200 protein-coding genes and 4 pseudogenes (2 of these 204 only partly in view) are annotated in these 230686 nt (G+C 62.7%); 77 read left to right on the forward strand and 127 right to left on the reverse strand.

Going from position 1 to position 230686, the window contains the following annotated elements; translation table 11 throughout:
* The 8 genes from O0881_RS03470 to O0881_RS03505 form a co-directional block, all read left to right on the forward strand.
* On the forward strand, window positions 1-1188 hold the 3' portion of the coding sequence (locus tag O0881_RS03470) for a hypothetical protein (protein ID WP_289910156.1). It extends 24 nt beyond the left edge of the window; the window shows 1188 of its 1212 coding nt (coding positions 25-1212); the start codon falls outside the window, past its left edge; it ends in the stop codon at window positions 1186-1188.
* A gap of 8 nt (window positions 1189-1196) precedes the next feature.
* Window positions 1197-2312, forward strand: a complete 1116-nt coding sequence (locus O0881_RS03475; RefSeq protein WP_289910157.1) for a HupE/UreJ family protein — start codon at window positions 1197-1199, stop codon at window positions 2310-2312.
* A gap of 129 nt (window positions 2313-2441) precedes the next feature.
* Entirely contained in the window at window positions 2442-2951 is a 510-nt protein-coding gene (locus O0881_RS03480; protein WP_289897741.1) for a sigma-70 family RNA polymerase sigma factor, read from the forward strand.
* Complete coding sequence (locus tag O0881_RS03485; protein WP_289910159.1) at window positions 2948-3943, forward strand: FecR domain-containing protein; 996 nt, start codon at window positions 2948-2950, stop codon at window positions 3941-3943. The genes O0881_RS03480 and O0881_RS03485 overlap by 4 nt, the downstream gene beginning before the upstream one ends.
* A 103-nt stretch (window positions 3944-4046) precedes the next feature.
* Window positions 4047-6524 carry a TonB-dependent siderophore receptor gene (locus O0881_RS03490; RefSeq protein ID WP_289910161.1) on the forward strand — a complete coding sequence of 826 codons (2478 nt, stop codon included), beginning with the start codon at window positions 4047-4049 and terminating at the stop codon, window positions 6522-6524.
* On the forward strand, window positions 6524-7738 hold the full coding sequence (locus O0881_RS03495; RefSeq protein WP_289910163.1) for a PepSY-associated TM helix domain-containing protein: 1215 nt from the start codon (window positions 6524-6526) through the stop codon (window positions 7736-7738). Before O0881_RS03490 ends, O0881_RS03495 begins: the two co-directional genes overlap by 1 nt.
* 92 nt (window positions 7739-7830) lie before the next feature.
* Window positions 7831-8682 (forward strand): aldo/keto reductase, encoded by an 852-nt coding sequence (locus O0881_RS03500; protein ID WP_289910164.1) that lies wholly within the window; start codon window positions 7831-7833, stop codon window positions 8680-8682.
* A 12-nt stretch (window positions 8683-8694) separates the two neighbouring features.
* Window positions 8695-9837 carry an aldo/keto reductase gene (locus O0881_RS03505; RefSeq protein WP_289910166.1) on the forward strand — a complete coding sequence of 381 codons (1143 nt, stop codon included), beginning with the start codon at window positions 8695-8697 and terminating at the stop codon, window positions 9835-9837.
* Here the strand turns inward: O0881_RS03505 and O0881_RS03510 are convergent.
* Window positions 9824-10369: an RNA 2'-phosphotransferase gene (locus O0881_RS03510; RefSeq protein ID WP_289910168.1), complete on the reverse strand. Its 546-nt coding sequence runs from the start codon at window positions 10367-10369 to the stop codon at window positions 9824-9826. The two genes, O0881_RS03505 and O0881_RS03510, sit on opposite strands and share 14 nt — an antisense overlap.
* A 17-nt stretch (window positions 10370-10386) precedes the next feature.
* Entirely contained in the window at window positions 10387-12465 is a 2079-nt protein-coding gene (locus tag O0881_RS03515; RefSeq protein ID WP_289910170.1) for a TonB-dependent receptor, read from the reverse strand.
* Between the two features lie 95 nt (window positions 12466-12560).
* On the opposite strand from O0881_RS03515, the gene O0881_RS03520 reads away from it, so the two are divergent.
* Window positions 12561-13784 (forward strand): response regulator, encoded by a 1224-nt coding sequence (locus O0881_RS03520; protein ID WP_289910171.1) that lies wholly within the window; start codon window positions 12561-12563, stop codon window positions 13782-13784.
* Here the strand turns inward: O0881_RS03520 and O0881_RS03525 are convergent.
* Both O0881_RS03525 and O0881_RS03530 read right to left on the reverse strand, forming a co-directional pair.
* Complete coding sequence (locus O0881_RS03525; protein ID WP_289910172.1) at window positions 13766-14149, reverse strand: immunity 22 family protein; 384 nt, start codon at window positions 14147-14149, stop codon at window positions 13766-13768. The two genes, O0881_RS03520 and O0881_RS03525, sit on opposite strands and share 19 nt — an antisense overlap.
* 2 nt (window positions 14150-14151) lie before the next feature.
* Window positions 14152-16845, reverse strand: coding sequence for a polysaccharide deacetylase family protein (locus O0881_RS03530; RefSeq protein ID WP_289910174.1), 2694 nt, complete (start codon window positions 16843-16845; stop codon window positions 14152-14154).
* A gap of 174 nt (window positions 16846-17019) precedes the next feature.
* On the opposite strand from O0881_RS03530, the gene O0881_RS03535 reads away from it, so the two are divergent.
* A complete protein-coding gene (locus O0881_RS03535; RefSeq protein WP_255206395.1) occupies window positions 17020-17142 on the forward strand; it encodes a hypothetical protein in 123 nt (40 codons plus the stop codon).
* A 19-nt stretch (window positions 17143-17161) separates the two neighbouring features.
* On the opposite strand, the gene O0881_RS03540 is transcribed toward O0881_RS03535, so the two are convergent.
* From O0881_RS03540 to O0881_RS03575, 8 genes are read right to left on the reverse strand one after another with little or no spacing between them, the layout of a single operon-like run.
* Window positions 17162-18217: an ABC transporter substrate-binding protein gene (locus O0881_RS03540; RefSeq protein ID WP_289910176.1), complete on the reverse strand. Its 1056-nt coding sequence runs from the start codon at window positions 18215-18217 to the stop codon at window positions 17162-17164.
* Window positions 18218-18265: 48 nt separating this feature from the next.
* Window positions 18266-19324, reverse strand: a complete 1059-nt coding sequence (locus O0881_RS03545) for an ABC transporter substrate-binding protein (RefSeq protein ID WP_289910178.1) — start codon at window positions 19322-19324, stop codon at window positions 18266-18268.
* A 33-nt stretch (window positions 19325-19357) separates the two neighbouring features.
* On the reverse strand, window positions 19358-20239 hold the full coding sequence (locus O0881_RS03550; RefSeq protein ID WP_289910180.1) for an ABC transporter ATP-binding protein: 882 nt from the start codon (window positions 20237-20239) through the stop codon (window positions 19358-19360).
* Window positions 20236-21501: an MFS transporter gene (locus O0881_RS03555; protein WP_289910182.1), complete on the reverse strand. Its 1266-nt coding sequence runs from the start codon at window positions 21499-21501 to the stop codon at window positions 20236-20238. The genes O0881_RS03550 and O0881_RS03555 overlap by 4 nt, the downstream gene beginning before the upstream one ends.
* Window positions 21494-22258 carry an ABC transporter permease subunit gene (locus O0881_RS03560; RefSeq protein WP_289910183.1) on the reverse strand — a complete coding sequence of 255 codons (765 nt, stop codon included), beginning with the start codon at window positions 22256-22258 and terminating at the stop codon, window positions 21494-21496. Before O0881_RS03560 ends, O0881_RS03555 begins: the two co-directional genes overlap by 8 nt.
* Window positions 22255-23109 (reverse strand): ABC transporter permease, encoded by an 855-nt coding sequence (locus O0881_RS03565; protein WP_289910184.1) that lies wholly within the window; start codon window positions 23107-23109, stop codon window positions 22255-22257. The genes O0881_RS03560 and O0881_RS03565 overlap by 4 nt, the downstream gene beginning before the upstream one ends.
* Complete coding sequence (locus O0881_RS03570) at window positions 23106-24179, reverse strand: PhnD/SsuA/transferrin family substrate-binding protein (protein ID WP_289910185.1); 1074 nt, start codon at window positions 24177-24179, stop codon at window positions 23106-23108. The genes O0881_RS03565 and O0881_RS03570 overlap by 4 nt, the downstream gene beginning before the upstream one ends.
* A gap of 22 nt (window positions 24180-24201) precedes the next feature.
* Window positions 24202-24951 (reverse strand): class II aldolase/adducin family protein, encoded by a 750-nt coding sequence (locus O0881_RS03575; RefSeq protein ID WP_289910186.1) that lies wholly within the window; start codon window positions 24949-24951, stop codon window positions 24202-24204.
* Between the two features lie 225 nt (window positions 24952-25176).
* On the opposite strand from O0881_RS03575, the gene O0881_RS03580 reads away from it, so the two are divergent.
* The gene (locus tag O0881_RS03580) at window positions 25177-26229 is read left to right on the forward strand and encodes an ABC transporter substrate-binding protein (protein ID WP_289910187.1); all 1053 of its coding nucleotides are present in this window, start codon (window positions 25177-25179) and stop codon (window positions 26227-26229) included.
* A gap of 62 nt (window positions 26230-26291) precedes the next feature.
* Here O0881_RS03580 and O0881_RS03585 read toward each other — a convergent pair whose 3' ends face one another.
* The 4 genes from O0881_RS03585 to O0881_RS03600 form a co-directional block, all read right to left on the reverse strand.
* Window positions 26292-28664: a TonB-dependent receptor gene (locus O0881_RS03585; protein WP_289910188.1), complete on the reverse strand. Its 2373-nt coding sequence runs from the start codon at window positions 28662-28664 to the stop codon at window positions 26292-26294.
* 220 nt (window positions 28665-28884) lie between these two features.
* Window positions 28885-30039: an LLM class flavin-dependent oxidoreductase gene (locus O0881_RS03590; RefSeq protein WP_289910190.1), complete on the reverse strand. Its 1155-nt coding sequence runs from the start codon at window positions 30037-30039 to the stop codon at window positions 28885-28887.
* A gap of 34 nt (window positions 30040-30073) precedes the next feature.
* Window positions 30074-31165: an LLM class flavin-dependent oxidoreductase gene (locus O0881_RS03595; protein ID WP_289910192.1), complete on the reverse strand. Its 1092-nt coding sequence runs from the start codon at window positions 31163-31165 to the stop codon at window positions 30074-30076.
* Window positions 31166-31398: 233 nt separating this feature from the next.
* Complete coding sequence (locus O0881_RS03600) at window positions 31399-32487, reverse strand: sigma 54-interacting transcriptional regulator (protein WP_289911446.1); 1089 nt, start codon at window positions 32485-32487, stop codon at window positions 31399-31401.
* Window positions 32488-32761: 274 nt separating this feature from the next.
* Between O0881_RS03600 and O0881_RS03605 the strand changes: the two genes are divergently transcribed.
* Window positions 32762-34099 (forward strand): LLM class flavin-dependent oxidoreductase, encoded by a 1338-nt coding sequence (locus O0881_RS03605; protein WP_289910195.1) that lies wholly within the window; start codon window positions 32762-32764, stop codon window positions 34097-34099.
* 11 nt (window positions 34100-34110) lie between these two features.
* Here O0881_RS03605 and hmgA read toward each other — a convergent pair whose 3' ends face one another.
* From hmgA to O0881_RS03665, 12 genes are all read right to left on the reverse strand, one after another.
* Window positions 34111-35415 carry a homogentisate 1,2-dioxygenase gene (hmgA, locus tag O0881_RS03610; protein WP_289910196.1) on the reverse strand — a complete coding sequence of 435 codons (1305 nt, stop codon included), beginning with the start codon at window positions 35413-35415 and terminating at the stop codon, window positions 34111-34113.
* On the reverse strand, window positions 35412-35597 hold the full coding sequence (locus O0881_RS03615) for a hypothetical protein (protein ID WP_289910197.1): 186 nt from the start codon (window positions 35595-35597) through the stop codon (window positions 35412-35414). Before O0881_RS03615 ends, hmgA begins: the two co-directional genes overlap by 4 nt.
* Before the next feature lie 12 nt (window positions 35598-35609).
* The gene (locus O0881_RS03620) at window positions 35610-37289 is read right to left on the reverse strand and encodes an FAD-dependent oxidoreductase (protein WP_289910199.1); all 1680 of its coding nucleotides are present in this window, start codon (window positions 37287-37289) and stop codon (window positions 35610-35612) included.
* 16 nt (window positions 37290-37305) lie between these two features.
* Window positions 37306-38649, reverse strand: a complete 1344-nt coding sequence (locus O0881_RS03625) for an MFS transporter (protein ID WP_289910207.1) — start codon at window positions 38647-38649, stop codon at window positions 37306-37308.
* A 175-nt stretch (window positions 38650-38824) separates the two neighbouring features.
* The gene (locus O0881_RS03630) at window positions 38825-39640 is read right to left on the reverse strand and encodes a helix-turn-helix transcriptional regulator (protein ID WP_289907167.1); all 816 of its coding nucleotides are present in this window, start codon (window positions 39638-39640) and stop codon (window positions 38825-38827) included.
* Window positions 39641-39650: 10 nt separating this feature from the next.
* A complete protein-coding gene (msrA, locus tag O0881_RS03635; RefSeq protein ID WP_289910209.1) occupies window positions 39651-40160 on the reverse strand; it encodes a peptide-methionine (S)-S-oxide reductase MsrA in 510 nt (169 codons plus the stop codon).
* 66 nt (window positions 40161-40226) lie between these two features.
* Window positions 40227-41570, reverse strand: a complete 1344-nt coding sequence (locus O0881_RS03640) for an MBL fold metallo-hydrolase (RefSeq protein WP_289910210.1) — start codon at window positions 41568-41570, stop codon at window positions 40227-40229.
* 66 nt (window positions 41571-41636) lie between these two features.
* Entirely contained in the window at window positions 41637-42611 is a 975-nt protein-coding gene (gene hemB / locus O0881_RS03645) for a porphobilinogen synthase (protein ID WP_289907164.1), read from the reverse strand.
* A gap of 112 nt (window positions 42612-42723) precedes the next feature.
* On the reverse strand, window positions 42724-43626 hold the full coding sequence (locus tag O0881_RS03650; protein WP_289910211.1) for a DUF535 family protein: 903 nt from the start codon (window positions 43624-43626) through the stop codon (window positions 42724-42726).
* A gap of 166 nt (window positions 43627-43792) precedes the next feature.
* Entirely contained in the window at window positions 43793-45145 is a 1353-nt protein-coding gene (locus O0881_RS03655) for a HAMP domain-containing sensor histidine kinase (protein ID WP_289897712.1), read from the reverse strand.
* Window positions 45138-45824 (reverse strand): winged helix-turn-helix domain-containing protein, encoded by a 687-nt coding sequence (locus tag O0881_RS03660; RefSeq protein WP_034785794.1) that lies wholly within the window; start codon window positions 45822-45824, stop codon window positions 45138-45140. The genes O0881_RS03655 and O0881_RS03660 overlap by 8 nt, the downstream gene beginning before the upstream one ends.
* A 91-nt stretch (window positions 45825-45915) precedes the next feature.
* Window positions 45916-46305: a hypothetical protein gene (locus tag O0881_RS03665; RefSeq protein WP_289910212.1), complete on the reverse strand. Its 390-nt coding sequence runs from the start codon at window positions 46303-46305 to the stop codon at window positions 45916-45918.
* Window positions 46306-46550: 245 nt separating this feature from the next.
* On the opposite strand from O0881_RS03665, the gene O0881_RS03670 reads away from it, so the two are divergent.
* From O0881_RS03670 to O0881_RS03685, 4 genes are all read left to right on the forward strand, one after another.
* On the forward strand, window positions 46551-47321 hold the full coding sequence (locus O0881_RS03670) for a DUF481 domain-containing protein (protein WP_289897710.1): 771 nt from the start codon (window positions 46551-46553) through the stop codon (window positions 47319-47321).
* Window positions 47322-47334: 13 nt separating this feature from the next.
* Window positions 47335-49209 carry an alpha/beta hydrolase gene (locus tag O0881_RS03675; RefSeq protein WP_289910213.1) on the forward strand — a complete coding sequence of 625 codons (1875 nt, stop codon included), beginning with the start codon at window positions 47335-47337 and terminating at the stop codon, window positions 49207-49209.
* A 118-nt stretch (window positions 49210-49327) separates the two neighbouring features.
* A complete protein-coding gene (locus O0881_RS03680; protein WP_289910214.1) occupies window positions 49328-50101 on the forward strand; it encodes a hypothetical protein in 774 nt (257 codons plus the stop codon).
* A gap of 140 nt (window positions 50102-50241) precedes the next feature.
* Window positions 50242-50739: an RES family NAD+ phosphorylase gene (locus tag O0881_RS03685; RefSeq protein ID WP_289910215.1), complete on the forward strand. Its 498-nt coding sequence runs from the start codon at window positions 50242-50244 to the stop codon at window positions 50737-50739.
* Between the two features lie 12 nt (window positions 50740-50751).
* Here O0881_RS03685 and O0881_RS03690 read toward each other — a convergent pair whose 3' ends face one another.
* The 11 genes from O0881_RS03690 to ppc form a co-directional block, all read right to left on the reverse strand.
* The gene (locus O0881_RS03690; protein ID WP_289897706.1) at window positions 50752-51747 is read right to left on the reverse strand and encodes an HD domain-containing phosphohydrolase; all 996 of its coding nucleotides are present in this window, start codon (window positions 51745-51747) and stop codon (window positions 50752-50754) included.
* 13 nt (window positions 51748-51760) lie between these two features.
* Window positions 51761-55468, reverse strand: a complete 3708-nt coding sequence (locus O0881_RS03695; protein WP_289907157.1) for a PAS domain S-box protein — start codon at window positions 55466-55468, stop codon at window positions 51761-51763.
* 359 nt (window positions 55469-55827) lie between these two features.
* Window positions 55828-56484, reverse strand: coding sequence for a hypothetical protein (locus tag O0881_RS03700; RefSeq protein ID WP_289910216.1), 657 nt, complete (start codon window positions 56482-56484; stop codon window positions 55828-55830).
* Window positions 56481-56849: a hypothetical protein gene (locus O0881_RS03705; protein WP_099667770.1), complete on the reverse strand. Its 369-nt coding sequence runs from the start codon at window positions 56847-56849 to the stop codon at window positions 56481-56483. The genes O0881_RS03700 and O0881_RS03705 overlap by 4 nt, the downstream gene beginning before the upstream one ends.
* A 74-nt stretch (window positions 56850-56923) precedes the next feature.
* Complete coding sequence (locus tag O0881_RS03710) at window positions 56924-59422, reverse strand: TonB-dependent receptor (protein WP_289910218.1); 2499 nt, start codon at window positions 59420-59422, stop codon at window positions 56924-56926.
* Between the two features lie 93 nt (window positions 59423-59515).
* Window positions 59516-60496 (reverse strand): FecR family protein, encoded by a 981-nt coding sequence (locus tag O0881_RS03715; RefSeq protein ID WP_289910221.1) that lies wholly within the window; start codon window positions 60494-60496, stop codon window positions 59516-59518.
* A complete protein-coding gene (locus O0881_RS03720; protein WP_257219004.1) occupies window positions 60493-60999 on the reverse strand; it encodes a sigma-70 family RNA polymerase sigma factor in 507 nt (168 codons plus the stop codon). Before O0881_RS03720 ends, O0881_RS03715 begins: the two co-directional genes overlap by 4 nt.
* Before the next feature lie 198 nt (window positions 61000-61197).
* Window positions 61198-61377 carry a hypothetical protein gene (locus tag O0881_RS03725; protein WP_289897699.1) on the reverse strand — a complete coding sequence of 60 codons (180 nt, stop codon included), beginning with the start codon at window positions 61375-61377 and terminating at the stop codon, window positions 61198-61200.
* A gap of 156 nt (window positions 61378-61533) precedes the next feature.
* The gene (pyk, locus tag O0881_RS03730; RefSeq protein ID WP_083292642.1) at window positions 61534-62994 is read right to left on the reverse strand and encodes a pyruvate kinase; all 1461 of its coding nucleotides are present in this window, start codon (window positions 62992-62994) and stop codon (window positions 61534-61536) included.
* A gap of 91 nt (window positions 62995-63085) precedes the next feature.
* Window positions 63086-64096 (reverse strand): type I glyceraldehyde-3-phosphate dehydrogenase, encoded by a 1011-nt coding sequence (gene gap, locus O0881_RS03735; protein WP_099667765.1) that lies wholly within the window; start codon window positions 64094-64096, stop codon window positions 63086-63088.
* Between the two features lie 32 nt (window positions 64097-64128).
* The gene (gene ppc / locus O0881_RS03740) at window positions 64129-66894 is read right to left on the reverse strand and encodes a phosphoenolpyruvate carboxylase (protein ID WP_289910222.1); all 2766 of its coding nucleotides are present in this window, start codon (window positions 66892-66894) and stop codon (window positions 64129-64131) included.
* A 465-nt stretch (window positions 66895-67359) separates the two neighbouring features.
* Here ppc and O0881_RS03745 point away from each other — a divergent pair, with 465 nt between their 5' ends.
* Complete coding sequence (locus O0881_RS03745; RefSeq protein ID WP_251348507.1) at window positions 67360-67815, forward strand: Rrf2 family transcriptional regulator; 456 nt, start codon at window positions 67360-67362, stop codon at window positions 67813-67815.
* A 64-nt stretch (window positions 67816-67879) separates the two neighbouring features.
* Here O0881_RS03745 and O0881_RS03750 read toward each other — a convergent pair whose 3' ends face one another.
* From O0881_RS03750 to O0881_RS03765, 4 genes are all read right to left on the reverse strand, one after another.
* The gene (locus tag O0881_RS03750; protein ID WP_289910223.1) at window positions 67880-69565 is read right to left on the reverse strand and encodes a cation acetate symporter; all 1686 of its coding nucleotides are present in this window, start codon (window positions 69563-69565) and stop codon (window positions 67880-67882) included.
* The gene (locus O0881_RS03755; RefSeq protein WP_099667762.1) at window positions 69562-69870 is read right to left on the reverse strand and encodes a DUF485 domain-containing protein; all 309 of its coding nucleotides are present in this window, start codon (window positions 69868-69870) and stop codon (window positions 69562-69564) included. Before O0881_RS03755 ends, O0881_RS03750 begins: the two co-directional genes overlap by 4 nt.
* A gap of 129 nt (window positions 69871-69999) precedes the next feature.
* Window positions 70000-71196, reverse strand: coding sequence for an NO-inducible flavohemoprotein (gene hmpA, locus O0881_RS03760; RefSeq protein ID WP_289910225.1), 1197 nt, complete (start codon window positions 71194-71196; stop codon window positions 70000-70002).
* Between the two features lie 33 nt (window positions 71197-71229).
* Window positions 71230-71643 (reverse strand): hemerythrin domain-containing protein, encoded by a 414-nt coding sequence (locus O0881_RS03765; RefSeq protein WP_289910226.1) that lies wholly within the window; start codon window positions 71641-71643, stop codon window positions 71230-71232.
* A 227-nt stretch (window positions 71644-71870) separates the two neighbouring features.
* On the opposite strand from O0881_RS03765, the gene O0881_RS03770 reads away from it, so the two are divergent.
* The 7 genes from O0881_RS03770 to O0881_RS03800 all read left to right on the forward strand — a co-directional run bounded on the left by O0881_RS03770 (window position 71871) and on the right by O0881_RS03800 (window position 79184).
* Window positions 71871-72764: an STAS domain-containing protein gene (locus tag O0881_RS03770; protein WP_289910229.1), complete on the forward strand. Its 894-nt coding sequence runs from the start codon at window positions 71871-71873 to the stop codon at window positions 72762-72764.
* Window positions 72765-72771: 7 nt separating this feature from the next.
* Window positions 72772-73134, forward strand: a complete 363-nt coding sequence (locus tag O0881_RS03775; protein WP_099667758.1) for an STAS domain-containing protein — start codon at window positions 72772-72774, stop codon at window positions 73132-73134.
* Between the two features lie 10 nt (window positions 73135-73144).
* Window positions 73145-73582 carry an ATP-binding protein gene (locus O0881_RS03780; RefSeq protein ID WP_289910230.1) on the forward strand — a complete coding sequence of 146 codons (438 nt, stop codon included), beginning with the start codon at window positions 73145-73147 and terminating at the stop codon, window positions 73580-73582.
* Complete coding sequence (locus O0881_RS03785) at window positions 73579-74664, forward strand: ATP-binding SpoIIE family protein phosphatase (RefSeq protein WP_289910231.1); 1086 nt, start codon at window positions 73579-73581, stop codon at window positions 74662-74664. Before O0881_RS03780 ends, O0881_RS03785 begins: the two co-directional genes overlap by 4 nt.
* Window positions 74661-76484 carry an ATP-binding protein gene (locus tag O0881_RS03790; RefSeq protein WP_289910232.1) on the forward strand — a complete coding sequence of 608 codons (1824 nt, stop codon included), beginning with the start codon at window positions 74661-74663 and terminating at the stop codon, window positions 76482-76484. Before O0881_RS03785 ends, O0881_RS03790 begins: the two co-directional genes overlap by 4 nt.
* Window positions 76471-77985 (forward strand): response regulator, encoded by a 1515-nt coding sequence (locus O0881_RS03795; protein WP_289910233.1) that lies wholly within the window; start codon window positions 76471-76473, stop codon window positions 77983-77985. The genes O0881_RS03790 and O0881_RS03795 overlap by 14 nt, the downstream gene beginning before the upstream one ends.
* A 71-nt stretch (window positions 77986-78056) precedes the next feature.
* Window positions 78057-79184, forward strand: a complete 1128-nt coding sequence (locus tag O0881_RS03800; protein WP_289910234.1) for a metallophosphoesterase — start codon at window positions 78057-78059, stop codon at window positions 79182-79184.
* Between the two features lie 41 nt (window positions 79185-79225).
* On the opposite strand, the gene O0881_RS03805 is transcribed toward O0881_RS03800, so the two are convergent.
* From O0881_RS03805 to O0881_RS03820, 4 genes are all read right to left on the reverse strand, one after another.
* Window positions 79226-79924 (reverse strand): hypothetical protein, encoded by a 699-nt coding sequence (locus O0881_RS03805; RefSeq protein WP_289910235.1) that lies wholly within the window; start codon window positions 79922-79924, stop codon window positions 79226-79228.
* A 29-nt stretch (window positions 79925-79953) separates the two neighbouring features.
* Window positions 79954-81909: a hypothetical protein gene (locus O0881_RS03810; RefSeq protein WP_289910236.1), complete on the reverse strand. Its 1956-nt coding sequence runs from the start codon at window positions 81907-81909 to the stop codon at window positions 79954-79956.
* An 11-nt stretch (window positions 81910-81920) separates the two neighbouring features.
* Complete coding sequence (locus tag O0881_RS03815; protein WP_289910237.1) at window positions 81921-84113, reverse strand: hypothetical protein; 2193 nt, start codon at window positions 84111-84113, stop codon at window positions 81921-81923.
* Between the two features lie 290 nt (window positions 84114-84403).
* The gene (locus O0881_RS03820; protein WP_289910238.1) at window positions 84404-85327 is read right to left on the reverse strand and encodes a LysR family transcriptional regulator; all 924 of its coding nucleotides are present in this window, start codon (window positions 85325-85327) and stop codon (window positions 84404-84406) included.
* A 123-nt stretch (window positions 85328-85450) separates the two neighbouring features.
* On the opposite strand from O0881_RS03820, the gene O0881_RS03825 reads away from it, so the two are divergent.
* Complete coding sequence (locus tag O0881_RS03825; RefSeq protein ID WP_289910239.1) at window positions 85451-86218, forward strand: SDR family oxidoreductase; 768 nt, start codon at window positions 85451-85453, stop codon at window positions 86216-86218.
* A gap of 27 nt (window positions 86219-86245) precedes the next feature.
* Here O0881_RS03825 and O0881_RS03830 read toward each other — a convergent pair whose 3' ends face one another.
* The 10 genes from O0881_RS03830 to O0881_RS03875 all read right to left on the reverse strand — a co-directional run bounded on the left by O0881_RS03830 (window position 86246) and on the right by O0881_RS03875 (window position 97422).
* A complete protein-coding gene (locus O0881_RS03830; protein ID WP_289910240.1) occupies window positions 86246-87208 on the reverse strand; it encodes an NAD(P)/FAD-dependent oxidoreductase in 963 nt (320 codons plus the stop codon).
* Window positions 87195-87647, reverse strand: a complete 453-nt coding sequence (locus O0881_RS03835; RefSeq protein WP_289910241.1) for an Rrf2 family transcriptional regulator — start codon at window positions 87645-87647, stop codon at window positions 87195-87197. Before O0881_RS03835 ends, O0881_RS03830 begins: the two co-directional genes overlap by 14 nt.
* A 139-nt stretch (window positions 87648-87786) precedes the next feature.
* Complete coding sequence (locus O0881_RS03840) at window positions 87787-89190, reverse strand: cytochrome c (RefSeq protein WP_289910242.1); 1404 nt, start codon at window positions 89188-89190, stop codon at window positions 87787-87789.
* On the reverse strand, window positions 89187-90797 hold the full coding sequence (locus tag O0881_RS03845) for a GMC family oxidoreductase (RefSeq protein ID WP_289910243.1): 1611 nt from the start codon (window positions 90795-90797) through the stop codon (window positions 89187-89189). Before O0881_RS03845 ends, O0881_RS03840 begins: the two co-directional genes overlap by 4 nt.
* Before the next feature lie 9 nt (window positions 90798-90806).
* The gene (locus O0881_RS03850) at window positions 90807-91331 is read right to left on the reverse strand and encodes a sorbitol dehydrogenase family protein (RefSeq protein ID WP_251348491.1); all 525 of its coding nucleotides are present in this window, start codon (window positions 91329-91331) and stop codon (window positions 90807-90809) included.
* Window positions 91332-91359: 28 nt separating this feature from the next.
* Entirely contained in the window at window positions 91360-92538 is a 1179-nt protein-coding gene (locus O0881_RS03855; protein ID WP_289911448.1) for a porin, read from the reverse strand.
* 380 nt (window positions 92539-92918) lie between these two features.
* On the reverse strand, window positions 92919-93374 hold the full coding sequence (gene hpaR / locus O0881_RS03860) for a homoprotocatechuate degradation operon regulator HpaR (protein ID WP_251348489.1): 456 nt from the start codon (window positions 93372-93374) through the stop codon (window positions 92919-92921).
* Between the two features lie 86 nt (window positions 93375-93460).
* Window positions 93461-94435 carry a DMT family transporter gene (locus tag O0881_RS03865; RefSeq protein WP_289910244.1) on the reverse strand — a complete coding sequence of 325 codons (975 nt, stop codon included), beginning with the start codon at window positions 94433-94435 and terminating at the stop codon, window positions 93461-93463.
* Between the two features lie 60 nt (window positions 94436-94495).
* A complete protein-coding gene (locus O0881_RS03870; protein ID WP_289910245.1) occupies window positions 94496-96313 on the reverse strand; it encodes a DUF885 domain-containing protein in 1818 nt (605 codons plus the stop codon).
* 65 nt (window positions 96314-96378) lie between these two features.
* Window positions 96379-97422, reverse strand: a complete 1044-nt coding sequence (locus tag O0881_RS03875; RefSeq protein ID WP_289910247.1) for a LacI family DNA-binding transcriptional regulator — start codon at window positions 97420-97422, stop codon at window positions 96379-96381.
* Between the two features lie 106 nt (window positions 97423-97528).
* Between O0881_RS03875 and O0881_RS03880 the strand changes: the two genes are divergently transcribed.
* The 3 genes and pseudogenes from O0881_RS03880 to O0881_RS03890 all read left to right on the forward strand — a co-directional run bounded on the left by O0881_RS03880 (window position 97529) and on the right by O0881_RS03890 (window position 99868).
* Window positions 97529-98722, forward strand: a complete 1194-nt coding sequence (locus O0881_RS03880) for a phytanoyl-CoA dioxygenase family protein (RefSeq protein WP_289910249.1) — start codon at window positions 97529-97531, stop codon at window positions 98720-98722.
* Between the two features lie 31 nt (window positions 98723-98753).
* Window positions 98754-99131 (forward strand): annotated as a pseudogene (locus O0881_RS03885) (Gfo/Idh/MocA family oxidoreductase); the annotation flags it as partial.
* 98 nt (window positions 99132-99229) lie between these two features.
* Window positions 99230-99868 carry a Gfo/Idh/MocA family oxidoreductase gene (locus O0881_RS03890; protein ID WP_289910250.1) on the forward strand — a complete coding sequence of 213 codons (639 nt, stop codon included), beginning with the start codon at window positions 99230-99232 and terminating at the stop codon, window positions 99866-99868.
* 14 nt (window positions 99869-99882) lie between these two features.
* On the opposite strand, the gene O0881_RS03895 is transcribed toward O0881_RS03890, so the two are convergent.
* Window positions 99883-101877 carry a glycoside hydrolase family 3 N-terminal domain-containing protein gene (locus O0881_RS03895; protein WP_289910251.1) on the reverse strand — a complete coding sequence of 665 codons (1995 nt, stop codon included), beginning with the start codon at window positions 101875-101877 and terminating at the stop codon, window positions 99883-99885.
* A gap of 222 nt (window positions 101878-102099) precedes the next feature.
* Here O0881_RS03895 and O0881_RS03900 point away from each other — a divergent pair, with 222 nt between their 5' ends.
* Window positions 102100-103143, forward strand: coding sequence for an AraC family transcriptional regulator (locus tag O0881_RS03900; RefSeq protein ID WP_289910252.1), 1044 nt, complete (start codon window positions 102100-102102; stop codon window positions 103141-103143).
* A gap of 6 nt (window positions 103144-103149) precedes the next feature.
* Here the strand turns inward: O0881_RS03900 and O0881_RS03905 are convergent, their stop codons facing one another.
* A complete protein-coding gene (locus tag O0881_RS03905; protein WP_289911450.1) occupies window positions 103150-103545 on the reverse strand; it encodes a helix-turn-helix domain-containing protein in 396 nt (131 codons plus the stop codon).
* A gap of 162 nt (window positions 103546-103707) precedes the next feature.
* Here O0881_RS03905 and O0881_RS03910 point away from each other — a divergent pair, with 162 nt between their 5' ends.
* The 4 genes from O0881_RS03910 (at window position 103708) to O0881_RS03925 (ending at window position 106066) form a co-directional block, all read left to right on the forward strand.
* On the forward strand, window positions 103708-104280 hold the full coding sequence (locus O0881_RS03910; protein WP_289907127.1) for an NAD(P)H-dependent oxidoreductase: 573 nt from the start codon (window positions 103708-103710) through the stop codon (window positions 104278-104280).
* Between the two features lie 121 nt (window positions 104281-104401).
* Window positions 104402-104689, forward strand: coding sequence for a putative quinol monooxygenase (locus O0881_RS03915; protein WP_289910253.1), 288 nt, complete (start codon window positions 104402-104404; stop codon window positions 104687-104689).
* 79 nt (window positions 104690-104768) lie between these two features.
* Window positions 104769-105335: a hypothetical protein gene (locus tag O0881_RS03920; RefSeq protein ID WP_289910254.1), complete on the forward strand. Its 567-nt coding sequence runs from the start codon at window positions 104769-104771 to the stop codon at window positions 105333-105335.
* Window positions 105335-106066, forward strand: a complete 732-nt coding sequence (locus O0881_RS03925) for a hypothetical protein (protein WP_289910255.1) — start codon at window positions 105335-105337, stop codon at window positions 106064-106066. The genes O0881_RS03920 and O0881_RS03925 overlap by 1 nt, the downstream gene beginning before the upstream one ends.
* 29 nt (window positions 106067-106095) lie before the next feature.
* Here O0881_RS03925 and O0881_RS03930 read toward each other — a convergent pair whose 3' ends face one another.
* The 8 genes from O0881_RS03930 to alkB form a co-directional block, all read right to left on the reverse strand.
* Window positions 106096-106464, reverse strand: coding sequence for a transcriptional regulator (locus O0881_RS03930; RefSeq protein ID WP_289907222.1), 369 nt, complete (start codon window positions 106462-106464; stop codon window positions 106096-106098).
* A gap of 9 nt (window positions 106465-106473) precedes the next feature.
* On the reverse strand, window positions 106474-106773 hold the full coding sequence (locus tag O0881_RS03935) for a type II toxin-antitoxin system HigB family toxin (protein ID WP_289910256.1): 300 nt from the start codon (window positions 106771-106773) through the stop codon (window positions 106474-106476).
* Between the two features lie 74 nt (window positions 106774-106847).
* Window positions 106848-109295: a transglycosylase domain-containing protein gene (locus O0881_RS03940; RefSeq protein ID WP_289910257.1), complete on the reverse strand. Its 2448-nt coding sequence runs from the start codon at window positions 109293-109295 to the stop codon at window positions 106848-106850.
* Between the two features lie 86 nt (window positions 109296-109381).
* Window positions 109382-109777 carry a hypothetical protein gene (locus tag O0881_RS03945; RefSeq protein WP_289910258.1) on the reverse strand — a complete coding sequence of 132 codons (396 nt, stop codon included), beginning with the start codon at window positions 109775-109777 and terminating at the stop codon, window positions 109382-109384.
* Window positions 109774-110592: a class D beta-lactamase gene (gene blaOXA / locus O0881_RS03950; protein WP_289910259.1), complete on the reverse strand. Its 819-nt coding sequence runs from the start codon at window positions 110590-110592 to the stop codon at window positions 109774-109776. The genes O0881_RS03945 and blaOXA overlap by 4 nt, the downstream gene beginning before the upstream one ends.
* A gap of 100 nt (window positions 110593-110692) precedes the next feature.
* Complete coding sequence (locus O0881_RS03955) at window positions 110693-110860, reverse strand: hypothetical protein (protein WP_289897666.1); 168 nt, start codon at window positions 110858-110860, stop codon at window positions 110693-110695.
* Between the two features lie 24 nt (window positions 110861-110884).
* Window positions 110885-111814 (reverse strand): GTP cyclohydrolase FolE2, encoded by a 930-nt coding sequence (gene folE2, locus O0881_RS03960; protein WP_289910260.1) that lies wholly within the window; start codon window positions 111812-111814, stop codon window positions 110885-110887.
* A gap of 91 nt (window positions 111815-111905) precedes the next feature.
* Window positions 111906-112568 carry a DNA oxidative demethylase AlkB gene (gene alkB, locus O0881_RS03965; RefSeq protein ID WP_289910261.1) on the reverse strand — a complete coding sequence of 221 codons (663 nt, stop codon included), beginning with the start codon at window positions 112566-112568 and terminating at the stop codon, window positions 111906-111908.
* Between the two features lie 94 nt (window positions 112569-112662).
* On the opposite strand from alkB, the gene O0881_RS03970 reads away from it, so the two are divergent.
* On the forward strand, window positions 112663-113133 hold the full coding sequence (locus O0881_RS03970) for a heme-degrading domain-containing protein (RefSeq protein WP_034786432.1): 471 nt from the start codon (window positions 112663-112665) through the stop codon (window positions 113131-113133).
* Here O0881_RS03970 and O0881_RS03975 read toward each other — a convergent pair.
* The 3 genes from O0881_RS03975 to O0881_RS03985 are packed head-to-tail and all read right to left on the reverse strand — an operon-like array spanning window position 113130 to window position 115310.
* Window positions 113130-113822: an amino acid racemase gene (locus tag O0881_RS03975; RefSeq protein WP_289910262.1), complete on the reverse strand. Its 693-nt coding sequence runs from the start codon at window positions 113820-113822 to the stop codon at window positions 113130-113132. The genes O0881_RS03970 and O0881_RS03975 overlap by 4 nt on opposite strands.
* 17 nt (window positions 113823-113839) lie before the next feature.
* Window positions 113840-114607: an SDR family oxidoreductase gene (locus O0881_RS03980; RefSeq protein WP_251348468.1), complete on the reverse strand. Its 768-nt coding sequence runs from the start codon at window positions 114605-114607 to the stop codon at window positions 113840-113842.
* Window positions 114582-115310, reverse strand: a complete 729-nt coding sequence (locus O0881_RS03985; protein WP_289910263.1) for a GntR family transcriptional regulator — start codon at window positions 115308-115310, stop codon at window positions 114582-114584. Before O0881_RS03985 ends, O0881_RS03980 begins: the two co-directional genes overlap by 26 nt.
* Before the next feature lie 135 nt (window positions 115311-115445).
* Here O0881_RS03985 and O0881_RS03990 point away from each other — a divergent pair, with 135 nt between their 5' ends.
* Both O0881_RS03990 and O0881_RS03995 read left to right on the forward strand, forming a co-directional pair.
* Window positions 115446-115886: a thioesterase family protein gene (locus tag O0881_RS03990; RefSeq protein WP_289910264.1), complete on the forward strand. Its 441-nt coding sequence runs from the start codon at window positions 115446-115448 to the stop codon at window positions 115884-115886.
* A 153-nt stretch (window positions 115887-116039) separates the two neighbouring features.
* Entirely contained in the window at window positions 116040-117404 is a 1365-nt protein-coding gene (locus O0881_RS03995; protein ID WP_251348465.1) for an amino acid permease, read from the forward strand.
* A 76-nt stretch (window positions 117405-117480) separates the two neighbouring features.
* Here the strand turns inward: O0881_RS03995 and O0881_RS04000 are convergent, their stop codons facing one another.
* Window positions 117481-119094, reverse strand: coding sequence for a hypothetical protein (locus O0881_RS04000; protein WP_289910265.1), 1614 nt, complete (start codon window positions 119092-119094; stop codon window positions 117481-117483).
* Window positions 119095-119123: 29 nt separating this feature from the next.
* On the opposite strand from O0881_RS04000, the gene O0881_RS04005 reads away from it, so the two are divergent.
* From O0881_RS04005 to O0881_RS04020, 4 genes are all read left to right on the forward strand, one after another.
* A complete protein-coding gene (locus tag O0881_RS04005; protein ID WP_289910266.1) occupies window positions 119124-119330 on the forward strand; it encodes a hypothetical protein in 207 nt (68 codons plus the stop codon).
* Window positions 119331-119350: 20 nt separating this feature from the next.
* A complete protein-coding gene (locus O0881_RS04010) occupies window positions 119351-120694 on the forward strand; it encodes a diguanylate cyclase (protein WP_289910267.1) in 1344 nt (447 codons plus the stop codon).
* Window positions 120695-120743: 49 nt separating this feature from the next.
* The gene (locus tag O0881_RS04015; protein ID WP_289910268.1) at window positions 120744-121130 is read left to right on the forward strand and encodes a hypothetical protein; all 387 of its coding nucleotides are present in this window, start codon (window positions 120744-120746) and stop codon (window positions 121128-121130) included.
* 68 nt (window positions 121131-121198) lie between these two features.
* Window positions 121199-121642, forward strand: a complete 444-nt coding sequence (locus O0881_RS04020; RefSeq protein ID WP_099667723.1) for a DUF411 domain-containing protein — start codon at window positions 121199-121201, stop codon at window positions 121640-121642.
* A 94-nt stretch (window positions 121643-121736) separates the two neighbouring features.
* On the opposite strand, the gene O0881_RS04025 is transcribed toward O0881_RS04020, so the two are convergent.
* The gene (locus O0881_RS04025; protein WP_289897656.1) at window positions 121737-123968 is read right to left on the reverse strand and encodes an NADP-dependent isocitrate dehydrogenase; all 2232 of its coding nucleotides are present in this window, start codon (window positions 123966-123968) and stop codon (window positions 121737-121739) included.
* A 2-nt stretch (window positions 123969-123970) separates the two neighbouring features.
* Window positions 123971-124258, reverse strand: a complete 288-nt coding sequence (locus tag O0881_RS04030) for a hypothetical protein (protein ID WP_251348459.1) — start codon at window positions 124256-124258, stop codon at window positions 123971-123973.
* A 75-nt stretch (window positions 124259-124333) separates the two neighbouring features.
* Between O0881_RS04030 and O0881_RS04035 the strand changes: the two genes are divergently transcribed.
* Window positions 124334-126487 carry a TonB-dependent siderophore receptor gene (locus tag O0881_RS04035; RefSeq protein WP_289910269.1) on the forward strand — a complete coding sequence of 718 codons (2154 nt, stop codon included), beginning with the start codon at window positions 124334-124336 and terminating at the stop codon, window positions 126485-126487.
* A gap of 292 nt (window positions 126488-126779) precedes the next feature.
* Here the strand turns inward: O0881_RS04035 and O0881_RS04040 are convergent, their stop codons facing one another.
* Window positions 126780-127055 carry a hypothetical protein gene (locus tag O0881_RS04040; RefSeq protein WP_150130958.1) on the reverse strand — a complete coding sequence of 92 codons (276 nt, stop codon included), beginning with the start codon at window positions 127053-127055 and terminating at the stop codon, window positions 126780-126782.
* On the opposite strand from O0881_RS04040, the gene O0881_RS04045 reads away from it, so the two are divergent.
* From O0881_RS04045 to O0881_RS04075, 7 genes are all read left to right on the forward strand, one after another.
* Window positions 127030-128337 carry an FAD-dependent oxidoreductase gene (locus tag O0881_RS04045; RefSeq protein ID WP_289910270.1) on the forward strand — a complete coding sequence of 436 codons (1308 nt, stop codon included), beginning with the start codon at window positions 127030-127032 and terminating at the stop codon, window positions 128335-128337. The two genes, O0881_RS04040 and O0881_RS04045, sit on opposite strands and share 26 nt — an antisense overlap.
* A complete protein-coding gene (vioB, locus tag O0881_RS04050) occupies window positions 128334-131348 on the forward strand; it encodes an iminophenyl-pyruvate dimer synthase VioB (RefSeq protein ID WP_289910271.1) in 3015 nt (1004 codons plus the stop codon). Before O0881_RS04045 ends, vioB begins: the two co-directional genes overlap by 4 nt.
* 1 nt (window position 131349) lies before the next feature.
* Window positions 131350-132639, forward strand: coding sequence for an NAD(P)/FAD-dependent oxidoreductase (locus O0881_RS04055; RefSeq protein WP_289910272.1), 1290 nt, complete (start codon window positions 131350-131352; stop codon window positions 132637-132639).
* On the forward strand, window positions 132639-133757 hold the full coding sequence (locus O0881_RS04060) for a tryptophan hydroxylase (RefSeq protein WP_289910273.1): 1119 nt from the start codon (window positions 132639-132641) through the stop codon (window positions 133755-133757). Before O0881_RS04055 ends, O0881_RS04060 begins: the two co-directional genes overlap by 1 nt.
* Window positions 133758-133766: 9 nt before the next feature.
* A complete protein-coding gene (gene vioE / locus O0881_RS04065) occupies window positions 133767-134348 on the forward strand; it encodes a violacein biosynthesis enzyme VioE (protein WP_289910274.1) in 582 nt (193 codons plus the stop codon).
* Window positions 134349-134439: 91 nt separating this feature from the next.
* Window positions 134440-135603, forward strand: a complete 1164-nt coding sequence (locus tag O0881_RS04070) for an MFS transporter (protein ID WP_289910275.1) — start codon at window positions 134440-134442, stop codon at window positions 135601-135603.
* A gap of 338 nt (window positions 135604-135941) precedes the next feature.
* Window positions 135942-137201: a hypothetical protein gene (locus O0881_RS04075; protein WP_289910276.1), complete on the forward strand. Its 1260-nt coding sequence runs from the start codon at window positions 135942-135944 to the stop codon at window positions 137199-137201.
* Between the two features lie 63 nt (window positions 137202-137264).
* On the opposite strand, the gene O0881_RS04080 is transcribed toward O0881_RS04075, so the two are convergent.
* The 5 genes from O0881_RS04080 to O0881_RS04100 all read right to left on the reverse strand — a co-directional run bounded on the left by O0881_RS04080 (window position 137265) and on the right by O0881_RS04100 (window position 141419).
* Window positions 137265-137792 (reverse strand): DUF2867 domain-containing protein, encoded by a 528-nt coding sequence (locus O0881_RS04080; protein WP_289910277.1) that lies wholly within the window; start codon window positions 137790-137792, stop codon window positions 137265-137267.
* Window positions 137793-138005: 213 nt separating this feature from the next.
* Window positions 138006-138689, reverse strand: a complete 684-nt coding sequence (locus tag O0881_RS04085; RefSeq protein WP_289910278.1) for a DJ-1/PfpI family protein — start codon at window positions 138687-138689, stop codon at window positions 138006-138008.
* Between the two features lie 226 nt (window positions 138690-138915).
* Window positions 138916-140259 (reverse strand): AarF/ABC1/UbiB kinase family protein, encoded by a 1344-nt coding sequence (locus tag O0881_RS04090; protein ID WP_289910279.1) that lies wholly within the window; start codon window positions 140257-140259, stop codon window positions 138916-138918.
* Window positions 140256-140990, reverse strand: coding sequence for a TetR family transcriptional regulator (locus O0881_RS04095; protein WP_289907086.1), 735 nt, complete (start codon window positions 140988-140990; stop codon window positions 140256-140258). Before O0881_RS04095 ends, O0881_RS04090 begins: the two co-directional genes overlap by 4 nt.
* A gap of 90 nt (window positions 140991-141080) precedes the next feature.
* Window positions 141081-141419, reverse strand: a complete 339-nt coding sequence (locus O0881_RS04100) for a hypothetical protein (protein WP_289910280.1) — start codon at window positions 141417-141419, stop codon at window positions 141081-141083.
* Between the two features lie 795 nt (window positions 141420-142214).
* On the opposite strand from O0881_RS04100, the gene O0881_RS04105 reads away from it, so the two are divergent.
* Window positions 142215-142880, forward strand: a complete 666-nt coding sequence (locus O0881_RS04105; RefSeq protein WP_289910281.1) for a PEP-CTERM sorting domain-containing protein — start codon at window positions 142215-142217, stop codon at window positions 142878-142880.
* A gap of 16 nt (window positions 142881-142896) precedes the next feature.
* On the opposite strand, the gene O0881_RS04110 is transcribed toward O0881_RS04105, so the two are convergent.
* From O0881_RS04110 to O0881_RS04135, 6 genes are all read right to left on the reverse strand, one after another.
* Window positions 142897-143403, reverse strand: coding sequence for a hypothetical protein (locus tag O0881_RS04110; protein ID WP_289910282.1), 507 nt, complete (start codon window positions 143401-143403; stop codon window positions 142897-142899).
* A gap of 71 nt (window positions 143404-143474) precedes the next feature.
* A complete protein-coding gene (locus O0881_RS04115; RefSeq protein ID WP_289910283.1) occupies window positions 143475-144245 on the reverse strand; it encodes a sigma-70 family RNA polymerase sigma factor in 771 nt (256 codons plus the stop codon).
* Window positions 144246-144330: 85 nt separating this feature from the next.
* A complete protein-coding gene (locus tag O0881_RS04120; protein ID WP_289910284.1) occupies window positions 144331-157137 on the reverse strand; it encodes a filamentous haemagglutinin family protein in 12807 nt (4268 codons plus the stop codon).
* 257 nt (window positions 157138-157394) lie between these two features.
* Window positions 157395-158396 (reverse strand): DUF4880 domain-containing protein, encoded by a 1002-nt coding sequence (locus O0881_RS04125; RefSeq protein WP_289910285.1) that lies wholly within the window; start codon window positions 158394-158396, stop codon window positions 157395-157397.
* A gap of 123 nt (window positions 158397-158519) precedes the next feature.
* A complete protein-coding gene (locus O0881_RS04130) occupies window positions 158520-159035 on the reverse strand; it encodes an RNA polymerase sigma factor (RefSeq protein ID WP_289910286.1) in 516 nt (171 codons plus the stop codon).
* Between the two features lie 2 nt (window positions 159036-159037).
* Window positions 159038-159799 (reverse strand): TonB C-terminal domain-containing protein, encoded by a 762-nt coding sequence (locus O0881_RS04135; RefSeq protein WP_289910287.1) that lies wholly within the window; start codon window positions 159797-159799, stop codon window positions 159038-159040.
* Window positions 159800-160193: 394 nt separating this feature from the next.
* On the opposite strand from O0881_RS04135, the gene O0881_RS04140 reads away from it, so the two are divergent.
* Window positions 160194-161852 (forward strand): alpha-glucosidase, encoded by a 1659-nt coding sequence (locus tag O0881_RS04140; RefSeq protein WP_289910288.1) that lies wholly within the window; start codon window positions 160194-160196, stop codon window positions 161850-161852.
* Window positions 161853-161889: 37 nt separating this feature from the next.
* Window positions 161890-162048, forward strand: a pseudogene (locus O0881_RS04145) (transposase); the annotation flags it as partial.
* On the opposite strand, the gene O0881_RS04150 reads toward O0881_RS04145, so the two are convergent.
* The 6 genes from O0881_RS04150 to O0881_RS04170 all read right to left on the reverse strand — a co-directional run bounded on the left by O0881_RS04150 (window position 162045) and on the right by O0881_RS04170 (window position 165443).
* Window positions 162045-162308, reverse strand: coding sequence for a hypothetical protein (locus O0881_RS04150; protein WP_289910289.1), 264 nt, complete (start codon window positions 162306-162308; stop codon window positions 162045-162047). The pseudogene O0881_RS04145 and the gene O0881_RS04150 sit on opposite strands and share 4 nt — an antisense overlap.
* Window positions 162309-162978: 670 nt before the next feature.
* A complete protein-coding gene (locus O0881_RS29215) occupies window positions 162979-163122 on the reverse strand; it encodes a DUF4113 domain-containing protein (RefSeq protein WP_354670204.1) in 144 nt (47 codons plus the stop codon).
* A 105-nt stretch (window positions 163123-163227) separates the two neighbouring features.
* Complete coding sequence (locus tag O0881_RS04155; protein ID WP_289910290.1) at window positions 163228-163611, reverse strand: SOS response-associated peptidase family protein; 384 nt, start codon at window positions 163609-163611, stop codon at window positions 163228-163230.
* 148 nt (window positions 163612-163759) lie between these two features.
* Window positions 163760-164020, reverse strand: coding sequence for a hypothetical protein (locus tag O0881_RS04160; RefSeq protein ID WP_251348445.1), 261 nt, complete (start codon window positions 164018-164020; stop codon window positions 163760-163762).
* Window positions 164021-164022: 2 nt separating this feature from the next.
* Window positions 164023-164388 (reverse strand): hypothetical protein, encoded by a 366-nt coding sequence (locus tag O0881_RS04165; protein ID WP_289910291.1) that lies wholly within the window; start codon window positions 164386-164388, stop codon window positions 164023-164025.
* A gap of 266 nt (window positions 164389-164654) precedes the next feature.
* A complete protein-coding gene (locus tag O0881_RS04170; protein ID WP_289910292.1) occupies window positions 164655-165443 on the reverse strand; it encodes a DNA adenine methylase in 789 nt (262 codons plus the stop codon).
* Between the two features lie 2458 nt (window positions 165444-167901).
* On the opposite strand from O0881_RS04170, the gene O0881_RS04175 reads away from it, so the two are divergent.
* Window positions 167902-168813 (forward strand): hypothetical protein, encoded by a 912-nt coding sequence (locus O0881_RS04175; RefSeq protein WP_289910293.1) that lies wholly within the window; start codon window positions 167902-167904, stop codon window positions 168811-168813.
* 281 nt (window positions 168814-169094) lie between these two features.
* Here the strand turns inward: O0881_RS04175 and O0881_RS04180 are convergent, their stop codons facing one another.
* The 6 genes from O0881_RS04180 to O0881_RS04205 form a co-directional block, all read right to left on the reverse strand.
* On the reverse strand, window positions 169095-169826 hold the full coding sequence (locus tag O0881_RS04180; RefSeq protein ID WP_289910294.1) for a hypothetical protein: 732 nt from the start codon (window positions 169824-169826) through the stop codon (window positions 169095-169097).
* Between the two features lie 179 nt (window positions 169827-170005).
* Window positions 170006-170293, reverse strand: coding sequence for a hypothetical protein (locus O0881_RS04185; protein ID WP_289910295.1), 288 nt, complete (start codon window positions 170291-170293; stop codon window positions 170006-170008).
* Window positions 170290-170529, reverse strand: coding sequence for a hypothetical protein (locus O0881_RS04190; protein ID WP_289910296.1), 240 nt, complete (start codon window positions 170527-170529; stop codon window positions 170290-170292). The genes O0881_RS04185 and O0881_RS04190 overlap by 4 nt, the downstream gene beginning before the upstream one ends.
* Window positions 170526-170669 carry a hypothetical protein gene (locus tag O0881_RS04195; RefSeq protein WP_289910297.1) on the reverse strand — a complete coding sequence of 48 codons (144 nt, stop codon included), beginning with the start codon at window positions 170667-170669 and terminating at the stop codon, window positions 170526-170528. The genes O0881_RS04190 and O0881_RS04195 overlap by 4 nt, the downstream gene beginning before the upstream one ends.
* The gene (locus O0881_RS04200; protein WP_354670205.1) at window positions 170666-171055 is read right to left on the reverse strand and encodes a glycoside hydrolase family 19 protein; all 390 of its coding nucleotides are present in this window, start codon (window positions 171053-171055) and stop codon (window positions 170666-170668) included. Before O0881_RS04200 ends, O0881_RS04195 begins: the two co-directional genes overlap by 4 nt.
* Before the next feature lie 130 nt (window positions 171056-171185).
* Window positions 171186-171413, reverse strand: coding sequence for a hypothetical protein (locus tag O0881_RS04205; protein WP_289910298.1), 228 nt, complete (start codon window positions 171411-171413; stop codon window positions 171186-171188).
* 20 nt (window positions 171414-171433) lie between these two features.
* Here O0881_RS04205 and O0881_RS04210 point away from each other — a divergent pair, with 20 nt between their 5' ends.
* Both O0881_RS04210 and O0881_RS04215 read left to right on the forward strand, forming a co-directional pair.
* Window positions 171434-171643: a tyrosine-type recombinase/integrase gene (locus O0881_RS04210; protein ID WP_251348440.1), complete on the forward strand. Its 210-nt coding sequence runs from the start codon at window positions 171434-171436 to the stop codon at window positions 171641-171643.
* Window positions 171644-171956: 313 nt separating this feature from the next.
* The gene (locus O0881_RS04215; protein WP_289910299.1) at window positions 171957-173132 is read left to right on the forward strand and encodes a tyrosine-type recombinase/integrase; all 1176 of its coding nucleotides are present in this window, start codon (window positions 171957-171959) and stop codon (window positions 173130-173132) included.
* Between the two features lie 507 nt (window positions 173133-173639).
* Here the strand turns inward: O0881_RS04215 and O0881_RS04220 are convergent.
* The 8 genes from O0881_RS04220 to O0881_RS04255 all read right to left on the reverse strand — a co-directional run bounded on the left by O0881_RS04220 (window position 173640) and on the right by O0881_RS04255 (window position 184693).
* On the reverse strand, window positions 173640-174335 hold the full coding sequence (locus O0881_RS04220; protein ID WP_289910300.1) for a hypothetical protein: 696 nt from the start codon (window positions 174333-174335) through the stop codon (window positions 173640-173642).
* 96 nt (window positions 174336-174431) lie between these two features.
* Entirely contained in the window at window positions 174432-175343 is a 912-nt protein-coding gene (locus O0881_RS04225) for a PD-(D/E)XK motif protein (protein WP_289910301.1), read from the reverse strand.
* Window positions 175344-175372: 29 nt separating this feature from the next.
* Entirely contained in the window at window positions 175373-176032 is a 660-nt protein-coding gene (locus tag O0881_RS04230) for a hypothetical protein (RefSeq protein ID WP_289910302.1), read from the reverse strand.
* A complete protein-coding gene (locus O0881_RS04235; RefSeq protein ID WP_289910303.1) occupies window positions 176029-177036 on the reverse strand; it encodes a hypothetical protein in 1008 nt (335 codons plus the stop codon). The genes O0881_RS04230 and O0881_RS04235 overlap by 4 nt, the downstream gene beginning before the upstream one ends.
* Window positions 177033-179162 carry a hypothetical protein gene (locus O0881_RS04240; protein WP_289910304.1) on the reverse strand — a complete coding sequence of 710 codons (2130 nt, stop codon included), beginning with the start codon at window positions 179160-179162 and terminating at the stop codon, window positions 177033-177035. Before O0881_RS04240 ends, O0881_RS04235 begins: the two co-directional genes overlap by 4 nt.
* Window positions 179159-181972: a Z1 domain-containing protein gene (locus O0881_RS04245; protein ID WP_289910305.1), complete on the reverse strand. Its 2814-nt coding sequence runs from the start codon at window positions 181970-181972 to the stop codon at window positions 179159-179161. The genes O0881_RS04240 and O0881_RS04245 overlap by 4 nt, the downstream gene beginning before the upstream one ends.
* Window positions 181973-182943: 971 nt before the next feature.
* On the reverse strand, window positions 182944-183234 hold the full coding sequence (locus tag O0881_RS04250; RefSeq protein ID WP_289910306.1) for a transposase: 291 nt from the start codon (window positions 183232-183234) through the stop codon (window positions 182944-182946).
* Window positions 183235-183853: 619 nt separating this feature from the next.
* Window positions 183854-184693 (reverse strand): hypothetical protein, encoded by an 840-nt coding sequence (locus O0881_RS04255; RefSeq protein WP_289910307.1) that lies wholly within the window; start codon window positions 184691-184693, stop codon window positions 183854-183856.
* 17 nt (window positions 184694-184710) lie between these two features.
* Between O0881_RS04255 and O0881_RS04260 the strand changes: the two genes are divergently transcribed.
* From O0881_RS04260 to O0881_RS04280, 5 genes are all read left to right on the forward strand, one after another.
* A complete protein-coding gene (locus O0881_RS04260) occupies window positions 184711-185214 on the forward strand; it encodes a deaminase (RefSeq protein ID WP_289910308.1) in 504 nt (167 codons plus the stop codon).
* A gap of 398 nt (window positions 185215-185612) precedes the next feature.
* Window positions 185613-186755 (forward strand): hypothetical protein, encoded by a 1143-nt coding sequence (locus O0881_RS04265; protein WP_289910309.1) that lies wholly within the window; start codon window positions 185613-185615, stop codon window positions 186753-186755.
* Between the two features lie 261 nt (window positions 186756-187016).
* A complete protein-coding gene (locus tag O0881_RS04270; protein WP_289910310.1) occupies window positions 187017-187844 on the forward strand; it encodes an HNH endonuclease signature motif containing protein in 828 nt (275 codons plus the stop codon).
* Entirely contained in the window at window positions 187841-189079 is a 1239-nt protein-coding gene (locus tag O0881_RS04275) for a type II restriction endonuclease (RefSeq protein WP_289910311.1), read from the forward strand. Before O0881_RS04270 ends, O0881_RS04275 begins: the two co-directional genes overlap by 4 nt.
* Window positions 189080-189151: 72 nt before the next feature.
* Window positions 189152-190228: a hypothetical protein gene (locus tag O0881_RS04280; protein ID WP_289910312.1), complete on the forward strand. Its 1077-nt coding sequence runs from the start codon at window positions 189152-189154 to the stop codon at window positions 190226-190228.
* A gap of 199 nt (window positions 190229-190427) precedes the next feature.
* Here the strand turns inward: O0881_RS04280 and O0881_RS04285 are convergent.
* From O0881_RS04285 to O0881_RS04320, 8 genes and pseudogenes are all read right to left on the reverse strand, one after another.
* Window positions 190428-191119 (reverse strand): annotated as a pseudogene (locus O0881_RS04285) (transposase DNA-binding-containing protein); the annotation flags it as partial.
* A 574-nt stretch (window positions 191120-191693) separates the two neighbouring features.
* Window positions 191694-192176, reverse strand: a complete 483-nt coding sequence (gene vsr, locus O0881_RS04290; protein WP_289910313.1) for a DNA mismatch endonuclease Vsr — start codon at window positions 192174-192176, stop codon at window positions 191694-191696.
* A 1-nt stretch (window position 192177) separates the two neighbouring features.
* On the reverse strand, window positions 192178-193542 hold the full coding sequence (gene dcm / locus O0881_RS04295; protein ID WP_289910314.1) for a DNA (cytosine-5-)-methyltransferase: 1365 nt from the start codon (window positions 193540-193542) through the stop codon (window positions 192178-192180).
* A 641-nt stretch (window positions 193543-194183) separates the two neighbouring features.
* Window positions 194184-195203, reverse strand: a complete 1020-nt coding sequence (locus tag O0881_RS04300; protein WP_289910315.1) for a hypothetical protein — start codon at window positions 195201-195203, stop codon at window positions 194184-194186.
* 9 nt (window positions 195204-195212) lie between these two features.
* Entirely contained in the window at window positions 195213-197150 is a 1938-nt protein-coding gene (locus O0881_RS04305) for a hypothetical protein (protein ID WP_289910316.1), read from the reverse strand.
* The gene (locus O0881_RS04310) at window positions 197147-199285 is read right to left on the reverse strand and encodes a hypothetical protein (RefSeq protein WP_289910317.1); all 2139 of its coding nucleotides are present in this window, start codon (window positions 199283-199285) and stop codon (window positions 197147-197149) included. The genes O0881_RS04305 and O0881_RS04310 overlap by 4 nt, the downstream gene beginning before the upstream one ends.
* Window positions 199286-199675: 390 nt before the next feature.
* A pseudogene (locus O0881_RS04315) lies at window positions 199676-199795 on the reverse strand (IS5/IS1182 family transposase); the annotation flags it as partial.
* A 504-nt stretch (window positions 199796-200299) separates the two neighbouring features.
* Complete coding sequence (locus O0881_RS04320; RefSeq protein ID WP_289910318.1) at window positions 200300-200860, reverse strand: STM3941 family protein; 561 nt, start codon at window positions 200858-200860, stop codon at window positions 200300-200302.
* A 181-nt stretch (window positions 200861-201041) separates the two neighbouring features.
* On the opposite strand from O0881_RS04320, the gene O0881_RS04325 reads away from it, so the two are divergent.
* From O0881_RS04325 to O0881_RS04390, 15 genes are all read left to right on the forward strand, one after another.
* The gene (locus tag O0881_RS04325) at window positions 201042-201194 is read left to right on the forward strand and encodes a hypothetical protein (RefSeq protein WP_289910319.1); all 153 of its coding nucleotides are present in this window, start codon (window positions 201042-201044) and stop codon (window positions 201192-201194) included.
* Window positions 201195-201280: 86 nt separating this feature from the next.
* Window positions 201281-202048 carry a hypothetical protein gene (locus O0881_RS04330; RefSeq protein ID WP_289910320.1) on the forward strand — a complete coding sequence of 256 codons (768 nt, stop codon included), beginning with the start codon at window positions 201281-201283 and terminating at the stop codon, window positions 202046-202048.
* Between the two features lie 159 nt (window positions 202049-202207).
* On the forward strand, window positions 202208-202585 hold the full coding sequence (locus tag O0881_RS04335) for a transcriptional regulator (protein WP_289910321.1): 378 nt from the start codon (window positions 202208-202210) through the stop codon (window positions 202583-202585).
* A 198-nt stretch (window positions 202586-202783) separates the two neighbouring features.
* Window positions 202784-203743, forward strand: coding sequence for a P-type conjugative transfer ATPase TrbB (gene trbB, locus O0881_RS04340; RefSeq protein WP_289910322.1), 960 nt, complete (start codon window positions 202784-202786; stop codon window positions 203741-203743).
* A 43-nt stretch (window positions 203744-203786) separates the two neighbouring features.
* On the forward strand, window positions 203787-204182 hold the full coding sequence (gene trbC / locus O0881_RS04345; RefSeq protein WP_289911451.1) for a conjugal transfer system pilin TrbC: 396 nt from the start codon (window positions 203787-203789) through the stop codon (window positions 204180-204182).
* Window positions 204183-204184: 2 nt separating this feature from the next.
* On the forward strand, window positions 204185-204496 hold the full coding sequence (locus tag O0881_RS04350; RefSeq protein ID WP_092605191.1) for a conjugal transfer protein TrbD: 312 nt from the start codon (window positions 204185-204187) through the stop codon (window positions 204494-204496).
* Complete coding sequence (locus O0881_RS04355) at window positions 204493-207030, forward strand: VirB4 family type IV secretion/conjugal transfer ATPase (protein ID WP_289910323.1); 2538 nt, start codon at window positions 204493-204495, stop codon at window positions 207028-207030. The genes O0881_RS04350 and O0881_RS04355 overlap by 4 nt, the downstream gene beginning before the upstream one ends.
* Complete coding sequence (locus O0881_RS04360) at window positions 207027-207791, forward strand: VirB8/TrbF family protein (protein ID WP_289910324.1); 765 nt, start codon at window positions 207027-207029, stop codon at window positions 207789-207791. The genes O0881_RS04355 and O0881_RS04360 overlap by 4 nt, the downstream gene beginning before the upstream one ends.
* Window positions 207792-207802: 11 nt before the next feature.
* Window positions 207803-208702 carry a P-type conjugative transfer protein TrbG gene (gene trbG, locus O0881_RS04365; protein WP_289910325.1) on the forward strand — a complete coding sequence of 300 codons (900 nt, stop codon included), beginning with the start codon at window positions 207803-207805 and terminating at the stop codon, window positions 208700-208702.
* Window positions 208703-208781: 79 nt separating this feature from the next.
* Window positions 208782-209195, forward strand: coding sequence for a conjugal transfer protein TrbH (locus O0881_RS04370; protein ID WP_289910326.1), 414 nt, complete (start codon window positions 208782-208784; stop codon window positions 209193-209195).
* Complete coding sequence (locus O0881_RS04375; protein WP_289910327.1) at window positions 209192-210544, forward strand: TrbI/VirB10 family protein; 1353 nt, start codon at window positions 209192-209194, stop codon at window positions 210542-210544. Before O0881_RS04370 ends, O0881_RS04375 begins: the two co-directional genes overlap by 4 nt.
* Before the next feature lie 18 nt (window positions 210545-210562).
* Window positions 210563-211324, forward strand: coding sequence for a P-type conjugative transfer protein TrbJ (gene trbJ / locus O0881_RS04380; protein ID WP_289910328.1), 762 nt, complete (start codon window positions 210563-210565; stop codon window positions 211322-211324).
* Between the two features lie 10 nt (window positions 211325-211334).
* A complete protein-coding gene (trbK, locus tag O0881_RS29220; RefSeq protein ID WP_354670206.1) occupies window positions 211335-211544 on the forward strand; it encodes an entry exclusion lipoprotein TrbK in 210 nt (69 codons plus the stop codon).
* Window positions 211545-211553: 9 nt separating this feature from the next.
* Window positions 211554-213203 (forward strand): P-type conjugative transfer protein TrbL, encoded by a 1650-nt coding sequence (trbL, locus tag O0881_RS04385; protein ID WP_289910329.1) that lies wholly within the window; start codon window positions 211554-211556, stop codon window positions 213201-213203.
* A gap of 35 nt (window positions 213204-213238) precedes the next feature.
* A complete protein-coding gene (locus tag O0881_RS04390) occupies window positions 213239-213685 on the forward strand; it encodes a conjugal transfer protein TrbN (protein ID WP_289910330.1) in 447 nt (148 codons plus the stop codon).
* 28 nt (window positions 213686-213713) lie between these two features.
* Here the strand turns inward: O0881_RS04390 and O0881_RS04395 are convergent, their stop codons facing one another.
* From O0881_RS04395 to traJ, 9 genes are all read right to left on the reverse strand, one after another.
* A complete protein-coding gene (locus tag O0881_RS04395; protein ID WP_289910331.1) occupies window positions 213714-214430 on the reverse strand; it encodes a GIY-YIG nuclease family protein in 717 nt (238 codons plus the stop codon).
* Between the two features lie 72 nt (window positions 214431-214502).
* Window positions 214503-215408, reverse strand: coding sequence for an HNH endonuclease (locus O0881_RS04400; protein ID WP_289910332.1), 906 nt, complete (start codon window positions 215406-215408; stop codon window positions 214503-214505).
* Window positions 215409-216542: 1134 nt separating this feature from the next.
* A complete protein-coding gene (locus O0881_RS04405; protein ID WP_289910333.1) occupies window positions 216543-216878 on the reverse strand; it encodes a hypothetical protein in 336 nt (111 codons plus the stop codon).
* A gap of 74 nt (window positions 216879-216952) precedes the next feature.
* On the reverse strand, window positions 216953-220195 hold the full coding sequence (locus O0881_RS04410; protein ID WP_289910334.1) for a zincin-like metallopeptidase domain-containing protein: 3243 nt from the start codon (window positions 220193-220195) through the stop codon (window positions 216953-216955).
* A complete protein-coding gene (locus O0881_RS04415; RefSeq protein WP_289910335.1) occupies window positions 220167-220439 on the reverse strand; it encodes a hypothetical protein in 273 nt (90 codons plus the stop codon). The genes O0881_RS04410 and O0881_RS04415 overlap by 29 nt, the downstream gene beginning before the upstream one ends.
* A 39-nt stretch (window positions 220440-220478) precedes the next feature.
* A complete protein-coding gene (gene traF, locus O0881_RS04420) occupies window positions 220479-221015 on the reverse strand; it encodes a conjugative transfer signal peptidase TraF (protein WP_289910336.1) in 537 nt (178 codons plus the stop codon).
* On the reverse strand, window positions 221012-222922 hold the full coding sequence (locus O0881_RS04425; protein WP_289910337.1) for a type IV secretory system conjugative DNA transfer family protein: 1911 nt from the start codon (window positions 222920-222922) through the stop codon (window positions 221012-221014). Before O0881_RS04425 ends, traF begins: the two co-directional genes overlap by 4 nt.
* Entirely contained in the window at window positions 222919-225150 is a 2232-nt protein-coding gene (gene traI / locus O0881_RS04430; protein WP_289910338.1) for a TraI/MobA(P) family conjugative relaxase, read from the reverse strand. Before traI ends, O0881_RS04425 begins: the two co-directional genes overlap by 4 nt.
* A 64-nt stretch (window positions 225151-225214) precedes the next feature.
* On the reverse strand, window positions 225215-225592 hold the full coding sequence (traJ, locus tag O0881_RS04435; protein ID WP_289910339.1) for a conjugal transfer transcriptional regulator TraJ: 378 nt from the start codon (window positions 225590-225592) through the stop codon (window positions 225215-225217).
* A 369-nt stretch (window positions 225593-225961) separates the two neighbouring features.
* Here traJ and O0881_RS04440 point away from each other — a divergent pair, with 369 nt between their 5' ends.
* Genes O0881_RS04440 through O0881_RS04450 form a run of 3 tightly spaced genes read left to right on the forward strand, consistent with a single transcriptional unit; the run spans window position 225962 to window position 227515 of the window.
* Window positions 225962-226354 carry a TraK family protein gene (locus O0881_RS04440; protein WP_289910340.1) on the forward strand — a complete coding sequence of 131 codons (393 nt, stop codon included), beginning with the start codon at window positions 225962-225964 and terminating at the stop codon, window positions 226352-226354.
* Window positions 226355-226367: 13 nt separating this feature from the next.
* Window positions 226368-227078, forward strand: a complete 711-nt coding sequence (locus tag O0881_RS04445) for a conjugal transfer protein TraL (protein WP_289910341.1) — start codon at window positions 226368-226370, stop codon at window positions 227076-227078.
* A complete protein-coding gene (locus O0881_RS04450) occupies window positions 227078-227515 on the forward strand; it encodes a conjugal transfer protein TraM (protein WP_289910342.1) in 438 nt (145 codons plus the stop codon). Before O0881_RS04445 ends, O0881_RS04450 begins: the two co-directional genes overlap by 1 nt.
* Here the strand turns inward: O0881_RS04450 and O0881_RS04455 are convergent.
* From O0881_RS04455 to O0881_RS04475, 5 genes are all read right to left on the reverse strand, one after another.
* Window positions 227495-228106: an IncP plasmid survival protein KfrC family protein gene (locus O0881_RS04455; RefSeq protein ID WP_289910343.1), complete on the reverse strand. Its 612-nt coding sequence runs from the start codon at window positions 228104-228106 to the stop codon at window positions 227495-227497. The two genes, O0881_RS04450 and O0881_RS04455, sit on opposite strands and share 21 nt — an antisense overlap.
* Before the next feature lie 30 nt (window positions 228107-228136).
* Window positions 228137-228481: a KfrB domain-containing protein gene (locus O0881_RS04460; RefSeq protein ID WP_289910344.1), complete on the reverse strand. Its 345-nt coding sequence runs from the start codon at window positions 228479-228481 to the stop codon at window positions 228137-228139.
* A gap of 115 nt (window positions 228482-228596) precedes the next feature.
* The gene (locus tag O0881_RS04465; protein WP_289910345.1) at window positions 228597-229958 is read right to left on the reverse strand and encodes a type II toxin-antitoxin system HipA family toxin; all 1362 of its coding nucleotides are present in this window, start codon (window positions 229956-229958) and stop codon (window positions 228597-228599) included.
* A gap of 3 nt (window positions 229959-229961) precedes the next feature.
* Window positions 229962-230327, reverse strand: a complete 366-nt coding sequence (locus O0881_RS04470; protein WP_131375434.1) for a helix-turn-helix transcriptional regulator — start codon at window positions 230325-230327, stop codon at window positions 229962-229964.
* Between the two features lie 145 nt (window positions 230328-230472).
* Window positions 230473-230686, reverse strand: the 3' portion of a protein-coding gene (locus tag O0881_RS04475) for a hypothetical protein (protein ID WP_289910346.1). It continues 116 nt past the right edge of the window; 214 of the gene's 330 nt are visible here — the last part of the coding sequence; its start codon lies beyond the right edge, outside the window — the gene reads right to left on this strand; its stop codon occupies window positions 230473-230475.

Consider the following 230686-nt stretch of genomic DNA (forward strand, 5'->3'; position numbering starts at 1 on the left):
TGCGCCTGCCTGCCCGCACTGGCGCTGGCCGCGCCCTACACGCCGAAAGACGGCAGCGCCGTCATCGAGCAATTGCCGCGCCGCGCCGACGCCACGCAGCTCGCCTTGCGCGGCCTGCGCCAGCAACTGAATGACACGCCGCAAGACCTTGCCCTGGCCACCAGCCTGGCCCAGCGCTACATTGCCCTGGCGCGCAGCGAAACGGACCCGCGCTACCTGGGCTACGCGCAAGCGGCGCTGGCGCCCTGGTGGCGGCAAGCGGCGCCGCCCGTCCCCGTGCGCCTGCTGCGCGCCACCATCCTGCAAAGCACCCACCATTTCGGCCCGGCCCTGCAAGACCTCGACGCCGTCATCGCCCAGCAGCCGCAAAACGGCCAGGCCTGGCTGACGCGCGCCACCGTCCTCACCGTGCAGGGCGACTACGCCCAGGCGACAGCCAGCTGCGCCCGGCTGTCCGCCCTGACGACGCAGCTCGTCACCGTCACCTGCCTTGCCAGTATCGCCAGCGTCACGGGCCGGGCCGCCAGCAGCGAGCGCTTGCTGGACCTGACCCTGCAACGCAGCGCCGGCGCGGCGCCGGAGCTCGACAGCTGGGCCGCAACCCTGCTGGCGGAAATGGCCACGCGGCGCGGAGAGGCAGCGCTGGCCGAGGCGCGCTACACGGCGGCGCTGGCGCGGCAGCCGCGCGACAGCTATCTGCTGGGCGCCTACGCGGATTTCCTGCTCGACCGGCAACGCCCGCAGGAAGTCGTCAAATTGCTGAAAGAGCAGCAGCGCATCGACGCCCTGCTGCTGCGCTACGCGCTGGCGCTGCAGGCGCTGCCCGGCCAGCAGACGGCCTTCCAGGCGGCGAAAGCGGAACTGGCGGCCCGTTTCAATGCCGCCATGCAACGCGGCGACACCGTGCACCAGCGGGAACAGGCCCGTTTCGCCCTGTTTTTGCAACAGGATGTGCCGGCCGCCCTGCAACTGGCGCAGAAAAACTGGGCCATCCAGAAGGAAGTGCCCGACATGCGCATCTTGCTGGAAGCATCCGTGGCCGCGCGCAACTACGCGGCGGCGCAACCGGTGCTGGCCTGGATCACGGCGCATGGCGTGGAAGACGTGGCCCTGCAGCGCCTCGTCAGGCAGCTGGGACCGCAGGATGGGCAAAAACTTAGTGCCGCAAAGAAAGCAGGTGCGCTGTGAACGCCCGCATGCTCGCGTTGCTGCTCACCCTGTGCGCCTGGCTGGCCCCCGCGCAGGCGCACAAGCCCAGCGACAGCTACCTGAGCCTGGCCGTGCACGGCCAGCAGATCGACGGGCAATGGGATATCGCCCTGCGCGACCTCGATTTCGCCATCGGCCTCGATGGCAATGGCGACGGCGCGCTGACCTGGGATGAAATCCGCGCGCGCCACGCGGCCATTGCCGCCTACGCGCTGCAGCGCCTGCAGCTGGCCAGCGACCGGGGCGCCTGCCCCTTGAAGGCCGTCGAGCAGCTGATCGACCAGCATACGGACGGCGCCTACAGCGTGCTGCGCTTTGCGGCCACCTGCCCCGGCAACGCCGCGCCAGCCACCTTGAGCATCGGCTACACCCTGTTCGCCGACCTCGACCCGCAGCACAAGGGCTTGCTCAAGATCGACAGCGGCGGCGCCACGCAAACGGCCATCTTCGACCCGGACAGCCCGCGCCAGACGCTGTCCCTGGCCGCCCCCGACCGCCTGGCGCAGTTCGGCGCGTATGTCAAACACGGCATCTGGCATATCTGGATCGGCTACGACCATATCCTGTTCCTGCTGTCCCTGCTGCTGCCGGCCGTGCTGCTGCCGGGCTTGCGCGAACAGCGGCAAGGCTTGAAAACGGCTTTTTATGACGTGCTGAAAGTCGTCACGGCGTTCACGCTGGCCCATTCCATCACATTGACCCTGGCCAGCCTGTCGCTCGTGTCGCTGCCGTCGCGCTGGGTGGAATCGGCAATTGCCGCTTCCGTGATCCTGGCTGCGCTGAACAACCTGCTGCCCCTGTTCCGCGGCAAGCGCCCCGTGGCCGCCTTCATATTCGGGCTGATCCACGGTTTCGGCTTCGCCAGCGTGCTGCGCGACCTGGGCTTGCCGCAAGGCTCCCTGCTGGCCAGCCTGTTCGGCTTCAACGTGGGCGTGGAAATCGGCCAGCTGGCCATCGTCGCCGCCTTCCTGCCGCTCGCCTGGCTGCTGCGCAAGACGTGGCTGTACCGGCAAGTGCTGACCGTCGGCTCGCTGGCCATCGCCCTGGTCGCTTGCGTGTGGCTGGTGGAGCGGGTGGCCGATATCAAGCTGATTTCAACGTGATGGCCGCCCGATAGCGTTGCTGGACAGCCACTGCCGGGCCACAAGTCCCGGCATTCGGGCTACAATACGAACAATTCTCAATCGCATCAAGGCCTGTCTGTCCTGTGGACCGTGGCATGGAAAGGTTGCATGCTACGCCCCGAACTGGAACTGCATCGGCAAATCGAAGTCCTCTACAGCGACCACCATGGCTGGCTACAGGGCTGGCTGCGCCGCAAGCTGGGCAACGCCTTCGACGCGGCCGACCTGGCGCACGACACGTATCTGCGCATCCTCGCGCGCGGCCGCGCGCCCGCTCCCGTGGAATCGCGCCAGCACCTGGCGCAGATCGCCAACGGCCTGGTGGTCGACCTGTTCCGCCGCCGGCATATCGAGTCAGCCTACGCGGACGCCATCGCCGCGCAGCCGGAAGCGCTCGTGCCGACGCCGGAAATGCGCGCGCTGATCGTCGAAGCGCTGATGGAAATCGACGCCATCCTGGCCAGCCTGCCGAACAAGGTGCGCGACGCCTTTTTGCTGTGCAAGCTCGAAGGCATGGCCTACGCCGACATCGCCGCGCGCCTCGACGTGTCCGTCTCCTCCGTGGAAAAATACATCGCCCGCGCGCTGCTGGCCTGCTGCATGGCGCAATGCGCATGAACGGCATGCACTCGCCGCCTGATGGCGCTCCCATCGCCCCCGCAGTGCTGCAGCGCGCCGCCGAGTGGATGGCGCGGCTGTGGGCGGAAGACGCCAGCGCGGCCGATGCCGACGCCTGCGCCGCCTGGCGCGCCGCCCATCCCGAGCACGAACGGGCCTGGGCCCGGCTGCAGCGCTTCGCCCGCCAATTCGAGGCCCTGCCCCGCGAAGTGGTGCGCGGCGCGCTGGCGCCGGCCCAGCGCCATGCCGCCGGCCGCCGGCGCGCCTTGCAGCTGCTGGGATTGATCGCGGCGGGCGGCGGCACGGCCCTGCTGGCGCACGAATCGGGCCTGTGGCAGCGCGCCGCCAGCGATTACCGCACGGCTGTCGGCGAGACGCGCGCCATCGTGCTGGCCGACGGCACGCAAGTGGTGCTGGACACGGCCAGCGCCATCGATGTGGCATACAGCGCCGGCGAACGGCGCATCGTGCTGCGCGCGGGGGCCATCCTCGTCACCAGCGCGCACGAAACGGCGCCTGTCTACCGTCCGCTGCTGGTGGCGACGCCGCAAGGCACGGCCACGGCGCTGGGCACGCGCTTTGGCGTGCGCCTCGATGCCGACGCCAGCAAGGTGGCCGTGTTCCAGGGCGCCGTCGCCCTGCAGCCACGGCAGGACGGCGCCGCGCCGGTGCACCTGCAGGCGGGCCAGCAGGCCGGCTATACGCGCCGCGCAGTGCAAGACATCGGCAAGGTGGAAGACAGCGCCGCCGCCTGGGCCGACGGCCGCCTGGTGGCCGAACGCATGCCGCTGGGCGAACTGCTGGCCGAGCTGGGACGCTACCGTCACGGCGTGCTGCGCTGCGACGCCTCCATCGCCGGCCTGCGCGTGACGGGCGTGTATTCGCTGCGCGACACGGACCGCTCGCTGGCCAACCTGGCCCTGAGCCTGCCCGTGCAGCTGCGCTACCGCACGCGCTACTGGGTCAGCGTAGGGCCGCGCCAGGCGTCCTGAAAAATATAGGTAAAATAAATGAAAAGAAGTTGAGGGTTTGGGCTTTTCGTTCGGAATACGGGAAGAACCGATTTTTTCCTTCCACTTTCCAAGGATCTGCACCATGCCCCCTCGCCCGACCGCACCCAAGCTGCGTCCATTTCCCCTCGCCGTCGCCATCCAGGCCCTGTTCCTGGCTGGCGCCGCCATGGGCGCCCTGGCCGTCACTGCCCCTGCCGCCCACGCGCAAACGCTTGAGAATGCGCAAGCCAAGCGCCCCTACGCGATCCCCGCCGGACCGCTGGAGCGGGCCTTGACCGCGTTTGCCAGCGCGGCCGGCGTGGAACTGTCGGCCGACGCGGCCCTCTTGCAGGGCAAGCGCAGCGGCGGCCTGGCGGGCAGTTATACCGTGCGCCAGGGCTTCGACGAACTGCTGCGCGGCCAGGGCGTGCGCGTCGTGGCGGGCGCCAACGGCGCCTATGCGCTGCGGGCGGACGCCTCCGCAACGCCATTGCCGGCGCCGGCAAGCGCACAGGCGGCGCAGGCCAGCGCCACCCTGCCCGCCATCACCATCAATGCCACGGCCGAACGCGAAACGGCGACGGGCTCCGTGCGCGGCTACGTGGCGCGGCGCGCCGCCTCGGCCACCAAGACGGATACGGCCTTGAATGAAAACCCGCAATCCGTGTCCGTCGTCACGGCCGATGAAATCAGCGACCGCAACGCCGAATCGCTCGACGAGACCCTGCGCTACACGGCGGGCGTGACGCCAAACCAGCGCCCGCTGGGCAGCGACGATTCCTCGCTGCTGCGCGGCTTCACCATCGAAACGAACGGCATCCTGCAAGATGGCTTGCGCAATTCGGGCCGCACGTTTGGCGCCTCCATCGAGCCGTATGGCCTGGAACGCCTGGAAGTGCTGCGCGGCCCCGCCTCCGTGCTGTACGGGCAGATTCCACCGGGCGGCATGGTCAACGCCGTCAGCAAGCGTCCCAGCGCGGACGCCGTGCGCGAAGTGGGCATCGAGTACGGCAGCTACCAGCGCCGCCAGCTGAAAGCGGACGTGGGCGGCACGCTCGACGCGCCGGGCGCCTGGACTTGGCGGGTCGTCATGCTGGGCCGCGAAGCGGACACGCGGCTGGATCGCGACCGCGACAACCGCCTGTACTTCGCGCCGTCCCTCACTTGGCAGGCAGGACCGGCCACGCGTTTGACCCTGCTGGCCCGCTACGAGCAGGACAACCAGCAATACGCGTTTCCCAACCAGCTGCTGGTACCGGGCCCGCGCGGCCAGGTGGACCCCGGTGTCAACCTGATGGGCGACGACAACCGCTTCAAGCGCCGCAACACCATGCTGGGCTACGAGTTCGAGCATGCGTTCAACGATACGTGGTCGCTGCGCCAGAACCTGCGCTACACGCACCTGAAGAACGACCGCACGGACATGTTCCCGCTGGGCTTGAATGACGATGGCACGGTGAAGCGCTATTTCATGCCCGTCGATACGGCGTCGAAAAGCCTGTTCGCCGATACCCAGCTGCAGGCGCACTTCGCCACGGGCAGCCTGGCGCACCAGGTGCTGCTGGGCGTCGATTACGCGAACATCCGCAACACGGACGAATACCGCCACCAGCAGGGCTTTATCGAGCCGATCGACCTGTACCAGCCCGTGTATGGCAAGCAGCCCCTGGTCCCGGCCAAGTCGCCGACCCGCGCAGACGCCCCGTCGCGCCAGCTGGGCCTGTATGCGCAGGATCAAATCAAATGGGACCGCTGGGTCGTGACGGCGGGCCTGCGCCGCGACAAGGCGACGCAATCGCGCGACGTCACCGACCTCCATGCCGGCAGCGTGAAAGCGGACTACCATCAGTCGCCGTCGGCCACCACGGGCCGCGTGGGCGCCGTCTACCTGTTCGATGGCGGCTGGGCGCCGTATGTCAGCTACGCCACCTCGTTCTCGCCCGAACTGGGCGTCACGGCCAACGGCGACGCCCTGAAGCCGTCGCGCGGCAAGCAATTCGAGGCTGGCGTGCGCTATGAACCCGTGGGCCAGCGCGCCAGCTACACGGCCGCCGTCTTCGACCTGGTGCGCGACAACGTCACCACCTCCGACATCGGCAACCCGGGCAGCCTGCTGCAGACGGGGCAAGTGGGCTCGCGCGGCCTGGAACTGGAAGCGCGCACGGAGTTCGCCAGCCGTCTGAGCCTGATCGCGCAATACACCTACCTCGATACGGAGGTCAGGAAGAGCAATAACGGCGACCTGGGCTTGCAGCAGTCGGGCGCGCCGCGCCACAGCGCCTCGGCCTGGGCGCGTCAGGCGTTCGACCTGGGCACGGCCTTGCCCGCGTATGCGGCGCTGGGCATGCGCTTTCTCGGCGCCATGCGCTCGAACTCCGACGGCGACAACCTGAACATCCGCAATGGCGGCCTGACGCAGTGGGATGCGGCGCTGGGCGTGTCGCGCGGGCCGTGGCAGTTTTCCCTCAACGTCAACAATGTGCTCGACAAGCAGACCCTGTATGACTGCGGCTACCTGCCGGGCCTGTGCTACCGCAATGCCGAACGCACGGCCAACGTCAGCGCGATGTACAGGTTCTGATGCCATCGCTGCACATGCGCCCCGCACTGGCGGCGCTGCACCGCTACGCGGGCCTGCTGATGGCCGGCTTCCTCATCGTGGCCGGCGTCACGGGCAGCGCGCTCGCATGGAAGGATGAGCTGGAAGCGGCCATGCTGCCCGCCGTCTTCCGCGCAGCGCCGCCAACGCCGGGCGCGGCGCCGCTCGACGCCCTGCTGCTGCGCGAGTCCATCGCCGCGCGCTTTCCCCAGGCGAGCGTCATGTACGCGCCCCTGTCCGCGCCGCCCGGCCGCAGCATGGTGTTTTACCTGCGCCCGCCCGGCGACGCGCCGCTGGCCAGCGACGAAGTGTTTGTCGATCCTTATACGGGCGCCGTGCTGGGCCAGCGTCGCTGGGGCGAGATAAGCCAGGGCGCCATCAACCTGCTGCCCTTCATCGAGCGCCTGCATTACGCGCTGGCGCTGGGCGACACGGGCTTGTTCATCTTCGGCCTGGTCGCCATCGTGTGGACGGTCGATTGCTTCATCGGCGCCGCCCTGACCTTCCCCGCGCGCCTGAAAAAACGCTCGCCGGGCAGTAAACCGTGGCTGCGGCGCTGGCGCCCGTCCTGGCTGCTGCGCCGCCATGGCGGCAGCTATAAACTGGTGTTCGACCTGCACCGCGCGGGCGGCCTGTGGCTGTGGGCCATGCTGCTGGTGTTTGCCTGGAGCGGCGTCGCCTTCAATCTGTACGGCGTGTATGCGGCCGTGATGCAGCCGCTGTTCCCGCACCAGGGGGCCGAGGAAGCGGTGGCGCGGCACACGCCGTCGCCGGGCCCGCAGCTGGACTGGCCCGCTGCGCGCGCGCAGGGGCGCCTGTTGATGCACGCGCTGGCACAGCGGCACGCGTTCGCCATCGTCGAGGAAAACGCGCTGTCCTACGAACGCGCGCTGGGCGTGTACAGCTACAACGTGCGCAGCAGCCGCGACGTGCGCGCCCACAAGGGCCTCACCACCGTCTTCTTCGACGCGGCCAGCGGCCGGCAACTGGCCGCGTGGCTGCCCACGGGCGCGGCCAGCGGCGACACCATCCGCAGCTGGATCAGCGCCCTGCACATGGCCTCGATGTGGGGCTGGCCCTTTAAGATGTTCATCTGCGCCATGGGCGTGCTGGTGGCAGGCTTGAGCGTATCGGGCGTGCTGATCTGGCGCCGCAAGCGCCAGGGGCAAGCCAAAGCCAAAGCCCTCATTCATTAGCGCAGCTAATAAGAGCATGCCGATTCCAACGGCTTATCAATAGGTGGCAGACGCCGTACAGTAGCTCCTGTTAATGACTGAAGGAGCTTGCGATGAACCGCGTCACCCTGAATAACGGCATCGCCATGCCCGTCGCCGGCTACGGCGTCTTCCAGATTCCCGACCCCGCCGAATGCGAGCGCAGCGTCATCGACGCCATCGCCGCCGGCTACCGCCTGATCGACACGGCCGCTTCCTACCTGAACGAAGCGGCCGTCGGCCAGGGCATCGCCCGCAGCGGCGTCGCGCGCGAAGTGCTGTTCGTCACCAGCAAGCTGTGGGTGCAGGACACGGGCTACGAGCGCACGGCACTAGCCATCGAGCAGTCGCTGCAGCGTTTGCGGCTCGATTACCTGGACTTGTTCCTGATCCACCAGCCGTTCGGCGACGTGCACGGTTCCTGGCGCGCCATGCAGGATGCGTATCGCAGCGGCAAGCTGCGCGCCATCGGCGTGAGCAATTTTCATGCGGACCGCTTGATGGACCTCATCGCCTTCAACGATATCGCGCCCGCCGTCAACCAGATCGAGATCAACCCCTTCCACCAGCAGGCGGACAGCGTGGCCTTCATGCTCGAGCACGGCGTGCAGCCGCAAGCGTGGGCGCCGTTCGCCGAAGGCCGCAACAACCTGTTCCAGAATGAATTGCTGCTGGGCATCGCTGGCAAGCACGGCAAGTCCGTCGGCCAGGTCGTCCTGCGCTGGCTGACGCACCGGGGCATCGCCGTGCTGGCCAAGACCGTGCGCCGCGAGCGCATGGCGGAAAACCTGTCCATCGACGATTTCGACCTGGACGAAGCGGACATGGCCGCCATCGCCACCCTGGAAACGGCTACCAGCAGCTTCTTTTCGCACCGCGACCCAGCCATCGTCCAGTGGATGGCGGCACGCAAGCTCGATATCTGAAGGGATAGCTTCATGACAAGCAAACACGACACGCCCACGGACCGTCGCGGCTTCCTGCTGGCGGCGGGCGGCCTGGCCGCCGCGCCGTTGATCGGCCAGGCGCAGGACCGGACGGTGCAGGCAACGGTGGCGAACCGCCGCAAGCTGGGCCAGCTGGAAGTATCGAGCCTGGGCCTGGGCGTGCAAAACATGAGCCGCACCTACCAGACGACGATCCCCAGCCGCCCGGAGATGCACAGGATCATCCGCACGGCGTTCGAGCGGGGCGTCACCTTCTTTGACGCGGCCGAGGCGTACGGACCGCACGAGGTGGAGCGGATACTGGGCGTAGGCGTGGCGCCGTTTCGCAACGACATCGTCATCGCTTCCAAATTCGGCTGGGACATCGACCAGCAGACGGGCCAGCGCCGTCCGGGCTTGAACAGCCGCCCCGCGCACATCAAGCTGGCCGTCGAAGGCATGCTGCAACGCCTGCGCACGGACCGCATCGACTTGCTGTACCAGCACCGGGTGGACCCGCAAGTGCCGATCGAGGACGTGGCCGGCGCCGTGCAAGACCTGATGCGGGAAGGAAAAGTGCTGCATTGGGGCTTGTCCGAGATGGGATTATCAACGCTGCGGCGCGCTCATGCCGCCCTGCCCGTTTCCGCCGTGCAAAGCGAATACTCGATGCTGTGGCGCGGGCCGGAAGATGGCGTGCTGGTCCTGTGCGAGGAACTGGGCATCGGCTTTGTGCCGTGGAGCCCGCTGGGCGTCGGCTTCCTGGTGGGCGCCATCGACGCGAAGACCCGCTTTGCCGACGGCGACATCCGCCAGCTCGAATCGCGTTTTTCAGCGGAAAACCTGCCGCACAACTTGGCGCTGGTGGCCCTAGTGAATAGCTGGGCCACGCGCAAGCAGGTGACACCGGCGCAGATCGCCCTGGCCTGGCTGCTGGCGCAACGGCCATGGATCGTGCCCATTCCCGGCACCACGCAGATGGCGCATCTGCTCGACAATATCGGCGCGGCGGAGGTGCGGTTTACACCTGCGGAAGTGGCGGAATTGAACCAGGCCGTGGCCGCCATCCGGGTGCGAGGGGCCAGGCTGCCCGATGCCGTGCTGACCTACTCGGGCGTGGAAGCCGCAGTCCGGCCGACCCTCAGGGAAAAGTGATGAAGGCTACCGGCACGGCATCCGCCAGCCACACGCCATTGGCCGACACATAAAACACGTGGCCCTGCGCCTGCATGGTGGCCGCATCCACCGTCAGCACGACGGGCTTGCCGTGGCGCGCGCCCACGGCGACGGCCGTTTCGCGGCTGGACGACAGGTGCACGTGGTTGCGCGATCCCGGCAGCAAACCGCCGGCACGAATCGCCTCGACAAAGCGGCTGGCCGTGCCGTGGTACAGCATGGCCGGCGGCGTGGCGGGCGGCAGAGCGATATCGACGGCGGCCAGGGAGTGGCCCTGGTTGGCGCGGATGCGCAAGCCGTCGGCGCTGATGGCGTAGCGCGTCTTGCTGTCGCGCGCCACCACGTCATCCAATTGTTCACGGGAAAGGCGGCGGCCATGCCGGGCCGATTGCGCCAGCAACTGGCCGATGTCGGCCCAGCCGTTGGTATCGAGCGCGAGGCCGATTTTTTCGGGGGCGTGGCGCAATATGAGGGAAAGAAATTTACTGGTATTTACTAAATGATCTGTCATGCCCCAGTCTACCGTTATCAGAACGCATATGACAAGGTCAGGCGTACGGAACGGGGTTCGACCGGATGGAAATGCCGGTCGTTCACCCCGTCCGCCGCCTCGCCAGGCAGGCGCGACGCATAGTAATAATCGATATCGCTGACGCGTTTATCAAACAGGTTGAACACGTCGAGCGACAAACGCGTCTTGCGGTTGAGCTGATACGCCAGGCGCGCATACGCCAGTGTAGTCGACGCGGAGCGCACGCTATTGTCCTCGATCAAGGGACGGGGGCCGAAATAGCGCAATTGAAAAGCGCCCGACCACGGGCCCTGGTCCGTCACCGTCACGCCGAACGAAGCCACCTTGTCGATGGCGCCGGGGATGTGGTTGCCCGCCGGATCGTCTTGCGCATAGCGCGAGCGCGAAGCGGCCAGGTCCAGGTCGAACAGCAGCCACGGCGCGGCAATGTAATGGTTGTTCCATTCGATGCCGTGGCGGCGGCTGGCGCGGCTCGCTTCCGTCTCGCCCGCGTCGCCGACGAACAGCAGTTCCGACGCGATGTCGAGGCGCCACAGGGCCAGCGAACTTTGCAGACCCGGCAGCCATTCCGTGCGCGCGCCCAGTTCCATGCCTTTCGTCGGCACCAGGGGCGTCACGGGCGTGGCAGCTTGCCCGTCAGGCAGGCGCGTCTGCGTTGTGCCCCGTGCATCGTTGCTATGAAAACCTTTTCCGTAGTTCACGAAGAATTCCGTCTTGCTCCACGGACCAAGAATCAGGGACAGCTTGGGCGACACCACGTGGTCGTTCTCCGCTCCGCTGTTGCCGGCTATGCTGCTGGCCACATTGAAACGGTAGGCGTCGTAGCGCAAGCCCGCCACCGAACGCAGCCACGGCAGCCATTGCACCGTGTTTTCGCCGTACAGGCCGACGCTGGCCTCGCGCACGCTGTCTTCGCGCACCGTACTCTGCCGCACCCGATCCACCGTGTTGTACAGGCCCACGGGCGACAAGCGGTCGTAGCGGGCCTGCACGCCGACCTTGTTGCGCATGGGCAGTCCCGCCAGCTCCGTGCTCCAGCTTTCGGCCGCGTTCACGCCCGCCACCGTGCGCCGCTCGCTTTGCTGGAACTGGTCGCCGGCGACCGGGTTGGCGAGGAAATAGGTGAAATCGCTGTTCAGCTCCAGTTGCGAGCGGATCAGGTAGGCATCCAGTTCGAACAGCCCCTTCTCCGTGCGCTTGCGCATGGCGTACGACAGGCTGTAGCGCGACGTGTCGCCGCCGTCGCTGGGCGCCAGCGAGCCGAAACGGCCGATCTGGCCCGATGCCACGGCGCGCAGCGGCACCTGGTCCGTGGCATTCCAGCTGTTCTTGTACGCCATGCCCGTCACGCTGAAGCCGTCGTCCGGCGTGCCCTGGCTGTAGCGCAGCACGCCGCTATATTTGCGCACGTTTTCCGGCACGTCCCAGGGACCGTTGTTGCGGTTCACTTCCAGGCCGTACAGCAAGGTGCCAGGCCCGGCAGCGGCCGAATCGGCGACGACGCCGCGCACATAGCCGTGCTGGCCGACGGATACGCTGGCCTGGCCTTGCGGCAATTTGTCGGCCAGGCGGATGCGGGCGCTGCCTGCCGAGGAAAAATCGCCTTCGCCGGCGAAATACGGCCCCTTCTTGTAATCGATGCGCTGCACCAGTTCAGGAATGAGGAAATTGAGGTCGGAATAGCCTTGCCCATGCGCATGCGTGCGCATGTTGACGGGCATGCCGTCGACGTGGGTGGCAAAATCCGTGCCATGGTCGAGGTTAAAGCCGCGCAAAAAATACTGGTTGGCCTTGCCGTCGCCGCTGTGCTGGGTGACGATCAGTCCCGGCACGAATTCCAGCAACTCGCCCGTGCGCAAGGCGGGCCGGTTGACGATCAGTTCATTGGTGATGACGCCCTGGCTGGCCGCGTCCGACGTGCCGACGGCGTTGTCATAGTGGCCCGTCACGCGCACGGTGCGCGACGCGTCGGCCCCTGTAGCCCCGTCGACCGGAACTTGCGCCGCCACTTGGCGCCCCATGCCCAACAATGCCAGTGCACAAGCTGCCACCAGTTTGCGTTTTCTCAATAGCATCGCGTCTCCAGTTTTTATGATGTCTGTACGGGCTCCTGCTGGCTATATATACGCGGCGGATGGGCGCCTGGATTCAGCCTTTTCAAGGAGCGAGCGTGAACCTGAACGACAGCACCGGCAAGGCAGGCAGTCCCCCTTCCGACGTGCGCAAGCGCGACGTGCTGCCGTATATCCTGCTGTTCATCCTGCTGGCGGGGCTGCTGGCCGTGCTGGCCGGCGCCCTGCTGCCGCCCTACTATCATGCCGTGCCGGCCCTGCTATGGAGCCTGGGCTTTTGCGTCAGCGGCATGCTGCTGGGATTCCTGTTCGGCATACCGCGCACCCTGCCCTCGGGCACCGTCAACATGGCGCCGCACGACGAGCGCAGCAATGGCAAGGACCGCGCCACGGACGAGCCGCCGGCCGCCGGAGCCGATGCGGCGACGGGCAATGCCAGCAATACCCTGTTCCTGGGCACGCCCACGCCCATGGAAATCAATTCGAATCTGGTGGAAGTGTCGGACTGGCTGACGAAAATCATCGTCGGCGTGGGCTTGATCGAGCTCAAAAGCCTGCCCGGCAGCGCGCGCAACATGGCCGCCTTCATCGCACCGAGCCTGGACACGGACACGCCCACAGCCATGGCCGTCGTGGGCGGCATCATGCTGTTCTTTTCCGTGCATGGTTTTCTGATCGGCTACCTGCTCACGCGTATTTACCTGTCGATCATGATCAAGCGCGCCGACAGCATGGTCAAGAACGAATCCGTGCGCCTGCAAAGCGGTAAGGAAATCGAAGTGGCGGAACTGAGCCGTTTGCAGCAAAAATCGCTGGAGGACATGCAGGAAGCCGTGACGCAGCTGTTGCTGGCCCATCCGCCGTGCGAGGGCGCGGCCGTCACGGCCCTGGCCGGCATGCCGGCGGAGAAAAAACCCGCCAGCCTGGTGCTGTGGCTGGACGACCATCCGCGCAACAATACCTTGCTGGTGGAACAGCTGGAACGGGAAAACATCAAGGTGGACCAGGCGGTCTCGACGCGGCAGGCGCTTGCCATGCTGCAACAAAAGCCCTATGCGCTGCTCATCACGGACATGGCGCGGGTGGAAAACCGCCGGCGCATCAAGGATGCGGGCATACGCACGGTGCGCGAAGTGCAGCAAGCCCAGCCCGGACTGCCCATCATCGTGTATTGCAGCAAAGATACGATTGCCAGCTACGGCACGGAAGCGGAGGCGGCCGGTGCCCGCTTCATCACCACCTCGGGCACCAGCCTGCTGGCCAGCGTCAACAAGCTATTGCATGAGGAGCGGGGGGATGGCGCTCAATCTTCCACGCAGTAACGGTAACTGCCCACGTAATGCAGCGAACTGCGCTGCGGGTGCGCCAGCTGATTCGGCGCAAACACGCACACGCTGGCATCGGCCAGCACGCCCTGCGCCTGCGCATCCGCGCATGCCTGCGCCAGCCAGCTGTCGCCATACGACGCGCCATCGAGCAGCTGCGCCAGCGGCGCGGCCGACGCCAGCATGGCGCTCTCGAAACAGGCCGGCTCATAGGACGTGAGGCCCGTTTCCAGAAAGAATGGCGACGGCACGGCATCGCCGTCTTCCGTGTACGTGGGCGCCAGATAAGCCTGCAGCGCTTCCCAGCTGGGAAAGCGCCCGTTGCAGGCAAATACGTGGACGATGGGCTCGCTGTCGGACACGCTTACAGCTTTTCCATCTTTTGCCGCACGGCCGGCGCCGTCGAAGCCGTCGGCGCCAGTTCCAGATAGGTTTTATAGGCCGCTTTCGCCTTGGCGGCATCGCCGGCCTTGGCATACGCGTCGCCCAGGTTCAGGTAGGCAATGGCGCGCGACGGGTCCATCTTGACCGTGTTTTCAAACCAGCGGGCCGCTTCGCGGTATTTTTCCTGCTTGTAGAAGACAAAGCCCAGGTTGTTCGCCGCCAGCGCAAAGTCGGGCCGCAATTTCAGCGCTTCCGTAAATTGCGCTTCCGCCGCCGCATACTGTTTCTCCTTGTACAGCTGCAAGCCCCGGTCGTTGGCCCGTTGCGCCAGCTGGCGCGTGGACGACGGCACGGCGCCAGGCGTGACGATCTTCTGTTCGCCGCCCTGCAAATCCTTCACCGTGACGCTGGCCGCTGCCGGTTTGGCGTCCAGCTTGCTGTTCAGGGCAATGGCTTCCGTCGACAGCTGCGTCGTGTTCGGGCTGAGGAATTCCGTCTCGCCCGGCAATTCAAAGACGAAATCGCCCCCTTCCGAGCCAGGCAGGCTGCCGAATGCGGGCGTCTGGTTCGACACGCTGGACACGGCCGGCGCCACATAGGCGGCCAATTCCGTGGCCGTAATGAGGCCGTCGCCGTTCAAGTCGCCCTTGCCCGCCAAGCCTTGCAGCAAGGTCCACGTGAACACGGAGTGACCGTTCGGTCCGCCGTCGGCCACCAGCTGGTCGCCGCCGCCCGCCGTCAGCATTTGCCGGCCGATGCGCTTGGCGTTGTCGCGCAGGAAGGAACTGGAGCCGGCGCCGCGCGTCAGGCCCAGGCCGCTGTAGCAGGCATCCATGACGAAGAACGCGTGCTTGGCCGTCAGCGATTCCGCGATATTCTGGATTTCCGTCATCGGAATCGCATCCGTGGCGAACTGCGCCGGGTCGGAATCGACGGGCACGATGTAGCCGAGGTCGCGTCCGGAACTGAGCTTGCGCGTGGCGCCGTGGCCCGCGAAGAAGACGAAGATGCGGTCATTCTTTTGCACGCCGCCATGCGCCAGCTTGTCGTGGAAGGCGGCCAGGATGTTGTTGCGCGTCGCTTCGCCATTTTTCAGGGTCACGACACGCTCGGGCGCAAAGGCGAATTTCTCGATCAGCGTCTCGCGGATGCCTTGCGCATCGCGCACCGCATATTGCAATTTCGGCCATTTCGCGTAATCGTCGATGCCGATCACCACGGCCCAGGAATTGGCGTAACCGGTGGTGACGGGCACCTTTTCCGGCGCCGGGGCCGTGCTTTTGGCTACCTGGAAGCTCGTGCCATCCCAGCCCGCGAATTGATAGCCTTCGGCGATCAGCTTGTCGAGCACGGCCGGCAAGGCTTTCACCGTGCGCTCATGGATGTCGTGGAACAGGACGATGCCCCGTCCCGCCTTGTCGACGGACGCCAGCACGCGATTGGTGATCGAGCTGGGCACGGGGTCGGCCCAGTCCAGCGAATCGATATTCCACATCACGGATTTCAAGTGCGCATCGGCCAGCGCGGCCATGCCTTCGCTGTTGCGCGCGCCATACGGAAAGCGGAACAGCGCGGCCCGCTCGGGGCTGATGGCCTTCAACAGCGTATCGGTGCCGAGGATTTCGCCCTTCAGCTTGTCGCCCGTCTGTTTCGACAATTGTGCGTGGCTGAAACTGTGGTTGCCCACGGCATAGCCCTCTTTCATCAGCTTGCGGCTCACTTCCGCGCCCGCGCCCAGCTTGGCATGGCCTTCCGCGTCCAGGCTGCCCAGGTTGCGGCCCACGTTGAAAAACACGGCCGGCACGCCATACTGTTTCAGGATGGCGCTGATTTCTTCCGTGTAGCGGCGGTGCGGGCCGTCGTCAAAGGTCAGCACGATGGTTTTCTTCGGCAAGCCGAGGCCGAAGATTTCCGCTTCGTCCTTCTTGGGTGCGGGCTTGGCTTCGGGCACGGAGCCAGCCGGCGGTGTTGCATAGGGCACGACGATGCCGTTTTCCTTGAGAATCTGTTCGCGGCTGTAGAGTTTTTTCAGCTGCGCCACGTAATCGTCCCACCGTTCGCGCTTGAGTTCGATGGCGCGCTGGCCCATGTTGCCGAAGATTTGCCGGATTTCCTTCTCGTAATTGCGCTCGATCTCGCCCAGCGCGTCGAGGTCTTCCGAGATGCGCTTGTGCAGCTTGATCGCCGGCAAGGACGAATCCTTGGCCACGTCGGCCAGCATGCTTTGCAGCAGTTCGCGGAACGCCAGGCGGTCCGCGTCGTACAGGCCGGGATCGGATTCGATATAGGTCAATAAACTGTCGAGCGCCTCGAAGCGGCCCGGACTGGTGGGCGCCGTCAGCTGGTCGAGCGCCGCATCGAGCTTGGCGATGCGTTCCTGGTTTTCATGGAACAGCGCCTGCCCCACTTTGCGGGCTTCATCGCGCGCGCCTTCGGGCAGACTTTGCTCGTCGGCCAGCAGCACGATAATCTTGCGGAAATTGCCCAGCAAGTCGCGGAATTGGGCGGCCACGGCGGCCGTTTCGACGGTCGATTGGGGTGCGGCGGCCGGATTGCCCGCGGCGGGAGCGCCCGGCGCGGCGGTGGCGGCGGGACGGGTGTACGTATAAATGCCGGCCCCAGCGGCGAGTGCCACGACAACGGTGGCGGCGATCTTGATCGGCTTGGAAGTCACAGGCTTGTCATTCCCTTCACATACTATGCATAGCATTCAGATGGCGCGGATGCGCAAGATGCATAATTGTAAAGCACGCCTGGCACAAGCTCAGCCCGCACACATGAATTTCGGCAATAATATGGCTGTAAATATGACAACCAAGCTCCATCGAGCATAAAAACGGAAAAGACGATGCACAAGAAACTCTGCGCAGCCGCGCTGATGCTGGGCGTGGCCCTGATGCTGCTGCAACTGCGCGCGCATGCGGGCGACGACGTGATCAACGTGGCGGGACGCGTATGCCTGCCCCATTGAGCCACGTCCCGCGCTGACGCTACACCTTGGCCGGTTCCCAGTAATTGGCCAGACCCAGCTTTTTCAAGCCGGCCGCGACGAAGCGCGGCTCCAGCAATTCTTCCGCCGTCAACGGTTGCCGGATCAGCTTTTGTTCCTGCGCAAACGCCAGCACCCGGCGGTAATGGCGGTACACGGCGTCGTCGTACAGGGGCGACCAGCGCTCTTTCCACTGCAAGCCCGGATCGTCGTAGCTGCGCCGCACCACGCTGTCGGGCGTGCCGTTGCGCGTGCCATCCTTGATGACGGCTTCGCGGTTGCCGTCGAGCGCCGCCCAGTGCTGGGCCTGCAGCCAGGCCGTGGCCACGAGTTCCGCGATGTCGGGATGGGCTTGCGTAAAATCACGCCGCGCCCACAGTTCCGCCCGCATTTTACGCTCGGGTAAGCCCTTGCTGGACCAGATGATGCGGCCGATGCCCTTGTCTTCCAGCGGATAGCCATTGATCATGAACAAGGCGTCGACGGCGCCCGTGGCCAGCGCGGCCGTGCCCGGTTTGAGATCCATATTAATCAGGCGAAAATCCGTGGGCGACATGCGCTGGTCGGCGATCAGCTGGCGCAAGCCCAGTTCCCACGGCCGGCCCCGGTGCACGCTGATGCGCTTGCCTTTCAGCTCGGCCAGCGACGTGGCGCGCGAACCGGTGGGCACCAGCAGGAACTGGTCCGTGCCCCTCCCCGCCGGCACGATCACCTGCGTGCGCACGCCGCCCGCGTTGAGTATGACGGACGGCAAGTCGCCATACGCGGCCATGTCGATGCGTCCGCTGGCGAACGCTTCATTCATCGTCGCGCCCGTGTCGCCCGTGACGGGCAGCCATTCCAGCCGCACGCCCCGATGCTTCAGTTCGCGCGCCAGCCAGCCTTCCTGCTGCACCCGGTAAGCGATGCCGCCCAGTTCCGCCTTGCCGTTTTCCGCAAAGCCCGTCGAGGCGATGCGCAGGGCCGCCGGCGGCGCCCCCGCCCCTTTCGCTGCCGACACTGCCTGTCCCGCCAGGGGCAGCAGCGCCAGCCCGCCCATCACCGTGCGTCGCCGCATCGCATTCTCCTCATCATCAAGCATGGCCACTGTTGACGTACTTCCCGCTCAAGCCGCCCGGCGCGCGTGCGCCAGCGCCGCTTCGAAAGGACGGGGGTCGATCCACGCGCGCACGTCGACCTTGCTGGGCAGGAAGTTCCAGCGGAACAGGAAATCGCTGAAATCCTGCAAGCCCGCGATCGACGTTTCCGCCAGGTCCGTGTCCAGGCGCAGATGTGCATCCTTGCCGTAAGCCACTTGCACCCAGTGCTCGCTGGCATTCGATTCGCGCGCGAGGAAACGGCGCGTCTCGTCCGCATGGCCGCGCGCCCACGCTTCGGCCCGCAGCACCTGGTCGACCAGGGTGACGGCGGAAGCAAAATGGTTATCCAGCAAGTGCGCATCCACGCTCAGGGTGCGCGGCGTGCCGTTGTTGGCGCGGATCAAGGGTTCCGGGTGGATGCCCGTGTCGATCACCGTATGCAAGCCGAACTGCTGCGCCAACTGGGCGGCCGACGCGCCTTTCAGGAAGATGGCGTCCACCTCGCCCCGCAAGAGGCCCAGCAATTCCGGGCTTTGGCCGCCGCGCCGGGCGCCGCTGAACAGATTCGTCGCCACGCCCTTTTCCGGCGGCGCCTCGCTCTGGCCCGTGTTGACCACATAATCGACCAATTCCACGTCCACCACGGCCAGCCCTTCCAGGCTCAGCGCATTTTCCAGCCCCCGCAAGGCTTGCGCGCGCGCAAAGTCGATCTGCGCCTTGCTCCACAACGGCAAGCCGAAGCGCCGGCCCTTCAAGTCGCGCACCGTCTGGATGCCGCTGCCGGGCAAGGTCAATATCAGCTGCGTCTCGTCCGACCACGACAGGCCGATCACGCGGGTGTCGCGTCCCGCCGCGCGCGCCCACAGGGCAGGAATATTGCCGCCGTGACGCACGGAGTTCTGCAGGGTATGGTCGAAATGCGATTCGCGCACGGCTTCCTGGTCCGACTCGCGCAAGGAGCGCAAGCTGGTGCCGTCGGCGCGCAAGGCTTCTTCCAGCCAGCCTTGCTGCAGGGCTATCCCCAGGCCCGTCGGGACGGGGCAGCGCGTGTACCACAGGGTGTCGAGTGCGTTGCTATTGCTCATCTTGTATCTCCGAGTTGATGGATATCAAAAAAACTACAGCGCCATCCTGCGCGCCCATTCATTGCCATCCCACGAGCTGCTGGGGTGTTCTTCCCGCGCCACGGGCGCGTGCGATTCGTCGAGGTCGCTGAAATCCGCATGCAAGCCGTCGCGGATGGCGACAAAGCCGGCCGAACCCCGCTGGCGCGGATGGGCCAGCGGCACGTCCTGCACGCGACGCACCTTGCCGGGACGCGCGTCGAGCACGACGATGCGGTCGGCCAGGTAGACGGCTTCATCGATGTCATGCGTGACCATCACCATGGTGATGCCCTCGTCCTGCCACAGGCGGCGCAGCTCCTGCTGCAGGCGCAAGCGGGTCAGCGCGTCGAGCGCGCCCAGCGGTTCGTCCAGCAGCAGCACGTCGGGCCGTCCCACGAGGGCGCGGGCAATCGCCGCCCGCTGCGACATGCCTCCAGACAACTGATGCGGATAGGCATCCGCATAGCCATCGAGGCCCACGCGGGTGATTTCCGCCGCCACGCGGGCTTCGCGCTCGGCCAGCGGCACCTTGGTATTGCTGAAAGCCACGGCCACGTTTTGCTGCACCGTCAGCCAGGGGAACAGGCGGTGATCCTGGAACACGAGGCCCCGACGCAGATCCGTGCCACGGATGGGCACGCCATCGTGCAGCAGCAAGCCCGTGTAATCCGTGTCCAGGCCTGCCAGCAGGCGCAGCAGGGTTGATTTACCGCAACCTGAGGCGCCCACGATGGCGACGAATTCGCCCGGCGCGATGGTCAGCGAAATATCGTCGAGCACGGGCAGCGGCGCGCCTTTCAGGGAAAACGACTTGCTCACGTGCTGCACTTGCAAGCCGCCGCTCAGGTGCTGCTGTTGCGGCGACAAGGTCGATGGGGAAACAAAATCATTCATGGCGCACTCTCTGCGGTGGGGGCAAGGGAAGGAATGGCGGCGGGCGGCGACCGGCGCAGCCAGCGGCTGCCGTGGAAAACCAGCCAGGCGGCCAGCCAGGGAAATAGCCAGATCAGGAACACATTGCGCAAGCCCGTCAAGTCGGCCAGGCGGCCCGCCGCCAGCGCGCCGGCCGTGCCGCCCACCATGCCGAACAGGGTCAAGTGGGCGGAAACGCGGGCCTTGTCGACGGGCGCGCGGGCGATATTGTCTGTATTGACGAGGTTATTCACGCCCAGGCCCAGTCCCAGCAGCACGGAGGCACCCAGGTAGGCGATGCTGGAAGGCCACAGGCCGAGGATCAGCAAGGCCGCCATGATGGCCAGGTGGGCGCCGCCATACAGTTGCTCGCGGTAGCGGCTGGCTAGCACGAAGCGCCCCAGGAACAGCAGCACGAGCACGCAGCTGAGTCCCTGCACGGCCATCAGCCAGACGGAGTGGTGCGCAGGCCAGTGCAGCACGCGGATGGCCAGCAAGATGGAAAACACGCCCACGCTGGACGCCGTGAAGCTGGCGAGGATTTCAAACAGATAAGTCACGCGCACGATGGGCAGGCGCAGCAGTTCGCGCAGGCTGGCCGCGCCGGGCAGCGTGGAGTTACCGGCCTGCTTGCGCGGCGCCGTGTTGTCAGGCAACACTTGCCAGCCCAGCACGGCCAGGATGGCGAACATCAGGGCCGAGATCAAAAATCCCGCCTTCAGTCCCAGCTGCGCGATCAGGTAATTGCCGCACAGGGGGCCCAGGAACTGCATGCCGAGGATCAACGTCCCCTTGTACCAGCCCGCCTTGCCCTGCCCCAGTTCCGGCAAGCGCACGAGAAACACGGTGCTCATGGCCACGATGCGCAGCGAAATGCACAGGCCGACGAGAAACATCAGCAGGGCCACCCATTGCCAGCCGGGCAGCCACGGCAACACGCAAAAGGCCAGTGCCAGGCTCAGGCTGACACCAGCGTACAGATGCTTCGGATTGCCGCGCGACAAGATGTAGCCGGCAGGAATGGTGCCCAGCGCCATGGCCAGGGTTTCCGCGCTGCTGATCGCGGCCAGCTGGAAGTTGCTCACGTGCAAATGCAGCCCCAGCAAGGTGGCCAGCACCTTGTTCATGCCGATGGTCACGCCCGACAGCAGGGTCAAGCCGATAAAGCGCAGCAAGAAGGCGCGCAGCTCCCCTTCGCGGGCGCTGACGGCCGCGTCCGGTTGGAATGGCAAGGATTCACTCACTGCTGCGCCCCTTCACCAGCAGGCGCGCAAGACGCGCAAACGCCACGTTCATCGCTTGCGCCAGCAAGGCGATCACGAGCACGGCAAGCAAGACGACATCCATGCGGCCCGACACTTCGCCATTGAGCAGCAATGAACCCATGCCGGGGCCGGCTGAAAACAGCAGTTCGCCGCCCAGGCAAGCGAGCCAGGCAAACGCCAGTGCATGCGTGACACCGGTGACGATGGCCGGCATGGCGCCCGGCAGCAGGATCTGACGCAAGGTCTGCCAGCGCGTCAGGGTCAGCACCTGCCCCACTTCGCGCAAGCGCCCTTCCACCTGGCGCATGCCCGCATACGTGTTGAGCACGGTGGGATAGAAGGCGGCGATGGCGATCACCAGCAGTTTGGCGCCGTCGCCATTGCCCACCCATAAGCCCAGCAAGGGAATCAGGCCCAGCAACGGTACTTGCCGGATGCTGTGGAACAGGGGGCCGATCAATCGGTCCGCCAGCGGCGACTGCGCCATCAGCGCGCCCGTGACGATGCCGGCGCTGCCGCCCAGCAGCAAGCCGGCCAGGGTGCGGCCCAGGCTGGCGCGCAGGTGCACCCACAGCTCGCCCGTGATCACCAGGTCGCGCAAGCTGTGCGCCAGGTCGCCCAGGGAGACAAAGATATACGCGGCCGCCGCGCCCTGGCCAGACGCCCATTGCCAGGCGCCCAGCAAGGCCAGCGGCAACAGCGCGCCCTTGATGATCTGGATCAAACGTTGTTTCATGTGGCGCCTCCCTTACCATCGCCACTACGCTTCCAGCGCATCAGCCGTGCTTCCAGCGCGTGGCAGGCCCGGTCCAGGCCGAAGCCGATCACGCCCGTCAGCACCACGCCCACCATCACCACGTCGAGGCGGAACATTTGCCGGCCCATCTCCATCATCTGGCCCAGGCCGCTGTCCGCGGCCAGCAATTCCGCGCCCACCAGCACCATCCACGAGCGCGACAGGGCGATGCGCATGCCCGTCAGCGCGGCCGGCACGATGGCGGGCAGGACGATCAGGCGGATGCGCTGCCAGCGCGAAAAGCAATACACTTGCGCCACCTCAAAGTAGCGCTGCGACAGGTTGCGGATGGCGTCATGCACGGCCAGCGCAACGATGAAGAAACTGGCCTTGGCAACAATAAACACTTTAAAACTCTCGCCTATGCCGAACAGCAAGATGAACAAGGGGATCAAGGCGACGGTCGGCAACTGGCGCAAGACATTGAAGGTGGGGTCGACATAGGCGCGCAAGCCAGGGGACAGCCCCAGCACGACGCCAAAGGCCAGGCCGCAGCTGGCCCCCAGGCCGAAGCCAGCCAGCAGGCGGAACAGGCTGATGCCCAGGTGCTGGCCCAGTTCGCCGCTTTCGGCCAGGTCGCGCGCCGTCAGCAGCACTTGCCATGGCGACATCAAGATGTGCGCTGGCATCCATTCGAAGGTGGTGGCGGCTGTCCACAGCAGCAGCAAGGCCAGCGGCGACGCCCACACGGACCAGGGTGAACGGATAAAGCGCTGCAGCAAGGGGACTGGGGCTGCACGCGCTGGCGCGGGGGCGCGCGGCAAGGCGATGGCGCGGGCGATGGAAGTCATGGCGCCCAGTACGTTTGCAGTTTCAGCTGCGCCAGCGCCGTGTTGACGAACTGGGGCGCGAACAGGCTGTCGACTTGCAGCGGCCGCCCGATCAGGCCGGCGCTCTTCGCATATGCCGCCTCGCCCACGTAATGCTGGCGCAGGCTGGCCGTAAACAGGGGCGACCAGCGCGCCTGCCATGGCGTGTGGTCGCCCGCCAGTTCGCGCCGCACCACGCTTTCCACCTGGCCCGCGGCCGCCTCGGTGCGCACGTATTCGTCTTCGCCACCGGCGCCGGCGGCCCGGTGGTGTTCGCGCACATAGGCCGTCACCACCAGCTGGGCCAGCTGTGGCCAGCGTTGCAGGAAGCCGCTGTCGGCCCACAGTTCGGCGCGCATCTTCCAATCCTGCGGCGGCGCCTTGCTGGACCAGATGATCTTGCCCACCTTTTTATCTTCCAGCAAGAAGGCATCGCTGAGGGTAAAGAAGGCGTCCGCGCCGCCCGTCGCCACGGCCGCCGCGCCCGCCTGCGGATTGAGGTTGAGGATCTTGACGTCGCGCAAGGTCATGCCATTCGCTTCGAGCAGGCGGGCAAATGGGTATTCCCACGGCCGCCCCCGGTGCAGGGCGATCTTCTTGCCCTTCAAATCCTTGATCGAACGGGCCGTGGAACCGTTCGGCACCACCAGATAGGTATTGTTGGCGCTGCCGCCAGGCAAGATCAGCCGCGTCTGCAAGCCCGAGGCATTGGCGATAATCGATGGCAAGTCGCCATACTGGGCCAGGTCGATCGAATGGTTGGCAAACGCTTCGTTCACCTGAGTCGCCACGGAATTGGTGGTGACGGGCACCCATTCCAGCTTCACGCCCAGCTTGCCCAGTTCGGCCAACAGCCAGCCCGTTGACGCCACCTGGGCGGCGGAACCGGCAAACACGGTCTTGCCGGACGGCGCCGTGCGGGCCACGACGGCGATGCGCACGGCGGCCGGCAACGGCTCGGCCGCCACAGCGATGGCTGGCGCCAGCAGGCTGGCCGCCACGGCGGCGGCGACTGCCTTGCGCCAGCTCAAACGTAAGAATTTCAATGACATTGCGGGCCTGTTCGTGAAAGGGTTACACCAGGTCGGTGGCGGGTAACAAGGACAGCGCACGCGCCGTGTCGATCAGCTTGCTCATCTTCCATTGCTGCAGCAACACGCCGGGACCGAAATCGCGCGATCCGCCGATGGCTTCGGCCGCGATCTGGATCTTCGCGCCCTCTTCCAGCAGCAGGATGAATTCGGCCAGCTTCAGCAAGCCCTGCTTGCCCCACACGGTGGCGCCGCCATTCGCTTCCAGGATGGCCGTCGCATGCGTGTTGCGGGCGATTTCGCCGAGGATGAAATCGACTTCCGGCTGGCGGCGGTCGATATAGATGGGAATTTCGCGCACCAGCTGGTAGCGCTGCACGGGCACGTAGCGGATCGGCAGGGTGCGGTGCGTCTGCGCCCACGCGCCCAGCGACGGCGAGTGCACGTGCGAGATCGACGTGACCTCCGGGCGCTCGCGGAACAGTTTTAAGTAGCGCGCGCCGCCGTTGTTCGCGTCGCCCGCGAGCACCGTGCCGTCGAGCGCCAGCACGGCCGCCTTCAGGGCCTGGCCGCGGCGGAACGGGCCCTGATCGTTGACCACCACCACCTTGTCGCCGCCCGGCGTGCGCTCGACGAAGCCTACCGTGCCATTGGCCGTCAGGCTGCCCGTCTCGCGCAAGCCGTCGAAGGCGATCTGCGCATCGCGGCGCACCTGCTCCACGAAGGCCAGTTCGGCCGCCGTCAACTCCTGCACCTGTACTTGTTGTGCTTCCGCTTGTGCCACGTCCGTCATGTCATGCTCCATTCGTTGGGGTTGGAATACGGGTCAGTCCTGCCACTACTTTCGCAAGACGCGTGCCAGCGCCAGCGCCGGGAAAGTGGTGCATGGCTGCTGCCTGCGCAACAGCGGCTGCTGGCGCGGCAGCAGCACCGTCCGCACGCGCTGTCGGCCAGCCAGCAAGCGGCGCGGGCACGTTTCCTGCACGGTTACAGGCTTCCACCACCACGAAGGAATCCCATGACTACCGCACCATCCCCCGCCACCGATACCGTCTGGTTCACCCGCTGCCCCGTGCCCACGGCCACGGGCCTGGCCTACAAACTGGGCTGGCTGGACGAGGAATTCGCCCGCGACGGCATCGCGTTAAAGACCCTGCAGGAAGTGGGCGGCGAGCTGGCGCGCCACCACTACGACCACGGCCTGTCCACGCTCGTGCGCGAAGGCGGCAACCTGCTGGCCCTGCCCGCGCGCGCGCAAGGGGCGCCCACGCGGCTGATCGGCCTGACCTGGATCGACGAGTGGCAAGCCATCCTCGTGCGCCCCGGCTCCGGCATCGCCACGCCCGCGCAGCTGCAGGGCAAGCGTCTGGCACTGCCCGTCTTCCGCGCCGAGGACTTGCGCGACAACCGGCGCGGGCGCAGCATCGCGCGCGGCATGAGCCTGGCCGGCTACAAGGGCGTGCTGGCGTCGGCCGGCCTCACGCTCGACGATGTGCAGCTGGTGGAAGTGGGTGGCGAGGCGCCGGCGCAAGTCAATCTGGGCGCGGGACTGTGGCAAGGCATCGCGCCGCTGCTGCGCGGGGAAGTCGATGCCGTCTACGTAAAAGGCGCGGCGGCGGCCGAGGCGGCCCGCGCGGCGGGGCTGGAAGTGGGCATAGACATCGACGCCCTGCCCGACCGGCGCTTCCGCGTGAATAACGGCACGCCGCGGCCGATCACCGTGCATGAGACCATGCTGGAACAGCATTTCGAACTGGTCGTGCGCTTCCTGACGCAAACCCTGCGCGCCGCGCACTGGGCCCGCAGCCACCAGGCCGACGTGCTGGCCATCCTGCAGGGCGAGACGCGGGCCGGCGCCGACGCCGTGGCCGAAGCCTACCGCGACGGTTTTCATTTGACCCTGGCGCCCGACCTGTCGGAAGAAAAAGTAGCGCTGTTCCGCCAGCAGAAAGATTTCCAGCTGCAGCACGGCTTTCTCGATCGCGACGTGGATATCGAGCGCTGGATCGACCGTCGGCCTTTGGAAGAGGCGCAGCGGAGGCTCGACGCGCTGCTGCAAGCGGCGGCGTAAGCTGGCGTCATAAACGACAAGGCCGGCGCAATCGCCGGCCTTTTTACATCAGGCGGTCAGGCTCAGAACTGCAGCGTGTACGACGCCCCCACCGTGCGGCCCTGGCCGATGATGACGGTGTCGCCATTCACGGCGCCCGGCACGAAGCTGGTGAGCGTATGGTTGCGATAGACCTTGTCGGCCAGGTTGTTCGCATATGCCGTGATGCGCTGCTTGCCGCCCGGGAGCACATAAGACAGGCGCGCATTGGCCAGCGCGAAGCCGCCCTGGTTCAGCAGGTCGCGCGCGGCATTTTGCGGGTCGACATAGTAGTACTGCTTCGACGTGTAGCGCACGTCGCCGCTGAACACCAGCTGCGCGCCATTGCCCAGCGGGTAGCGGTAGTCGGCCGCCAGCAAGGCCGTCACGTGGGGCGAGCGCACGAATTCATTGCCGGAGCGGTCGCCGCCATTGTTCTGGATGGCGAAATCGTCGAATTCCGTGCGCAGCAGGCCGATATTGGCGTTGAGGTGCAGGTTGTCCGTCGGCTGCGCCTCGAGCTCGAATTCCGCACCGTTCACGTGGGCCTTGCGCACGTTCTGCAGGTAATTGACGCTTTGCGTGGGGTCGCCGTTGTACACGCCCGTGATATTCACCTGCACGTTCTTGTAGTCATAGTGGAAGACGTTGGCGTTGAAATTCAGGCGCCCGTCCAGCCATTCCGACTTGATGCCCGCCTCGAAGGAGTTCAGGGTTTCCGGCTTCACCGTATTCAATGCTCGCACATCCGTGGCGCTCGTATTGTAGCCGCCGGACTTGATGCCGTGCGCGTATTTCAGGTAGCCGCGCAGGGTGCGGCTGAAGCGGTATTCGGGCGTCACGTCATACGTCAGCGCATTCCACGTGGTCGACGGGTTCGACGTGAAATTGTTGTTGGCCACCGAGGCGGCCGCGTAATTGCCGCCCTTGACCGTGTTCCACCAGTTCGACGCATCGCCAAACGTCACCGTGTTCGATGCGGCCTGCACGCGGCGCAAATCCAGGTCCTTGGTTTCCGTCGTCCAGCGCAAGCCGAACGTGGACAGGAACTGCTCGCTGAAGTTGACGGTCGTGCTGCCGAAGATGGCCGCGCTGCGCGCCTTGTGCTGGTAGACGGTGCGGTTGTAGCCGACGGGCTGGGTGCTGCCCGCCAGCGCCGGCACCGTGCCGTTGGGCAGGCGCGCGCCAGCCGAATCGGAATCGATCTTTTCATTGAAGTAGAACAGGCCCGCCACCCAGCTCACGGCACCGTTTTGCGGCGACGTCAGGCGCAGCTCCTGCGATACCTGGCGGCTGCTCGCCTTCGAGCGGCTGCGGCCCACTTCCAGCGGCGTATTGTCGCTGTCGCCCGTCGCCTCGTTGCGGAAGTTTTCATAGCCGGTGATCGACGTCAGGGTCAGCTCGCCCAGCGCGTATTCCAGGTTCAGCTGCGCGCCGCCCTGTTTCACGTCGCTGTCGGCCGGCGCATTCGTGCTCACGTCATCGGGATTCGTGCTGGGGACGTAGCCGTTGCGGTAGACGCCATTCGCGCCATAGCTGGCCACGGTGGTGGTGGCGCCCTTGGTCGTGTAGTCGCGGTAATGCAGGTTCAGATTGGCCGTCAGGTCGCGCCCGATCAGGGCCTTGAGCTGGCCGCGGATGGCGCTGTCCTTGAGCTTTCCATCGCGTTCGCCCGTAAACTGGTTGTGGAAGCGGCCCTTGTCCTGCTGCTCCGTGTGGAAGGACAAGCGCCCCGCCAGCACCTCGTCGACCAGCGCGCCGCCGATGGCCCCTTCGGCCAGCTTGGTGTCGTAGCTGCTGTAATCGACCTTGGCGTAGCCGCTGGACTTGAACGACGGTTTGCGCGAAATCACGTTGATGGCGCCGCCCGTCGTGTTCTTGCCCCACAGGGTGCCTTGCGGGCCGCGCAGCACTTCCACCCGGTCCAGGTCGAACAGGGGAAAGCCCGTGGCGCTGGAATTGCTGATGTAGACGTCGTCGAGGTAAAAGCCGACGGGGTTCGGAAAATCGATCTGCTGCTGGCCCGCACCGACGCCGCGTATCCACCAGCGCGGACGGCCATGCTGCTGCGTGCCGGCCGAGGCGTTCGGCACGTAATTGAGGATTTCGCTGGCAGAACGGCCGATGCCCGTGTCGAGCAGCTCCTTGCCGCCCAATACCGTGATCGCGCTCGGCACCTTCTGCGCGGATTCTTCGCGCTTTTGCGCCGTCACCGTCACCGATTGCAGCGCGGCGCCCTCGCCGGCGCCGTTCGCGTCGGCCGCGGCGATGACCTCGGCGGCAGGCGCTTCGGCATGGGCCATGCCATGGACGAGCATCAGGCCGCCGATGGCGAAGGCCGAGCGCAGCGCGCGGCGCACTGGCGTCAAGTGAAAGGGGAAAGAAGAAAAGGCGGCGGGGGCAGTCGAACGGCGCATGGGTGATTATCCTTGAGTAAAGTCAAAACGCGAGATGGTGATGACCTGTATTGCAAGGGGCATGCCCGCTGCCGCAGCGCAGCAAAATCGTCGTTAAGTGATTGATTTAAAAGGAAGACTATCGGAGTGATAGTGCTGTTGATTTGGCAGCAGCGGCGCTGCCGCGTGCTGCCTGCGCGACAGCAGGCGGTGGTGCTGCTGTCGCGGCAACAGGGGATACTCAGGCGGCGCGCAGCAGTGCCGCCGTGTGGCCACGCACGAGGGGCAGCACTTCCTCGCCCACGCGGTATGCTTCTTCCAGGTGCGGCGTGCTGGCCAGGATGAAGGCGTCGGCGCCCAACTGCACCAGCTCGTCGAGGCGCTCGGCCACCTGCTGGTAGCTGCCCACGATGCCCTGCGTCTGGCCGCCGCGCAGCAGGTTGAAGCCGGCCCAGATGTTCGGCGCCGTGATCAAGTCCTTGTAGCTGTTCAGCGTCGTCGGGCGGTTGCCCCGCTGGCGCGCCGCACCCACGGAATCGCCGCCATCGGCACCGAGGAACTGGCGCAGGGTGGCCGCATCGACGGCCTCGAAACCCTTGCGCACTTCGTCCCACGCCTCTTCTTCCGTGGCGCGGGCGACGATGTCGACGCGCACGGCGCACTTGATCTTGCGTCCCAGCAGCGCCGTCTTTTCATGCACGCGGGCGAATTTCTCGCGCAGCTGCTCGAACGGTTCCAGCCACGTCAGGTAGTAATCGGCGTGTTTCGAAGCGGAACCCAAGGCCGCGTCGGAGGAACCGGAAAAATAAATCTCGGGGAAATCCTGCTCCGACAGCGGCGTGGCCAGGCCCGCATCCTCCACCTGGTAGAACTTGCCCTGGTAGGAAAACGGCCCGCCGCGCCACACGCCGCGCACCACGTCGAGAAATTCCGTCGTGCGCGTGTAGCGGTCGTCGTGGCCGGCCGAATCGCCCCACCACAGCTGCGCCGGACCGCCGCCGCCCGTGATCACGTTGTACAGGGCCCTCCCGCGCGTGGCCCGCTGCAGGCTGGCCGTCATGCGCGCGGCCACCACGGGATTCAGGAAGCCGGGCTGGAACGGGATCATGAAGCGGAAGGTGCTCGTTTCGCGCGCCAGCAGCGCGGAAATGGCCCACGGTTCGTCCGTCATGGGGAAAGACGGTATCAAACCACCCTGGAAGCCGGACAATTCCGCCGCGCGGGCGATTTCCGCCAGGTAGTCGACATACGTAAAACCGTCGGCGCCGCCGCCACCGAGGCCGGCCTGACGCAGGTTGTCATTGCCGGGAAACCAGTCGCCGCGAAACGGCGTGCGGGCGCGGTGCGAACTCGGTTCGCCATGCGTGGGGATGCGCCAGAAAAAATCGATAGCCATATGGGTACTCCTTGAATAGGTTGGATACGGGGACTCAAGCCGCTTGCAGCTGGGCGCGCAACGCTGCCCGCACGCGGGGCAGCACGTGCTCGCCGATGCGGTAGGCTTCCTCGAAATGGGGAATGGCCGCCAGCACGAAGCTGGACACACCGGCTTGCGCGTAGGCTTCGAGCGCTGCGGCGACCTGTGCATGGCTGCCGACCAGGGCCCCGCGGGCGCCCGTTTGCGCTTGCGCAAAGCCGGGCCAGAACAAGGCTGCACCGCCCGCCGTGCCATCAGCCGACGGAGCATCGTCAGGCAGGCCCGCCCCGCTGCGGTAGCGGCGCGCGTCGCGCAAGGCTTCGTCGAACGTTTCGCGGGCCAGCACGTCGATGCGCAAGCCCGCCGCCACGGCGCGGCCCAGCTGGCGCGCCTGCGCATGCAGGCTGGCGATGGCGGGCTGCAAATCCTTCACGGGCGCCGCGTCGAAGACGTGCACGTCGGCCTGGCGCGCCGACAGGGCCAGCGCTTCAGGCGACTCGCCCGTCAGATAGATGCCGTTCACGGGATGGTTCGCCAGCGGCCCCTTGAAGCCGCCGTCCTGCACTTCGAAGAACTTGCCCTTGAAGCTGAACGGCGACGTATTCTGCACGCCGCGCGCCACCGTGATGAATTCATCGATGCGGGGCAGGATGTCGGCCTCCGGCGCCGCATCGCCCTGGCGCCGGCGCGCTGCCGCGTCGCCGCCAGGGCCGATCTGCCAGGCGAAGCGTCCCCCCGTAAAACGCTGGAAGCTGACGGCGTTCTTCGCCGCATACACGGCCGAACCCCAGGCGGCATCGAATTCCGCGATCAGTTTCAAATGGCGCGTGCTGCGGGCCAGATAGCCGGCGACGATCCAGCTTTCATCGCCCTGCGTATCGTGGCGCACCTGGATGCCGTCGAAGCCGGAAAGATCGGCCGCGCGGGCGATCTGGTGCAGATAATCGAAATAGTTAAAGGGCGGACGCGCGCCGCGCGGGTCGCTCACGCCCGCCTGCAGGGGGCTGGGCGCGCCAGCGTTTCGCTCGCCACGGCGCGTGATGCCGGGCGCCGCGTAACGGCCATCGCCGCTGGTGGGCAATTGCCAGATGAATTCTATGGTCATGCGTGGACTCCTGTCGTGGGTCAAAGAAAAGGCCGTACGCGCATCGCGCAGCGGCCTGCCCTACCCTCCTCGCAGAAAACATGCCATGCCCAGGATGCCCGCCGCGGCCCGCCGCTGTTGATTTGGCAGCAATCCGCTGCCCCCATGGCAGCAATGTGCTGCGCGCGCAGCAGCCATGAAAAAAGCCGGAGCCGCATCGCTGCGGGTCCGGCTCCGGGAGGTCGCTCGTATGCCTAATCGATGGCGCCCGCCTTTTTCAGGAAAGTACGCAGGATGTTGCGGCTCAGGTTCAGGTGTTTGGCCGTGCGCACCTGGTTGCGCTCATTGCGCTCCCACGCGGCGCGCACCAGTTCCTGCTGCATCGCTTCGAATTCCACGGCTTCGCCCGAGTCGAGCAAGGCTTGCCAGGCGCGGGCAAAGCGCTCGGCCGCCAATAAATCGTCCTGGCCGGGCGCGCCGTGGGCCGCATAGGCGATATCCGCGCCGCCCTCCCAGGCGTCTGGGACAGCCACGGAAACAGATGCGGAGACAGGTGCGGCAGCGGGCGCCCTGTGCCAGCCCGACAGGCTCAAATCTTCGGCCCGCACGACGCCGCTGCGGCACACGAGCAGCGCGCGGTGAATGACGTTTTCCAGTTCGCGGATATTGCCCGGCCATGGGTAGGCCAGCAAGGCCTGTTGCGCATCGAGGCCGAGTTCCACCTCGCCCAGGTGCAGGCGCTGCGCATAGATGGCCATGAAGTGGCGCGTCAGCGGCATGATGTCGCCCGGGCGCTCGCGCAGGGGACGCAGCGGCAGGCCGATCACCTGCAGCCGGTAATACAGGTCTTCGCGGAAGCGCCCGGCCCGCACGGCTTCGGCCAGGTCCACGTTGGTGGCGGCGATCAGGCGCACGTCGATGGGGATGGCGCGCCGCGCGCCCAGGCGCACCACTTCGCGCTCCTGCAGCACGCGCAGCAGCTTGACCTGCATCGCCAGCGGCAAGTCGCCGATCTCATCGAGGAACAGGGTGCCGCCGCTGGCCGTCTCGAACCAGCCAGGCTTGCCCTGCTGCGCGCCCGTAAACGCGCCTTTTTCATAGCCAAACAGCTCGCTCTCGACGAGGGTTTCGGAAAACGCGCCGCAATTGATCGCCACGAAGGTCTGTTCGGCGCGACCGCTCAAGCCGTGCACGTGGCGCGCAATCAGTTCTTTTCCCGTCCCCGTTTCGCCCGTGATCAGCACCGTCGCCTCGCTGGGGGCAATGCGTTCGATCAGCTCGTGCAACTGGCGCGAACGGGGGTCGGCAAAGACAAAGGCCGTGGCGCGTACCAGCAAGCTCATTTGCTGCGGGTCGCGGAAGGCGACCAGCGCCTCGCTGTCGCCGTCATCACCCGCGCCGCGGGCCAGGTGGGCGCTGCGCGCGAAATCGCTGCTGAAGTTGTGGGCTAAGAGTTCCATGGGCCGACTATACCGCGCTCCATCTCCAGGCGTGAACGAATGGTGCCGCGCTAGCTTATCCGGAATTTGCATATCCGGCCGCATGCCCAGCGCTGGCCCGAACCTTGCGTAATTATTGAGACACGCCATGTCGCCAATCCACCACGGAGTTCCTCCCATGCCAGCACGCCAGCTTGTCCTGAATGTCTTTTTACAACGCCACGGCCACCATCCCGCCGCCTGGCGCCATCCATCGGCCAGCGCCAGCGGACGGCCCGACCTGGCCTGGTGGCTAAACGCCGCCAGGCTGGCCGAGGCGGCCAAGTTCGACAGTTTTTTTATCGCCGACTTCATCGGCCGCGCCGGAGACGTCACGCCGGACACGGGCCGCGCCGCCATCGGCCTGCCCTTCGAGCCATTTACCCTGCTGTCAGCCATTGCCGCCGTCACCCGCCATATCGGCTTGATCGCGACCGTCAACACCAATTACGAGCATCCGTACCACGTGGCGCGCAAATTCAGTTCGCTCGACCACCTGAGCGGCGGGCGCGCGGGCTGGAACATCGTCTCCTCGTTTGGCGAACACACGGCGCGCAATTTCGGCATCGATGCACCGCGCAGCCACGCCGAGCGCTATGCGCGCGCCGATGAATTCGTGTCCCTGTCCAAGATGCTGTGGGATAGCTGGGATGACGATGCCTTCGACCGGCCCGACCGCGCCAGCGGCCAGTTCTACCAGCCGGCAGCGGGCCATGCGCTCGATTTCCAGGGCCAGTACTTTGCCTCGCAAGGCTTGCTGGACTTGCCCCGCCCCGTGCAGGGCCACCCGGTGCTGGTCCAGGCAGGCAATTCCGAGACGGGCCGCGAATTTGCCGCGCGCCTGGGCGAGATGGTGTACTGCTCGGCCACCTCGCTGCCCGTGGCGCAGGCGTACTACGCGGACGTGAAGGGCCGCATGGCCAAGTATGGCCGCGCCGAGGATCAATTGAAAGTGACGCCGGGGCTGTCGGTGGTAGTAGCCGAATCGGACCAGCAGGCGCAGGACCAGTTCGGCGAACTGCAGGCACTGGTCGACTTCAGCCACCTGGAATTTGGCGGTTTTGATTTATCCGGCTATCCGCTCGACGGCCCGCTGCCCGACCTGCCCTATCAGGCGCCAGAAAACGGCAAGGGGCGCTTCCTGCAGCAGCTGGAGCTGGCCCGCCGCGAGAACCTGAGCTTGCGCCAGCTGGTGCTGCGCTTCCGCGTGGCGCGCGGCCATTTGCAGGCGATCGGCTCCGTCAGGACGGTGGCCGACCTGATGGAACAGTGGTTCGTGGAACGGGGCGCGGACGGCTTCAACGTCGTGCCGCCCCTGCTGCCGCAAGGCTTCGAGGCATTTACAAGGCTGGTGGTGCCGGAATTGCAGCGGCGCGGCTTGTTCCGCACCGACTATGCGGCCAGCACCCTGCGCGGACATTTGGGACTGGCGCGGCCCGCCAACCCGCAGACGGAAGCGCGGGCGCGGGCCGCGTGAGCAGCGCAAGACTACGCCTGCTCCGGATCGAAATGCTTGCGCAAGCCTTGCCAGCAGGCGAAATAGTCGTTTTGCAGCAGGCCGCCGTCCAGCGCGAATGGCGTCGGCTTGAGGATGGTGCGCGTCTCGAACATGAAGGCCATGGTGTCGGCCACCTTCACGGGCGCGGACGTGTCGCTGTGCGACGCCTTGTCGAAGGTCTGCGCATCGGGGCCGTGACCGGACATGCAGTTGTGCAGGCTGGCGCCGCCCGGCACGAAACCGGCCGCCTTGGCGTCGTACACGCCGTGGATCAGTCCCATGAATTCGCTGGCCACGTTGCGGTGGAACCACGGCGGGCGGAAGGTATGCTCGGCCGCCAGCCAGCGCGGCGGGAAGATGGCGAAGTCGATGGCGCCGAACAGGGGATTTTCGCTGGGCGCCTGCAGCACGAGGAAGATCGACGGGTCCGGGTGGTCGTAGCTGATCGAGCCGATGGTGTTGAAGCGGCGCAGGTCATATTTGTACGGCGCGTAATTGCCATGCCAGGCCACCACGTCCAGCGGAGAATGGTCCAGGGTCGTGCGCCACAAATGGCCGCCGAACTTGGCCAGCAGCTCGCATGCGCCGTCGATGTCTTCATACGCCGCGTGCGGCGTGAGGAAGTCGCGGCTGTTGGCCAGGCCGTTCGAACCGATGGGGCCCATGTCGGGCAGGCGGAAGGCCGTGCCGAAGTTTTCGCACACATAACCGCGCGCCGCGCCATCGGGCAGGGTCACGCGGAAACGCACGCCGCGGGGGATGACGGCGATTTCCTGCGGTTCCAGCTCGATCAAGCCCAGTTCCGTGGCAATGGCCAGCCGGCCTTCCTGCGGCACGACCAGCAATTCGCCATCGGCCGAGTAAAAGAAGCGCTGCATGGAGCGGTTGGCCGCATACACGTGGATGGCGCAGCCGCTCATCGCTTCGGCGCTGCCGTTGCCGGCCATGGTCTGCCAGCCGTCGATGAAGTCCACCGCCGTGGCGCTGTCGGGCAGCGGCAGCGGGTCCCAGCGCAACTGGTTCGGCGGCGTGGGCGGCATGGCGTGAAAGTCGCTGACGATGCGGGTGTTTTCCAGCAAGGTAAACGGCGGATGCTGGCTGGCGGGGCGGATGCGGTACAGCCACGAGCGCCGGTTCTGCGCGCGCGGCGCCGTGAAGGCCGTGCCCGACAATTGTTCCGCGTACAGGCCCAGAGGCGCCTGCTGCGGCGAATTCTGCCCCTGCGGCAAGGCGCCGGGCACGGCTTCCGTGGCAAACTCGTTGCCGAAGCCGCTTTGGTAGCCGGCGCCTATCATGCCGGCTCCGCCAAGCCGTCGGCCGCGTCGTGCAGCAAGCCCTGCACCACGTCGGCCTTGCCGATGGCGCCCATCGCCAGCAAGGCGAAACGGGCGAGGAACAGGGGCGAACGCTGTTCGCCCAGGCCGCCCATGGTGTGGCACAGCTCCGTGTACAAATTATCCAGTTCGATATCGGTCATATTGTCTCCTTGTTACTGTGATTGGGCGATGCCGGCCGCCGCCAGCGCTGCCGCCACCTGCCCCACCTGCACTTGCCGCCAGCGTCCCAGCACGTGGCCGTCCGGGCGCACGAGGTAAAACGTGCCAGGCTGCGCGTCGAACAGCGAGAATACCTGCGCCGTGTGGTCCCAGGCGCACTCCTGCGCCCCGCTGCGGGAAATCGCCACGCTCGTCAGCGGCAAGGTATCGCCCAGCGCCAGCAATTCAGCGGGAATGCCCCCGTCCTCGCTGAAGTACAGTCCCGTGAAATGGCCATCTGCGCGCTTGAGCAGATCGGTAATATACCCCGCTTTTTGCCCGCCGTCGTACGCCAGCGCCAGCGGGCATTCCGGCAAGACCGTGCCCGGCGCGGGGCCGGCGGCAAACATGTCGCGGTCCGGCGCATTCAGGGCCGACTGCGCATACGCGATGGCGCTCGTCTGGCGCGGGTTGATCAGCGAGCGCACGTGCGCATGCTTGCCCGCCAGGCCCAGCACGGCCGTGCGCATCAGCTCGAAGGCAAAGGTGGGCGGCGCCATGAATTCCGTGCTTTTGGTGCCGTGACGCAAGTTTTCATGGGCGGCGAACACGCGCTCGTCCGAATAGCTGTCCAGCAAGGCATGCGGCGCCTGGCCCTTGACCACGTAGGCCAGCTTCCAGGCCAGGTTGTCCGCATCGTCGATGCCGGAATTGGCTCCGCGCACGCCGAAGATGGGCACGAGGTGGGCCGCATCGCCCGCGAACAGCACGGGGCCATGGCGGTATTTTTCCAAGGTCAGCGCGTTGGCCTTGTAGATGGTGATCCACACGGGATGCCACGGCGCCGTTTCGCCCATCATGGCCAGCAGGCTGTCCACGCGGGGCGCCACGTTTTCCAGCAGCACGGCCACCTGCGCATCCTCGTCGTCGCGCAACTGGTAATCGATGCGCCAGATATCGTCGGGCTGCTTGTGCACCAGCACGGTCGAACCGGGATTCGACGGCGGGTCGAAATACGCGAGGCGCTCCGTCGGGCGCTCGCTCTTCAGGTGGATATCGACGATCACATAGCGCCCTTCATAGCTGGTGCCCTGCAATTTGAGGCCCAGCGCCTCGCGCACGGTGCTGCGCCCACCGTCGGCCGCCACCAGCCAGTCCGCCTCGATTTTATAGGTTTCATCGGGCGTCGCCACGGTGACGCTGGCGCCGTCGGCGTGCTTGTCCACGCCAGTCACCCGCGTTTGCCAGCGGATATCGATCAATTCCGGCTGGCGTTCGGCCGCATCGAGCAGGAATTGCTCGATATGGTATTGCGCCAGGTTAACCATCGGCGGCAACTTCTGGTTCGCGTCTTGCGGCATCGTAAAGTGCAGCACTTCCTCGTCGCGGTAAAAACTGCGTCCGCCCGCCCACGGCAAGCCCTTGCTGATAAAACCGTCGAGCGCGCCCAGGCGTTCGATGATTTCCAGGCTGCGCCGCGAGATGCAGATGGCGCGGCTGCCCGTACACACGCCGTCGTCCGCCTCGATCAGCACCGAGCGCACGCCGTGGCGGGCCAGGCCCAGGGCCGTGGCCAGGCCCACGGGGCCGCCGCCGACGATCAGGACCGGGACTTGCTGCGTGGCGGCACCGGCCGGTTTGCCGGGCGGATACACCTTCGGCACATGGGGATAAGGGTGAAACGTGTCGCTCATGATGGGTCCTCTTCGATCAAGTATGGTCTTTGGCGCCGCGCGCGATGGGCAGGGTCAGCACGATGGCCGCGCCCGCCACCAGCAGGACGCTGGCGTACAGCAAGCCGGTGGCAAAGCTGTGCGTGATATCCTTCAGCCAGCCCACGACGACGGGATTCAGGGCCGAGCCGATATTGCCCGTGGCATTGATGACGGCGATGCCGATGGCGCGCGCGCCCAGGCTCAGGGCCCGGTCCGGCGTCGTCCAGAAGACGGACATGGCCGTATAAGCGCCCGTCGACGCCATGCACACGCCCAGCAGTTGCAGCACGGGGTTGGCCGAGTACGCCGTGCACAGCCAGCCGGCGGCCGACAGCAGCATGGGCCAGACGATGTGCCAGCGGCGTTCCTGCAGGCGGTCCGAGCGGCGACCCCAGGCGATCATGCCGATCACGGTGCACACTTGCGGGATGGCCGCCAGCAAGCCGATCTGCGTGTTGCTGGCATTGCTATTGAAACTTTTCACGATCAATGGCGTCCACACGGCCACCATCGCCAGGGTGTTGACCAGGCAGAAATAGGCGATGCCGAATTTCAGCACGGTGGGCGACAGCATTTCCGCCAGCACCGAGGTTTTTTGCTGCGACGCAACAGGCTTCTGCTCGGCCGCCAGCATGCGCGCCAGCACTTGCTGCTCCAGCTTGCCCAGCCAGTTCGCCTTGGCGGGCGAGTCGTCCAGGTAGCCGTACACGGCCAGGCCCAGCAGCACGGAAGGCATGCCTTCGAGCAAGAACAGCCATTGCCAACCCTTCAAGCCCCAGTGGCCATCGAGCCCCAGGATCAAGCCCGACAGGGCCGAGCCGATGGCGGCCGTGACGGGCATGGCGATCATGAACAGGGCGTTCGCCCGCGCCCGAAAGGCGCTGGGAAACCAGTAGGTCAGATACAGCAGCATGCCGGGCAGGAAGCCCGCCTCCGTCACACCAACGAGGAAGCGCAGCGCATACAGGCTGGCCGGGCCGCTGGCGAACAGGGTCGCCGTCGAGGCCAGGCCCCAGGCGATCATCATGGAGCCTATCCATTTACGGGCGCCGATGCGGGCCAGCACGATGTTGCTGGGGATGCTGCAAGCGATGTAGGCGATGTAGAACAGGGTGGTGGCAAAGCCGAACTGGGTGCCGGACAGGCCCAGGTCTTGCATCATGGTCAGGCCGGCGAAGCCGATATTGATGCGGTCCAGAAAGGAAAACACGAACAGCAGGAATAAGAATCCCAGCAGGTGGCGCGACACCTTGCGCATCACTTGCTGTTCCAGTTGCAGGGTGGCCGCGTCGAGGACGGGCACGGGGGTGGCGGGGGTGGCCGCGGGGGCGATGGTCATGCTGGTCTCCATAAGGTGTCGCTCTCCCCTTGCTATTGTTATTGGGTAAGAGCGGCCGGGTGATCCCGGCTTGCAACACAGTATGCAGACGCGCGCCGCGAACCTTGTCCCCATTTTGGGGACGTTTCGCGGCTAAAACAGTCAAAAAGGCGAAGCCATCCCTACGCCAAAAGGACTAAGGGGCTGGCGCCATGCACAGCGCAAACAGTTGCCGCTGGCTGGAAATGCCCAGGCGTTTATAGGCGCGCTTCTGGTAGGTGATGACGCTCGATGGCTGCACGCCCATGGTTTCAGCGATTTCCACGGCCGTGAGGCCTTCGAGCACGCAGCGCAGCACGTCCAGTTCGCGCTTGCTCAGGGCGGGGCAATGCTGGCGCAGCCTTGCCAGCATCAGCGGCGCGACGCCTTGCGTGGCCTGGCCCTTCAAGCTGTAGTGATGCTTGACGGCATGGGCAAACAGCGGTGACAGGGTTTCGATGCCCGCCACTTCGCCGGGCTGGAACTGGCCCTGGCTGCTGTCGCGGTAGAAATTGACGGACAGCCAGATATCGCCGGCCGGCTGCAGCAGCAAGGACAGGCGGTCCGACACATTCGGCTTCTGGTAGCAGACGGCGCGGTAGCCGGGATGGTCGATCTCGTCGCTGGCCTGCTGGTGCAGCACGATGGCGGGATCGATTTTCCGCCCCGGCGCCGGGGCGATCACGCGCTGGTTGCCATCGAGCGCATAGTAATGGCGGGCGTAGCTGTCGGCGATATCCTGCAAAAAGCGCCCGCCGCGCCGGTCGGCCACGGCGACGGTGCGGGGACGGTTGCCGAATTCATAGGCAAAGATCGTGCACTGGGCAATGGGCGCGACCGTGCTGACCGTCTTCAGGATGGCCCCGGCGACGGCGTTCACGTCGGCATGGCCGATGGCCGCCATCAGTTCCAGGGTACGCCCGAAGTCCAGCTGCCCTTCCGCCGGCGGCCGCTCGACGCGCCAGTAACGCATGCCCGGCTCCTTACTGCCCGCGTTGCGGCAAGACCCAGTCCGGCCGGATGTAGTGGCAGGTGTAGCCGTGCGGCAAGCGCTGCAGATAATCCTGGTGCTCCGGTTCCGCTTCCCAGAACGGGCCGGCCGGCGCCACTTCCGTCACCACCTTGCCGGGCCACAGGCCGGAGGCGTCGACGTCGCGGATCGTGTCCTCGGCCACCAGCCGCTGTTCTTCGCTGGTGTAGTAGATGGCCGAGCGGTAGCTGGTGCCGCGGTCATTGCCCTGGCGGTTTTCCGTGCTGGGGTCGTGGATCTGGAAGAAAAATTCCAGGATCTTGCGGTAGCTGATGGTGTTCGGGTCGAAGATGATCTCGATCGCTTCCGCATGCGTGCCATGGTTGCGGTAGGTGGCGTTGGCCACATCGCCGCCGCTGTAGCCCACGCGCGTGGCGATCACGCCCGGATAGCGGCGCAGCAAGTCCTGCACGCCCCAGAAGCAGCCGCCGGCCAGGATCGCGGTTTCCTTGTTTTGTGTCATGTTGATCATTCCTTGATCTGAGATACTGGGATTAATCGTTTATCTTACCCTGTCGCGCGATTTTCTTCAGCGGGCCAGCAAGCGCTTGAGCTGCGCCGCCTGATAGGCGCCGATGGCGTCGTTGAACAGGCAACGGATCAAGGGATCGTCGACGATGTCAGCTTCCATCAGTTCGGCCCGCGTGGCTTCGTCGAAGGGGCCATCGTTGATGCGCATGTACATCGACGTCAGCGATTCACCGAGCACCAGCGCCGCATGGCATTTCACCAGCGGCACTTGCGTCGTCCAGCCCGGCGCCTCGCCCGTGTCCGGCACGAGGTCGATCAAGTCGCCATGCGTGCGGTAATGCAGGATGGTGGCCGCGCCGTCATGGCCGTACAGCGCCAGGCGCCACACGCGCGGGGCCTGGAAATAGCTATCCTCGGGCAGCTCCATGTCGCGGTAGCGTTCGAGCAAGCCGCGATGGCAGAAGTCCAGCACCAGCGCCGTGTCGGCATCGTTCAAGGGCGCGAAACGGCGGGCGATGTCCGCCGTGGCGGGCGCAAGCGCCTCCGGGCGGTAGTCGAAATCCACGTCCTGCGGCCCCACGGGAATGACCCAGGGCAGCGGCGCGGCCGGCGCCATGCCCTGCGCGTCGAGCAGCACGGCCGTCGATGGATCGAGGCAGAAGATGTGCATCTCGGGCAGCGCGGCGCCCATTTCATCGGCAAAGCGGCGGTAGGTAATCGGGAACATCGCATGGTTGTACCAGGACCAGTCTTCCTGCACGAACTGGCAGGAGCTGGGCACGAGGTAACGGGGCGCCAGCGCGCGCAGCTGCGGCACCCAGTCGTCCGGGAGTTCGACCGGCCCCCGCGCCGCCTGCGACGGCGCGATGACGGCGATCTCGCGCATGGTCTGGAATGGCCACAGCACCATGTCCCAGGGCGCAAACGCGGCCAGCTGCGCCAGTGTCTCGGGGCCGATCCAGGAATCGACGACGTTGAGCACATTCAAGCCCGCTGCGCGCACCTGGAACAGCGAGTCGACGTCGTCGTCCAGCGCGCGGCGCGGGATCACCTCGATGCTGCCCACTTGCACGGGCACGTCCACGTGCAGCTTCTCCACCTGCGTAAAACCGAGCGCGCGCAGCATCGCGAACAGTTCGTCGAAGACGCAGTACAGGTAGATGGGCGTGGCGCGGTCGAGCGCATCGAGGCTGTCGAGCGAGCAGTGGTCGTCGTGGAAGTGCGAGATGAAGACGGCATCCCAGCGCAGCCGGCGCACGGCGTCCAGGTCGAAGCGCACGGGCGGAAACGCGTGGCAGTTGCGGCTGAACGGGTTTTCGACGATGGGATCGAAGGCGATGGCCGTGCCTTCGCATTCGAAGACATAGCCGGCGTGCAGGATGCGGGAGATTTTCAGGGGCATAAGCAAATTCAGGTTGGGCAGCGCGCCATGATAGCTGAAAAGGCGGCCGCCCTGCCCCGTGTTTACTTAGTACGGATTATTCAGCACATCCATCGCGAAGTACGTAAAGATCATGTCCGCGCCCGCGCGCTTGATGGCGCCCAGGGTTTCCTGCACCACGCGGCGCTCGTCGATGGCGCCCGCCTGCGCGGCGAATTTGATCATCGCGTACTCGCCGCTGACCTGGTAGGCGCCGATCGGCAAACGCGTCGCTTCGCGCAGGTCGCGGATGATGTCCAGGTAGGCGCCGGCCGGTTTCACCATCAGCGCGTCGGCGCCTTCGGCTTCGTCGATCAAGGACTCGCGCACCGCTTCGCGGCGGTTCATCGGGTCCATCTGGTAGGTCTTGCGGTCGCCCTTCAGGGTGCTGCCGGCCGCGTCGCGGAACGGGCCGTACAGGCCGGAGGCGAACTTGGTGGAATACGCCATCACGGGCGTGTCGTGGAAGCCGGCCGCGTCGAGCGCGCCGCGGATGGCCGCTACCTGGCCATCCATGGCCGCCGACGGGGCGATGATGTCGGCTCCCGCCTGGGCGGCGATGACGGCCTGCTTGCCCAGGTTGAGCACCGTGCTGTCATTGTCGACCGTGTCGCCATGCAGGATGCCGCAATGGCCGTGGTCCGTGTATTCGCAGAAGCAGGTGTCGGACATGACCACCATTTCCGGCACGGCGTCCTTGATGATGCGCGACATGCGCGCCACCAGGCCGTCCGGGTTCAGAGTGTCCGTGCCGTGGCTGTCCTTGTGGTGCGAAATGCCGAAGGTCATGACGGAGCGCAGGCCGGCGCGCGCATAGCGCTCGACTTCCTGCGCCAGCTTCGCTTCGGGAATGCGGCGCACGCCGGGCATGGACTTGATGTCGATGAATTCGCTGCTGCCTTCGTCGACGAAGATCGGCAGGACCAGGTCGCGCGGATTGATCTCGGTTTCGCGGAACAGCTCGCGCAGTTGCGGGGTCGCGCGCAAGCGGCGCATGCGCGAAGTGGGAAATTGTGCTGGCATGGGATGACTGGCTTCAGGTTAACAACGCCAGCAAGTATACGCCGATCGCGCCGATTGCGCCGGGCTGCCCGGCAAAAAAGCCGCGCAGGTCAAGAAACCCCGCCCTGCGCCGTCATTGCGCGTGCAGCAGGGCCGCCAATTGCCAGCGCATGTCGGCCGCCAGCTGCACCAGCATGGCGCCGCGGCGGCGCGCATCGGCGCGCTTTTTCGACGGCACCAGCTCCAGCTCCGGCATCCGGCATGGGCCGCAAGGCAGGCGGTAATTGCCGTCGCTGGTGGGCAGCGCATGCAGTTCCTGCCACGCCAGGTCGTAATCGCAGGAGATATGGCGGCGCCGGCGCCAGTTCAGCGCGATGCGGTTGGCGTTGCTGACCAGGTCCAGGTGGCCGCAGCCGAAAAAGTCGCCCAGGTCGCGCAAGGCGGCCACCATCAGGTTTTTCGGCCGGCAGCCGTGCAGCGCCCGCGTGGCCTCTTTCACCGCCTGCGCGCCGGCGGGCGAGCGCAAGCCCTGCAAGGCGCCCAGCTGGATGACGGCGCCGCCAGGCTGGGGCCGGAACAGGAAACTGGCCAGGTACAGCGGCACGCCGTCGCGCGTCAGGCGCAGGCACAGGTCCCCTTCGCGGTGGCTGTCATGGATGGCCGTCAGCTGCAAGCGGTAGCTGGCGCCATCCTTGCCTTCGATGCTGGCCAGCACCAGCGCGCGCCGCGCCGCGTATTCCACCAGCGGCCGCGCGCCCGCCTGCCACAGAAAACGGTAATGCCCGCACAGCAGGTCCACCCTCGCAGCGCAGCCCAGCTGGCGGCTGGCGTAGGGACGATAGATCTTGTAGCGCAGGCTGGGATGGGCTTGCGCCAGCGCCGCCAGGCCCGGCGTCGCGGCGATGACCGCTTGCCAGCGCGCGCGCTGCAGGGGAAAGACGAGCGCGCCCAGCGCCGCCTTGATCCGGTGGCCATGCTGGCGCAGTGGCGCCGGTTGCGGCGCGGCGTTGTCGCCGGTGGCGGTAAATGTATGCATGAAACGGCTCTACTGAACGGGACGCGGCGACGGCCGCAGGCAGCCCGGCATGGGCGGCTGCGCGCACGCAGCCGCTCTACGCGGGGTAAAGCGGATGATAGGGGGAGGCGAAAATGAAGGGGGTTACAAGTTGGTAATGTGCGGATATGCCACGGGCACTTGCAGCCTAGCGCAGCAGCCGCAAGCGCAGGCGCAGGCCCGGCGCCGCATCCTCGATATCCAGGCTGCCGCCATGCAGGGCCGCGATGGCCGCCACGATGGACAGGCCCAGGCCATTGCCGGGCAAGTGGCGGCTCTTGTCGAGCCGGTAAAAACGCTGCGTCAGCTTCGGCAATTCTTCCGTCGGCACGCCGGGGCCGTTGTCGCGCACCGCCAGCCAGCTGCCCCGTTCATCGCTGCCGGCCGACACTTCCACCGTGGCGCCCGGGCCCGCGTACTTGATGGCGTTGTCGACCAGGCTGGCCAGGGCGCTGCCCAGCAGATTGCGGTCGCCGCGCGCTGGCACGCCTTCGCCATACATCTGCACCAGCAGCACGCCCTGCTCGTCGGCCGTGGCTTCGTACATTTCCACGATATCGGCGCCGATCTGCTGCAAGTCGATGTCGTCGAAATTCTCCGGGCGCATGCCCGATTCGGCCGCCGCGATCTGCAGCAGCTTGTCGAACACGCGCGTCAGGTCGTCGATGTCGTCGATGGCCGCCTGCGCCGCGCTCTCGTAGCCGGCCACGTCCTGATGCTGGCGCAAGGCGCCATCGAGCTTGTTGCGGATGCGCGCCAGCGGCGTGCGCAAGTCGTGCGCGATGGCGTTCGACACGTGGCGCACGCCTTCCATCAAATGTTCGATGCGGTCGAGCATGCGGTTGATGTCGCGGCTCAGCAAGCCGAATTCATCCTCGCTGGAGACGGGAATGCGCCGACTCAGGTCGCCCGCCTCGATTTCCCCTGCCGTGCGGCGGATCTGGCCGATGCGCGCCTCGAGCTGGCGGCGGAACAGCCAGGCGCCCGCCACCACCAGCAGGATGGCCACCCCGCCGCCATAGGCCAGGGAGCGCAGCACCAGGGTGCGGATCGACTTGCCCTCTTCCATGTCGCGCCCGACGAACAGGCGCGCGCCGCCCTCCAGGTCGCGGATCAGCATGCGCGCGGGCACCCGGCGCCCTTCGCGCGTGACGTCGCGGTGCAGCAAGCGGCCCACGGGGCTGCCCACGTCGGGCCAGGACGACAGATTGCCCGCCACGCGGCGGCCGTCGGCGCCCACCAGCAGGAAGATTTCCGTGTCGCTGTCGGTGCGGTCGGTCAGCAAATGGGCGATTTCCGCCGTCGTGCGGCTGGCGTCGTCCTGCTGGTACAGGGCGGCGAGGCGCTCCGAGAGCAGGGTCAGCTTGCGGTCCACGCTGCGATCGAGCACGCCGATGGTGCCGAAATAGAAGACGGCGCAGACGATGCTGATCGAGACGACCACCAGCACGCCATAACCGAGCGCCAGGCGGGCCGCGATCGAGCGGTGCCAGTTACGCACTGTCGATCACGCCCAGGGTGTAGCCGACGCCGCGCACCGTGTGGATCAGCGGCGGCGAAAATTCCTTGTCCACCTTGGTGCGCAAGCGGCTCACCTGCACGTCGATGACGTTGGTCTGCGGGTCGAAATGGTAGTCCCACACGGCTTCGAGCAGCATGGCGCGCGTGACGGACTGGCCCTGGTGGCGCATCAGATATTCGAGCAGGCGGAATTCGCGCGGCTGCAGGGCGATTTGCCGGTTGGCGCGCGTCACGCGCATGGTGCGCATGTCGAGCACCAGGTCGGCCACCTGCAGCTGCGTCGATTCGGGCACGGGCGCGGCGCGCCGCAGCAGCGCCTCGATGCGCGCCAGCAGTTCGGCGATGGCGAACGGTTTTGACAAATAATCGTCGCCGCCGCTGCGCAAGCCGCGCACGCGCTCGTCGACGCTGGACAGGGCCGACAACACCAGCACGGGCGTGTTGCGGCCCATGCCGCGCAGGCGCGCGACGATGGCCAGGCCGTCGATCTCGCCGGGCAGCAGGCGGTCGAGCACCAGCGCATCCCAGTCTTCGCCGCAGGCCAGGCGCATGCCGTCGATGCCATTGTCGCAGGCGGTGACGTCGTGGCCAGCCTCGCGCAGGCCGGCACAGATATAGCGGGAAGTTTCAGCTTCGTCTTCGATGACCAGGCAGCGCACGGGAATTCCTTGTAAAGAGCGGGACAGCAAACATGCGCAGCATACGCCAGGCGCGCGCCACTTGCCAGCCCCGCCGGGCGGTGTTCCCTGGCTAGTTACATTTTCCGCGCAGCTTGGCGATCGCCATGAAGGGCAAGGCATACACGCCGCCGATGGCGAGCGGGCCGATGCCGGTGGGCTGGCGCTTCAAGCCATCGGCGTGCAGGCAGTCGGGCACCTTCGCTTCGGCAAAGGCGGCAGCAAACTGCTCATATTTTCTGTCGGCGCGTATCGTCACCTGCTGCATGGCCGGCTGCGGCAAAGAGTCGCGCACCTGCGCCTCTTCCGCCAGCACGGCGCGCACGGCATCGCGTATCATCGTTTGCGTCAGTTGCGGTGCCGGCCCAGGACCCTGGACCGGCGCCGCTTCGGGCGCCTGCGCGCCCGCTGGCGCCGCACCGCACAGCCATATCAGGGTAACAAGCTTGCGTGCCATTTTCATCGTCATCATCCATGCATGCCAGGTTTGCAATATTTCTCATAATATAGCAGCATCCATGCGCGCCGCCGCGTGCGGCGAACGATGGCAGGGTCGGGTACAATACAGCCTCGACAATTTTTGGCCGCGCCCGCGCGCGCATGTGCGCAGGTTTATCGGCGCCTCCCGGCTTGCCGCGGCCTGCATAGCCACCACTGCCATTAACGAACAGCAGGCACGCCCGGCGCGCGCCACAGACAAATACAGCCATGAAACCGACCCACTCTCTCGCACTGGCGCTGGCCATCACCTGCGGCAGCGCCGCCGCCGCCGACACCAAGCAAAGCATGCTGTTCGATGAAATCCCCATCGGCAGCTGGAGCACTTCCGCCGAACTGGGCGCCATCACCACCTCGGGCAACACGGTCGGCACCTCCGTCACGGGCAAGATCGACGCGCGCCAGGAGCTCGATGACTGGAGCAACCAGTACATCTTCAGCGGCTATTTCAAGGAAGACGAAACGACGAACGACGACGGCGAGAAAGTGCGCGAACGCTCGGCGGAACGCTTTTCCGCCTCCGCCAAGGCCGCCTACAAGCTGATGGCCGACCATGAAAAACTGTTCGTGCTGGCCTCGCACGTGAACGACAAGTTCGGCGCCTACACCAAGTACTCGACCCTGGCCGTCGGTCATGGCTCGCGCTGGTACCAGTCGAGCGACAAAAGCGTCGACGTGGAAATCGGTCCCGGCTATTTCAGCGGCACCAACGACGCGGGCGAATCGGAACACGGCCTGACGGTGCGCGGCGCGGCCGCCATGAAGTGGAAGATCAGCCAGTCGGCCATGTTTACGCAAACGATCAGCGTGGAACGGGGCACCTCGAACACCCACTCGATCGCCGAGACGGCGCTCAGCACGAAAATCAACGGCACCATGCAGATGAAGGCCGCCTTCAGCGCCCGCAACGACACGCGCGTACCGGACGACAAGAAGAACACGGATACGCAAACGTCGCTGACCCTGGTCTACTCGTTCTAGGCGCGGACCGGCCATGCTGATGCGGCGTCTGCGCGTATGCGCCCTCCTGTGCGCCGCGGCGCTCCTGAGCGGCTGCGCCGCCGTCACCGTCAGCGCGATCTCGCCGGCCGACTACCTGCAGCAGCGGCGCGGCGACATCCTCACCACGGGGAAATTGAGCGCCGCGGCCAGCGAGGTGCTGCGCATCATCGGCAGCGACATCGCCGCCTGCGAAGCCAATACGGGCAGCTGCCGCGCCGACCTGGCCCGCTCCGAGCTGCTCAGCGACGAGCAGCGCCTGGCCACCCTGTCCGAATTGTGGCTGGAAAGCGCGCTGGCGGAAGAAAAACAGGGCGGCCACGCCAGCGCCGAACTGCTGGCCGCCTGGCTGGAATCGGCCCGCTATGCGTATGCCTACCTGTTCTACACGACGCGCACGCCGGGCCAGCGCGCCTTCGAAGAACGCCAGACGCAGATCCGCGACTACTACAACTACGCCGTGCAAAAGGCCGTCGGCAACCTGTTCCGCCACCGCGGCGAATACCGCCCGGACGGCCATGTGATCCGCGTCGCCGGCTGGCAGATCGACAGCGAATTGTCGGCCCTGCGCCTGCCCGAGGACGGCACCCTGCCCGAAGAACTGCTGCCGGCCACCTCGCTGTCGTTTTCCGGCCTGCGCAATGTGTACCGGCGCGACGGCTTCGGCGCCGACCTGGTGGCCGTCATGCCCAAGCCGCAGGCGTCGAAAGGCGACTATGTGCCCTACCAGGAAACCCGCTTCCCCGTCGTCACGGCGCTGATCCGCTTCGACGGCAACAGCCTGCAGGAAGTGCTGGCCACGCAGCAGCTGCTGGTGATGCTGGTCGACCCGACGCGCAGCGAATCGACGCGCATGGCGGGCCAGGAATTGCCGGTGGCCGCCAATTTCACGGCCGGCTATGGCTTGTGGCTGGCCCGTTCCGGCTTCGGCGTGCAGGCGCTGCGCACCCTGTTCGGCCGCGCCGACGGCATTTCGCGCCCGCAGGTGCACCTGATGCAGCCCTACGACCCGAACAAGCGCACCATCGTCATGCTGCACGGCCTGGCCAGCAGCCCGGAAGCGTGGATCAACGTGGCGAATGAGCTGATGGGCGACGAACAGCTGCGCCGCCGCTACCAGATCTGGCAAGTGTACTACCCGAGCAATGCACCGCTGGCGGCCAACAACGCCGCCATCCGCCAGGCGCTCGCCGCCACCCTGGCGCAGTTCGACCCGGCTGGCAAGGCGGATGCCGCGAACGACATGGTCTTGATCGGCCACAGCATGGGCGGCGTGCTGGCGCGCCTGATGGTGTCCGACGCCAGCAACACCCTGCTCGACGCCATCACGGAAGAATACAATTTGAAGGGCAAGAAGGCGGAAAAAGTGCGCGCGGGCCTCGCTCCCTACCTGAATTTCACGGCCATGCCGCAGGTGAACCGCGCCATCTTCATCGCCGCGCCGCACCGCGGCACCTCGTTCGCCAACCACAAGGTGGCGCGCTGGATCGCCAACCTCGTCACCTTGCCGATCACCATGCTCGACCAGTTGTCGGACGCGGCCGGCAGCCTGGCGCAGCTCGACACGGGCAGCAGCGAACCGCTGCGCATCCCCAACAGCATCGATAACCTCAGCGACAAGGACCCGTTCGTGCGCCTGGTGGCCGACCTGCCCATCAGCCCGAAAGTGCGCTACTACTCCATCATGGGCAACGACACGCCGGACCTGCCGCTGGCCGAATCGAGCGACGGCGTGGTGCCCTACGCCAGCGCCCACCTCGACGGCGCGCAGTCGGAAAAAGTCATCCCGTCCTGGCACAGCGTGCAGGAAAGCCCGCAGGCGATCCTGGAGATACGGCGGATTTTGCGGCTGCCGGACAGCTTGCCATAAGGCATCGCAGGTCGGATGCGCGGAGCAGCACCCTGCGCAATCCCACCTACCCGGCCTGCCTGCCTCCAGCCATTGCTCATCAGCATCGCCACGGTGCCAATCCAGAGGCAAGAAAGCAATGACCATGACCGCGCGGCCGCATATCCAGCTGCCTGATGCGGGAAAAGTGCGCTGCTCGCTTGATAAAGTTGCGAAACATGATAATCTTGTGAGTGAGATGTCAGCCGCATTTATCCGAGGAGTGAACATGACAGCACATCTGACTCACAGCACCCTGGCGCCCGACCGACAGGAATGGACAGATAGGGACTTGCGGGCAGTGGAACAATTCTCGCAGTTGGTGGGTGCGCAACTCGACATGCTGGCGCACGGTCCCGAGCGCGAGCGCCTGATCGACCTGGCCACGCGCGCGCTCCATGCGGCGCGCGCCTCGCTGGTCGCCACGCCGCCATCGATCCTGCTGCAACTTCCTGCATCAAAACTCAAGGTTTCAGAAGTCATTGGCCAGGGATGGGTGGAACTGTCGCAAGCATCGCTGTATCGCGCCGTGGAAAGCCTGCGGTTTTATTGTGTGACGCCCAAGGGACGCAGTATCGGCAAGGAATTTCCAGCATGGCAATTTGTACAGCCCGTGCCGGAACTGATCGCGCCCGTGCTGGCCATCCTGGCCGGCCAGCCGAGCAGTGAAATCCATGCTTTCTGGATCAGCAGTGCAGACGAACTCAACGAACTTTCACCAGCAGAGATGCTTGCAGGCAAATCGTTTGAAACGCGGCCCGCAGTGCATCCCAGCCAGCAGGCGCTGCTGGATCTGCCGGCCAGCGAGAGATTACGCAAGGTCATGGCATCGGCAAAGTGGCAGCATAGGGGGATGGCTGACATCATAGGCTAGTCCCGCATGACGCCTGAACTGCAAGAAACACCAGTTCCGCCAGACATGGCCGCACGCCTGCCGGCATTGGCATCGCTGCGCACTGAATTATTGAGCAATATCATCATCCTTCAGGCCGGCCAAGCCCTCGTGCGCGCGGCGTGGAACGAGACGTCCATCTGGCCAATGCGCACGGCTTCCCCTATCACTGGGCATATATTGCGGACGATGCCTACACGGCAGCCTGGGAAGCCCAGCTTTGCCGTAACGACGTCACGCGCCCGGGCACCTTTTACCTCAACCACAATGCGCAACAAGCGCTGATCGCGACGCTGTCATTCGGCGTGCCACTGCGACTGCTCGACCTGACGGGCCTGGCCGCCAGCCGGCTGGGCATCTATGACCAATTGCGCAGCCCCGATCACGGCTGGTGCCAATGGCTGGGCTGGCAGCTGGATCGGATCATTGCGCAGGAAGCCGGCGCGATTCACGGTTTCATGTATCCATCGCGCCGCCAGCCCGGCAAACTTGCGTATGCCATTTCATCGCGCCACATGAGCAAGCTGGGCAGCGACATGGCGTGCCAACACGTGCGATTCGGCGACACCGCGGCCTGTGCGCGCCTGCTGGCCGATCGCCTGCGCGTGGATCCGCCCTGACCTGCGACTCCCTTACGCAGGCTCGCGCCACTTGTCCTTGATTTCAAGCATGGCCGGCAGCTGTTCGATGAACAGCGCCAGCAGTTGCGGGTCGAAGTGCGTGCCGCTGTCGCGCTGCATGGTGGCGATGGCTTCGTCGACCGTCCAGGCGCGCTTGTACGGGCGTTCGCTGGTGAGGGCGTCGAAGACGTCGGCGATGGCGACGATGCGGCCTTCATGGGGGATTTCCTCGCCCTTCAAGCCTTGCGGATAGCCGCTGCCATCCCATTTTTCATGGTGCGTCAGGGCGATGGTGCGCGCCATTTTCAAGAGGCCGCCCGCGTGCTCGCCGATGATGGCCGCGCCGATTTCCGCGTGGCTGCGCATGACTTTCCATTCGTCCGCATCGAGCTTGCCCGGTTTTTGCAGGATGGCGTCGGGGATGCCGATCTTGCCCACGTCGTGCATGGGCGCCGCGTTGAGCAAGTCTTCCGCCCTGCCCGCGCTGTAGCCGGCCGCCAGCGCCAGCTGGCGCGCATAATAGCTCATGCGGATGACGTGCATGCCCGTCTCGTTGTCCTTGTACTCGGCCGCCTGGCCCAGGGTCTGGATCACCTGCAGGCGCGAGCGGCGCAATTCCTCGGCGTCCACCAGCGACAGATGCGTGCGCACGCGGGCGCGCACGATGGGCGGGCTGACGGGTTTCGTGATGTAGTCGACGGCGCCCGCGTCAAAACCGTCCGCCTCGTCCTTCACGTCGCACAGGGCCGTCACAAAAATGACGGGGATGGACGCGGTGGCCGGCATGGCCTTCAGCTGGCGGCACACTTCATAGCCCGTCATGGCGGGCATCATGATGTCGAGCAGGATCAGTTCGACGGGGTTGTTCTGCGCCAGTTCCAGCGCCTTCTCGCCATCCTTCGCATACAGCAGCCGGTAATCGTCCTGCAAAATCTGGCGCAGCACCTGCAGATTCGTCGCTTCATCGTCGACCAGCAGCAGGATCGGTTTGTCTTCGTGTAAGGTCATCGTTAGCCCAATATCAGGAAAGGTCGGCAGGCGTTGGCGCTTCCAGCCACGCCAGCAGCTGGCGCAGCACGCCCGCGGCACGCGCAAATTCAAAGTCGTCGATGGCGCTGGCCAGCGCCTGCAGGCGCGGCTGCTGGCCGTGCGGCGCCAGCATGGCGGCGATCTGCGCCATCAAGGCGTCGTCCAGCTGCCCGCCTTCCAGGCTGGCGATGGCTTGCCGCAGCAAGGCGCCAGCGGCGGCTGCATCGAGGGGCGCGCTGGCGGCCGGCGCCTGCATGGCCACGGCCGGCATGCCCGCCTCTTCCAGCTCGCCGGCCAGCGCCATGAAGGCGGCCGCCAGCTGCACCAGCAATTCGGTCACCGGCAACTGGCGCGCAATCGCTTGTTCGATGCGCCCCAGCAGGCTTTCGACCTGCACCAGGCACAGGTTGCCCGCCGCACCCTTGATACGGTGCAGCAGGTGGCCCGCCACGCTGCTGCCGCCCCGTTCCAGTTCCGCCGCCAGCATGGCGGCGCAGTCGCCATTGGCCTGCACGAAGCGCGCGATGGCACGCTGCAGGGCTTCGCGGCCGCCCCACAGGGCGATGCCGCGCTGCCAGTCCACCTGGCCGGCGGCGGCGCGCGCCGCCGCACCGGCCGCCGGCGGCGGCATGGCCACGGCGATATCGAGCAGGCGGGCGATTTCCGCCGTCAGCTTGTGCATTTCCAGCGGCTTCGAGGCGAAACCGTTCATGCCGGCCGTCTGCGCGGCGCGCCGGTCCTGTTCCAGCACGCTGGCCGTCAGGGCGATGATGGGCGTCGCCTTCAAGCCCTGCTCGCGCTCGTGCACGCGGATCAGGCGCGTCGCTTCCAGGCCATCCATGCGCGGCATCTGCACGTCCATCAGGACGATGTCGAAGCTGCCCTTGCCGAATTCGCGCACGGCGCTCTCGCCATCGCTGGCGGCGATCACCTGGTGGCCGGCCGCGCCCAGGCTGATCAGGAGCAACTCCACGTTCTGCGGCACGTCGTCGGCCGCCAGGATGCGCAGCGGCGGCAAGGCCACCACGGGCTGCTCGCTGCGGCGCGCCACGGCCTTGCCCGGCGCCAGCGGCAGCAGCACGTGGAACACGCTGCCCACGCCCAGGGTGCTTTCCACCGTGATGGTGCCTTTCATCAGCTCGACGAGCTGCAGCGAAATCGTCGTGCCCAGGCCCGTGCCGCCAAAGCGGCGGCTCATCGAGGAATCGGCCTGCGTGAACGGCGCGAAGATCTTGTCCAGGCGGTCGGCGGGAATGCCGATGCCCGTGTCGTGCACGGCGATATGCACCTGCTCGCCCTGCATGCCGACGGCCACGCGCACATGGCCCACTTCCGTGAACTTGACGGCGTTGCCGATCAAATTCGTCAGCACCTGCTGCACCCGGCGCGCGTCGCCCAGGAAGAACTGGCCCATGCCCGGGTCGATGTCGACATGCAGCACCAGGTCGCGCGCATGCGCCGTGATGCGCAGCGACGCGGCCACGTGGTCGACCAGGTCCGGCAGCGAAAAGTCCACCAGTTCCAGCTCGGTGGCGCCTTTTTCCAGCTTGGCCGTGTCGAGGATGTCGTTGAGCAGTTCAAGCAGGGAACGGGCCGACTGGCGCACCGTGCCCAGGTGGCGGCGCTGCAGGCTGTCCAGGGCCGTCCCCAGCAGCACTTCCGTAAAACCGATGATGGCGTTCATCGGCGTGCGGATTTCATGGCTCATGTTGGCCAGGAAGCTGGTCTTCGATTCGGCGGCCAGCTCGGCGCGGTCTTTGGCCGCGCGCAGGTTTTCCTGCATGGCGCGCCGTTCGCTCACGTCGGTGGCCAGCTTGACCACCTTGAACGGCTTGCCGTCCGTATTGAAGATGGGGTTGTACGACGCCTGTATCCACACTTCCCGGCCATCCTTGCCGATGCGCTTGTACTCGCCCGTATTGAATTCACCCTGCGCCAGGTGCTGCCAGAACGCGATGTAATCGGGCGAGGTCACATAGCCGGGCTCGCAGAAGATGCTGTGGTGCAAGCCCAGCACGTCGTCGGACCGGTAGCCGATCAGGTCGAGGAAGTTCTCGTTGGCCGCCAGGATGCGCCCCTGCAGGTCGAATTCCGCGACGGCCGTCGCGCGCGAGATGGCCGTCACCTTGCCTTCGTACTCGGCGTTGCGCAATTCGCTTTCCGTGATGTCGAGGATGACACCGTCGATCCAGCGCACCACGCCGTCGTTGTCGAGCACGGGGCCGCTGCTTTCGCGCACCCAGCGCTCGCGCCCGTCGCGGTGGATCAGGCGGTAGACGTTCTCGAAGTCGCGCTTTTCGCCGGCCGCCTGCACGCAGGTGTCGTTGACGCGCTGGCGGTCGTCCGGGTGCACGAGGTCGAACAGCCTGACGCGGCCCTCGACGAAATCCTGCGGCATCCAGCCCGTCAGGTTGAAGACGGCGTCGCTGATGAAGATCATCTTCCATTCGGGCGCGAAGCTGCAGTGGAAGGACACGCCGGGGATATTGCGGATCAGGGTGCGGTACTGGCGCTCGCTGTCCTTGAGCGCCTGCTCCATGCTGCGCGACGAGCGCATGTCCGTGACAAACGCCACGAACAGGGGCTGGCCCGGCGTGTCGATCTTGCCGATCGCCACGCGCATGGGCAGCACGGCGCCATCCTTGTGGCAGCCATCGAGTTCGCGTCCGCTGTCGAGGATGCGCGAGGCGCCCGTTTCCAGGTAGTCGCGCAGATAGCCCTCGTATTCGGCCGCGTCGGACGGCTGCAGCAGCACGCTGGCGTCGCGCCCCACGATCTCCGCTTCGCGCCAGCCGAACAGGCTTTCCGCGGCGGGATTGAAGGAGCGCACCTTGCCCTGGCCATCGATGGTGATCAAGCCGTCGGCCGCCGTATCGACGATGGCGCGCAGGCGCGATTCGCTGGCGCTCGCATGGCGCAGCAGCTGGCGGTAGCGCAGCAAGCCGTTCGCGGCGGCGACAAACACCGTCAGGGTGACGGTGATCAGCGCCACGGCCAGGGCCACGAACGAAGCTTGCACCGTGATCGTGTTGTCGCCTGCCGTAGGGGTGCCGGAAAAGCGCGCCGCCAGCATGCCTGTGTAATGCATGCCGGAAATGGCCAAGCCCATCACGGCACTGCTGACCAGCAAGGACGCCAGGGGACTCATACGCAAACGCATGGCGCTCAGGCCGAAGCGTATCCACAGCGCCAGCATGGCCATGACGACGGCCACCACCAGCGACAAGGCAAACAGCCAGGGCTGGTAATGCAGGGTCAGCGACGTCTGCATGGCGGCCATGCCGCTGTAATGCATGGAACCGATGCCCACGCCGACGAGCACGCCGCCCACCACCAGCTGGCGCCAGTTGATGCTCGGGCGCGCCAGCATGTGCAGCGCCACCCACGAGGCCGCCACGCCAGGCAGCATGGAAAGCAAGGTCAGGCTGGGGTCGAAGGAGACGCGCGTGCAGATGTCGAAAGCCAGCATGCCGATGAAGTGCATCGACCAGATGCCGCCGCCGAGCGCGATGGCGCCCGTGATGATGGCCGTCTGGCGCTGGAAGCCGCGCTCGCTGCTGCGCGCCATGCCGGCGATCTGCAAGGCCATGAACGAGGCAAAGATGGCGATGCCGATGGAAAACAGCACCAGCCAGGCGTTGTGCGTGCCGTAGATGTACTGCATGGTATCGGTCGATACGGCAAAGATGGAACTAAACATACTGTCGTGGCATAAGGTGAGTGAAACGTGACGTCGCAAAACATGACGGCGCACCGCGCGCGCCGGCGCCACGCTTTTTACTAAAGCGGCAACACAGCGGAAATGACAACGGCAGCAGTCGACCAGGGCAAGGCTCGGTCATCACGCCCGCGCCTGCCGCGCGGGGGAAAGGTGCTTTTTACAGAGTGAAAAAGCGGAATGCGTACGAACTCTGGCGCGGATGGCTGGCCGCCAGCGTGACGATGATTTTTTAAAGAGCCATGAGTATAGTTGCTTTGCGAACATATTCATAGGACTTCAGCAATACTATAGCAAGAAATGCAATATTCTGAGGTCGCGATACGACAGCGCTCGTCCGTTCAGGCTGGCGGCCACAGCGCGCGTATGGCGGAAGAGGCCTGATAGGTCGCACCGGCGCGCTCGGCCACAGGGATACCGGCCAGTGTACAGCGGCGGCCCAGCTCGTCCTTGATCTGCCGCAACGACCAGCGCTGCGGCACGGGCAGATCCATGCCCACCACGCGGATCAGCAGGCAATCGTCGAGGGTCGTGTGCAACAGCAGCTCCACGCGCGCCATCGGCGGTCCGCCGCGGTAGACATCCACCGCGCCCGCGTAAGTGACCACCTCCAGCGCGCGCATCTGCTGCGGCGTCAGCTGCAGCACCTTGTCATGGCCGGGCAAGCCCCGCGCCAGCCGGCGCAGCAACACGCCCGCATCATTGATCTCGACATGAAAAGACAGATCGGGGCCCGGCAGAAAAAGCACGCCGACGATCCAGGCGGTCAGCGCCGGCAGGCCCAGCAGCACCGCCTCGCCCGCATACGGCACGTCGCGCCAGACGGCTTGCACGATGAAGGCAAGGATCAGGACGCAGCCGCCCAGCAGCACGCTGCGCCACAGCACGGGGCGCATATTGGCCATCATCGCCGCATGGGAGCTGGCATCGTCGGCCGGCGTAAAGCGTATCCATTCGGCGCGCGCCGGCTTGCAAGGCCGGGCGGGACTGCCGCTCAAGCGTTCTGCGCCAGCATGCCGCGGAACCACGCCAGTTGCTCGCGCGTCAGGTAATTGGCGCCATCGCCATGCAACAGGACGATTTCGATCTCGGGGGGAATCGAGGCGAGCAGTTGCGCGCCCGTGACGGGAATCTTGGGGAAGTTGATGCCGGCCAGGAAGGCGGGATCTTCCGCCACCGTCACGCAGCGGCGCTCGGGATTCGGCGACGGCACGAGGAACAGGTCGATCTGCTCGCTTTGCCCGCCGATGACGACGTGCAATTGCGCGGCCAGCAATTCGGGCAGGATCAGCTCGATGTTATTCTCGGCGCGCGATTGCTGGAAAGCGCTTTTCAGGGGCGTGAGGAGAGGAATGGCGGTCATGGCAAAGTGGAAAGATAAAGACGGCGGCAGTGTAGCAGAGGCGCCCGGACGGGCGCGCTCCGCTGGAACAGCCGCTACATCTTGTAGTTCAGCGAGACAAGTACGCTGCGCGGCGCGCCGTAGCGCGCCAGCCCGCCGGACCAGGAATAGCCGAGCGCCTGGTAGTAGCGGCGGTCGAGCACGTTGTCGATGTTCGCGCGCAGCTGCAGCTGCTCGCTGATCCGATAGCCGGCCGTCAGCCCGACGATGGCATAACCGCCCTGCTGCGTCAGGTAAGCCTTGTCGCGGCGGTCGATCTTGTCCTGCGCATACACGGAGGCGCCCAGGTTCCAGCGCGCCAGGCTGCCGCTCAGCTGCACGTTCGTGTACAGCTTGAACAATTGCTTCGGCTCGTCCGTGGCGATGCGCTGGCCGATATTCGCGGCCACGCTGTCCTTCGTGTACTTGGCCAGCACATGGGTATAGCCACCCGAGATCTGCCAGCCCGGCAATGGCGAGCCCGACAATTGCAAGTCGATGCCTTCGCTCTGCACCTGCCCGGCCGCGCGGGCGCAATAGATGGGGCCGCCCGTGGGGCAATTGACTTCATCGGTCATGGCGCGGTTGTTTTGCTTGATGCGGAACAAGGCGCCGCTGGCGTTGAGCCTGCCGCCAAAATATTCGCCCTTGACGCCCACTTCCAGGTTGGTGCCGCTCAACGGCGGCAAGCCATTGCCTTTGACATCGAGCACGCTTTGCGGCTGGAAGATCTGCGTGCCGCTCGCATACACGGAGTGATGCGGGTCCAGGTCGTAGACGAGGCCCGCGTACGGGGTGAATTTCGCGTTTTCCGTCAGGTCGCGGCGCCACGTCGGATTGGCGGCATACCAGCCCGTGACATCCTGCGCATACCAGCCGAAGCGCCCGCCCAGCACCAGGCGCAGCGGATCGGCCAGGCTGAAGTTGCCGGCCGCATACAGCCCCTTCTCGTCCGTCTTGCGGCCCCAGTTGTAGGGCTCGAACGGCGCGCCGTTCATGCGGTAGGCGCGCGGATTCCAGCTGCGGATGTCGATCACGCGCGTTTGCGCGCCTTCCCAGCTCTGACCCGCGTCCGAATCGTCGTGGCGGTAGCTGGCGCCGACGATGACGTCATGCTGGCGGCCGAACCAGGTGACAGGGCCGCTCAGGCGCCAGTCCGCCACCACTTGCTGCGTGTTGTACTTCCAGCCTGTTTCCGACTGTTCCAGCAAAAACGTTTCGCCAGCGACGCGGCCGTTGGTGGTATTGCGCGTGCTGGACGAGGCGTCGATATGCGTGATGGCGAAGCGGCTGCGCCAGCCCTGCGCCAGCTTCGTTTCCAGGTCGGCAAAGACGACGTTGTTGTCGCGTTTCTGGAAGGAATCGGCATTGTTCAGGAAAGTCGAGCGGGGCAAGTCCATGTGGCGGCCGTCGGGCAAGGTCGGCAAGCCGACGAACACGCCGTCAGTGCGGCTGTGCTGGCGCGAAAAGCCGATGCCGGCCGTGGTCGACGGCGTCAGGTCCGCCTCGACGATCGCATACACGGTGCTGTTCTTGTTGTTGACCACGTCGACGAAGCTGTCGCTGTCGCGCAGACTGGCCGCCACGCGCCCGCGCACGCTGCCCGACGCGTTCAGGGCATTGCTGGCGTCCACCGTCAATTGCCGGTCTTTCCAGCTGCCCAGGTGAATGGATGCGTCCAGCAAGGGCGTGGCCGTGGGGCGCTTGCGTATCATGTTGATGCTGCCCGACGGCGCGCCCGCCCCTTCCATCAGGCCCGTGGCGCCGCGCACCACTTCCACGCGGTCGTACATCAGCATGTCGGCGGAGACGTTGCGCTCATTGAAACCCGTGACGTCCAGCGGCAAGCCATCGACATTGATGTGGCTCAAGGCGAAGCCGCGCGCGAAATACGTGGTTTCCTGGTCGGACACGCCCTGCGTCTTGCCATACAGGCCGGGCGTGGCGCGCGCCACGTCCTGCAGGGTGGTCAGATCGAAATCTTCCATTTGCTGGCGCGAAATGACGCTGACCGTTTGCGGCGTGTGGCGCTGCGACAGGTTCAAGCCCGTGGCCGTCGACAGATTGCGCGAGGTATACAGGCCCGTGCCTTCCGTGGCGCGGTCCGCCTCGGCGCTGACGACGACGGCGGGCATGCTGGCCAGGCCGCCATCGGCCGTATTGGTATTAATCTTGCGCAATAGATAATTCCCGTTGCCACCATCCGTCACTTCCAGGCCGCTGCCTTGCAGCAATTGTTGCAGGCCGGCGGCAACGCCATGACGCCCCTGCAAGCCCGGCGTCGCCAGACCGTCCAGTGCCACGCCCTGGGTGGACAGGTTCACGCCGGCGGCGATGGCGAACGATGCCAATGCGCTGCGCAGGCTGCCGGCGGGAATGCTGTAGTCGCGCACGCTTGCGGACGGGCTGGCTTCAGCGGCCAGCGCAGTTTGCGGCAAGCCGGCGCCAGCCGCGCCCACGGCCAGCAGCAAGACCAGCGCGGCGCGCACGGCGCCCGTGGTGGGATGGAGCGCGAGTGGCGTCCACGGGGAAAAGATGCGGTGCTGCACAGCCATGTAAAACCCTTTCGATGGTTCGGATTGTTCGTTCTCTACCTTGTATGACGAAGCAATCTCAAAAAAGGGACAAGCAAGCGGCAAATAATTTCTTCAGGCTGCCTCGACACTGATCCAGTAGCGCGTGCGGCGCGCCAGCCGGATCGGCAGGGAACGTTGCAGCAAGAGCAGGATGTTGTCCGGGTCGTTCAACTGGAAAATGCCGTCCACGGGCAAGGCCGCCAGCGCCGGATCGCAGCGCAGCACGCCATAGCGATAGCGCGCCACCTGTTCCAGCACCTCCCCTAGCGGCATGCGTTCGGCGATCAGCACGCCCCGCAGCCAGGCGTCCGCATGGGGTGACGACGGCGTCAAGGCGGACACGGCCACGTCGTCGAAACTGCCCTGCAGGCCCGCATCGATCGTGCGCAAGCCATCGGGCGCCTGCGCTGGCTCGATCTCGACGGCACCCTCGCTGACGCCCACCTCGGTGCGCGGCGCCAGCACGCTGCCAAGGTGGCGCACGCTGAAGTGCGTGCCCAGCGCGCGCACGGTGCCATTGCTGCTGCGCACGAGGAACGGTCGCGCCGGCACGGCCGCATCGTGTGCCGTGGCAACGTGGATTTCGCCCGCATGCAAGGCCACCAGCCGCGCCGCGTCGTCAAAACGCACGTCGATGGCCGTGTCCGTATTGAGCACCAGTTGCGTGCCGTCGGGTAATGCCATATGCAGGATTTCACCGCGCGCCGTGCGGATCGCGGCGCGCCACGCTTGCCAGGGCGCCGACTGGCTGGCCAGCCACAGCGCAGGTCCGGCCGCGATCAGCCCGGCCAGGCCGTAGAGCACGGCACGCCGCCGCGGCGATTGCGGCGCCGCGTCCGCCGCCTGGCGCAGCGCGGGCGGCACGCCGGCCAGGGTGCTGCACACCAGCTCGGCCCGCTGCCAGGCCGCTTCGTGCGCGGGATCGCTGGCGCGCCAGGCCTGGAACGCCTGCTGCTCGCCTGCAGTCAAGGGGCCCGCGTGCAGGCGCACCAGCCATTGCGCCGCCGCCCGCGCGGCGCGGGGATCGATGGCCGCCGTGCCGGGGGTGCTCACAGGATCAGCAAGATGCAGCGCTCGAACGCCTGCACCATGTAGCGCTTGATGCTGCGCTCGCTCACGGCCAGGCGCCGGGCGATTTCCCCGTAGCTAAGGCCGTCGACATGCGCCAGCAGGAAGGCATTGCGCACCAGCGGCGGCAAGCCGTCGAGCATGGCATCGATGCGCTGCAGGGCTTCGCGCACCAGCAAACGCTCCTCGGGCGACTGCATCAGCAGATCGGGCTGCTGCGCCAGCGTTTCCAGCCACGCCTGCTCCAGCGACAGACGCCGGTAATGGTCGATCAGCAGGCGCTGCGCCACGGTGGTCAAATAGGCGCGCGGCTCGCGCATGGTCTGCCGGCCTTCCGGCGGCGCCGTCAGCAGGCGCACGAAGGTATCCTGCGCCAGGTCGGCCGCATGGTCGGCGCACTGCAGCTTGGCGCGCAGCCAGCGCATCAGCCAGCCGTGGTGATTGCTGTAAATGACTGCGATCGATTCGCCGGATTGCGCAATGTTCACTAGGGACTCCGATGCGCTCAAGGCAAGGCGCGGCCAGGACGATGGCCGGCCGCAAGGCAAGCGACTCAATTGATAATAATTCTCATTATCACAAATCATTGCCCGCGGCGTCAATGCCGGCGCCCGTCCCGCCCGGCAAACTGTTGTTTCAGCGCGGCGGCTGGCCGTTCAGCGCGTATCGGTAGCCGTGGCGGGCGATCATGCCAGATGGGGTTTCTGGGACTTGGCCGCCAGAACGAAAGGAATGGCAAACGGCCCCAGAAATACCACCAGGATGGACCTGACGGTAGTTGTTTTCAAGGAACGGCGTTTGGCGATGAAGAGACAAGCGAAGGCCGACAGGGACCAGATCAGTGCCGGCAGGTAGGTAGTCATCATGAACTCCGGAAGCGCCTTGGAAGGCAGGAAACCATGCTGACACGGAAATGTGGCCATCGCAATGGCAAATCAGGCATCTGCCATTGCGATGGGCGGCCAGGCACCCCGCTTTCAGTCATTCTTAAGACTGCAGGCGGCGGCCGCCCGGCGATGCGCTCAGTGCTGGCCGATCTTCATGATCTTCAGCGCGTTCGTGCCGCCGACCTTGCCCATCGGCTCGCCCCAGGTCAGCACGACGGTATCGCCCTTGGCCACGACTTTATGTTCCACCAGCAAATCTTCCGCCTGTTGCAAGACCTTGTCGCGGTCCGTGCCCGACGTCAATTCCAAGGTGCTGACGTTGCGGTACAGGGCCAGCTTGCGGCGCGTGCCCACGCTCGGGGTCAGCGCGACGATGGGGATGTCGATGTTGCAACGGCTCATCCACAGCGCCGTGGAACCCGATTCCGTCAGGGTGGCGATGGCTTTTACGCGCAGGTGATGGGCCGTAAACAGGGCGCCGTAGGCGATCGACTGGTCGATGCGCGAGAACGTGGCATTGAGGAAATCGGCATCCAGCTTGCAGGTATCCCACTTTTCCGCGTCCAGGCAGATGGCGGCCATCGCTTCCACCGTTTCGATCGGATAGCGGCCCGAGGCCGTTTCCGCCGACGTCATGACGGCATCCGTGCCGTCCAGCACGGCATTGGCCACGTCGGACACTTCCGCGCGGGTCGGTACGGCGTTGACGATCATCGATTCCATCATCTGCGTGGCCGTGATCGCCAGCTTGTTCGACGCGCGCGCCATCTTGATCATGCGCTTTTGCAGGGCCGGCACGGCCGCATTGCCCACCTCGACGGCCAGGTCGCCGCGGGCCACCATGATGCCGTCGGACGCGTCGAGAATTTCTTGCAGCGCAGGAATAGCTTCCGCGCGCTCGATCTTGGCGATCATCATCGGCTTGTGGTCCCACGCTTCGCCGGCGATATTCGCAAGCTGGCGCGCCATGACCATGTCGGTGGCGTTTTTCGGGAAGGACACGGCCACGTAATCGGCCTGGAAGCTCATCGCCGTCTTGACGTCTTCCATGTCTTTCGCCGTCAGGGCCGGAGCCGACAAGCCGCCGCCCTGGCGGTTGATGCCCTTGTTGTTCGACAATTCGCCGCCGATTTTCACGGTCGTGTGGATTTCGCTGCCGACGACCTTGTCCACCGTCAAGACGATGAGGCCATCGTTGAGCAACAATACGTCAGCGGCGCGCAAGTCGCGCGGCAATTCCTTGTAGTCGAGGCCGCAGCGCTCGATGTTGCCCAGTTCGCCGTTTTCGCCCCATTTCGCGTCGAGGATGAACTTGGCGCCGTTTTCCAGGAAAATCTTGCCTTCTTCAAACTTGCCGACGCGAATCTTCGGGCCTTGCAAGTCGGCCATGATGGCCACTTCGCGGCCGCACAGGGCTGCCGCTTCGCGCACCATGCGGGCGCGGTCGATATGGTCTTGCGCCTTGCCATGCGAAAAGTTCAAGCGCACGACGTCGACGCCGGCCTTGAACATGCGGACCAGGGTATCGATATCGTTCGAAGCGGGGCCGATGGTGGAAACGATCTTGGTGGCGCGTTGCTGTACTTGCATGGTCATGGTGTGCTGCTTTCTATAAAGTTCGTGCTGCTACAAGGGCCGGCCTTGTGGGCCGGCCGTCCTGGTGCGCTGGATCAGCGGTACTACGTTCTTACTTGGCCGCCATCAGGGCGACCGTCGTGTCGAGCATGCGGTTCGAGAAGCCCCACTCGTTGTCGTACCACGACGACACTTTCACGAGGCGGCCCGAGACCTTGGTCAGGGTCGAATCGAAGTTCGACGAGGCCGGGTTATGGTTGAAATCGATGGAAACAAGCGGTTCCGTCTGGTACGTGAGAATGCCCTTCAAGGCGCCTTCCGACGCCGTTTTCAGCAAGGCGTTGACTTCCTCGACCGTGGTATCGCGCTTGGCGATGAAGGACAGGTCGACCAGCGACACGTTGATCGTCGGCACGCGCACGGCAAAGCCGTCCAGCTTGCCATTCAGTTCCGGCAAGACGAGGCCGACGGCCGCCGCCGCGCCCGTCTTGGTGGGGATCATCGAATGCGTGGCCGAACGGGCGCGGCGCAAGTCTTCATGCATCACGTCGCTCAATACCTGGTCGTTCGTGTAGGCGTGCACGGTGGTCATCAGGCCCGATTCGATGCCGATGGCGTCGTTGAGCGGTTTCACCAAGGGCGCGAGGCAATTCGTCGTACACGAGGCATTCGAGATGACCGTGTCCGAGGCTTTCAGCACATGCTGGTTGACGCCGAACACGATGGTGGCGTCCACGTCCTTGCCGCCCGGCGCGGAAATGATGACCTTCTTTGCCCCGCCCTTCAGGTGGGCCGAGGCTTTTTCCTTGGTCGTGAAGAAGCCCGTGCATTCGAGCACCACGTCCACGCCGAGTTCGCCCCACGGTATCAGGGCCGGATCGCGCTGCGCGAAGACGCGGATGCGGTCGCCATTGACGAGCATGTTGTCGCCGTCGATGGTGACGACGCCGGGAAACTTGCCGTGTACCGTGTCGTAGCGCGTCAGGTGTGCATTCGACTTGGCGTCGCCCAGGTCATTGATGGCGACGATTTCGATATCCTGCTGCTTGCCGCCTTCATAAAACGCGCGCAAGACATTGCGGCCGATGCGGCCATAGCCATTGATGGCAACTTTGATGGTCATGCTGTCTCCTTGATATTGTTTGAATGACTTACTTAACCACTATTTCTCAGTCCCGCCGCGATGCCATTGATCGACAAATGGATGCCCGTGCGCGCCGCCGCGTCCTGCTTGCCCTCGCGGAAGCGTTTCAGCAGTTCCACCTGCACGTGGTTGAGCGGATCGATGTAGGGGAAACGGTTGCGTATCGAGCGCTGCATCAACGGATTGGCTTGTTGCAACTCTTCCTGGCCCGTGATCAGTTTCAAGGCGTCCAGGGTGGCCGCGTATTCGGCGCGGATGCGCGTGAAGATGGCGTCGCGCAAGGCCTTGTCCTTGACCAGTTCCGCATACTTGCCGGCGATGGCGATGTCGCTCTTGGCCAGCACCATGTCCATGTTCGACAGCAGGGACGTGAAGAAAGGCCAATCCGTGTACATGCCGCGCAGCACGTCTGCCCCGTCAGCCGGATGGGCAGCCAGGTAGGCTTGCACGGCGGAACCGAAACCGAACCAGCCCGGCAGCATCAAACGGCATTGCGCCCAGCTCAAGACCCAGGGAATGGCGCGCAAATCCTCGATGGACGTGGATTTCTTGCGCGAGGCGGGACGGCTGCCGATATTCAGCGCGGCAATTTCCGCGATCACCGTCGATTCCCAGAAATACTGCTCGAAACCCTCCGTGCCGTAGACGAGGTCGCGGTAGGCGTTCAGTGCCGTGCCGGACAGCTCCTCCATGGCAGCCAAATGGCCCGCGCCGGCCGAGGCTTTCGGCTGCAATTGCGCCTGCGGCAGCAGGGTCGACTGGATGGTGGCGGCCACCAGCACTTCCAGGTTGCGGCGCCCTACTTCCGGGTTCGCATACTTGGCCGTGATGACTTCGCCCTGCTCCGTCAATCGGATCTGTCCCTGCACGGCGCCGGCCGGCTGGGCCAGGATGGCTTCGTAGCTGGGTCCGCCGCCACGTCCCACGGAACCGCCGCGGCCGTGGAACAATCGCAGCTTGATCTGGTATTGCTTGAAGACCGTCACCAACTCGATCTCGGCCTTGTAAAGTTCCCAGCCGGACGTCAAAAAGCCGCCGTCCTTGTTGCTGTCCGAGTAACCGAGCATGACTTCCTGCTGGTCCGCGCGCGAAGCCAGCAAGCCACGGTAGAACGGCAAGCCGAACGCGCGCGCCATGATGGCGGGGCCGGCGCGCAAGTCGGCTATGGTTTCGAACAGGGGGATGATGTTGACGTCCACTTCGCGGCTGTCCTGGCGCAGCAAACCCACTTCCTTGAGCAGCAAGGCCACTTCCAGCAAGTCCGAGACGCTGGCCGCCTTGGAAATGATGCAGTTCGGCACCGATTCGCGGCCGTACTTGACGTGCGCTGCGCGCACGGCGCGGAAGATGTCGAGTTCGGACGTCGTTTCTTCCGAGTACTGCGCATACGGCGACGTCAGCAGGCGTGGCGACTCCAGCTCGGCCAACAGCAAGCTGATGCGTTGCTCTTCATCGAGGTCCAGGTAGACGAGGCCCGGCTGGGCGCCCGCGAACAGTTCGCCCACGACGCGCTCATGCACGTCGGAATTCTGGCGCAAATCGAGCGGCGCCAGCGAAAAGCCGAACACCTTCACGGCGCGGCGCAGCTGGCGCAGCCGGCCACGGGCCAGCGCGCGCAAGCCATTGCTGACGAGCGAATGCTGGACCACGTCCAGGTCGGCCAGCAGGTCAGCAGCGGCAGCGTAGGGCTGCACGCCGTCTGCCTGCTTGCCCGCATTGTCACCCTTCTTGGACAGCACGACCCGCGTGGCATCCAGGCGCGCATGGATGCCGTGCAAGGCGCGGCGGTACGGCTCGTCGACGCGGTGCGGCGAGGCGTCGGCCGAGCGTTCCGCCAGCGCGCGCAGCGGCTCGCTGCAGGCATTGAGTATTTGCGCCAGCGACAGTTGCGAAGCGAGCTTGCGCAATTCGCCCAGGTAAAAATCGAGCACCTTGTCGGCCTGCGTCTGCAGGGTGCTGCGCAGGATGTCGGCAGTAACGAACGGGTTGCCGTCGCGGTCGCCGCCTATCCAGCTGCCCACCTTCATAAAATTGGGCAATTCCGCATCTTCCCAGCGAGCATCGCGCTGGGCCAGCATGGTTTCCAGCGAAGAATACAATTTCGGCAATTCGCGCAAGATCGTGTGGTCGTAGAACGACAGGCCATTGGCCACTTCATCCATGACAGACAGCTTGCTCGTGCGCAACAGACGCGTCTGCCACAAAGTGACGATGCCGCGGCCCAGCGCCTCTTCGTTCTGTTCCGCCTCTTCCGGCGTCATTTGCACGCGGTCGCGCTCGCTCAACAGGCGCGCGATAGCCATCTGGCAATTCTGGATGCTCTTGCGCTGCACTTCCGTCGGATGCGCCGTGAAGACGGGGCTGACGAACGCATCTTCGAAGAACGTCTCCAGCGCATCGGCCTTGCCAGCGTCAAACACATTGCCGACGGCATGGCTGAGGCTACCCTGGCGCGGCGGCGAGCCGGCGATCAGATGGGCGCGCGTGCGGCGGATGTGATGTTGATCTTCCGCAATATTGGCCAGCAGCGAGAAATAGCTGAAAGCGCGCGTCAATTGCGTGGTTTCTTCCTGCGACAGCGCTTGCAGCGCGTCCGACAGCTGCGCGCGCGCTGCTTCATCATTGTCGCGGCGGAAACGGATGGCCAGCTGGCGCACATGTTCGATGCGTTCGAAGGCGGGGTCGCCCAGGTGGTTGCGGATGGCGTCGCCCAGCAGACGGCCCAGCTGGCGGATATCGCTGCTCAGCAGCTCGTCTTTCACTTCATTCATTTGCATGGTATTCATTTCCTGGGGCGGCCACGGCGGCACCGCACAGATTGCGTAGTACGCGCTTCCCGGCCCGGGAAACGCCCATCGTCGAATTTGTAGTAAATTTACCTTATTGCTTCACCATCCTCTTGATTTCCATCAATAAAAATCATATCCAAAGGGCCGACAAGGGCTTGCGAGCTGTTTGCCAGGGCAACAATATGAAAATTTACTACGCATTTAAGCGAAAGGCAATCAACTTTTGTCTTTCGAGGCTGAAAAGTGACGACGCAACACACATGGCCGGCGCTCTCCTGTATGCTGGCGGCTGAAACAAGGATGTAATCCACATCTTTCACACGCCGGACAAAACCGTAGCGAGCGGATGTGAGTTGTGGCCGAGAAGCGGAGCTGCGCGGATGCGCAGTGAGCATCGGAGGCCGCAAGTCGCGACGCGCAGCAGGTTTGTCGGGTGTTTTACTCCCTTCTCCCATGCGACTGACTGCCTACACTGACTACACCCTGCGCACCCTGATGTACCTGGGCGTGCACCGCGACCGGCTCGTGACCATCCAGGACATTGCCGACCTGCACTCCATCTCGAAAAATCATTTGATGAAGGTGGTGCACCAGCTGGGCCTGTCGGGCATCGTGGAAACGGTGCGTGGGAGAAATGGCGGCCTGCGCCTGGCGCGCGACCCGGCCGAGATCAATATCGGCACCGTCGTGCGCGAAACGGAAAACGATTTTTTCATGGCGGAATGTTTCAACAAGGAAAATAATACCTGTCCGCTCACGCCCGATTGCCTGCTGAAGGCCAAGCTGGGCCAGGCCACGGCCGCCTTCCTCGCCGTGCTCGACACGGTGACCCTGGCATCGATACTCGACGCGACGCCGGGCGCGCCGGCGCTGGCGGCGGGCGTCATCCCCCTGCGCGTGGCAAAGTAAGCGCGCCAAAAACAACAATGCCCGGCGAACCGGGCATTGTTTCCTTCAGCAACTCCTGTTTACATCAATGCGCGCTGGCGCCTGCCGCGCCGATGCCCGTTTCCGAACGCATTTGCTGCGCTTCGTAACCGGCGCGGTCGATGCGTGCGCGGGGGCTCTTGTCGAGCACCGAGAACAGCCAGATGCCGACGAAGCCGGCCGTCATCGAGAACAGCGCCGGCGAGGCATACGGGAACAGCGCTTCGCCATGGCCCAGCACGTCGACCCACACGGACTTCGACACCACCGTCAGCGCGACGGCCGTGATCAAGCCCAGGAAGCCGCCGATGGTGGCGCCCCGCGTGGTGCAATCCTTCCACAGCACCGACATGAACAGCACGGGGAAGTTGGCCGAGGCGGCAATGGCAAAAGCCAGCGAAACCATGAAGGCGATGTTCTGCTTTTCAAAGGCGATGCCCAGCACCACGGCGATAATGCCCAGCACGATCGTCGTCACGCGCGACACTTTCAATTCATTGGCGCCCGTGGCCTTGCCCTTCTTGATGACGGTGGCATACAGGTCGTGCGACACGGCCGACGCGCCCGACAGGGTCAAGCCCGCCACGACGGCCAGGATGGTGGCAAACGCGACGGCCGACATGAAGCCGAGGAAGACATTGCCGCCCACGGCCTTGGCCAGATGCACGGCCGCCATGTTGTTACCACCCAGCAATTTACCTGCGGCATCCTTGAACTCGGGATTGGTACTCACCAGTACGATGGCGCCAAAGCCGATGATGAAGGTCAGAATGTAAAAGTAGGCGATCCAGGTGGTGGCCCAGAACACGGATTTGCGCGCTTCCTTGGCGCTGGGCACCGTGAAGAAACGCATCAGGATGTGCGGCAAGCCGGCCGTACCGAACATCAGCGCCATGCCGAACGAAATGGCGGAAATAGGATCCTTGATGAAGGAACCGGGGCCCATGATGGCTTCCTTGGTGGCGTGCACGTCCACCGACTTGGCGAACAGCGCTTCCGGGCTGAAGTTGAACTGCGCCAGCACGGCCACGGCCATGAAGGTGGCGCCGCCCAGCAGCATCACAGCCTTGATGATCTGCACCCAGGTGGTGGCCGTCATGCCGCCAAACAGCACATAGATCATCATCAGGGTGCCGACCAGGACGACGGCGATCCAGTATTCCAGGCCGAACAGCAGCTTGATCAGCTGGCCTGCGCCCACCATCTGCGCGATCAGGTAGAACGCCACGACGACCAGGGTGCCGGAGGCCGAGAAAATGCGGATCGGCGCCTGCTTGAAGCGGTAGGCGGCCACGTCGGCAAAGGTGAAGCGGCCCAGATTGCGCAGGCGCTCGGCCATCAGGAAGGTGATGACGGGCCAGCCGACGAGAAAGCCGATGGCGTAGATCAGGCCATCGTAGCCGTTCAAAAAGACGGCGGCGGAAATGCCGAGGAAGGAAGCGGCCGACATATAGTCGCCCGCGATGGCCAGGCCGTTCTGGAAGCCCGTGATGCCGCCGCCGGCCGTGTAGAAATCGGAAGCCGACTTGGTTTTCGCTGCCGCCCACTTGGTGACGAACAGCGTGAAGATGACGAAGGCGGCGAACATGATGATCGCCGTCCAGTTGGTCGGTTGCTTGACTGCCTGGCCCAGGTCGGCGCCGGCCGCCAGCACGCTGCTGCTGGCGCCCGCCAGCAAGACCAGGCTTGCCAGGCAGGCGAGTTTGCGTTGCGTCAATGTAGTGCCGTTCATGCTTGCACCCGTGCCTGGATGGCGTTGCTCAAGTCATCGAATTGCTTGTTGGCGCGGCGCACATAGATGCCCGTGACCAGCACGGTAAACACGATGACGAACAAGCCGATCGGCATGCCCCAGGTCATCACGCCGGTGCCCGTCTTAGTGGCGAGGAATTCCTTGTTGAAGGCGATGAGCAGGATGTAGCCGTAGTACACCAGCATCATCAGGCCCGTCAGCGCCCAGCCGAAGCGGGAACGCACCTTGACCAGTTGGTGATAGTTGGGGTCGCTCTTGATTTTTTGAACGAGATCGTCATGCATTGTGTTGCCTCCTGTTATGTAAAAGCTGCTCTGTTGTTTTCGAGCTTGGATTCACAGTACAGCGCGAGGCTTACCCGCCCCTTACGGCAGCGTTTTTTCTCGCGGGGACAACACAAGGCAGGAAAAAAATCAATTCAGTGCAGCAGCCGGTCCGAAGAACTCGTGGTGCGTCTGCTGTTCCGGCACGCCCAGTTCGCGCAAGTATTGCTTGACGGCCCGCATGAATGGCTGCGGCCCCAGGAAGTAGGCGTCGACGTCGCGCGAGGCCGGCAGCCAGCTGTTCAACTGCTCTTTATTCAGCAAGCCGACGGCATCCGGCGCGGCGGCGCCCGGCGCATCGTGTTCGCCGCCATGTTCCGCATAGCAGTAATAACGCTGCAGCTGCGGGTGCTGCGCGGCCAGTGCATCGATCTGCGCGCGGAATGCATGCACGCCGTGGTTGCGCGCCGCGTGGATGAAGTGCACGGGACGCTTGCCGCGCAGGGCCGCCGTCAGCATGGCCAGGGTGGGCGTGATGCCCACGCCGCCGCTGATCAGCACCAGCGGCTTGTCGCTCTCCGTCAGCACGAAGTCGCCCGATGGCGGCGTCAGCTGCACGGTGTCGCCCGCCTGCACGTGGTCGTGGAAGAAATTCGATACCTTGCCGCCCTCTTCGCGCTTGACGCTGATGCGGTAAGTCTGGCCATTGCTGGCGGCCGACAAGGAATACTGGCGGCGCATGGGCACGCCATCGACGGTAGTCACCACGCCAATGTATTGACCTGGCGCAAAGTCGAGCACGGGCTGGCCATCGGCGGGCGCCAGCAGGAAGGACGTGATCTCGGCGCTTTCCACGCTCTTGCTGCGCACGATAAAGTCGCGCGCGCCGCTCCAGCCGCCGGGCGCGGCCGCTTGCGCCTTGTAGATGCGCCCTTCTTCGCCGGCCAGGATATCGGCCAACTGGCCGTAAGCCGCGCCCCAGGCATCGATGACGGCGTCGCTGGCCACTTCTTCGCCCAGCACTTCGCGGATGGCTTGCAGCAGGCTGGCGCCCACCAGCGGATAGTGCTCGGCGCGAATTTGCAGAGCCACGTGCTTGTTGACGATGGTGGCCACCAGGTCCCCCAGCGCGGCAAGCTTGTCGATATTTTTGGCATACATCAGCACGCCATTGGCCAGCGCGCGCTGCTGGTCGCCGCTGTGCTGGTGCGCCTGGTTAAAGTACGGCAGCACTTCGGGATGGTCGCGGAACAGATTCTTGTAGAAATGGCGGGTCAGCGCTTCGCCGCCCTGCTCGAGGATGGGGACGGTGGCCGTGATGATGGCGCGTTGTTCTTGGGTCAGCATGTAAAACTCCTGTGTCTATATGGGTAAGCGGTGTCAGGCCAGCGATTCAATGGCCGGATACAGATCGTGGTCTTCGCGCCGCATGCGCTGGAACAGCGCGTGCAGCACGGTATTGGCTTCGCTGCGGAAGGCGTCCGGTTCGGCTTCCAGGCGCACGGGCGTATTCCAGCGGCCGGCGAAATCCAGGTAGGCGCCGGCGATGCCGTGCATCTCGTTTTCGTACTGGCGTCCCAGCCGGGCCACCTCGGCCACGCCGCACGCCTGCGCGGCCGGATACAGGTAGCGCTGCTCGACGGCCAGGTGCAGCTTGATCAAGCCGCTCATGGCGATGATCTGGTCGGCAATGGCCTGCGCCTGCGCGCCGACACCGCCGCGCGCCAGCTGGCGCAAGTCATCGATGGCGGCCAGGATGGCCAGGTGCTGCTGTTTGAATTTGTCGATATTCATGATGTTTTTCTCTTGTTGAGTGTTCCCAGTGTAGCGGAATTCGCTTAAACATGCAAACTACATGCATCTTTAAAAACGCCAATGTTTCCCACAAGAATGTACATCGACATGCGCCACTATGTGCGGCACAGAACACAAGCTATGGCCACGCCTGCCTATAATTTATTCATCACAGCGCGTGCCCGCTTGCGGCCGCGCCGCACCCTCCACTCCAGCCAAGGATGAGCATGAGTATGAAGACGGACACGGTCAAGACGGGCACGAGCCAGGCGCAGCAACTGGCCGGCATCATCAACGAACACCACACGGCATTGCTGGACGGCTGGATGGCCGGCCTGATCGCCCGCCTGGTGCGGCGCGACAAGATCGCCGAAAACGAGCTGCGCCAGCAGGCATCGCAATTCCTGCCGCTGCTGGCGGGCGCGCTGGAAAACGGCGACTCGTTCGACATCGAAGGCGGCGCCTGGGACGACACGCGCCAGCTGCTCGCGGAAATATCGCAGTCGCGCGTGCGCCAGGGCTATTCGCCGATCGACACGGCCAGCTTCATGTTCTCGCTCAAGGAACCGCTGTTCACCTACCTGCGCCAGGAAATCACGGCGCAGCCGCAGGAACTGGGCGACGCCATCGTCAGCACCAGCAAGCTGTTCGACGAGCTGGGCCTGCTCACCATCGCCATCTACCAGAAGGCGCGCGAACAGGTGATATTGCGCCAGCAGCAGGAATTGCTGGAACTGTCCACGCCCGTAGTGCAGCTGTGGCAAAACGTGCTGGCCCTGCCCCTGATCGGCACCCTCGACAGCGCGCGCACGCAGGTGGTGATGGAAAGCCTGCTGCAAAAGATCGTCGACACGGGCGCGCTGATCGCCATCATCGACATCACGGGCGTGCCCACGGTCGACACCCTGGTGGCGCAGCACCTGCTGAAAACCATCGCCGCCGCGCGCCTGATGGGCGCCGACTGCATCATCAGCGGCATCCGCCCGCAGATCGCGCAAACCATCGTGCACCTGGGCGTGAACCTGGAAGACGTGATGACCAAGGCCACGCTGGCCGACGCCTTCGTCGTGGCCCTGAAGCGCACGGGCTCCAGCATCACCTACCAGCAGCAAACACACTGAGGCGCCTATGGAAAGAATCCCCATTTTACGCATGGGCCGGCTGCTGCTGGTGACGATCCAGGTGGACATGCACGACCGCCTGGCGATGACCTTGCAGGACGACCTGACCACCCGCATCGTGACGGACCGCGCCACGGGCGTGCTGATCGACATTTCCGCGCTCGACATCGTCGATTCCTTCATCGGCCGCATGATCAGCAACACAGCGGCGATGGCGAAAATCCTCGACGCGCGCACCGTCGTCGTCGGCATGCAGCCGGCCGTCGCCATCACCCTGGTGGAACTGGGCCTGACCCTGGAAGGCGTCAGCACGGCCCTGAACGTGGAACGGGGGATCAAGCTGCTGGAACGGGGCGGCGCATGCGCATGACGGGGGCGCAGTGCTAGGCGCGCAGGCACAGGAGCGGGCGCAGGCCGGGTCGCAGCAGATTCTGCCCCTGCACAGCGACGAAGACGTCGTGCGGCTGCGCAAGCAGGTGCGCGACAGCATGGTCGCCATGGGTTTTGGCCTGATCGAACAGACCAAGATCATCACGGCGGCCAGCGAACTGGCGCGCAACACCCTGCGCTACGGCGGCGGCGGCGAAGCGCGCATCGCGCGCGTCTGCGATGGCGCGCGCCAAGGACTGGAACTGCGCTTTGTCGATGCGGGACCGGGCATCGACGATATTCCCCTGGCGCTGACCGATGGCTATACCAGCGGCGGCGGGCTGGGACTGGGGCTGGGCGGCGCCAAGCGCCTGGCCGACGCCTTTCACATCGACACGGCGCCCGGCGCGGGCACCACTGTCACCATCGCGAAATGGAAGCTGTTTTGAACCACCTCGAGCAAGCCCCTGACATTGCCAGGCAACGCCGTTTTTCCGTCGGCGAACCGAGCGAAATCGCCACGGCCCGCCGCGCCGGCAACGAACTGGCGCGCCACATCGGCTTCGACGACGTGCGCACGGGCCAGTTGGCCATCATCATCAGCGAAGCGGCGACCAACATCGTCAAGCACGCGCAGCGCGGCGAAATCCTGCTGCGCAAGGTGCTGCGCGGCGGCACCAGCGGCATCGAAGTGCTGGCCATCGACAACGGCCCCGGCATGGCGAATGTGCGCCAGCACATGCAGGATGGCCATTCCACCACGGGCACCTACGGCGTGGGACTGGGCGCGATACGCCGCCTGAGCCAGGAATTCGACCTGTACACGGCGCCCGGCAAGGGCACGGTGCTGATGATGGTGGTCTGGGGGCCGAACGCCAGCAGCGCCATCCCGGCCAGCCCGAACTGGCAGATCGGCGCCGTCTGCCTGCCGCTGGCCTCGGAACAGGTATGCGGCGACGCCTGGAACGTGGTCTGCGAAGGCCATGAACTGAGCCTGATGGTGGCCGATGGCCTGGGCCACGGCCCGCTGGCGGCGCGCGCCTCGGAATGCGCCAGCGCCCTGCTGGAACACGACACGCCGGGACTGCCGCCGCTGCCCGCCCCCTTCATCGAGCTGGCCAACGGCGCCCTGCGCGCCACGCGCGGCGCGGCCCTGGCCCTGGCGCATATCGACAGCGCGCGCCGCCAGTTGCGCTACGCGGGCGTGGGCAATATCGCCGCCTGCGCCTTCGATGCGCGGCAGCGCCGGCATTTGCTGTCGCACAACGGCATCGTTGGCAGCAACTTGCGCAAGGTGCAGGAATTCTGCTATCCGTGGCAGCCTGGCGCGACCTTGATCATGCATAGCGACGGCCTGCACACGCGCTGGGACCTGGAACAGTATCCGGGCCTGGCGCACTGCCACCCCAGCCTCGTCGCCGCCGTGCTGTACCGCGACTTTGCGCGCGGGCGCGACGACGTCACGGTGGTGGTGCTGCGCGAACATGAGGAACAGCAGGCCGTGACGGGGGAAAGGAGCGAAACGACATGACACGACGCATATTGACGGCCCATATCGGCAGCGAACTCGATGTGGTGGGCGCACGCCAGCGCGCGCGGCAGATCGCCGCCCTGTGCGGCTTCGGCGTGCAGGACCAGGTGCGCATCGCCACGGCCGTATCGGAACTGGCGCGCAACGTCTACAACTACGCCGGCAGCGGCAAGGTGCATTTCGCCATCGATGGCCAGACGGCGCCGCAGGTGCTCAGCATCCGCATCGAGGACCAGGGCCCCGGCATCGCGCAGCTGGAACAGATACTGGCCGGCACCTACCGCTCGCCGACGGGCATGGGCCTGGGCATCCTGGGCGCCCAGCGCCTGATGGACCGCTGCCATATCCGCAGCGCGCCGGGCGACGGCACGCAGATCACCCTGCACAAGCTGTTCCCGCGCGACGCGCCCCTGCTCGACGGCGGCAAGATCGGCACGCTGTCCGGCAGCCTGCAGGCGCTGCCCCCGGACATCACACTGTCGGAAGTGCAGCAGCAGAACCGCGAGCTGCTGACCACCCTGGCAGAACTGAAGACGCGGCAGGACGACCTGCTGCAGCTGACGCGCGAACTGGAAGACACCAACCGCGGCGTGGTGGCGCTGTTCGCGGAACTGGACGAAAAAGCCGACCACCTGCGCCGCGCCGACCAGATGAAATCGCGCTTCCTGTCGAACATGAGCCATGAATTCCGCACGCCGCTCAGCTCCATCCGCGCCCTGTCCAAGCTGCTGCTCGACCGCATCGACGGCGATCTGTCGGAAGAGCAGGAAAAGCAGGTGCTGTTCATCCTGCAAAGCGCCGTCAGCCTGAGCGACCTGGTGAACGACTTGCTGGACCTGGCCAAGATCGAGGCGGGCAAGGTCGATGTGCACGCCAACAGTTTCCAGGTCGCCGACCTGTTCAGCGCCCTGCGCGGCATGCTGCGCCCGCTGCTGGTGTCCGATGCGCTCACCTTGACCTTCATCGACCCCGATCCGGCGCTGCACATCCACACGGATGAACGCAAGCTGTCGCAAATCCTGCGCAACTTCATTTCCAACGCCCTCAAGTTCACGGAAGCGGGCGCCATCATCGTCAGCGCCACGCCCTTGCCGGAACAGGACGCGATCCGCTTTTCCGTCTCCGACACGGGCCTGGGCATCGCCGCCGAAGACGTGCAGATGATCTTCGAGGAATTCAGCCAGGTGGAAAACCACATGCAGCGCAAGGTCAAGGGCACGGGTCTGGGCTTGCCCCTGTGCCGCAACCTGGCCACCCTGCTCAATGGCACGGTGAGCGTGGAAAGCACGCCGGGCCACGGTTCGCTGTTTTCCGTCGTCCTGCCCGCCAGCTACCACGCGCCCGAAGGCAGCCTGCCCCCGTGCGCGCCAGCCAACGACAATGGCAACGACCAGCGCATCGCCGTGCTGGTGGTGGAAGACAATCCGCCCGTGCGCCTGCTGTATGAAAAATTCCTGGCCGGCAGCGAATTTCGCGTCGTCCCCGCACGCAGCGTGCGCGAGGCGCAGGAGCGCTGGGAACAGCAGCGCCCCGCCGCCGTCATCCTCGATATCCTGCTGCACGGTGAAACGGCCTGGCACTGGCTGGCCGAGCTGAAAAACGACCCGCTGCGGCGCCAGGTGCCCGTCATCGTCGCCACCGAGATCGACGACGTGCGCAAGGGCCTGGCCCTGGGCGCCGACGCCTACTACGTCAAGCCGCTGCCGCGCCAGCAATTACTGGCGACCCTGCGCGCGCTGATCGGCAATCCACACCACCGGCAAGAGCCGGTTCCGCCGCAAGGCACAACCACCTGGGACAATGCGCATGCTACCGGATAACAACAGCGATGCTCTGATCCTGAACGTCGATGACAGCGATGGCGCCCGCTACGCCAAGTCGCGCATCCTCCAACGCGCCGGTTTCAAGGTCATCGAAGCGTCGAACGGGGGCGACGCGCTGCTGCGCGCCCGCCATGACCGCCCCAACCTGATCCTGCTCGACGTCAAGCTGCCCGACATCAACGGCCTGGAGGTGTGCCGCCAGTTGAAGGGCGGCGCCGAGACGAACACCATCCTGGTGCTGCAAACGTCGGCTTCCTGCATCGGCACGGCGGACAAGATCCGCGCCCTGGACGGCGGCGCCGACAATTACCTGGTCGAGCCCATCGAGGCCGATGAACTGATCGCCAACGTCAAGGCCCTGCTGCGCCTGGGCCGCGTCGAGCGCGCGCTGCGCGACGTGGATCGCCGCAAGGATGAATTCCTGGCCACCCTGGCGCACGAATTGCGCAATCCGCTGGGCCCCATCCGCACGGCGCTGGCCCTGCTGTGCAAGCTCGACCCCGTCGTGCCGGCCGCGCAGGACAATGCGCGCCGCACCATCGGCCGCCATACCGATCACCTGGTGCGCCTGGTGGACGACCTGCTCGACGTGTCACGCATTTCGCAGGGCAAAATCTCGCTGCAATGGGAAAGCGTAAGCCTGGCCAGCGTCATCCGCAGCGCGCTGGAGACGAGTTCGCACAGCATCGAGGCGCGCGGCCATGCGCTGGACGTGAACCTGCCCCGGGAAGAACTGTGGGTCTGCGGCGACGCCGTGCGCCTGTCGCAGATCGTCGCCAACCTGCTGCTCAACGCGGCCAAGTTCACGGCGCCGGGCGGGCGCATCGCCATTACCGCCGTGCGCGAAGGCGACAATGTGCGCATCCGCCTCAGCGACAACGGCATCGGCATCGCCGCGGCCAGCATCGACAGCATCTTCGGCCTGTTCGAGCAGAGCGGCCACTCGCCCGACCGGGTGCAGGATGGCCTGGGCATCGGCCTGTCGCTGGTGCGCAACCTGGTGACCCTGCACGGCGGCCAGGTCAGCGTGCGCAGCCCCGGCGTAGGCCTGGGCAGCACCTTCGAAGTCCTGCTGCCGCTCGACGCCAACGTGCCGCTGCCGGCCGCGCCAGCGCCGCAGGCCGCCACCGGCGGCAGCCAGCGCATCCTCGTCGTCGACGACAACCGCGATGCGGCCGATACCCTGGCCGAACTGCTGGAAATGTACGGCCACACGGTGCGCACGGCCTACACGGGCGCGCAAGCCACCGAGCGCACGCTGGAATTCAAGCCCGACATCGTCTTTCTCGACATCGGCCTGCCCGACACGAGCGGCTACGACGTGGCCGTCAAAATGCGCCAGCTGCCGATACCGCAGCAATTCCTGCTCGTCGCGCTGACCGGCTACGGCCAGGAACACGACCGCCAGGCGGCCCTGCAGGCCGGTTTCAACGAACACTTCGCCAAACCCGTCGATTTCGGCAAGCTGGCCATGCTGGGATTGCATATCGCCCCCTGAGCGGGGTGGCGACTGCCTGCGGCCAAGGCGTCGGCTATAATCGGCGGCCGCCTCACCTCTGGAAGCATGACATGACAACCCGCACGCCGCTGCTGCGCATCACCATGATACTGGGCGCCCTGCACGCCCTCCTGGGCTGGCTGCTGCTGCCGTCGCTGCCTGTCGGCCTGGCCGGCTGGCTGCTGGGCGGCCTGGTCCTGCTGGCGTCGACCATGCTCATGCCGATGACCATCTTCGCCCGCGCCGTCACCAACGATGCACGCCTGGCCGACCGTCTGAGCTGGGCCGGTTCGCTGTGCATGGGCTTTTTTTCCTCGCTGTTCGTGCTGACCGCGCTGCGCGCACTGCTGATGCTGATTCCCGCCACCCGCCCGCACGCGCAGGCATCCGCCGTGCTTGTGCTGCTCCTGGCGCTGCTGGCCACCGTCGTCGGCTTCATCAACGCCCGCCGGGTGGCGCGCGTGCGCGAGGTCGACGTGCCCATCGCGGGCCTGCCGGCCGCCCTGCTGGGCTACACCATCGTGCAACTGAGCGACATCCACGTGGGCGCCACCATCAAGCGCGCCTACGTGCAGGCCATCGTCGCGCGCGCCAACGGCTTGCAGGCGGACCTCATCGCCATCACGGGCGACGTGGTCGACGGCACGGTGGCGCAACTGGGCAGCCACACGGCGCCGCTGGGCGAGCTGCGCGCGCGCCATGGCGTGTTTCTGGTGACGGGCAACCACGAATACTATTCGGGCGCCGCGCCGTGGGTGGCGGAATTTCGCCGCCTGGGCTTGCGCGTGCTGATGAATGAACATGTCGTCCTCGACCGCGACGACGCGCGCCTGGCGCTGGCCGGCGTCACCGACTTCAACGCCGCCGCCTTCGATCCGGAGCAGAAAAGCGACCCGCAAGCGGCCATCGCCGGCGCGCCGGCCGATATCCCCCGCATCCTGCTGGCGCACCAGCCGCGCAGCGCGCCCGAAGCGGAAGCGGCCGGCTACGACCTGCAATTGTCCGGCCACACGCACGGCGGCCAATTCTGGCCGTGGAATCTGTTCGTGCCGCTGCAGCAGCCCTACGTGGCCGGACTGCACCGGCAAGGCCGCCTGTGGATTTACGTCAGCCGCGGCACGGGCTACTGGGGTCCGCCGAAACGCATCGGCGCGCCGGCGGAGATTACGAGGCTCAGGCTGGTGGCGCACAACGGCTGACCAGGCCTGGGGCGTGGCCAGTTCCCTCATCGCTGCCGCAGTCAGAGCCTGCCGGCAAACAAGGCAATTCCGGCGGCACAGCCCGCGCTCGCCACAACCAGGGTGGCAATCAGCCAGCGCCGCACAGATTGTGTCGAGGCCGCCAGCTGTTCCGCCCATGTGCTTGCCCACGCCTCCTGCTGCATCGCCAGCGCGGTCAATTGCATTTGCTGCTCGGCAAACGCCAATTGCATCTGCGCCACGGACTGCACCAGCGGCGCCAGCTCGGCCTCGTTAAGACGCGCAACCTCCATGAGCGATGCCGCCGCCTGCGTACCCAGCTCATGGCGCTGCTGCGCCATCAGTTCCTGTAGCTGAACGAAGGATTGCTTGCCGGACTCGCCTTGCTGCACCAGCTGTCCCGACAATTTCTCCACTGAGTCGCGGTGGGCAGTTACCGTGCCCTGTTCCAGCGTATTCTGGACCTGGTGCAGCATGGGTTGCAACGACAGGCGAATTTCTCGCGGCGTCTCTTCGGCCAGCGATTTGAGCGAGCGAATCTGCGTGAGCGCGTCATCCGCACTCATATTGGTGCCCTGGATAATCGCCTGTAAATCTCCCAGCAGCGATTCAAACTGGTCCAGCCGTTTGTCCAGTTCGCGGACCGACTTCGTCACAGGCGCCAGCGGTTCCTGCATTACCTTTTGCAATAGTTCCTGAAATTCGTGTTCCTGGCGTACGATATCGTGTTGATTGTTCATGGTCTTGGTCAATATGAGGTAAATGTAAATTAAATGGCAGCGGGTTCGATGTGCAACAGGACTTGCTTGCGTATATCAGCAAGCCGCACGGCAGCCAGCAAGCCCAGAAAGGCGGTAACGCGGTTGCCGGCGGTGCATATCGCCTGCCGCCGCTGTTCCAGCTCAGCGACATATTCCGCGTCGAGCAGCGCCGCAAAGCGGCGACTCTCCACCAGATCGTTTTCCATCCGCTGTTCAAACAACTCGCGCGCCTGCGTATGCTGCGCCAGTTTCTCCTCCAGCAGCCTGATCGGCGCGATGCCGCCGTCTACCAGCCGTTGAAAGTCGTCGCGTTTGTAGCGTTGTTCCTCCAGTTCCTCCAGCAAGCCTTCCCGCCAGGCGTGAGCGGCGGCCAGCCAGCGTTTGCGGGCAAGCGCCTTGAGCTCTGCCTGGGCTTCGTCGATACAGCGCCTGAAGGTTCTGAGATCCCTGGCATAGTCGCTGCCCTCGCCGGTGCTCCAGTATTTGTCCACCCAGTACGCATTGAGAGTGGAGAGCAAACTGCTGAACGCATCGTCCAGTATGTCGTCGCTGCCGCTGACGCCATCCTTCAACGCCACACGGCGCCAGAACAGCTGCGTGCCTGACATCCGTGCCGTGTCTGGATGACTGGACAGCAATGCCTGCCGCAGGGATGTCTTCGCGCGCCGGATCACGGCCTTGAAGCCGTCGACACTTTCATATGGATCGCCAGGCGCCGTCGCGGCAAAAACAAAATGCCGCGCGATGTCTTTCGACAAAACCTCGTCCGTCAATGCTTCCTGCGCCTGCGCCAGGCTGGCGCATTGTTCGCCAATATTCTCGGCCGCAAGTTGCGCCTGTTGTTGTTCCTCCCGCGCCCGCCGCAACGCCGCCTGCAGCGCATCGCTCTCACAACGCAGCACTTCCTGGCGTTTTTCCTTCACCCTGGCAATCACCACGTGCGCGTCGACGGCAACGCGCAGACGCGCCAATGGCGTGGTCGACGCCTGTATATCGCTCAGCAACTGCTGCTTGAGTGTCAGCATCATCGGCTGTACCCGCTCATACAGGAGGGGCTCGGCTTCGCGGGCATCGAGCCACGACTGCCCGAACTCGAGCGGAAAAAAGTTCGCCGCGCGCTTGACATCCTCACTCAGCGGTATCGAGCGTTCAATCTGTTCGACCAGGCGCCGCCGGTAGAGCGGCACTTCGGCCTCGCCCGCATGCTCGTGCACCATGTCGCGCACCGACTGCGCCGTGAAGGAGTAGGTGGTGACAATCCGAAAACGCCGCGGGGCGCTTTGCCAGTCCTCGATGCCCGGCAGCGTCAGGCCGCCCCCTTGCAGGAACGACAAGTCATCACCGCGTCCCACCAGCAGGATCAGGTCGGCCAGCGGCACATATTTGCGCGCCATCGCATGCACATGCTCCTGCTCGGCCGCGTTTGCCGGTTTGTCGCCAGGAAGATCGAGCATGCGCACACCCGACTGCACGGCGTGCGCATCAAAGCATTCCTGCGGGACAAACACGACGCACGGCGCATGCGCGACCAGCTGGCGCATTTCCATCGCCGTTCGCAGCCGGCCAAGTTCCGCCTCCATGGCGAGGTCATCGTCATACCATGCGGCGGCCGCGTCATTGACTTTCAGTCCCCAGCGCTGATCCTGCGAACGGCGGTATTCCATCGTGGTGGCGGTGGCCGATTGCCCGGCTGCGCGCCCCCCCCGCAAGACCCGCGCCACGCGCGGCATCTGCGTCGCCAGCACCCCCATCAACTCCATCAGCAAGGTGGTTTTGCCGACCTGGGTCTTGCCGAAAACGACCACGTAGGCTTCCGCCTGCTGATCCTTGCTGGCCAGGCGGTCGCGGATTTCAGGACTCAGCGATTCGGCAAAGCGCGTATACGCGCGGAAGGCCCAGCCCAGCCGTTCCTGGTCATGCTGTGCCCATGCTGCGCGCACGCCGGACGCTTGCTCCGGCGCCATGCTGCCCCGGCTCACGCGGCCTGATCCACTTGGAACAGCGCCATCGTATGCCCGGACCGGCCCAGTTCAAACAGCAGGTCACGCTGCAGTGAACGCACATCGGCCAAGGCCTTCGCCAGGCGGTCTTTTTCCATCAGCGCTTCATCCAGGCGATAACGCGTGCGCAGCGACTGTTCCAGCCGGCCCCGCATCTGGCCCATCATCTGATTAAAATGGTGAATGAAATGCTTGTGATGGTGTTCTTGAATGCTCTGCAACATCGATTGCGACACGAGCCGTGCCTTCTCGTCATGGATGCGCGTGGCCTGCATGGCGGAATACGCCAGATACCCCACCGCCACCGCGCCGACCACGGCGGCGCCAACGCCGCCGATGGCGGCACCGGCCGCCGCCGTTCCGCCGGTACCTGTGCCGGCAGCCGCGGCCGAGGCGGACGCCGGATTGAACATGCTCATCAGGGCTGGAATCACGTCGACATCGCCATCGCTGAGCACATCGACGGCAAAGACGGTGGCAATGCTGCGCAAGACCGTCTTGCCCAAGGTCACGCCGTCGCCCAATTGCTGCACCGCTTTTTTCATCATGTCGGCTTGATCGGACTCCTTTGCCGCCGTCAATTCCGGCGTCAGGCCCACCAGCGCGGGCATCATGCTGGCCAGGCGCGCATATTCCAGCGTCAGGGCCGGCAAGAGCTTGACCGCGCTGACGACATCCTTGGTCACCAGTTCGGCTTGTCCTTCCGGCGCCCCCTTCACACCCAAGATCACCCGCAGATTTCGCTGGTCGTCCTCGTCCGGGCGCTGCCAGGCAAGCACTTGCTGGTTTGCGTCGACATAGCCCAGTTTTTGCATCGGTGTCGCGTCGCTTTCCTGCGCGATGGCGAGAACCTGCGGGCCCTGCTCACCGCGCAGTTTCTTCTGCGTCAGCCCGCCGATCATGGCAGTGTGCTTTTCCAGCACGTCGGCCTGCTCGCCCCACGATGCGCTGACGCTCTGTGCTATGTGCTGGTGGCTTTGCGTGGCGGTCCTGGCGAAGTCCTTGATTTTGTTGACGACACCCTCGTGATCGCTGATCAAGCTGCCTTCGAGCGTCTTCCAGGCTGCACCCAGATGCGCTTGCAGCAGGCTATCGATGCCATCCAGATACTCCTCGCGCAGGCCATCCCTGGCGTCGTCGAAGGCCTCCAGGTAACTGCGCACCGCCTGCAAGCCCTCATTGCCGCTCTCGCGTTCATGAAAAAGCAGCTTGGTTTTGGTGTGCACCAGTCCCAGGACCGAGGTCAGGTCACGACTCAGAACACCCGCCAGACGGTTCAGTTGCGCCTTGCGGTCGCCGCCGCCCGAGCAGGACAGGTCCTGGATCGCCTTGGTCAAAGCTGGCAGCCAGTCTTGGCGGTAGTCCTGGTCATCCGCGCCGACGCAGATGATTCTTGTCCCGGCCAAGGCGGCCGGCACCTTGAACACTTGGGCCGCCGTATCGCGCAACGCCTGCAGACGCTCCGGCTTGCCGCGTGCGGCCTCCGTCTTACTGATCACCACCAGGGTTTGCGCGCCGCCCAATTCGCCTTGCAGCATGTCCGTGACGATGTCGACCTGCTGCTGGTTGGCCATACGCGTCTCGTCCGTGACGACGATGCAGCCGACCGCCCCGACCAAGGCCTGGCGCATCAGTTCCTGCCATGATTTGTTCTCGCGGTCCTGCGTCTCGTAGCCAGGCAGCAACAGCCAGGCCTGATTCGCCCGGTTGAAATAGCGCTGCGGCACCTTCAGCACGGGCAGCAGCACATCCATTTCCGGGTCGCATACGGCTTTCTGGAAGGTGGCGACATCGACATCGTCCTCCACCAGCACGTATTGCCCGTCCTGCTGGCGCAGGCAGCGCAGCGCGCCCTGCACTTCGGAGTGCGACGCATCTTCCAGCACCAGCACAGGCAGCTTCTCGCCCCGGCCTTCGTTAGGCTGCAGCCATTGCGCCGACTCGCCGTCCAGCGCATACAGCGAGCGCAACAGCGTCGTTTTTCCCGCCCCTTGCGAGCCGCCGATCGCCAGGATCGACGTCGTGCCCAGCACTTCGGCAAGCAACAGGCGGCGCATGATCAGCGGCATGTCGGTACGCAGGCGCTCATCGTCAATCAACTGACTGGCGCCATGCAATTCGCGTAAGGCGGCGTTCAAATCTTGCAGCAAAATTTCCGGAGAATGCATCGTGAGGACTTTCTATCAACAACGGTTTAAATAACTGTGCTCCAGGCGGTGTTGATCCCATGCCCGTAGTCGCGCGGCCAGCGCATGCGGCGATTCGTGGATGGGGTCTGTCAGGAATGGACGGCACAGACAAAAACTTTCTTTTCAGAATGTTTTCATCTTACACAAGCATAGCGACAGATCGTGTCGCTACCGCCCGCCATGCCATGTTATTTTTGAAAAGAAAGTATATTTACAACAACGCGGCGGCTAGCCCAGGCTGCACTGGCGGCAAGGGCCATCGCCATGCATTAATCGGGCCGCATCTGCGCGGCGAAATCGCGCTGGCGGAACTGCTCCAGCAGGAAATCGACGAACACACGCGTCTTCGCGGGCAAGAGTTTCTTGCTGGGATAGTACACGGACAGGGAGCCGGAATCGGCGTGCCAGCCTGGCAGCAGGCGTACCAGCGCGCCGCTGCGCAAGTGGGCCAGCGCGTGCGGCATGGGCAGCAGTGCCACGCCGACGCCCAGGATGGCTGCCTGCGCCATCGCTTCCGGGTCGTCGAAGATGGCGCGCGGCCGGCATTCGGCCACGCCTTCGCCGCCCGATCCATCGCGCAATATCCAGCTGCGCAGCCTGCCGCTGCCGGCAGAACGGCGCGCCACGCCATCGAATTGCGCCAGGTCCGACGGATGCCTGGGCATGGCCTTGCCCTGCATGAAGGCGGGCGACGCCGTGGCGACGATGTGGGCGTGCCCCAGTTCGCGCGCCACCACGCCCGGCGTCAGCTCGATGCCGCCGCCGATGGCGACATCGAAGCCTTCGCCGATCAAGTCGACTTGCCGGTTGTCGAAATGGCAGTCGGGCACCACGCCCGGGTGGCGCGCGATGAAGTCGCCCAGCAGTGGCACCACGTAGCTGCGCCCGAACGACGGCGCCATGCTGATTTTCAGGATGCCGGCCGGCTGGCCGCCCTCTTCCGCCACGCCAGCGATCGCTTCGCGCAGGGTGGACAAGGCGCCGCCTATCTGCTGCAGGAAACGCTCGCCCCCTTCCGTCAGGGTCAGGCGCCGCGTGCTGCGCTGGAACAGCCGCAATCCCAGGCTCGCTTCCAGGCGCGCCACGTTCTTGCTGACGGCGGCCGGCGTCAGGCCCAGGCGGCGCGCGGCGGCGGAAAAGCTGCCCAGCTCGGCAGACAGCACGAAGGATTGCAAGTGATTGAGGGCGTCCATGCGCCTATTCTACCCGCTCATCTGATACCAATGGTTGAAAGTGATTGTAGCGATTCATGGCTAGCGCGGCAGGAATGAAAGGCAGATACTGAACTCCTCGATTCCTCACTTAGAAAGCACATCATGCAAACCCAAACCACCACCAGCACCTCCCTGCCACTGCAAGACAAGATCGCGTTTGTGACGGGCGGCTCGCGCGGCATCGGCGCCGCCATCGTGCGCCGCCTGGCCAGCCAGGGCGCCAACGTCGTCTTCACGTATCAAAGCTCGGCCGCCGAAGCGCAGGCGCTGGCCGCCACGGTGGAAGCAAGCGGCGGCAAGGCCCTGGGCGTGCAAGCCGATGCGGCTGACGCCACCGCCCTGACGGCGGCCATCGACAAGGTGGCGGCGCAATTTGGCCGCGTCGATATCCTCGTCAACAACGCCGGCGTATTCCTGCCCGGCGCCATCGACGACTTTTCGCTGGCAGACTTCGACAAGACCGTGGCCGTCAACGTGCGCGCCGTGTTCGTGGCCATCAAGGCAGCCGTGGCCCACATGCAGACGGGCGGGCGCATCATCAACATCGGCAGCACGAATGCGCACCGCATGCCGTTCGGCGGCGCGGCTGCCTACGCCATGAGCAAATCGGCGCTGAGCGGCCTGACGCAAGGCCTGTCGCGCGACCTGGGTCCGCGCGGCATCACCATCAACAACGTGGAACCTGGCCCCGTCGCCACGGACATGAACCCGCCGACAGGCGACTTCGCCGACCTGATGCACGGTCTGATGGCCCTGCCCCGCCACGGCACGGCCGATGAAATCGCCGGCATGGTCGCTTACCTGGCCAGCCCGGAAGCGGCGTTCGTCACGGGTGCAGGGCTGAAGATCGATGGCGGTTTTGCCGCCTGAGCGCCAGCACGCACCACGGCCCCGGCATTAGGCCGCCGGGGCCAGTCCGAACATCAGCGAGCGGTGCGCTGCCACGCCAGCCATGGCGCCATCGGCCACCGCGAACGCCACGCTGCCGGCCATGCGGCCCGCATCGCCGCAGCAAAAGACGCCAGGCACGCTGCTGGCCTTTTGCTCGTCGGTGCGCACGAACGGGCCCATGGCCCCCTCTTCCAGCACGCAGCCAAGCTCAGCAGCCAGGGAACTGGCCAGGCGGGTGCGGGTCGCCACGAACAGGCCGGCCATCGCATGGCGGCTGCCATCCTGCATGACCACGTCGGCCACGCCGGCGATCCGCGCCACGGGCGCGCGCACCACCGTGACGCCGCGCGCGGCCAGCTGCTCCAGCTGCGCGCCATCGGGTTCGAACGCGCCATTCAGGAAAAAAGTGACCGTGCCCCAATCGGGCAGCATCAGCGCATGGTGCATGGAGAGGGGGCCGGTGGCCAGCACGCCGATGGCCCCCTGCTCCAGTTCATAGCCGTGGCAATACGGGCAGTGAAAGACGCTGCGGCCCCAGCGCTCTGCCAGGCCATCGACGGGCGGCAATTCGTCGATCACCCCGGTGGCCAGCACCAGCCGGCGGCCCCGCACGAGCGTGCCGTCCGCCAGGGTCACGTCGTAGCCATCGCCAGCGCTGCTGGCCGCTGCCTGCACGGCCGTGCCATCCAGCCAAGTGACGGTGGCATACGCCAGCAGCTGCGCCTTGCCCTCGGCCGCGATGGCAGCGGTCCCGCTGCCGTCCTGGGTCAGGAAGCCGTGGGAATGGCTGGCGTAGCGGTTGCGGCGCTGGCCGCCGTCGACCACAAGTACGCGGCGGCGGGCGCGCGCCAGTTGCGTGGCGGCCGACAGGCCCGCGTAGCTGCCGCCGATGATGATGGCCTCGAACGGGGCGTCGAATGCGGCGGCAGGCGTGGCGCTGCCCCCGCCCTGGGATTCAGGAATGGTCATGCGGTGCTCCTTGGTGTGTGGCGTATTGTTGGCTGAAACGTTCGGCCAGGTCGGCCAGGGTGACGGCGCCAAAGCGCCGGATCAGCAGCGCCTCGGCTTCGTCGAAGGCGCCGGCCAGCGACTGGTTGACCACCTGCTCGACCAGGCAGCCCGGCTGATCGACGCGGTTGCCCATGGCGAAGACGGTGGGCGACCCCACGGCCACGTAAATGTCGTGCAGCGTAACGCGGTGCAGGTCGCAGACGATGTGCCAGCCGCCGCCGTGGCCCTTGACCGAAGCCACGTAACCCCGCTCGCGCAAGCCGGCCATCACGCGCCGCACCAGCACGGGATTGGTATCCAGGTAAGCGGAGAGTTCCTCGGACGTCATCGGGCGTCCCGCATGGGCCATGTGCAGCAACACATGGAGGATCGATGATAGTTTGCTGTCGCGTCTCATGTAACTAATGATAGTACATAATTTCCATAGATGCAAACCAGTTGCAACATCAAGGCGTAAAAAAGGGCCAGACTATTCAGCCTGGCCCCTGCCTGTACTTCAGCGTCTGTACTTCAGCGCCTGTTATTCGCGGCTGCTTCTACGCCTGCTTGCGCCGGCGTCCCCGCCACCACAGCAGCAATGCCAGCAACACCAGCACGCCGACGATGATGCCCGCGCGGGCCAGGCCGATCAGGTTGGACGGCGCGCCGCCGTTGCGCAGGGTCGTCACCTGCTCTGCCGTCACCTTGATGGCGGGATTGCCGTACATCTTCTGCACGTAATTGCCCAGGGTGACGATCTGCTCGTCCGACAAGGTCTGGCGGAAGGCTGGCATCAGGTGTCCCGCAGCATGATTCCCCTCGCCATCCTGCCGCTCCACGCCGTCGAGGATGGCCATCACCAGGTTGTTGCTGTTGCTGCGGCCCGTCACCGAATTGTGGAACAGCGGCGGCAAGCTGCCGTCGAAACTGCCCTCGCCCCTGGCCTGGTGGCAGCTGGCGCACTGCGCATCGTACAGCTGCGCACCCGACATCTTGTTCAGGTTTTGCGGCAGCGGCACGCCGCGGATGCTGACCAGCTCGTCGCCCGCCTTGCCCCATTGCGTCACCGGCTGCGTATCTGCCTTGTCGCGGATGGCCGGCACGCTCTTGACGTAGTGCGCGATGGCGTGCAAGTCCGCGTCGCTCAGGTGCTTCAGGCTATGGTCGATGGCTTCGGCCATCGGTCCCGCGGCTTGCGCCTTGTTCGCGGTGCGGCCCGTGCGCAGGTAATCGACCAGTTCCTGCTGGCTCCAGCCGCCCACGCCGCTGTTGATATCCGACGTGATGTTCGGCGCATGCCAGGTACCCAGGTCGGCGCCGCCCAGCTCCTTCGACAGCTGCTCGGCCATCAGCGCATTGCGCGGCGTATGGCAGGTGGTGCAGTGGGCCAGGCCTTGCGCCAGGTAGGCGCCCCGGTTCCACTCCATGCTTTTCGCCGTATCGGCGACGAAGGGCTTCTTGTCGAGGAAGAGCATGTTCCAGCCGGCCATCGACAGGCGGATGTTGAACGGGAACGGCAAGTCCGTCGCTTGCGCCGGCGCAGAGTCCACGGCCGCCACGCCGTGCATGAAGTAGTCATACAGGGCCGCCGTGTCCTCGTCCGTCACCTTGGCGTAGGCCGTGTAGGGCATGGCCGGGTACAGGTTGGCGCCGTCGGCCCGCACGCCATGGCGCACGGCGTCGGAAAACTGCTTGAGCGTGTAATTGCCGATGCCATGCGTTGTCGACGGCGTGATATTGGTGGCGACAATGGCGCCCAATGGCGTCGCCAGGGACAGCCCGCCCGCCATCGGTTTACCGCCAGGCACGCTATGGCAGGCGATGCAGTCGCCGGCCGTGGCCAGGTAGCGGCCGCGTTCGATCGCCGCCGCATCGGGCACGGCCTTGTCGGCCGCCAGCACGGGCATGGCCGCGAGGGACAGCAAGACGGCGCCCGCCGTCAGTCTGAAGGCCGCCATCATGCTGTGCCTCCCTGTTGTTCGTCGAGGATGTGCTTGACGGTGCGCAGCGCAACGGCCAGGCCGTTTTCCGTCGAATTGCAGGTGCCGGACGTGGGCAGCACGCCGGTACTGCACAGGAACAGGTTGGCGTGGTCGAAGGTGCGGCCCCACTGGTCGCACACGGCCTTGGCGGGGTCGGAACCCATCGACAGGGTGCCGCAGATGTGCTGGTTGTTGGCAAACACGCCTTCCTTGCTGTGGCGCAGATTGGTGCCGCCCATCAGCTTGGCGATCTGTTCGAAATCCTGCTTCGAACGCTCGTGGCCCCGCTTCGTGTACTCGTCGATCGAATAGTGCGCCTGCGGCTTGGGGATGCCCATGGCGTCTTTTTCGCTGCTCAGGGCAATGCGGTTTTCCGGGTTCGGCAGCACTTCCAGCACGTTTTTCAGGCTCATTTCGCGGGCCGAGCGGAAACGCAGTTGCTGCTCGAATGCTTCGCCGAACACGCCCTTGCCGATCAATTCCCTGGTGGCGCCGTCGACGCGCGAAATGTTCGTGAAATCCAGGCGGTACGGCGAGTGCTCGCTGCGGAAGTCGCCGTCGCGCATGGTGTTGATGGAATTGGGGCTTTGCGGGCCCCGGCCCAGCCACAAGTCTTCATCAGCGTCGAAGGTGATCGAGGTGCTCGGATGGTCCATCAGGTTGCGGCCCACCATGTCGCTGCTGTTGGCAAGGCCGTTCGGGTATTTGTCCGAGGCGGAAACGAGCAGCAGACGCGGGCTTTCGATGCCGTTGGCGGCGAGGATAAAAGTCTTGGCCGTGACCCGGTGGCTTTTCTTGTCGACGTCGCAGTACAGCGCGGCCGTGATGCGGCCCTGCGCGTCGTGTTCCAGCTTGTAGACGTTGGCGTTGCAGACGATCTTGACGCCCGCGTCTTCCGCCTGCAGCGCGGCGATGCCGCCGTGGTATTGCGCGTCGATGGGGCAGATCGGCTGGCAGCTGTTGTTGCCGCAGCAGGCCGGGCGGCCATCGTAGCTGACGCTGTTGCGCGCCACCGTGTTGCCGACGACCTTGAACGCAGGGTCGAGGCGCTCGCGGATGCGGCGCATGGCGTACGGCTCCGTCACGGGGTCCATCGGAAACGCCTGCTTGCGCGGCGAACCCGTGTTCTCGGCGCCCGAGACGCCCATGATCTCTTCCGCTTCCTGGTAAAACGGCTCCAGGTCTGCATAGCTGATCGGCCAGTCGACGCCCACGCCATACAGGGTATGGATGCGGAAATCGTTCGGCACATTGCGCCAGGCCTGCGCGGCCCAGTGCCACGACGTGCCGCCGAACTGGCGGATGTATTCGGCCGGGTACGGATACGGGCCGGCCTGCACCAGGTAGCCGTTATCGGTCGGCTGGTAGATCGGGTGCGGCGCCGTGGCGACGGACGGATACGGCGACATCCAGTCGCTGCGGCGCGTCGTATTGCGGAAACGGGCGACGATTTCGCCGCGCGACACGCGCGGTCCCGCTTCCAGGATCAGCACCGAGGCGCCGGCCAGCGCCAGCTTGCGCGCAGCCAGGGAGCCGATGATGCCGGAACCGATCACGAGGTAATCGGCAGAGAGTTCTTCAGCCATGATGGCTCCTTAAATTGGTTTTCTGGCCCAGCTGCCGTAGGCGCCGTAGGAATACGTGGGAGGTTTCAGCACGTCGGCCACGACGGCCGCGTTGAGCGCCTGCTCGTAGGCGACGCAGACGGCCGCCTCGCCCGTGCCGACGATGCCCAGGTACCAGGCGCTGGCGATCTGGCGCGGCAAGGCGGCCAGCGGCGACTGGGCCGGGTCGAGCCCGTCGAGCGCTTCCTGCAGGCCGGCCGCCTGCAAACCCTGCGCATTGATCAGCGCCAGCAGCGCGCGCACCTTCGCCGGGAAGGCCGTATCCTGCGCCACCAGCGCGTCATACAGGCGCCTGGCCAGCACGGGGTCGAGCACTTGCCGCCCCACCAGCATGGCCGACACGCCCAGGAAGGCGCCCTGCTCCGCATTGGCGACCGGTTCGGCCAGCGCCCAGGGAATCAGCGCCGCGGCCGAAGCCGACAGCAAGCCGGCCAGCACCATGCGGCGGCCGGGATTGAGAGGGCCGCGGCCCTCCTTGTGATGTGTAGCGTCCACTTGAAGCTCCCGTGAGTTCAGCAACCGTTCAGAAAGAATGCTTGAGACCGACCATGACCACCGACTGGCCGCCGGTCGACGACGGCGTGCCGTTTTGCGAATCGCCGACCGAGGCGACGGCGTTGACGATGGCGCCGTCCTGGCCCAGGGTCTGGCCGCGCGCCAGCTGGCGCGCCTCGATCAGGTAGATGGCGGTGCGCTTCGACAGCGCATACGTCTGTTCGAACGACAGTTGGCGGTAGCGCGCGCGGTCGGCGATGCCGTTGGCGTGGCTGGCGAAGGTGTCGCTGTAGCCGGCGGCCAGGAACCACTGCGGCGTCAACTGGTAGCTGGAGATCAGGCCGGCCGTGTTGAAGATGGCCGTGTCGCGGAAGGCCGAGCGGCTGCCCGCCTCGTATTGCACGTTGCTGGCGTTGGCGCCCACCATCCACTTGCCCATGGTGTAGCGCGCGCTGGCGGCGATGAATTGCACGCTTTCTGCCGAGGCGTAGCCCTGGTTGATGGCGGAAATGCCGAAGCTGCCCGAAGCATTGCTGTTCCAGCCGCCCTGGGTGCTCATGGCCATGGCGCTGGCATTGTTCTGGCCGTTTTTCAGTTTCAGGTAGCCGAGCGCGAATTCGGCTGGCGAGGTGCTGTACTTGACGGCGGCACTGAAGCTGCTGCCCACGGCGTTGCCGTCGGCCGCTTCGCCAAAGCCGTACTGCGCGCTGGCCTGCAGGCCGCGCCAGGCCGGCATGCTGTAGGTGACGGAATTGCTGATGCGCACGGTCGTATCGAGGCCGTCGATATCGCCAGGATGGGCGCCGGTGGCGCCCGTCAACACGTTGCTCGACGCCAGCGAACCCACCAGCAGATAGTATGGCGTGTACTGGCGGCCGGCCGTGACGGTACCGTAGGCTGTCGATTGCAAGCCCACGTAAGCCTGGCGGTTGAACAGGGAGCTGGCCGAACTTTGCGCGCCCGTGTCGCTTTCAAAGCCGTTTTCCAGCAGGAACAGCGCCTTCAGGTCGCCGCCCAGGTCTTCCACGCCCTGGAAGCCGATCTTGCTGGCGGACAAGTTGCCGCTGCGCATGTAAGTGTTCGAATTGCCGCCCTGGTTGCTGGTGTACGCCATGGCCGCGTCGACCACGCCATAAATGCTGACATTGCTCTGGGCGCAAACGTTTGCGCCGATGAGCGTGGAGACGGCCAGCGCCGCAGCGCGCATGCATGTAGTGTTCATTTTTTCCTGACTTTCCTGTTTTATAGTACGCCCGGCCGGCATTGCCTCCGTGATGGCGACATACTGGCGAGGCGCCGCGTTGCGGCCCCATACAGCGCGTGGGGCGTCCGCTTTTCTTCTTGATTTGGATCAAGTGGAGCAAATTATACGCTTATTTACTCACATGTAAGTAATTGACTGTAAGGCGTAGTCTTATAGCAAAACTTTCTTGTGTCTTATAGCAAAACCGTCAGGCATGCGGACACAAGCCCGGCAGGATGCGGAAATACGCGGAACAGGCATGGGGAAAGCAGCGACGGCGCGTGTCGAAAAACACGCGCCCGGTGGCTAGTCAGGCAGGCGGGAAAACGGGGAAAGCGGGATGGTCAGCGCAGGATGGCGGGCGCCACCGGCAGGGTTTCGAGGGCAATGAAGGCTTCCAGGGTGCGGCGCATGTCTTCGAACACTTGCTTGCCGTAGGCCGCTTCCAGGTGTTCATATTGCAGGTCGATCAGCTTGCCCATCTGCAGCAGCAGGCTGGCGCCCGCTTCCGACAGGTGCACCTTGCGGCGGCGCTGGTCGCCTTCGAACTTGCTGCGCCCGATCAAGCCGATTTCTTCCATGCGCGCCAGGATGCCGCTCATGCTGGGGCTGGAAATCTGGCAGATCTCGCACAGTTCGCGCGGTTCCAGGGTCGGGCTTTCGTTCAGCGCGCGCATGATGCGCCACTGCTGCTCCGTCACGCCGAAGTGGTTGAGGATGGGGCGGAAATGCTGGAGCAGGCTGTCGCGGGCCTTCAGCAGCAGTTGCGGCATGTTCGGATAACGGATCGGTAGCTGCAAGCGGAACTCCCTGGGTGGGCGGAAAATTAGCGTAATTATACGGCCCGGCCACTGCAAACGGCAGGCCGGCAACGATGTATTTTTCGCTACGTCCGCCCTGCCTCCTGCCCTGCTCCCTCCTCCTGCGCATGCCGCCGCACGGACCACAGCACGCCCGCCGTCAGCAAGACCATGGCGGCCCATTCCAGGGGGCGCGGCATGCGCTGCGCGTAGACGAAGCCGTACAGCAGCGCGAACAGGGTTTCCGACAGGATCAGCTGGCCCGACAAGGTGACCGGCACCAGGCGCGACGCCAGATTCCACAGGTAGTTACCGATCACGGAAGCACCCAGCGCCAGCAGCAAACACACGAGCCAGTAGCGGTGCCAGTCGCGCGCCGGCGCGTCGTCGGCGCCGCCTGCCTGCTGCAGCGCCAGCATCGCGGCGCCAACGGCCAGGGCGATGACGCCGCTGGCCAGGCCATACAGCATGGCCCATTCCACGGAACTGAAATGCGCGTGGCGCTTGAGGAAACGGGCATTGTCGAGCGCATACCAGGTCCAGCAGGCGAGCGCGCCAACGGCGCACAGCACGCCGGCCAGCTTGTGCGCCAGACCGGCGCCACCCGCGCCGCCTGCATGGCTGACAATATCGAGATTGAAAATATCGACATTGATACAGGCGATGCCCAGCGCTACCACCAGCAGCGGCCAGGTCAGCTGGCGCAGCGGCAGCGCGCCGTGGTCCTTGCGGCCCAGGATGGTGACGCTCAGGGGCAGCAAGCCGATGATCAGGGAAGTGGGCGCCACGCCGGCCAGCTTGACGCCGTAGGCCAGCAGCAGGTAATACACGACATTGCCGGCCAGTGCCTGGCGCAGCATGGCCAGCCAGTCGCTGCGCCGCAAGCGTCGCAGCAGGGGCACAAGGCGCGGCAGCATCAGGCCGGCCGCCACCGCGCCATAGCAGATGTAGCGCCCCACCATCAGCTCGACCGGGGAAAAGTCCGGCAGCAAGACGGGCACAATGAAAACGGCGCCCCAAAAGGCGCCGGCCAGCACACCACATACGATCCCACGCCACATGCCTGCCACTCTCACGTTTTCATTCAAGGGCGCCAGTATGGCATGCGCAGGAGACCGCCGTCAGCCCCTGGCTTTTCTCTGCGCGGGGATGAAGTGTTCGCGCACGGCCCTGGCCAGCAAGTCCGGCGGCAGCAAACCCTGGCCCAGCAGGAAGTTATTGAAGGCCAGGCGGTCGAATCTGTCTCCCAGCGCCAGCTCCGTTTCCGCGCGCAGCTGCAGGATGCGCGTGTAGCCATAGAAATAGCTGCCCGCCTGGCCCGGCATATTGAAGGTGTAGCGGTCCAGTTCCTGGCGGGCCATCGGTGTCGACAGCATCACCTCGTCCGTCAGGATGCGGCCCGCCTCTTCGCGCGTGACCTGCCCCAGGTTCAGCATCGGGTCCAGCATGGCGCGCGCCGCGCGCAGCATGCGGAACTGCAGCGCGATGAACTGGCCTTCGGCCGGCTCGTAGGGAATCATCTCTGCTTCCGCGTACAGCGCCCAGCCTTCCACGTTGACGCTGTTGAACGCGTACAGGCTGCGCGCCTGCGACACGCCCCGCTCCACCATGGCGCTGAACTGCAGCTCGTGGCCAGGACGGCCCTCGTGCGCGCTCAGGGTCCAGGCGGCGCCCGCGAAATTGAAATCGTCATACGCCTCGCCCTTGCCGCTGGCGGCCGGATTGCTGACGGGGAGGACGAACTGGCCGTGTTCTCCCGTATTGCCGATCAGCGGAGGCGGACGCATATGCGGCGCCGGCTGGGCCGCCGATTCGGCGGCTGACGCCAGGCGCATGGTCATGGCGCGCGCAGGAATATCGACCACGCGCTGCCGGGCGATGCGCTGTTCCAGCTGCGTATTGACGCCCTTGTAATGCGCCTCGAGCTGCTCGTTCGGGATGGACTCGGCCTTCAGCGCGCGCAGCACCTGGCGGTAATCGCTGCCGTCGACACCCTTGAGCGACATTCTCTCCGCCACGACGGGCGCCAGCGCCTGCATGGCGGCGCGCGTTTCCAGGTAAGCCACCTGCGCCCGTTCGACCAGCGCGCGCGGCTCGATGTCGATGCCCACCTGCTTCAGGCGAAACGCATACAGCTCGGGCGCCATGCGGAAATCCGTGCGCGACAGGGGCAGCACCACCTGCTTTTCCCACGCCGCATACTCGGTCAGCTGCTGTTCCATGGCCGCCAACGCGCTCTCCGCGCCCGCGATCTGCATGTCGGCGAACAGCTTGCGGATGCCGGCGACATACGTCGGCACATTTTCCAGCGACTGCTCCACCTGCAGGCGCACGGGTCCCGCCAGGCCGGGCTTGCCGATTTGCTCCGTGAAGCGCGCCTTCGCCTGCTGCGTGATCGGCGTGCTGCCCGGGTATTGCCCGACATAGCGCTGCAGCCGTTCCAGCGCCTTGGCGCGGCGCGCGGCCGGGCGCTGTTCCTGCAGCAGGCTTTGCATGCTGCCAAAGACCATTTGCGGCACATCAACCCACGGCAAGGCGTACTTGGCTTCCAGCTGGGTGCCAGCGATTTCCTGGTCGACGGCGCCGATCAAAATCTCCAGGTCCTGGTGAATGCGTTCGTCGCGTTCAAGTTCCAGCTTTTGCTGCAATTGCGCGCGCGCCTGCTGCATGGCCGCCACCTGGCGTTCGACAATATTGGGTCCCAGGTCGGCAGCCAGGCCGTCGTACTGCACCAGGCCCGTGTCGGAAGCGTTTTCAGGCGAGAACTGCGCCTGCGCAGCCAGCACGATGGCCGCGTTACGGTTGCTGGCCTCGACCCAGGCCGATGGGGCGGCAGCAGCTGCCGCAGATGCGGGGGCGGCGGCCATGGCCGGCATGGCAAACGCGGTGGAGAGCAAGGCGGCAAGCACGGTCTGATGCAATTTCGGGATGACGGACATCGGGGGATTCCTTCAAAGGTGAGCGATGAGCGAAGCGGCGAGTATCGGCCAGCCTCGCATGCCTGTCAATTCAGGCCATTCAGGGCGGGCAGGTTCCACGGCGTGACGATCTGGATGGCGGACAGGCAGGCCGGCTGCGCCAATGCCGGCAGCGCGCCCTGCGCACGCAGGATTTCCTGGCAGGCGCGGCGCATGTCCTGGCCCAGGTCGTGGTGCAGCACGGCGTGGATGGCGCCCGACTTGAGCAGCGCCAGGTTGTCCGCGTCGAGGTCATGGCCGATGAAGACCTGGCACGGCCGGCCCGCTTTGGCGAACGCCTGCACGATGGCGGCATTGCCGCCGCCGATGGAATACACGGCGGCGATGCCCGGATGGTCGGCCAGCGCCTGCCGCACCAGCGCACCCGTGGCGCCGTCGATGCCGTGGCCTTCGCTCACTTCGACGACGCTCAAGTGCCGATGCCGTTCGCGCAGCGCGCGGCGAAAGCCGATCTCGCGCTCTTCCTCGCCATGAAAGCGGTTGCTGCTCAGGGTCACCAGCACCTGCTGTTTTTTTCTCACGCTGCCCAGCCACTGGCCGACCAGGTAAGCGGCCGTCTCGCCCGCCGCCCGGTTATCCATGCCCACATAGCTGCGGCGCGCGGAAGCCGGCAAGTCCGTCACCAAGGTCACCACGGGGATGCCGGCCGCCGCCAGCCGGTTCACCGCCTCGGCCACTGGCGGCACATCCGGCGCCTTGAGCAGCACGCCGTGGCTGCCGTTCTTGCGGATGCGCTCCAGCAGGTCGACGATCCCGTCCGCTTCCAGGGTTTCATGCAGGTGAAAGCGCGAACGCAGCACGGCCGGATGCAGCGACGGCAGCTCCGCCTCCAGCGCGGCGCGCACGGCATCCGTAAAGCGGCGCGGCGCCACCATCAGCACGTCGAGCATGAATTTTCTGCCGGACAGGCCCACCTGCGTGCTTTGCCGCGCCAGCTCGTCGAGCGCCTGCATCACGCGGCGCACCGTATTGGCGTGCACGCCGCCGCGCTGCTTGATCACGCGGTCGACCGTGGCCACGCTGACGCCGGCCTGCAGCGCCACGACCTTGACGGGGAAAGGATGCGTCACGTGCTCTCCATTTCGGATTGATGGTTTTTTGATGGATTTTCTGATGAAAAATGCGGATTTTCATCCCTATACTGATTCTACAACTTAAATAATCAGGAGACACCGCATGCACATCACCAACGCCGGCGCCCAGCCGCCCGTCCCGTATTGGCTGACGCCGGAAAGCTGCGACCTGCAAGACTTCATCGGCACCGTCAGTTGCCGCACGGCGCTGGCCGACTATCCGCACGCCGCCGCGGTGCAGGAAAATATCCTCGTCTACGACTGCGATGCGGTGCGCGAACTGGCTGCCAATCCGGCCTCGCTGCGCGCGCTGCAGGCCGAATGGGGCAAGGCGCTGATGGACGGTCCCGGCGTCATCGTGCTCAAACGGGCCGTCACCGACACGGAGACGCTGGAACAGGCGAATCGCGTGTTCCGCGACCTGATCGCCGGGCAGCATGCCAGCGGACAGGCGGGCGGCGACCATTTCGCCAGGCCGGGCGCGAATGACCGCATCTGGAACGCCCAGCAAAAGCTTTGCCTGCGCGCGCCCGTAACGTTCGCGCGCTACTACGCCAACCCCGTCTTCGCCTGGATATCCGAGGCCTGGCTGGGGCCCGCCTACCAGATGACGGCGCAAGTAAACGTCGTCAATCCCGGCGGGGCCGCCCAGGCGCCGCACCGCGACTATCACCTGGGCTTCCAAAGCGCCGCCGCCTGCGCCGCCTATCCCGCGCCCGTGCACCAGATGTCTGCCCTCCTGACCCTGCAGGGCGCCGTCGCCCATTGCGACATGCCGCTGGAATCCGGTCCCACCCTGTACCTGCCTTATTCGCAGCGTTACCGGGCCGGGTTTCTCGCCTGGCAGCAGCGGCCGTTCCGCGACCATTTCGCCCGGCATTGCGTGCAGCTGCCGCTGTCGAAAGGCGACGCCGTGTTCTTCAACCCGGCCCTGTTCCACGCGGCCGGGCATAACCGTTCGCCCGACATCCGCCGCATGGCCAACCTGCTGCAAGTGTCGTCGCCGTTCGGGCGCGCCATGGAAACGCTGGACCGCCGCGCCATGAGCGCAGCCCTATACCCAGCCTTGCAGGCGCTGCGCGCGCAGGGCGCCCTGGATGACGCTGGCGTCGGCCACGCGATCGCCGCCTGCGCCGAAGGCTATGCCTTTCCCAGCAACCTCGATCGCGACCAGCCCATCGACGGCATGGCGCCGCCCACGCAGCAGCAGCTCATGCGCGAAGCGCTGGCGCAGGACTGGCCCGCGGCCCGCTTCCTCGACGCCCTGGACAGCCACGCCTGGCGCCAGCAAGCCTGAACCCCCTACGCGCCACCCTCGGAGACTCCCTATGCAAGACATCCACATCGGCCTGATCGGTGCCGGCTACATGGGCAAGGCCCACACCATCGCCTACAAGACCGTGCGCAGCATCTTTCCCGCGGCCCGCAACCCCGTCTGCGCCTGCATCGCCACCAGCAGCGAAGAAGGCGCGGCGCGCAGCGCGCGGGAACTGGGCTGGAACAGGTCCACCGGCGACTGGCGCGCGCTGGTCAATGACCCCGCCATCGACGCCATCGTCGTCGCCACGCCGCCCGCCACGCACAAGGACATCGTGCTGACGGCGCTGGCCCTGGGCAAACCCGTGTTTTGCGAAAAGCCGCTGGGCATGACGGCCGCCGAATCCTTGCTGCTGGCGCAGGCGGCGGAAAGCGCGGGCGTGGCCAACATGGTCGGCTACAACTACATCCGCACGCCAGCCAGCTGGCGCGACAGATCATCGAATCGGGCGAAATCGGCGACATCATCCACGTCGCCGCCGAGCACGTGGAAGACTACCTGCACGACCCGCGCGCGCCCGCCTCCTGGCGCACGCGGGAAGCCACGGCAACGCGCGCCGGCGCACTGGCCGACGTGGGTTCGCACCTGCTCAATCTGGCCCTGCGTTTGGGCGGCCCCGTCGACTCGCTGGTGGCCGACATGAATACCGTGCATGCGCGGCGCGAAGGCCCGCACGGCATGGAAGCGGTGGACAACGACGACCAGGGGAGTGTGCTGCTGCGCTTTGCCAGCGGCGCGCTGGGCGCGCTGACCTTCAGCCGAGTGGCGGCCGGACGCAAGATGGGCTACACCTACCGTATCACGGGCACGAAAGGCGCCATTGCGTTTGATCAGGAAAACCAGAATGAGCTGTGGCTGTACGACGCCAGCCGCCCGGCACAGCGCCAGGGTTTCCAGCGCCTGCTGATGGGCCCCGCCCACCCCGACTACCTGGCGTTCAGCCAGGGAGCCGGGCACGGCACGGGCTACAACGAGCAAATCGTCATCGAGGCGCGCGATTTTCTGCAGGCGATCGCCGGCGGCCAGCCGGTCTGGCCCACCTTCCGCGACGGCTACGAAGTGGACCGGCTGATCGATGCAGCGCTGCGCTCCGTGCAGGAGCGCAGCTGGATTACCTTGCGCTGACGACAGGGGCGTTATCAGTACGCCAGGCCGTAACCGAACTTGTACAGCGGATGGGCCGTGTCATATGGCACGTCCGATTTCTGCACCTGCACTTCGGCCATCGACGATGGAAGTTCGAACGGCAGCTTGCCTTGCGGTTTGGCCTTGCCCGTCAAGACATCGAACAGCGCGCCGTCGCTGACGCCGAAGTTGGCGAGGATGGCGCTGGCCTTGTCCTGCACGTTGCCGAGGATGGCCGGGCGGTCCAGGTAGACGGTCACCACCGTCTTCGGCGCGAACTTCGCCGCGTTCTTGATGGCTTCGTAGTCGGCGTCGCCATCGACATAATTCAGGCGTCCTTCGTGCTGCATGCTGCCGAAGATGTAGTTCGGGTGCAGGATTTCATACGGCGCGGCCACGCGCAGCAGGGCCACGTCCGCTTCCTGGGGCGTGGCGACCACCGTGTAGCCATACTGCTTCGCCACGGCCGCATCGATGCCGTACAGGTAGACCTTCTTGACGGTGGCCGCCAGCGGCAAGACCTTGTCCTTGTTTTCCAGCAAGACCAGCGAGCGGCGCTGGGCTTCCAGGCCCGCCTCGATGAAGTCCGCCTTGCCCACCGTGGTGGCCGCCTTGGCCGCATCGACGAACGGGTGTTCGAACAGGCCTTGCTTGAATTTCTGGATCAGGATGCGCCGCGCCGACGCGTTGATGCGCGCTTCCGTCAACTGGCCCCGCTGCACGGCTTGCGTCAGGTACGGCGCTTCCGTCACGCCGCCAAACTGGTCCATCCCGGCCGTGACGGCTTTCACGTAACGCTCGGCCTTGGTGGCGTTTTCCATGCCCCACGGCGTGCCGAAGCCGATGAAGGAAGGCGCCACGCCGGCCGGCGTGCCGTTGCGGCAATTGGCGTCGCAATCGGAAGTGATGCCCCAGTCGGACAGGATCACGCCTTCGAAACCGTATTTACCGCGCAGCAAGTCCGTCAGCATGGTCTTGCTGAAACCGGCCGCCACCTGCTCCAGGGCGATGCCGTCGATGGTGATATTGCCATCCGGCAACGCGTAGGTAGGCATGACGGAGGCCGCCTTGGCCGTGAAGGCGCCCTCGAACGGCTTCACGTGGTAGGCGAAGTTGTTGCCCGGATAGGTCATGTAGCGACCATAGTAATTGTGGCCGTCGAACCCCTCTTTCGTGGCGCCGTAGCCGACCCAGTGCTTGACGACGGCCACCACGCTGCCGTCGTGCAAGCCCGTATTGCCGTCCTGGAAGCCTTCGATATAGTGCTGCACCATGCGCTTGGCCAGATCCGCATCTTCGCCGAAGGTGCCGTTGATGCGCGACCAGCGCGGCTCGGTGGCCAGGTCCGCCTGCGGCGACAGCGCTTGCGTGATGCCGACGGCCAGGTATTCCTGGCGCGCGATATCGCCGAAACGGCGCACCAGCGCATCGTCGCCGATGGCGGCCAGGCCCAGGGTTTCCGGCCACTGGGAAAATCCCTTGGTGCCGGCGCTGGCGCCCACCGTGTACTGGAAATGGTGGCGCGGGTCCGTGCTGATAGACACGGGAATGCCGTGGCGCGACGTTTCGCTGATTTCCTGCACCTTGTTGTACTGGGACGCCATGTTGGCCGTATCGCCGGCCATGCGCGTGATGAAGGTGTTGACGTACTGCTTGACGATCAGGTCTTGCAGGGCCGTCAAGTCATACGCGCCACCGAGGCCGATGCCGGAAGGGTCGGACACGGTGGGCGCCGTGCCGTGCATCATCAGGCCCGCCTTCTCGTCGAGGCTCATGCGCGACAGCAGGTCGTCGGCGCGCGCCTCGGCGGACAGGCGCCAGTCTTCGTACGGGTCGATCTTGCCGTTGCGATTCATGTCCTTGAAGGTATAGCCGTCGACCTTGAGCTGGCTATAGGTGGTGGCGCCGAACACGGGCTGCGTGTATTCCTCGCTGACGGTGTCGTTGCCGCAGGCGGCCAGGGCAAGCGTGGCGACGCAGCCGGCGACCATGCGGGCCATCGGTTTCATAGTGCAATTCATCATTATCTCCAAGACTGTTTTTGTAGGTATCCGGGTGGCATCAGGGCCAGCCCGAAATCAATATAGCGTGAGAATGCGTGAGTTTCTTGACCGCACAGCACGCGTTTTATACCCGCGAGAACAATTTTTGGTTAGACGGCACGACAACCAACAATCTCCTACAAAGTGCTAATATTTGTGAAAAATTACTACAACAAGCAGGAGACACCCTTGCACAAACCCGATACGCGCACGGTTTCGAACCGGATCGCGCAGCAATGCGCGCGCGCCATGCAAGCCGATGGGCACGACCCCGCCGACTTTTTCCGGCAAACGGGCATCACGCCGGCGCAGCTCGAGGAACCTGGCGGGCGCATCAACGCCGAGCGGCACCGCCGCATGACGGCCTACGCCCAGCAGCTGCCGCAGCACCGCGGCTTGCTCGACCTCGACGTGACGCACTGGTTCGCGCATTACTCGGGCATCGCCCACGTCTGCTTCAACCGCCCCACCCTGCGCAGCGCCCTGCACGAGCTGCTGCACTTGCGGGGCCTGATCGGCGAATTCGACTTCATGCTGATGAGTGAGAATGGGACGCGCATCGAGATCGAATACCTGTCCGAGTTTTGCCCGCTGGGGGGCGCCATGCAGGCGCTGGCCAATTTCCGCATGCTGTCGCTGGTGGCGCGCGCCTACGACGATGGCGCGGCCACGGCCTTCCATGCCGGCTTCCAGGGCAAGGCGCCGTGGTTCGCGCCAGCCATTGGCGAGTGCTTCGGCGCCGCCGCCACCTTCGGCCAGGCGCGCAACACGCTGACGTTTGACGCGCCCGCGCTGGACCGGCCTTTCGCCCAGTTCAACGCCATGCTGGCGCCGCACGCGCTGCGGCACGCGCAGGGACAATTGCAGCAGTTGCAGGGTGCGCAGCTGTTTTCGGCCCGCGTGGAGCAAGCCATCATCGATTTGCTGGGCCAGCAAGCCGACGCCGATGGCGCCGCGCTGCTGCCGGCCCTGTGCGACGGCCTGGCGATGAACCGCTGGACCCTGCAGCGCCAGCTGCAGCAGGAGAAAACGTCGTTCCGCGCGCTGGAACTGCGCGCCAAGAGCCGCGAATCGCGCCGTTTGCTGCGCGAAACGAGCCTGAGCGTGGTGGAAATCAGCGAACGCCTGGGCTTTTCCTCGCAAAGCGCGTTCACCCGCTTCTTCAAGACCCAGTTCGAACTTCCGCCGGCGCGCTACCGGCAAGACATGCAAGGTGCCCGTACCGCCGTCTGAACGGGGCTAGTCGCCCGAAGGCGGCTCGACTGCGCCTTTGGCATCGAACGCCAGCCGCGCCGCATCGATGGCGTCGCGGTGGCCATGGGCCCAGGCGCCCAGCGCGCTGATGGGGATCAACAGCGAGCGGCCCAGGTCCGTCAAGGCGTAGTCGACGCGCGGCGGCACGGTGGGAAATACGGTGCGCGTCACCAGGCCGTCGCGTTCCAGCCCGCGCAGGGTCAGGGTCAGCATGCGCTGCGAGATGCCGCCGATCAGGCGGCGCATCTCGTTGAAGCGCTTGGTGCCATTGCCCAGCAATATCACCACCATCACGCTCCATTTGTCGCCCACGCGGGTCAGGATATCCGTGATCGGGCGACAGGAAGCGGCCACGCCCGCATGGCCGCCCTCGTCGCGCATGCGCCGTTCCAGCTCCGCTCCTTGCGCGGCGGCGTCGCCAATAGTCACATCCGTGTGCCCCAGTGTGGAAAAAGTGCCTTCTTGTGCGTTCATTTGATAGTCACTATATTTAACTCGGTTACAAAAACATACCACCCGATCATACCACCCAAGAAGGCCCACATGAACATCCTGCACATCGATTCGAGCATCCTCGGCGAGCATTCCCTCAGCCGCCAATTGTCCGCCGCCATCGTCGCCCGCCTGCAAGCGGCCGCGCCGGGCGCCGCCGCCCACTACCGCGACCTGGCCGCGCAACCGTTGCCGCAATTTACGGCCGCGCCCGGCGCCGCCGACGCTGCCGCCTTGTCTGGCGCGCTGGAGCAGGTGCTGGCGGCCGACGTCATCGTCATCGGCGCGCCCATGTACAATTTCGCCATCCCCAGCCAGCTCAAATCGTGGCTCGATGCGCTGGCCGTGCCCGGCAAAACGTTCCAGTATGGCGCCAACGGCCCCGAAGGCTTGCTGGGCAGCAAGCGCGTGATCATCGCCTCGACGCGCGGCGGCTATTACGGCGCCGACACGCCGATGGCCGCCCTGGAACACCAGGAAAGCCATCTGCGCGCCTTCTTTGGCTTCCTCGGCGTCACGCAGATCGAAATCGTGCGCGCCGAAGGCGTCAAGGTCAGCGACGCTGCCAGGGCGCAGGCGTTGACGGCCGCGTTTGAACAGATCGGCGCGCTGCTGGCAGCGTAAGCGGCGGCGGATTTTCTGGCTGCGACGGAAACTGTTTCGGCGCAGCCAGACTGGACATGACAGGCATGAAAGTCCAGGATGCGCTAAGCTGCATCCGCCCCACCACTACACAAGGACCACCATGACCCTGACCGTCGTCGCCACCATCGATGCCCAAGCCGACCATACCGACGCCGTGCGCGCCGCCCTGGAAGCCGTCGTGACGCCGAGCCGCGCCGAAAGCGGCTGCCTGCGCTACGAATTGCACCTCGACAACCAGATTCCCACGCGCTTCATCATGCTGGAAGAATGGACCGACAAGGCGGCCCTGACGGCGCACTACGCGACGCCCCACTTCCTGACCCTGGTGGCCGCCACTGACGGCAAGACCGTCAAGATCGACGTGGCGGAATTGAGCAAGCTGAAGTAACGGCCGGCGCGCCGTTCAAGCGCGCGGCCATCTTGGCAAGTTGCCATCTATAATATGGCAACTTTTCTTTATGGCCATCATGACATCCTTTTCCAAGATACAAGGCGCCCTTGCGGCCGCCGCCTTTACTTTCTGCGCGGGCGCCTCGGCGCAAGCTCCCCTGACCAAACTCGTGGGCGAATACAACCTGGCCTCGTCGGCGACCGTGCCAGCCAGCACCTGGGGCTATTCCAAGGGACGCATTTCGGTCAAGCAACTCGATGACCAGCATCTGATGATCGTCCTGTCCTGCGAGTGGAAACGCGAGCCGAAAGCCGTCTGCGGCGACTATTTCTATGCCCAGCAGCGCGACGACGGCCTGTATCTGCAGGACATGAATACCTTCGCCATGCGCGTGTACTTCGATCCCGCCTCGCGCAAGCTCACCATCATCTCGCGCGGCGCGGACGCGAAACAGAGCGTGCGGCACGACGTGTTCGCCGCCACGACGGCGCCGCTCACGGACCCCGCCCTCGTGCGGCGCATGAAGCGCGAAGTGTCGAATGCCGACAGCAAGGAAAACCGGCGCGTGTTCGGGCCCTACACCAAGTGGGCTTATCAAGAAAACCGCATCGAATTCCAGCGCCAGGACTTGACGGCGCCGTGATGCCGGACCTGGTCCAGCCCCTGCGGCGCCAGCTGCTGCGCCTCGCCGGCGCCCTGCTGTGCTCGCCCATGCTCGCGCGCGCGGCCGACGGCGGCCTGCCGCGCGCCGTGCGCCAGCGCATCCTGGCCACCCTCGACGCTCCGCTGCCCAAGGTGCTCAATGTGCACCACCTGGCGCTGATACGGCGTTTCAACATCGGCTGGTCGCCCGTGGAAAGCGGCGCGCCCATGCTCAATCCGGAGCACCCGCTGGGCAATGGCGATACCCTGCAACTGGCCATGCAAGCGATCGCCGGCAAGGATGCGGCCCTGGCCGCGCAGCGCCTGACGGAAGCATCGCTGCTGCTGCCCCACTTCGTGCAGATGGCCGACCTGAAGCCTGGCGGCTATGCCAACGCCAAAACGCCGTTCACCTTGACCGCGCGGCACCTGACGCTGCTGCGGCAACAGGCGTGGATGCCGCTGGAAATGCTGGGCATGGCGGCGGAAGACTACCTGGCAGAAGGCTATTGGCCCACCCCGTCCGTGGACGGCAAGCGGCCGTATGGCAACTTCACGAATTACCCGGTAGAAATGGCGCAAGCGCTGGACCTCCCCGTGCGCCGGCAAGCGAACGGCAGCCTGGCCGTCACGCCAGCACTGGAAGCGAAACTGCAAGCGCTGCACGAGCAAACCATGGCCGCGCTGCAAGTGTTTGTGCGGCAGGCGGGCTTGCGGCGCAATACGGTATAAAAAGAAACGCAAAAAAACAGGCTGGCCTACTATGCCTGAGCCGCCGCCTGCCGTATCAGCACTTCGGCCGGAATACCCAGCTCCTTATGCAGGCGGCGGATCATCGGCAGAGTAAGCTGGCGCTTGCCATTGAGAATCTCGTACACGCGATTCAGGTGCCCTATCATCGGTTCAAGATCCTTGGGCGCCAGTGACTTTTGCTCCATGCTGAATTTAATGGCATCGATGGGATCTGGAAATTCCATGACAAAATGGCACGCCTCATAGGCATCGACGAGCGTAGCGAGCACATCCAGGCGATCACCTTCAGGCGAACCGAACTTGGCAGACATTAAAGACTCGACTTCCCGCAACGCGGCGCGATAGTCGTCTTCGGTGCGAATAGGTTTGATGTGCATCATATTGTCCTAAATTGTTTGTGCATCGATAGCGTCATAGTGGCGGTGCGTACCAACAAATTTGATGTACACAATGCCATAGGCATAGTTGATCGACGTAACAAGACGGTATTTATTACCTCCAATATTGAACACAACCCGCCCCTCTTTCAGGATGCTCGCCGTAGCAAAGTCCGCTTTCACGGCCGCCGGGCCCGGCCATGACGCCCTGAGCACATGGCCATACCATGACAACAAAGGTGCCTTCGAATCTGCGTAGATCGCCTGCTCATAAAAGGCAATCAAGGTCGGCTTGGCCAAAATGCGCATGACTTGATTTTAGTCCCATTTTGGGACTAACGTCAATCGGGCATCCGTTCAACTGGCCAAGCCAACTGCTTCTGTTATCCCTGCGGCACAGGAACGGGTGCCGGAGCGGGCTGCGGTGCGGGAGCCGCCTCCGGCACCGCCTTGCCATGCGATTCCTGTCCGCCCTCGCCTTCGGCCGGCATGGCCAGCGGCGCGGCCGGTGCGCCTTCCTGCAGCAAATCGCCCGGCTCTTCCACGGGTTCGTCCGCGGGCTCGTCGACCGGCTCCACGTGGCGCAGCGGCGGTGGCGGCTTGCCGCCAGGGAAGATGGCGTCGCGCGACAGTTTTCCCGTGTCGAGCGCCGTCTTGAAGAAGTCGCCCACCACCAGCACGGCATTGTGGCCGCCCTGGCCCCAGTAATTGCTGCGCATGGTGACCCTGGCGTCATTGAAACCGACCCAGGCGCCGCCCACCAGTTCCGGATGCATCAGGATGAACCAGCCGTCCGCATTGTTTTGCGTCGTGCCGCTCTTGCCGGCCACGTCGGAGCGGATGCCGAAGCGGCTGCGGATGGCCGTGCCCGTGCCGCGGTCGATCACGCCGCGCATCATGTCCGTCAGGGTGGCGGCCGATGCCTGCTGCATGGCGCGCTTGGGCTTGTCTTCGCCGAAGCGGGCGATGACCTTGCCTTCGCGGTCCGTGATGTGGGTGACGACGAACGGCAGGCGCGCCTCGCCCTGGGCCGCGATGCTGGCGTAGGCGTTGACCATTTCCAATAAAGTGACGGGACTGGTGCCCAGCGCCAGCGACGGCACTTTTTCCAGCTTGCTGTCGCGGATGCCCAGCGCGCGCGCCAGCTTGATGATCGGCGGCAAGCCGACGTCCTGCATCACTTGCGCCGTGATGGTGTTTTTCGAGTACACGAGGCCGTCGCGCATGGTCATGTCGCGCCCCGTGGTGCCGCTCATGTCCGTCGGGCGCCATATCGTGCCGTCGGACGCCTTGATATCCATCACGGCATCGCGGTAGACGTGCTCGGGGCTGAGGCCCTTTTCCAGCGCCGCGCCATACACGATGGGCTTGAAGGTGGAGCCGGGCTGGCGCGCCGCCTGCGACACGTGGTCGAATTGTTCGCGCGCAAAGTCGCGGCTGCCCACCCAGGCGCGCACGGCGCCCGTGGCCGGGTCCATGGCCGCAAAGCCCGCTTCCAGGCGCGTCTTCGACTTGCGCAAGGCCGCCATGAAGGCGCGGTCGCCCTTCAGTTGCGCCAGCGCATCGTCCGGCGTGGCGCCGGCCGCCGTCAGCTTGCGGTAGTCGCCCGACTCGCGCACGAAGGCGTCGAGCAGGGCCGGATGCGATTTCCAGAAATAATCGAATGGCACGCTGCCGCCCTGCATGCCCGCATACATGCCTGTCGACGTGGATGACGGCACGCCGGCGCGGCTCCATTCCACGTCGGCGATCGCCTGCAAGGCATTCGCCTGGCGCTCGACGGCACGCTCGGCCGCCTGCTGCAAATCCTGGTCCAGCGTGGTGTGCACGATCAAGCCGTCGCGCTCCAGGTTGTAATCGTTCTCGTCGGCCCAGTCGATCAGCCACTTGCGCACATACGCCGTGAAATGGCTGTCCGATTGCGCCCGCTCGCTCTGGCGCTCGAAATGCAGGCGCAGGGGACGCTTGATCAACTGCCTGTAACGCGCCTCGTCGATGACATCATGTTTGCGCATTTGCCCCAGCACCACATTGCGCCGCTGCAAGGATCGTTCGGGATTACCGACGGGATTGTAGTAATTCGTGCCCTTGAGCATGCCGACCAGGGTGGCGCTTTCCAGGATGTCGAGGCGCGACGCAGGCTTGTCGAAGTAGGTGCGCGCCGCCATTTCGATGCCGTAGGTGTTGTACAGGAAGGGTACCGTGTTCAGGTAGGCTTCCAGGATTTCCGTCTTGCTGTAGGTGGCCTCGATTTTGAGGGCCGTGATGAGTTCCTTCAGCTTGCGGTTCAGGTTGCGCGAGCGGCCGATTTCCTCGGGGAACATATTACGCGCCAACTGCTGCGTGATGGTGGAGCCGCCCTGGGGGTTGCCTCCCGCCGTATGCAGGACGGCGCCCGCCGTACGCGTGAAATCGATGCCGTGGTGTTCATAGAAACGGTGGTCTTCCGTCGAGATCAGCGCGCTGATCACGTTCGGCGAAATCTGTTTTAACGTGACCCGTTCCTGCAAGCCCTGGTCGAAGCGGGCCAGTTCCTCGCCATCCGCGCTGACCATGGTGCTGGGCGCGGCCGCGCGCGCCTGGCGCAAGTCGTGGATGCTTGGCGTCAGGGGGATCAGCAGCAGCATGTACAGGATCACCAGCGCCAGCACGGCCAGGAACGACCATAGCCCCAGCACCAGCGCGCGCCGCACGGGCGGCAAGGTCATCAGGTGCGCGTGGCCGCGCCGGTACAGCGCCACCGCCTTTGTCCACGCCACTCCCGCCACGCGCACGGCTTGCGCGCGCGTCCATGTCCATGCCTGCCGTGCTTTTTCCTGAAACTGCTCCATGCCTGATGCCATGCTTGTAACCTTGTCTGATACCGGATGATCCGTTTCAGCAAGTATATAGGGCGGGCAACAAAGCGGGCCGGATTTTACGCCAGGCAAGCATCCAGGCGCGCCAGCGTAACGCCGACATACGCGCCCACGCAGCGCGCATCATGCGTCGTAAACGGGTTTTCCAGCTGCAGCAAGCCGCAATCGCAGATGACGGGATCGACCTGGGTCACGACGCCCAGCGCCAGGTAGCGCCAGCCATCGAGCCGGCGCACGCCCTTTACGCAGCCGGGGTTGGCGCCGAAGATGGCGTCCCAGTCGTCCTGCTCGCTGGTCATGGGCCACAATTCGAGCCGGACTTGCGTGCCGGCGGCCAGTTGCCCGCCGCCGAACTCGTCCATCACGTGCAGGCGCTGGCCCTCCACCTCGATGACGGCTTCCAGGTACTCGCCGTCGGAAGCGATGAAGGTGGCGGCGACGATGCTGGCCGTCACTTCTGTGCCTGCTCCAGCAGGGCCGGCAATTCCTTCAGCATGGCGTCGCGCGTGCGCAAGCCGGCGGATTGCTGGCCCTTCTGTTCGTCCTGCACCAGGCGCGCAAACACGATGCTGCGCTCGCCCTTGCTGGCCCAGCCCACGAACCAGCCGTAGCCATGCGCTTCGTCAAAGCTGCCGTCGGCCTTGCGCGGGAAGGCCGCGCCCGTCTTGCCATGCACTTGCCAGCCGCCCACGTCCGCCAGGCGGGTCAGGCGGCGCGTCTGCTCCATCGCCTGCTTGGTGACGGGCAACTGATCGTTGACCAGCTTGCGCAAAAAGCCCAGCTGTTCCAGCGGAGAGATCTTCAGCGAAGAACTGATCCACGAGCGCTCCAGGCTATTGTCCTTGCCCGGATCGCCCGAGACGTCCGCATTGCCGTAGCGCAAAGCCTTCGCATATTTCTGGAAGCGCTCGGCGCCCAGCGCCTGCGTGATCTGCTGCGAATACCAGACGACGGAATACTGCATCCAGCGCGACGGGTCCGTATCCTGGCGCCACGCTTCGCCGCCCCAGTCCACGTAGCCCTGGCGGTACGGCAGGGTCGGCTTGTGCTCGTCCTTGAGGAAGCCGGCGTCATAGCCCATCAGGCTGAGTGCGATCTTGAACGTGGAGGCGGGGGTGACGCGGTCGAGGCAATTACCCTCTTGCAGCAGGACGGTGCCCGTTTTGGCGTCCGCCATGGCGGTGCAGATGGTGGCGGCCTGGGCTTGCGAGGCGGCCAGGACGGCGCCTGTCAGGCCGAGGATGAACGAGAAAAATGCGCGATATTTCATGGGCCTCCGGGGTTGGGGGAGCAGGACAAAGCGAAATTGTACCGGGCAGCGCCGCGCGATGCCAGCGATGATCGCGCCGCCTTGACTCCCGCGCCTGACGCTAGCGCCCAGCCGGCCCGCCGGGCTGGCGTTCCCGCTTCAGGTGCTCCTCTTCCAGCTCGTCCATGCCCAGCTTTTCCTCGTCGATCAGCGCATGTTCGCGCCGTTCGCGCTCCAGTTCCTCTTCCAGGCTGTCATCGTTGACGTCCCGCTCGATTTTCTCCGGCATGTTGCCCTCCTCCACGGTGGTTGACTACCAATCTCCGGCAAGCTTGCCCGCCTGCGCCATGGCATCGTGCGGATGCAGGCTTTCCATATGCCGTACGGTAACACGCGCCTGCACATACGGTGGCACCAATGGCGCCAGCGCCGCCTGCACGCGGCGGGCCGCATCCTCCACATACATCAGGTTAGCACCATTGAGGCGTGCGAACGCCTGCTCGTCGGCCCGTTTCACGGCCGTCTGCAGCGGTGTCGCCAGCGCCGCTTCCACCACGTCGATCAGGGGAAACAGGTCCAGTTCCGCCTGTTCCGTCAAGGGCACGGTGACCGTCGCCGTGCTGCGCTGGCTGTGCGGCGTGGCCAGGCTCGCGTGTTCCCGCAGCCATTCACGCGCAGCCGCGCCATCGATGGGGCCCGTGCCGAACTGCGCCGCGAAGGCGTCGGCCAGCAATTGCCGCGCCAGCGCCGCCGAGCACGGGCAGGTGGACGAGTAGCCGACCTCCACCGTCAAGGACAGGGCAAAGCCCTGCGGCGAAACACTGGCCTGCAGGCGCACGGGATACGATTTCCAGCCGGACAGCCCCGCCGTCAGTAGCGCCGGCTGGCGCCGCAGCAGGGGGAACGCCAGCGCCAGCCTCGCCTGCGTGCTGCCGCAATCGGCATGGCTGTCCACCATGCGCCGCAGCACGGCGGCCAGCGCGCCCGCATCGAGCGGCTGCGCGGCGGCGAACGCGTCGAGCAGCAGATACAGGCGCGACATGTGGATGCCCTTCACGTGCGGGTCGGGCAAGTCGACCTGCACGTCGGCCCAGGCATGCACTTGCTGCGCCTGCCCGCCCTCTTCCAGCCACAGGGGCAAGGCGATGCCCTGCATGCCGACCCACTCGAGCGGCAAGGGGTGGCCCAGATGGGGGCCGGCCGCCACGTCGGGCAGGGGCGAGGAAATCGGATCGCGCTTCATGCTGAACACTCCATATGCAAACAAGTTGCATATCATGGAGAAAAACGGCCACATTTGCAAGTATCTTGCATTAATGGGACGTATTGACGGATCAGCTGGCCTTGCGAAACGTCAAATTGATGCGCTGCGCGCCCAGCAGCGCGTGTTCGCCTTCCTTCAGGGGCGCCACGCCGTGGAAGCGCAGGCGGTCGGCGCCGCCCCACACCACCACGTCGCCATGCAGCAAGACGATGCGCGCTGCCTTGTCGGCCCGCTCCGCGCCGCCGAACAGGAAAGTGGCGGGCAGCCCCAGCGAAACGGAAACGATGGGCGCGGTGAAGTCGCATTCATCGCGGTCCTGGTGCAGGGCCATGCGCGCACCGGGGGCATAACGGTTGACGAGGCAGGCGTCGGGCGTGAAGTCCGGATAGCCGGCCTCCAGCGCCGCCTGCCGCGCCAGGCGCAGGAACACGGGCGGCATGGGCGGCCAGGGAAGGCCGCTGACCGGATCGTGCCGCGCGTAGCGGTAGCCGCGCCCATCCGTGACCCAGCCCAGGGGGCCGCAATTGCTCATGGCAACCGACATGCGCAAGCCGCCCGGCGTGGCCATGTGGCGCAGGGGCGCCGCCAGCACGACGGCGTCCAGCGCCGGCAGCATCTCGTGCAGGTACGGCAGCGCAAAACCGCGCAGCAGGACCGACGCGCGCGAGCCTGGCACCAGCGGCACCGGGCCGGCCGGGATCTGGTCTTCATCGGCAAACAGGGACAGGTTCATGCCGCTTATTTTAGCCGCGCCACGGAAAAAGCGCGCGCGGCCGGCCCATGGTGCGCTACAGTAGCGCTTCCAGCCACTACCGCCCTCCTCCACGATGGATCATTACGCCGATTTGCTGCAAACCCTGGCGCAACAGGAAGAATCCCTGCAATTCGAACGCTTCGACAACGACGCCGCGCTGGCCGTGGGCCTGTGGATCGTCGAGGAAGTGCGCAAGCGGGGCAAGGCCGTCACCGTCAACATCACGCGCAACGGTCAGATCCTGTTCCACCACGCCATGACGGGCGCCACGGCGGACCAGGCGGACTGGATACGCCGCAAGAACAACACGGTGCAGCGCTTTTGCCGCAGCTCCTATTACATGGGCATCTCGTACAAGAGCCGCGGCAGCACCTTCGAAGACGTGAAATACCTCGATGACATCGAGTACGCGGGCCACGGCGGCGCGTTCCCCCTGCTGATACGCGGCGTGGGACTGGTCGGCACGGTCACCGTTTCCGGCCTGGCGCAGGCGGACGACCACGCGCTGGTGGTGGCCGCGCTGCAGGCGCAGCTGGAACGCTAGGTTTCCAGCGCCCGGCGCAGGGCGGCGCGCGCCAGCAAGCGCGTGGAATCGAGCGTCGGCAGCGGCGAATTGGCGTCGCTGATGATCAGCGGGATCTCCGTGCAGCCGAGGATGACGGCATCGCAGCCCTGCTCCCGCAGGCCGGCGATGATGGCCTGGAAGCGCGCCACGCTGTCCCCCTTGACCACGCCCGGCACCAGCTCTTCCATGATGATGCGGTTGATCTCGCTGCGTTCGTCCTCGCCGGGCCGCACGCAAGCGATGCCGCGCGCGGCCAGCCTGTCCGGATACACGGCACTGTCGACCAGCCAGCGCGTACCCGTCAAGCCCACCCGTTGGACACCGCGCGCCGCCGCTTCGGCGGCCACGACGTCGACGATATGCAGCCATGGCAGCGGCGAACGGGGCGCCATCAGCTCGAATGCCTGGTGGATGGTGTTGTCGGGGCAGATCAGGAAATCGGCGCCGGCGGCGGCCAGCTTGCGCGCCGACGCCAGCATCAGTTCAGCCACGCCTGCCAGGTCGCCCCCGTTCAGGCAATCCACGTAACGCGCCAGCGACGGCGTGTGCATCGATACTTCCGGGTGTTCATATGGCCCCAGCGCATGCGCGCCCTCTTCGCAGATCGTGCGGTAGCACAGGGCCGCGCCTTCGGCCGAGCAGCCGACGATGCCGATATGTTGTGTCATGCGATCTTCCTTTTCAATTAAATACGCTGGCCGCCGTCGATGGGGATTTCGGCGCCCGTGATGTACGAGGCGCGCTCGCTGCACAGGAACTCCACCAGGTCCGCCACTTCGGCCGTCGTGCCCAGGCGGCGCAGGGGGATTTGCGTGTCGACGATGTGCGAAGTGCCCGGCGACAGGATGGCCGTGTCGATCTCGCCCGGCGCGATGGCGTTCACGCGCACGTTCAGCGGCGCCATGTCGTTGGCCATTTCGCGCGTCAGCGACGCCAGCGCCGCCTTCGAACTGGCGTAGGCCGAACCGGCAAAAGGATGCACGCGGTAGCCGGCGATCGAGCACAGATTCACCACGGAGCCGCGCGCGTTCGACAATTCCTGCGCAAAGCCGCGCGTCAGCGCCAGCGGCGCAAAGAAATTCGTGTTGTACATTTCCTGCCACGTCTGCATGTCGGTGGTGAGCGAATTGACGCGCGAACCGCCCGGCCCCTTCGGCGACACGCCCGCATTGTTGACCAGCGCGTGCAGTTTGGCGTCGCCCAGCATGGGGCGCAGCGTCTCGACCATCTGCCCGATCTGGCTCAGGTCCGACAAATCCATGCACACATGCGTGTTGTGCTCCTGGCTGCGCGGGCAGCCGCCGGGAATCGGGCTGCGCGAGACGGTGATGACCCTCCAGCCCAGGCTGCGGAAGCGTTCCGCGACGGCATGGCCGATGCCGCGGCTGGCGCCCGTGACGATGGCGGTTTTCTGTTCCATGTTCTGTTCAATCTTGTGCTTGATGTGCGTCATGTTCTTCCTTGTCTTCTTCGGTTGCGCCGGCGTGGAGGCGCTCCTGGCGCATCACGTAGGCCAGCATCTGCGTGCCGCCGTCGAGGATGTCCTGCTCGATGGCGCGCCGCGCGGCCCCGCTGTCGCGCTGGCGCAGCGCGCTGATGATGGCGTGGTGGTGGCCCACCCGCATGTCGGGCGAAAAGCTGGCGTAGCCGGCGGCGATCAGGGGCGCCGTCTGCATCCACAGATGGTCGACGAAGCGTTTCAAGGTCGGCATGCCGGCCGCCTGCGCCAGGCCCAGGTGAAACGCCTGGTTGCATTGCAGCGCCGCGGCCAGGTCGTGCCGCGCGATGGCCTCTTCATTCGCCTGCAGCAGGCGCTCCAGGTCGGCCAGGGTGGCGGCGTCGATGCGCTGCGCCGCCTCCGCCGCGCCCAGGCCTTCCAGCTCCAGGCGCAGCGCGCGGATTTCCAGGTAGCGCGCCACGCTCAGCACGGGCACGCGGAAGTCGCGCGGCGAGCGCAGCACCAGCGCCTCTTCCTGCACCAGCTGCAACATGGCGTCGCGCACGGGCGTGACGCTGGTGCCCAGCTGCTGCGCCAGTTCGCGGATGCGCAGCCGGTCATTCGGCTGGAAGCGCCCGGCCGCCAGCGCTTCGCGCAGCATGGCGTACACGGACTTGCCCAGATTGACGTGCAGCAGAGTGTCCAATGAATGGTTCATGCGTGTTTCTGATCGCTGATAAATTATGATGCATCATACATCAATGGGAAAACAGTGTTTTTCCACGCGTGTGCCGCAGACAGGAAGCGCCGCGAGACCGTACAATCAGCCGCCACCGTATCGAAAGGAATGCTCTTGAACTGGGATTATCCGCACGCCCATACCCTGCCCGTCACGCCCGAACCGGGCGACATCGACGGCTTGCAGCACACGAATAACGCCGTCTACGTGCGCTGGTGCGAGCACATCGCCTGGCACCATTCGGCCACCCTGGGGCTGGACCTGGACGATTACCGGCGCCTGGACCGGGCCATGGCGATACGCCGCGGCGAATACGACTATTTGCTGCCGACGCGGGCCGGCGAAGCGCTGACCCTGGCCACCTGGCTGTGCGCCAGCGATGGCCGTTCCAGCATGGAGCGGCGCTTCCAGCTGGTCCGCGACAGCGACGGCACCACCGTCGTGCGCGGACGCTGGGACTTGATCTGCATCGAATTGAGCAGCGGCCGCGCGCGCCGCCTGCCGCCCGAGTTCCTGGCCACCTACGAACCGGCCATCGTCGCGGCCGGCGCGTAAAAGCGGACGCCTGGGCCGCCGTTTTGCGCGCCGTTCGGCGAAGATGCGGGGCTTTTCTTGCGCCTCCGCAGTGCAACATGCATTTCGCTCCTGATTTGCCCATTCATGCTTTAGAATCAGCGACCTCAGCCCCGTAAAAACAGGATAAAACATATGACGGCAGTCGGGATTACCGAACCACAAGAGCTCAAGCGCGGCCTGAAAAGCCGCCACATCCAGCTCATCGCCCTGGGCGGCGCCATCGGCACCGGCCTGTTTCTGGGCATCGCGCAAACCATCAAGATGGCCGGCCCTTCAGTGCTGCTGGGTTATGGCATCGCCGGCGTCATCGCCTTCCTGATCATGCGCCAGCTGGGCGAGATGGTGGTCGACGAGCCCGTCGCCGGCTCCTTCAGCTACTTTGCCGACAAATACTGCGGCCACCTGCCCGGCTTCCTGTCGGGCTGGAATTACTGGGTGCTGTATGTGCTCGTCAGCATGGCCGAACTGACGGCCGTCGGCATCTACGTGCAGTACTGGTGGCCGGGCGTGCCCACCTGGGTGTCGGCGCTCGTCTTCTTTTGCGTGATTAACGCCATCAGCTTGTTGAATGTCAAAGCCTTCGGCGAGATGGAATTCTGGTTCGCCCTCATCAAGGTGGTCGCCATCATCGGCATGATCGTCTTCGGCGCGTACCTGCTGGCCTCCGGCGACGCGGGCCCGCAGGCGTCGGTGGCCAACCTGTGGCAGCACGGCGGCTTCTTCCCGAATGGCTGGCAGGGACTGGTGATGGCCATGGCCGTCATCATGTTCTCGTTCGGCGGCCTGGAACTGGTCGGCATCACGGCGGCAGAGGCGGATGACCCGAGCACGACGATCCCGCGCGCCACCAACCAGGCCATCTACCGCATCCTGATCTTTTATATCGGCGCACTCGGCATCCTGCTGTCGCTGTACCCGTGGCAAAACGTCGTCACCGGCGGCAGCCCCTTCGTGCTGATCTTCCATGCGCTCGACAGCAATCTGGTGGCCACGGCCCTGAACGTGGTGGTGCTGACGGCCGCCCTGTCCGTCTACAACAGCGGCGTGTACTGCAACACGCGCATGCTGTTCGGCCTGGCCAAGCAAGGCAATGCGCCGCGCGCGCTGCTGCACCTGAACCGCCGCGGCGTGCCGCTGGTCGCCCTGGGCGTGTCGGCCCTGGCGACGGGCGCCTGCGTGGTGGTCAATTACTTCATGCCGGGCGAAGCGTTCGAAGTGCTGATGGGACTCGTGGTGTCGGCGCTGATCATCAACTGGGCCATGATCAGCTGGATCCACCTGCGCTTCCGCGCGCAGAAAAAAATCGAAGGCAAGACGACCCTGTTCCAGAGTCTGGGCTACCCGTTCACCAACTACCTGTGCCTGGCGTTCCTGGCCGGCATCCTGGTGATCATGTACCTGACGCCAGGCCTGCGCATTTCCGTCTACCTGATTCCCGTGTGGCTCGCCGCGCTGGGCGTCGGCTACTGGATCAAGCAAAGCAAGGCCAAAGCGTAAGCTATTTGCGCCGCATCAAACAAAAAGCCCGTCTTCGCAGGAAAACGGGCTTTTTTTAATATGAGGCAAGGGGCAATTAACGGACCGCCTCCTCGGGCGGCACATCGGCTTGCCACAGGCTGATGGTCTGGCCCGCATACGACTGCAGCAGCACGTCGTCGCTCAAGGTCAGCAGCGCCTGCTTGCGCTGTTCCAGCCGCGCTTCGGGCGTCATCTCCTTCTCGCCCGACTTGTATGGCCCCAGCACGGGCAGCAAGTCGCGCAGCACGGAGAAATTGCCCGGCGTGGTCTTGTCCGATTGCAGCTTGCCCAGGAAATACTTCATGACGTGTTCGGACTGGCTGCCCTCCTGCCGCAAGCTCGCCTTCACCATCTTGCCATCCTTGTAGGCCACTTGCGCCTCGCTGCTGGCCGTATCCTCGATCTGGTGGTAGGTATAGTTCTGCGATTCCGTGTTGTCCAGCAGGCGCAGCGGCACGCCGGGGACCAGCGTCTGGTGGTAGCTGGCGCTGAGCTTCGATTGCTGCTGCTGCCTGATCGAACGCGCGTCCTGGCTGGCGCCGGCCTGCTCCGTCTTTTGCGACACTTCATAATTGAAGCCATCCTTTTCCGCGCTGCGCATGGGATTGCTGAATTTCACGGTCTGCGACACGGAGGCGCTGAAATCGGCCAGCCCCGTCAGGATGGACTTGTCCTCGGCCGCCAGGCGCCACTTGCCTGTCTCGGGATTGTCCGTGGCCACTTGCGGTGCGGCGGTATTGCTGTGCAAGGCAGTGAAGCTATCCTTGAGCATGGCCATCAAGCCCGCGTCGCCATGGCCGCGCGACGCCGCCTGGTCGAATTGCTTCATATAGCTGCCCAGCGCCTTGGCTTGCCGCTCGGGGCTGCCCAGGGTATTGAGCGCGCTGGCATCGACCTTCAGGTCCAGGCTGCCGGCCTCGCCGCTGAAGCTGACCTTGCGCTGCGCGCCATCGGCCTGGAAATCCAGGGTTTGGGTACTTTCCGTTTCGCCGCGCACCTTGACTTCCGCATGCAGCTTCACCGACTCGAGCACTTGCTGGTCGAACTGCATCAAGCCTTCCAGCTTGATTTTCGGCGTGCTTTGTCCCATGCCGTCGATGGCCTCCTGAAAACCTTTCGCCAGCTCGCCCAGGGCGCTCGCTTCAGCGTCGCTGAGGTCGCCGCTGGTCGTCATGTTCACGGCCAGGCCGTCGCCCTGGCTGTCGAGCGACAGCTTGACTTCCACGCCGCTCTTCGTCGTGATGCTGAGGGAAACCCGGTCTTCGCCATTGCCATGCAGGCTGCCGGGCGCGATGCCGGACGCCGCATAGATGTTCGGCGTGGTGCTCGGCGGCGGCTGCCGCATCGCCTGCGAGAAATTGTAGTTTCCCAGCTTGGCCTGTCCCAGCATGGCCGCGCCCAGGCCGCTGAAGCGGCCGCCAAACGCATACGAAGAAAAACTCTTCGTCATCGCCTCGCTCACCTTGTCGCGCGTCGCGCTTTCCCACACCATCGGTGGTTTGACGAGCGCCGCCGGCTTGCCGTCGTTCACGCTTTCCGGGCTGAGAGCAACGATGGACGATGGCGTCGATACGGGCGACGGCGCTGCCGCCTCCGCGCGGTTCGACGTGGCGGCGGCAGCCCGCGACGGGGCGCTGTTCCAGCTGGACAGTGGAGAAATGGAGGTCATGGCGCTGTCACCTTGCAAATAGAGAGAAGATGCATCATAAAAGTTCGATATGGTTAAGTATTTTGCAATTACCTGGCGCCAGGCAAACCTTGCGTCACGTTTCTGGCGTGATGGCAAGTACTGCATGGCAATACTGCATTAACGGCAAGAAACGGAAAAGCATGAGCGTCGGGGAAATGAAACATTTTCATGCCGCCGACCTCGCCTACCCCCAACAAGTTGAATCACTGCCGTGAATGTCCATTAAAATGCCACCATGGAACACAAGATTCTGCGCGCGCCGCTGGCCAGCTTTACCGACTTGTTGCTCGATGCCGTGTGCATGGTCGACGTGGAGGGGCGCTTTGTTTTCGTCAGCGCCGCCTGCGAACGCATCTTCGGCTATACGCAGCAGGAAATGATCGGCAAGCTCATGCTCGACATGGTTGCCCCGGCCGACCGCGCGCGCACCCTGGCGGCCGCGCGCGCCATCATGGATGGCCATGCCCAGACGCACTTCGAGAACCGCTACCTGCGCAAGGATGGCAGCCTGGCGCACATCATGTGGTCCGCCCGCTGGTCCGCCGCCGACCAGCTGCGCGTGGCCGTGGCGCGCGACGTCACCCTGCTGAAACAGGCGCAGGCAAAGCAGGCCGCGCTGTACGCCATCTCCGAAGCCATGCAGGCGACGCAAGACTTGTCCGCCTTGCTGCACCGCATCCAGCACATCATCGGCGAACACTTGCCCACGCGCAGCCTGACCTTGCTGCTGCATGACGAACACGGCGCCCAGCCTCCCATGACCTCGCATGCCGACGACAGCGCGCCGCAGCCCACGTCATCGCTGGCCAGCCTGCTGTGCGACGAAGTCCTGCGCAGCGGCCGCCCCCTGCTGCTGCAGACGGGACAACTGGCCGGCCTGCCGGCGGCGCTGCAAACGGCGGCCTGCGCCCTGTCCTCGTGCTGGCTGGCCGTGCCGCTGTATTCTTCCCTGGGCAGCATCGGCGCGCTGGCCTTGCAAGGCGGCCAGGATGCCGTCATCGGCACGGAGCAGGACCAGGATTTGCTGCAATTTGTCGCCAAGCAACTTGCCACCGCCATCGAGCGCCGGCAGTTGCAGACGCAGATGCAATTCATGGCCATGCACGACGAACTGACCCGCCTGCCGAACCGCCGCCTGTTCCACGACCGCCTGCACACGGCCTTCGCGCGCGCGCACCGCCAGGAAGGCCGGCTGTCGCTGCTGTTCCTCGACCTCGACAACTTCAAGCGGGTCAACGACGACCACGGCCATGCCTGCGGCGACCTGCTGCTGCAAACGGTGGCGAGCCGCCTGCGCGATTGCATGCGCGAAACCGACACCCTGGCCAGGATGGGCGGCGATGAATTCGTCGTGCTTTTGGAAAGCAATGCCGCGCCCGCCGACGTCAGCCTGATCGAGCAAAAGATCCACGCGGCCCTGGCTGCGCCGCTGCACCTGGGCAACGGACAGCATTTGCAGATCGCCGTCAGCATCGGCGTGGCCCACTATCCGGAAGACGGCGATACCATGCAACTGCTGCTGCGCCATGCGGACCGCGCCATGTACGCGTCGAAAATGCTGGCCGCCGCCTCGCGCTAGCGGACGCCCGCTCCTGACGGCAGTTGCCCCTATGCTATACTTTCCGGCGATGCTAAGACTCTTCAAAACATGGCTGATCCTGCTGCTGATCGCGGCGGTGCCGCTGCAAGCGGCCGCTGCGGGCGCCACGCGGCTATGCGCGCCGCTCGCTGACGAGCCTGCCGTCGCGATGACAGCGGCTTGCCAGCATCACGCTGCGCGCTCATCCGCTGTCGCGGACAGCGCCGGCACGCCGGAAAACGACAAGACCCCTGCCAAGCACCCCGCGTGCGGCGCCTGCGCCAGCTTTTGCCTGGGCGCGCTGATGCCGCCTGGCCTCGCCCTGCCTGCCGCCGCCTGCAGCGGCGCACAACAAGTCACCATCGCAACGGCCACCTTGCTGACGGGATTCATTCCCGACGGCCCGCGCCGGCCGCCGCGGCCGCTTTCCGCTTAAATTCCAAGCTCGTCCCAAGCAAGCCACCAAGGTGGCCACGATAGCCCTATTCCGTCTGAAAGCAACACATGATCAAACATTTCTTATTGCGCGGCGCCTTCGCCGCCATGCTGGGCCTGCCCACGTTCGCCATGGCGGCCCTGCCCGTCATCGAAGTCTACAAGAGCGCCTCGTGCGGCTGCTGTGCCGACTGGATCAAGCACCTGGAAGCGAACGGCTTTACGGTCCGCGCGAAAAATGTCGAGATGCCGGCGCAATACCGCAAGCTGGCCGGCATTCCCGACGCGCTCGGCTCCTGCCACACTGGCCTCGTCAACGGCTACGCCATCGAAGGCCATGTACCGGCCAGCGAGATCAAGCAGTTGCTGCGTGACAAACCCAAGGCGAAAGGCCTGGCCGTGCCGGCAATGCCGATGGGCTCGCCAGGCATGGAAGGACCGCGCAAGGATGCGTATGACGTCTTGCTGGTCAAGAACAATGGCAGCACCGAGGTCTACAAGCACTACAAGTAAACCTGCACGGAAATGAAAAACGCCGCCGGAATCGCTTCCGGCGGCGTTTTTTTATCAGGCAGCAGTTAAGAACTTACTGCCTGTCAAGACTGCATCAGATGCTGTCCAGCACCGCATTCAGGCTGGCGCTAGGACGCATGACGGCTTCCGTCTTCGCCGGATCTGGCAGGTAGTAGCCGCCGATATCCGTTTCCTTGCCTTGTACTGCTTTCAGCTCGGCAACGATCTTTTCTTCGTTGTCGGCCAGGGCCTTGGCCACCGGCGCAAAATGCGCTGCCAGTTCCGCATCGTCCTTCTGCGCAGCCAGGGCTTGCGCCCAGTACATGGCCAGGTAGAAATGGCTGCCGCGGTTGTCCAGCTCGCCGGTACGTGGCGATGGCGACTTGTTGTTGTCCAGCAGCTTGCCGGTGGCTTCATCCAGGGTTTTCGCGAGGATTTTGGCCTTCGCATTGCCCGTCTTGATGCCCATGTCTTCCAGCGACACGGCCAGGGCCAGGAACTCGCCCAGCGAATCCCAGCGCAAATGGTTTTCTTCCACCAGTTGCTTGACGTGTTTCGGTGCCGAACCGCCGGCGCCCGTTTCGTACATGCCGCCACCGGCCATCAATGGCACGATCGACAACATCTTGGCGGACGTGCCCAGTTCCAGGATCGGGAACAGGTCGGTCAGGTAATCGCGCAGGATGTTGCCGGTCACCGAGATGGTGTCCAGGCCGCGGAAGGCGCGTTCCAGGGTGTAACGCATGGCGCGCGTCTGCGACATGATCTGGATGTCCAGGCCCTTGGTGTCGTGCTCCTTCAGGTAAACCTGTACCTTCTTGATGACTTCGTTCTCGTGCGGACGGTAGGAATCGAGCCAGAACACGGCAGGCATGCCCGAATTGCGCGCGCGCGTGACGGCCAGCTTGACCCAGTCGCGGATCGGTGCGTCCTTGACCTGGCACATGCGCCAGATATCGCCCTCTTCCACCGTTTGCGTCAGCAGCACTTCGCCCGTTTCCAGGTCGGTGATGTTGGCGATGCCGCCTTCCGGCACTTCAAACGTCTTGTCGTGCGAACCGTACTCTTCCGCTTGCTGCGCCATCAGACCCACGTTCGGCACGGTGCCCATGGTCTTCGGATCGAAGTTGCCATGCCATTTGCAGAAGCCGATCATTTCCTGGTAGATGCGCGCGAAAGTCGATTCCGGCATGACGGCCTTGACGTCCTTCGGACGGCCATCGGCGCCCCACATCTTGCCGCCGATACGGATCATGGCTGGCATCGACGCGTCGACGATGATGTCGTTCGGCGAATGGAAGTTGGTGATGCCCTTGGCCGAATCGACCATGGCCAGTTCCGGACGGTTGGCGTGGCAGGCGTGCAAATCTTTCAGCACTTCATCTTTTTGCGACGCTGGCAGGGTTTCGATCTTGTCGTACAGGTTGCTCATGCCATTGTTGACATTCACGCCCAGCTTGTCGAACAGCGCGGCGTGCTTGGCGAACGCGTCCTTGTAGAAGATGCGCACGCAGTGGCCGAAAACGATAGGGTGCGACACCTTCATCATGGTCGCCTTGACGTGCAGCGAGAACATCACGCCCGTCTTGAAGGCGTCGTCGATTTCCTTCTCGTAGAACTCCAGCAGCGCTTTCTTGCTCATGAACATGCTGTCGATGATTTCGCCCGCTTGCAGGGAAACCTTCGGTTTCAGCACGATGGTCTTGCCCGAGGCCGTGACCAGTTCCATCTTGACGTCGCGCGCCTTTTCCAGCGTCAGCGATTTTTCGCCGTGGTAGAAGTCGCCATGGTGCATGTGCGACACGTGCGTTTGCGACGACTGGCTCCACTCGCCCATCGAATGCGGGTGCTTGCGAGCATACTCTTTGACGGCCTTCGGTGCGCGGCGGTCGGAATTGCCTTCGCGCAAGACCGGGTTGACCGAGCTGCCGATGCACTTGCCGTAGCGGGCTTTCAGGGCTTTTTCTTCGTCCGTCTTCGCATCTTCCGGGTAATCCGGCAGCTTGTAGCCACGGCCTTGCAATTCGCGCACGCAGGCGATCAGCTGGCCTTGCGAGGCGCTGATGTTCGGCAGTTTGATGATGTTGGTGTCCGGACTCTGGGTCAATTTGCCCAGTTCAGCCAGGGTATTCGGGACTTTTTGCGCGTCCGTCAGGAATTCGGGAAATTCAGCCAGTACACGGGCCGCCACCGAAATATCGCTGGCGACCACGTCCACGCCAGCCGGCGCGGTGAATTTTTTGATAATTGGCAGCAGGGAATACGTCGCGAGCAGCGGCGCCTCGTCAGTCAGCGTGTAGATGATTTTGGATTTTTGTGTTGCCATGTTCATTCCCTTGTATGCGGTGATGCCTGGTGGTTAACTTTCTTCATTCCAAACACAGGACGGTTAGCCTTGCTTTGGACGGCTAGTGTGCCGGCGGTGACGCCGTGCTTGCCCACCACGTATTTTAGACTGTCCTGCCGCTGTTTGTGTATCAGATGGCGACGAATCTTATATAAGACAGCAAATATCCGGATCTGAAGGCCCAGGATGGTCATTTTCCGCGCTGAAATGCCCTCCAGGCATGCGCGCGGCATGTATGCGGCCGTGGCGGCAATGAATATATTAATCATTATAAATCGTAATGATTCTCATTTATAATATCCTGTGTGCAATTCCTCCCTATCAACTTTATACGCTTGCCCCTGATGCCCATTCCATATTCCCGACTCGCCCACCCCCACCTCACCACCCGATTGATCCTCGCCGGCCTGCTCGTCGCCAGCGTGACGCCGCAGGCGATCGCCCAGGCGACGGCCGATGCATCCGCCCCGCTCGCCACCGTGCTGGTCAACGGACAAGCCGAAGCGGACGCCGGCGGACAGATCGCCAAGAGCGCGCGCGCCGGCATGCTGGGCGAAAAAGACTTGCTCGATACGCCGTTCAGCGTCAACAGCTACACCAGCCAGCGCATGCTGGACCAGCAGGCGCTGACCCTGGCCGAGGTGCTGGGCGGCGACCCGTCCACCCGCTTCACGGGCCAGATCGGCGGCGTCACGGATTCCTTCTTCATCCGCGGCTTTCCCCTCAACGAGGGCAATCTGAGCGAAGTGGCATTCGACGGCGTGTATGGCGTCTCGCCCAACTACCATTTATTTACGGAGTATCTGCAGAGCGTGGAAGTGCTCAAGGGGCCGGCCGCCTTGCTGTACGGCATGTCGCCGAACGGCGGCGTGGGCGGCGTCGTCAATGCCGTGCCGAAACGTTCCTTGCCGCGCGACCTGACGCGCCTGACCGTTGATTACGGCGCGGGCTCGCAGGCAGGCGCGGCCATCGACGTCAGCCGCCGCTTCGGCGAGGAACGGCGCTTCGGCATCCGCTTCAATGGCTTGCACCGCCAGGGCCACACGCCGCTCGACCACCAGACGTCGCGCGCGGAAGTGGCGGCCATCGCCCTCGATTACCATGGCCAGCGCCTGCGCGCCTCGCTCGACGTGATCGAGCAATACCAGTGGATCGACGCACCCACGCGCCCCTTCCTCGTGGCCGCCCGCCTGCCCGTGCCGGCAGCGCCCGACGGCCGCCGCAACATCGCCCAATCCTGGGGCTGGTGGAAATCCAACGACCTGGCCACCCTGGGCAAGGTCGAATATGACTTGAACGACAACGTCACCGTGTTTGCCGACGTGGGCGGCACGCGCTCCGACGTGTCGCGCTATTCGGACCAGACGCCGACCATCACCAGCGCGGCCGGCGACATGACGGTCACGCCCATGAACTGGAAATTCCGCGTGCGGCGCGCCAGTGCGGACACGGGCGTGCGCGCGCGCTTTCGCACGGGCGACGTCGAGCATGCGCTGGTTGTGATGGGCAATGTCTACCAGGACGAATTTGGCAGCGTCAGCAATTCCGGCAAGCTGATCGCCTCGAATATCTACCACCCTGTCGCCGTGGCCGACCCCGGCATCGCCGTCCCGGCCCGCGCGCCGAAGCTGTCCGCCTCCACCCTGTCCAGCCTGGCCGTGGCCGACACCCTGGACATGCTGGACCAGCGCGTGCAACTGACCCTGGGCGTGCGCCGCCAGCTGGTCGAAGCGAAAAACTACCATGCGACGACGGGCGCGCTGACCACGCACTACAAGCAGGGCGCCCTGACGCCGCTGGCCGGCATCGTCGTCAAGCCATTGCGCCACGTGTCACTGTACGCAAACTATATCGAGGGCTTGAGCAAGGGCGATATTGCGCCGAACATCGCCGACAACGCGGGCCAGGTCTTCGCGCCCTACAAGAGCAAGCAGTACGAAGTGGGCACGAAGGCCGATTTCGGCGTGGTGCTGGCGACCCTGGCCGTGTTCCAGGTGACTAAACCCAGCGGCCAGCTGTATGGCAAGGTCTACAGCATGGACAGCGAGCAGCGCAACCGGGGCCTGGAACTGAACCTGTCGGGCGCCGCCAGCAAGGCCGTGCGCCTGCTGGCCGGCATCACCTTGCTCGACGGGCGCCTGGTGAAGACCAACAACGCCGCCACCATGGGCAAGCGCCCCGTGGGCGTGCCCACGTCCATGGCCAATCTGGGCGGCGAATGGGATGTGCCGTACTGGCCCGGCCTGACGGCCACGGGCGCCGTCAGCTACACCGGCAAGCAGTTTGTCGACCAGACGAATCTGCAGTCGGTGCCGTCATGGACCAAGGTGGACCTGGGCTTGCGCTACCGCACGGCCATCGCCGGCAAGGCGACCACCTTGCGCGGCGGGCTGATGAACGCGTTCGACCGCCATTACTGGGCCGGCGTGGCCTCGTATGGCACCGTCTCGCAATCGGCGCCCCGCAGCGTGCAACTGTCGGCCGCCGTGGATTTTTGACGGACGCCGGCATCGGGCATCGCCCGGCTGGCGCGTGCACTGCGCGCCAGCCGCAAAGTCAGAAACAATAAAAATAGCAAGAAGCAGACCAAGCCACCGCCGATGGCGCCAGGACCCACCGCTGGTCCTGCCGCCATCGGCAAACGGCGACACTCCCGCAGCGGCTCGATACGCCGCACCGCACCGCATTCCATACCTCCCTGCCACCGCCCGGCGGACTGCCGCCGCCATCCCGCCTGCCTCGCTGCGTCGACAAGGACGCAACACCGAACGACAACTACATTGATATTTATCAAATTGACTGCCCGATGCCTGGGCTACTGTCGGTGCCATCTTTGATTTGAAACAGAAACTCTGCAGCCAAGAATCGACCATTCCAGAAACAACGCCAGTTCTCGCCAGGCTCTTCATTCCCCAGCCGATAACGCTCGCCAAGTGCGGTAACACCCAGCGTCCCACCTCCCTTGCCTACACGTGCAGGGGAAACTTTTGCTAGCGATTTTGCAGCTTTTTGATTAATGAACGTTAAAAAGGAATTTCGTATGAGCACGTATTCTGACATTTGCATCGTAGGCGCCGGCATAGGCGGTTTGACTTGCGCCAACCGCCTGATCGACACCGCCGCCAGCAGGAAACTGCGCATCCGGGTCTTCGACCTGAATGCCACCGTCGGCGGCCGCATCCAGTCGCGGAAAATAGATGGCGAGGAAATCGCCGAACTCGGCGCCGCCCGCTACTCGCCGCAGCTGCATCCGCATTTCCAGCAGCTGATGCAGGGCAGCGGACTGCCGCATGCCGTCTACCCGTTCACCGAGGTCATCTCCCACGACAGCGTGCTGGAAGAGCTGAAGGCAACGCTGCATGGCCTGAGCCCGATGCTCAAGGAGCATCCGAACGACTCCTTCCTCGAATTCTTCAGCCATTACCTGGGCGCCGCCAAGGCCACCCACATCATCAAGGCGACCGGCTATGACGCCCTGCTGCTGCCGATGGTGTCGGCGGCCATGGCCTACGACATCATCAAGAAACACCCGGAAACGCAGCACTTTACGGAAAACGCCGCCAACCAGTGGCGCTATGCCACCGACGGCTACCACGCGTTGCTGTGCCAGTTGCAGTACCAGGCCCAGGCCGCCGGGGTGGAATTCCGCCTGGAACACCGCTTGCTGTCCGTTGAAAAATCCGGCGCCGACCATGTGCTCGCCTTCAGCCACCAGGGCGACACGCAGATGCACCGCACGCGCCACCTGGTGATGGCCATCCCGCCGTCCGCCATGCCGCGCCTGAACCTGGATTTCCCGAACGCCTGGAGCCCGTTCCAGTACGACTCGCTGCCCCTGTTCAAGGGCTTCCTCACGTTCGACACGGCCTGGTGGGAAGAGCTGGGGCTGACCGACAAGGTGCTGATGGCGGCCAATCCCCTGCGCAAGGTCTACTTCAAGAGCGACAAGTATGTGCTGTTCTACACCGACAGCAAGAGCGCCACCTACTGGCGGGACAGCCTGGAACTCGGTGAAGACGTGTACCTGGAGCGCGTCCGCCGCCACCTGGAAGACGTCCTGCCGCTCGATGGCCAGCCGCTGCCGCCGATCAAGGCGCACTTCCACAAGTTCTGGCCGCATGGCGTCGAGTTTTGCGTGGAACCGGAAGCCGAGCACCCGGCCGTCCTGCTGCACCGGGACGGCATCATCTCTTGCTCGGATGCCTATACCGCGCATTGCGGCTGGATGGAAGGCAGCCTGATCAGTGCCCAGCACGCCAGCGGCCTGTTGCTGCAGCGGCTAGATCAACGGGAAGACGTCGCCGCCGCCAACGATACCTTCATCACTTCCTCGACCGAGCGCGCATGAGCCTACTTGACTTCCCCCGTCTGCATTTTCGGGGTTTTGCCCGCGCCAATGTGCCGACGGGGAATCGCAATACGCACGGCAACATCGATATCGCCACGAATACGGTATCGATGGCGGGCGAGCCTGTCGACCTGAGCCGGCCGCCGGCTGAATTCCATGCGCACCTGAAACAGCTTGCCCCCCGCTTCAACGCCAAGGGCAAGCCGGATCCGGACGGCATCTTCAGCCTGGCGGCAGGCCACAATTTTTGCGGGAACAATCATTTTTCGTGGGAAAACGCGAGGATCACGGGCGTCCAGCTGCGCGATGGCGAGGTCGATACGCAAGACCCGCTGGTGGGCGCCAGGCTGGGCCTGTGGGGCCACTACAACGAGTACCTGCGCACGACCTTCAACCGCGCCAGGTGGATCGACAACAACCCGGCCCAGCCGGACACCACGCTGATCTACGCCGGCCAGTTCACCTTGAGCGACAAGCTGGCCACGCCCAGCACACCCACGCTGTTTACCGCCGACATCGCGCAGGCGCACTCGGTGCGCTGGCTCGGCAGCGGCCATATCACGGAACGCAGCGGGCATTTCCTCGATGAGGAAATCGGCCGCTCCAGGCTGTTCCAGTTCTCCGTGTCCAAGCAAGACCCGCATTTCCTGTTCAATGCGGAGCTGCCGTGGCCGGCCAGTATGCATGCCTTGCAGCAAGCCCTGGCCGACGACGAGGTGCTGGGCCTGACGGTGCAGTATTGCCTGTTCAATATGTCGACGCCGCCAAAACCGGACTCGCCCGTGTTCTACGACCTGGCCGGCAGCATCGGCCTGTGGCGGCGCGACGAGCTGGCCACCTATCCGACAGGCCGCCTGCTGCAGCCGCGCCAGGCCAGCCTGGGACCGGTGCTGGTGAAACTGCATGCGGACCGCGTCTCGTTCAACATGCCGACCGCCATTCCCTTCACCACGCGCGACGCGGACGCCGTCTCGGAACAGCATCCCACGCATGCCCTGGGCGGCAAGCAGGCGCTCGGCGACCTGCTGCTGCAGGATGACTCCGGCGCCTTGCTGGCGCGGATTCCCGAGCAGTTGTACCGCGACCACTGGCGCCATCACGGCGTCTTCGACGTGCCGCTGCAACATGCCCCCGCCGCAGGTTCGCTCAACCTGGGCAGCGCGCAGGCGCAGTGGGACGAGGCCGACTGGGTATCGCAATCGGACAGCAACCAGCTGTACCTGGAAGCGCCGAACCGCAACAAGCACGAGCAATTTCCGCAGGCCATCACCGTGCAAAGCCGCTACCGCGGCGAACTGGCGGTGCCTGCGGCCCTGGCGGCGGAAGCGGAAGACGGCGCGCTGCTGGCCGTGGAGCAGCAGCCGTCGCCGCTCGGGCATGGCTACACGGCGCTGACCCTGACGGGGCGCCAGCCGGGCGCGACCCGCATCGTGCTGGGGACGGGCAAGCACAAACAATACCTTGGCGTGCGGGTACTGCCCGACGACTGGCATCTGGACGACGTACCGGCAGAACAGGTCGACTACGCCTTCCTCTACCGGCATGTGATGAGTTACTACGAGCTCGTGTATCCCTTCATGTCGGACAAGGTCTTCAGCCTGGCGGACCAGTGCAAGTGCGAAACGTATGCGCGCCTGATGTGGCAGATGTGCGATCCGCAGAACCGCGACAAGAGCTACTACATGCCCAGCACGCGCGAACTGTCGTTGCCAAAATCGCGCCTGTTCCTGAAATACCTGACGCAGGTCGAGGCAAAGGCCAAGGCGGCGCTGCCGGCACCGGCCACGCCGCACGCCATCGGCAGCAAGGCGGAACTGATCGACGAGCTGAAAAAGGCCATCGACCTGGAACTGTCGCTCATGCTGCAATACCTGTATGCCGCGTATTCCATTCCCAATTATGCGCAGGGGGCGGCGCTGGTGCAGGCGGGCCGCTGGCTGCCGGCCGAGCTGGAGCTGGCCTGCGGCGCCGAAGACCGGCGCCGCAACAGCGGCACGCGCGGCATGTTGCTGGAAATCGCCCACGAAGAAATGATTCATTATTTATTAGTCAACAATGTACTGATGGCGCTCGGCGAACCGTTCCACAGAGGCACCCCGGTGCTGGGCCAGCAGGCGCGCCAACGTTTCGGCCTGGACACGGAATTTGCATTCGAGCCATTTTCCGAACACGTGCTGGCCCGTTTCGTGCGTTTCGAATGGCCCGACTACATTCCCACGCCGGGCAAATCCATTGCCACCTTCTATATCGCGATCCGCCGGGCCGTGGCCGAGCTGCCCGGCCTGTTCGAGAGCGGCGGCGGCAAGCGCGGCGGCGAACATCATTTGTTCCTGAAAGAACTGACCAACCGCGCCTATCCCGGCTACCAGCTGGAAGTGTCCGACCGCGACAGCGCGCTGTTCGCCATCGACTTCGTCACCGAGCAGGGCGAAGGCGTGGCCGTCGATTCGCCGCATTTCGCCTCGTCGCACTTCCAGCGGCTGCGCACCGTCGCCGGCAAGTTCTCCGCCTGCGGCAAGCCGTTCGAGCCGGCGCGGCCGGCGCTGAAGAATCCGGTGCTGGAAGCGCGGGCGGACTGCACGGTAGTGACGGATCAAACGGCGCGCGCGCTGATGCAGCTGTATCAAGGCTGCTACGAACTGACCTTCCTGCTGATGGCGCACCATTTCGCGCAGCGGCCGCTGGGCAGTCTGCGCCGCTCGCGCCTGATGAACGCCTCCATCGACATCATGACCGGCCTGTTGCGCCCCCTGTCGGCGGCCCTGATGAACATGCCATCGGGCGTGCCCGGCCGCCACGCGGGACCGCCCGTGCCCGAATCGGTCAGCAGCAAGGTCAGCAGCGACTACAGCCTGGGCTGCGACATGCTGGCGCAGAAGTGCCTGGCGCTGGCGCAGTACGCGCGCAGCCTGAAGAGCGATGTCATCGGCATGGCGCCGATAGAAATGTTGGAGTTTTTTAATCAGCAACTTACCGATTTATCTCGGGGAAAGATGTCAAGAGAGGCCTGAAATGCATAAAATCATTATCGTCGGCGGAGGCCTGGCAGGTAGCCTCAGCGCCATTTATCTGGCGCAGCGGGGGCACGATGTCCACGTCATCGAAAAACGCGGCGATCCGCTGCTGGAGAATACCGCCAACGCCGACCCGGTCAACTCGCGCGCCATCGGCGTGAGCATGACGGTGCGCGGCATCAAGGCCGTCCTGGGAGCTGGCATCAGCAAACAGGAGCTCGATCAGTGCGGCGAACCCATCGTCGGCATGGCCTTCAGCGTGGGCGGCCGGCACCGGATACGCGAGCTGACCCCGCTCGAAGGCCTGTTTCCCCTGTCGCTGGACCGCACGGCCTTCCAGCGCCTGCTGAACCGGCATGCCGTCAAGCACGAGGTGAAGTATTACTTTGAGCATAAATGCCTGGATGTCGACCTGGAAAGAAAGATCGTGCTGGTCCAGGGCCCGGACGGCGCCGTACAGCAGTTGTATGGCGACCTGGTCATTGGTGCCGACGGCGCCCACTCGGCCGTGCGGCGCGCCATGCAAAGCGGCATGCGCCGTTTCGAGTTCAAGCAGAGCTACTTCCGCCACGGCTACAAGACGCTGGTGTTGCCTGACGCGGCAGATCTCGGTTTCCGCAAGGATTTGCTGTATTTTTTCGGCATGGATTCCAAGGGCCTGTTTGCCGGCCGCGCGGCCACCATCCCGGACGGCAGCATCAGCTTTGCCCTGTGCCTGCCCTACACCGGCACGCCCAGCCTGGGCACGCTCAACCGCGAAGCCATGGCCGACTTCTTCAACCGCTACTTCGGCAGCCTGCCGCCGGAGCGCCGCAAGGAGATGCTCGACCAGTTCATGGCGCTGCCCAGCAACGACCTCATCAATGTCCGCTCCAGCACCTTCCACTACAAGGCCAATATCCTGCTGATCGGCGATGCGGCGCATGCCACCGCCCCGTTCCTCGGACAAGGCATGAACATGGCGCTGGAAGACGTCCACGTCTTCGTTTCCCTGCTGGAAAAGCACGGCAATGCGCTAGGCCCTGCCCTATCCGAATTCACGCAGCAGCGCAAGGTGCAGGCGGACGCCATGCAGGACATGGCGATCGCCAACTATGAAGCGCTGAGCAATCCGAATCTGATTTTCTTCCTGCAGACGCGCTACACGCGCTACATGCACAAGAAATTCCCCCGTGTTTATCCGCCGGACATGGCGGAGAAACTGTACTTCACATCGGTTCCTTACGATGAATTGCAGCAAATCCAGAAGAAACAAAACGTTTGGTACAAACTTGGAAGGGTAAATTAATGAACATTCTCGTCATCGGCGCAGGCCCCGCAGGCCTGCTCTTCGCCAGCCAGATGAAACAGGCCCAGCCCGGCTGGAATATCAGCATTACGGAAAAAAATACCCCTGAGGAAGTGCTGGGCTGGGGCGTGGTGCTGCCGGGACGGCCGCCGCGCCATCCCGCCAATCCACTCTCTTACCTGGAGCAGCCGGAACGGCTCAATCCGCAGTTCCTGGAAGAATTCAAACTCGTGCATCACGACCAGCCCAACCTGATGAGCACGGGTGTTACCCTGTGCGGCGTCGGACGCCAGGCCCTGGTGCAAGCCCTGCGCGCCAAGTGCGTGGCGGCCGGCATCGCCATCCGCTACGAAACGCCGCCAGACGACAAGGCGCAACTGGAAGCCGAGTACGACCTGGTGGTGGTCTCGAATGGCGTCAACTACAAATCGCTGGACTTGCCGCCAGCGCTGGCGCCGCACATCGATTTCGGCCGCAACAAATACATCTGGTACGGCACCACCCAGCTGTTCGACCAGATGAACCTGGTATTCCGCAGCAATGAACAAGGCATTTTCATCGGCCATGCCTACAAATACTCGGACACGATGAGCACCTTCATCGTCGAATGCGGCGAAGAAACGTACGCCAAGGCCGGGCTGGAAGCGCTTTCCGAGCGCGATGCCGCCGCGTATATCGCCAGGACGTTCAAAGCCGAACTCGGCGAGCACAGGCTGCAGAGCCAACCAGGCCAGGGCTGGCGCAACTTCATGACCCTCAGCCGTGACCGGGCCTGCGACGGCAAGTTCGTCCTGCTGGGCGATGCGCTGCAATCGGGGCATTTTTCCATCGGCCACGGCACCACCATGGCGGTAGTGGCGGCCTTGCTGCTGGTGAAAATCCTCGATACCGAAGCCAGCACGGCCGCCGCCCTGGACAGTTTCAATGCCCGCGCCGTGCCCCTGATGCAATTGTTCAAGGAGCACGCCAACAGCAGCCGCCTGTGGTTTGAAAGCGTGGGCGAACGTATCGGACTGAGCAATGCAGAGCTGACCGCCAGCTTCGACGCCCGCCGCAAGGACTTGCCGTCGCTACAAGAAGCGCTGATGGCCAGCCTCGGCTACGCGCTGGGCCGCTAGGGAGCTGCCATGCCGACACACGTCTCCCCGCCGCTGCTGCCGATGCAATGGAGCAGCGCTTATATTTCCTACTGGACGCCGATGCAGGAGGACGACCAGGTCACGTCCGGCTATTGCTGGTTCGACTATGCGCGCAACATCTGTCGCATCGATGGCCTGTTCAACCCCTGGTCGGAAAAGGAACATGGGCACTTGCTGTGGATGTCGGAAATCGGCGACGCCAGGCGTGAACAAAGCCGCAAGCAGAAAGTGTCCTACGCGAGGCAAGCGCAAGCCACCGGCGAGCAGCTGCAGGGCACGGCGTTGGCCGATGAGGTGACCCCGTTCCATGAGCTGTTCCTGCCGCAAGCGGTGCTGCTGGGCGGCGGCGCCCGCCACGACGGCCGCCACACCGTGCTGGGCCGGGAGGCGGACGCCTGGGTAGTGGAGCGGACGGGCAAGCCGTCATCGGTCTTTTACCTGGAGGCCGGCGGCAACCGCCTGCTGCGCATGGTCACTGGCAACGACCCGCAGCACCTTTCGGTACGCGACTTCCCCAACCTGTTTGTCGGTGACATTCCGGACAGCGTCTTTACGTCTTGCAACACCTAACCACGACGTGGCGCGCGCAAGGGCCGCATGCGGCCGGGGTGCGTGCCACGCCTGGCGAGTGTTTTAGTGATTACTTTCGAAGGATATTGCTATGCCGCTGGTTGTTTACATTCTGGGGTTGACGATCTTTTCGTTGACGACATCCGAATTCATGGTGGCGGGCATGATGCCGTCGCTGGCCCTGGCCATGGACGAACCGGTGACGCGGATCGGCTATCTGATCTCGCTCTATGCCATGGGCATGGTCATCGGCGGACCGCTGAGCACCATCATCCTGCTCAAGCTGCGCGTGCCGAACAAGAAGGGACTGCTGTGGCTGCTGTGCTTTTATGTCCTTGCCCAATCAGTCGCCGCGTCCGCCACCAGCTATGACATCCTGGCCATCGCGCGGGTAGTCACGGGCGTGGCCGCCGCCACCTGCTTTGGCCTGTCCCTGGCGATCTGTGCCGACATCGTCGCGCCCAACGCGCGCGGACGCGCCGCCGCCGTCGTGATCGGCGGCCTCATGCTCGCTTCCGTGGTGGGCGTGCCGGTCGCCACGCTCATCGACCAGCACCTGGGATGGCGCGCCAGCTTCTGGCTGGTGGTACTGCTGGCGCTCTTGTGCCTGGCGCTCATCACCGTGCTGGTGCCGCGCGCCAAGCCGTCGGAGGTTGTCAGCCTCGGCAATGAACTGGGGGAATTCCGCAATCGCCACCTGTGGGCAGCGTATGCCAGCAGCGGCCTCATCATTGGAGCGATTTTCGCGGCGTTCAGCTACTTCGCGGCCATCCTGACGGAAATTACCGGCTTTCCAGCCTCCGCCATCCCCTGGCTGCTGGGCGTCTACGGCGTCGCCAACGTGGTGGGCAATGCCGTGGTCGGCCGCTATGCGGACCGCTACACCACCGTCATCATGGTCTGGGGCATGGTCATCCTGGGCATCAGCCTGGCGCTGTTCGCCGTCTTTGCGCACGACAAGAGCATCAGCGTCGCCTTGTTGGTCGTCACGGGCCTGGTCGGCATGTCGATGAATCCAGCCATCATCGCCCGCGTGATGAAAACGGCCCATCCGGGACCGCTGGTCAACACGGTGCACACGTCCGTCATCAACATCGGCCTGGGCGCCGGTTCCTGGCTCGGCGGCCTCGGCATCGCCGCCGGCTACGGCCTGCGCTCCCCGCTGTGGGTCGGCGTCGCGCTGGCTGTGCTTGGCCTCCTCAGCTTGCTGCCTTACCTCGGGCACAGGTCGCGCGATTCGGTGCTGTCGCATTAGCGGCTGGCGGCGGTTGGCATTGCCAACCGCCCGCCACTTTAATGGCGGCAGGGTCCTGTCCAATGATCGTTTGCAAAAAATTATTAACTTCCTCCCATGTCAGGATAGTTGTCGCGTCACCTGATTTACCGTAGCATGATCAGATTTCTCCTTCCCGCCGAAAATCTATAAAAGGAAATATCCTTCAAGATCAACCTACCCTGATCACATATAGCATACCGATTGAGCGCGATCGTTTACCAAACAAGCAGGACATCCTGCGCTGGAGGCTTGACATCCTGCGTCCCAATACCCCGCGACTGAAATCGCCGACCAGAACACAATTCTTGCGAAAAATAATGCGAAAAACTCATTCCATAATTATTTCTATCATTTTGGCCGGCTTGGCCATGCCTGCATTGTCGGCGGATCAGCCACCATCCCTGCCAGACCGTTTGGCCGCCCTTCGCACGACGATCGCAATCGATCATGGAAAGATGGTTGGTTCCGGCGCGGCAACATTGATAGATGCAGGTCGGGAGAGCCAATTCGTACTCATCGGCGAGGACCATGGCATTGCAGAAATTGCAAATTTTTCGGCGGCATATTTTGAAGAATTGGCAAGTCAAGGATTTACGACACTGATTGTCGAAAATGGGCCGGCTGTTGCTGATGCTTTGGCAAAGACCTTGAAAGCCAATACTGGCGTTGCTGGCATAGCCGCATTTAATAAGGCCTATCCGGTCGCTACTGCTTTCTACAATTGGCAAGCTGAGGCGCAATTCCTGGCCCGTTTCGCCAAAGCTGCCGGACCATCGTTCCAATTAGTGGGAATGGATCAGGAACTCATGGGCGCTTCGAAATATTTGCTCGAGCAAATGGCCGGGCAACCGCTTGGTCCTTTGGCGAAATCAAAAATCGAGGCCTTCCGCAAGCTTGAGAGCGACGACTATGGCCGGGCGTCGGCGAGCGGAGACCCGCGTGATCTTTTCATGTTGAAAGTCAAAGAAGAGGAATTGTTCGCGCTACAGAAGCTGCTCACGGCCCCCAAGGACATGCCCGCCTTGGCGATGTTAAATTCGTTGATCGAAAGCCGCAGCATTTATAGCAAAAACATAACTCCGGGACAGGGATATGCATCCAATACACAGCGTGCCAAACTAATGAAGCGGAATGTGGCCAGCCATTTGACGCTTGCGCCGGCACAGCGGATGTTGCTGAAAGCCGGTGCAGTTCATGTATTCCGAGGTTATAACCCGCTGAGTGCCGGTAGCCGGGAGATCGGCAATTATTTGGCTGAATATGCGGAAGGCCGCGGGCAAAAATCGCTGCATGTATTAGTGCTGGCGTCCAAGGGCCAGCAGGCGCAATTTGCTGGAATTGGACGCGCGTCGGCCTCAACAGAAATCGAAAAAACCGATATCAAGTCCGCCATGGCTGGCGTATTGCCCTTCTTCGCCGCGGCGAGCGAGCATAAGGAATGGTCATTGTTCGACGTGCGCCCCTTGCTGGGATCGGCTAAAACCCTGGCGAATGGAAACAGCAGTGTCCAAGGCATGATTCAGGGCTACGATTTTGTACTGGTCATTCCCGATGGGAGCGCAACGTCGGACCTGTGAAAATATCCCATGGCCTACGCTGCCTTTATATAGGTCAATATTCGGTTAGCGGCAACAATGAGGTCACCTTTCTGGCTTAAGGTGCACCTTGTCGCGCCGGTTGACCGCGCGCTCCATCAGCGAGCGCGTCAGGAGCTTATGAAACGGCATGATGATAAACAAATACACTCTTCCAAAGAGATTGTTTATTTTAACCAAGGTTGAAACCGTCACTTCCGATCCCTTCAGACCCGGTTGAATGCTTATCCAGATCCGGAAGTCCAGATGCTTGTCGTCACCACCGACGACGACTTCAGTCTCCGTACTTGAAATAATCGGAAACATGCCAATCTTCCCCAGCCCGCGATCACCAAAGCTAATACTTTTCTTTAGTCCGAGCGGTGCGACGATTCCGTTGCGCAAAATTATGAGCAAGGAAAGCATGCGATGCGGCTCAGCGAAAACGGCGCGCCCCGCTTGCTCGGCGTCAACGTAGGTTCGATCCCCCTGACCGGAATAGCCGTCGGAGAAATCAATGTGCGTCAATCCTGACGCCGACATGGCTGCTGCCGGTGCGGAAATGAGGAAGACTTTGTTTGCTTCGTTTGTCATGAATAAAACTCTCTCTGTAAAGTGAGTGATGGTCGGACTGCGGTTGTCTTGATTGGCACGCATTCAAGTTTGCAAACGTGCTCTGGCGGAGGGAATTCTTTCATCGTGGTCACATAGGCCGGAATGCTCCATAGCGATATCAGATGGTTTGTCCTGTGAAACAGGCAAATGCAGCAATGACAACGGCTGCGGTGCGGTGAAAGAAACGTAGATTCATACGAGATCGTCCTCGATTGGCATGCTTCTTGACGGAGCTTGCAAGCGGTTTTCCAATATTGCGCCAACGCCTACTTTCGGGGAGATGGCGTCCCGGATACTCGTATCAATTAGTCGCTCATAGATTGCGCTTTGGCCGGCAGGAATAAGTTCTCTGAGTGTTTCTTGACGTTTGTCCCGGCCGAACAAGGCCTCAACGACCCAACCGATTAGATACACAGCAGACAAACAGCCACCTGCAGTCGCAACATTCCCTTTGCATACCAGGGGCAAATCGAGCACGTCAATTCCCAGGGATTGCAATTCCTCTTTGGCATCGGGATGAGTCGTGGCCGGCCCCATTGCCAGCAGACCCAACTTGGCAAGAATGAACGAGCCGGCACAGATCGATCCAATGAGCTGCGTGTTTGGATTCAGCGAAAATGCACGCATGAAATCCGGACTGGCGATAGCGCCTTTCACTCCAACTTTACCGCTGGAAAACAATACAACGTCTGCGTCATTCGCTTCGCTGATGCACCCGTGGGTCTTGATAACAAGGCCGTTTGCGGATTGGTGTTCTTCCTTTGTTCCCAATATCTTCACTTGCCAGTCCGTCTTATTCCGTCCGAGGACGTCCCACATCAAGAACAAATCCAAATCGGTGAAATGGTCAAAAATCACGATGACTATTTTTTTCATGTTGCGCTCCGCCATTTGCGTCGATTCAAAATGAGACCACGGACGAACAACACTTTTTTGAGTCCGCAGTTGAGAATTAATCCACCAAATCTCTGTTTAAGAAGTACTTCTTTTCCTGATTGGACGGGCTTCAGTGCTGGCCCGCCAGGAATTGCGCCGACGCGGCGTGGCTGCTGCCACGCATGATGAAGACCGCGCATCCCGGAAGCAGAAACGTCGTATTCATTCAACGAATCCAGGGGTTGGTGGTGCGCACACGTGCACCGAGGGTTTTGAGAAGCTGGATCAGACCTAAATAGGCCCGGTCGACATAGGGCAGTTCCTCCGGCAAGGACTGCAGATGCCGAAGTGCCTGGCGATGATGTGCCGCTGATGGACGTGGGTATGGCGGGTGGTGCGTAAAGTCATACACCTCCACGGTAAACGGCAACTTCTGCCAGGCATGCCGCTCGGCCATTGCCGGCAGCAGTTGCTGGCAAAAGTCCTGCTCATTCAGATGCGGCCCAATCAGGCCCAGGTCCCGATAGGCCTGCTGCATGGCACGGTGGTCCGCCGGGTCGCGCAACTGGGCCGACCAGAGCGCGCTGAGCGCTTGGCAGAAGTCAGCGTCCAGCGCGCGGGTGCAGCCAAAGTCCAGCAGGCCCAGTCGGCCGTCCGGCATGAACAGATAGTTGCCCGGATGCGGGTCGGCTTGCAAGCGGTGCAGCACAAAGGTGCAATGAAAGAAAGTATCAAACAGCAACTGACCCGCCTGATCACGTGCGCTTTGATCGGGTTCGGTCAGCAACCATTCGTTGAGATGCAATCCCGGCAAGCGTTGCATCGTCAGCACGCGGCGTGTGGTGCGGCCCATTACCGGCTGGGGGATCACCAGGCCCGGCAGCGTGAGATGCTGTGCAAACCATTGCATGGTCTGTGCCTCATGCAAATAGTCCAGCTCCTCGGCCAGTTTCTGTTCGATGTCATCCATCATGCGCGCGATGATATCGGCTTTGAGCAACATATCCGAGCGTTCCCCCAAGGCTTGCAGCAGGCTGCGTAGCATACGCATGTCGCTGCCAATGGAGTCCGCCATTCCGGGGTATTGGAGCTTGACGGCCACTGCCAGGCCGTCCGCCATGATGGCGGCGTGGACCTGCCCCAGACTGGCGGCAGCAAAGGCGACAGGCTCGAATTGCTGGAACAAGGCTTGCGGATCCTGGCCAAACTCCTGGCGCATCACTTTGATCACCAACGCGCGGTTCAGCGGCGTGACCTGATAGTGGGCGCGAGCCAGTTCCTGGCGCATGCCCTCGGGTAAAAAGCCCAGTTCCATGCTGAGCAGTTGCGAGGCTTTGAGTGCCGTGCCCTTGAGCTGATTCAACGCGGCGAACAGGATGCGCCCGAGTTCCGCCTCATGTGCCATACGGGCCTGATCCATTTTCGCCTCGTCGCACGTGATCGACTTGGCCTTATGGCCCAGGTGGGTCAGCCCGGCCCGCGCCACTGCCATGCCGACAATCGCCCCACGCGAAAGACGCCCGGTACGCGGCAACTGCGAAACTGTGTTCGTCTTGGTCGTGGGCGTCATGAGCGTACCCCTCCCAAGCCGCGACGGGCCAATTGCAGCAGATCCAGCAAGCCATTGCCGTCTTGCATCAGGCGTGCAAGCTGGCTGCGCACCATGAAACCTCCCAGTTCCAGCAGCTTGTCCACCAGGCCGCTGCGCAAGGCTAATACCAGCACGCCCAAGCTCAAATCGACCATTTGCGTGGTGTTGGTAAATTGGTCGGAGGTGTCGCGTAGCCAGTACGCAATGACGCCGTACACATAGTCGGCCAACAGTCCAGCCAGACTGGGCTTGAAGCCGCAAGGCACGATTTCACCGCTCGCCTCGGCCTGCTCCAGCATCTGGACGAAGGTTTGCCGGAGCAAAGGCTTGCCGGGTAGTTGCTCGCCCAACAGCAGCGTGGGAGTGCGCTCCACCATGCCGCGCGCCAGACCCACAAATTCACGGTCGGCCAGCAAACCTTCCAGCAGACTGTTGACTACCAGTTGCAGACGTTCCTGCAGCGAAAATTCGTTCTGTCCCTCCGTCTTGTCGGCCTGCGCCACTGCGTCTGCAATTGCTTGCTCAAAATAGGCGGTTACCAGTTTCTCCTTGGTAGGGAAGTATTTGTAGATGGTGGCATCACCCACGTCGGCGGCACGCGCGATCTGCTTCATCGTGGTGCCCTCAAACCCATGCTGGGTCATCAGGTCTACTGCGGTCTGAATGATCAGCCGATGGTTTTTGGCTTGTTGGGCTTTGGAAGTACGCATGATCGAAATTTGAAGAAGAGTGGAGTGTCGGAGGCAAAACAATCAAGTCTGGCCCCACCATGTAAGAAGTGCGACGGCGAGCAGGCAGACTCAGCCGGAATACCGTACCCTGGAACCAAAAAATACCAAGGCCGCCCCGGCCAGCATGGCGACGGCGCATGCCTGCACAATGAATCCGGCCAAGCGGCTGCTCACCGAAGGGAATGCCAACTGCAGCAGAACGGCGGTAATACAGAGGCCGAAGACGGTCAGCACATGCCGGCGGGACCCGTGTATGCGTACGTGCCACTCAAGGAGCACGCCGCCAGCATTGCTTGGCGCCAGTTTGCCGCACCGGAGTCGATTGAAGATGCGTTTTTCTCCCCAAACGGAGTGAATCATAGCGACCAGGCCGATCGTTGCCACTGCAGCCACAAAATATTCATTCATATTTGCCATACCCCCTGGTATTACCTCATGCCCTGCACTGCGACATCAATATACGATATTTACTATCGATTAAAGCAATGTAATGCACTTCCATTGAGTAGTCAATGAGCATTGCTTAATAAAAAGGAAGATGAATTAAAAGCATGGGTTCATACTGCAATCCATCGAACTTAGCAGCGCCGCGCCTCAGCACGGCTTCTGACTTAGTGATTTGTGCGATTTCGGACGTGGGACTCGAGGCTTCGATTTGATGATGCCAGGGAGGTGCGAGTAGTTGCGGTAGGCAATCAATCGTAGTGCGTCGAGCAGACGCTTGGCGATGTCGGCGCCGAGCAGCAGTGCAAGCAGTAGCGGCTTGAGGATGGAGTGGCGGCTGTGCGGTTGATGCGCCACGCCGGCGGCAGCACCACCTCGCGCAGTGCCGTTCCGGTCGCACCGGTCGGGGCGGCCAGCGAGACTATCCGCTCGTCATCGTCTGAGCGCAGGAAGTCGCACGCACGCAAAGCCGGCGTTACCGCCTTTCTCGAGGCGCACGCAGATGCCGACACCGCGCTCGTTGAGCGCGGCGCCCAACCAGCACGATGGATAGTCTCCGTGACCATGGGGAAAGCCACCCTGCTCCGATATCTGCCGCGACGACGCTGGCATACGATTCGGCATCGGGCAGGCCGGCGCCAGCTTCAATCGTAAGCATAGGAAATCCTTCATTCTTAATAAAAATTTAATTGGTGAAATTTTTCAATAAAATTGTCGTATAATTAATTTCGGTATCTTTTTAACATCAAAATAGGGAAAATGATGAACTTATACACAGCTGTCAAAGTTGCACTGCCGAGCATTATTTTGTGCGCTTCCTTCCATGTACAAGCAACAACCTTTTCCAACGAGTTCAACGGTGGCGAACTAGGTTACTTGGGCGCAACAGGTTCGACTACTTATGGAGAAACCTTTACTTCTCCAGGCGGAGTGCTGAACGATTTCACCCTCTATGCGTCTTCCGGTTATGGCACTTCAAATTATGGCACCGGCTATGTCGGATTCGGGATTGCTGCATGGGACGGAACCAAAGCCGTCGGTCCCGCCTTGTACACGAGTGCTCCAATCCCATACAGTGGCAAAACTAAAGCATTTGAAGCAACCGGACTCAATCTGGCATTGCCACTTAATAAAGAATACGTAGCATACTTAACAGTTGCAGGCATCCAAAATCCAGTTTATTTCGTTAGGATGCAAGGATCCAACAACAATGGCGAATTAACAGGGAACCACGTTTATTCGAATGCCGTGGATCCCCTTAACGCAAGTCAGCCGTGGGGTGTGGATAAGACGTATTACATGAGATTTACGGCAAATTTCACAAATAACACCATTCCTGTTCCTGAGCCAGAAACCTACGCCATGTTACTGGCCGGCTTGGGCATAGTCGGTTTCGCTGGCCGACGCAGATTTAAATCGGCTTGATGGTGACGGCCAAGACTCAAGTCTTGGCCGCTTTGGCCGACCTCTGGGCCGATGCAGCCGGCGCGGCGATTGCTTGTAACAACGCGGCGCCGGCATCTGTCGCTGCCTGGAAGGTGGCAGCTTCGTCGCTCAGGCGCTTCGCTTCGGCTTCGTTGGCGGCGGCCTGCTTGGCGACGTGGATGACGGCCGCCTCGTTTTCGCGCGCTTGCTCGGCAACGCGATCTTTTTCGGCCGCCAGCTCGCGTTGCAGCACCTTCAGCCAAGGACAGCACGCGCAACTTCGCGGGCGCAGAAGCGGCCGCATCGAACGGAACCTCCTTCCCGTCGTCATGTACGTAGACTGGCTTGCCATCCTGGACAACGACATTGCCGTTTGCTTCAAGACATAGTTGCTTGCGTCAAACTCATGCAGATGATCGGCGAAGGTCAGTTCGCAACGGCTCGCACGGTGATGATGCCGTTCGCCGACCAATTTTATGCGCTGGCAGGACAGGTCCGTCCAGTTTGAGAGTTCAAGTGCCATGCCGGGAAAATTTCACCTACCGATCAACAACGCGACAGAACCATCGTGATGACACCTTTGAAGCCGCTGCGTTACTGGCTACTGCTGCTCCTGTGACGGTGATCAATCCGTGTCATGCGAGGGATTTCGCCAAGGGACTGGGTTTGTTGGACAAAACGGAACAGGTCGGCAGCTGGGCGTTGCCGCGCCAGCGCAGTGGACTCGGCGGCGAGCACCTTGGCCTGCCAGCGGCGCGAGAATCCTCGCCGGGACTGGTTAATGCCGCCGAGCACATTCTGCCCGGTTTCCCGGGCACAGTGATCCAGGGCCTGGCGCAGCATCGTATCGATATTGGTCAGGGAAACCTGATACTCGTCCGCAACCTCCTGGCGTGTTTTTTCTTCGATCCTCAGGGCGACCAGCACGGAACGGTGCCGGTACGGCATGCGCTGCATCGCGCGCTCGACCTCGGCCAGGTCGGAGCGGGCCAGCGCAATCAGGTCCGGGCCGGGCGCTGGATCCGTCAGATGCTCGATTGCCGCGGCATCGTCGTATTGCGCGGACCGCCTGCCACGCAGCTCGTCCATCGCGACATTGCACGCCACCCGGTAGACATAGGCGTTCGGGTTTTGCACGGATACCGGGGTGCTGGTATCCGCCAGCCGCAGCCAGGCGTCGTGCAGGCAATCGCTGGCCAGGTCCGCGCAACCGAGATTGCGCAGCAACCGGCGGTGCAGGCGGGCATAGTTCGCCGCCAGGAAATCGCGCAGCACGATGCCCGGGGCATGCTCGCCGAACGGTTCTGCTACGAGCGCATCGGCAATATTGGAGGCCTCCAGGCCATCCAGGGTACTCGGGTTCATGACGTCTACCTCGGTGTTCGGCTGCAAGAATGGGGGAGCGGCCCCGCCTGTTCCCTGCACAGGGCAGGAAACAGGCGGGCACGCGCTACATGCCGCTGGACTGGCGCTCCTGCTGCAACTGGCGCAGTTGCTCCGGGCTCAGGCGCGCAAGCTGCTTGGCGTCAAAATCCCGCCCCACGCCAAGGAACTGCACGGGACTGGCAGGATCGTAGGGAACGCCGCGCGATGACTGCAAGCCGGCCCGCGGTGGCGGCGGCGGTGCTTCCACCTCCCCCTCCATCGGCTCGTTGCCAAAGCCGAGCAGGCGCACCGTGAAGATCGACGGCAGGTTCTGGCGCGTCGTCGCGCGTTCGCGCTGCAGCACGTCCTGCGCGGCGGCCGTCGCCTGCGAGGCTGCCGCACTGGCATTGCTCAATGCGCCGACGTTCACCGCCGCCATGGCCGGCATGCCCGTCGACTCGCCCTTGACGGCGATATTGGCCGCATTGACCACTTGCAGGGCCGCCAGGTTCACATTGCCCGACACGCGGATACCCGCTTCACCCGCGTCGATGGTGCCCAGGGGCGCGATCAGGTCGATATCGCCGGCCGGCACTTCGGGAATCGGCGCCAGCGTGGCGATACCGGCACCGGTGCTCGGCACGTCCGATGACAGCGTGACGTTGCCCCACTGGTCGTACGCACGCTTGGGAGGCGTGTAAACCACGGTGGTCTTCGAACCCCGGCCAGCATTGATGTCGCCCTCGGCCGACCAGCTCATGATGCCGCCGCCGAACGTGGTCATGATGCGGCTCTGGCCCAGCAGGATGCTGCCGAGCGAGTAGATCGCGATGTCGCCCGCGCCCTGGGTCAGTACGCCCGACTCGGACGGCGGCGCCTCGCCCTCGATGCCGTAGACCTGGCGGCCGCCCGGCGTCATGAGCTCGATATTGCCACCGAACAACGTGCGTACGAAGCCGCTGCGCGGCGTGGCGCCGGCCCTCCCGCGGAACATCGTGATGTCGCCGCTGTAGTTGATCGGCGTTCCGTCCGCCCTCCCCTTTGGAAACAGCGCCGCGATGGCATTGCGCCCGCGCAGGTAGCTGCCGAAGCGCGCGCCGTCCGCGTCGTTGTACTCGCGCCCGCCTGCCTTGAGTTCGGCGAAATACACCTGGCGCGCAAAGATGCGTTGCTGCGTTGCCGGCAGCGCGTCGAAGAAAGCCTGCGCCTCGCCGGCCGTGCCGGTGAAGCCCAGGCCGTGGGCCGGTTCGGCCAGCCAGGTGGCCAGCTCGGCCTCGTAGGTCTTGACGACCTTGCCCGGCTGCTCAGCCAGCGGCATGCCAGCCTGGGCGCGCTTGCCTTCGCCGAGGTAACGCGCCAGGAAGCCCTTGTAGTCGGGGCCGTTCACGCCTACGCCGGCCAGCATCGAGATGCTCGCGCCGGGCCGGCTGTCGCCCGACACCACAGGCCCCAGGCTGGTCACGCCCGCGCGGTCTTCCATCTGGATGTGGCGCCCTGCGGTGATCTCCAGCGTGCCGGGGCCCGCCACGTTAAAACTGCTGTAGACGATGTCGCGACCGGCCGAGACTACCGACACGTCGGTCGGGGCGCCGTGCGCGAACAGGTTGCCCGAGCTTTCATAGCGCGCACCCAGGCCTGCGTCAGTGGGCAGGGCCTGGCCGATAGGCGTGCCGCTGCCGACGATGTCGCGCCCGGCCATCATCCACACCGGCTGCCCGGCCTCGTAATAAGTCTGGCCAGCGCGTGTCGGATCGTTGGACGTAAAGACGTTGATGCGGCCCGTGGCCACACCCACGAGGTCGCCGTGCAGGGCATAGAAGCGCGCCGGTTCGCTGCCATGTTTGCCGCCTGCCGAAACAGTGTTGGCGCCCAGTGCGAACAATGGCCTGCCATTTTCGATGAGGTTGCCGGCCTCGGCGAGATTGCTCACAACTGTGCCGTTCGCCAGCGTGCCCCGGAAAGCCGGATGGAAGGGCGTGGCCATGGCACTCTCGGCTGCGCCCGAGGGGCTCACGGTGTAGCCGCCGCCATGGATCGAATCGCTGGCAAGAAACTCCAGCAGGCTGTTGGCCGATGGCGCCAGCACCAGCGCGCCGGTCGCCTCTGTCGTCCTGTCCGTGGCCATGCTGCCATAGTAGAGGCTGCCGCTGGCCGCAACCGCGCTCAGGATCGACGGGTAGACGTTCGCCATGTCGGTCGGGAGTGCGCCAAGGTTGGCCATCTGCGGCGTCAGGTCGCCGCCGGCCGAGAACAGGCGGATGGCGGTGTTCGGCGTCCACAGCGTGAACCAGCTGTCGCCGCTGCCCTTGGCCGCGCCGACGTTGAAGGGCGTGGCCTTCGGCAGCACGGCACGGCCCGCGTCGTTGGCATCCGTCACGACCAGGTCGCCGCGCGTGTTCAGCTGGTAGCTCGCATCGCCCGGCACCAGCAGCATGCCGCCCTGCGCCACCGCGCGCCCGGCCGAGAACGGATCAATGGCCTGGGGGTCGCGTTCGGACAGCTGGCCGGTGTACTGCGCGTAGCGCAGCGACTGGGTGCCCATCGCGCCGGCTTGCATCTGCACGTCGCCGCGCAGGTTGACGACGGCGCCATTCAGCACGGCGTTGGTCTGGATGTCGTTCAAGGGATCGAGCGCCAAGGGATTGAGTGCGCCGCCGACGCGCAGGCTCAGATCGCCCCCGCCGGTGAGCGCCAGGCTGCCATCGGCCAGTACGCGGCCGGTGCCGCCCACGGCCAGCACCAGGCCGTCGCTGCGCAGGTTGTCCGTGCCGGTGCGAACGGCCGCACCCCGCTGGGACACAAGGCCCGCGTCGCCGCCCACGTCCACGCGCAGGTCGCCGCCGCCCAGCGTGCCGTAACCGGTGAAACCCAGCAGCGTGTCGGTCGTGCCGCGCGTGGCGTAGCTGCCAAAGTTGATCCACCAGGCCGCAGCCTGATCGTTGCCTTCCCCCAGCGTGCTGCCGCTGCCCTGGCGCCACAGCCAGTTGGCGGTGTCGTTGGTCGTCACGCCCTTATCGGCCGGGTTGGGGCGGCCGACGCCGGTCGAGGCGATGGCCTGCGCCGCCTCGCCGGTCAGGTTGCCGCCGGCCTGCAGCGTGAGGTTGCCGCCGCCGGCCGGGTACCAGGCGCGTGCCAGGCTCTCGGCCCCGCCATCGACGAACTTCTCGTAGCCCTTGTTCTTGTCGCTCAGCACCGTGCCGCTGCTGCCCACCACGCGCGGCAGGTTATACGGGTCGCCGGCCTGCGTGGCCTGCGACGAGGCGCCGGCCGTATAGACGCCGTAGAGCGAGTTCATGCCCAGGTTGCCGGCCGCGCGCAGGTCAAGGTCGGCGGCGCCGGTGCGCAGCACGCTGAAGCGGGTGCTGCCGGGCAGGTATTCGTAGTAGATGTTCACGGGTAGCGAGACGCAATAACTGGAGCTTCCCTTACATAGCGCCTCAGCCGTCTTGAACGAGCCTCCGGTCAACCGCGCGACATCGGCATCGAGTATCGGCGTATCCGCAAGCGCAGGATCCTTGAATCTCCGGGCTGCGGACGCCGACCAATTGAACGCGTAGACGGGCGTGCAATAGGACCCGTTCGCCCCGCACAGCGCCGCAGCGGTCTGGTATCTGCCGCCCATGAGTTGGCGGGCGACTTCGTCGGTGATTTCTACGCCTGCCTTCAAGCCCAGATCGGCAGCCGCGAGCGATGTCCATGCAAACGCGCCTTTGAACGGCAGCGCCTTGGCGAACAGACCGTAGTGGGTGTCGGCCATGCGCAGGCCGCCCGCTGCGGGGTTCTGCTGCGGCGTGCGCGGGTCGGCCGCACCGAGGTCGGCGCCGCCCGCCAGCTGCAGCGACCACGACTGCGAGCCTTCCGGCAGCATCGCGGCCACGCCCCACAGCCGGCCCGCGCCGCCAGGACGAAGCTCGACCGACTTGGCGTCGCCCGGCAACCTGATGTCGGTCGAAGAAGGCAGCAGCGCCCCCACGGGCAAGGTCGTGTCGCCATGCATCAGGTACTTCACGCCCACGGCCGGCAGCGCGACGCCCTTGGGCCAGACCAGCGCGTCCAGCATGGTGGCGCCCGACAGGCGCGTGCCCGCGTCCAGGCGCGTGCCTTGTGGCAGCGTCACGGTTTCGCCGGCGATGCTGCCGGCCGCGTGAATAATCTGTCCCGAGGCATCGCGCACGTTGGCAGCGAGCACGGTCCCGGCGGGCAGCAGCATCTCAGCCGTCAATTCGCTGGACACGGGGATCAGCGTGCCGGCGGCAAAGTCACTCGACTGGATCGGCAGGTCAAAATTGAGCGCGTTGCCGCCTTCGAACGCCGTGCCATCGGCCAGCACGACGCCGGCACGCGGGATCACCGTGTCGGCGCCGAAGAAATTATTTCCCGAAAGCAACAACCAGCCTTTGTCGTCCTGCGTGGCGGGCGGCGGCGCGAAGCCGTCGTTGATGCTGCCATAGATATCGAGGTTGCCGGCTGCGCGAATGCGCAAGGTGCCGACTTCGCCCGAGCCATAGACGCCGGTCTTTTGCGTGTGCGGGTTGACGCTGGCGTAGCGATAGTCCGACAGGTCCAGGTCGCCCGACACGACGATGTCGCCACCCGGGTTGCTCAACGCATTGCTAGTGATCTCGATGCCGGGACGCAGATGGAAGGCGTCGGCATAGGCCGGGTTGCGCAGGCCGGCAAGCTTGCCGGTCATGAGGCTGGCGCGCGCCAGTGCGGCATCGATGAAATCGTTGTTGTCGTCGTGCTTGTCCTTCAGCCAGGTCTGGGTGATCTCCTGGTAGGGTCGTCCGCTGGCAGCCGGCGTGCTGACCAGCGGGGCGTCGTCGTAGCGTTGCATGGCGTTGACCGCGATGGAGCGAGCGCCGCGGATGTCGAGCGCACCGCGCGCGTCGATGGCGATGTCGCCGTGGACCGCCGCATCGGCCGCCCCGTTGATGCCCGGCAAGCCGTTGGCGCCGATGCGCGGCGCCGAGAGTTCGAGCGTGCCGCGTGCGCGGCCGTCGTTCTGCCCCGGCTGCGTGCCCAGGGTCGCGGCTGTGCCGTGGCGCAGGTCGACGCGTGCGCCGTCGGCCAGCGTCAGCACGCCGCCCTGCGTACTCAGGTCGACGATCGCGCGGTTGGGCGAATCGATGATCTTGCCGTAGCTATCCACGCGCAGCAGCGTGCCGTGCGCATCGAGCACGGCCGAGCCCGCCACCGTCAGGGCGTTCTTCGCCGCGAGGTAGATGCGGCCCGCGCGCTCGCCGCTGGCGTCGACGGTGCCGTTGACCGTCAGGCTGCCGTTGTCGACCGACACGTTGACCTCGCCGGCCTTCAAGCCGTCGCCGATGGCGAGGTCGCCCTGCTTGAGCTGGAAGGTGCGCGTGCCGGACACGCCGCCTTCGTTGAGCCGCTGGTTGAGGGCTGCGAACTGGCTGTCGGACGCTACGCCATCACCGAGATGCTGTGCGCGCACTTCCACGCCGCCAGCCAGGTAGGGCACGAGCGTGCCACCTGCGCCGTAGCGCCCCGTGCTGCCGCCGCGGATCGCGCCCTGCATGTCGACCACGCCGGCCTGGTCGCCCAGCGCCAGCGCCTTGAGCGTGCCGGCGCGGTTGTTCCGCGCCGACACATCGATCACCGAGCCAGCGGCCTGGCGCACATTGCCGGCCAGGCTTTCGAGCGTGACGTCGCCGCCCCAGCTGTACTTGGACACGTCGTTGAAATCGATCTTGCGGCCGGCCAGGTCGAGCTGCGCGCGCCCGGTCAGCGTGAGGTCCTTGTCGGCGGTGACCACGAGCTTGCCAGTGGGCAGTGCCAGCATGGTGTCGATGATCACGTCGCGGCCCGCAAGGCGCAGTTCCGCGCCGAGTGCGGCATCGGCGACCGGTGTAGTCAAAGGCACGGAAGCGCTCACGCGCAGGTCGCCGCCCGCGGTGATGCGGTTGACCGAGCCCGCCGCGCCTGTCACCAGCGGCGCGTCGATGCCGAGGTTGCCGCCGCTGTAGGCATAACCCTTGCCGGCTTCATACGCGCCTTGCGACTGGTAGACCGAGAGGCTGCCCTTGTTGTTGGCGGTAATCCGCTCGCCGGCCTTGAGCCGCACGTCAGCGAAGCCCAGCGCCAGACGCGCGTCATCGCTGGTGCCCGCGGCTTGCGTGCCTGGGCCATAGCCAAATTCGATGGTCCCTGCCTCGATGGCCAGCGTGCCGCTGCCGGTGCCGGCGCCGCCCGTGACTACGGCGCCGGGCGCCACGGTCGATCCGGTCCAGATCAGGTGGCCGGTGCGGATGGTCGCCACATCGCCGGCCGCACCCGCGCCGTAGATGGCGGGCGTGCCCAGCACCAGGCGCGCGAGCGTGGATTTGCCGGTGGCCGGGTCGATGGTGTCGAGCGAGGCGCTGCCAAAGAATCGCAGGCCGCCGCTGGCGTTGAGCTGCAACGTCTCGAGCGCCGGGGCGCCGTACCGCGTGTCGCCGCGCAGCAGGCGGTCGAGCAAGCTCTGGTTCAACACCAGGCCGGACGGTAGCGTGCTGCGCGCGGCCGCGTCAGCCAGCGCCACGCTGTCGCCGACGTTGATGCCCTGCACCGCCAGCGTGAGGTTGCGCGTGCCGTAGCGCACCGTGTCGTCGAGTACGAAACGGTCGGGCGTGGACAGCGCAATGGTGCCCTGGGAATACAGCTCGGTCTGGCCCGCGCAGGGCGAGACGGTGCATGTGCCGATCTGCAGGCTGCGGTTCCCCAGCAAGTCCACGCTCGGCAGACCCGGCAGCATGCTAAGCACGCCGTTGGACACGGCCACCAGATTGCCGGCCGTACCCGCGTAGAAAAATCCATCGGCCGAGTCATAGGCCGCGCGGCCCTTGCCCAGTGTGTTGACACCCGCGCCCTGCTCGATCACGAGGTGGCTCGGGTTATCGGTGTTGGTGGCATCGGCCAGCAGAAACACCTCGGGAGCCGACAGCACCGCGCCCTGGCGCAAGGTGAGTCCGTTCGTCCCTGGGTTGAACCTCACAATGTTGCCGCCCGAGCCGTATTCCACATACTGCAGACCGCCGAGCATGAGCCGCGAGGCGCCCATTGCATTGAGCGCATCAGCGTTCAGCGTCACGCCCTCGAAGCCGGCGGTAGCCTTCGCACCGCCGCGTACGACCTCGATCTGGCTTTCAGGCCCCCCATATCCCGCAAAAACAGCCACCGCGCCGCCGTAGCCGCCCTTGGCCGCGTCGAAGCGGCCGATGCCCCCGAAATGGAAAGCGTCGGCGCCGGCGTCGGCGCCAGTGTTCGGCATGAGGGCCAGCAGCAGCGTGCGCGCGTCCGCGGGTGCCATCGCGCGCGGCACGCCGATGCGCGCGGCGTCGCTGACGATGAACTGGTTGAACGAGGTCTCGTTGTACTGCGAGTAGGTACGCAGCACCTCGGCCGGTGTAAGGATCGCCTGACGGAACAGCGTATCGCCGATGGCGGTATTGGCGATGCCGAGCCGCGCGGCGGCCGACCACGAGCCGTTGCGCATCGCGCTGCCGGGCTGCGCCGCGCCTTGGCCGGCGCTGTCGTTAAGCTCGACGCGGAAGGCACCGGGCATCAGGGCATAAGTGGAAGGCATCAGCGTGTAAGTGCCCGCGGGTAAGCCCGGCACGCCGGCACCCAGCGTGATCTGCTGGCCGATCAGCGGGTCGACCGCGCCACGTTCGCCGCCCGCCGGGGCGACCGGGGCTTGCACCCCGGGCACGACGGCATACACCGGGTTGCCCGCAAGACCGGGCAGGCTGAAGCTGCCATCGACCGCAGTGCGCACCAGCGGGTGGTAGCGCGCATCGGTCGAGCCGCCCCGGCCACCGATAAAGCCAAAGCCCTTGAGTTCGCCGCCGCCCGAGAGGTCCAGTACCGCGCCAGGCTGCACATTGACGCTCGCTCCGCCCAGCGTGAGGCCGACCGTCAGCGCCTGTCCGCGCGAATCTGCGCCGCCCACGCCGATCAACTCCACCTTCGTGCCGTCGTAGAGGTAGTTGATGCCGTCAACCGTGCCGCCATAAGGCATCAGCAGGCCGTTGCCACTTACCGAGGTCAGGCTCCCAGGCAGGAAGTCGACCCGCGTGGTGTTTGCGTCGCCGATGCGCAGGCTGCCCAGCGGCACGCGCAGCACGCCGCCCTGCTTGATGGTCGCGGCGCCGAGCGTCAGGCCGCCGAAGGCCGCATAAGGCACCGCCGGCGCGGCTTGCCCCTTGCCTTCGATGCGCAGCACGCGATCCGGTGCATAAGTGCCGTCGGGCAACACACCCGCCTGGATCGAAGCCGAGACGCCGATGGCCGGGTAGATTTGCGCAGCCCGCAGTGTGAGGTCGCCAGGGGTGGCCAGGCTGGTCGTCGGCACGCCGTTGGTCAAGGCCGGCACGTCGGACAGAAAGCGCAAGTCGCTGTCGCTTTGCAACGTGGTCTGGCCGAAGCCGCGCCGCTCCACCCTGATGCTGCCCGGGATCTCCGGCGTGTCGCTGTCGGACGATATCGGTATATCGCCGTTGACACCAGACATTCGAACCGACGAGCGCACGTCGATGAGGCCGGCATGCACCTCCAGATGTGCCTCGGAGGGTAGCCAGTCGCCGGTGCCGATGACGCCGAAGCGACCTCGGGTCACGTCCACCCCCAAGCTCTGCGTGATGCTGGCCAGCCGCACGTAGGGTGCTTCCAGCGTAATGTGCGCATCGTTGCGCGCGTTGTCGGCCAGCATCAGCGCGCCGTAGGTCGACAGGCTCTGGCCGAGCCGCAGGCTGGCGTTGTCTTCCAGGCTGATGCCGCCCGCGCTGAGCAGCGCGAGCTTATCGAAGCCGCCCCGTGTGACCGTGTCGACGCCCAGCCGGCCGTGGCCATAGACCAGCGCCGCATCGGCCGCGCCGGGGGCCAGTCCGGCCGGCAGGTCCGACGGACCCTGCAGCCCGCCGATCACCAGGTCGCGGTAGTTGCGCACCGCGTTCTCGGCCAGCGTGTACTGCGCCGGGCCGGAACTCGTGCGCACTTCGGGCGATTCCAGCGCGACTTGCAGCGTGCCGCCAGCGGCGCCCGCGCCGCCCGAGCGGGCCCGCAGTTCGCCGTCCAGGTAGAGGCCGTTGTTCGAGGCCAGCGCGATATGCCCGCCGCGGCTCGCTACCGCGACCGGGCCGGCAGCGCCCATGTCGAACACGGCGGCGGTACCCGAGGCATCGAGCACGGCACCCTCGCGCACGACGATGAAGCCGTTGGCGGCCGTGGCCGAACCGTCGCTTTCCTTGATCTCGCCGCCGATCACGATGCTGCCACCGTCGCGCACGATGCCGTAGCGCCGGCCGTGCGCATCGAGCGCGGTCGCGGGCGTGGCGGACACGTCGATCAGCGCCTGCTCGCCGAGCCAGATCGAGCGGCTGTGCGCCCCATCCACGGCATGCTCCTGCTCCATGCGCGTGAGGTCAAGGTTCTTCAACGAAATACTGCCGCCGTGCGCCAGCAGCCGGCCTTGCAGCGTGAGCTGGCCGACGCTGCGCACGTCGATGGCCTGGCCGGGATCGACCGTGATCTGCGCATCCCGACCAATGACCGCAGCCACCGTCGGCAGGTCGGCTGCCAGGGTCTGCACCGTGCCCGCCTGCAGGCTCAGGCTCGCACCGGCACGCTGCGTGAGCACGCCCTTGGCGGCATCCTCGGTGTAGAGCAGCGGCGTCCAGGCTTGCAGTGCTTTGCCCAAAACGGCGGTGCTCGCGACATTCCTGGCTTCGGGCGTTACGCGCAGCACCGGCATCGTCACCTCGACCTGCGTGCCGTCGGTCACCGTGACGCCGCGGTCGCCGATGAGTGCATAGCGGCTGAAGCCCTTGTCGAAGAAGTTGCCTGAGAGGAGCAATGTGCCTGGCTCGGCCGAAGTGTCTGCCCCCCCTCGACCGTCCGTGACGAGCATGCGCCCGGTCTGCAAGCTCAGCGTGCCGCCACCCGAGGTGCCCCAGCCACGCAGCGCGCCATCGGTCGCCAGCACGCCCTCGCCACCGCCGGTCTGCGCATTCGCCTGCAGCCGGACGTCGCCGCCCTTGCCGCCTCGCTGCGAGGTACCGTTGGCCAGCAAGGCCGCACCCGAGGACACGTCGATGACGCTGCCCTGGGCCAGCAGCACGTCTCCGCTGCTGCGGATCGACACGCTGCCGCCGTTGCGCCACGCCATGTTGCCGGTATCGGCAGGATCGAGCCACAGGTTGCTCCACAGGCCGCGCGTGTCCAGTGCCACGCCCCGGGCCACCGTCACGCCCGCGCGCACGCCTTCCGGCGTGGTGGTCTGCGTGGTGTCATCGAGGCGGTTGGTGCTGGCTTGCGCGAGCGTGTCGCCCAGGCGGATGCTGCCGCCGTGCGTCGTGAGGTCCGCGTTCACACCGACTTTCGGGCCGTAGAGCGCGATGTCGCCGCCATTGCCCAGCGTCAGCGCCGAGTCCACCGTGATCGAGTTCTCGGCCGCAATGCGCACTGCCCCCAGCGAGAAGCCGTTGAGCAACGTGGTGTCGAGGGTCAACGTGTCCTGACGCGCGGCTGGTAACGCCGCCGTGAGGTCGAGCCCGGTTGCGATGCGTTCGGCCGTGTCGCTCAGCACCACGTTCTTCACGCCCGCGGTGTCGAGCCGGCGGTGCATCAGGCCGGTATTCTTGTCGTAGAGGGTACCGTAGGTGCCGACCACCAACTGCCCGCCGCGCGCCACCGCCATCTGCGACTGGTCATACCCGTCGAGTCCGGCCTGCGCCGCCTGCGTCTGGCCGCTTCCCCGGAAGGTGTCCCCCGCGATGTCGCCCTCGAGCACCGCGTTCTTCGTCCCGACCACCAGCACGCCCGCATCGCGGCCCACCGTGTAGCCGCTTTCCAGCCTGCGCTGCTGTCCGATCAGCGGGTTGTAGTAATAGCCGGTCGCCTTCTCGCCCCAGCGTTCGTGCTTGTCTTCGTAGCCCTTGTAGACGCCCGTGTAGCGTTGGTCGCCCGGGGCCTTGTTCACTTCGTACAGCCGCCCATCGGTCCCCTTGAGCCAGGTCTGATTGATGAAACCGCTCTGCACATTGACCGTGCCGCCCGAGAGATTGATGCTGGAGCCGGCCTGCGTGACCACATCGTTGCCGCCAAAGCTCACCGTGCCGCCCTGCGCCATCCATTCGCCCACGGTGTGGCCCGCGGTGCCAAGATAGCCGCCCACCTCCAGCAGGCCGCCCGCCGTGTACCAGCGCTCGGTGGCGTAGCCGTTCGTGCCCTTGGGTACGAACACCAGGCTGCGGCGGTCGATCCACATGTCGTTGCTGTTGAGGGTCTTGCCATCCCGGTTGACCGGCGCATCGCGCTGTTCATTGCCCTGGACGTTGACCTTGACGTTGTTCGATTCCATGGCCAGGTTTACGCCCACGGCGCCGGAAACGTCGATCCGCGCGCGCTCACGCACCAGGCTGCGCTGGGCTGCATTGATGACGATCTGACCGCCGGTAGCCAAGGTCAGGGAGTCGCTCTGGAAGTCGGCCGCGCCGCTGCTGCTGATCTCGATGCGGGACTGGTCGCGGCGATCAGTGATGGCCACGATGTTCTCGGGAGTGCTGATTGCCGGTCCTCGCAGGCTGTCGCGCTGGCTGTCCAGGGCCCTCTTGCCGTCGTCCTCGATCACCACGGCAGTGGCTGCACCCTGGCCGAGGGCGACCTTGCCATCCGCGCCGATGGCGTTCAGATGCACGGTGCCGCGCGTGGTGACGCTGGTGGTGGCAAGGACGATGCCGTTTTGCTGGACGTCACGCCCCACCAGGGTCACGTCGCCCTCGCGAGCCTGGATCAGGCCGGTATTGCTCACCTTGCCCGACAGGCTGTCGGTACTGAACTGAGGGGTGATCTCGTTGCCGCGCGTGGTCGACGCCTGGTTGCCATCGGTGCCGACACCCTTCTTGATGATGAAGTTGTCGCCGGCCGCAAGCGCAGTCTGGCCTTTCTGCGTGGCGATGTCTCCCCCGTTGTGCACCTCCTTGCCGAGCAACAAGACATAGCCGCCCCCTTCGGTGGAAGTCTTCGGGGCCAGCGTGGCGATCCGCGCACCGGCCTGTATCTCTACCTTGCCCTGGGCATTGGTAAAGCTGGGCTGGCTGGCATTGGCCGTGTAGATGCCGCTGGTCTTGAACTGGCCGTCGTCGATCTGGGCGGCGGCGGCGACGAGGTTGCGCGTATTGACCTGGCTGCTGCCATTAAAGACGATGCCGTTGCGGTTGACAATGAGTACCGTGCCATCGGCCTTGATCTGGCCCTGGATTTGCGAGGGCCGCGCGTTCGGGTCATTGACGCGGTTGAGAACGGCCCACTCCTTTTGCTGCCTGAATTCGACCGTCGTGTTGCGACCGACATTGAACGTCTCCCAGTTCAGGATAGCCTTGTCGGCCGTCTGTTCGATGGCGACGTTGCTGCGGCCGTCGACCTGGGTAAGCGTCGGGGCATTGGCGTTGTGCCAGCCTGCGCTCAGCGAATTGGTGTCGATTTTCAAGCCACCCACGGTCATGCCGTCGGGAATGGATGCCCCGCTCGCTGCCGCCAGGCGGGCGGCGGCCTGGGCCGACTGCTGCGCCGCGATGCCGCGCGCGGCCAGGTTCAGGTTGCTGATGGAGCGCTGCAGTTGCTCGTTGGCCTTCTGCTGCTGTCCAAGCGGGCTCGTCAGGTTGGATGCGGGCAAGCCGTTGGGCAGCCGGCCCGTTTGCGACGCCGTGTCCCGGACCGCGCCCTTGTCGGCAAACCATGCCGGACTGAACGCGCGCTGCGCATGAGCCGGCACCGTCACCGCGCCGGCGGCCAGCGTCAGCGCGATGGCCCGCGCCAGCGGCGCCAGCCTGAATACCCGATCCTGTTTGCGTATCGTTTGATTTTCCCTGCCACTGCGCCCGCGTGTGTTCATGTAAGTATCCGCCTGGTCATTGAGTCGATGCCGTCCGGCTGCCCGTCTCGCCCCGGCCAGCCACATTCATGAAGGCTTTCCCCATCGCAGCCGAGTAGCGCCGGCGACAGGAAGAGCCCCTATGCAAGGGTGACGAACCGCACCACGCAAATACCGCAAACTTTTTTGAAACTATTTTTGTAACCTCTGCGCACAGCGCCGGCGACACGCGCGCCAACGTGCCGGGACTTGCCGTGCAACACGATGGAGCGAGCCGTTCAGCTCAAGAGCAGCAATCCCGCCGGCAGCGACCGTGCCTGCAGCTGAAACGATTCCTGCAACTGCCACAGCGCCAGGTCCAGCGAGGCCGTGAAGAAACGCCCGCTGACGGGCTTGTTGCGCACGGCATCGTTCATCAGCACCACGCGGCCGGCGCGGTAACGATTGATTTCGTCGAGCACGTCGGCCAGAGGGGCCTGGTCAAACACCAGCATCCCCTGGCGCCAGGCCGACACTGTTTTCGGGTCGATGCCGGCGATGTCGCCCAGCGAACTGGCGCCATAAACCAATTGCTGGCGCGCATGCAGCTGACGCGCGCCGGCCGGATGCTCCACGCGGACGGCGCCCTCGATACAGGTGACGCAAACCTTGCCATCGAGGTGGCGCACTTCGACCCGTCCGGATTCGAGCAGGCTGCGGCCAACGCCGGCCACGACGGCAAAGGCCGGCCCCGCCCCCCTCAAATCGATGGACGCCTCGCCCGTGAGCAAGTCCAGGCCAACCAGCCTGCCGCCATCGGTCTGGCGGCGTATGCTGGTGCGCGTATTGAGGATGACGTCGACACTCTGGGACAGCGCCAGCGTGCGCTGTTCGCCAGGGGCGGTGCGCTCGTCTGCAGCCCACTCGTCCGGTCCCGGCCACAAGCCCAGGGGCGGATGGACCACGGCCACGCCGGCGACGGCCGCCGCGCCGATGGCAGCGCCGAGAAAAGCCCGCCGTCCGCCGGGCGCAAGCAGGGGACGGCGCGCGCGCGCCGGCACGGCTTCCGGCCTGGCGCGCAGCAACTCGCGGGCCGGGGCCTCAAGCGCATCCCAGCGCCGCTTCACGTCGTTGTACGCGGCCTGATGCGAGGGACTGGACTTGACCCAGCGCCGGAACCGCTGCGCATCCACTTCGCGCGCGTCTCCCGAGGTGAGCAGGCGCAACCAGTTCCACGCCTGGGCTTCCAGCTCGGCGGACGAAGCGGCGCGGCTGTCCTTGGGCGGCGGCGTCTTCATCATCGTGTCAGGTCCAGCGGCCAGGCCGGGCCGCAAGGCAGGAAACCTGCGGGCTGCTGCGTGCTGCTTGCATATGTTTTTTGCTCTCTCATACTTGATGACGAATGGCGCCCCGGAAAACCCGCATTATTTATGCTCCGCCGCCAGATAGGTGTCCAGGCGCTCATGGACGCGCTTCAATTCGTATTCGACCGTCCGCAACGACACGCCCAGCCGCTGGGCCGCCTCTTTTTGCGTCACGCCTTCCGCATGCACGAGCAGCGCGACGGCCCGGCGGCGCTCGGGCATGCGGTCGAGCAGCTGCAACAGGGCATCCAGGTCCGAGCGTATCTCGGCCGTGCGCGCCGGTCCGGGGGCCGGGTCCACCAGTTCCTCCAGCAATGCATCGATATTATCGCCGGACAGCAGGCGGCTATGCCGGCGCTGCACGTCCACCGCGATATTGACCGCCATCCGGGACAGGTAGGCACCGGGGTTCTGGACGGGCCCAAGGTCTTCGCCGCCCTTGAGGCGCAGCCAGGTGTCGTGCAGCGCATCGCCGGCATCTTCAGCATTGCCCAGCTTGCGCGTCAGGCGCTGCTTGATGGTGGCGTAGTGCTTGCCCAGGTAGTTCAGCAGGAAAAGCTGCGTGCCTTCGGACATGGCTAGCCCTCCCCCTGCTGCTGGCCGCACTGCGGCCCCACTCCAGGGGCGCTGGGCGCAACCATCATGGTCAGAGGCTGGCGCGCGATTGCCGCAGGTGGCAGGCGGCCGACGCGCACGCCGCGCACCGCGTGCAGCAACGCGGCATCGCGACGGGGATCGCCACTGCTGCCGAGCAGGCGTGCGCCGCCGATGCGGCCATCCGTTTCCAGGTAAAACCGCAGCAAGGACGTGTAGTTGCCCGGCCGGGTACGCGCATCCGAGCACAGCGCCTGCCAGATACGCATCTGAACCAGTCCGGCATAGCCATCCTCGCTGAACAGCTCCGCCATGCCATTGCGCGGCAAGGTGGATGCCGGTGCGGCGGATGCCACGGCGGCCTCTCTCAGAATGAAGGTCTGGCCCAGGCCAGAACTGCGCCTGTCAGCAACCAGTCCGGTACCTTCGAGCAGGATGCGCAATGCCGCTTCGGCTGAATAATGGCCGTATACCGCCGTGGAGGTACGGGCATGCGCGATATCACTGGAAAACAATGCAGGCTGTCCTGTGATGTCCGCATATTGGTTCAGCGCCGCATTGAGCGGCTGCGCCGGGATACTGAAAGCAAGGAGAGAAATAGCCGCATCCGAAACGGGATTGACACGTGCAGCACCTGTAGGCGGCAAATCGGGAGGCGCGCCATGGGCGTCCCCTGTTAATCCGATAAACCCACTCAGTACCCAGAAGAGCGCCAGCCCGTTGCAGCTCAAGCCGCCGACGTACATACGCGCCCCTGTCGATCCCGCCACCGCGCATTGCCGCGAGCGTCGTCAAGCCAGCAGCGGTGCTGCATGGGGCATGGCAGGATGACGGATCGAGTCGGCAAGGTAGCTGCACCATTCTGAAATGGTGCATAGTGGCATTCAAATGTGACGGTGTTGTTACATCAACACTGAATCGCCATGAGTTGCTATCGGTAGCTTAGACTATTCTGATCCACAGTTCTTGAAAGAGGAAAAACCGGTGGATCGTGTTGGTAGCCTGAGTGTCCTGACAGACGCCAGGTGTACGATCTCATAGCTGCCTGATTCAAAGACGAGATCGGATCTGCCCTACCCCTGGCGATCCCTTGGCACGTTGCAAGACAGTGCCGTCAATCAATAAGCGAGAAAGATAATCATGTTGGATAAGAAATGGTGGCATAACGCCGTCGTGTATCAGATCTACCCACGTAGTTTTCAAGACAGCAATCACGATGGGGTCGGTGATCTGGCCGGCATCATTGGCAGACTGGACTACCTGCAACATCTGGGAATCAACCTGATCTGGCTGTCGCCAGTGTACCGGTCGCCGATGGACGATAACGGCTATGACATCTCCGACTATCAGGATATCGCCGCCGAATTCGGCACATTGGCCGAGATGGAGCAGTTGATCGCAGAAGCGGCCAGGCGCGACATCCGTATTTTGATGGATCTTGTGGTCAACCACACCTCTGACGAACATGCCTGGTTCGTCGAGGCGAAGAAATCCAGGGATAGCCCCTACCGTGACTACTACATCTGGCGCAATGCAGGCGCCGATGGCTCCCCGCCCGACCAGCAACGTTCGTATTTTGGCGGGAGTGCATGGGAGTACGATTCCGCCAGCGGTGAATATTACTTCCATCTGTTCTCGAAACGACAGCCGGACCTGAACTGGGAAAATCCTCAGGTGCAGGCAGAGGTGTATCGCATGATGAACTGGTGGTTGGACAAGGGCATCGGCGGCTTCCGCATGGATGTGATCGATCTCATCGGCAAACAGGTCGACCAGCAGATCATCGCCAACGGCACACGACTGCACCCGCTACTGCAGCAAATGCACCAAGCGACCTTGGCCGCACGCGATGTATTGTCGGTGGGCGAGACTTGGAGCGCCACCCCGGAGACAGCCAAGCTGTATTCCGACCCGGCGCGTCAGGAGCTGTCGATGGTCTTCCAGTTTGAGCACATCACAATGACCCACGATACCAAGGAGGGGAAATGGAAGCCGCGGCCGTTCGATCTGATCGAATTCAAGCAGATCATCGGTAAGTGGCAGACCGAGCTGGCCGATGCCGGCTGGAATTCGCTGTTCTGGAATAATCACGACCTGCCGCGCGCCGTATCCAAATACGGCGACCCCGGCCGTTACCGGGTCGAGTCGGCCAAGATGCTGGCCACCGCGCTACATTTTCTCAAGGGTACCCCCTACGTCTATCAAGGCGAGGAAATAGGCATGACGAATGTACGTTTCGATTCCATTGACGACTATCGCGACATCGAATCGCTCAACCTCTACCACGAACGCACGGCCGCCGGTGTACCACCGGAGACGATGATGGCCGGCATCCACGCCAACGGGCGGGACAATGCACGCACCCCAATGCAGTGGAACAGCACACACAACGCCGGCTTCAGTACTGGCACGCCATGGCTCAAGCTGAATCCCAACTACCCGGAGATCAACGTCGCGGCCGCACTGGAACAACCCGATTCGGTCTTCTTCCACTACCAGAAGCTGATCGAACTGCGCAAGCACTGGGACGTCATGGTTTACGGAAATTACCTGCCGTTACTGGAGCAGCACCCGCAGGTATTCGCCTACCGGCGCAGCTTGGGAAGCCAACAGCTGGTTGTCGTCAACAACTTCTCCGGCGAACACGTCGAACTGGATCTGCCGGCAACGCTGCACGGCATTGCCGGGCAAGGCTTGATCAGCAACTATGCCCAGCGTGACAGCTGGACCGACCACCTCAGCCTGCAGCCATACGAATCGTTTGCTATCGCTTATGTGTGTGAGGCAGGGTGCGGATAAAGCGTTGTTGTGCAATCACATCGAGTCGCGCGAACGCCTGGGTAAATGGCGCTGGGTGGTTGAGCGCACACTGGGCTGATTGCACCGCTTCCGCCGATTACGCGTCCGCTATGAACGCCGTGCCGATATCCGCCAGGCGCTTCTCTCGCTTGCCTGCATACTCATCTGCTGGAGATACATTCAGCGGTTTTGTTAGGCGTCCTTAGTGTACGAACTTGTTGCTTTGAAAGCAAGGAAGAGGATTGTCAGGCGTTCTAAGCCAGCTTGACGTGAAAACGGCCGCAGAAAGCGGCCGTATCGTTGAGGCTGGGCAGCGGAATAAAAATCCCATTGCCCCAAGTTTGCCCCAAGTTCGTATTTTTGCAGGATGAAAAATCCTAAGTCATTGAATACAAAAGAAAAATTTTGTGGGAAGTGCAAGTTTCGAACTTGCGACCCCTGCAGTGTGAATGCCATTGAAAGCGCCAATTTGCAGGGTTCTCACAGGGAGTGTTTCGTCATGACTATCAAGAGAAGTCGCTAAATTGCACCAAATTACACAGGAAATTACACAGGGCTGAAATGCTCAAAAGCAAGGGAGTTACATCGACCTGCAATTCCAGATATGGCTATTGGGCGAAACAAGGAAGGGTATGCCAGCACTGGCTGGCACCACGACTATACCGACACGAGGATGGGGGCGCGGGATATCCTGCCTTAATTGCCGAAAAATCCAAATGAACAGCCTCCCCCAAGCATGCCCCTCCCTCCCCGATATGCCGCAAGATAAATGTAATATTTCCAACAAACCGCTGGCTGCGGTGTAATCTGTACATATAGGCAGTATGCAAACATCCACAACCTGGGAGGATATATGCCTTGCATTGATCATGAATACAAGAATTGTCCCGCTTATATTGAATTGGCTGACGGTAAGTATTGCACAGTACCGGGATGCCAACGTCAAAAGGCCATCACCCAAACCTCCAAAGCCTTGTTCGAGCACCTGAACAATGATTTGGAGGATGTTGTCATTCCTGGCAAGACAGGCGGTAGACAGGGCACGATCTAAGAGGGCACGGACGTCGACAGTACCATGCTCGTTAAAAGTTGCACCGAGACATCAAAATCTAGTGCAGCTACTTGGTTATAATTCTCGGCAACTCCAGCTCGCTGCGTAGCGAGGCGCTCTATTTTCTGAAAGCATAGCCCACCGCCGCGTCAGGTCTGCCGAATCCAGACGCACCGTATTACGGCAATTACGTTTGCTTGTGATATCCAGCGCGGCCATTGCCAAACCGGAGCGCACCCTTCCCCACTCGTCTCCGCCACCAGAGAACCGTCCAACCAACTTAGGCACTGATCAGGATCAAGGCTCATCACCATGCGCTTTTCGTCATCGGGCTGGTGGAAGCGCTGCATCAGCGGATGCCCGTCTGCGTTGATCGTCAGCATCGAGAACGACAGCAACTGATCCCCGGGCGGTACTCCCATATCCTGGCAATGGCCACCGGGCCGCCGTCCGTGCGCTCGATGCGCCAGCGCAAAGGCTTGCCATTTCGTAGTTGGGTTCGAAGAAGTTGGCGGCCGGGATGATGCAGAACTGCTTGCGCTTCCAGGCGCTGCGGAAGGATGGCTTTCTGGCTACCGCTTCGGTGCGGGCATTGTAGGTCTGGCGGGCCAGTTTGTGGTCAGCCCAGTGGGGTACCATGCCGAACATGGCGGGGGCGATTTCCAGCTCGCCGGGCGCCTCGTGAGAGCCGCGCAGGATGGGGGCCATGTACCCGCTCCATGCCTCGGGAGATAGGTCGATTTGAAGCGAGCGTACGCCGACCATTCTTCGATTTTCTCTTTGCGGCTGGGGGGCGGTAGTCGACACACACGTTACGAACCCGTCCAATCAACTAGCACAGCATTGATACAAAGCATCAAGTCATCACGTTCTTTATTTCGGGATAATATCTATAAACAAAATAAATAATAATTAATAAAAGTAACGAAGCCAATAATTGGGAGAGAGTGCTTGAAAACCACTTTCGCCATCCTCCCGCATCTATATTTTGCACCTCTTCGGACACATTACTCCTTGCGGAGAAATTTTCCACATTTTCAATTTTTGCAAAATCCGCCCCCTTGTTTTTATTGTCATCAAGAACAACATTCTTTGAGTTTTTTATGTCGAACATCATAGTTAATCTGAGCTCTCTCTTAGACGATTAATACAGAATCTCAATGCCTCAGCACTAAGAATTTTTCGAGTATCGTTACCATATTTGGTGACAGGAAATGATTTTCCTTTCGTTTCACGTATCGAATGATTAGCATTATTAGTGTTTTTACGTGCTATTAGTCCATCAATCCCATCAGCTTCAACTGCAGTCCTGCAGGCATTAAAGTCACTCCCTTCCAGAAGTAAATTTTTCACATCTTTTGCACTCACACCAATATCCAAATTATCAAACTTACAGTCAATAATTGATATATCAGAACCCCCATCTATTCGTATCCCCGCTCCCATCCCACCCCCACTTAAATTCGTTCGAATTGAGAAATTCATAAAAAACTTAAATTACACTTCTTTTACAAATAAAAAACAAAACATAGAAATATGATTTGAAATGCCAATTTTTTGGGCGACTTAAAAAACTGTATCATACAATTATACCTTGACTGCAATGCAGTTTCGATCTGAAATAAAAAACACGTGCAATGTGCAAAAGCGTCTCCTCACTCGTCCCCGTAGCTAAACCAATTAGACAAGCCGCACCAAGCGTTAGCACGATCTCTTCGTCTGTTGCCACAGGTGCAGGCTTGTTGGACTACTTAGAAAAGCCCTGCCGGTTCGGACGCTCTATCCCAACTATAAATAATCAGTTCCCTGCGCTCGACAGCCTTGCCACCGCCGCCCACGTTGTACTGGATGCCAGTCGTATCCATCTGGAAGCGTGCGAACACGCGTCGGATATCCGGGTGATCGTTCAGGCTCAAGATGGCTTTACCCTTCAGCCTGCCCATCAGCTCGGGCATCTTCTCGTACTGAGCGAATTCAAACTCCACGCCATAACCGGCCGTCTCCCAGTACGGCGGGTCCAGGTAAAACAGCGTGTGCGGCCGGTCGTAGCGCTGCATACATTTGTACCAGTCCAGGTTCTCGATGTAGGCACCAGAAAGGCGCAGGTGCGCGGCCGACAAGTTCTCCTCGATCCGCAGCAGGTTAAGCGGGGGCGCGGTCGTGGCCGTGCCCCACGTCTGGCCGTCGACCTTACCGCCGAAGGCATGCTGCTGCAGGTAGAAGAAGCGGGCCGCGCGCTGCAGGTCCGTCAGGGTATGCGGCGGCGTGTCCTGCAGCCACTTGAACACCTCGCGACTCGACAGCGCCCATTTGAACTGGCGAACGAATTCCTCCAGGTGATTCTTCACCACGCGGTACAGGTTGATCAGCTCGCCGTTGACGTCGTTGAGCACTTCCACCTCGGCCGGCGGCCGCATGAAGTACAGCGCGGCGCCGCCAGAAAAAACCTCGACGTAGCAGGTGTGCGGCGGAAATTGCGGGATGATGCGGTCGGCCAGGCGTCGTTTGCCGCCGATCCAGGGGATGATGGGAAAAGCCAAAATGTGAACCTCCTAATGTTAGAGTCAAATTACCTTCCCGAGGTAACACGAGCCTACTTGGTTCACTGGCCTGGCCAGCGCTGAAGCCGATTGTCATTGTGGACGCAGCGACAATCGGCACTCAGCGTTCATATATCCCACAATTACTGGATGCCTCAGAGGCTAAAGCCGTGCAAAATTCTCAACAAAATTACCCTCAATGTGTTAATTTAACAACGCGCGGAACATTAGATAATTATTTACAACCTATGTGTCAGCTCACCACAAAATAAAATAACTATGAATTTCTCAGACTTACTTTCATTTTCGGCTACCGCTGCTGTCCTTACCTTTGTATTAAATCAACTGGTTTCGATAGGAAAAGAAATATATAACAGAAGTGAAAAGAGAAAATATCAAGGCCTACGGCTTGCCTTAAAGCTTGAACGATTTGCAATTGATTGCGCTGGCTTAATTCACGACCAGATAGCTTTCATCAATTCACATGGGTCGACAGGCTCGCCATTTTCCACATTGCCAACGTTTGAATTGCCGGAGTCGAGTGGAATTTATTTCCATTACATCTAACCAACACAGTTCTTTCATTTGAGAATGACATCCGTGATGCCAACGCTTCTATCTCCTTCGCAATTGATTACGATTCAGCAGACGATGGCACTGAAGAACCAAGCGAACAAGCAGGTCTTTGTGGCTATAGGGCATCACAACTAGCTGATTTGCTTCGCAGAAAATATGACTTAGGATCACCGGAAGCCGCACTACATGGTTGGGACCGTGTTAGTTTTCTGAAGGATTTGCACGATAAGAAACTGAGCCACTATCACTCAATGAGGGGCATCCAGCAATAGCCGCCTCCAGTAGCTCCACATATTTCCGCCCGCGCGGCCAGTCCCGCGCCAGCGCCAGGACGATCTCGCCGTCCGTTGCCGCTGGCGCCAGCTGGTCAAACTCGTAGGTTGGCCGGTGCGGCATCGGCTTTACGCTTGCACCTTACTTAGATGGCTGTTTCGCGCAAGCAACATCATACTGTGACACACTCATAGGATTGCGCGAATTTTGTGGCTGCTGTCCAGCATATACTGTTCCAGCCTGGCCATCTGGATTGAAAGCTGACCCAGGTGCAGAAGCTGAATTACCAGGAGTATTGGGAGCAGTGGCACTGCCGCAGCTTTGATTTGGTTGCCCCGAATGCGATGGGGTAGGTAAAGCTGGTGCAGTTGTCGTTGCGTGCGTTGTCGTCGTGTGCATTGTTGTTGCGATCGGGGTTCCTAAATGCGGACCGGCCTTAACGCCGCCATTCCCTGCAGATGCAGCTATTCCCGTGATAAAAAGAACAGTACCGATCACGGCCAGTGTAGAGATATGCCTCATGGTAAGACTCCTCTTCTAACGTCCAATTTCCTTCTATTGAGTGTATACCAAGAGCCGAAGTTATCAACTTAGACAGCATTTACTCTATCCGGCCCCGCCGTGCTGGAGAGATGGACGCTCGACTGCACAAAGACACCTGTGGCACTAAACTTGCATTGATCTGAAGGTCTCAAGACTCAATCGACTAGCTCACTCCCCTACTGTCTACCTGCACAAACACTCCGAATCAGCACTACAGCCCTATGCTACTATCCTGCACAAACGCCTGGCACGCGCGTCCGGTCGCGGCCACTTCCTCCGTATGCAGGATCAAGGCTTGAATATCTCGCGCCACCGCGTCAGTAAGTAGCCCACTGGCGGGATCGGCTGCTGCGCCTCACGCGACGACACAGAAGGGCAGTCTGCTGGCCTACCAAGCAAAGCGGGCGTTGTAGCTTCGGTGGCCTTGGCCGGGCATGCAATCGGCCCAGTGAGGCACCATGCCAAACATGGCCGGCGCGATTCCCAGCTGGCCTAGTACCCCGTGAGAGCCGCGCAGGATGGGCGCTATATAGCAGGGCCATGCCTCTGGCGGGAGGTCGAGCTGTAGCGATCGAACGCCGAAGCGGTCTTCGATTTGCTCTTTACGACTGAGAGTGTAGTCGGCGCACATGTGATATGTGATTACTATAGTGCATTATCGATCCTGCGACAACTTCACCAACACAAACCATATAAATCACTTCTGCCGTGCCGCAAAGGCCACGTGCTAAATCTTGCACGACGATACAGACGAAAAGTGGGCAGCATGTGTGGCTATGGGGACGTCTTAGGGCTGTATTGGGATGCAATTTAGCCAAATGAAATACCTTGAGGCCGTTCTATCGTTTTGGCAAGATCAACTGGAAGTTCAGCCATTCGGCGCCCGGGGATTTTTAGCATACGCTCGGATCAAAAGCGAGCCAACACATTGGATATATTTTAGAGAGGTATCAAACTATGACGGAAAATTTCGGGGAGGGAAGAAATGAGATCGTGGCATGCATGCTGTTGACAATTACTCCTCGTCAACGTATCTTGCAACACCGATAATTATTTCACCAATTCCATGAATATTGATTTCTCCCCACAAAAAAATTTATTCTCCCTGCCTATTGTTCGATGGGGCGGCGGGTTTATTTTTTTTATCGCAATAATTAGCTCTATTCTAATTGCTTACGATTTGCGGCACATACCATTTGAATTCAATTCAAATGGATTCGAAAAATTCGCAAATCATTTTAAGGTTCCTGCGACATTTCTTGCGATCATGGCAGCTTTCATTGGATTGTGTGCGGCAAATCATAGGTCGGAACAGTCCAAAGCACAAATAAAATTAACATCCGAGCAAAACACATTCTCAAACCACTACAAGCACCTTGAAGAATTTGAAAATTTTCTTAAAATAATTCATGAAAAAGAGCAGGAAATCTTGGAGCAAAAAAAGGAGCGCTATAAAAAAGACAGAAAATTTGATACCTTGGCACACTCAGAACTACTTGGCCCACACATAGACACAAATCAATATAGATCGCTGTATAGGAGGATATATCCAAAATCAAACTCCGGGAATTTTAAACCATCCCTTGAATATACAAATAGCATAAATTCCTTTACAAAATTTATCCTTGAAACCTACCCTACACTGTTCAGCAATGATATGAATGTAGTTAAGGATGGAATCCTGAATGCCCATACAAAAACAAAAGATTTCAAAAGTAAGAATTTCATAAATATAGATTATGACACTTATGAATTCGCCAGACTGAAAGACAAAACACTCAAGGTGCCACATGGAGATTTTATGTTTGTATTTATTGAGGCATTTTGCGCAATTGACCTAATTAATAGGGTTATGGATTTTGATTTCAACCATCAAACAAACGATGAATTTGATAGAATTAAATTTCTCAACAGTCCTGATAAATTAGAAACAATAAAATTAGATATGTATAGTGAAAAGTCTTCTTTATTTATCTAACGACATTGATATCAATGCCTAAATTTGGCAGTATTTTTGGCTGCCTGTTGTCGCGTTTCCGCTAGATTCTTCGCGGCACACTGTGCCGCACCCTTACAACGAGGATCAGGCGCTGAGCAATTCGCTAAGGCTGATCACTGTTGCCAAGAGCATGTGCTGCCGGGCAACACGGTGCTCAGGCATCACATGCTGCACGATTATGCGGACGAGAAGCGAGCGGCCCGGGCAGCGCTGGGAGAAAAGCTAGAAGTGCTACAACCTACTCAGTTTTGCTCAGACCATCAATCTCGATCAAATACCCCTGTGAAGCGGCCCCATAATCCATCCCAAGCCCATTTAAAAACCTCTATAATATTTTTCTGATATTTCTTATGATGCTTAAAACTTAAAAAATCACCTGGCTTTAACTTTGAAACACTAACAACCTCATTTAATGGATTATAAAAAAATCCAAAGTCAGAAACCTGCCCCAAATACCGGATATTACTATCGGGGACAGCTGGAACAACTTGATCATGCAAACCAATCGTAGAAACCACATAAAGGTAATTTTTTCCGCTTATTATTTTTTCAGCGTCTCGCAAACCCAATGAGTAAGAAAACGGGATTGCAACAGTGAAAAAGAAAACTGCTGTAACCCTAATGCTACGTTCAGGAAAAATATCATCTAGTACATTTTTACCCGTTAAAAATATGGAAACCGGAAGAGCAATCAACACAGACAGAATATCCCATTTATTTTCTCTGCCAAACAGCAACACAACACATGAAAAAACAATCCAAAAAAAACAATATTTTTCTCCAGTGTTGACGCACCGCCGCCCAAAACTTGAATTATAAGCATCATTATCCATTTCAGAATTTCGCAGTGGCTGCACAAAATGACCGATAACTAAACCAACAACAAAACTTGACATGCTAAATAAAAGCGGAAACAAAGAATTTTTAACTACCCCCGGAATATCTATATACTGCAAAACATTAACATTAAAGGATGACCAAAAACCCCACAAATACAAGCCATTAACGCAAATTGCATAAGCAGAAAAAAACGGTAAATATTTTTTATAAACTGAAAACTGATCTTCATTTTTCTCTTTTTAGACAAAATTTTCACCTTTAAAATTTCGTTTTTTGAAGCTCAGATCAATATGGGAATTACTGCAAATAAATACTTCCTTATTGTATATGCTCAATTGCGAAGTTGGCAACCTTCGATTGCAGCCCCTAACTTACCTTCATATAACCTCCCCCGCACCCAGTCCCGCGCGAGCACTAGGATAATCTCACCGTCCGTTGCCATCGACGGGATCTTGTCGAACTCGTAGTCGGGGCGCGGCGGTATCTCGCCGAGGCACGGTACCATCACTGGCACATTGATACGAACTGGCGCCGACGGCGGCGCGCTGACGCAGCCGCACAGCAGCACGGCCATGGCCGAACTTGCCAATTTGTTCAAGTGGACGATTGCCCGGTTCATCGTACGCCCTGCAGCAGCAGCCTGACCGCCGGCATGGCCTCGTCGCAGGTCGTGGCGCGCACGCCTACGATGTGCGCCAGGGCCGCGTCGTACTTCCTCCCCTTGACGGCAGCCGCAGCCTGCGCTGCGACACCACGCTCCTGCGCAGCCAGCGTTGCCTTGGCCATCCCATCAATGGCGCGATTTTGTTCGCTGATCGACGTGCGCAGCGCTGCACTGACGCCCTGCTCTTTCACCAGCGCCGCGCGCGCCACATCGCGGTCGCTGGCGGCCAGCCGGTGCCAATGGAGCTGGCCGCCACCAGCAGCACGCCGGCCAGCAGTATGGCCGAGGCCTTCCAGATGCCGCTGAGGGCGGCGCCCGCCAGCGCGATCATGCCAGCACCCGCTGCGCCACAGCGACCAGCGCCAGGCGCTCGGCCAGGCCATTCGTGCCGCCATTGATCCGCCGCGTCACCTTCACCTGGTCGCCGGCATCGGCCAACGCGTTCAAGCCGCGCGTCTGCCAGAACCAGCTGGCCGAACGGCAGGCGTTGATGGTCTGCTCCAGCAGCTCAGGCTGAGCCAGCAGATCCAGGCCCAGCGCCTTGCCACAGGCGGCGTAGTTGACACGGCCGGTCACCTGCAGCAGGCCGCGCCCACGAAAGCGCACGCCGTCGCCGCGTTGCGTGTTGCCCAGGCCGGCGCGCCCTTCGTAGGCTTGGCCGCTGGCCAGCTCACGCACATAGCGCAGCTGGCCGGACTCGTGCCCGACCTGGGACAAGAACGATGCTTGGCGCACCGGGGTCGTAATACCAAACTCCAGCATGGCCGCGTTCAGCGGCGCCAGGAAGGCAACCGCGCGCGTACGCGCCGCGGCATGATCGCCAGCAGCTGGACCAGCGTGACGGCGCTCACAGGCCACCCCGCACATCCTTGACGGTGGCGGCCGCATCGCGCGCCAGCTCGCCAATGTCCTTGTCGCGGCGCTTGTCGAACCAGCGCACCGTGGCGCCCAGCACCCACCAGGCAGGCAAGCCGGCGGCCACCATCAGCGGAGCGGCGATGAACAGGAAGCCCAGGGCCGGGTCGCTGCCGTACAGCACGGCGACGGCGCGCGCGCTGTCGAACAGGCCTGGCATCCGCTTGGCGCCGAGCGCGCGTGAAGGCGCGTATGGAGCATGTGAACTTTCATGACCTACGGCATTCTTGTGCCAGCATCATGCTTGGCTTGGGGGGCGATCTTTATACTATTAGCAAGATTCTCGGTCACAGCAATGTGCAGACGACCCAGCGCTATGCGCACCTCCAGGTCGATGCGCAGCGTGCTGCGTTGGATAAGCTATCGGTGCTAGTACAAAACAAAAAATAAAATTACACAGGCTAATTGCACAAGCACAAAAAAAGCCGATCACGCAATGTGTCGGCTTTAATGTAAGTACTTGATTTTACAGCGAATTCTTGGTGGGAAGTGCAAGTTTCGAACTTGCGACCCCTGCAGTGTGAATGACGAAAACGTGCATCTGCTTGGATGTCACTGGACTATTCCTTCATAGGAGAAAGCATCATCTTGATCTGCTAACGTCCGCCGAAATGTGCTACTGTTTCCCGTACTTTTCCCGTACATTGAGCACTGATTCTACGGTTGAACACCTACAACATTCTTGCACGTTACGGAGGATGGCATGGCCAACAAAATCGATACAGTTACAGCGCGCAACAAGCTGAAAACTCGGCGTGAACCGTATTGGCACAGAATCAGCAAAGGCTTCTATATCGGGTTTCGCAAAATGTCAGATAGCTCAAGCGGAACGTGGCTACTTCGACATCGTGATGAGACAGGAAAGGAAGTCGAAAGTAGTCTCGGCACGTTAGATGAACATATGCATCATGAACGTTTTGACAGGGCTGTAGCAGTCGCACGTGAATGGTTTTCTCACGCGGCCACAGGCGACGCTGGTGCCATTCATCAACCGACAACTGTATTGGATGCCTGTAACGCGTATGTGAAGCGGATCCAGGAGCTGAAGGGTACCAAGCCAGCACAAGACCTCGCCGCACGTTATCGCCGATGGATCACGCAGGATCCTATACACAAGATAGAACTGATGAAACTGACCCGGGACCACATGAACGACTTTCGTCGTCGCATAGTAGCTAAACCCGTCACCATTAACAAGGCTGGTGATGTCCGGGAGCGTTCCAAGGACAGCGTCAATCGCGATATTGCGGCGGTACGCGCAGCCCTCAATTGTGCATTCGCTGACGGCAAGGTCAATTCGAACTTTTCCTGGAGCGAAACTCTGAAAGCATTCAAGAACGTCGCCAAACGAAGGGATTTATATCTGGATCGCGAGCAGCGGCGAAATCTCATCAGACATGCGCCAGAGGATCTCGCAGCATTCCTGCGAGGATTATCCATACTGCCACTTCGCCCGGGGGCTCTTGCTGCCCTCACCGTGGCGGATTTTGAGCAGCGCCTAAGCGTACTGAAAATTGGCAAAGACAAGGGCGGCAAGGACAGGAAAATTAAACTTCCTTCGGAAATTTCTCAGCTATTCGAGATGGCCGCCGCAAACAAAACAGCGACCGCCCCCCTACTGGCGCGTGCCGACGGACAAGCCTGGAACAAGGACTCCTGGAAAGATCCCATCAAAAACGCAGCAAAAAACGCAGCTCTGCCAGCAGAAACAAGTGCGTACACATTGCGTCACAGTGTTATCAGCGATCTTGTCCATGGGGGGCTAGATCTTCTAACCGTTGCGCAAATTAGCGGCACATCAGTCGCAATGATCGAGAAGCATTACGGTCATTTACGTAGTGACGTCGCGGCTGTCGCGCTGGCCAAACTCGTTTTATAGTTACTACTTGTCACGACCTTCTCGCTCAATGCAACATCGCTTGTGGCACTTTTGAATTAAAGTATGTGCGGAGGGATATGGAGTCGATGGTCTTGCCCCCGTAGAACACCTCTATGAAATGCGACTCATGAGCACTCCCCCTGTCTCGCCCCCCTGCCTCCTAAGGGCTGCCTGATCTTTACAGTGCAAGTTTCAAATTAGAAACAAAGTAACCACAGATCACAATAGCCTACGACAGCGCCGGGGGAAAATGGGTAACTTCCGGTATCTTTTGCGTTAAAGTGATCTGACTTCATCTTCCATTGCCCCAAGTTTTACCGAAAGTATCACAACCATATGAAGATAAAATAAGTGAAAAACAGAGATATTTTAACAATTTTTCAGCATTTCCATTTCAGACATCGACTGCTCATGTTTCTCATCAGAATTAGTGCGATTCAGAAAATCTCACAGACTTGAACATCGGCGAAACTTCAACAGAGCTTAATTTCAGTAATTCCACTCAATTTATTCCCAACGCTTGCGCAACGTACGGATCGTTGCATCTGACCGGAGAGGCCTCTTGTCCGGTCCCCGCAGGGTAACGGATCCTTCTGGCAATCCGAACACCGACTCGATGCTGCGGGCGATACTGCCGACGCTGGCATCCGAGCGTGCAGCGCGAAAACGCACCGGCAGTTCAACTCTTGCAGAGCCTCCATCACTCTCCCCCGTATCATCTATGTTGCCCTCGCTATCCTCGCAATTGTCCATATCGTCACCGGAAATTTCGCAGTCGAAGTTATGAGCATTTGCATACCAGACATGCTCTTCATCCGGCCGCCACAGAAAACCGTCCTCGATATGATACTGACGAAGGGCATGCGACTGATCGAACTGATCCCCCGAACGGACCTTGAGACCCGGGGCTGACCCGAACGACGTTTGCAACGCGGCAAGAACCCGACAGTCGCCGGCAACGCTGAAGAACGCTGAGTGGCCATAGTTTCCAAAACTGACACTAGGACCGTGGGTAACGTATATCGTTGCACGAAGGTCGTTTTCCGCGGCAGCAAGCGGCGCGATGGCAGCTTCGACGAGCAGTGCATAACCGCCAGCCTGGTCGGGCAACGTCCCGATGTCGATTTCGACTGTTGGTGTCGGTTGGCGTGACTGGACAAAATGCAGTTCGTTTACAGGTTTTGTGATCAATGGATTCCCCATTAAGTTCATTCGGTCGAGCCGCCCTTGCGGGACAGTTCGGAGAAGCCGTATTCCGGCTGTAGCACTTCCAGCGTCCGCCGGGTGAGCGGGATCTAGTCAGAAAACCACACTCGTCAGCCCGGACAGGTCAATCTGGTATTCAATATGTACAATTCCCGCCGGCAGCGTATCGTTCTTGAAGCTGGATGGGACAATACGGGGGAAATCTGCGTCCACAGGGTAAAGTCTGGACTCCAGCACGGCAAATGTTTCGTTACGAGCAGAGCAACCGTCTTCGAGACCGCATCGTGTCAGAAGGTCATCGAGCAATGCAGCGGAAACGCCGGCGGCGCCGAGCCGCCGACATACACCGTTGATCGACTCGCCTGACACCGATGGCTCGAAACGATAGTGTACCAGCGCGAGCTTTCTTGTCTCGGCCATCGCAAGTTGGAACTGGCCGGACACATGGACGCGCGATTCGTACCGACTCACCGTCGACTTGATCTCATACCCCGCATCGAAGGTAACAAGATCAACTGTACCGCCCAGCGGTCCGCGCCAGTCCACGTCCTGCCCATCCTTCACTAGGCGCTCGAGCGCAAGCAACTCAGCAAGAGTAGCGTAACTGCTTTGGGTGATCACTGCGTTGCCGAGCAGATGGCGCCAGCGGTCCCACCACGCTACGGGATCGGCAAGCAATACCGCTCGTGTCGCGCCGTTGTCCCCAGCGTCAACCATCTGTGCACACACCACCGCGAACTCGTTGCGTAGCGACAATATCGATGACTCAAGGCGCAACAGCCTGCGCGGCACATCATCGACCATACGTTCGACGGTAGCAAGCCGTGCACCGACAAAACCCTCGGCAACCAGTCGATCATTCCGAAGCTCGATGGCTACACCGAAGGTCCCATGCTCCCTGAATACCCACGCCGGTGCGGTTGCCGGCATGGCCATAATCGGAAGCATGCGTCCACTGTCATCAAGATTGGCAAGTCCGCGCCGGATCTCTTCCAGTACATCCATTCAAGTATCCTTTCGTCCGTTCGGGGTGATCAACGCACGCTGGCCACGTAATCGTGCAGCTCGCGCGCGTATCCCCCGATTCCGCCGTCGCAGAACCACGGCTCGGTTACCACCACACGTGCAGTGTTCAGTTTCATGAGAGCGCGGAATTCGTCCTGCGAAAAATGCCTTCGAATGCGCTCGCGGAATAGTGCGCGCATCAACTCGACTCGAAACCCGCCTCTTCCGGGACGCTCGACCAACTGAGCGATTGTATCGGTCGTCACGTCGGCCAGAACGGCACGCGTTTGCTCTTCGTTCTCCTGCCACGTCAGATGAACAAGCCACCAGATAACGCGCAGCCAGATACGGCTGCGGCTGCGCCAGAACCTTACAGCCGGTGCGTTCGGCCATCTTGCTTCGACCAAATCAGGTACCACCCTGAGCGACAGGAACCGCCATACGCTGTCATCCGCGGCAGTCCGCACGTCCATGCCTGCTTCACCCAAGATGCGATAGAGGGCCAGTCCCGCCGCGACGTCGTATGCGCCGGCACCAACACTTCCATCAAAGACGAGAATTTCCTGTAGTATCCGCTCCCGAAGGGCCGCATTGTCGGCCGACAATCCGGCTGGCGCAAAGCCGCCTGTCGTGATCATCTCTTCATGGCATCGGTAGGCCATGGTCGGAGTCAATTTCGACCATCTCATTGTTCACCCTCGTTTTTCGTTTCTGCTACCGTTTCCGCTGCAGACACTGCACGCACGCGGCGGTCCAGCCAACGTTGTGCGGAAGCGAAAAGTGTGCGAGGGGAGCTGGTGTCCAGTCCGCCATTACGCACAAAGAGGGCCGCAGCTTCGGCAATGGTAGCAAAGTCAGCGAACGGCACCGGTCCGCAGACAATTTCGTCGAAATCAGCCTCCAGCTCCGCACTTACAGAATGCACCAGCAAGGCTACCCAGGATGCAAGTACATGCCGCATCAGTGGTGTCTGGCCACGTTGCGCTCCCTGCCGTTCCCGTAACTGCGAGAACAACTCGTGATCAGTGTTCAGGACCAGCGATACGTATTCGCTCGTGAAGGGCTCTTCCTGCGGATCGCTCCAGGCAGCGCGCATTTCCCAGAGAGCTTCCTCCGGGCCCAGCGACTCCTCCAGAACCGGAAACAGTGAGCCGTCCCCGTCGATCACAATGCGGGCAGCGTTCGAAAGCGGCCCCAGACGGGCGCCTTTCTGGCGCGCCAGGCCGGCATCGCCAGCATGCATGCTGCCGGGGCTCCCCAAGAACACTTCTGCAGTAAGCATACCGGTGCCCCGTATGCTGCCGGCAGGCAACACTAGTAACAAGTTGATCGTTCCATCGATCGCAGGCAACTGGTCCAGCGTCATGCGTACAGGCAGACCGAGGCAGCGCCATCCCGAAGCCGGCGACGTCCATTCCAGAGAAAGCAACAGAACAGCGTCGTCGGCGGCCACCCCACTGGTGCCGAACAGGGCACGCAGCATGGACACGTTCTGCAATGTGCAGCTGACAGTCAGGCCGTGAAAATCGGCGTTCCAGTCACTATCGGTTCCAAGCGAGAATTCGCCGCCGCCCAGATCGAGTGCGCCCGGGTTCGGGCCTTCCGAGCCGAAGACATACCGCATGCTGGGACGAGGCATGTCGGAAAGCTCTGTGGACAGCGTGCGGTAGGGATTGAGTACCGTCCTGCTCATGGATTCTCCGCGTCGATGTGGACGAGACCCGCGACAAGAACCGGGCGCAACATCCCGGCACCGCCGCCGACGATAACAATTCGGAGCAATCCGCGGACTTCATCGATCACACCGTCGCCGACAGCACGTACAAGAATATCTCCGCTGCAATCACGGGTGGCTTCCGCACAAGCGCCGGAGGCGCCCTTACTTTTCGAGTCGATCTCCAGACCATCCAGCAGGAACGGGAACGCTCCAAGTCCATCCTCGCCCCAATTCTGCAGGGTGATCGGCCCGCTTTCCGAATCGACATTCAGCGAGATTTTTCGGGGAAGACCACGGTCAGCGCTGCCCCACCGGAGGCACCATCGTACCGCGATGCCTCGTTCTGAGTAGGCAACGTCCAGAAGTTCGAGAACCGGGGCAGCGGGCATGGATCGGCGGCGGCGTCCACCAGCGCCACCGCTTTCACCACCTCCTACTCGACCTGTGCCGCCGTCACCAGCCCCGCCCTGCCCCGGAACCTTCGGTGGCGGCGATGGAAGCCCGGGAACACCATCGGTACCCATACCTCGTTCGGGGAGAAGCAAGCCGGCGAGGTTACGCGCCAACCGGATAGACGGTGCAGCAACAGGAGCTACCGTCCGTTTGCTGCCGAAATCGCGTAGAATCCGGCCACAGTTTGCGCGAATCTTCTCGATTATTTTCAATCCGGCAGCGTCATACCAGGCTGCATGGTCCGCGCGTTCGCAACCTCGTAAATATGACTCCAGCGTAACCTGTGAATCGCTGCGGATCCCGCGTCCGGCATCCGCGAGAACCCGATCCTGCTTTGGCACAAATACTGCCACAAGGTAACGACTGTCGACTCGCTCCGGCGCCCCTCCTGCCCAACCGCGGCTTTCGGTGCTGTCATCCCAGCACACGCACATCCCCGGCTTGCGCATGAAGGTTACGAGGGGACGATAGGGCGGAGTAGCATCCGAAATACCGAAAACGCAAAGCCCTGGATCAAAATGATTGAGAGGTGCGCCCATTCCCAGCTGTTCCGGAGTCAGCAGAGCAGCGGCCACGTCCCCTGCCGGCCCGCTTGGTTTGAACAGGTTGCGAGGCGCTACTAGATGCTGCATGACCGCGTCCGCGTCGACGCCGGCTCGTGTCAGATAGTCACCGCCATCGATCGGTACACCGATTGCCCTGTTGTACAGCGCCTGCGTGGCCTGAAATACCGGAAGCATCTTCCCTGAAGTGATGATCTTGCCATTCACAGATGCGGTAAGTCGCGGACCCGTAGCAAAATGGCGGTTGTCGAGTCGTGCGCAGAACCATCGTTCGAGTGCAATGGCGACGTAGGCATCGTAAGTTTCGTACCACCACGGGCGCCCTAGCACCGCGCCCTCCTCATCCGCATGCGCACCCGGCACGAGGTCGTCACGAAGAAATGGAATAATGATCGAGGTGCCGGTTTCGGTACCGGTAAAGTGCTGCACCCGAAGCATGTCTAGCGCGCGGTGGATCTCCGTCGCTCGAGTGATTGGCCTGAGACCCGCCTCCGTCCCCCACCAGCCGATACCGGTTCGTGTTTCGCGCTGGAGCCTGTCGGATCTAGTTTCATCCTCGACTAGACTGGCCACCAGGCGTTCTTGGTAACCGTCATTCAGCTTGATCCGGCTGTAATAGAAGACAAGACCGAGTCCCATACGGAAGTAGCATGTCTTTCCCAACCCCCAGGAGCCGCCAGCGCCGATGTCGCTGCGCGTGCGGCCGATTTCGTAGACAAGCTTAAGAAGGTTGCCATGTACTCCATCCGGGCCTATATCCTCAAAACACAGCGGGCCTGTGAGTCCTTCCGTCAACGAATCGCGGATCTCGAGAAGCTGACCGCCTTTCGGGTGCCGTGCCATCAATACCTTGCGATCAATACCTTCGGAAAGCAGCGAAGTAATCGTTTCAGTGGCGTGCTCACGCAAATGGAAACCGATCCTGACCTCGCCGCCAGACCGCCGGTCAAGCGCCGCATCCAGCGCGTTCTGCACCGACTCCCGGACCAGCAGATCCAGCCGGGGCATCTCCTCGTTCTGCATCGCGCGCAGAAGAAACGCACCGGACTCCTGCATCGGTCGGAGCGGCAGTCCGTGATACCTCATGCGCAAACCTCTTCGCCAGTGCCCGGCAGGTCGTCATCGAACGCCAAAAGTACAGGCGGAATGTTGACCGTCAGATGGACGGCGAAGCTGGTCTTGCGATCAGTGACTCCCGGCAGCCAGAGACTCAAGCCGACGATGTCGGCGTCTGACTCGAGCTTTGCGCGTGGACGACTTTTCTTGTTCTGTGCATCCCGTGTGGCAGGCCGGAGCTCGCTGTTCCTGTCAATACGGTAAATAAGCAGCTGGGGAATCCGGCCTACGCCACCTTTTTCCCGCAGAAGATCGACCTGAATGTTGTTAAGAGGGACCTTAGGCTCGCCCGGCATCGCGGTGCCAGCGTCCGCGAGCAAGTCTCGCGGGTCTCGCAGTGCACCGATTGAGAGTGCCCCGTCGCTCCGGTTGGATAAAATGCGGGTACGCGTGACTGGTCCCACTGAGCCACCCGGCAGTTCCCATGCCGCCCCCGGTTCAGGCGCACTTCCGGCCACAACCACATTCCATAAACTGTACCCAGCATCGGCTGACTGGCTACCAATCCACTCCAGAAAAGGGCCGATCTCGGAAAAGAACTGACTGGCACCGTGAAAGCGATACTCGCCGAGGAATGCGCTCACTGCCGAGACGCCGACATCGCGCCAGACAATGCTGTTGCCCCGACCCTTCTCTGAAATGCCGGCAGCGGCCAAGAAGGACTCCGTGCGGGCAAGATTTTCCAGATGAATTTCTCGCGCGCCCGCCCCGTCGTGGAACAACGTAGTCTGCCTGTTGATCCCCGAAAAATCGTAGTCCGCAACCACGGTCCGCTGCATCCGGTTCTTCGCCGTCGGCTTCAGCCACGAAGCCCTGGGGTGAACACGGACCCGCGGGCCAAACTCGGAAGGACGTGCGCCTCGATACATGAACCGCTGCAGGTCATCCCGCAGGTCTTCTTCCGCAACAGTCATGAAAGCAAATTTCTCGCGTGTCGCTTCTGGCATCCAGATACGCGGAAGCAGTTCATATCCCTTCCGGTAACCGAACCAGCGGCCCATCTGCATCAGAGAATCAGCCTGTGCCGACGCACGCAGGAAGAAGGTGCTGACGAGGTTTTCGATGGTCAGCCCTCGAGACAGCGTACCTCCCCCGATAACGATGAATGCAGTTGCGGTATCTGGAACACGAGCTTGCTCGGGATCCGGGTAGAAAAGCCGCCGAACCTCGTTTTCATTGGAAATGCCATTATTGGCACAGTTGTCGACGCATACGTGGAGGCCATCGTGGTACGTACGCTCATGGTCCTCGTCAAGCTGAATTGCAGTGACCGTCGACACCAGTGGTGCAAGTCCTTTCGAGAAATCCGCAAACACAGGGTACTCTTCCACTCCGGCCAACCGGCCGTACGATGGGTACCGCTCAGCGAGACTGTCGGCGTCCAGGTCGGTGGTGCGCTCATCCCAGACCTTCCGGCAGCGTGAAATAAAGGAAGGCAGATCCGCACTGCAGGTAGCCAGGAACTCGCGCAGCGCCGCCTCCACGGCCGCATGGTGTCGCTGCGCAGCGCTGGTATGCACCAGCATGCTGACGGGCTTCCGGAATTTCTTGTGTCGCATTGCTGCCACGCAGCACAGGAACCACAGCACGGCATCGCGCAGTGAGGCCGGCAATATGGTTCCCTCTCCCTTGTGAAGGGCGTCGAGTACCTCCAGGTCATTCGGCGGGACAACCTGCACAATACCCAGCGCAGATCTCCCTGCTTCAGGCAAACCGAAGATCTGAACCGGTCCAAAATGCTCGTCCGACTGTGGCAATGCAACGATGAAATCTTCGGGGTACAGCGATTCCCCAGGACCTTCGTTGAGAAAATTTGCTGCCGGCGTGGCTGTGTAGGCCACATAGTTTACGCTCTGTACCGGAAGCCCGACCAGATCGACGATCAATTTGTTGATCCGCGAACGCTCTTCTTTTGAAACGTTCGCGGTATTGATGCCACCCTGGTCGGCCTCATCATCGATGATCAGGATTCTCATCTGCTCCATGCCAAGCTTGTATTTACTGATCCAGCCAACGAGCGCCTCCAAGCGCGACGCGTTCTTCAGGCTGACGATCAAGTGACGATCATGACCGGCTGCGTGGAATTGCATGTCCTGTGCTCTCGCGCCGTTCGAGCTTCCCGCCGATGGATGATCGATGACTTTCCAGCTCAGATTTCCAGGGTGGCTAAGATCCTTTACCAAACGGTTTCGCGTTTGGATACGAAGATTTTCCAGTGTCCCGCTCAAAACAATGAAAAGATTCCATCGGTAATCCGCAGCCATCGAAATAAGACCTGCCATATTGGCGGTTTTTCCCGATTGCACGTGACCAACGACAAGCCCCTTCACCGCGCTCTTGCCCTTCGTATTCAGGCGCATCCGGCGGAGAATATGAAGGACCGAATTTTCGATGCTGTCGACGGTAGCCTGCTTCCAGTCCTGGCGTTGCAGGTGAGCACGGTACATCTGCCAGGCACTCCTTTCAACGGACGGAACCTGGATGTTCTGCTCGACCTCTTCGGCACCGACAATCACGAGCGGACGTGTGGCCGCCACGGACATTTCTTCGGCAGACTTCTTGGCACCGAGGATCGCATGCCACTGTTCAAGCCGTTCGACTGCATTGATGCCGAGTGACGGCCAGAAATGCGTCTCCTCCTGATCAATGAACCATCTATCCAGTTCGTCGGGCGTGCGCTTCAGGTGTTCGAGAAATTCCCAGTCCCTGCCATTTCTTCGAGCTAGTTCAATATATCCGCGGTAGCAATCATATTTTGGGTCGGTGATAGAGTCGGGCATGGGGTCCTGTTCCAGAATACAAATATTTTCGGCCTGCCCCGCCAACTCCCCGCTTATGACAAACGTATTGGTGGAACCCTGACCGGCTGCATGAGAAGGTTAAAGTAACCTTCAGGGAAAATCCGCATTGAACGACCTGGCAACAAGACCTGAAGGTATATATATCAGTTGCCATGATGATCAACGAACGATGCGCTGCTCATTATGACAAATATAATACCGTTGAGCAATTCAATCCGTTGACGACATTTTCACTCCTGGGACAATCACATTTAGACCGACGCAGCAGAGCACGGCCATTAGCACAGGCACAGATAAGGCCATCTTACATTCATCCAAGACTTTGCAGGCCTTGATGCATTATGTGAACACCGGCACGTTACCGATCGCCAATAACCCGGTCGAAACCGTAATTCCGCCTATCGCCATCTGGAATAAGAATTGACTATTCGCCGACCGTAAGCGTGCCGATCCGCACGCTGGCACCATCCAAACCTCGTCAGGTACCGCGATGCTTAATCGCCTCGATCCATTACATTCGCTAGCCAGCGCATTGGAACGTATCCCAAGGCCAGCTCGAATAACGCAGTTTTGGTGGTTTGCGATATTGCGCAAGTCGGGTTCGAAGAATTTCAGTTTGGATTTAATGATCGCATCAGCCGGAGCGGCAAGGTAGAGGACCGGCGTGTGCAGGGAAATGCGGCACAATTTATGGCTGCCTAGGCTCGCCCTGCCGTTCAGAACGGCGCCAGGCCATCTTCCTTCAAATATACCAATCGCTTCAGGTGGTAGCTTGCCACTTTCAAATGCAAGGCGCAGTTGACACGGACTACGCCCGCGCAGCGTACAAGCTTTCCGCCCATTTTCGCCAACGCAGTGGAAACGTGCTTAACTCGAGCGCGCGATGTGGCGATACAGCAGTTGCGCTTTTTTTGTGCATCTAAAATACCCTTGGTAGCTCTGCATTTGCGCTAGATGTGGACGCGCCGGCCGCCTTGCTTCAGAGTCGCTTCCCGTTCGGCGGTGGAGTAACCACGATCAAAATATAGATCGCGGCTGGCGTTGCTGCTCTCAAGAAGCGGTTCGAATACCGTGGTGTCTGCCACGGCGGCATTGGTGACGACCGTTTTGCGGAGCAGCTTGTAGCGCTTGTCAACACCGACGTGCAGGTTATAGCCGAAGTAGCTCTTGCCATACTTCTTGGTCCAGCATGCGTCGACGTCTTTTTGCGTGCGTTTGTACGTTTTCCAGCCCAACGGCATGGTGCCTTACTTTCCGACCTCGGCTTCTTCGCGCTTGTTGCGTTGGACGGGCGCCTGGACCAGCGATGCATCGAAGATTCGGCCGCAACGCGCCTTGTAGACGTGCTGCTGTCATTGTTATTGGACTTGCTCGAACACGAGCGTGCCCGCGCCGCTTGCGCTAGGCGGTCGCAGAATAACCAGTTCGTCTTGGCGTCGGGGAAACTGCTGCTGTCGGTCAGATCTAGAAGTTGCAGGAAGCTGCGAAGATCCATTAGTGGATATTCCAGCGCGTCGTCGACCAGATTGCAGAGCTCCTGGTGTACCAGTATCTCGTCTATCAACACGGTCGGATACAGCGGACGGCCGCCTTTGGCACGGCGACGTCTATGCTGGCGGCCCGCGCCTTGAAGTCCACGTGCTTCGTCAGCCCTACCCGCGGATCACCGATAGTCGTGCGCAGTACTTCGCGTTCATATTTTGCAAACAGGCTGGTCCGGGGGCTCATCACCGTCCTACTCCTTGGGCGCTGGCAGATGCGGGATTTTACAGAACCCGCGCATATCAGGCTAGGTCTCTAGAGGTGACCTTAGTTGGCCAATTATTTGTGAAGTGTACCCCCAAACTAAGTAATCACAATTTATTTAATGGCCGGCTTTTTCGAGTCAGCATCTTTGTCATTTGCCACTACACTTGTTTCCGCCGGTTTATTACTCCTGTGAGTCGCTTCGTCTGATGCACTCACAACTTCAGGTGTCATTTTCTCCAAAGCAATCAACCGCTGCTCAATCTTCACCATTGAAATTTTATCGTCATAAATACCTGCAATCAATGAATATGCCACGGGAATAATAATTGCCAAGATACCTACAACTATGGCTCCCCACGCGGCGACCACACCTAATTTAGGCAATGCGAAAATCTTTCTAGAAACGTCATCAACCAGTGCCTCCATGTTCAGGAAGGATTTAGAGAAATCTCGTGAATTTTTCTTTACCTGCCGAAGATAATCTCTAGGCACGGCTGGTGAGTTCGAAGAATTCGTCTGGTGCGAAAAAAACAGAAGTCGCATGAAGCCGTCGCCATGACTCACAGTGAAATCTTCGGTGCTAAAGTTTACAAGCGCTGTAGCAACAGGACCTTTCCACCCAGGATCCACCACTCCTACGTTAAGCGCAAAAATCCCCTTGTGGGCCCACGTAGTTCTAAGAGCAGCTAGTGCCGTAACACTCAGTGGAAGGTGAAATTCTTCCTCTGAAACTACCCAAATCACTCCTCGAGGAGGCAAAATATAGGTAGAACCTACCTCAACGCCGTTGCTGATGATAGTACCGACTGTGGCATCGTATGTGGACTCACGTTTGCCGAAACGCGGTGGCGGTTCCAGTGGAGTCTGACTTCGAGCGCGCTCAACTGCGTCTTTCTGCGCTTGCGAATACTGTACAATACCAGCTGACGTAATTTGACTGTCTACAAGCAAAACTATCTCCCTGACAAGTGAAACAAATAAAATTCGCAAATAAAGCCGAAGCTGATGACTTTTTCATGGCCGAAGCGCTAGCTGAACGGGCAAGCACTGATGATCCAAAAGGCAAGATTGTACAACAGTCTTCTGTTGGGGCTGTTATAACAAAAGGCAATTCTTTACTTGCCAAGTCGGCAAACGTACTGCCCCCGCCGCTCAAAAATACAATGGAAGAAAATTGCGAACCCATCACTGAACAAGGTCGCTATCACCTCATAGAGCATGCCGAGCGTGCCGCAATATTCAAGGGCTTTGCAGCAGGAGTGGATCTTTCTGGGGCGACGATCTATTGCACCCGATTTCCGTGTAGCGATTGTGCTAGGGCCATAGTATGGTCCGGTATCAAGCGAGCCGTCTTTGCGGGTGGATTCGCCGGAGAACAGCGCTGGCTGGAATCCCAGCGAGCAGCGTTGAAGATTTTACGAGAAAGCGGCGTGACGGTTCGTTATCTTCCTAGACTCAAGATTAGCGACTAGAAAAGCAGGTTCACTGATTAGACGAGAGCACCAAGCCATATACCATGGCGAACGGTTGCATCTAGATCTGGATAATTCATAGGCCTGAATTTAAGAATGCTCAGGCAGTAAAAAACTTTCTTTCACCAAGAGCTGATTCGGCCACAATAAAATCTATAGCAATCCGGCCTTTAGCCGCTGAACAGGTGATGATTTGAATCAGCCGAAGCCCCCCCCCCCGGTCGTCCCGACAGCTAAACGGTGCGTGTCCTCCAAAGCTGAGAGCCTGCGCATTCTCACTGCCGCCGACGCCTGAGTGTCACCGGGCAATATCGGCGCCTTGCAACTCCGTAAAGGCATTTATTCGTCATACTTGGCGACGTGGCGCTAACAGCGTCAACATACTGCGACGGCGGGCATTGGAACGCAAGCGCGGAACGAAAGTTGATCCCGTCGCAGTCCCGGCACGCCGGGTACTGGAACTGGAAAGCGAAGTCAAGCGTCTTCGTGCCAAGCTGGTCAAGGCGGACTTGATCATCGACCTCAAAAAAAACTTCCACTTTGCTGGGGCTGAGCACCGCCGATTTGCCGAGCAAGCCGAACTGATCACCGTCGCCAGCAGCTTGACCGACGAGGTCTGCGCCGCCTGTCGTGCCTTGCGTCCGGCGCGCAGCGTGCTATACCCGGCTCGTACCGCGTGCAACGCCTGTCATTGCCCCCTTCGGCAACTTCGGCGCCGACTAGGCACCCATCGTTGGCGCCCGTCGGAACTGGAACTTCGCTTTGTGCTCAACGGCCTCAACAGCACGCGCTTCGCCAGTTGTGCGCCGGTAACCATCCACGCCCTGCTGCTCGACGAAGGACGCTGCAGTGACCTCGGTGCGCACCATGTATCGCTTACTGCAAGTCTGCGCCGCCGTATGCGAGCGTCGCAATCAACTGCGTCATCCCAAGTACGCAAAACCGAAACCGCCGGCCGTGGCGCCCACTCAAGCCGCGAGTTGGGACATCACGAAATTGAAGAAACCGTTCAAGGGCAGGTGTTTCCACCTGTATTCCATCCTGGATATATTCAGCCGTTATGTCGTTGGCTGAATGGTGATCCAACAGGAAAAGGCTCAAATGGCCGAGTAGCTCATCTCCGGTACCGCCACCAAGGAGCACATCGCGCCGGACGTGCTGCCCTTGCATGCCGACCGTGGCAGCAACATGCGAGCCAAGCCGGTGGCCACGTTGCTGTGCGGCTTCAGTGTCGTCAACTCTCAGAGCGGGCATTGTTTTTCCCGCAACAACCCGTACCCGGAGGCACAGTTAAAGATCTTAAAATACCCGCAGGGCTTCCCGGCGCGCTTTGGCTCGTTTTTACCGACGCGCGCGCACGCTGCGTTCAGCACTTCGCATGGCACAACCAGCAGCACCGCCATTCGGGCATCGGCATGATGACGCCTGACAGCGTGTACACCAGTCGTGCAGTTGAAATCAACAAGCAGAGACAAGCCCAATTGGCCGACGCCTTTCAGCGAAGGCTGAACCGCGTAAAGCACCGCATACCGCAACCGTAGCAGCTGCCTACGGCTGCCTTGATTAACCCGCGACCGAAAGAGAAAAAACACCTGAGCATGAGAGTTAGACTCTCACAGACTCAGTAAGGTCTTTTCAAATACATTAACACGCTCCGGCCTCGATGCTTAACCCGCAACAGGCACAAGTCGACCACGAGCATTAACCAAACTGGCATTGCAACGTATGCCGACAGGACATTAAAAAATGACCCAACAAGGGCCGTGGGTACGCTGAATCTTCGTTGCCTTAACGTTCGTGCCTTGACGGAAACTATTTTGATCGTTACGCTGCTAGGCGAAAATACGGTGTTTTGGGCACTTAATATCAAGGGGAAATGCATGACCGGGAAGTGGGAATCATGGTTCGACAATTTTGGCATCAAGGCAGTCGGCTTTACAGACAAGAAAAAAAATGCATATGTCCCAAATATTGGCCAGAAACTGGCGATTGCCGGCGCTGGTATAACTCCAGCCCCTAGTCGACCTGCCGTTCCGTTCAGCCTTTCCGTACTCTTTGATCTTACCCGCAACGTTGTTACGAGCAACTTCTATCACTCCGACCGAAAGGAACCCGGGCGCGCCCCAGAGGCAAGGATGGGCTTGGATCTGATCACTGATTGGATGAATGAGCATGATGAAATACTCATCGGCAACATCGGCGAGCAGCTCTTTGCCCTTAAACTGGCGGACCTTCCTTCGACAGACGAACAAATCGCGTTCGAAATCGCTAAGTATTGCAACCGTAGCGCATTATTTTCTCAGGCTCTGAAGGCAAAAGGCCGCCCGTCAAAGCGCATTTCAACCCGGGAAGAGTTCGTCAGGAATCCTTTCATCGTGAGAGCGGCGCTGTTACGCGCGAACGGAAAATGTGAAACGCCGGACTGTACTATCAAGCTGTTCAAAAAAACCGACCACACTACCTACCTAGAGGTTCACCATATTATTCCGCTCAGTGAGGGAGGCAACGACAGTATTGAAAACGCTGCAGCGGTCTGCCCTAGCTGCCATCGTGAGTTACATCATGGCTTTGAACAAAATGCCCTTCGGTCCCGCCTCCAAATAGAGGTCGCTGCCAAAGCTCTCACATGAAGCCCGGCTACCTCTCAGAGTACTTCCAGGGCGTCGCGCTTAAGCGTCTAAGCAAGGTCGAGGCGGATATTCTGTGCTCGAATCAGCATGAATTTAACGGCGTTGAAGGTCTTCGCTCACTTCTGGGGGAACCTGAAGGAAAAGTTCGCTATCCCGCAGATATAATGTACCTCAGCGATGAGGAAGAGCAAGTTATACTTGAGGAAGCAGTGTTCACTTGGTACGACTCACGCCAAAAAGCGCGGCTGGCAAGGGGTGTGCAACGCTGGGAATACCGACTTTACTTTCCGACAAGCCGTGCATCTGGCCTCGCCGCCACCGGTGACCTGCTAGTTATCGCGAAACAGCGCAACGGCAAACTTCTTGTCATAGTCGCAGAAAAGGGATCCGGCATTGGACGACAGATTGAATGGTTGTTTGGGACCTCGAATCTCGACCAGCCGGGTTTCTTCGTCAAATCAGGAATGGAAGAGCAGCGTGATCGCATTGAGTTTACATCGCGCATTATTCTGGAAAGCATTGGTTTCGTGGTCGAAACCACCGCCCCAGCTTATCTCGAAACTATGCTCCAGAAATTCGGTGGAAAGTTCCCCACCACGCGGGAATTCTCCACTTACGCTCGGTCCACCCTCCCCCACATCGACCCTAAGGGCTGTCCGGACGATGTATTGATGGCATGGATGGAGCAGGAGGAGATTTTGTTCCGTACTCTTGAGGCACATCTGATATCGGAGCGACTCACAGGCGGCTTCGGCAAGATTGCTACGGGAGTGGACGTCGAAGGATTCCTGAAGTTCTCTCTATCGGTGCAGAACAGGAGAAAAAGCCGTGTCGGCCTTGCGTTCGAGAACCATCTGGAACTGCTTTTCGTCGAGAACGGGCTCAGGTATTCACGCACGGCCGTAACTGAAAACAAAGCGAAGCCCGACTTTCTTTTCCCTGGGGCATCCGAATATCACGACCATGATTTCGCCAGTGACAGGCTGACGATGCTGGGAGTGAAGTCCACCTGCAAGGATCGCTGGCGGCAAGTGCTGGCCGAGGCTGATCGCGTCCAACAAAAACATCTGATAACCCTTGAACCAGCGATCTCGCAACAGCAAACTGACGAGATGGCAAGCAAAAATCTGCAGTTGATTATCCCGGAGCAGCTTCATCAGTCTTATAGTCTAGCGCAGCGCGAGAGTCTGATGAGTCTGTCGTCCTTTATTCAACTGCTGCATCAGCGGCAGTAGCCTCAACCGCCCGAAACAGAAGAAAGGAACAAAATCATAGAGTCTATATGCAATCACTTTGCCGAGCGTCGAATGACACACTACGACCCCGCACATGTGTTCAGGCAGCTCTCCGCAGAAGGTACCAGACGGATCGACGCCTTTGTATTCGAACTGATGTTCCGCAGGCGACTGAACAAAATTGTTGGGAATACTCCGGGCCTGACTGTGTCTTTTGGATGGCATCTCGGCTACAACAAATACGGCTTACCCGCGTACTGGTTCAGACTGCTGGATGAGGATGGCGACTGGAACAGCTGCGATGACGCGATGCTTGCAAGGTTAGCCGCATTCCGAATCGGGCGATACGATAACCCAGTTAATGTTATTCGGGTGAAGTATGACGAGCCTTCAGGCGCGTTAGTAGCATCAAGCAGAGCAGGGATGCAATGGGTTAACTGGAAGCCGCTTACCGCCGTGCTCGATCGCCTGCCTTCGCGCGGCGCGCCTGTGGCGCCTAAGCCAATGGACAACACCTCACCCGAGCGCGCCATTGCTGCATTCGCATGGCTCGCCAAAGAAGAATTCCGCCATGAGCTCATTGCACTTTCAATTCAGCGCCGGTTCATGAACTGCGTACTACGTCCGCATCTTGGGCGCGATGGAACCGATCTCGATGCTGTAATACTGACGGCAGACGGGCAACTGTGCGCCGTTGAATTCAAACGGAAATATCCATCAGTGGGGCGACAAGTTTTCGGACTCGACGAATTTCCTCATGTCCGCACAGTCAGGACAATGGATCAGCTAGGCATCAGAAACCTTCATATCATGCTGGTCAGCCCTGTATGGAACAAGAACGAGTCACCGGTAACCTGGCTCAGCGAAAAGTCGCTCTATCCGAACTGGACATGGGTGGCTGCCTGCCTAAAAGGCGAGGACTTTCCAGAGGACGCAAACTGCATGCACACCTCAGGCGAAGACAGCGGCCAGCGAAAAGCAGAACGCGACCAAGGAAGTATCAAATGGGAGAAAATTTATCTGCTGAACGAAGGCATCAGACTGAGTCGCAAGGCTTCCGCTGACTTGGTCAAGCTTGTGACTCACGGGACTATCGGTGAAGCCGTTAGGGTTTCATACGATGACTTGTTTAGTCGGAAGCTGGGTTGAGGTGACGTATCTCAGCGACGAGTGCGCCAGCGTCCTGAACCCGAATCCAGCTTTCGATGTTGCCCCCTAAAAGTCGTGGGCTCCAGCTCAGGCCCCCTTTCAGAGAACATTCCAACACGACCAGCACCCGCCACCCTGCCACAGAGCTTTGCCATAGTCCGCCAGCTCATGCGAACTTCCTTCTGTGTGCCTAAAGCACAGTTTCGAATTCCCAACGGGCACAGTAGCAGTCGATCAAAGCGACCACTTCGAGGTCATTGGCTACCGTTCGGTTCGTCAGCAAGCGCCATTCGACCGGTGTGGCGTCAGGCGTTGCGCCGATTTCGCGCGCAACGATACACGTGGCCGACACAGTCGTGCGCACAGTTGCTGGCGCACTGGACGGACCTTCACGCCTTTGCGTGCCGGCATCTGGAAGGGGATTTCACCCAACGGCAGCCCCTCTATGATATGCGCCCAGAGCTGGTTGCCGTCGGACAGACAACGGTTGTGCTTGGCGCGCACCAGCCAGTCTGCCGGCGTGCCCAGTTGCTGGGCTAGAGCCATCAACTGCATCAGATCGGCTTCGCGGTCGGCCACGTACACCAGACGCGTGTCGGGAAGCGCGTGCGCCATCTCGACAATTCGCTCGTAGCCCTCGATCCAGCGCAGGCTTTCAATGCGCTGCTGCGTCTGTTGCCAGTGCGGCTCCATCAGCGCGCGCCAGTCGACGCTGTCGTTGTCGAAGAAGCGATACGCCGCCACCGTCTCACTCCAGCCTAGGCTGGCCTTCGGAATGTTCGCTATCGGATCGGCCGCCGCAACTCATTGAATGTAAAAGGCTTTTTCAGCCAAGCGGTCGACGGTCTGGACTTGTGTATAACGGCGTGCCTTGGAGCCCCGCGGCCTCAGGCCCTGTCTTACTGCAGCCACAATCTCTGTCTCATACTTCCGGGCCAGCTCTGTTTTCTCCGGTATCTGGCCTCCTAGAGAAAATTCCATGGTATCGACGCTTAATGCTCCTGCCTCGAACTGACCTGGTATCCGGACATCAATAATTTGAATGGAAAAATACCGATGCTCAGCCGGACGGCTATCAATAAACTTTTGCGCAGTCGCCGAAAGCACCGGCTGAGACTTATATACCTTGAACCAGTGTCGCGCCTGGTCTTTCGAAGCGGCCTTTATGTAGAGCCAGCCAAACTCGGGAGATCCAAGTTTGTGCCTGCTTTCGAGTTGAAAAAAATAAGCTGGTCGAAAAACATATCTCAAACAATAATCCCGGAACGCGCTTTTTTGTTTTTCGTTCAAGGTCCAGAATTCCCCGGATTAATTCATGCTTTTCATTCATGCAGCAATTATCAGAACTATAATTCAAACGGGTTACATTTCAAGGGTCAACTGCCCTTTCTCGCGATAATTTCTGGCTGACGGTCAGGTGACTCAGTCGGCAGAGCCTGTCAATTCCGCATCGGCATTTCTCAGATCAGGGCGGTGCAACCTCAATATGAGATACACTCAGGAATTGACTTTCCGGCGCTGGGGAATTATCCCTTATCCATGCTTCGAGCTGGTCACCAAGAGCAACCGGGGCCTGCTTCAGTCGCCCCTTGAGGGCACACTCCCATACAACCAGAACACGCCAGCCTCCCACGCGAAGCTGCTGCATTGCACGTAAATCCCGCTCAAGATTCTGCCTGATCTTCTCAGCCCAGAACTCCCTCCTTGCCTGTGGGAGTTTAAACAGATAACAGCCATGTCCATGCCAGAAGCAACCATGCATGAACACAGCAACGCGATACTTAGGCAGCACAATATCCGGCTTGCCTGGCATATCTGCCACATGCAGACGAAAACGAAAGCCGCGGGAAAACAGCAGCTTTCGCAACATCATCTCCGGCACAGTGTTCTTACTTCGGATAGACCGCATATTTCTACTGCGGCGTTCCGGACTATGAACATCGGTCATTTCAGGCTGCTAAACGACCGCTCTTTAACTTCTCAGCAGCCACCTTTCCCTTGATGACCCTGTCTCTCATCAGCATTGCCACCGCCCGGAATACCGGAACAACAACAGAATTTCCAAACTGCTTATAAGTCTGCATATCCGAAGCCGGCATACGGAAGGCAGATTCGCCAGGCGCATCATACCCCATCAGGCGGGCACATTCGCGCGGAGTAAGCCGGCGAGGACGATTTTTCTGATTTAACGGATGATTGAAATCAAGTTCAGGATCAAATCCACGATCGATCAGAATTTCAGATCCATCTTTATAATATCGCGCAGACAACGTGCGGGTAATCTCGTGTGGCCTGACCAGGCCATATCCGAAACCATTACCCTTTGCCTTATGCTTAATAGAATAATTAAAGAGGTATTCCCACAATTTTGGGGTCAGGACATATTTTTCATCATATTTGGCATCAAGTATGTCGCCTAACGCCGGGCGCCTCTTTGGATAATGCCTGGCCACATCGCGCAGCGTAAACCCACTGTGGACATCGAGATCCCTGCGAAAACCAACCAGCACAATACGTTCACGATGCTGGGGAACAAAATGGCTACCATCAATAATCTTCGGATCATCAGCACCCATACTATCAGCGTCGGCAACCGAATAGCCCAGTTCATCAAGTGCCTTCATAATCACACGGAATGTATTACCTTTATCATGGCTCTTCAGATTTTTTACGTTCTCCAGAACAAAGGCAACAGGTCGCTTGGCAGCGATAATACGCGCCACATCAAAAAACAATGTGCCCTGCGTATCACATTCAAAACCATGCTTGCGGCCCAGCGAATTCTTCTTCGAAACACCGGCAATTGAAAAGGGCTGACACGGGAATCCGGCAAGAAGCACATCATGATCAGGAATTTCCAAATCAATATGACGATAAGCCTCATCTTCAGAAACATCCTCTTTATCACTGAGCGTAACTTCCCGGATATCAGCGTTAAACTTGTGGCAGGCTGGATCACTGTAGTGATTCGCCTTATAAGTCCTGACAGCATAGGGATTCCACTCACTGGTAAAAACACAGCGCCCGCCCGCATCTTCAAAGCCGCGCCGAATGCCACCGATGCCTGCGAAAAGATCGATAAAGTCAAATTCTGCAGGTTTACGGCGTGATGGCGGCTGCGGCAACAGGCTGCGTACCTGCCGGAACTCTGCCTCACTCAACGCCTGATCAGTCTTACCGCTCATCAGAAGCTTGAGCGAATCTCTGGACCAAGTCCCTGGAGAAATTTGATTAAGCTCCTCGGCAACTCTTTTCAGGTCATAGCTTTCCAACACCTGCGACAGCAGCGCCAGATCTTCACTCTTGTGTTCCATGTGTTCTCTTCTCGGAAATCTGTATAACAACCAATCAAGCATTCTACCGATCGTGGCCTAAAAAGCCAACGAGGGAAAATTCAGCCGACAAGCAGACATTGTACTGTATATTAACCCAGTATCACACTACATACAGTCTACGGGCCGGCCTGAACTGCGGGATACCTGCTGCTAAGTCGCTTTGTAGCGCGGCCTGGCCAAGTCGATGCCATTGAAGAGAATAAAGCGGTCGCCCCGCCGGCGCAACAGACTAAATGTAGCCATCTCCGCACATCCATAACGACGAAGGCCTGGATACTATTACCATCGGGATATGATAATGCCGCCCGCGCCGACTCGACGTAGTCGACCTGCACTCCCGCCCGCGCGGTCGCCTCAGCGGCCGCAGTCGGTCAGGACTGCCGAAAACGGGCAGATTTGGATTGCAAAAAGCACCAAAGCAACTCGGTTGACGATACCGCCTCGCCTTGGAACCCCATATCTTTAGTGCGTGCCTCCAATCGCCGGTAATTAGAGGGCCCCAAGGCGCACTCTCTGTTAAAGAAGTTAATCTTTAAGCGTACAACTAGCCGTCGGGCTGAAGATTTGTATGCAGGGGTGAGGCCAGCAGTCAGTCTTCTAACGAATCACGCAAGATACGCCTATCGGAACAGCTGCATTCCCAAGAGAGCCAATGTAGAAGCGAAGCTCAGGACGCATACCGCGGTCAGCCACTTTGTTCGGGCCTGGAACGGAGCAAGCTGGAGTGCGAGTTGCTGCTGGACGATGGCTGTGACCAGTGCCTGCTGGGCTTCAGACATGGCTTGGTGCTGACGAGCGACTTCTTTGGCCGCCCCGTCGATCACGGCGGCGAGCGACTCGAAATGCGGCATGAGCCCCGGGTGCAAGGTATCGATCCGTTCGCATAGTTGGGTCCGCTGATGGTCGAGTTTTTGCGTCAGTCCGTTCAATTCCCGGTTGAGTTGGTCAGCCGCCGCGTGTTTCTGGTCGCGTATGATGCCCAGGTCGGTGTCAACCTTGGCAACGACCTGTGCGGCTGCCGCGAGATTGTCGCAGGTAGCACGCGTATTGATGTCAATCTGCTCAAGCATCGTCGCCGTTTTTGCCAGGCCTTCGTCGAGATGTGCCTGCCCCTGCTCGATCCTTACGCCCACGTCGTCCAGTTCCTGACTCAGCTGATTGGCGACTGCCTGCTGTTGTACACGCACTGCGCCGAGTCCATCCTCGACGCGGGTAAAGTCGCGTCCCATCTCGATAATGGCCGTACCTGCTGCATCAGCCTTCGTGTCCAGTTGCGCAAGCATGCCGTCAGCCCGCAGCAGAAATTCCTGCATGGTCCCGTCGCGTTCCGCCTGACCCGCAGTGTGCCGGCCCAGATCTTCTCTCAACACGTCCATCCCGTCCCTGACTTCACCGAAACGCCGGTTCATGCGCGTGCCCTGCCCTTCCAGTGCGTCGATTAGCCCAGCCTCCACGGCTTGTGCCGCTTTCGCATTGGCCTGCTGGACGGCGTCAAGCTGCATCTTGAGCTCGCCGAGCGTCTTGTGCAGCGGATCGAGCGGGTATTTCATCACGCGTGTCAGGAGTTCCGCCATGGCCTGCTCCTGCTCCTTGATGCTGCGCTGGATTTCTTCGTGTTGTTTGTGTGCGTCGCGTTTCATGATTGGACCTTAGGAAAGCGTAATTTTTCTATGTTCTTCGGCGAGGCCGTGTGCCGACAGCAGGGTGAACAAAGCGTCGGCAGGGTCGGCGGCGGCCGCTATCCGCGCTTGCCTGCTTCGAAGTTCAGCAAGGTATTCCTCATCGAGCATCATGGCGAACTGTGCCGCGGTGTCAGCGTCTCTGTCGAGACGCGTCACCGCTTCACACATCTCGTCCTGTACCTTGATCCTCTGCATCTCGAGCTTTTTCAGGGTGGCACGCTGTCGCGTTGCAATCTGGTGCATGCCGACGCGTTCGCTGTCCGCTTCTGCGGCTTGCGCCTCGAGTTCCGCGACACGGGTGGCGATCTGCTTGCGCCACAGCTTTTCAGCAAGCTTGGCCGTCTTTTCTGCGGCGTCGCGCATATCCTGCTTCAGCCGGGACTTGTCGGTGGCGAAGCTGTCCGACACGCTGGGGTAATACTCGTCACGCCAGTAGTCGCTCATGCGCGCGCGAAGAGCGGCGAACTCGTCTCCTGCAATGCTGTTGACCTTGGCAATATGGGCACCCATGTCAGGACGGGAATGACCCCAGAATTTCCTGGCATTGCCGCCGGACGGTACCTTATCAAGGAACTGCTGTCGCAGCCATGACGTGAAATCATTGATTCGGCTGAACAAGGCACTGGTGTTCGTTGCGACGCCGCCCACCCGATCGATATGCTCGGCCGGATCGAAGGCGAACGCAGATAGCAGTTCTTCCTGCGCCGCGTCACGAAAGTCAAGCACCGACTGTAATGCCTCGCACTGCTGGGCAGCTTTGCGCTCGCTCTCGCCGGCCTGCAGGGCAATCGCTTCGGCCTTTGCAGCGCGTTCGGCAAGTTCGGCCAGTTCCGCTTTGCCCCGTGCAATGCAGGCAGCCCGCTTGCGCTTGGCTACAAAGTTCACATCGAGCGCATTGCGAAATCGCGCCGCTTCGCTGGCTGAAGTACGAATATCCTGGTGCAGCTGCGCCTTCAACGTCTCGACGACGGGTAGTACTCGAGCAGCAAACCGACTGTCGTTGCTCAGCATGGTTTGCCATGAACGGCCAAATTCGAGGGGAAAGAAACGCTCCGGCTTCGCTGCTTCGGGCGCCAGCGGGCGCGTGAAAGTCCCGATCTGCGCGAGCAGCCGTCCGCGGACATGTTCAGGGCACAGTGTGCCAGGATGATCGCGCGCGAAGTCGCGCACCGTGTCTGGAGTGTAGGAAAACGTGGTGACAATGCGGAAGCGGTTTGGAACGAATTGCCAGTCCTCGATGCCGGGGAGCGTCAGCGCCTCGGGATTGAGGAAGGTCAAGTCGTCACCTTGCCCTACAAGCAGGATCAGGTCGGCGTACGGCACGTAGCGTTTCGCCATACGCGAGACGTGCTCCTGTTCTACCGGGTCCGCCGGACTATCGCCGGGCAGGTCCAGCATCCGGGTGCCGATGCCGCCATGCGTACACCCGGCAAAACAGTCCTCCGGAATCGATACCACGACCGGCCTTTCTGCCGGCAGTTGCCGTTTGCTCATCTTCAGGCGCAGCTCTCCCAGCACGGCGCACATCTCCTCGTCCGTGGCGATGTGCCGCTTTCCGGCACCGTCATCGAGATACCAGTCGCGATCGGGTGAACGGCGATATTCCATCGTGGTGGCGGTGGCCGATTTGCCCTGTTCGCGGCCTCCGCGCAACACCTTGCCGACGCGTACCTGGGCCGGCGCGTCCAATCCCATCAGTTCAAGAAGGAGAGTAGTCTTGCCCACTTGGGTCCTGCCGAAGACCACAACGTAGGGTTCTTCATCGACGGCGCCGTTCGTCAGGTGCGCGCCTACGTCCGGGCTCAGCTGTGCAATGAAACGACGGTAGGCACGGTAGGCCCATTCAAGCTTGTCGGCCTCCAGTCCCGTCCACAGCGCCTCCGGTGCCGAAATACCTGCGGTCATGCCGCAACTTGCTCGAAGAGCACCAGCGTCTGGCCCGAATTGGACAGTTGTGACAGCAGATCTCGCTGCAATATGCGCACGTCGGCAAGGGCCTTGGCTAGGCGATCCTGCTCCATCAGGCGCTGATCGAGGCCGTAGCGACGGCGCAGGCCATGCTTAAGGTGGGTGCGCAACGTGGCCATCAGCTCATCGTAACGCGCGCCGAAATGGATCAGGTGATGGTCTCGCGTGTTCTGCAGCATGTTGTTGGCCAGCGCACTGACCTGCCCGTCGTAACGTTTCACCTCCTGCACCGCACTGTGCGCCACAAAGCCGATTGCGATGACCGCCGCGACCGCGCCACCCACTGTCAGGGCAGCTCCCCCACCGCCCATGCCCAGCGCCGCTAGCAGATTAGCGATGATGTCCGCATGTCCATCTGTGACAACATCCACCGCCATGACTGCGGCGATACCCTTCAGGATGCCACGCGACGACTCGGAAAAGTCGGAAAACTGCTTGTTCACGTTCTCGACCGATTTTCCAAGGTCGGCCTGGGGCATCTTCTCAAACGTGGTTCCGCTGACTTGCACGAGTTGCGGTAAGACGGAAGCAATCCTCGTGTATTCCAGTACCATCACGGGCAATAGCGACGCGGTTTTCTCAAGGTCTCGGTTAGTCGCACCCGAACCGATCTCTCCGGCGCGGCTTTGCATCAGGGCGCGCAGGTTCGAGTGCACCTTTTCATTCGTGAACGGGGCAGGTACGGCATCGTTATTGTCGTCTAGGTAGCCAAGGCGCTGCAACGGCGATGGCGACGGCAGCAACGCGCCTTGGGGAAGTGCCGGCCCAGCCGCCTTTGCGGTCAGCTTGCCAAGGCCTTCAGTGTACTGCTCAAGCACCGAACCCACCGCGCTCCAGGCACCGAGCACGTTGTTTTCGAGCCTGCTCTGGGTTTCGGTGACGGTGTCGAAGGTATTCACAATCTTGTTCATAATTCCTTCGTGGTCGCGTACGAGGCGACCCTGCATGTCCTTCCACGCCTTGCCGTAATGAGCTCCGGACAGGTTCTTGACCATCTCCTGGTGTTGGACTCGCAGACTGGCGCAGGCCTCGTCGAACGCGTCCAGGCAGTTTTTCAACATTTCCTGGCCTCCGTCATCTCCCCCTGAGTGGCGGAAGAACAGGGTCGCATGCGTACGTATTTCTTTCAGCACGCCCGTGAGGTCCTCAGACAGTGTCTGCTCCAGCCTGGCCAGCTGAACCTGGCGCGACGCGGTGCCGGAAACGGACATGTCGCGCAGGGCAGCGGTAAATGCGGGAAGCCAGCGCGGAAGGCAATCGGGCGCGGTACCAGCGCAAAATACCTGTCGCGCAGCATCCTTTCCGTTTAGCGCAAATCCTGTGACAGCCGTCTGGCGCAGTTCTTCCAGACGCACTTCGTCGTTACCAAACGACTCGGTCTTAGCGATCACGACCAGTGGCCGCACGGTGCGCAGCTCATTGGCCAGCATGTCCGTGACGACCTCCTGTTGCACCTGGCTGGCTAGGCGCGTAGCGTCGGTAACGATAACGCAACCGGCTGCTCCCACCAGGGCTTGACGCATCAAGTCCTGCCAAGGACCGTTGGTGGTCGTTCGCTTTTCGTAGCCCGGCAGGAGCAGCAGCGCCTGCCCGTCATTCTGGAAGTAGCGCCGCGGTACGCGCAACACGGGCAGCAGTACCTCGGGCAATCCTCCCCGACATGCTTCGACGAAGTCCCGAGCCGCCAGTTCCTTCTCCCCCATAGCAAAATGGCGGGAACCATCGGTGGCGGGTACCAGCACCAACGCGTAGCCCTGGGGCGCATCGTGCGTGCCGCTTTCCTCGACCAGTACCGGTAGTGTCTCACCCTGGCCCTCGTTCGGAGGCAGCCAGGGATTGTCATTGGTCAGGCCATACAAGGTGCGAACCAAGGTAGTCTTACCCGCGCTCTGGGTACCGCCGATTGCAATCAGCCAGCGATCGTTCATCACTTCCGCGAGGGTCAGCCGGCGCATGACGGGCAGCAGTTGGGCGTCGATGTCGGCGTTGTCCAGTACCCTAGCGGCGCCGCGCAGTTCGCGCATTGCCTGGTTGATTTCAGAAAGCAGCAGTTCAGGGGTTTGCAAGATCATGTTGAGGCCAATTGTGGATGGATAAGATGGCGCGTAAGTTCGCCACATGTCGGGCACGTCCGCGAGCTGTCGGCTATTGGCCGATGGGACCAACTTCTCTAGTCGGACTAAGCAGTCGTACCGCTGTTAAGGTCGTTTAATTCTCGCTCAGGTGCAATGGTGGCAAAGAGTTAAAGATTTCACCACAGCAATTATATTCCAATGAGTATGCGTGAATTCTCACCAAATATGCGTTTGATCAATTTAAATACTGGTTTGCACACGTCGGACACGGTTCTTCTTGGCTAGCGGTTGCGCTTTCGATTCCGCGCAACCACCAGCGATATGATTATCGTGAAATCACACCTGGCAGGCTGGGAACTCGACCTTCCAGGGTCTATCTGACTGATGTCAGGCAAGCCACAATATAATTGGTGCTACCAGCACGGTAGTAAAGAAGTTATGGCCGCGTTTATCGTAACGCGTTGCGATAGCGCGGAAGTTGTTTAGCCGGTTGATCGCACACTCGACGTTGCCGCCCTTGTCCGAAGGGATCAGAACGCGCCCCATGCCGCTGTGGCTATGGCTTGTCAGTTTCCACACCTGCGCCCACCGGCGGATAGCCAGTCAATCAGGTTAGCAATGCCTTTATCCCTAACCAGCGCCGTCAGATTCTTGCACCGCAGTCACCCACTTTTTTCTATCGAACGACTTACGCACGATCGGGACACGCGCCAGTCCAGCGCCCACAGCGTTCCGTATGGCTGAATCATCGTGCCGCTATACGAGCTCGAAATACTGCCATATCTCTCTCCATCAACGAAATGCTACAGCTATATTTTTTCCACTACGCTTTGCCTGCGGCCAGTTGGTGCCCGTATGAATACACGTTCTTGCTTCCGTTGCCGACCCGATCGCAAGGTTCAGGCACTCCTATTCTGGCGCGGCCGGTTTTTTTTGACGTAAAAATACCAGCGTTCGTATGCCAGTCCGCGGCACAAGGCACAGGTACCAGGAATGTACGGCCCCGGCTACTTACAGGACGAGCTCCAGGATGGACTGAGCAATGCCTTTTTGACAGGTAAATGCATCGCGCGCAGCGGTGCGGCCGAGCTGGGTTTCGATGTGGCCGATGACTTCCTCTAAGGGCATCGCCAGGGAAATCTGCGGCACCAGCACCACGTAAGCCGTTTTCTTCAAGTTGGATTGCACGGCCAAGCGGGCCAATGCGCCACCGGCTCGCTGTGCATAACGTTGCGGATCGCACACATCAATACCAAGGAACCGCTGTCCCTCGACCAGCAGCACCTGTAGCGCGACGACGTCGCGCCAAGGTATAGGTCCAACTGCAATCGAGGATGCGTGATCGACAATGCCGGTGTCGCCGATCACCATGGAAGGTCTGGAATTGAGCGCCTTCTTACCCCAGAAATAGGTGCACAGACCGAAAAACAGAAAACCCGCCATAAGCGCCGCTTGCTTAAACAAGCCGAGGTCACCGAAAAAAACTAATCCCAAAGAGCCAGTGGTGAACAAGGCGGACCCGGCGGTCAAGTACACAATAGTTGAGTTTTTAGGGTAGATGAGCAAGTCCATCGTAGGTTCCGGTCGAATTTGGTTGGTTTGAAATGCGAGACTGGTCGGGCTGCGTCTGGTGAATCAAGGAGCTATTTCACATAGTACTTCTCCAGCATACAATAATAGAATATCGTCGCTCCCTATAACAACATTCATTATTTTTAAGGCCGTTTTTTGCCCGTCAATCAAGGAAAGAGAAATGGAAATATTGCAAGCCTATTGCGTCGAATTGGACGACACAGTCGATATTTATGAAGCTCAGAGTGCCTATTTCGATACCCCCCGAGCAGTCGCAAACGATTTACATTCCGCTGTTCCGATGAAGAATGCCGCCGCCTCAAAAATCCATTAGTTTCTGGCGTCAACTACCACCGGCTTGCAGAGGAAACGGAAAAGTACCGCCAACCACACTTTCGTGCTCCTAAGGCAAACGCACACTTGGAAACTTGCATTTGGTCTGAGGAAAAAACTGGCCTGTCTCTAGCAGAGCCAACAACGGACGAGTCTCAGCAACGCGTTGCACATGCCAAGAAAACTAATGTCGTAGACATATTCCTGCCCGCCGAGTCCGACACATTGCGGGGGAGTCCAGAACAACGGAAGTCCGGAACTAACATTCTTACGCCTGTACCAACTGCCGCAGACCAAGCTACGCAAAAGGAACGTAATAGAATCAGAGATGGCTACAACAGCACGTCTCGGTTGGAGCGATTCATCGACTGCTGGCTGCAATTTGACGCTGATCAATTAAAGGTTCAGCAAGTAGCCATTTCAGGAAAAACATTGAGCTATCGTCAAGCTGTGACTAATCCGGCTTGGATCACAGAAGAACAAAACGGTCACCGGATTCTGTATGGTGCCGCCCGTATCAGCCTGTGGCCACCAGCCAAGCCAACTAGGCTTTACCTTAATTTTCTTGATGATTGCGAGCAATTCCCAGAGCATCTCGGCAACCAGTCGCTTGATATTGACCTCCCATTAGCACGTATAAATCAGCACCGCGGTGGAGCCGTCATGCTGCACAAGCTCACTCAGGCGCAACAACCAGATTACTATCTCAAGGTATATTGCTGGGGTATGATTAAAGCTAAAGATAAGCGTCCAGGCTACAGGATTGAAATCGCGTCGCTCAACAACTTGGTACTCAAACCTGTCGCGAAAAAAACCAGTACCGCGAAACCTTCACTTACTGACAGCCCACAATAACCTGCCAGTTTTTTGATGCACAGCCATGCGCAAACACATCTTGTATGAAAGCTGTTTCAATGTGACCTGTCAATGAAAACGTCATCAGGTGCACGAGAAAATACCCAACCTGACACTGTTTGCATAATCCAAGAGTATAAATCCAAGATATCAGCCACCGTGTACAACCAAATCTTCTTCACCAACGTCCTGCGCGTGCTCGACGAACTGGGCATCTCCAAGAACGAACTGTCCGACCGTGCGGGCATGTCGGTGTCGTTCCTGTCCGACCTGACCAACGGCAAGGCCAATCCCTCGCTCAAGATCATGGAGTCGATCGCCAGGGCCCTCGACGTCGCGCTTCCTGCCCTGCTGGAAATTACCGACCTGGACCAGGAATCGCTGGACATGCTCGCCGGCGGCAAGGCGCCGAGCAGCCTGCCTTCCGGCTATGTGCGCGTGGCAGCCGTGCTCACGGAATACCAGGCGTTCCAGGTACGCCAGTGGAATGATGCGAACCGCAAGCATATCGCTGACGCCAAACCGGAAGACGGCTGACGCCAGTTAGCGCCCATGGCGCAAAATGCGCCGGAAATCCATATCCTGCGTGAAATAGTCAAGCAATACGCGCACTAAACACCGAACTCATCAAGAAATTTGCCGATAGGGTTTGCGCTAAGTCTAATTCAGCCGATTTTTTACGATATATCCTTTGCATATGCGGCATGGCATAAATGCAACAGGGGTATACCGATCATGGCTGAAACCGAAGACTTTTCCACACTGAAGGAGCGGGCACGGCGCAAACTGGAACGCGACATGGGTCCCCTCCTGATGGCCGCGCTGAACGATCCGCGCACGGTGGAAGTCATGCTCAATGCCGATGGCAGGCTGTGGCAGGAGCGGCTCGGCGAACGGATGCAGTGCATCGGCACCCTGCGCGCGGCGCAGGCCGAGGCCATCGTCAAGACCGTAGCGGGCTACCATGGCAAGGAAGTCACGCGCGGCAAGCCCCTGCTGGAAGGCGAACTGCCGCTCGATGGCTCTCGCTTTGCAGGCCAGTTGCCGCCCGTCGTCCCCTCGCCCACCTTTGCCATCCGCAAGAAGGCCGTGGCAATCTACACGCTGGACGAGTATGCCGCTGCCGGCACCATGACCGCGCACCATTGCGACGTCCTGCGGCAGGCGGTGGCCGGCCACCGCAACATCCTCGTCACGGGCGGCACCGGCTCCGGCAAGACCACGCTGGTCAACGCCATCATCAACGAAATGGTGGCCTGCGATCCCGGCGAACGCGTCTTCATCATCGAAGACACGGGGGAAATCCAGTGCGCCGCCGAGAACTTCGTGCAGTACCACACCTCCTTCGACGTCTCCATGACGGCGCTGCTGAAGGCCGCCCTGCGCATGCGTCCTGACCGCATCCTGGTCGGCGAGGTACGCGGCCCCGAGGCGCTGGACCTGCTCGACGCCTGGAATACGGGCCATGAGGGCGGCGCCGCCACCCTGCATGCGAACAATCCGGCGGCTGGCCTGGTGCGCCTCAAGTCCCTCATTACCCGCAACGCATCGGCCCCGGCCGACATTGAGCCACTGATCGGCGAGGTGGTCCACATGGTCGTGCATATCGCCCGTACCCCCGTTGGCCGCCGCGTGCAGGAAATCCTCGAGGTTTCCGGCTACGCGGACGGCCGCTATCTCACCCACCTACTCTGAGGAGCTCCCGATGCTTACATACCTGCCTGGCCCGCCGGGCCCCATGCACGCCAAGGCGCAGGTCTGGCTGTGCGCTGCCGTCATTATCCTGCTGTTCCTGTCCCTGCCGCACCAGGCCCATGCCGCTGCTGGTACCGGCGGCTCGCTGCCCTATGAAAGCTGGCTGGAAAACCTGCGCAACTCCGTCACCGGCCCCGTGGCCTTTGCGCTGTCCATCATCGGCATCGTCATCGCCGGCGGCGTGCTCATTTTCGGCGGCGACCTGAATGGCTTCTTCCGTACCCTGATCTTCATCGTGCTGGTGATGGCGCTGCTGGTGGGTGCGCAAAACGTGATGAGCACCTTCTTCGGGCGCGGCGCAGAAATCGCTGCGGCAGGCGACATGCTGTGCGGTGGCATCCGCCATGCCGCACTTTGCACCGGCACGCGGATGGCCTAGCCATGGCCCTGCGCGCCATCCCCATCCGCCGGGCAGGCAACCGGCATAACCTGTTCATGGGCGGAGACCGGGAACTCGTCATGTTTTCCGGCCTCCTGGCCTTCGCGCTCATTTTCAGCGCGCAGGAACTGCGGGCATCGGTGGTGGGGCTGCTGTTGTGGACGGGCGCCCTCTTCGCCTGCCGGCTGATGGCGGCACACGATCCGCGGCTGCGCCAGGTGTACCTGCGCCACCGCCGCTACCGGCGCTACTATGCCGCGCGCAGCACGCCCTTCCGCGTCAATACGGGCAGCCAGGGGAGGCAGTACAAATGACCGAGACGATTTCCATCGCCATGGCGGCGTGCGGCTGCCTGATGCTGTCCATCCTGTACGCGCGCATCCGTGCGGCTGGCGCCGGCATGCGGCTGAAAAAGCACCGCTCGCGCGATGCAGGGCTGGCCGACCTGCTGAACTATGCCGCCATGGTCGACGATGGCATCATCGTCGGCAAGAACGGCGCCTTCATGGCGGCCTGGATCTACCGCGGCGGGGACAACGCCAGCAGCACGGAAGAACAGCGCGAACTGGTCTCCTTCCGCATCAACCAGGCCCTGTCGGGGCTGGGCAGCGGCTGGATGATCCACGTCGACGCGGTGCGGCGGCCCGCGCCCGGCTATGCGCCAGCAGGCCTGTCCCACTTCCCGGACCCGGTGTCCGCCGCCATCGATGAAGAGCGCCGCCGCCTGTTCGAAAGCATGGGCACCATGTATGAAGGCTACTTCGTCCTCAGCGCCACCTATCTGCCGCCGCTGCTGGCACAGAGCAGGTTCGTCGAACTGATGTTCGACGACGAAGCGGCCACGCCCGGCCACAGGGCGCGCACTCAGGGCCTGATCGACTACTTCAGCCGCGAGTGCGCCAGTATCGAGTCGCGCCTGTCGTCGGCAGTGGCGCTCGAGCGTCTAGGCGGCACGCAGGTCACTGGCGAGGATGGTAGCAGCGCCACCCATGACGCCCTGCTGCGCTGGCTGCAGTTCTGCGTCACCGGCATCAACCACCCCGTCGTCCTGCCCCGCAATCCCATGTACCTGGATGCCGTCATCGGCGGCCAGGAACTGTTCGGCGGCGTCGTTCCCCGGATTGGCCGCAAGTTCATCCAGGCCGTTGCCATCGAGGGCTTCCCGCTGGAGTCCACGCCCGGCATCCTCACCGCGCTGGGCGAGCTGGCATGCGAGTACCGCTGGTCCTCGCGCTTCATCTTCATGGACGCCCACGAAGCGGTCAGGCACCTCGACAAGTTCCGCAAGAAGTGGCGGCAGAAGATACGCGGCTTCTTCGACCAGGTATTCAACACCAGCACCGGCCCCGTCGACCAGGATGCGCTGTCGATGGTGGCTGATGCGGAGGCGGCCATCGCAGAGGTCAACAGCGGCCTGGTGGCGCAGGGCTACTACACCAGCGTGGTAATCCTGATGGACGAGGACCGGGACAAGCTCGACGCAGCCGCGCGCCAGGTCGAGAAAGCCATCAACCGCACCGGCTTCGCGGCGAGGGTGGAATCGGTCAATACCATGGACGCCTACCTGGGCAGCCTGCCCGGGCACGGCGTGGAAAACGTGCGGCGCCCGCTGATCAACACCATGAACCTGGCCGACCTGCTCCCCACGAGCACCATCTGGACAGGACTGGACAAGGCGCCCTGTCCCCTGTATCCGCCGCTGGCGCCCGCCCTGATGCACTGCGTGACGCATGGCGACACGCCGTTCCGCCTGAACCTGCATGTGCGCGACCTGGGCCACACATTGATGTTTGGTCCGACACGCAGCGGGAAATCGGCGCACCTCGGCCTGATCGCCACGCAGCTGCGCCGCTACCAGCGCATGTCGGTGTATGTGTTCGACAAGGGCATGGCCATGTATCCGCTGGCCAAAGCCATGGGCGGCAGCCACTACACGGTGGCGGGCGACGGCGACAGCCTCGCCTTCTGCCCGCTGCAATTCCTCGCCACGCGCAGCGACCGCGCCTGGGCCATGGAATGGATCGACACCATCCTGGCCCTGAACAATGTCGACACCACGCCCGCCCAGCGCAACGAAATCGGCAACGCCATCATGAGCATGCATGCCAGCGGCGCGAAGACCGTGTCCGAATTCGCGCTGACGATCCAGGATGAAACCGTGCGCCAGGCGATACGCCCCTACACGGTTGACGGCAGCATGGGGCACCTGCTCGACGCCGAGGAGGATGGCCTGTCGTTGTCCGACTTCACCGTGTTCGAGATCGAGGAGTTGATGGGCATGGGCGAAAAATATGCGCTCCCCACCCTGCTGTACCTGTTCCGCCGCATCGAGCGCAGCCTGCTGGGCCAGCCCGCCGCCATCATCCTCGACGAGGCATGGCTCGCTCTGGGCCACCCGGCCTTCCGCTCCCGCATCCGGGTCTGGCTGAAAGTGCTGGCCAAGGCCAATTGCCTGGTGCTGATGGCCACGCAAAGCCTGTCCGACGCGGCCAGCTCGGGCATCCTCGACGTCATGGTGGAATCGACGGCCACCAAGATTTTCCTGCCCAACGTGTATGCGCGCGACGAAGACACGGCGGCGCTGTACCGCCGCATGGGCCTGAACGCGCGCCAGATCGACATTCTCGCCACGGCCATCCCGAAGCGGCAGTACTACTATGTCTCCGAGCACGGACGCCGCCTGTACGACCTGGCGCTCGGGCCGCTGGCCATGGCCTTCGTCGGTGCCACGGACAAGGAGTCGGTGGCGGCTGTCAAGGCGCTGGAGGCCAGGCACGGCGCTGCGTGGACCGGCGCTTGGCTGGCCAGCCGAGGTCTGAACCTGGACGACTACGGAGGCGCAGCATGAACCTTGCCCGCATATTCAGATCGCTGCGCACGGCAGGAAGCCGCAAGGCGCCCGCACAGGACGGATTCCTTGACGGCGGGCGGCGCAGCGGCGAAAGCGACAATCCCTACCTTTCCGCGCGGCGCACCTGGAACGACCACGCAGCCCAGGCCGCGTCCTCGCGCCAGGCCTGGCAGCTGCTGGCCGTGCTGTCACTGCTGGTCGCCCTCGCTGCCGTCGGCGGCATGGTCCATGTCGCCAGCCAGTCCCGTTTCGTGCCCTATGTGGTCGAGGTCGACAAGCTGGGCCAGCCCGTGGCAGTGGCCCCGGCGCAGCAGGCAGCGACAGCCGACCAGCGCGTGGTGCGCGCCGCCGTCGCCTCTTTCGTGGGCGACGCGCGCCTGGTCACGCCGGACATCGCACTGCAGCGCAAGGCCGTCTACCGCCTGTATTCGATGCTGGCGGCCAATGACCCGGCGACGGCCAAGGCCAACGAATGGTTGAACGGCACCGATGAAAGCAGCCCGCTCAAGCGGGCCGCCAGGGAAACCGTCAGCACCGAGATCATTTCCGCCCTGCCGCAAACGGCCGATACCTGGCAGGTGGACTGGACGGAAACGGTGCGCGACCGCCAGGGCGTATTGAAGGCGCCGCCATTCCGCATGCGCGCGCTGCTCACCGTGTACTCCGTGGCCGCCACGCCCCAGACCACGGAAGAACAGCTGCGCAACAACCCGCTGGGCATCTATGTCCGCGATTTTTCTTGGGCAAGACAGCTCTGAGGAGGCCAGCCATGCAACCCATCCCCTTTCTGCTGATGCTGGCACTCGCCGTCGTCCAGGCTGCGGCCCAGGCCGCGCCAGACGGCAAGAGCGTCGCAGACAGCTATTTCTCGGGCAAGGACCTGGTACTGACCAGGCAGGAAAAAGATGCGATCGCCATCGCGCAGCGCTGGCGCACCGGCAGCGGCACCGGCATGCAGCCCGTCCCGGGGGAAGACGGCGCAATCCGCTTCCTGTTTGGTGCACAGCAGCCCGGCATCGTGTGCGCCGTGCTGCAGGTATGCGATATCGAGCTGCAGGCGGGTGAACAGGTCAATTCCATCCACCTCGGCGACACGGCGCGCTGGACTGTCGAACCGGCCATCACGGGCAGCGGCCCCGCCGAAGTCCAGCACCTCATCATCAAGCCGCTCGACGTGGGGCTGGAAACCTCGCTGATCGTCACCACCAGCAGGCGTACCTACCACTTCCGCCTGCGCTCCCACCGCAGCGAGTTCATGCCGCGCATCGCCTTCACCTATGCCGAAGACGCAGCCGCCAAGTGGGACGCCATCAAGACCCGCGATAGCAGGGAAAAGCAGGAACGCACCATCGCGCAGACCGGCGAGTACCTGGGCGACCTCAGTTTCGCCTATGCCGTGACGGGCTCCGCCCCCTGGAAGCCCGTTCGCGTGTACAACAACGGCAGCAAGACCATCATCCAGATGCCGCAGGCGATGGCGCAGACGGAAGCGCCCACCCTGCTGGTGGTGCGCAGGGACGGCGGCCTGTTCAGCGAAGATGAAACGGCCATGGTGAACTACCGTCTGCAGGGCGACCGCTACATCGTCGACACGGTCTTCGACAAGGCCATCCTGATAGCCGGCGCCGGCCGCACGCAGGACAAGATCACCATCACGCGGGAGAAATAGCATGCGCGCCCTGATGCTTGCACGCCTGATTTTTACACACCTCCTGCTGGCCTGCCTTGCGGGCTGCGCCGCAAACCGCATGGCTGACGCGCCCGCCTACGGCAACCAGCTGGCCGCGCCGGTGCCAGCGCAGGAAAACGGCATCGCCGCCGACGCCGCCGCGCGGCTCATCGCCAGCTATCCGCCAGCGCGCACGCGCTTTGCGCTGCAGCATGCGGCGCAGGACGGCTTCGGCAGGGAACTGCTGGAGCGGCTGCGGTCGCAAGGCTACGCCATCGGGGAATTCAGCAGCCAGACGCCGCCCGCCGTACCGCCGCTGCCACCGGCGGCCGGCGACACCGCGCTGCGCTACGTACTGGACATGGCTACCGAGCCGGACCTGGTCCGCCTGACCCTGTATGCGGGAAGCGAGTCGCTGACGCGCGCCTACCTGCTGCAAGGCGGCGCGGCCCGCCCGGCAAGCGCATGGATTCGCAGGGAGGCTGCGCAATGAGCGGCGATGAAGATATGTCGCCGGACGCTTCGCCCGGCAGCGTCCGCAGGAAATCCGGCGTGCGCAGGGTCAACAACCTGCCCGTCTACCTGGTTGGCGGCGCCATGGGCATCTTCCTGCTGGTGATGGCCCTGGTAGCCTGGGACCGCTCGGCGCAGCAAAACCGCCCGGCGGACCAGCTGGAAGCCAAGGCAGGCAGCACCAGCATGTTCGCCAGCGAGATCGCGGGCAGCGAAAAGGACGGTTTCGTCGCGCCAGCAAAGGCAGCGGCCCCGCCAATGCCAGAGATCCCCCCGCCCGGCGCCATCATCGTGGCGCGCCCCGATGAACTCGAAGCTCCGCCGCGGCCGCCCGGCGGCGCGCTGCCGCTGGAAGAGCAGCGCGGCATGGAAGAACGCGAACGCAGCCGCATGGACAAGCTGCGCCAGCTCGACGAAGCGGTCCGCTCGCGCACCACGGTGCAAGCCGCTGCACCGCGCAGCGCCGGTTCCGCGCCTGTTGGCATCCCGCTCAGCAGAGAGGAAGCCCTGACGCAAATGGCGGCCCTGCAGCAGCAGGCCGATGCGCAGGGTCGCGACAACCCTACCGCCGCCTACCTGGCCCGGCTGCAGCAGCTGCAGGCGGCAAGCCTGGGCGACACCGTGTCCCGCACCGTGCCGTCTGTCGAACCACCGGCGGGCAGCAGGGACTACCGCCAGTTCGACGTACAGGGCCAAGGCGACCGCTGGCGTCTCGACTCCCGTGCGGAAGCGCCCCGCTCGCCATACGAGCTGCGCGCCGGCTTCATCGTCCCGGCCGTGCTCATTTCCGGCGTCAATTCCGACCTGCCGGGCCAGATCGTCGCCCAGGTCAGCCAGGACGTGTTCGACACCGCAACAGGAAAATGGCGGCTGATCCCGCAGGGTTCGCGCTTGCTGGGCCAGTACTCCAGCGACATTGCCTACGGCCAGTCGCGCGTGCTGGTCGCGTGGCAGCGCATCGTCTTCCCCGATGGCAAGGCCATGGACATCGGCAGCATGCCCGGCGCGGACAGCGCTGGCTATGCGGGCTTCCGCGACCAGGTCAACAACCACTACTTCCGCCTGTTTTCCTCGGCCTTCCTGATGTCAGGCATCACGGCGGGCATCGCCATGAGCCAGCCGCAGACACTGAGCCTGGGCACGCGCCAGAGCGCCAGCAGCGCCATGAGCGAGGCGCTGGGGCAGCAGCTTGGGCAGGTGACGGCCCAGCTGATCGCCCGGAACATGAACATCGCACCGACGCTGGAAATCCGGCCCGGCTACCGCTTCAACGTGATCGTCACCAAGGACCTGACCTTTTCCCGCCCCTACAAGGCATTCGACTACTGACGGCAAGGAGCAGCAATCATGGACAAATCTTTAGCGGCTAAAATCATGGCGGGCATGGCGCTCTGCATTCCGATTGCCGTGCAGCCGGCACGCGCGGGGCTGCCGGTCATCGATGCCAGCAACCTGTCGCAGAACAGTGTGAGCGCCCTGGAAAACGTGGCGCATACGCTCAAGCAGATCCAGCAGTACCGCACGCAGCTGCAGCAGTACCAGAACATGCTGCAAAATACTGCCGCGCCGCCCGCCTTCATCTGGGACCAGGCCAGCCAGACGATGAACCTGCTGCGGCGCGAAATCGATACCCTCGGCTACTACAAGAGCAGCTTGGGCAGCATTGACGCCTATCTGCGCAAGTACCGCAGCGCCAGCGACTATCGCGGATCACCTTGCTTCTCGGTGCGCGGCTGCACGCAGGCGGAGTGGAATGCGATGAGCGACGCCCAGCGCCTCGGTTCGGATGCGCAGAAGCGCTCGACCGATGCCCTCTTCCGGGGACTGGACCGCCAGCAGGACGCCATGGAGGCCGACGCGCGCCAGTTGATGAAGCTGCAGGCGGCGGCGCAAGGCGCCAGCGGCCAGATGCAGGCCATCGGCTACGCCAATCAGCTGGCAAGCCAGCAAGCCACGCAGCTGCTGCAGATACGCGGCCTGCTGATTTCCCAGCAAAACGTCATCGCCACGCGCTACCAGAGCTTGGCCGACCGCGAGGCAATGCAGCGCGCCTCGGACGAGGTTGTGCTGAGCAACACCTATCGTCCCAGCCCCGTGCGCGGCTGGTAGGGAGGCAGCAATGCGCCACTCAATCATACTCTTCGCCTTACTAGTCCAGCTGGGGGCCTGCACGCCTGGCGATCCGGCGGACTCCCTGCCGCCCGTGACGGCAGAGAACTGCGAGCCGGAGGCCATCGCGAAGATCAAGGACCGGACGGCACGCAGCCAGTTCACGGACCTGTGCGTGCGGCGCAATACCTTCCGTCCAAGTCCCAAGCGTGAATGGTGAGGCAATCTGATGAAAGCCAATCCTCTGGCACCCAGCCCATTCATTAAGGTGGCGTTTTGTGCCGCGCTTCTCCTGTGTTTGGCATTGCTGCCCTACACGGCTTGGGCGGAGATCAACAACACAGGTGTGCTGGACAACGTCCTTGCTCGCTACTCTGCCATCGCAGCAACATGGGCGGCGACGATCACCACACATGCCACGCGCCTGTTCTGGACCCTGGCGACAATCAGCATGGTATGGACGTTTGGCATGATGGCCTTGCGAAAATCCGATATCGGTGAGTTCTTTGCCGAGTTCGTGCGCTTCACCATTTTTACCGGGTTCTACTGGTGGCTGCTGCGCAATGGTCCAAGTTTTGCCACGTCCATCATCGACTCGATGCGCGCGATAGGCGCTGGAGCCGCTGGTACCGGTACGGGCCTATCCCCGTCGGGGATCGTTGACATCGGATTCGGGCTCTTCGCCAATGTCCTCGAAAAATCCTCGCTCTGGTCCCCCTTGAGCAGCGCCGTTGGCGTAACAATCAGCCTGATCACGCTCATTTCCCTTGCCCTGATCGGCGTGAACATGCTACTGCTCCTGATCAGCGGGTGGATACTGGCCTATGCAGGTATCTTCTTTCTCGGCTTTGGCGGTTCGCGCTGGACATCGGACATGGCCATCAACTACTACAAAACCGTGCTGAGCATTGGCGCCCAGCTCTTTACGATGGTACTACTTGTCGGCATAGGGAAGTCATTCATCGACCAGTTTTATAACAATATGAGTTCTGCCTACAAGATGAATGAACTGGCAGTCGTCATGGTTGTCGCCATCGTTCTGCTCGCCCTGGTCAACAAAGTCCCGTCGCTGGTGGGCGGCCTGGCAATGGGCGGTGGCACCGGTGCTCTTGGCAGCGGCCTCGGTGCAGGAACGGCACTGGGTGCAGCCGCCATGGCCGCGACGGCCGCAGCAACCGCCGGTGCCGCGGCTGTCGCAGGTACTGCGAACATCGCCGGCGGAGTTCAGGCACTGATGGCGGCCGTCTCCAAGGCAAATGCTGCAGAAAGCGCAGGAAGCGGCACCCGCGACTTCATGGCCTCGGCCGTAGGAGGCGGCAGAGGAACCGGACCCGATCCAGGCAGCGGCAGCGGCGCGCTCGCTGCAGCCATGGGCGACACTGCGCAGGCGGCAAGCAGCAGCGCGGACGCTGGAAGTGGTAGCGCAGAAACACAGCCTACTGGCAGCGCACCACAGCAATCGCAGCCTCCCGCCTCACCCGCCAATCAGCAAAGTGCAAACGGACCAGCCAACGCTGGCAGCGAAGGCAAAACGGGCCAACGTGCAGAAAAAACGGCGCCCGGAATGGGTAGCCCAGCCGCCGCAGCGGCACTGGCGGCGAAAACGGGCAGGATTGCGGCAGGTGCTGCGGGCAATCTGGTGCAGGGAAGCTGGGATGTTGGCAAGGCAAAGGTCAGGCAAGGCCTTGCTGCGGCCGGTGACCGCGTCGGCAAAACCATCGGCGGCCAGATTGCTGCCGCTATCAAGTCCCGAGATCAGGATGGAGCGCCAGATACCGGGGCATCGGCGACGGAAGACGGCAGTCTCTCTGCAGGAGACAGCACTTCCGCAGATCCGACTGCGGAGGTGGCGGCATTCCGCGACCGCAAGCCAGAATAGCTCTCTACGCGCATACTGAACAAAGGAGAAACAGCATGCTCGATCTCCCTCCCTTGCAGCAGGAGCGCATCGTGTGCTCGATCACGGCCGCCATCAAATACCAGGTGCCCGCCAATATTTTGCTGGCAATCGCCGAGAAAGAAGGCGGCATGCCCGGGATGGTCAACATCAATAAAAATGGTACCTATGACATCGGGCCGATGCAGTTCAATTCCGCCTATTTACATGAGCTACGGAAATATGGAATCGTCCCAGCCCATGTCGCGGTTAAAGGTTGCTATCCGTATGACCTAGCCGCTTGGCGGTTGAGACGACACTTGTTGTACGACACTGGAAATTTGTGGACCAGAGCGGCCAACTACCATTCGAGAACAGCCCAATACAACTTACTGTATCGAGCTGATCTGATCAAAAAAGGAATTAAATGGGCAAATTGGCTAGAATGCAATACTCCTTTCGTAGCGCTTGCTATTCCCAAGTGAACACTATTAATTCAAGCGAATCAACGCTCTACAAATCCTTCACTGGGACTGGTTTCCCTAGCGATTTGATCATTTCAACGTCAGCGGAAGAAAGATCAAACCACTCACCTTCAAGCTGCTTCGCATGATATTGCCGATGCAGGTTGCGCTCCGCCAATGAGTAATCCTCAAACCATGCGTAGTGCTCAACCGTTATAGGGAACGGTAATTTCACTTCGAAAAGCCGGGCCCTCTTCTTCACGTTCACACTCTTGCCAATCTTTACGCCGTAGGGTGAGCGTACGAGATATACGTACCCTCCGGTCGGACTGTCCAAAGGGCGAGGTTGCGCTGTACCGTACAGGCTAGTTCGAGAACCAGATATACTTAGGTCCTGAAAGTGCTCCGCAAATGTTGATACTAGCATGTAGCGCTCGGCCACCGCGGGGGCGAATCCAAAAAATGGCGTAGCCTGCGTCCAGAAGCGTCGACCCGAAGAATTTGGCCGATAGTGCAGATCAGCCGGGACCCATTGAACTACAGCACCTTTTGGCCCCACGCGTAAAATTACTCCAAGGCGCGTCACAACCCCAAACAGGTTGCTCTGATCCCACGACGCCACTACCACACCGTAGCAGGGTTTAAGGACTGTGACGAAATCCACCGGCCCTGTGATCAAATTTTCCTCATCGTTGGAGTCTTCTACTAGCGCGGCTGGGGAAATACGAAAAAATTTTATAATGTGTATTGCATTTTCATCGATCATGTTTTGATCTCTCGCATATCCCTTTTTCGATGCCAACTTGCTACGAACTCCACGGTGCGATATTTTTCTAAGTCACTTGGCCAACCGCATTCGTTCACATTTTTCAAATTCTGCGTTATGTAACTTTAGAAATTCGGCCCGCGCTTTGGTAGGTTTGACTCGAAGATCGCCTATGGCGCCAAGTCGGTCCCACTGTTGCTGCGTCAGTGTCCGTGAGCATTCCAGTTCGCCATTTTGGCGAAAAGTAATCATATACCGGTCAAACAGCGAATCGATATTTGCAGACAGCAGCAACCCATTCATCGGGTTCAGGCGCTGTTCGGAGGTAGAACTCCGCCATGGAACAATGTGCGAAGCCCTCAGCGCTTCCGGAACATCGATTCCCGTTACCGCGCAACTAGTTGAAAATTCGTCGTCGAGCATTTTTCGGAATGTACCTTGTCCTAAACGGATCTTTATCTGTGCGAGACGATCAGTCTCAGAAATAGCAACATCGGCCAGGATAGTATTTAGATCTTCCACAATCTGCTCCGCAGAACTGCTTGCCGCCGAGAAGGATTCCTCATTAATGCGCCGTTTCCAGTCGCGTAAAAGGTGAAGAGCAGTCTCCGTATCTTCTATCCATAAATACCGACCTTCTTTCTTTTGATCTTCTATACGTAAACGATTCGGATTGCAACCATGATATCTTGAAAATTCATTGAGATCGAAGTCTGCAGGTACTTTCGCGTGTGCCTTTAAATTCTCATCCGGAAATCTATATTCGCAACAAAACGGCCGAACTTTTCTGGCCCAGAGTCTTGGATTTGTCGACGCGACATAAGCTCCTCGATAAGTGATTCTAAATGTCTTATGCTGACCTAGACGTGGCGACATTTCGGAAAGTGAGACCGTAAAGCCCTCTTCTTGTAAAGCGTCTATAAAATCCTGCAGAAAGACATTGATCGGCACGCCGGTGTAAGTTGTTTGGTTGAACATGGAAAATTGAATTTAACAAAGCGATAGAGTAGGTATGCACACATGGCGGTGATCAGCTCGCCATTATAAGAAATCGAGAAAATTATGAAAGTTATGCCGACAACAAAAGACATGCTTATGGAGATCACACTGAGCACTTCCAGGCTAGCGTTAATTTATTACCACATTCTCTATATTGTTTTCTGTAGTTCAAAAAAACCTACGTTGCTTGAAGTCGATACTATTATTTAGGCGAACCGCAAATGTGCGCCGGTCCGACAGCGTGTTCATCCCATCAACCTCGCCCGCAAGTGGAAATAAAGGAGGAATTCGCTTAGACTGTAGCAATAACACCTGTGCCGGTGCGACGTTGGGTAAGCTTATAACGGAGGCCTCCGTACGTGAGAAAATTGGCACGTCGAGATCAGCGCTTTTGTAAGTCGCAGTGCGCATCGCACTCCGTTGAACATGCTCCAACGAAATATGCATAGCACCTTTCGAAACCCGCGACAAAATTGGCATTGAACATGTACGGTAGTTTCAGCGGCCATTATAGGCAATATAGGTAGGTACGGCAGATTCATCCATAAATGATCCATCAAAATTCAAGCATTAGCGCGGAGCTAACCAATTTAACTTGGTGAAGATGATTCCGTGCCATACACGCACCTAAATAACGCCACGATGCGCATCAGCTGCGCGCCATTAACAGCCGCGAACTTTGGCATATATTTTCATCGATGGCCATAAATACATAATAAATTCGGCGTATATTTCATAAAATTATCCATAGTTAAATGCAATATTAACTATATTTATTTACCATAAGAATACGCTTAATCGCGACCACCTGCAAGATATCTGTGCATGCCATGGTAGTGGTCGCCCGACTCATGCAGCTTTTTGGCTTACTCCTTCTATGCTGGCAGCCAAATCCACAACGCTGTCTCGTTCAGGCTTGAGGGTCACTGGGCGTGCGTTTGTCCAGTTGCGAGTTCTCGGACCAGCGCGCCGGGTTGTGCTGCTGCACGGCCAAGTAAACGGCGTGCCTCGCTTTCAGAATCACATGATCCTCACCGGCGTAACGCTGTGCGGAGCTAACGTACTGCATGAATCGCCACCATTATCGCAGCCCCCCATTTAGTATCGGAACCATCAAAAAAAAAGCGATGCGCTCCGTACAAAATAGGCGCAAGGCCCCTCCCTTCCATCAAAAACAGCTAGAAGGAACCAGGCATAGTCACCATCCGGCTTGCAGGGCTGCCATGCAGACAATGCCTCGGTAATATCGCCAGCCAGGAACTTCCTGTAACTATCCACCGCCAGTGCGTCATCTTCCATCCACACCCGCATCACCTCCAAGCGGTGCGCTCGCAACCAGTTGTCCCATGATTCTAGATCGTCATCGTCAAAGAAGGGCAGATCTGGATGGCTGCGGGCGCCGCCTGCATGCAAGAGCAGCGGCGCGGCCTTAATCGGCAAAACATTCATTTTCTGATCTCCGTTCCATCGTTTCCTGTTCCTGTTTCCTGCTACCGTCAGCATGGGCTGCAAACCGCATGCTGTCACTGCGGTCCGGATCTGACCAGCCGGCGCTGCAGCGGTTCCCGCACAAGAGACAAGGCATTCTGATTGGCATTCGCCAGCATGCTTTCAATTTCGGACTGCACGGCCGGACGCACCTGCCGGTCCAGCCCTTCCATGCCCAGCCGGCTCTTGCTGGCCAGGTCATTGAAGTCGGTGTATCCCTTCGGATCGGCCGCCTGCTCGCCCGGGGCAAAGATGGGCAGCAGCACGCGGCCGCCAGTCAGGCGGGCAGCTTCCTGCGCCTTGGCCTTGCCGGGGTTGATACCCTGCGTTGCTTCCAGGTGCTGGTCGTTGTCCCCGGCGATGATCACCGGCTTGCCCGGGAAACGGCCGTGCAGCGCCTTCGCCACCAGTGGCAGGTTGCCGGAGTCAAAAGCGGCCACCGTGGCGAAGCCGACTGACTTTGACAGGCTGGCCGCGGTTGCGTAGCCTTCGGCGATGAGCAGTACAGGCGCCCGGGCCAGCGCCTCGAGGCCGCCGACGGCGTGGAAGCAGCCCGTCTTGCGGCTGTCGCGTGCGAAGCGCTTGCTGCCATCCTCGCCGATGTACTGCATGCTCCATTGCTTGCCATCGGCGTCGGTCGCGGGAATGTAGCTGGTCTTGCCTGCCTTGTCGGTGAAAATGCCCGGGGTAGGCTGCAGCCCCTTCGACACCAGGTACGGCGTCGGTTCCGCCATCGGCAGCAGGCTGGCCATCTGCCGCACGACGCGGCTCGCCGCCTCCTCCTGCAGCTGCGCCTGGGCGGCCTGCCGTTCCTGCAGCCTGGTAGCCGCTTCGGCCTGCAGCCGGGCCTTCTGTTCCGGGTCGAGCGCATAGCCCTTGTACTTCCAGTCCATCGCCTCGCCCGTCTTGTTGTTCTTGATATGGCCTGCCGGATGGCCATCGAGGTGAGCGACATAGAAGCCGGAACCGGAATGCTCGCTGTGCTTTTCGCCTTCCACGGTGATGCGGTGCTTCTGTCCATCCACCACGGGGTGCTCGCCGCTCACCACGCAGCGCAGGCTGCGCAGCGCGTCGGCAAACTCCTCCTGCGCCGTCATGGCGGGCCCCTGCTGGGGACCTGCCTTGCCGGGCATCCAGCGTGCCAGCCGCGCCATGTTCGCCTTCGCTCCCGCATACCAGGATTTCGCCACCTTGTCCCATGCCGCGCCCGCCGCCTTGGCAAGCTTGCGTTCACCGTATGGCACGGCCAGGTACTGGCGCGGCTGGCGCGGTGTGGCTGGCGCGCCGTCACGCGGCTCCTGTCCGCCAGCCCCCTCGGCTGCGGGTTGCCGGTACCACTTCCCGAACACGGCGGGATCGGCCCCAGGCGGCACCATCCACGATTGCGCCGCCCTGTCCCAGCGCGCACCCAGGGCCTTGGCTTCGTCCTTTTCCCTGAACGGCACGGCAAGCAGCACACTTGCGCTAGCTGCGGCCTGGCCGCTGTCCTGTTCAAGCTGCGCCACCCGGCGCTGCAGGTCCGCGCTGCCGGTGACGGAGGCCAGTTCCGCGCTTTTGCGCGCTTCGCGGGCCGCAACCAGGTCTTCCGCAGCGCTGGCAGGATCGCGCCGCACGTGTTCTTCGTGAAGGCGGGCCAGCTTCACGGCCTTCTCGCGTTCATCCGTTTCGGAGTGCGCGTCGATCAGCGCCAGCCTGCCCGCCAGCTGCGCCGCTTCGCGCTGGGTACCGCGATCGGCCAGCCACTGGTGGCGGCCATCGCCCTGCTGCGCGTAGACGCTCCAGAATTCCGGCCTGAGGCCAAGCTGCTCGGCCGATGCTTCCTGCTGCTCCCCATCCACCTCGCCAGTGGCCATGCCCTGCACCATCACGCGGCCGTTCCAGTCGTGCGGCAAGGCAAAGCCCAGATGTCGCATGGCGGCTGCGTCCAGAACGGCACCGGCCTCGCTGCCGCCACCGCGCAATACCTGCAGCCGCGCCAGGGCCACCTCGCTGTCGCCCGCATTTTCCATATCGACCTTCACGATAGCCTCCCCTTCCTCCTGTTCCGCGCGCTTCTCCACCTTGGCGGCGTCGAACCCCTGCCAGTGTTGTTCCTGGGCCGCTGCCACGGCCTGCTCCACTTCCGGCGATGCAAAGCGCTCGCATGCGAAATCGCCGTCCGGCCCCCACACGACGCCAGCGAGTTCCCGCCCGTCCGGCGCCTCCATGCTGCGGTTGGCGGCCTGCGACTTCCCCACGTAGCAGCGTGCCGCTTCGTCCAGCGTGGCGAAGGACTGCGAAAACAGATCCTTGCCACCCACCCGTTCGCGGACTATGAAGGGCGCGGCATCTGCTGCAACAGGCACCTGCTGCGGCGACGCAGCCTGCCCCAGCATTTGCACCTGTTCCAGTCCCAGCACGTAGGCCTGGATCTTCTCGGCCCCGGACGCGGCGCGGAAAATCTCCAGCGGATCGGACTGCAGCGCGCGTATCCATGATCCGACATAGGCCGCGTGCTGGCCGGGATCGTGGCCGATGCCCAGCTCGTCGCCCAGCAGCATGCTGGCGATTTCCGCGCGCAGCTCTTCTCGTGCATATTCCTCGCTGCCGAACGGATGGCCAAGGTCGCGGCCCAGCCGGCTGGCATGCCCGGTCCAGTGCCCCAGTTCATGCAGCGCCGTCGCATAGTAATTGTCCGCCGTGGGGAACTGCTCCCTGCCCGGCAGGTGGATGGTGTCGGTGGACGGCCGGTAGAACGCGCTGTCGCGGCCCTCGCGACCGCCATGCTCGATGCTGGCGCCTGATGCCTGCAGTATCCGCTCCGCCCGCTCGGCCGGCGCCCAGGCAGCAGCTGGCCGTGGTGCCAGCGGCGCCAGGCCGTCGATCTGCGACGCATTGAACACCGTGGAAAAAAACATCTGCGGCCGCTCCAGCCTGACAGACTGCCGCGCCTGGCGGCCGTCGCTGCCCAGCACCGGCTTGCCGTCGGCATCCGTCTGGCCCTGCTCCTCGCTGAATTTCCAGTACTGGATGGGCGTGCCCTTCTCTCCCTGGCGCACCTGCGCACCGGCGGAAGCAGCCTGCTTGTAGGTCATCCAGCGCTGGTCCGCATGGCCTTCGCTCATCAGGTGCAAGGCATTGATGCCCTTGTAGCGCTTGCCCGTGGTGGGATTAAATGGCAGGAATGCTCCCGGCTCGCCAGGCTGCCACGGCTTCTGCCAGGGGGCCGTGCCTTCCCTGAGCTGCGCCACCAGCTTCTCGGCAATCGTTTCAATCAGTGACTTGGGCAGGTCGTTCATGGTTCGTGCTCCCTGTCAGGGACAGCGGCGCGCTGGCATCGGCCAGGTCGATGACGCCTGCCGCCGCATCGTGTTCATCCACGGCATCCTCGGCAAAGGAGCCGGCCTGTTCGGCTTCATCCGGCGCAAACTCGGCCCGGCTGCCAGGTATGGCGGCGTCGCCCAGCTTTTCGCGCAGGACGGCTGCCATGACCTGTTCTTCAGCCATCGCGCCACCGGTCTGCCTGTCTCGTGCATTCTTCATCGGTTTCCTCCTCTTTTACGCGGTTGAAAATCGGACGTGCTACCAGGTCAGCACCGGGACGATCACCGTGCGGACCTGCATGCGCTGGACGGGGCCAAAGTAGCGCGCGTCGAAAGACCGGGGATTGGCGTCCGCCATCAGCAGCAACTGGAATTCGCTGAGGATGTATTGGTCAGCCTGGAAGCGCGCCATGGGACGGCCATTGCCGTCGGCGGCCAGCGGCGCGCTGTGCGCAAGCAGGCGTCCGTTGACGCGCACGCCGTCCGGCGCCACGCTGACCGCGTCATTGCCCGCGCCAAGCACTTTCTTCATCATGTAGCCATAGCCGCCGGGACAGAAACCCGCGCTGATGTAGCCGCGCCGGCGTGCCTCCTCGAACACCCCCAGCTGGGGCGGACAGAACACCACGTAGCGCCCGGGCGCCACCGGGGCTGAACTGGTCCAGTACAAGCCGCGCGGAATGCTATGGCTGCTGTTGATGCGCGCGCCAGCCAGGTGGGCTGCCACGCCCAGCACCAGCAGCGCGGCGCCCAGCGAGGCGCTCCAGGCGCCGAGTTTCACGCAGGTCCGGTTCATAGCCGTATGCCCTCCCCGTTCGCAGGCCGGTGCGCGTGATGCAGCTTGTCGCTTTTCGTGGGCGCGGGGATGGCGGCACGCGCCTGGAAGACCGCATCCTGGAAGTACAGCGGCTGGCGGCCGTAGATCGCCGGATAGCCTGCTACATAGACGACCATGTCGCCCGCCTTCTCGATGTCGCCGCTGGCCGACTTGACGGGACCGGGCATGCGCAGGCACTCGTCCGGCGTGAGCAGCGGGCGCTGCGTCTCCTGGATGGTGCGCGACACCTGGGCCAGCAAGGCGCTGGTGCGGCGCCCGCTCGTCGTGACCTGTTCCTTCGCCACCGTGGTCTGGCCCGTCAGCTTGGACAGGTGCTCAGCCGTCTCCAGCCGGTTCGGCGGATAGGCATTCTGGATATGGCAGCTCGAAGTGATGCTTTCATCGGGACCATAGCCCGTTTCGCGGCTCTTGAGCTGGTTGATGTCCTGGCAGATCAGGTAGCACTTGATGCCGTAGCCGGCCAGGAAGCCCAAGGACTCCTGCATGATGTCCAGCTTGCCCAGGCTGGGAAACTCGTCGAGCATCATCAGGAGGCGGTGCCGGTAGCGCGCCACGGGACGCCCGTTCTCGAAGCTGACGCGGTCAGCCAGCTGGCGCACGATCATGTTGACCAGCACGCGCACCAGCGGGCGCAGGCGCGCCTTGTCCGTCGGCTGCGTGACGATGTACAGGCTCACCGGGCTGTCGTGGTGCATCAGGTCACGGATGCGGAATTCCGAGCGGCTCACGTTGCGCGCGACGATAGGGTCGCGGTACAGCGACAGGTAGGACTTGGCCGTCGACAGCACGGAACCGGCTTCCTCCTCGGGCCGGTCGAGCATGTCGCGCGCGGCCGAACCCACCACCGGATGATTGCGTCCGTCTGCATGGCTGTAGGTGATCATTTCCATCCACAGCTCGCCGATGCCGCGGTTCGGGTCCGCCATCATGGCGTCGACCACCGACAAGGTGGCCGTCGATCCTTCGGCGCGCGCCTTGTACAGCGCATGCAGGATCACGCCGACGATCAGCGCCTGGCTGGTCTTTTGCCAGTGCGTCTCCAGCCCCTTGCCGTCCGGGTCGACGATCAGGGTGGCGAGATTCTGCACGTCGCCCACCTCGTGCTCCGTATCCAGGCGGATCTCGTCGAGCGCATTCCAGCACACGCTGCCCTTGGCGGCGGCCGGCTCGAAGTACAGCACCTTGTTCCCTGCATGCTTCTGGCGCCAGCCCGAGGTCAGCGCCCACAGCTCGCTTTTCAGGTCGGTGACGACGGCGCTGTGCGGCCAAGCGAGCAGGGTCGGCACCACCAGGCCGACACCCTTGCCGGAGCGGGTCGGCGCGTACGTCAGCACGTGCTCCGGCCCGTCGTGGCGCAGGTAGTGCTGCCTGCCCGCCCGGTCCAGCCAGGCCCCCACGTACACGCCGGCGCTGGCCGGCTGCGCCCTTCCGGCCAGCAGCTGCCACAGCGAGCGTGTCGCAGGCAGCAGGCCGGCGGCCCGGATGTCCGTGATGTTCGCCCAGCGCGCCGAGCCGTGCAGGTACTCGCTGGCGCGGGCCGAATTCACCGAGATCATCCGGGCTACCAGCAGCCCGATCAGGCCGACGCCCGCGACGCTGATACCCACGCTGCCCGCCTGCATCAGCGCATCCGGATACTGGCCGCGCCATCTGGCAGCCCAGCCGACGATGGCCCATGGCGGATACACCTGGCTGGCATGCCAGCCCAGTGCGCTCTGGTAGTGGAAGGCGTGGGCAAAGAACTGGGTAGCCGCCTGGAAACCGCCAACGAGGGTGAGCGCGGCCAGCGCCGGGATGGCCTTGCGGGCGCCCCGCCGCGCGCTGCGCACTTGGGGGCCGACGGCATTGTTGAACCTGTCTTTCATCTGGTCCGTCCTTTCGTCTTGATGACGCCGTCAAGCGTCACGGTGACGGCATCACCAGGGGCCAGCTGGCGCAAGCGCCTTGCTGCGGCGCCGCTCACCGGCAGGACCATCGTTGCAGCGCCCCGCTCCAGCAGCGCCAGCACCTGGCCGCCCGCCTCGCGCAGCCCGGCAAAGACAACCGGCCCCTTGACACCATCATATCGTTCAAATTTCGGTATATCGGACAATCGCGGCCTTGTTTGTTCCTGCTCAAGGAGGAAGGCATCCACTGCCGCCGAGCCGGTATCCCGCCTGTCCGCTACGCCTCCCCGCCCAGGAACATGCCGTCGCATGCGCTGATCTGCTGCGGCTCCTTGCTGCTCCATGTGACCAGGTACATCACGCGGCAATAGCACTTCAGTTCCACTGCCGATGCGAACCATACCGAGTTGGGACAGCTTTCGCAGACGGTTCCTGGCTGCGGGCGGCGGATGGCCTCCAACGCCGCCAGGGTCGGGCTGGGAGTGGGAGCCGCGCCGGGGTCCGGCGCGGGGCTCGCCGGACGTGGTGGCGGCGCACGCTCCAGCGACTCCAGCGCCTGCTCCAGCAGCGCGTCGCGCTGCGCCTTCACCGGGCTGTCCGCCCCGGCGCGGTTGCCTTGCCTGTTCATCCTGCTTCTCCTTCGTGCCCACGGCACGCAACAGGTCCCGCCGGCGCCGCTCCAGCACGGCGTCGTCGAACGTGACCGCCAGGTGCGCGGCAGCCGCCGCCTGGATGACCTGGTCCTGGAACGCGGCGCTGCCATCGACATGCAGGCAGCGGCCATAGCGCGATACCGCCATGTCCAGCGCCAGCAGCAGGCCCGCCTGCGTGGCGCCGCGCGTGATTTTCAGCTTATGCCCGTCGTCGCGGATCGTGGTCGCGCCAGCGCAATAGATGAGCGTGCCATGCTTGGTGACGCTGTCCTGCCGCAAACCATTCGGCGCTTGCGCCCCGCCTGCCTCACTTGCCAGCTCGCTGCCGGCCAGCGTGTTGCCTGCCAGGCCCTGCTTGCCGCCGCGTGCGCGCAGGGCGGCCAGCGCCTGCGCGTCGCCAGCCCCGGCACGGGTGCGCAGCCAGTCCGCCCAGGCAAGGCGGCCGTGCTGGCTGCGGATGGCGCGGCGCTCGGCAAGGTAGCCGCTATTGATGCGTTCGATGTCCGCCATGAGCGTCTTCGCGGCTGCCGCATGCAGGATGCGTTTGGCAAACGGGCCGCAGGCAAGCATGCGGATGGCCGACCGCTTGAGCCTGCCCCGGCGCTTCGCCTCGGCAATCAGGCGCTGGTGCTGTGCGCGCGCGCCCGCCAGGGCGCCAGCGCGCACCTGGACGGCGTCCTGCTGCTGCTCCTGGTAAAGCGCATACAGTGCGGCCGTCGCCACGCGCAGGCGCAGCGGCTGGCGAATTTGGCTCGCTTGGCTAACATGGCAGCCGCCTGTCCCGGCCGCCCCGGGAGTGAATGGACCCAGCCGCGCTTCCAGGCGCGCCCTCGAACAGTCACGGTGCACGGAGCTGGCCTTCACGGCCGTGCCGTCTTCGGCCAGGATCACCAGGCCATTGCCGCGTTCGCGCAGCGCCAGCCCGTGCGACAGCAGCACGCCATGCAGTTCCTGCCACGAGGCCGCTTCCCGCATCTGCGCATGGCATGCGCGGCGCACCAGTCCCAGCAGGCTCTCGGTGCCGGCGTGGCGCTCCATGTCCATGGCGCGGCTGGCGGCGCCCGTTTGCCGTGCCTGGTGGTTGTCGCGCTGCAAACCGAACTCGTCCTCCAGCGCCGCGCACAGCTGGCCCAGCGTGGCATGGTCGCGGTAAGGCTGGTGGATCGTGTAGCGGCTGGGATGGATCTTGTTGATGGCGATATGCACGTGCAGGTTGTCCGTATCGTGGTGCACGACGCTGATGCGCTGGTGCGCCCCATAGCCCAGCCCGTGGCAGATGCGCGCTTCCACAGCCTGCAGCACGGCCGGGGGCGGTTCCTCGCCGGCCGGAAAGCTGAGGATCAGGTGATAGGTCTTGTCCGACAGCGCGCGCTGGTTCTGCGCCTGCGTGTTGAGGATCTCGGTGACGGCCACTGCGGGCTGGTCCGACTGGCAATTCGTGACCGTCACGCTGCCGACGCGTTCCCGCTTGGCCTGCGCATCGGCCAGGTAGGCCAGCAGGCTGGCAAAGCCGCTTTTCCGCGCGACCTTCATGGGAACATGCTTGGCGATCATGCTGCTCTCCCCCTGCTGGGCTGCGACTGCCGTTGACCGGTCGGTGCAGCCATTTTTTTAGCGGCTAAAGTCCGCGCCCCTGCTGCGGCAAGACCACGGCGCGCATGACGGCATGCATTTCATCCTGGGTATCGGCGATCTTGGCCAGCACGGCGCGGATCGTCGCCTCGCCGAACGCGGCAGTGCGCTCGTCGTTGGTCAGCCACAGCTTCAGCAGGCCGCCCAGCCGCCCCAGGTCGCCATTGATGCGCGCCAGTTCCTCGACGCGCCGGTGATCGAGGATGCCCGGCAGCCGGTAGCCCAGCCCGACCCTGCGCAGGTAGGCCGCCACCGGCAGCCCGGCCGCGGCTGCCAGCCGCTTGATCTGCGCTTCTTCATCGGGCAGTACCGGCACGCGCAGCTGCCGGGCCTTGCGGGTGGTGGCGTGTACTGGTTCTTGCATGGCGTCCTCGCGGTTGGCGCGGCACGCGCAGGCCTCGCAGAGCAGGATGCCCGTTGAGCGCCGCAGGCGCGAATAAGGCACCGTGAAGAGAGATAACCGGCCCGCCGGTTAGCTAACTTCACCTATCCTGCCCCGGCCCGCACGGCGACCGAGCCATTTAATCGTAGGACAGGCTTTCGATTTAACCCTTGTTCTGGCACAAAACGGAGCGGATTTTATCGGTCACTATTCCGAAAAGGCCTTTAAAGGCCTTATTTGCCTCCAACCGTGGCATATCAGGCTTCAACCTTGTCAGATTGGTGGTTCAACCGTGCCAGTTTTGTGGTGTAACCGTGCATCTTCCGCATAACGTGAAGGGGAATAAATACCATGGAGAAACCCTATGCCGAACAACTGAGTGACTGGATCAAATGCAGCAAGCCGGCCAAGCGCGACCAGTACCTGGTCGCCTTCCTTGCCGTCAGCGACGATGTACGCGCCGCACTGGCGGCGGGCTTTCCCATGAATACCATCTGGCGCCATATGTATGCTTCGGGACGCGTACCGTTCGGCTACGACACGTTCCTGAAGCACGTGCACCGCATGCTGAAAGCCACCGCACCGGCAGAGGAGACGGCTGGACAAGGCGTGGCGCCGCAGCGGCTGGCATCCCGCCAGGCCCGCGCGGCATCCGGGAAACCGGACGCCGAGACACCCCGCCCGGCGCCAGCGCCGGCCGGCTTCCATTTCAACCCGATCCCGGACAAAAAGGAGCTACTGTAATGGCCCATACCATATGATGCTGCAGGGTAAAGGCGGAGTCGGCAAGTCGCTGATCGCCGCCCTACTCGCCCAGTACATGCTCAGCAAGGCCCGCACGCCGCTGTGCATCGACACCGATCCCGTGAATGCCACCTTCCATGGCTACCAGGCGCTGCAGGTCCGGCGCATCGACCTGATGGAAGAGGAGGAAATCAATCCGCGCGGCTTCGACGCCCTGATCGACCTGGTGGCGCAAGCCCAGGGGGACGCCATCATCGACAACGGCGCCAGTTCCTTCGTGCCGCTGTCGCACTACCTGATCAGCAACCAGATCCCGGCCCTGCTGGTGGAACTCGACCACCTGCTGGTGGTGCACACGGTGATCACGGGCGGCCAGGCCCTGCTCGATACCATCAGCGGCTTTGCCCACCTGGCCAGCCAGTTTCCGCCGGAAACCCGCTTCATCGCCTGGCTCAATCCCTACTGGGGGCCGGTCGAGCACGAGGGCAATGGTTTCGAGCAGATGAAAACCTATCTGGCCAACAGGGAACGCCTGTCCGCCATCGTCCGGCTGCCCGTCTTGAAAAAGGAAACCTTCGGACGCGACCTGGCCGGCATGCTGCAGCAGCGCCTGACCTTCGACGAGGCGCTGGCCATGCCCGCGCTGCCGATCATGACGCGCCAGCGCCTGAGCATCATCCGGCGCCTGGTGTACGGCGAACTCGATGCCGCGATGGTGCTGTGATGGGCGACCAGACAGAGGAGCTGCTGCGGGAAATTGCCGCGAAGCATGGCATCGCCGTCGCGCGCGACGACCCCATCCTGGTTTTGCAGACCATCAACAGCTGCCTGATGCAGGACAGCGCCAGGGCCCAACAGGTCCAGCTGGATCGGTTCAAGGAGGAAATGGAGGAGCTGTCGCGGCGCTGGAGCACGGACGCCAGGGAAAAGGCCGAACGCATCGTCAATGCGGCGCTGGCCGCCGCCCGGGAAGCCATGGCCGCCGCCATGCAGGAAGGAGGCCAGCAAGCGGCAAGGGCCGCACGCCAGGAAATCGACGGCACCCTGCAGCAACTCGCCCGTTCCGTGCGCGCCGCGCATGCCATCGCGGTATTGAATGTTGCCGCCGGCTGCCTGGCCATGCTGGCGGCGGCCGTGGCCTCATGGGCCGTGCTGCGATAGGCCCAGCCGCGAGCCGCGTCCAGCTTGCAGCACATGGCTGCGCTCGGGCCCCTGCTGCGTCTGCTGCCGCTGCAGTAGCTTTTCCAGACGCTGCGCCTGCTGCTGCGCATCCCACTCGCTGGCCAACCCGGGATACCGGGTACGCAGCTTGCGCGCGGCCAATTCCTCGATGCGCGGCGCGTGCACGCCCATGCTGTCGCGCACCTCTCGCACCAGTTCCAGGCGGCCCAGCAGGCGCTGCATGGTTTTCTGTTGCTGCTGCACCTGCTGCTGCCACTGCGCGCGCGTGGCGGGAAATGCCAGCAAGCCCGGCTGCTGCATCTGCGTGCGCTGCAGGCGCGATGCCTGCGATTCGATCAGGTTTTCCAGCCTGTCCTCGATGCGCTCGACCTGCTCGTGCTTGGCCTCGACCTGCGCCGCCAATGCCGCGCCATACTGTGTGTCCAGCGGGGCGGCATCCAGCATTGCCGCCTGCTCCAGCTGCTCGTCCACTGCCTGGTACAGCTGCGCATCGGCCTGCATCTCGGCGCCGCCCCGCGCGCCTGCGCTAGTAGTCCTGCCTTGCTGCGGCCGCTCCATCGATAATTTCATGATCCGCCTCCGGTGTCTGCAGGCAGTGCTCTACCGGCTCAGCTTGCGTCCCTGTTTGACGCTTGCGCTGCTGCAGTGCGCCTGGCCGTCCTCGTAGCTGACACTGGTATCGATACCCGTCCCAGGTACTTTAGCGAAATCGCCGGCGGCGTGCTTGATCAATGTCTTGCCGACCTGCTGATACACGCTGGCGCCATCGGCGTGCACGATGACGCCGGCATACGTCTTGGCCTTGTCGGCGTCACCCGCAAGATAAATATCGTAGATGCCGGGCTTGATCGCCCCGGCCTTGTCCACCTTGCTGGTGGCCCACTGTCCGCCCTGCTCGTTTTGCAGCAGGCGCTGCCCGTTCATGACCAAGACTCTTTGCTTCATCAATACGCTCCTGTTTATCGGTAGGACGTGACAGCGGCCGAATCGTTCGGCGATGGGCCATTTTAAGACGCGATACTTGCCGCCGGGCAGCTAAATGCCTGCGATGTGGTACACATCAAACTGGCCCGGCGCCTGCTTCGCCATCCGGCATGTCCCTGATCCGCCGCGCCTGGCGCGATATGCCCTGCAGGATCGCATCGGCAAGATCAGCGGGAAAGCCGGGTGGCAGCAAGCCATACATGGCGGCCACCACCGCATCGGCATGCCCTAGCACCTCGTCCATCACGTCCTGCGCCGCGGCCGCGCCGAAACTGGCCTGGCGGGCCTGGCTCAGCCAGTGGCGCCGCTGGATCTGTTCCAGATGGTAATGGTTGCTGGCGCCGCGCACGGCCATCGCCAGCCGGGCATTCTGGCGCGGCAGCTGGTGTGCGCCGGGGCCGATGATGGGATGGGCGGACAGCACGTCGTAGAGCGGCGTCAACTGGAAACGGCTGTGCGGCAAATGGAAAATGCTGAAGTTCTTCGCGTGGCCATCGGTCGCTGCCAGCAGCCAGAACACCAGCTGGGTCTTGAAGAAGCGGCGGCGGTCTGCCTCGGCCTGTGCAGAGCCCAGCAGGATATCCATGATGCGGCAGATGCCCGGCCCGCCATCTGCCTGATACTTGTGCAGGGGCGGCGTACCGGTCGCCTGGCAAAAATCCTCCTGCGGCAGCCGGACGATCCAACTGCCGTCGCCAGACAGCCTGCGGTCGAAGCGCTCCACCACCAGCGTCTTCAGGTCCTCGAAAGTGGCGATGCGGCATGGCGCCGTGGGCAGTCCGAACGCGTGCATGATCTGCGAACACAGCCATTCGTTTTCCACCGAGGTGCGCATGTCCGCCCGCATATTGCCCACCAGCCCCATGGGCAGCTTCAGTATGTGCGTCGTCGGCGTGCTACCGGTGGGACGATGCCACTGGCCGCGATGCCATAGCAAGGCCGTCTTTTCCTGCGCGCCTGCAATCGACAGGCGCAGGTCCGGCTCTTTGCCAGTATGCCCGAACGGGGCTTCCGCGACCGTGTTGCGCAGTATCCTCGCCACGCCAGCCTCGTCGAGCGCCTCGCCCGTGATGCTAAACAGGTCCGTGGGAACCTCGCCGGGCGGCAATAGCTGGATGGCGCCGACGCAGTCACGCCCTGCCGCAGCGAGGAGCTGGTACGGCGCGATGCCGCCGGTCTGGAAGTGCTGGGCCATGCGGCGGCGGATCGGTTCGCTGTCAGGCAGCAGGTTGTCGAAATAATTCTGCACCAGCGGGCCGCGATAGGAGCTGCCCTGCGGCTTGAAAGGCATCGACAGCGACAGCGGCCGCCCGGCCTCATCCTCGATCCAGGCGTCAAAGTAGGTCAGCGCAGAGGTGCCAGCGAACGCATCCCAGTAGGCGACCGGCGTGCCGTTCAGCCACAGGTTGAGGCGCTGCGCATACGCTCGCCGGCCCATGGCTCACCAGCGCTCCCTGGCCGATGGTGGAGGTTCCTGCCTTGCCGGCGCTTCCGGCCGTGCGGGACCGGGCGCACGCTGGCGCGCGAGGCGGGCAGTCGGCGGCCCCGCATCGGTTGCCACCTGCGCGATGGCGGCATCCGGGGATGGCTGCCCGGCTGGCGAGAGCAGCAGTTCGGCCCCCAACAGCCGCAGCACCGTGTACAGGCGCTCGACGCTGGTGGAAGCAGGATTGGCTTCGATCTGCGCATAACTTTGCTGCGTGATGCCCAGCTGCTCCGCCAGTGCCTGCTGCGACAGGCCAGCCTGCTTGCGGAAGCCGACGAGAATCGGCCGCAACTGCTGCAAAGATCGGATCGGATAGTCCATGGCGTGTCCTGGGGTGTGTATTTACAGTATAGGAACTGTGAAACGCAATTACAAGAACCAGACTGTAATTCCATTTTACAGCCCATAAACTGTATTTCCGGAGTTCCAATTGATTGCTGGGCGGCACGGCCAGTAATCCAGTGGCTCAGTTAGCGCTGTGGAATTTCAGCCAGAATGCTTCGCGGCAGCGACTGTCAAAGCGCCTGACCGCTGGCAGCACCTCGACCGGCGCCTGCCCGTTCGATGGCACTTCATAGGTGATCCAGCACTCCGCGCAGGCCGCCTGCGATGGAAAGCTGTCTTCCTCGGACGTGCGCCGCACCACCACGCCATTGCTGAAATAATAGGTCGCCACTTCC

Source organism: Janthinobacterium sp. SUN100, from assembly GCF_030397705.1.
Taxonomy (GTDB): Bacteria; Pseudomonadota; Gammaproteobacteria; order Burkholderiales; family Burkholderiaceae_D; genus Janthinobacterium; species Janthinobacterium kumbetense.

What these genes read in the sequence shown, in the direction of transcription:
- O0881_RS03475 (WP_289910157.1), top strand. Translation starts at nt 1,197, where the DNA reads ATGCTCGCGTTGCTGCTCACCCTGTGCGCCTGGCTGGCCCCCGCGCAG.
- O0881_RS03480 (WP_289897741.1), top strand. Translation starts at nt 2,442, where the DNA reads ATGCTACGCCCCGAACTGGAACTGCATCGGCAAATCGAAGTCCTCTAC.
- O0881_RS03485 (WP_289910159.1), top strand. Translation starts at nt 2,948, where the DNA reads ATGAACGGCATGCACTCGCCGCCTGATGGCGCTCCCATCGCCCCCGCA.
- O0881_RS03490 (WP_289910161.1), top strand. Translation starts at nt 4,047, where the DNA reads ATGCCCCCTCGCCCGACCGCACCCAAGCTGCGTCCATTTCCCCTCGCC.
- O0881_RS03495 (WP_289910163.1), top strand. Translation starts at nt 6,524, where the DNA reads ATGCCATCGCTGCACATGCGCCCCGCACTGGCGGCGCTGCACCGCTAC.
- O0881_RS03500 (WP_289910164.1), top strand. Translation starts at nt 7,831, where the DNA reads ATGAACCGCGTCACCCTGAATAACGGCATCGCCATGCCCGTCGCCGGC.
- O0881_RS03505 (WP_289910166.1), top strand. Translation starts at nt 8,695, where the DNA reads ATGACAAGCAAACACGACACGCCCACGGACCGTCGCGGCTTCCTGCTG.
- O0881_RS03510 (WP_289910168.1), bottom strand. Translation starts at nt 10,369, where the DNA reads ATGACAGATCATTTAGTAAATACCAGTAAATTTCTTTCCCTCATATTG.
- O0881_RS03515 (WP_289910170.1), bottom strand. Translation starts at nt 12,465, where the DNA reads ATGCTATTGAGAAAACGCAAACTGGTGGCAGCTTGTGCACTGGCATTG.
- O0881_RS03535 (WP_255206395.1), top strand. Translation starts at nt 17,020, where the DNA reads ATGCACAAGAAACTCTGCGCAGCCGCGCTGATGCTGGGCGTGGCCCTG.
- O0881_RS03540 (WP_289910176.1), bottom strand. Translation starts at nt 18,217, where the DNA reads ATGCGGCGACGCACGGTGATGGGCGGGCTGGCGCTGCTGCCCCTGGCG.
- O0881_RS03545 (WP_289910178.1), bottom strand. Translation starts at nt 19,324, where the DNA reads ATGAGCAATAGCAACGCACTCGACACCCTGTGGTACACGCGCTGCCCC.
- O0881_RS03550 (WP_289910180.1), bottom strand. Translation starts at nt 20,239, where the DNA reads ATGAATGATTTTGTTTCCCCATCGACCTTGTCGCCGCAACAGCAGCAC.
- O0881_RS03560 (WP_289910183.1), bottom strand. Translation starts at nt 22,258, where the DNA reads ATGAAACAACGTTTGATCCAGATCATCAAGGGCGCGCTGTTGCCGCTG.
- O0881_RS03565 (WP_289910184.1), bottom strand. Translation starts at nt 23,109, where the DNA reads ATGACTTCCATCGCCCGCGCCATCGCCTTGCCGCGCGCCCCCGCGCCA.
- O0881_RS03570 (WP_289910185.1), bottom strand. Translation starts at nt 24,179, where the DNA reads ATGTCATTGAAATTCTTACGTTTGAGCTGGCGCAAGGCAGTCGCCGCC.
- O0881_RS03575 (WP_289910186.1), bottom strand. Translation starts at nt 24,951, where the DNA reads ATGACGGACGTGGCACAAGCGGAAGCACAACAAGTACAGGTGCAGGAG.
- O0881_RS03580 (WP_289910187.1), top strand. Translation starts at nt 25,177, where the DNA reads ATGACTACCGCACCATCCCCCGCCACCGATACCGTCTGGTTCACCCGC.
- O0881_RS03585 (WP_289910188.1), bottom strand. Translation starts at nt 28,664, where the DNA reads ATGCGCCGTTCGACTGCCCCCGCCGCCTTTTCTTCTTTCCCCTTTCAC.
- O0881_RS03590 (WP_289910190.1), bottom strand. Translation starts at nt 30,039, where the DNA reads ATGGCTATCGATTTTTTCTGGCGCATCCCCACGCATGGCGAACCGAGT.
- O0881_RS03595 (WP_289910192.1), bottom strand. Translation starts at nt 31,165, where the DNA reads ATGACCATAGAATTCATCTGGCAATTGCCCACCAGCGGCGATGGCCGT.
- O0881_RS03600 (WP_289911446.1), bottom strand. Translation starts at nt 32,487, where the DNA reads ATGAGCTTGCTGGTACGCGCCACGGCCTTTGTCTTTGCCGACCCCCGT.
- O0881_RS03605 (WP_289910195.1), top strand. Translation starts at nt 32,762, where the DNA reads ATGCCAGCACGCCAGCTTGTCCTGAATGTCTTTTTACAACGCCACGGC.
- hmgA (WP_289910196.1), bottom strand. Translation starts at nt 35,415, where the DNA reads ATGATAGGCGCCGGCTACCAAAGCGGCTTCGGCAACGAGTTTGCCACG.
- O0881_RS03615 (WP_289910197.1), bottom strand. Translation starts at nt 35,597, where the DNA reads ATGACCGATATCGAACTGGATAATTTGTACACGGAGCTGTGCCACACC.
- O0881_RS03620 (WP_289910199.1), bottom strand. Translation starts at nt 37,289, where the DNA reads ATGAGCGACACGTTTCACCCTTATCCCCATGTGCCGAAGGTGTATCCG.
- O0881_RS03625 (WP_289910207.1), bottom strand. Translation starts at nt 38,649, where the DNA reads ATGACCATCGCCCCCGCGGCCACCCCCGCCACCCCCGTGCCCGTCCTC.
- O0881_RS03630 (WP_289907167.1), bottom strand. Translation starts at nt 39,640, where the DNA reads ATGCGTTACTGGCGCGTCGAGCGGCCGCCGGCGGAAGGGCAGCTGGAC.
- msrA (WP_289910209.1), bottom strand. Translation starts at nt 40,160, where the DNA reads ATGACACAAAACAAGGAAACCGCGATCCTGGCCGGCGGCTGCTTCTGG.
- O0881_RS03640 (WP_289910210.1), bottom strand. Translation starts at nt 41,570, where the DNA reads ATGCCCCTGAAAATCTCCCGCATCCTGCACGCCGGCTATGTCTTCGAA.
- hemB (WP_289907164.1), bottom strand. Translation starts at nt 42,611, where the DNA reads ATGCCAGCACAATTTCCCACTTCGCGCATGCGCCGCTTGCGCGCGACC.
- O0881_RS03650 (WP_289910211.1), bottom strand. Translation starts at nt 43,626, where the DNA reads ATGCATACATTTACCGCCACCGGCGACAACGCCGCGCCGCAACCGGCG.
- O0881_RS03665 (WP_289910212.1), bottom strand. Translation starts at nt 46,305, where the DNA reads ATGAAAATGGCACGCAAGCTTGTTACCCTGATATGGCTGTGCGGTGCG.
- O0881_RS03670 (WP_289897710.1), top strand. Translation starts at nt 46,551, where the DNA reads ATGAAACCGACCCACTCTCTCGCACTGGCGCTGGCCATCACCTGCGGC.
- O0881_RS03675 (WP_289910213.1), top strand. Translation starts at nt 47,335, where the DNA reads ATGCTGATGCGGCGTCTGCGCGTATGCGCCCTCCTGTGCGCCGCGGCG.
- O0881_RS03680 (WP_289910214.1), top strand. Translation starts at nt 49,328, where the DNA reads ATGACCATGACCGCGCGGCCGCATATCCAGCTGCCTGATGCGGGAAAA.
- O0881_RS03690 (WP_289897706.1), bottom strand. Translation starts at nt 51,747, where the DNA reads ATGACCTTACACGAAGACAAACCGATCCTGCTGCTGGTCGACGATGAA.
- O0881_RS03695 (WP_289907157.1), bottom strand. Translation starts at nt 55,468, where the DNA reads ATGTTTAGTTCCATCTTTGCCGTATCGACCGATACCATGCAGTACATC.
- O0881_RS03705 (WP_099667770.1), bottom strand. Translation starts at nt 56,849, where the DNA reads ATGACCGCCATTCCTCTCCTCACGCCCCTGAAAAGCGCTTTCCAGCAA.
- O0881_RS03710 (WP_289910218.1), bottom strand. Translation starts at nt 59,422, where the DNA reads ATGGCTGTGCAGCACCGCATCTTTTCCCCGTGGACGCCACTCGCGCTC.
- O0881_RS03725 (WP_289897699.1), bottom strand. Translation starts at nt 61,377, where the DNA reads ATGATGACTACCTACCTGCCGGCACTGATCTGGTCCCTGTCGGCCTTC.
- pyk (WP_083292642.1), bottom strand. Translation starts at nt 62,994, where the DNA reads ATGACCATGCAAGTACAGCAACGCGCCACCAAGATCGTTTCCACCATC.
- gap (WP_099667765.1), bottom strand. Translation starts at nt 64,096, where the DNA reads ATGACCATCAAAGTTGCCATCAATGGCTATGGCCGCATCGGCCGCAAT.
- ppc (WP_289910222.1), bottom strand. Translation starts at nt 66,894, where the DNA reads ATGCAAATGAATGAAGTGAAAGACGAGCTGCTGAGCAGCGATATCCGC.
- O0881_RS03745 (WP_251348507.1), top strand. Translation starts at nt 67,360, where the DNA reads ATGCGACTGACTGCCTACACTGACTACACCCTGCGCACCCTGATGTAC.
- O0881_RS03750 (WP_289910223.1), bottom strand. Translation starts at nt 69,565, where the DNA reads ATGAACGGCACTACATTGACGCAACGCAAACTCGCCTGCCTGGCAAGC.
- O0881_RS03755 (WP_099667762.1), bottom strand. Translation starts at nt 69,870, where the DNA reads ATGCATGACGATCTCGTTCAAAAAATCAAGAGCGACCCCAACTATCAC.
- hmpA (WP_289910225.1), bottom strand. Translation starts at nt 71,196, where the DNA reads ATGCTGACCCAAGAACAACGCGCCATCATCACGGCCACCGTCCCCATC.
- O0881_RS03765 (WP_289910226.1), bottom strand. Translation starts at nt 71,643, where the DNA reads ATGAATATCGACAAATTCAAACAGCAGCACCTGGCCATCCTGGCCGCC.
- O0881_RS03770 (WP_289910229.1), top strand. Translation starts at nt 71,871, where the DNA reads ATGAGTATGAAGACGGACACGGTCAAGACGGGCACGAGCCAGGCGCAG.
- O0881_RS03775 (WP_099667758.1), top strand. Translation starts at nt 72,772, where the DNA reads ATGGAAAGAATCCCCATTTTACGCATGGGCCGGCTGCTGCTGGTGACG.
- O0881_RS03790 (WP_289910232.1), top strand. Translation starts at nt 74,661, where the DNA reads ATGACACGACGCATATTGACGGCCCATATCGGCAGCGAACTCGATGTG.
- O0881_RS03795 (WP_289910233.1), top strand. Translation starts at nt 76,471, where the DNA reads ATGCTACCGGATAACAACAGCGATGCTCTGATCCTGAACGTCGATGAC.
- O0881_RS03800 (WP_289910234.1), top strand. Translation starts at nt 78,057, where the DNA reads ATGACAACCCGCACGCCGCTGCTGCGCATCACCATGATACTGGGCGCC.
- O0881_RS03805 (WP_289910235.1), bottom strand. Translation starts at nt 79,924, where the DNA reads ATGAACAATCAACACGATATCGTACGCCAGGAACACGAATTTCAGGAA.
- O0881_RS03810 (WP_289910236.1), bottom strand. Translation starts at nt 81,909, where the DNA reads ATGGCGCCGGAGCAAGCGTCCGGCGTGCGCGCAGCATGGGCACAGCAT.
- O0881_RS03815 (WP_289910237.1), bottom strand. Translation starts at nt 84,113, where the DNA reads ATGCATTCTCCGGAAATTTTGCTGCAAGATTTGAACGCCGCCTTACGC.
- O0881_RS03820 (WP_289910238.1), bottom strand. Translation starts at nt 85,327, where the DNA reads ATGGACGCCCTCAATCACTTGCAATCCTTCGTGCTGTCTGCCGAGCTG.
- O0881_RS03825 (WP_289910239.1), top strand. Translation starts at nt 85,451, where the DNA reads ATGCAAACCCAAACCACCACCAGCACCTCCCTGCCACTGCAAGACAAG.
- O0881_RS03830 (WP_289910240.1), bottom strand. Translation starts at nt 87,208, where the DNA reads ATGACCATTCCTGAATCCCAGGGCGGGGGCAGCGCCACGCCTGCCGCC.
- O0881_RS03835 (WP_289910241.1), bottom strand. Translation starts at nt 87,647, where the DNA reads ATGAGACGCGACAGCAAACTATCATCGATCCTCCATGTGTTGCTGCAC.
- O0881_RS03840 (WP_289910242.1), bottom strand. Translation starts at nt 89,190, where the DNA reads ATGATGGCGGCCTTCAGACTGACGGCGGGCGCCGTCTTGCTGTCCCTC.
- O0881_RS03845 (WP_289910243.1), bottom strand. Translation starts at nt 90,797, where the DNA reads ATGGCTGAAGAACTCTCTGCCGATTACCTCGTGATCGGTTCCGGCATC.
- O0881_RS03855 (WP_289911448.1), bottom strand. Translation starts at nt 92,538, where the DNA reads ATGCGCGCTGCGGCGCTGGCCGTCTCCACGCTCATCGGCGCAAACGTT.
- O0881_RS03865 (WP_289910244.1), bottom strand. Translation starts at nt 94,435, where the DNA reads ATGTGGCGTGGGATCGTATGTGGTGTGCTGGCCGGCGCCTTTTGGGGC.
- O0881_RS03870 (WP_289910245.1), bottom strand. Translation starts at nt 96,313, where the DNA reads ATGTCCGTCATCCCGAAATTGCATCAGACCGTGCTTGCCGCCTTGCTC.
- O0881_RS03880 (WP_289910249.1), top strand. Translation starts at nt 97,529, where the DNA reads ATGCACATCACCAACGCCGGCGCCCAGCCGCCCGTCCCGTATTGGCTG.
- O0881_RS03895 (WP_289910251.1), bottom strand. Translation starts at nt 101,877, where the DNA reads ATGAAACCGATGGCCCGCATGGTCGCCGGCTGCGTCGCCACGCTTGCC.
- O0881_RS03905 (WP_289911450.1), bottom strand. Translation starts at nt 103,545, where the DNA reads ATGCGCGACGAGGGCGGCCATGCGGGCGTGGCCGCTTCCTGTCGCCCG.
- O0881_RS03910 (WP_289907127.1), top strand. Translation starts at nt 103,708, where the DNA reads ATGAACATCCTGCACATCGATTCGAGCATCCTCGGCGAGCATTCCCTC.
- O0881_RS03915 (WP_289910253.1), top strand. Translation starts at nt 104,402, where the DNA reads ATGACCCTGACCGTCGTCGCCACCATCGATGCCCAAGCCGACCATACC.
- O0881_RS03920 (WP_289910254.1), top strand. Translation starts at nt 104,769, where the DNA reads ATGACATCCTTTTCCAAGATACAAGGCGCCCTTGCGGCCGCCGCCTTT.
- O0881_RS03925 (WP_289910255.1), top strand. Translation starts at nt 105,335, where the DNA reads ATGCCGGACCTGGTCCAGCCCCTGCGGCGCCAGCTGCTGCGCCTCGCC.
- O0881_RS03930 (WP_289907222.1), bottom strand. Translation starts at nt 106,464, where the DNA reads ATGCACATCAAACCTATTCGCACCGAAGACGACTATCGCGCCGCGTTG.
- O0881_RS03935 (WP_289910256.1), bottom strand. Translation starts at nt 106,773, where the DNA reads ATGCGCATTTTGGCCAAGCCGACCTTGATTGCCTTTTATGAGCAGGCG.
- O0881_RS03940 (WP_289910257.1), bottom strand. Translation starts at nt 109,295, where the DNA reads ATGGAGCAGTTTCAGGAAAAAGCACGGCAGGCATGGACATGGACGCGC.
- blaOXA (WP_289910259.1), bottom strand. Translation starts at nt 110,592, where the DNA reads ATGAAATATCGCGCATTTTTCTCGTTCATCCTCGGCCTGACAGGCGCC.
- O0881_RS03955 (WP_289897666.1), bottom strand. Translation starts at nt 110,860, where the DNA reads ATGCCGGAGAAAATCGAGCGGGACGTCAACGATGACAGCCTGGAAGAG.
- folE2 (WP_289910260.1), bottom strand. Translation starts at nt 111,814, where the DNA reads ATGAAGCGCGATCCGATTTCCTCGCCCCTGCCCGACGTGGCGGCCGGC.
- alkB (WP_289910261.1), bottom strand. Translation starts at nt 112,568, where the DNA reads ATGAACCTGTCCCTGTTTGCCGATGAAGACCAGATCCCGGCCGGCCCG.
- O0881_RS03970 (WP_034786432.1), top strand. Translation starts at nt 112,663, where the DNA reads ATGGATCATTACGCCGATTTGCTGCAAACCCTGGCGCAACAGGAAGAA.
- O0881_RS03975 (WP_289910262.1), bottom strand. Translation starts at nt 113,822, where the DNA reads ATGACACAACATATCGGCATCGTCGGCTGCTCGGCCGAAGGCGCGGCC.
- O0881_RS03980 (WP_251348468.1), bottom strand. Translation starts at nt 114,607, where the DNA reads ATGACGCACATCAAGCACAAGATTGAACAGAACATGGAACAGAAAACC.
- O0881_RS03985 (WP_289910263.1), bottom strand. Translation starts at nt 115,310, where the DNA reads ATGAACCATTCATTGGACACTCTGCTGCACGTCAATCTGGGCAAGTCC.
- O0881_RS03995 (WP_251348465.1), top strand. Translation starts at nt 116,040, where the DNA reads ATGACGGCAGTCGGGATTACCGAACCACAAGAGCTCAAGCGCGGCCTG.
- O0881_RS04000 (WP_289910265.1), bottom strand. Translation starts at nt 119,094, where the DNA reads ATGACCTCCATTTCTCCACTGTCCAGCTGGAACAGCGCCCCGTCGCGG.
- O0881_RS04005 (WP_289910266.1), top strand. Translation starts at nt 119,124, where the DNA reads ATGCATCATAAAAGTTCGATATGGTTAAGTATTTTGCAATTACCTGGC.
- O0881_RS04010 (WP_289910267.1), top strand. Translation starts at nt 119,351, where the DNA reads ATGGAACACAAGATTCTGCGCGCGCCGCTGGCCAGCTTTACCGACTTG.
- O0881_RS04015 (WP_289910268.1), top strand. Translation starts at nt 120,744, where the DNA reads ATGCTAAGACTCTTCAAAACATGGCTGATCCTGCTGCTGATCGCGGCG.
- O0881_RS04020 (WP_099667723.1), top strand. Translation starts at nt 121,199, where the DNA reads ATGATCAAACATTTCTTATTGCGCGGCGCCTTCGCCGCCATGCTGGGC.
- O0881_RS04025 (WP_289897656.1), bottom strand. Translation starts at nt 123,968, where the DNA reads ATGGCAACACAAAAATCCAAAATCATCTACACGCTGACTGACGAGGCG.
- O0881_RS04030 (WP_251348459.1), bottom strand. Translation starts at nt 124,258, where the DNA reads ATGATTAATATATTCATTGCCGCCACGGCCGCATACATGCCGCGCGCA.
- O0881_RS04035 (WP_289910269.1), top strand. Translation starts at nt 124,334, where the DNA reads ATGCCCATTCCATATTCCCGACTCGCCCACCCCCACCTCACCACCCGA.
- O0881_RS04045 (WP_289910270.1), top strand. Translation starts at nt 127,030, where the DNA reads ATGAGCACGTATTCTGACATTTGCATCGTAGGCGCCGGCATAGGCGGT.
- O0881_RS04040 (WP_150130958.1), bottom strand. Translation starts at nt 127,055, where the DNA reads ATGCAAATGTCAGAATACGTGCTCATACGAAATTCCTTTTTAACGTTC.
- vioB (WP_289910271.1), top strand. Translation starts at nt 128,334, where the DNA reads ATGAGCCTACTTGACTTCCCCCGTCTGCATTTTCGGGGTTTTGCCCGC.
- O0881_RS04055 (WP_289910272.1), top strand. Translation starts at nt 131,350, where the DNA reads ATGCATAAAATCATTATCGTCGGCGGAGGCCTGGCAGGTAGCCTCAGC.
- O0881_RS04060 (WP_289910273.1), top strand. Translation starts at nt 132,639, where the DNA reads ATGAACATTCTCGTCATCGGCGCAGGCCCCGCAGGCCTGCTCTTCGCC.
- vioE (WP_289910274.1), top strand. Translation starts at nt 133,767, where the DNA reads ATGCCGACACACGTCTCCCCGCCGCTGCTGCCGATGCAATGGAGCAGC.
- O0881_RS04070 (WP_289910275.1), top strand. Translation starts at nt 134,440, where the DNA reads ATGCCGCTGGTTGTTTACATTCTGGGGTTGACGATCTTTTCGTTGACG.
- O0881_RS04075 (WP_289910276.1), top strand. Translation starts at nt 135,942, where the DNA reads ATGCGAAAAACTCATTCCATAATTATTTCTATCATTTTGGCCGGCTTG.
- O0881_RS04080 (WP_289910277.1), bottom strand. Translation starts at nt 137,792, where the DNA reads ATGACAAACGAAGCAAACAAAGTCTTCCTCATTTCCGCACCGGCAGCA.
- O0881_RS04085 (WP_289910278.1), bottom strand. Translation starts at nt 138,689, where the DNA reads ATGAAAAAAATAGTCATCGTGATTTTTGACCATTTCACCGATTTGGAT.
- O0881_RS04090 (WP_289910279.1), bottom strand. Translation starts at nt 140,259, where the DNA reads ATGACGCCCACGACCAAGACGAACACAGTTTCGCAGTTGCCGCGTACC.
- O0881_RS04095 (WP_289907086.1), bottom strand. Translation starts at nt 140,990, where the DNA reads ATGCGTACTTCCAAAGCCCAACAAGCCAAAAACCATCGGCTGATCATT.
- O0881_RS04100 (WP_289910280.1), bottom strand. Translation starts at nt 141,419, where the DNA reads ATGAATGAATATTTTGTGGCTGCAGTGGCAACGATCGGCCTGGTCGCT.
- O0881_RS04105 (WP_289910281.1), top strand. Translation starts at nt 142,215, where the DNA reads ATGATGAACTTATACACAGCTGTCAAAGTTGCACTGCCGAGCATTATT.
- O0881_RS04110 (WP_289910282.1), bottom strand. Translation starts at nt 143,403, where the DNA reads ATGGCACTTGAACTCTCAAACTGGACGGACCTGTCCTGCCAGCGCATA.
- O0881_RS04115 (WP_289910283.1), bottom strand. Translation starts at nt 144,245, where the DNA reads ATGAACCCGAGTACCCTGGATGGCCTGGAGGCCTCCAATATTGCCGAT.
- O0881_RS04120 (WP_289910284.1), bottom strand. Translation starts at nt 157,137, where the DNA reads ATGAACACACGCGGGCGCAGTGGCAGGGAAAATCAAACGATACGCAAA.
- O0881_RS04125 (WP_289910285.1), bottom strand. Translation starts at nt 158,396, where the DNA reads ATGATGAAGACGCCGCCGCCCAAGGACAGCCGCGCCGCTTCGTCCGCC.
- O0881_RS04130 (WP_289910286.1), bottom strand. Translation starts at nt 159,035, where the DNA reads ATGTCCGAAGGCACGCAGCTTTTCCTGCTGAACTACCTGGGCAAGCAC.
- O0881_RS04135 (WP_289910287.1), bottom strand. Translation starts at nt 159,799, where the DNA reads ATGTACGTCGGCGGCTTGAGCTGCAACGGGCTGGCGCTCTTCTGGGTA.
- O0881_RS04140 (WP_289910288.1), top strand. Translation starts at nt 160,194, where the DNA reads ATGTTGGATAAGAAATGGTGGCATAACGCCGTCGTGTATCAGATCTAC.
- O0881_RS04150 (WP_289910289.1), bottom strand. Translation starts at nt 162,308, where the DNA reads ATGGCATTCACACTGCAGGGGTCGCAAGTTCGAAACTTGCACTTCCCA.
- O0881_RS29215 (WP_354670204.1), bottom strand. Translation starts at nt 163,122, where the DNA reads ATGGCCGCGCTGGATATCACAAGCAAACGTAATTGCCGTAATACGGTG.
- O0881_RS04155 (WP_289910290.1), bottom strand. Translation starts at nt 163,611, where the DNA reads ATGGCCCCCATCCTGCGCGGCTCTCACGAGGCGCCCGGCGAGCTGGAA.
- O0881_RS04160 (WP_251348445.1), bottom strand. Translation starts at nt 164,020, where the DNA reads ATGATGTTCGACATAAAAAACTCAAAGAATGTTGTTCTTGATGACAAT.
- O0881_RS04165 (WP_289910291.1), bottom strand. Translation starts at nt 164,388, where the DNA reads ATGAATTTCTCAATTCGAACGAATTTAAGTGGGGGTGGGATGGGAGCG.
- O0881_RS04175 (WP_289910293.1), top strand. Translation starts at nt 167,902, where the DNA reads ATGAATATTGATTTCTCCCCACAAAAAAATTTATTCTCCCTGCCTATT.
- O0881_RS04185 (WP_289910295.1), bottom strand. Translation starts at nt 170,293, where the DNA reads ATGAACCGGGCAATCGTCCACTTGAACAAATTGGCAAGTTCGGCCATG.
- O0881_RS04195 (WP_289910297.1), bottom strand. Translation starts at nt 170,669, where the DNA reads ATGATCGCGCTGGCGGGCGCCGCCCTCAGCGGCATCTGGAAGGCCTCG.
- O0881_RS04205 (WP_289910298.1), bottom strand. Translation starts at nt 171,413, where the DNA reads ATGCCAGGCCTGTTCGACAGCGCGCGCGCCGTCGCCGTGCTGTACGGC.
- O0881_RS04215 (WP_289910299.1), top strand. Translation starts at nt 171,957, where the DNA reads ATGGCCAACAAAATCGATACAGTTACAGCGCGCAACAAGCTGAAAACT.
- O0881_RS04220 (WP_289910300.1), bottom strand. Translation starts at nt 174,335, where the DNA reads ATGGGGAATCCATTGATCACAAAACCTGTAAACGAACTGCATTTTGTC.
- O0881_RS04225 (WP_289910301.1), bottom strand. Translation starts at nt 175,343, where the DNA reads ATGGATGTACTGGAAGAGATCCGGCGCGGACTTGCCAATCTTGATGAC.
- O0881_RS04230 (WP_289910302.1), bottom strand. Translation starts at nt 176,032, where the DNA reads ATGAGATGGTCGAAATTGACTCCGACCATGGCCTACCGATGCCATGAA.
- O0881_RS04235 (WP_289910303.1), bottom strand. Translation starts at nt 177,036, where the DNA reads ATGAGCAGGACGGTACTCAATCCCTACCGCACGCTGTCCACAGAGCTT.
- O0881_RS04240 (WP_289910304.1), bottom strand. Translation starts at nt 179,162, where the DNA reads ATGAGGTATCACGGACTGCCGCTCCGACCGATGCAGGAGTCCGGTGCG.
- O0881_RS04245 (WP_289910305.1), bottom strand. Translation starts at nt 181,972, where the DNA reads ATGCCCGACTCTATCACCGACCCAAAATATGATTGCTACCGCGGATAT.
- O0881_RS04250 (WP_289910306.1), bottom strand. Translation starts at nt 183,234, where the DNA reads ATGCCGTTGGGCTGGAAAACGTACAAACGCACGCAAAAAGACGTCGAC.
- O0881_RS04275 (WP_289910311.1), top strand. Translation starts at nt 187,841, where the DNA reads ATGAAGCCCGGCTACCTCTCAGAGTACTTCCAGGGCGTCGCGCTTAAG.
- O0881_RS04280 (WP_289910312.1), top strand. Translation starts at nt 189,152, where the DNA reads ATGACACACTACGACCCCGCACATGTGTTCAGGCAGCTCTCCGCAGAA.
- vsr (WP_289910313.1), bottom strand. Translation starts at nt 192,176, where the DNA reads ATGACCGATGTTCATAGTCCGGAACGCCGCAGTAGAAATATGCGGTCT.
- dcm (WP_289910314.1), bottom strand. Translation starts at nt 193,542, where the DNA reads ATGGAACACAAGAGTGAAGATCTGGCGCTGCTGTCGCAGGTGTTGGAA.
- O0881_RS04300 (WP_289910315.1), bottom strand. Translation starts at nt 195,203, where the DNA reads ATGAAACGCGACGCACACAAACAACACGAAGAAATCCAGCGCAGCATC.
- O0881_RS04305 (WP_289910316.1), bottom strand. Translation starts at nt 197,150, where the DNA reads ATGACCGCAGGTATTTCGGCACCGGAGGCGCTGTGGACGGGACTGGAG.
- O0881_RS04310 (WP_289910317.1), bottom strand. Translation starts at nt 199,285, where the DNA reads ATGATCTTGCAAACCCCTGAACTGCTGCTTTCTGAAATCAACCAGGCA.
- O0881_RS04320 (WP_289910318.1), bottom strand. Translation starts at nt 200,860, where the DNA reads ATGGACTTGCTCATCTACCCTAAAAACTCAACTATTGTGTACTTGACC.
- O0881_RS04325 (WP_289910319.1), top strand. Translation starts at nt 201,042, where the DNA reads ATGGAAATATTGCAAGCCTATTGCGTCGAATTGGACGACACAGTCGAT.
- trbB (WP_289910322.1), top strand. Translation starts at nt 202,784, where the DNA reads ATGGCTGAAACCGAAGACTTTTCCACACTGAAGGAGCGGGCACGGCGC.
- trbC (WP_289911451.1), top strand. Translation starts at nt 203,787, where the DNA reads ATGCACGCCAAGGCGCAGGTCTGGCTGTGCGCTGCCGTCATTATCCTG.
- O0881_RS04350 (WP_092605191.1), top strand. Translation starts at nt 204,185, where the DNA reads ATGGCCCTGCGCGCCATCCCCATCCGCCGGGCAGGCAACCGGCATAAC.
- O0881_RS04355 (WP_289910323.1), top strand. Translation starts at nt 204,493, where the DNA reads ATGACCGAGACGATTTCCATCGCCATGGCGGCGTGCGGCTGCCTGATG.
- O0881_RS04360 (WP_289910324.1), top strand. Translation starts at nt 207,027, where the DNA reads ATGAACCTTGCCCGCATATTCAGATCGCTGCGCACGGCAGGAAGCCGC.
- trbG (WP_289910325.1), top strand. Translation starts at nt 207,803, where the DNA reads ATGCAACCCATCCCCTTTCTGCTGATGCTGGCACTCGCCGTCGTCCAG.
- O0881_RS04370 (WP_289910326.1), top strand. Translation starts at nt 208,782, where the DNA reads ATGGCTGACGCGCCCGCCTACGGCAACCAGCTGGCCGCGCCGGTGCCA.
- O0881_RS04375 (WP_289910327.1), top strand. Translation starts at nt 209,192, where the DNA reads ATGAGCGGCGATGAAGATATGTCGCCGGACGCTTCGCCCGGCAGCGTC.
- trbJ (WP_289910328.1), top strand. Translation starts at nt 210,563, where the DNA reads ATGGACAAATCTTTAGCGGCTAAAATCATGGCGGGCATGGCGCTCTGC.
- trbK (WP_354670206.1), top strand. Translation starts at nt 211,335, where the DNA reads ATGCGCCACTCAATCATACTCTTCGCCTTACTAGTCCAGCTGGGGGCC.
- trbL (WP_289910329.1), top strand. Translation starts at nt 211,554, where the DNA reads ATGAAAGCCAATCCTCTGGCACCCAGCCCATTCATTAAGGTGGCGTTT.
- O0881_RS04390 (WP_289910330.1), top strand. Translation starts at nt 213,239, where the DNA reads ATGCTCGATCTCCCTCCCTTGCAGCAGGAGCGCATCGTGTGCTCGATC.
- O0881_RS04395 (WP_289910331.1), bottom strand. Translation starts at nt 214,430, where the DNA reads ATGATCGATGAAAATGCAATACACATTATAAAATTTTTTCGTATTTCC.
- O0881_RS04400 (WP_289910332.1), bottom strand. Translation starts at nt 215,408, where the DNA reads ATGTTCAACCAAACAACTTACACCGGCGTGCCGATCAATGTCTTTCTG.
- O0881_RS04405 (WP_289910333.1), bottom strand. Translation starts at nt 216,878, where the DNA reads ATGAATGTTTTGCCGATTAAGGCCGCGCCGCTGCTCTTGCATGCAGGC.
- O0881_RS04410 (WP_289910334.1), bottom strand. Translation starts at nt 220,195, where the DNA reads ATGAACGACCTGCCCAAGTCACTGATTGAAACGATTGCCGAGAAGCTG.
- O0881_RS04415 (WP_289910335.1), bottom strand. Translation starts at nt 220,439, where the DNA reads ATGAAGAATGCACGAGACAGGCAGACCGGTGGCGCGATGGCTGAAGAA.
- traF (WP_289910336.1), bottom strand. Translation starts at nt 221,015, where the DNA reads ATGAACCGGACCTGCGTGAAACTCGGCGCCTGGAGCGCCTCGCTGGGC.
- O0881_RS04425 (WP_289910337.1), bottom strand. Translation starts at nt 222,922, where the DNA reads ATGAAAGACAGGTTCAACAATGCCGTCGGCCCCCAAGTGCGCAGCGCG.
- traI (WP_289910338.1), bottom strand. Translation starts at nt 225,150, where the DNA reads ATGATCGCCAAGCATGTTCCCATGAAGGTCGCGCGGAAAAGCGGCTTT.
- traJ (WP_289910339.1), bottom strand. Translation starts at nt 225,592, where the DNA reads ATGCAAGAACCAGTACACGCCACCACCCGCAAGGCCCGGCAGCTGCGC.
- O0881_RS04440 (WP_289910340.1), top strand. Translation starts at nt 225,962, where the DNA reads ATGGAGAAACCCTATGCCGAACAACTGAGTGACTGGATCAAATGCAGC.
- O0881_RS04445 (WP_289910341.1), top strand. Translation starts at nt 226,368, where the DNA reads ATGATGCTGCAGGGTAAAGGCGGAGTCGGCAAGTCGCTGATCGCCGCC.
- O0881_RS04450 (WP_289910342.1), top strand. Translation starts at nt 227,078, where the DNA reads ATGGGCGACCAGACAGAGGAGCTGCTGCGGGAAATTGCCGCGAAGCAT.
- O0881_RS04455 (WP_289910343.1), bottom strand. Translation starts at nt 228,106, where the DNA reads ATGAAATTATCGATGGAGCGGCCGCAGCAAGGCAGGACTACTAGCGCA.
- O0881_RS04460 (WP_289910344.1), bottom strand. Translation starts at nt 228,481, where the DNA reads ATGAAGCAAAGAGTCTTGGTCATGAACGGGCAGCGCCTGCTGCAAAAC.
- O0881_RS04465 (WP_289910345.1), bottom strand. Translation starts at nt 229,958, where the DNA reads ATGGGCCGGCGAGCGTATGCGCAGCGCCTCAACCTGTGGCTGAACGGC.
- O0881_RS04470 (WP_131375434.1), bottom strand. Translation starts at nt 230,327, where the DNA reads ATGGACTATCCGATCCGATCTTTGCAGCAGTTGCGGCCGATTCTCGTC.